Below are 230,686 nucleotides of genomic sequence, written 5' to 3' on the forward strand. Positions count from 1 at the left end.
CATCTTCTAATGTATATCCAACCTCAACATCAGGCTTAACACCAATAAGGTGATGTTGGCTACCATCTGAATTAACAACTTTTAATCCTGAAAAAGTTATTTGAATACCTCCGGGAAGTATTAAAGTATTAATATTTCCATTCGCTCCAGCTGTAGGTTTTCCAATGATTGGTCCAATCTTACCAAATTTTACCATATCCAAAATACTCTCAGGGGCACTTTGGGTTGATTCGGAAGCAAGAAAATAAAACTTTGCTTTAGGATGATTGTTGGCAGGAACAAGATAATCCTTTACAACCTCAAATTTTTTATTATTGGGTGAAAGAATATGATAATATAAAAAATGGTCAGAAACTAAGGTGTCTCGAACAAGTTTCGATATTAAATTTTTTTCTTCTACGTCTCTATTTAGATAACCTCGAAGATCAAAAATAATATGCATCTCAGGATCATCAATATAATTCAATAACGTATCATTCACAGGATTGCTTGAATAATTGAAATAATAGGTGCTATCATTCAACAGTCTGTTATCTGTCCGATCTAAGAAGGATGTATAAATAAATCTATCTTTTTGTTGATAGTTTCTTACAGATTCTACAGATTTCTGTTTCTTTGTTTTCGAATCTTTAAAAATCAATTTGGCCACAGAATTTTCCTGTCCATATAATAAATTGAATTCTCCTGCTCGAACAATCAAGTTAGCTTTTGAGCCAGATCCAAAATATTTTTGGGTTTTACATAATTCAGGAATAGACTGAGCATCAATACTAAAAAGTTGATCTCCGATGTTGAGCTGACCTTTTAGACTTTCATTATGGATATTTTGGATGTAGTAATTTCCATCAATATGGATAATGGTAATCGGAACTGTATGTGTATATAAATGATCAGTTAATGGATTGTTGAAAAAGATATGGGCATCTTGGTAGGCATGCAGCATCTTTCGAAGACTGAGATCATATTCCAATTGATTATCGGAGGCAATTACTTCTGCTAAAGTATTTCTTAGTAAGTCTTCAGCCTCTTTATCTGATAAGGTATTATATACGTAGGCAATTTGAAAAATATTCCAAATACTTATAACATTTGCTATTCGGGTGTTGAGATCCTTTAGGTTTTCCGGATTCATCAAGGGAAAGGGTAATTTTTTAAAATAGGGACCATCCACAAAACTTGAAATAGGTCTAGGATATGTATGTTTTTCATCCGCAAACACAGCCAATGGAAAACTGATACTTAAATTATTGGAAAGATGAAGCGATAAAGAATCTCCAATTTGGTTCTCCTCCTCAAATAATTTTTGATCATTTTCAATAAGACGCATAGTATATTGTGGCTGATCTTTATATTCTTTTTCGGTCAGTTCTTTTATACTAAAACTTCGGTCTGATATGATAATGCTGTCCGTAGAAATATCGAAATTTCCTGTATCATCCATTATTCCTAAATCTATCCCCAAATTTTTTGCATGTTCAGGAATGCTGTCCGTGAAATAGAAAAATCCTTTTTCTTCGCTCAAATGGTGATCAGCTTTTAATTTATGGTTTTGAAATGTTTGAATTAATCTTGATTTTTCTGAAGAATATGAAAATTTAATTTTAAAAGGTTTTCCTTCAAGGCCTTCAGGAATTCGTATGTTTAATAATCTATAATAGTTAAGCCATAAATCAGATAACCAAGATCTTCTATTTAACCTGATGCTTTTGTAAATGCTGTTTGAGTTTGAATAAAGATCTAATCCTCGATGCTGTTTGCTGACAACTAGATTTTTAACCTCCTTAGGTGGGGGAGATGTTAGATGTTGTTTTCCATAAGTAACTTTTAAGGATGGCTCCAAAGGAAGGAAAAATTTTACGATAGAATCTGCAAATTCTTTTTCTGTTTTTGCACCTCGACTTAACTGAACACCCCTTACCATAACGGCATCCCAACCTGGTGACAACAATATGCTGTCCACCATGTCGGTAGGAGAAAAATATCGAATAGCACCAGCTATTTTAGCAAAAGCTGTTAACCTATCAATCTCTTCTTTGTTCTGCTGGGCCTTTCCAGGAAAATGAAAGTATAATATAAAGACAATGACAATTAAGGGAATGGATCTATTTATCATAATTAAAAAATTGGCAGTTATTTAAAACATAGTTCAAAATCTTAATTTTTTGATAAACAAGCAAATGCACCCAGTTTATTTATAGTTTTTAACAAAGCTGATTGGTTTTTGATATGAGTGGTGGTTTGGAGAGATTTGTGTAAGTCAGAAAGGCCAATAATCTATCAGCTTATATCTATAGATCTTCGTAGTGTAAAACCTGCGGAAAAGGATCATAATAGCTGTGTAGCAAAGCTTTCCATTTCTGGTATTGTGGTGACTGACGGAATCCAACTTCATGTGCTTCGACAGAGACCCATTCCACCAATAAAATATACTGATTGTCAATTTCTACACATTTCTTTAAAGAGTGCTTTACATATCCTTCGATAGATGAGATATATTGACTAGCAATTTGAAAATCATTCTCAAACTTTTCCGTTCTACCTGGCTTCACATTTAAAATAGCAACTTCTAAAATCATCGTGTGTTCATTTTTCATAAATGGCATTCAATACCGTCAATCAATGTAAAAAATATTCTTATAAATACTAAAATTGTGGATTATTTTTCGCTACTAATTTGCTTCAAATGATGTTCGAAATGCGAAACGTAATCGTGCACCAAATACTCTAATGTGTAACCGTTACATTTTCTAGATAGTATTTTAACGGTTAGTTTACTCCATATGAATAATAACTGACGATTAAGACTTTCCCATAAAGAAATAAGATGATTTAATTCTGCTATTTGGTGATGGTTGCTTTTACACCATTCTACTTGATCGTATTGAATTACTGGGTTCTCTTGGTGCTGAGCGACTATAAACCTCGTCAAATTATTGATTGCACTATCTATGAGATGACCTAAAATTTCTTTCTTGCTCCATTTATCGACAGCAGATTTATGTTCAAAATCTGAATATTTCATACTTCGTAACAATTCAGGAAATTGAACTATATATTTTTCCAAAGATTGAATAGCTTCTTCTATCATGTTTAATATGTTAATGAATAAAAACTTTATAAATCAATTTGTTCTCCATGCGATTTTGGTTCGGGTGTGACGATAAACTTTAGCGTGTTGGTTTTATTTAATAATTGATGTTTTAATTTCGCGTGTACATGAAATCCTTGTCCCTCTGAAACTCCATCTAAAGAGTATGTACTAAAATCCTTGATTAAGTTCATGCCCATTTTTATACTACTCTAATCTAATCTAAACTAAATACTCCTGTACTAAAATCTCATTTGGAATCCTAAAAGGTGATGCCAGGCTTAAAGTGGAATATCGCATTTTCATTTCGTACATGTCCAGAATGGTAACGTCATTGAATTCCTTTAGTCTAATAATTGTTTCATCAGCAATTGCTATACGTGATTTCGGTCCAAAATTGTAAGGGTAAAAAACAAAAACATTTATATTAAATATTGTTCAAAACCATATGGTCAAGTATCTCTGTGATAATGTACGAGCCGATTTTACAACCAAGTCCAAGGAAAAGTATATAAGGATATTCTTTACTGAAATAGGTAGGAAAATTTTTCTTGCAATAAATATTTCTCTAGATCCCAGCCAAATCATCAAATCCATAGCGAAAATCAGTTTCTCTATCTAAAAGATATTGTTTCTCTCTAAAGAATGTCTCTTGAGATTTGATAATTTGCCCACCTGTGCCGCCGATTCCAACGTTTATAGATTCTAGTAATGACATATTAATGTAGCTTGTTGATAATGTTAATTTAAAAAATAATAATGGAAAAATAAGCGGCGCATAGAAAAATCATTAATTAGTTGAAAAATTAAACCATTACTTTGGCAGGCCTTTTATCAATTCAAATCGCCTTCAAAAATTTAAAAAATGTGTGTCCAATCTTGTAGGACAAATCCACCTTCCCTTTGCCGTTTTGCTCACTGATAAACAAACACTATCCGATTTTCCCACTTTAAATAGTTTGGAACGCATGAAAATAGCTTTTAGAAAGATAGGGAGGATTATATTTTTGCTAAAATAATTTTTAGATTAGTAAAAATTTGTGCCATCGCTTGTGGCCCAAGAATTAAAAATCAATTATTATCAATAAACATTATGAAACATTTTTTATTTATTTCATTGATAATTATAATATTTTCATCATGTAGAATTCATACTACTGAAAATTACTACACAGTAACAATTACAGAAGATGCTGCTATTTATCTAAAATCAGATTTAAATAGTAGGCTGGAAGAAATTGTCACAGCAGGAGAACCAATCTATATGATTCTTGATAAATCTAGAAAAGGATTTAGAAAAATAAAATATAAAGGAAAAGTTGGATATGTTTACAGACCTTCATATAAAACATATTCATCAAATGAATATAAACAAATTACATCTACTACAGATTCAATAAACAAAGCGAAAGTAAAAACATTTAATCCTTCAACTACTTCTGGAGGTACCGTGCATGTTAAGGGATATTACAGAAAAAATGGCACCTATGTTAAGCCTCATACAAGAAGTGCACCAAGAAGGAGATAGAGAATTTTCTATTGAATTCGTATTAAAAAACGGATTTCTCATTTATAAGTGTTTTGACACAGAGATTAAAAAATTGTGTTAGACTAAATTAAAGGTTCAAAATATTACCAAAACTTTACGAAAAAACTTTACAAACCTATGATAACCAAAATTAACCTAAATAATGTAGCAAGCTACAAAAACCAAACAGCTTTAATAACAGACAAAAAGATAAATCTTATATATGGTTTAAACGGTACCGGAAAAAGTACGTTATCAAATTATTTACATCAACGAGCAGACGACAGATTTAAAAATTGTTCGGTTGAAGGATTGGACGACAATCACGAAATACTTGTTTATAATCAAACTTTCATTCTGGAAAACTTTTTTGAACCAGAAAACTTGAAAGGAATTTTCACGCTTTCAAAAGAAAACAAAGAAGCAGAAACAAAGATTGCTAATGCTTTAAAAGAAATTGAAAAACTTGAAGACGAGAAAACAATTAAAAGCGCAGAACTTGAAACGGAAACTTCGTCCATAAATCAAAAGCAGGAAACCGCTAAAAATGCGGTTTGGAAAATAAAAACAGATTATAGCGGTGGCGACAGGGTACTTGAATTTTGTTTAGAAGGTCTTAAAAGTTCAAAAGACAACCTGTTTAATCACATTGTTGGATTAGCAAAACCAACTGCCAAACCAACAAAAAGCATTGAAGACTTAAAAACCGATTTACAATCAATTTCAGGTGACAATGCTCAAAAGTTTTCTACGTTACCGCCAATTACTTTTGCTTCGCAAAGTATAGAAGCAGAAACATTATTTAGCAAACAAATTGTAGGGAATGAAAACAGCACAGTTTCACAGCTAATCAAACAACTTGCTAATTCTGATTGGGTTAAAGCAGGTTTACAATATTTACCTCAGGAACAAACCCAGGAAAATTTTACTTGTCCGTTTTGTCAGGAAAAAACTATTTCAAATGAATTGATGGAAAGCATCAAAAACTATTTTGATGCTTCCTATGAATCAGACATAATTTCTCTAAAAGCATTTTTAGAAGAATATTCACAAGCAATTCAATCAATTCCTAATAAAGCTGCATTTGAAGCAAATCCAAAATTTGAAACACACAAGAAAGATTTTGAGATTAAATACAACGTTTTTTCTAAAGTAGTTGAGGATAATAAAAAACTGATTGACGATAAAATAAAAACACCAAGCGTTTCTGTAACTCTCAAAAGTTCTACAAAAGCACTTGAAGAATTAAACGAGGTAATTCAAAAAATCAATTTGCTTGTTGTGGAACACAACAAAAATATAGACCAAAAAGCGAGTGTAAAATCAAAAATCAAAAATACTTTTTGGGAATTAATGCGTTGGGATTATGACCAAACTATTAGCTCTATTAATGCCGACAATGCAACATCAAAAAGTAAAACAGATACATTAAGTGCTTCTGTTAATGATTATTCTACAAAAATTTCGGATCAGATCTTAATTATTTCGGAACAGCAAAAACAAACTGTAAATATTGAAGAAGCGGTTACGAATATAAACAACGGCTTGATTGATTTGGGAATTACAGATTTTAAAATCAAAAAGTATTCTGAAAATCTTTATAAGATAGTACGAGGAGAAAATGAAGAAAGAATTTTTCGCTCTTTGAGTGAGGGAGAAAAAATGATCATCAGCTTTCTCTATTTTCTTGAATTATGCAGAGGTAAGAAAGAAGCAACTGAAACAGGGAAAAAGAAAATTATTGTCATTGATGACCCAATTTCAAGTCTATCACATATTTATGTATTCAATGTTGGTAGACTAATCAAAAATGAATTTTTTGGAAAGAAAGAAACAAAAAAGGACAAAGAAACAGGAGAAAAAATTATTGAGTGGAAATATAAATATGAGCAAGTGTTTATCTTAACGCATAGCTTGTATTTCTTCTATGAAATTACCGAAACGAAACACGATGAGAGAAAAGCAACACAAAATCTTATTCGTCTTTCAAAAAATGATAATGGAAGTTCGTTTGTTTCTATGAGCTATGAAGAAATTCAAAATGATTATCAAGCATATTGGTTTATAATTAAAGACAATACACAACACCCTGCATTGATAGCCAATTGTATGAGAAATATTATTGAGTATTTTTTCAACTTTGTTGAAAAGAAAGACTTAAACAACTTTTTCTTACAGGAACCATTAAACAGTAATAGATTTCAGGCGTTTTATAGGTATATAAATCGTGAATCCCACTCGTTAGGACAGAACATTTTTGACTTCAAAGAGTTCAACTATACAGACTTCAAAGACGCTTTTGCAGAATTATTTAAAATAGCAGGTTATGAAAATCACTACAAAAAAATGATAAAATAACTTTTTGACAAATAAAACACACAAAATAATCAGGTGTAATTTAGGGAGTAAAACTTTTAAATTACTGATTTACAATTATTTTCGTGTATCCGGAGGGATTGTTTCAGTCCCGCGATTCCCGCACTCACACCTTGAAACCCCTTAGGGTCGAACACGCCCAGCGCAAATTCAGGGCAGTTTATCCTGTTCTAAAACGAATCGGGAGGATGCTTTCAAGAATTAGACACAAAATCTGCAGGAAAATACACGCGGAAAGTGATTTTTATGAACCAAATATTTATTTAGGACGGTACTTAAAAAACATTTATATTTATCACTTAAGTGACCAATTAATTATCTTATGGAAAGGAATATAATGCCAAAACTTAAATTATTTTTAGTAAGCTTGTTAACATTTGCAATCTTCGGCTGTCAGAAACAGAATTTATCTTTATCTGAAGAAAGAGATTCTTTGCAAGAAATACAACAATATTTTAATTTAGAAAAGTAAAAGTCATCAACAATTCCAATAAATAAAAATTTCAGACAATCATTGAACAGAGTCATAGATTGGAATTCAGAGCAAATTATTAATGATACCTTATATTTTCCCATCGAATTAGAATTGCCCAAGGGGGTCACAACAGCTGATGGGAATCCACTTTTAAAGAATAAGACATGGCTTCAGGTTACCAGAAATAAGGAAAAATACAAATTCCAAATGATGACTTTATTTCAAGAAGAAAGTGAAATAAGGAGTTCCTATAATGGGAATATCGTTTTTGAGGATTATTTTAAAGGAAACCCAGAAATAATTAGGGTAAGAGATGGAGTCCTACTTTCAAAAGCCAAAGCTAAGGATTATTTGAGAGCTAATAAAAATCCAAATAAAGCAGCGGCAAAATACAATTGTGAAGTTGTAGCCATTGGAACTACTTGTGTGGGGCACCCAACTGAACCAGATGCTCCTGACATGTGTGAAACAAAATATGAGACTATCTGTAAATGGGTGAATAACCCGAGCTATCCGACTCTTCCCACAATTCCAGAACCTGGTCACGGGGAAGGCGGAAGTAATTCGCAAGGTTCAGAAACTGTGATTGTACTGGACCCAGAAGTTTCAATTGAAAATCTCCAAAAAAGATTAGAATGCTTTAATAATGTTCCTGATAATGCTAATACAAAATATAGAATAACTATTCATTCAGAATTAGCTAATCCCAAAAGCCCAATTGATGTTATAGAAGGGAATTCTGTGGGACATGCTTTTATTACTTTGGAAAAAGTAAATGGCACAAATATTTCAAGATTATTTTTTGGATTTTATCCAAAAAATAGTTTTAAGGCTACCATAGAATATGATGAAACTTCAGCTATTGGAGATGATGGAGAAAATTTATTTAGAAGAAGTGACATTCAATATACTAAATCAATTTCTAATAGTTCATTTAAAAATGTATTGAGTACTTCTGTTAGATTGGCTAAAGATAATTATAATTTAGAACATAACAATTGTACACATTATGCTCTAAATGTATTTAATAGTGGTATGGATTCAAATTCGTTACTAACTTTAACAGCTTCTCGAAATTTTCTTGCACCTTATGATAATCCATCACAAGTTTATAGAACTCTTGAACTAATGTCTGCTAATGGAAATACTAATGTAAAAATAGGTATAGGACTTGTTCCAAAAAATAGATGTAATTAAAATGAAAAAAAAGATCTTGTTCTTGATAGGCATTCTGTTAATACTAATAAATGCTCCGATATTAAATAATTTTATACTTTATCATACGGATAATAATTCTTTTAAATATTCAAATTTAAATGGAACCTTTACTTGTATAGACAGATTTGGATTTAAAGATCCTGGTTTAACAGATTTAGCATTTGATCTCTTTGTTAAAGAAACAAATCAAGATAAAAAGGATAGTGAATTATTTAGATTATATAAAATTAACCCACTTTGTTTTTGGCGTTGGAATTATTATTTGACCCAATCTATAAATTATAAATATATAGATTGGGATGAAATTGTAAGTTCTAAGCAATATCAAAATCGTGAAATTAAAGGGGGGAAATACCAACAGTTTTAATAGCAATAAAAGCCATAAAAGCTCAACGAAAGTTGAGCTTTAATATTTGTGGGGCCGGATGGCAATGTCATTAAGTTAGGAAAAAAATAAGGTCATACACCCCCAAAAGCCCCATCGGGGTAAAATGCCGTAGGCATGAAATATCTCTTAAATGCCGTAGGCATGTAATATCTATAGAAATGAAAATCGCGACAAACACAAACGCCGTAGGTGTGGCGTGTTTGCTAAATTCCCTTAACTTTATGACATTGAACCGGAGGGATTGTTTCAGCCCTCAATTCCCGCACTCATACCCTGAAACCCCTACGGGTCGAACCCGCCCATCGCAAGTTCGAACCCCTCGGCCCACAAAAAAAGCTCAACTTTCGTTGAGCTTTAATTTTTGTGGAGCCGGAGGGATTCGAACCCTCGTCCAAACATAGTATGATTTACGCTTTCTACATGCTTAGCTTCTCTTTGGTTGTCGGGAGAGGGAAGGTGAGTCGCTTACCTATACCTTTATCCGTATTTGCTGGATCTTATCCTTGTTTAGCAACGTCGCAAGGACCAGTTCTACTGTTCGGTGCCTCTGATGTCAAGCTGTAGAACAGAACTTGACGAGACAAAAGCTAAATCTTAATTCTAAATTAAGCAGCTAAGGCGTAGTTTTCTTCGCCATTTGAAAAGTTGAAAGTTCAGATTAAAGTGCTAGACTAACAATGCACTGCATGCTTACATAACCATCGCTATCCTGTCAATTCCGGTCGACCCCCATGTTATGTAGGGCTACAAATGTAATCAATTTATTGGACTCCTAAAACCTTAAAAAGTTTAATCCAATCCAAATAAATATGGCTTTTACCTATGTTTCTGGCAATTAATCAAATACAGAAAATATTAATTCCTTTTGACCGTTTATTTCTTGTATAATTAGCTATAATTCTAAACTAGATCTTTAAAAATACTTTAATAAATTCATGAAAAAGAGTCAAAATTTTAAATACATATTTAAAGTATTATCATTGGTTTTTATTTTTATTCCCTTTATTTCCTCAGCTCAAAAATCTAGATCTATGGTACATTTTAATACTCCGAAAACTTATATCGGATATTCAAAATCCGTTGAAGTCGATCTTCAAAACTCAAAGATGGTTATCATTTCTGGACAGGTATCAATAGATAAAAATGGTAAGGTAATAGGAGAGGGCAGCATGGAAAAACAAACCGAACAAGTTTTTACAAATCTAAAAGAATTGGTGGAACAGCATGGTGGTACCATGAAGGATATTGTAAAGTTGGGCTATTTCATTAAAGATTTAGAACGAATAGATGAGGTAAGATTAGTTCGGGATAAATTTATCAATCAGGAACACCCTCCGGCAAGTACTTTAGTGGAAATTAAAAATCTGTTCCGACCTGAATTGTTGATTGAAATTGAAGCAACTGCTATAATACCTAAATTATAGTGCTTTTTGGATAGGATTATATAAACAAAATTGCTATATTACTGTTTTAAAAGATGATAGGTCAAAATTTTGACCTGTTCTAATACATAATTCTGCGAAGAATTGATCCCCGTTCTTAACAGTCGGCAAATGGAAATGGAAATGCCAGGCTGAAAACCAAATGATTAAAAAACAAAAAGGGCAATTTAATTGCTTTAGAAATAATAGATGATCGGATTTATTGAAACATATTCCGACTTGAACAAATTACTAAAATATACTAAAATTATACACAATGGCTGAGGAAAACAACGCTAAAACTACAGCTCCGGAAACTGCTGCCAAAGAGAGCAGTGCCGCGAAGCCTGCACGAGCAACAACAAGAAAAGCTCCAGCAAAATCAACTGCAACCAAAACTACTGCTGTAAAAGAAGATCCTAAGAATACTCCAAATCCTGGAAAAACTGATGGTGAAGGTTCTAATACCAATGCCCGTAAAGGCAGTGATCCAGATACTCAAACAAAGCCGATCCGTGAAGGTGGTTCCGCAGAAAAACCTGCTACAACTACCACAGCTTCCAGATCAGCTCGTGCTGCAAAACCAGCTGCTGCGGTAGCGAAAACTACAGCTACCAAAACTTCAGCTGCACCTACTGCTGCCGCGAAATCTCCAGCAACAAAAGCTGCTGCAACGTCTACTGCTAAGCCAGCTGCAAAAACTACAACAGCTGCTAAGCCAACTGCAACAAAAGCCGCATCAGCTAAACCTGCTGCAAAACCTGCAACTGCAAAAACTACTGCTGCAAAGCCAGCTGCATCAGCAAGTAAACCAGCTGCTTCTGGGTCTGCTAAGACTGCTGCAACAAAAGCACCGGCAACAAAAGCTGCTGCTGCTAAATCTACAACTGCTTCAGCGAAGCCAGTGGCTAAAGCTGCACCTGAAAAAGCAACTACACCTACAAAGGCTGAAGAGTCTAAAATTGAAAAAGAATCTTCGTATAAAGAGGAGGTTCCTAACAATAAAACAGTAAAAGAAAATCCTGATAAAAAATCTAAGGACAAAAAGTCAAAGGCTAAAAAGAACAAGCTTGAAAAAACTAAAGCTCCAAAAACCAACGACAGCAAGAAATCAAAAGCTGCTGTTAAGGTAAAAGAGGAAAAAGCAAAAGACAAAAAAGCTCCGAAAAAAGCTAAAAAAGAAGTTGTTAAAGCTAAGGCTGACAAGTCATCCAAAAAGACCAAGAAAAGTGAAGGCAAAACTTTGAAAAAATTAAAGAATGCATTCACTGAAATCTACAATAAAATTGTGGGCGACGATAAAGGCAAAAAGTCCAAGAAAAAGAAATAAAAAATACCGTTAAGGTGAAAATACAAAATCCCGATAAACGGATTGATTAATCAATCCGTTTATCGGGATTTTTTTGCATCAAAATTCTATAATAGTTACACTACTGTGGGCAATGTCAATAAGTTAAGGGATTAAAAAGGCCATGATTAGAATTAAACACTTGGGATTACTATGCCAAAGAAAGTATTCAGTGGCAGGTGGGGACACCTGCCACGGCGGAGCACCCCTACAGGGTTGTATTGCGTTAAATGAAATAGTCGCGTTTTCAGTGGAAGTCAGCAGACGAAGCCCCGCTCATTTTCAGTGGCGGAAGAATGGATAAAATGCCGCAGCCATTGTGCGTTGGGATTGACCTTGGATGCTTTCAATCTATTATCTCCTCAAAAGAGATAATAGATTAGAACGGCATCCTCGGCAATAAGGCATTTTGTTCATGAGCGTGGGTTTTGCGCGACAAGCCACCTTAAATGAGCAAGCGTTTTGGTTACTTTTGCGCTTCAAAAGTAACATCCCATGCCATGAAATGGCAAAAAATAATTAGTGGTTATTATAGTTACACCCCTACAGGGTTTCATGGCGATATATAATCGTTTTCTATAATAGTTACACCCCTACAGGGTTTCAAGGCGACATAGGTATGATTTATTTAACAAACATCTCACCCCTATGCCGTTGACCATCAACCTTTCTTTCTAATGCTCACTGCATTCTTATGTGCTTGTAATCCTTCCAATTCCGCCAATATTTCCACTGTCGAACCGATCTGTTGCAAACCTTCCTCACTGATATGTTGGAAGGTAATCTTCTTCACAAATGAATCTACCGAAACTCCTGAATATGACCTTGCAAATCCCGATGTCGGTAGGGTATGGTTTGTGCCTGATGCATAATCACCTGCGCTCTCCGGCGTTAGGTGACCCAAGAATACAGAACCCGCATTCAGGACTTTATTGATCAATGGCTTCCACTCATCCGTTTCCAAGATCAAATGCTCTGGAGCATATAGATTTGAAAAATCCATGGCTTCTTGCAAATTCTCGGTGATTACAAAATAAGAATTCTGAATAGCCTTTTCTGCTAATTCCTTTCTCGGCAAAACTTCCAGTTGTTTTTCAACCTCGGCTTCTACATTTTTAGCAATCTCCGCAGATGTACAAACCAAAATAGACTGACTGTCGATACCATGTTCAGCTTGAGCCAATAAATCAGCTGCTACAAATGCAGGATTACAAGTGTCATCGGCAATTACCAAAACTTCCGAAGGTCCTGCAGGCATATCAATGCTGACATCAGTAAGGCCTTGGATCAGGCTCTTCGCCTTGGTTACGAACTGATTTCCGGGACCAAAGATTTTGTTAACTTTAGGAATGGACTCAGTACCATAAGCCATCGCAGCAACAGCCTGAGCGCCACCAACTAGATAGATCTTATTGATCTGAAGAAGCTTCAAGCAATAAGCTACAAACCCATTGATCTTGCCGTTGTTTTGAGGAGGAGAGCATACTACGATTTCTCGGCAACCGCAATTCTCGCAGGTATTCCAAGCATCAACAATGTACTCGGCAAAACTGCAGATCCACCCGGAATATAAAGACCAACCTTTTCGATCGGTCGCACCTCACGCCAGCATTTAACACCCGGCATTGTTTCCACAGTGCGTTCACGCTTAAGCTGAGTCTGATGAAATTTATAAATATTCTGAAAGGCTATCTCAAGTGCACGCATCTGATCGCGTGAAATGGTTGAAGCCAGTTCATCGATTTCTTCTTGTCCTAAGTAAAGTTTTTCAAGATCTACCTTGTCAAATTGCTTGGCGTAAGACTTCAAGGCAGCATCACCCACAGTTTTTACCTCATTGATAATTTGCAGAACAGTATCTTGAATGGCATTATTGGGATCAGTATTCCTGTTTACCAATTCCTGAATCTGCTCTTTTGTGAGATCTTTATATTGATAGGTCTTAAGCATATTACATTATGATTTTTTCGATCGGCATAACCACGATACCCTGTGCGCCAGCCGCCTTTAATTTGTTTGATCTTATCCCAAAAATCATCTTCTGAAATTACAGTGTGCACGGCAACCCAGCCTTCTTCCGCCAATGGCACAACAGTAGGACTCTTAACACCATGCAATAGTTCTGTGATTTGGGACAAGTTCTTTTTCTCAACGTTCAAAACCACGTACTTAGTTTCTTTAGCACGTAAAACCGATTGAATCCTTTGCAACAGTTCGCAAATGATTGGATTCTCTTCCAAACCTTCGCGACCGATCAAAATTGCCTCAGAACTTCTAACATCGACAAAAGGTTTCAGTCCATTGCTTTTCAAGGTTCCACCCGTAGATACGATATCACAGATAGCGTCGCTCAACCCCAATCCAGGAGCAATTTCCACCGATCCTGAGATCATTTGAATATCAGCTTCGATTTTATATTCGTCCAGGAATTGTTGTAGGATATTAGGGTAGGAGGTTGCAATGGATTTGCCGTTTAGGTCTTCGAGGCGGTCGATGGTTGAATCTTTGGGAATAGCCAATTTCAACGTGCACTTTCCGAATCCCAATCGCTGTAGGTACTGAACATTCGATAAGGTCTCTTCAATTACGTTTTCACCAACGATACCGAGGTCAGCGATTCCTTGTTCAACATAACCAGGGATATCATCATCACGCAGGAAAAGGATTTCAAGGTTGAAGTTGGAAACAGTAGTAATAAGCGAGCTTTTATAGTTTTCGAAGTCCAATCCACAGTTTTTAAGCAATTGAACAGATTTTTCGTTTAATCTACCCGATTTTTGGATAGCAATTTTGAGATTTTTCAAAATGTAGAGTTTATGTTGAGTGTAAAAATTATTAATAAATAAAGAATCTGGGGTTTACTTGCTCCACGTAGAAGCCATACTAATATCTATCGCCACAATGGCGATGATGCAAAAATGTATGGATGTGTACAAGCGATCTTCATATTAATAACGCAACAAAAGTAATTGTTATAGAATTGCTATGCAAGGATTTTGGAAAAAAAGAGAAAAAATTAGACAATAGACAATAGACAATAGACATAAGACATAAGACCAGAACTAGGTTTTGAGATATGAAATGTTAGATATGAGATATGAGATATGAGAAATTTGAAAGAATATATAATTGAGGAGTATAAAATCAGCATTGAGATATTTCATTTTAAGTGTTAGCATAAATCCCATCGTGCTTCAATGTCCTTGAGCTGCCACGTCGATGCAACCCCCATGGGGCAATGTCATTAATGTAAGAAAAAAATAAGGCAATACACCCCAAAAACCCCAGAGGGGTGCAACTATTATAGAAATCATTTTACGGCACCATCCAACCCTGTAGGGGTGTAACTATTATAGAAATGAATATTCGGCATCATACAACCCTGTAGGGTGTAACTATTATAGCGTCAGGTGGAGACACCATCCACGGCGAACAAACGCCATCGGTGTGGCATGTTGTTAAAAGCCCATATTAAAACTAAACAATAATACTGGAGCGTTTATAGCAATCCATACACGAACCAATGCCCTAAAATAATCTGTATTACCAAGAAAATCTTAGAAACGAACCCTTTTGCCCTTGCAAAAATATATAATCGAAAATATGGTTGGAATGATGGATAGAATAGATGTTAGAATCAAGCCAATAGGCCAAAACCTCCTGGAATTTAAAATGTGCTTCAGGGAATTTTTGGATGGTTAGCGCAAAATATCCCCATAAACCAACATGTAGAAAATTGAATAGCAATGAAAAATACGCTATGAATTTTAATATCTTATCCCATGTGCTTAATTCCATAACAATAATTTTATGCTCGGTTATCCAAATTTTTGTGTGTTAGGCAACTTGCGTTAAAGCAAACTCCACCCAAACCATAAAACAATCAATATCTGCAGAACCATAAATATCTTCGGCAATATTCCATTTGCTCTCGCAAAATATATAATTGAAAATATTCCAGCTACAATAGCGATCAAAAATAAAATCGTCGAATTGACCATCCAAAAATCATTATGCTTAGCAGAAGCCTCTTCAAAATCTTTTGACGTCAACGATAAAAATGCCCATGTCCCTATCAACGAAATATTCAGCAACAAGGATAAATATGCAATAATAGGCTTAGTCTTTTCCCAGGTGTTTGTTTTCATGGTCTATAATAGTTTATATAAAGATAGTGAAAAAGATGTGAGATAGACATAAGACATAAGACATAAGACATTAGACACTAGAAAAGTGAAATAAGGTCTTATCACCTGCGCTGATAAGATGACGGATCCTGCGTATGTTGAATGGAATTGAAGCACAAGTGACCCAATGCATAAAGCCCGCACAAAACACTTGCGCTAGCTCAGCTGAAGATGGTTGGTGGAGACACCAACCATGGCGTTCTGAACCGAAGCCGCAGGCTGTGTTGACTAAATGACAGTTGCTGTGTTGACTAAATGACGGTCGCTGGATCGGCTGACGGTCGCTGCGTTGGCTGAGCGTAGCCGAAGCCAGTAGCCGAAGCGCCCGTCATTTCAAAGCACAAATCCCGCACACATTTCTTGCGTTAACTCACCTGAAGATGGTTGGTGGAGACACCAACCATGGCGTTTCCAAAGCACCATCCATGGCGTCCTGGAACCACCAACCAGTCGTTCAAAGGAATATCAAAGCTGCCAATAGAATTTTCAAAGCAGATGCCACGCTCATTTTCAGTGGCGGAAGAATGGATAAAATGCCGCGGCCAGTGTGCGAGGGATTGACCTTGGATGCTTTCAAGCAATTATCTCATTAAAAGAGATAATTGTTTAGAAACGGCATCCTCGGCAATAAGGCATTTTGTCCATGCGCGTGGGGCTTGTGCGACAAGCCACCTTAAAGGAGCAAGCGTTTTGGTTACTTTTGCGCCTCAAAAGTAACGTCACCTTGCCATGGAATGGTAAAGATCCCACATCTCATATCCGAAAATTTCGGGGGAATTGCCTAGCAAATTCCCCCGAAATTTTCTAAAAGTCAAACTTAATTCTCGCTCTCACGCCCCATTTTGGTGCTTCGGGGTGGTCGAGGTAGTTCAATCTTCTGACTAAATCCACCCGCAATACCTTAAAGATATTCGCTACGCCGGCACTAGCCTCCATATATGGTTTGCCGTCGAAGGTAAAGGACATCTGTTCACCTTTGCTGTTGGTTTGCCAGTCGTAAACAGAAGTGTTGAGGCTCGGGTTGTTGCTGTCGCGAAGGCCTCCATACACGCCTTTGAAGCTAAAGACTTCGCGCAATTTCAATCTGTTCAACAAGGGGATTTTATTGAAAATAAAACCGTTCATATAATATTGTACGTTCCAGGAAACATGATGGTCAGAAATGAATTCCATAAAGTTCATCAAGTTATAGGACTGCAGCTGATATGCATAAGTTTGGTTTGCTCGGTGAATATTCAAAACCGGAAAAGGCAGATTGTTTCCCGCGATGTAAGTACCGTCGACATTAACATCGGCATACCCTAATTGTGATAGATAGAACCTTTTGAAAACACCTGCTGTGAAATTATGGTAATTGTATTCACCGCCAAATAAGCCTTTCACACCTACAGTATAATTGAAGGTCATGATAGGATATTGGTTAAAGATCGGAGTTCTATAATTTTTTCCTTGGTAGAATTCCTCTTTTGGAGCATAGCGTAGACCAACATTGAACTCCGTGCTCTGCAAGTTGTTTATAAATCTATGCGTTCCATCAGGCTGCAATAATGAGTAGGAGAGAACACCTGCAGGAGTTTGTTTCCAAGTACCCAGACCGGCATTTAACGAAAGATTATTGCTGAACTCAACCTTATAATCCAAACGATACACCTCATTGTAGAGATAGCTTCTGTTTTCACCGCGTTTGAAAGATAGGAGTACGTTGTCTTCCTGTACGAATTCAAGATTCTGTCCAGGAATCTTGGTGTCGTAGGATGCAGATACTCGAAGATAATGCTGTGGAAATTTATATGGCGATTTCTTGTTCAAGGAGTATGTTCCGGATAAAAAGTACTTCCATTTTTGATCATCGAAACCATAAGCTCCATACCCTTCTGCATAGAACGTTTTGCTCAGCTGTTCGGTCGTCCTTCCACCAACGCGTAACCTAAAACCTTCCACGGGATTGTAAGAGTAAAAAGTATTTACCGGACCGATTTCTACTGGACCAGCTTGTTTGTAACCTGAAAATACCAAAGCCGAAACATCCATAAAAGTCCTGAAGGACGGCATCTGCTGCAAACTATCGATATTATGATAGATTGAATTTTCAGCTTTGCTCAATGGCTCGGGTCTCAGAGTTGCCCAATAGCTTTCTGAAGTAGTTTTTTCTTTTTCGGTTTTCTCTTCTGGAACAACAACATATTGATCGGGAACAGCATAAATACTGTCAGGACGCTCATTGCCATTCTCATAATCATTGATCAGCACTACTCGTTTCCCTTTGATGCCTTTCCCTTTTCCTGTAATAGCAAAGTCAATTCCTAAACTTGACTTGGTCAAGTAATATTTGTTGTCATTAGTTTTGTCAAATCCCAACTCAATATTCAGGTCCCTAACAAAGTTCAGGTTAATTTCATCTGCAACGGTCATCTCAGCACCTTTGACCGCATAGTTGCCGTCTAAGGTAACATAGAGTTTTCCCTTAAATAACAGGTCATTCTTGTTCCTAGGAAAGAAACTAAGCTCTACCAAGGATTCATTTTCGTTTTTAACCGTATCTGTGATGTAGAAACGATAAAAGGTAGGAGCCGAATTTGCAATCGGACTTAAGAATTGATTCGTAAGGATGGTGATATTATTGTCATAGATTTCAATCTCATCATATAGGCGGTTGAAATATTTGCTCAATCCATCATTGTCTACAAACTTAGGGTCGAATTCAGCTTTTCGCTCAGCCAAGATATATTGCTTCTTAGCATTCGGGTTTTTTCTGAAATAAACTTTAGAGAACTTTTCTTCCATATATGCCGGCAAAACATAATTGCTGGAGTTTTTGGCAGTGTCGTCTTCTTGAAATAGGAATTGGTAATTTTTGAATACCTTTCTGTTCTTGAATTTCTCGTCAAGATTACTTAATCCCAAACTGATCTTTTCATATTGGTCATATTCTGCAAATGCCTGACCGGTCAAACGGTTTTGGTCTCTATGCTCAACGACTTTGCGGATAAGCTCAACTGCCGGATTGTTTTTATTTGAATATTTACCACGTTTAGGAGCTTTTACTACAATTTCTTCAATAGAATTGGCAGGAAACAACATAACGCGAATAGTCTGATCGGATTCCTCCGTAACAGGATATTCTTCCGGGTCAAACCCAACCGAGCTGACCCGGATCTTTTTATATTCCGAAGGGACAGTCAACGTGTATTCACCTTTGTCGTTTGAACTCGTTCCAATTTCCTTGCTGGCGCCAACAACTTTGATGGAAGCGTAGGGGATTGCTTCGTAATTTTCTGCATTCAATACCTTCCCCTTTATGGTAATGAATTGCTGAGCCGATAATGAATGGAATGAAAACAACATTCCAAAAAGTATAAACAAGTAAAATAATTTCGTTTCATGTTGTGACTTTTTGACTTTTTTATGTTTGTGTTCAAAAAGTATTGCAAATAAAGCTAATATTGCTGATTTAATAAATATTGTAATTGACGTTTTGACTTTTTTATGATAATTGGTCAGTTTAAATTAGATGTTATGACAATTAATTTACCAATACATTGATGTATAAAGGTTTTATGTAAAAAATGGATGTCTTGAAATGCAATTTCCAGATTTTCGTATGTTTTTTATATAGTCTTGTTCCACTCTTGTTCCACTCTCGTTCCACTCTGAGTCCTCTCTCATTCGGACCTCGTTCGGACCTTGTTCGGGTGTTTTCCGAAGCAGCTCCGAACGAGGTCCGAACAAAGTCCGAATGAGTCACGAAGGAGAGTGGAACAAGAGTAAAAAGGAAAGTGGAAGGAGAGTGGTTGGGTGGGGTTTTTGGCCGTGTCAGGTGGCCACTTTGCCGTGGCAGTTGGAGACACCTACTGAAATCATGATTATAATATTTTAACTATAACGGGATAAGTCATCCAATCCTTGCCGCCACCATTGTTGGTGGGGACAACAACAATCACTAAAGGTGGCTTATTTTGGTTGCATTACATCCGCTAAAAAAACATGGCACACCTATGGCATTTAAGATATATTTCATTCCTACAGCACTTAACCCCGATGGGGTTTTCTCGTCGTGGCAGGTGTCCCCAACTGCCACTGAAATATGCCAATGGCCTATTTTTTTTCTTCACTAAATGACATTGCTCGAATGGGGTTGTATGGTGTTAAATATCATTTTCTAAAACCCAACCCCAGAGGGGAGAAACTATACTAGAAATGATTATACGGCACCATGCAACCCCAGAGGGGTTCAACTATTCTAGAAATGATTGTTAGGCGCCATTCAACCCTGTAGGGATGTCACTATAAATTGCTGGTTATAAAATAACTATCTGCGCTGCCGAATAAACTAAAATCCTGCAATGCGACTAAATAGTTTCCCAAGCTAAAGCTTGAGAATGACACGCATTCCTGGAGGTCTAGGGGGGAATTGGGAGTGGAAGGTGGTCGCTGCGGCGACCACCTTCCACTCCCAATTCCCCCTTCACTAAACGAACGAGCTTGTTCATTCTCTCTCGCAAGAGAGGGAAACTATTTTTGAACTATTCACGGCTGTTTTGAATGAGCAAAGATTACTTTCCGCCATGTTTGGTGTATACAACAAACATCACTTAAGATAGGTTGTTTTGTTTGGGTTGCCGCTTAACAAATATGCCACACCTACGGCGTTGGTTTTTGAGGTGATTTTCATTTCTATAGATATGGCATGCCTACGGCATTTCAGAGATATTTCATGCCTCCGGCATTTAACCCCGATAGGGTTTTCTCACCGTGGCAGGTGTCCCCACCTGCCACTGAAAATATGCCAATGGCTTAATTTTTTTATTAACTTAATGGAATAACCTATTTACATTGCATTTAAAATAAATTTCTTTAAAAGATAAAATATTTTATTTTTTTGAAACGTTATCTAAATGAACAACATTAATTAAGTTAATAGCGATTGTTTCTGGTGTTGATCCTAAATTATTAAGGGCTATAGAACAGAAAATATTAGAATATAAAAAATCACTTGGGGAAGTTGCTAATAAGAGAAATGCATTTAATCCAAAAAGAAAGGACTATAAAGAATATAGTGAAAAGGCAGAGCAATGGTTAAAAGAAAATTACCCAAATTGGAAAGATTTATTAAAATAATATGTTAATTAAAAAAAAAATATACAAGCTGCCTTTGTTTAATATTCCATTTTTTAAGATAAAATCTCTTGAATTCTTTGAACATAAATATATTTGTTGTAGCACAATTTCAATAAAACCATTTATAAATTTAGAGCAATATCTGGTACAGATTTATACAATATTTGATGATGAAATTCAGGAATCACTCTCTTTAAGTGAGGAAAAAACTTTATTTGGTGGTGTTATTTCTGATGGATTAACTATAAGAGGAAAATCAAAATGTATTAAAATTGATGAATTTAATATTGAGATTGAAAAAAATGATCTTCCAAATTTGAAATATAGCCCAACAAATATCTATTCAAATGATGGCCAATGGTTTTATACCGAAAAAGGAAACTATCAAATACTTTCAAGTAAAAAAAAACAATATGAAAAAGTTAAACATCTTGAAGGGTTAGAAATATATGGAGATAATATATTGAGACTTAGAACTGTTGTTGAATTATTAAAGATTAATGTTGATTTAGGAATAATAAAATTGACCTTCGAAGAATATGTTAACATTGGTTTTATGGTTCTCAAATCTGAACCAAGAATGAGGATGTTTGATGATGAGACAATTATAGATGGGCTTACAAATTGGATTCCTTCAATGCTTGAGATGCCTTTATATTATAAAATTCCAATCGAGATTCGTGGTAGGCTTGTTTAACTTAATTTAAATCATTTGTTTTTTCTTAAAAGAATTGAGAAATGTTATTTCTACTGTGTGCTTTATATTTAGTACTTAACATGAGCTTGGTTTAAGTAGTAAGAAGTAATGCCAGGTTTACATATCTTTAGGAAAAAGGCTGGGCGATGGCAGGCTAAACATGGCTTTTGGGGGCCAGCCTATGACAGGGCAGAATCAGAAGAGGGCTCATTCGAAGAGGCTGCAACCTCAAGAAGATTTGATCTTTTGGAGTCTAAATTCTTTCCTTTTGAAGATAATCGGCCAATTAAGGATTATTCAGGGATTTCTGTAACTATAAAACGGGCGATAATACACAGACTTGAGTACGGATGATTTATTGAAAATAATAAATGAAATGCTGAATAATTAAAAAAGTATATTGTTATGCGTTGGATACTAATTTTTTTATTGTTCTTTACTTGTAACATTTCAAATGCTCAAGAAAGCAAAATATCGGTGAGCAAAGAGGCCGTTAAGATGGATTTTGAGGGGTATTTGCTCAAGATTACTGTGGTAAAAGATGGAGAAAAGTACGAGACAAAGCAAGGGAATTACCAGGATTGGGTTGATTTTATACGTCAATTTCCGTTCAAAGAACGGGCAGAGATATTAAAACAGCTATCGAATTATTTTGATGATTATTCCCTGTGCAGCAAAGCTGTAGAAGGGCTATTCCCAGGCACAGGTACTGTAAGAACAATGGGCCACTATTCAAAAGAAACGCGATATACGATTGCAGTGGAAGCCATGTTTTTGATCAATTGGATGACTTTCGGGGATATGGCTGCCTTTCTGTCGACAAAACCCATCCTTTTTGATGTGGAGAAAAAAAAAGCTATTTCTTATGATGATTTTGAAAGCATCGAAAAGCTTGCAAAGGTGTATAGGCAGTGGGTGAAAAAAAAGCAAAAAGACGAAACGATCTCAATTTTTGAGATGTTTGAACTGGATAGTGGTCCGGTGATCTGGGAAGGAAGTGACGCTATGCAGACAGAGGAAAGAAAGCGTTATTTTAAAAAAACTTTTAGAAATACAAACAAGAGCTATATAAAGGATACTAAATGAGCCGATAACGAATAAAAAAAATCTTTACTCCAAAGCCATAAAACTTATAAGAAAATGCCTGAAAAAGAAGGTAGGTTGAGACTTTGACTAGACGGGCGATTAATCAACGTACGTAACACCAGTTCTAGCAAAGAGCCAACTTTGGAAATTACAATAGCGATGGTTCTAAAACTAAATTTCGATATGAAAAATAATAATTTTAAAGCTTGTTTCTCTGAAGAGAATTTTAAGGAGGAGCTTTTTTTTTCAGCATTAATTGATGACGATAATGGTTTTATATTAGAAGTTAACCCTATAAATACTTTTAAAATCTTAAGAATTGAATTTGACTATCATGTTATATATTATGAGAAAATCCCAGACTTTGCTTCCCTAAAGTATATAGAAGAAAATGGATTGTCGAATATTAAGGAACAATTTGTTGTTTTTGATAATTCGGATTATATTGATAAAATAGTTGCAGATAGTTTAGGATTTTATGATGAAAATCAAATAATTCATTTACTTTTTAAGCATACAGATGGTTTAATTCATATCCTTACTGGTAAAATGCCAAAACTTATCTGGCAAAATGATTAAAATTTAAACTATAGTTGTTATTTCAATAGTGTTCAACAAAAGGGCGGACAATCTGTGGAAACGGCCGGTACACAAAACGCTCAGCGTTTGGGATGGGAAATAGGAATAAGGAATTCTACAAAGGGTATTGGTGCCTTACCATACCGTTGGATAAGGGCGACACCTGGAGCTTATAACTACTTAAAAAAATAAACTATGCGTATAATTTTTTTTATTGTAATAATTTGTTCTTTTTTTTCTTCTTGTATTTCAAGTGAATAAGAGGAGAAAAATAATGATTTTTCATTTTATCTGCCAGATGCTGATCTATACCTAACAACTTCAAAGCGATCAGGAGGAGATTTTTATGTGATGTTTTCAAAAACGGATAGAATTAGTCAATTATCAGATAGTACAGACTATATTAAATGCGATATAAGAGATGCCGTTTTAGTTATTGTAATAGATCCTCAAAATAAAAATGATCTATATTTTATGTATCCTCATACTAGGAAAGTTAACAAAAAACATCTTAACCTTGTCGAATTGGATTCCGATGATTTTACAAATAGATTTTATCATCCAGGGCTTGAGACTAATCCGGACACATTAAAGAACCCATATAAGGAGTTGTTAATAGCGCCAAAGACTTATCTAATTACACTTCGAAAAGATTCGATATTTGGTCATCAGATAAAAGCTAAAAAAAGGCAATATGTGGCTAGAATAAAATGAATAAGATATTGACACAAGATTCTATGATGCGGAGATCGGGCCGTGGAACGTCGTGGATCCGCTGGTGGAAATGTAAATAAGTTTCTCTCGATAGTAGGTATTTATTTTGGATAAAAAGCCACTAAAAATTATTTTGATTATTCTAAAAAAAGAGAAAGAAAAAGAAACTGATGTCCCATCTTGGACTCTTGTAAAAAACCTAAATCGGGTGAAAATGGCAAGAATTTGCTAAAAGATTAATGGACGAGAAATATGGTGCGGTAAAATGGAGGTATACTCATCCAGGAAGCGAATATAATATAATTAAAAATTTTGAGATAGAAATAGAAATTAATATGAAAGAAGTTTTTATTTTATGGCATACCCATATTGATGATAGGCTTGAGAATGGAGAGGATTTTAAATTAATTGGAGTATATAGCTCAATTAAAAATGCGGAACAGGCGATCAATAGAACATCTAAACTTGAAGGGTTTAAAAATAATTTAGATGGGTTTGAAATTTCAGCTTATAAATTAGACTCGGATAATTGGACTTCTGGTTTTATTACCGATTAAATTTGAACAGGCTAGGTTATAGTGTAATAAATCACTCTATATTAATTGATAAGTTAGATAGAAAACGGTTTATTTCTGAATTTCGAGAGTTAATTTTGAATGATGAAAATTCAAATTAAATTTTATCTATCCGTGGGAATTATTTGGACAATTATAAACCTAACGAAGAATTGCGAAGGTAAAAGTTCCAAATTATTATGGTGATGATAAAATAGATGAAGAAGTAAAAGGGGCTGGTGGACCGCCATGCTGGTTCCCTTTGGGAAAATGCGGAGACAAAAGTTTAGACTATTGGATTGGTATGGGTTAAACTGTTCGGGCCAAAACCATACCCTCTATGGCGCGGTTAACAGACAACAATTGAATTTCACCAGGTAGTTGATTTGAACATGCTACATCTTAACATCAACAGAGTGCCGATCAGGATGACCCACCAAAAAAGGAAGTCTGTATTAATTGTGCCTATAAAAATATTCTTAACAAAAAATAACAGACAGACAGTATTGTTGTTAAAGGTCTAAAGCTTGATTAAATACTTTAAACAGGATGGAATGGTAAATGTTGGACGTATCCTACACCTAAATAATTCATTGATATGGAAAATAGAAATCTAAATATTCAAGAGGTTTTATTTGTGGAGAGTCTTTTGAAAGATACAGTTGAATGGAAAAAGTACATTCTGCAATTGAGGACTGCTAAGATTATAGATCTAAATGTTAAATATTGTTTGCGGTTTTTATTGCAGGAATATAATTATAATGATATTGAAACTTTTGGAAGTAATATGTTGCAGAAGCAGGTCATCGACTTAGATAGTGTGCCCGTTTTAATTTCTTTAGATCTTGACAGGAATGGGAACCTTTATGAATTGGATGTTTGGAAATCAGATTTTTCTGACATATCCATAAATATATTTGACACCAAAGTTGTAGTAGTAAACCGTCATTGATCTACTTAGGATATAGTTCATCACAAGTGAATATGGGGGAATTGCTTATGAAAAATTCTTTAGAAGAACAGGCTAATGTGGAGGATGCAAGGCATTAATACATTCACGATAAACTTATATATCAATCAACTGGGGATATAGGATATTGATGTTTCTAATTCGACATTTGGTAGTTCAATTATTAAATAAAAAATCAATGAATAAAATAGGTTTATATTTTGTATGTTTAATCTGTCTATCTTCTTGTTTTGTCCAGAACCTCAATCGGGATTTAAATAATCGATTTTATTCAACAGGCCATATGGGGATGCCTGGAGAATATGGTTTTATTTTTAGTGATGACAGTCTTTTTTATTACTCTCAAACGGTTCCAGGCATTTACTCGGAGGGATATTATAAATGGATAAGTGATGATTCCATAAGATTTGAAAGCAGACAGATTAATCCATATTCCAGTGCTATGAATTGCGTGTATAATAGTATTAGTGGAAAAATCGCTGTGTTAAAAGGCAAAAAGCTTTATTTTAATGGTTTCACCTATTTTTTGAAAGAAAGAAGAAAAAATTCCCAACCAACAAAAGTTCATCGGAAATGAGTTTTTCGACTACAAAATTGGAATATCTTATAAACGATAGCAGAAACATTTTTTATTTATTCCATTGGCGAAATTTAAAAACAAAAGTTTTTTTTCGATTTATAAAAAAGAATCACAAGCGATACATAGTGACCTATTCATCCCGACTTCTTTTATGGAAAAAATTAAATTGGTTGAATTAAATACATTTTTACGGAGAACATTAAATTCTCCATTACATTTGGATTTGGAAAATTCCGTGAATGATTCTTTTGAAGATTATTTGAGTCGACAAAGTGTTTTTTTTAAGATTAAGGATTTAAACAAGGAATTGACTATTACGTTTATTGATGGTGTTTGGGGTAAAGTCATTGTGCCTTCGAAACATTCTGGTTCAACCTATATAGAGGAATACAACAGGTCTAGATTGAAGAAGTTAGACAATAGAGCTGGATTCTATGAATATTATTTATTAGAAACAAAAAGCTTTACTCCTTTGGTTTTTATTACTGATGATTCGTTGATTAGGGTAAATGGGTAGAGGATGAGTTAAATGTCAGCTGGATTACGGTGCAATACTTTGATTGCCTTATATGAAAAACGCTGAAACTTGGTTTTCTGAAAATATGCCTAATTGGAAAGAACTTTTTTAGTTTTATGAAATGGTATTAAAGAAATTTTTTGGGTATTTTTCCGTTAAATCTATTCCTTTTTTAGAATACAGTTTTCTGAGAGGTTTTCAAACAGAGAATATATATTGTTCATATATAGAGCTTGAACAAATCACGGGTGTGGGTGGTACAATTTTATTAAGCGTGTACTCTTCAAACACAAAACACGAAAAGCTTTTTGGTGATATTATTTGTTATCAGTTCAGTAAAAATGGAATAGATAAATTTATTGTTGATTTCACTGAAGATGTTTGTATAGAAAGGCAAGATCTTCCATCTTTCAAATATATATCTGATAATGGAACAACATTTTATATGTCGGAAGGACGATATTTACTTATGTACGCAAATAAAGTTCAGGGTCGTAAATCAATAAATCACCTCAATTATTTTTTTATACATAGTGCTATCCATATTAGGTTTAAAATCGTTTTAGAATACTATAAGCGTGAATATGGTATATCTTGGGAAGATCGAGAGAAGTTGTACGATATTATGTCTGAAATTATGTGTCAGGATAAAATTACAAAGCTATTTTCTAAAGAAGAAAAGAGCGAACTCATAGAAGATTATCTTCGTATAGAAAGTACGACACCGCCATTTAAAGATATACCAGAAAAGGATAGAGAAAAAGTGACAAATCAATAAAGAGCTTCAACCTGGTGACCTACAGCCACCACTATAACCTGACGGACCATTTGGGCAATGTCCGGGTGGTGATCAAGCGCGAAGGGACGGCAACGGCTCCAAAAGTGGGCATCTTCCAAAGGCAGGACTACTATCCGTTCGGCAAGACCAGGGCCATTGTGACTGGCGGTATAAATCGCTACCTTTACAATGGCAAAGAGAAGCAGGAAGAGTTGGGAGACCAGCTGGATTACGGAGCAAGGTTCTATGATGCAGAGATAGGTAGATGGAATGTGGTGGATCCGCTGGCGGAGAAGATGCGTAGGCATTCGCCTTATAATTACGCGTTCAATAATCCGATAAGGTTTTTCGACCCGGATGGAAGAATCCAATAATCCCTTGGTTGCTTAGAACATTAGCTACCCAAGGTGGTAGGCGAATGGTGTTAAATGGAGCAGCCTTAGCTGCAGGAGTTACTGTTGTAGCCGTTAATCAGGATAATTTCCAGAATAATAATCTTATAAAAAGGGATGGTACACGGAAAGATATCCAGTTAAATCCTTTTATGCTTAATTCGGATAAAAGGGATACAAAGGAAGTCGGTACACAGAATCAAGGAAAGGGAGAAGTTGAAAAGGGTGACTACTCTCATTTAAAAGAACCTCGGACAGTCGGCGAAGGAAGAGAGACTACAAGGGCACAACGGCAGAGGATATTTGAGGAAAATAAGAGACAAAACGGTGGAGAACTAGTTAGTGATGGAGATGGACGGAAGTTAAACCCTCCTAAAGCTAACCAGAAAGGTGAGCCTGCTGTTATAAATCAAGCAGAGGTGGATCATAAGCAATCAAGGAAAAATAATGGAACGAACTCTAACTCAAATATGAGAGTTATTTCCAAGGAAGAAAATCTAAAAAAAATCAAGCAACAATTTTTAAATGGAATTGCATAATTATTTTTCAGATCCAAATGAAGCTGTTTTGACGACTTCATTCGTATTGGATAAAGAGGATCAAATAACAAGAGTATATCATTATTTAGAAGATGGGATGTGGGAATTTAGTGGCGACTCTAAGGTGGAAGAATCGAACTATAGAGTTGTTTCATTAGAAGAAATGATTAATCTGGACAACACGCTAATTTCTTTATCGAATATGGATCCGGGTATTTTGCTTATAGAGCTATAGGAAAGGATGTTTTTGTGATAGAGAAAATACCAAATGATAAACATTAATTCAAACATTTAGATTAAAGAAATAGATATGGTTTTCAAATTTTCCAATAAAAAAGGCTAAAAGAAAATATACTTTAATAAGCTTATTACTATTTATTGTTTCAGGAATAATTAAATTCGAACTCAATATAAACATAACTAAAAGAATTCTTAGATTTATCTATATGCTTTCTGGTATATCAGCACTTATCTTACAGTTCGAGTGCTTTAATACCTTCGGCAACAGATGTCGGAACTTTTGCCCAGTTTGGGACAAATATAATAGTTGGACGATTAGGGCTGTCGTCAGGAACAACCACAACCAATTCTAGTGGGGGGAAGCCAAACTCAAATTACCCAGCCTTCAAACGGTGTCGTGATATATAACAATGGAGGAACTGTTCCTTCTTTGCAACTTCGTTCGAGGGCGGTAAGAAGGATTTTGGAGAATTAACGAATCGTATGTTATGGTAAAACAAATATTGCTCTGTGTTTTTTTAGGTATTGCGTCTAATTGTTATTCTCAGGATAAAGAGGTCAATTTCATTATATTGATTGATGGAAATCTAACCCAGATCTATGGCGAGAATATTATCATGAAAAACGGTCAAGGAGAGGAAGAAGCTATAAGGATACATTACGTACCTGGGAAGTTGTCTGTGGAAGAAAGGTTATATGATAAAATTATATCGGAATCCGTTGGGGATCTCATGTTAAATCTTCAGTACATCAAAACTGAAAAAGGAGATGCAAAATACTTGAGCTATAAAATCGGGGACTTCAACAGGGATTGGCTGTCAAAAGGAAATTACTTTATATTGTATGTCTATACCGCTGATGATAAGGGTAATAGGAAAAGGTTTGGGTTTTTGCCTGGACAAAAAATCACTTATGAATATGATTGGTCTCAAGGATCAATGAGAAGAGCAACAAAAAATTAGCCCCCCATCAAAAAGCCCCAGCTAGAAAACGCGTCTGCGGCATTTAAAAAAAACACGCCCTCTGGCATTTTACCCGTTGCATATTACCCTATTTCTTACCCTTCAACTTTCTCAAATCTCACATCTCACATCCCATATCCACCTTAGTCATAAAACTCTTGGTCAAAGTTTTTCGGCTCTTTGTTTTTATAGGCTTTGGTATCTGTTGATTTTTCGGAGTCTTTTGGTTTTTTAGTTTTCTTTTGGATAAACTCAGCTACTTCCACGATTCTTGGGATACTACTTTTTGGAGCCATATGGCGTAGTTTACGGATTTTGCGTCTGCGTTTGTAGTTGCGGATAATATCGCTGTCGCGGTAGAGGTTCCAGTTCATTAGGAGTACGCTGAACAGCACTACTGCCAGACCGATGATCTGCATGCGGCTCACGATATGGTCGGTAAAGAAATGCACCAATATCAAAGCAACGATAGGGTTTACATAGGCATAGGTGCTGACTTCCGTTGCCGGACGAACCTGCAATAGGAAGATATAACAGCTGAATGCCAAGATAGATCCCATCAATGCCAGGTAGATCATGGCACCCCAGTATTCTGTTGGAACGGCACTGAATTCGAAATCACGGTATTCACCATTTAATAGCGCAACAGTGGTAAAGGCCGTACCCGCAACAACCATTTGCCATGCCGTTTTGACCATTACGTTCAAGTCCTCTTCGGGTTCCTGCGGAGCATCAGAATCATTTAGTTTCTTCTTTTCAGAGTTCTTGCTGTATTTGGAAATAAGTGAACCAACAGTCCAGCCAATCGTTCCCAATGTCATGACAATCATCGCGGTTAACTTTTTGTCGCTGTTTCCGGCATTTGCTTCCGGACCGAAGATCTGTTCTGCAAAAAGCATGACAACACCCAAGAAACCCAAGATCAATCCCAATAAAGTTGGAATGCTCGAGAAGTTCTCTTTCCATTTTGGTTTGTCCAGGATTATGAACCAAATGGCGGTTGCTGCAGATAGAATGGACACAATAGCGCTGGAGATAAACTGCTCCGACCAGATAATTGCAGCCATGTCTATAAATAGCAATAAGAACCCTACGAGTGCGGCATCCTTAACGGCTTTTTTGATATAGATCTTATAACCCTTCATCCAGCAATAAAGCATCAATAGGGAACCCGCAATGATAAATCGGATAGATCCTAAAACGAAAGGTGGGAAAGCATGCAATGCTTTCTCGATAAAGAAAAAGGTAGATCCCCAAACGATGTATACCACCAAATAAGCAAAAATAATGATGCTTCCTGATGGACTAGTTGATTTAACCATGATTTATTTAATCCTTAGAAGGAATAACTAATTTATTGTCTTCTTTTACTGTTTCTAATACGATTGTTGTTCTTGTAGAGATAATGCCTTCGATCTTGCTTAAGGTATTGCGCATTAAATCCACCAGGCCAGCAGAGTCATTTGTTCTCACTTTGATCAAGTATCCGTCCTCACCGGCGATATCATGTACCTCCAACACCTCGGGGATCTCTGCAAGCAATAAGCCTACTTTCTGTACACCGATAATGTCTTGAGTCTTGATAAAGATGAATGAAAGCATCTTTTGATCCAATGCAGCCGGGTTAATGCGGGCATTATATTGAAGAATCACTTCCTTCTGTTCTAATTTTTTTTACTCTCTCCAGAATTGCTGATGGTGCCATCCCCAATTCACGGGCGATATCAGCATTATTAGTACGGGCATTATCCTGCATTATTCTGATGATCTGAAGATCAATCTGGTCCAATGAAATTTCTAGTTTTGCCATAGTGGCGCAAATATCGTAAATTCCGAATTAAATTCAAATTATTAAGTTGATTTTAGAATTTTATTCAGATAAATATGACTTATAAAGGATAAACTTTAGCCATATTGGGGTATTTTAATAAATTGGTTATTACTGTTGGTAAACAAGTACTTACGAATATACGGATTAATTATAAATATCTAAAATATGCGTTTAGAGCTTAATTTTAATGAAACAATGCGTAGTTTTGTTATTCAATCTATCTTATCGTGTCGTTACAAATTAAATTAGCAGCCTTGGCAGAATCTCTTACAGGGGATTTATTTTATGATGAAAAAAATACTGCGCATCAAACCATGCGTATGGCATATTCTACCGATGCTTCGGTATATCAAGAATTACCTTTGGCGGTCTGCATTCCGCAAAACATCAATGACTTAAAAACATTAATCCGATTTGCTCGAGAAAACCAAACAACATTAATCCCTAGGACCGCGGGAACTTCACTTGCTGGGCAGGTTGTGGGATCGGGTATTGTGGTTGATGTATCTCGATATTTCAATCAGATCCTGGAAGTCAATGAAAAGGAAGGGTGGGCAAGAGTTCAACCGGGTGTGATTCGTGATGATCTAAATGCTTATTTAAAATCATTTGGTTTGATGTTTGGCCCTGAGACATCCACAGCTAGCCGAGCAATGATCGGTGGAATGATCGGAAATAACTCATCGGGGCTGCATTCAATCGTTTGGGGAGATACCCGTCATAACTTGTTGGAAGCAAATGTGATATTGGATGATGAGTCTGAGGTGACGTTCAAAGAGTTAAACGAAGGAGAATACTTTGCAAAGCTTTCCGAAAAGTCAAGGGAGGGTGAAATCTATAGGTCCTTAAATGAATTATTGACCAATAAAGATAACCAGGAAGCAATCCACGCGGGTTATCCAAAATCAGAGATTACCCGAAGAAATACAGGCTATGCATTGGATATGCTTTCTGATGTCAGCCAACCATTTAATCTTTGCCGTTTGCTTGCCGGCTCGGAAGGAACCATTGGGATAATCACTGAGGCGAAAATTAAACTGATGCCATTGCCGCCAAAAGAAATAGGGCTATTATGTGTCCACTTTGAAGATATGGTGGAGTGTATGCGCGGAAATGTGGTTGCCCTGCGGAATAACCCAGAAGCATCGGAACTAGTCGATAAATATATTTTAGATTTTACAGTTGGACATCCAACTTATCAATACAACCGTTTCTTTATCGAAGGAGATCCTCAAGCACTCTTGATTGTAGAATTCAGAGGGGATACACAAGAAGAGATCGCTGATAAAGCGGAGAAATTGGTGGCTGAGTTAATGGCAGAAGGATTGGGTTATGCATTTCCATGGATTACAGGAGTTGAGAAAACCAATTTGGTTTGGGATGTCCGTAAAGCAGGGTTAGGTTTGATCCGTAACTTGCCAGGAGATTCTCAGCCGGTCAATCTGATTGAAGACTGTGCCGTTTCTCCAGAAGATCTCCCGGCTTATGTTTCTGATATCCAAAAGCTATTACAAGAAGAAAATGTGCATGCTTCATATTATGCACATGCCGGTGCAGGGGAACTGCATATAGAGCCTTTTATCAATCTTAAAACTGCAGAGGGAAGGCATCAATTCCGAAGTATTTTGGAGAAGACAACAGACCTTGTCCTAAAATACAATGGGTCATTGAGCGGTGAACATGGTGATGGCCGATTGAGAGGCGAATTTATTGGTAAGGTGCTTGGTGAAAAAGTATATGAGCTTCTTTTACAGACAAAAAGCATATTTGATCCAAACAATGTGTTCAACGCCAAAAAAATTGTGAATACACCGCCCATGGATACGCATTTGCGTTATGACCATGTGACGGATGCCTCTCAGATCAAGACTTACTTTGATTTTACAAAGAACGAGAGCATCCTACGCCTTGCCGAGAAATGTTCAGGTTCCGGGGATTGTAGGAAAACAGAAATTACTGGAGGAACGATGTGCCCGTCATTTATGGCAACACGGGATGAAAAGGACACTACAAGGGCTAGAGCGAATATGCTCCGTCAGTTCTTGACGAACTCTACCGAACAGAATGGGTTCAATCACGAAGAAATTAAGGATGTGATGGATTTATGTTTGAGCTGTAAAGGCTGTAAAACTGAATGTCCATCCAGCGTGGATATTGCCAAAATGAAGGCTGAGTTCTTGCAGCATTATTATGATGCTAATGGAAGTCCTTTTAGGGCGAAATTGATTGCCAATTTTACTGAGTCTCAGAAATTGGGATCTTTAGTAGCGCCAATCTATAATTTCTTTGCGACCAATAGCTTTACCTCGGGAATTATTAAAAGTGTTGTTGGGTTTGCGCCGGGTCGTTCATTGCCAAAAGTACATGGTACAACCTTCAGCAAATGGGCATCCAAACAAAAGAAATCAAGGAACAAAAAGAAGGTATTTCTATTTTCTGATGAATTTACAAATTACAACGATACAGAGGTTGGTATTACTGCCTATAAGTTATTAACTGCTCTGGGATACGATGTTATTGTGCCTAAGTTAAAGGAAAGTGGTAGGACTTATTTATCTAAAGGTTTCGTAAAGAAAGCTAAGGCATTGGCAAATGAAAATGTAGCCTTGGCGAGTCAAGAAGTAACAGCAGAAAGTCCTTTATTGGGTATTGAGCCATCGGCTATTATTACCTTTAGAGATGAATATCCAGACTTAGTAGATGCGGATAAACGAGAGCAGGCGAGACTGCTGGGAGAGAATGCGCTCATGATCGACGAATTCCTTGTAAGAGAAATCAAGGCCGGGCGAATACATCCCGAACAATTCACAGCAGAGCCACAAAAAATCAAACTACATGGGCATTGCTACCAGAAAGCATTTAAACTTGTAGATACTACAAGAGAGCTGCTGTCCTTTCCTTCTAACTATGAGGTTGAGGTCATCCCATCTGGATGTTGTGGTATGGCTGGTTCTTTTGGCTATGAAAAGGAACATTTTGAAGTTTCGCAGAAAGTTGCTGAATTGGTTCTTTTTCCTACCCTTCGAAAAACTGGGGATGATTACCTCATCGCAGCGGCTGGAACATCTTGCCGACATCAAATTAAGGATGGCTTGCATAGGCCTTCATTTCATCCTGTAGAAATTATTTATGAAGCTCTAATAAAGAAATAATCAAACAAAAAGCGTATCTTTTTTGTCTTACAATAAATATGAAAGTTATGAAAAAAATCGCAACGTATTCACTGTTAATGACTTCATTATTATGGATGTCATCATGTGGTAACTCAAATAAATCAGAAGGTGGATCTAATGACTCAACAGCTGCAGGTAGCTCTGAAATGGCTTTAAAGCCTCTGACAAATGAAACTACTTCAAATCAATTTCATTTATATTTTGATTTGAGGCAGTCAGCACAAACGGATTCATCCATTCTCTATGAAGCGATATCAGAATTTAATAATGAGCCTGTCGGATTTAATGTAGAAATTAAAAAGGACATTGATGCCGGTATTGCTGAAAATGGCCAACCAGATGATGATTTAGGTTTTAGTGAAGGTTCTGTTCGCATTACAGCAAATGGTCCAAACTCCGATAATTTCGTGAAAGCAATGGGTACTTTGTTTAAGATGCCAGTTGATGGAAAGATGACAACAAATACTTTAACTCCAATGGTGTTTTCGTCTAATAAAGAGAAAGTTGATTTAGGAAAACCTGGTACATATAGTTTTAAATATTTCTTTGAAAATGGTACAGGTAAAGAGGCGGAGATGTTCGGGATATTAGATACTTACAAACAATCTTTTGAACTTGGAGAGAAAGATTCTACCTATAGGGCAGCAATTATTTCTGCCTTTGAAGGAAAATAAAATTAATAATATTCAATATTTAAAGGTCGGCATTTGCTGACCTTTTTTTTATACTCCTCCAAACAGATTATATTGAATGTCAATCAAGTTTTTATGTTAGTTTAATAAAAATATTATTTAGATTAAAAATTTTATTGTTAAATAGCTTTTACAGCTGTGTGTGTTAAAAATATTTATAAATAATTAAAACATTATAATTGATTTGTTGTTTTATTTATAAATATTAAAGTTATGAGAAAATTTAATTTGATTTTATTTTTATTGACTGTTGTAGTATGTTTGAATTCATGTGGGAATTCTGGAAATTCAGAAAGGAGTTCCACTGATACTACTAAATCAGCTATTGACAGACTGGAATTAAAGCCTCTAACCCATGAAATTACATCCAGCCAGTTTCATTTGTATTTTGACATCAGAAGGATTTCTGAAACAGATTCATCGGTATTATACGAAGCGATATCAGAATTTAGCGATGAACCGGTAGGTTTTGATGTTGAAGTATTAAAGAATATCCAACCTGGGATTGAATTAGATGGCGAACCAAATAAGGAAATGGGCTTTAAACAAGGAGCTATTCGCATTACTTCCAATGGGACAAATTCGGATAATTTTGTAAGAGCTCTGGGGGTTTTGTTTAAATTGCCCGTCGATGGAAAGATGACTACAGAAACTTTATCTCCAATGGTTTTTTCTTCAAACAGAGATATGGTAGACCTATCAGCATCTGGAACCTATAATTTCAGATACTTCTTTGACAACAATACCGGACGAAAGGCAGAATTAATTGGAGTAGTTGATACATTTAAATACTCTTTTGAACTTTATGAAGTTGATTCAACCTTTCGCGCAGCAATTATTTCTGCATTTGAAGGTAAATAAAACTATTTTTTTAATGTATTTTAGGAGGGTCAGTGTTTTGCTGACCTTTTTTTATGTTGAGATCTTATATTTGTAGCTGTTATTTACTACTGACCTTATTATTTCCATTGAGCACAATGGCTCAAGAGGTAATGCATGGTGAGCGTTTTTCAAAAGGAAAGGTTAGTTCACCCGCATTAGGGGAAATTTCTGGAATTGTATCTTCTATAAACAATCCAGGTATGTTTTGGGTCCACAATGATAGTGGAGATGAAGCAAATATTTACCTTATTGACTCCGTCGCGAATTTAAAGACAACCTATAGGTTGGAGGGAATAAATGCAGTTGATATAGAGGATATTGCCTGGGTAGAAGTAGAAGGGAAATCTTATATAGTCTTGGCAGATATTGGTGATAACTTGGCTATAAGGGCAAATATATCTTTATATATCTTCCCCGAACCACTCTATAAGTCTAATCAAGTGAATGATACTATTCCGAAAAATGAAATTAATATTAAGACACTGACCTATCCTGGAAAAGCTCGAGATGCTGAAGCCATATTTGTTGATCCAATGGATAAACAATTCTACCTAATTTCAAAAAGAGAGTTCAGATCGATCCTATACACTGCAGCTATTTTTGAAACCAATAAGCCGCATTTTGTTCTAAAGCCATTAATCAGCTTTCCATTCACATTTATAACAGCAGCAGATATTTCATCTAGGAGAGATGCATTGATTATGAAAAATCTGACATCGATATATTACTGGCCATTAAGGAATAACATGTCTATATCAAAAGCATTGAGTGAGGCGTATCTACCTGTTCCATACAAACCAGAACCACAGGGTGAGGCGATCACATTTGATAGGGCTTCAGATGGATTTTTCACGATTAGTGAAAGACCATTCGGTTTAGACTCTTATCTTTATTATTATCATATTTCAAAACCATAGTTTTATGAAGACATCCTTGTCATTCTTTTTTTCTCTTTTATTTATAGGATTTGCGCATGCTGCAAAAGTTGATACGCTGAATGTACAAAGTTCAGCAATGAATAAAGCCATCAAAACTGTCATTATTCAACCTGAAGGTTCAAAGTCAAAAGAATTTCCAACTTTATATTTATTGCATGGATATTCTGGAAGTTATAAGGATTGGGTCAATAAAGTTCCGGCAATCAAAGATTTAGCAGATAGGTTGGGAATTATAATCGTTTGTCCTGATGGTGGATTTGGAAGTTGGTATTGGGATATTCCAAATGACCAGAACTTTCAATATGAAACTTTTGTTGCCAAGGAATTGGTGGCTTATATTGATCAAAATTATCCAGTAATCAAAGATAGGAGCAAGCGTGGGATTACAGGATTGAGTATGGGCGGCCATGGTGCTTTATATTTGGCACTCCGTCATCAAGATACCTTTGGTGCTGCAGGAAGCACTGCTGGTGGTGTGGATATTCGTCCGTTTCCAAACAACTGGGATATGGCAAAAAGAATAGGACCCTACGATCAAAATCCTCAAGTATGGGAAGATCATACTGTCATGGAAATGACCCACTTGATTAAACCAAAATCATTGGAATTTTTTATAGATTGTGGTACAGAAGACTTCTTTTATCAGGTAAATCGTAAGCTCCATGAAAAATTAACATATTTAAATGTACCTCATCGTTTTTTAACAATGCCTGGCGCACACAATTGGGATTATTGGAGCAAATCCATTCATTATCAGCTAGTTTTCTTTAATGAGTTCTTTTCGAAGACTACATAAGCTGTCTATTTTGGATAATATATTTGCTTTTTTGGATAATTGTAGTACCTTTGAAACTAGATACGAGATTATAAACCTACGCAAGCCATTTTGATGTTCAGAATGGCTTTTTTACTTTTGGCCATGGATTTGTATTTGCTGAGAAAAAAATCATTGTTCCGAATTGTCTGCCTAAGCCTTCTTGGAATTTATATTTTACTGTTTAATACTGTTTTAGGTCAAGAGAAATTGACCCTTAGCGGATATATAAAAGATTCTAATTCGGGAGAGAATTTAATTGCTGCAGTAATCCGGGTAAAAGACCAAAACCTAAATACATATTCCAATAATTACGGTTTCTATTCCTTATCTCTTCCAGCTGGAACATATGAAGTTGAAATTTCATTTGTGGGTTATGCCAGCAAAACCGAAACTGTAGAGTTAAATGCTGACCAGCGCAGGAATTTTGAGATTACTCCAAATTCAAGTGTCATCGAAGAAGTCATCGTAACTGGTAAAAAGGAAGATGACAATGTTACATCTCCGCAAATGGGAAATTTAAAGTTCACCATGGAAGAACTGAAAATATTCCTGTAGTTTTTGGAGAGAAAGATATTTTAAAATCCATTCAGTTACTTCCAGGTGTATCTACAGGCGGTGAAGGTAGTTCGAATTTCTATGTGCGTGGAGGTGGTGGTGACCAAAACCTGATTCTATTGGATGAAGCTACGGTTTACAATGCTTCCCATTTATTAGGGTTTTTCTCAACGTTCAACTCAGACGCTATTAAGGATGCCAGTCTCTTTAAGGGTGGTATACCCGCTCAATATGGAGGCAGAATTTCATCTGTCATGGATATCAGTATGCTGGATGGTAACAACAAGAAATTCAGTGCTGAAGGTGGTATTGGTTTGATTGCCTCTCGCTTAAAGCTGGAAGGACCTATTGTAAAAGATAAAAGTTCATTTATGATCAGTGGTAGAAGGACTTATGCTGACTTATTTTTAAAGCTTTCACCTGATGAAACAACTAAAAAAAGCAAGCTTTATTTCTACGATTTGAATGCAAAGATGAACTATAAATTGAATGATCGCAATACGCTATATCTTTCAGGTTATTTTGGCAAGGATGATTTAGGTTACGGTGATTTATTTGGTTTTGACTGGGGAAATGCGACTGCTACAGTTCGTTGGAATTCTGTTATAAATTCTCAGTTATTTTCTAACACTTCATTGATCTATAGTGATTTTGCATACAATGTTAACGTTAGCAATGATGATTCTGACTTTAAGATTGCCTCCAAGATCCGAAACTGGAATTTCAAACAGGATTTCTCCTATTACTCAACCAATAACAATACCTTGAGATTTGGGGTTAACCTTCATCAACAAAGTATTAAACCAGCAAGTCTTGAGGCACAGGAAGGTTCTGAAGTAAATTCGGTGAGTGTGGATAGCAGACAAGGTATTGAAGCTGCAGCTTATGTTTCGCATGAATGGAAGCCATTTGACAAATTATCTATGATCTATGGTATTCGATTTAGTGATTTTATGGTTATGGGTCCAGGTTCATTTTATGATTTTGATGAAGATGGTGAGCCTATTTCAGAAACCCATTACGATCGCGTTATAGCAAAACATTATTTCAATTTCGAGCCAAGGTTATCCCTTTCTTATATTTTAAATCCTAACAATAGCATCAAAGCAAGTTACAATAGAATTTCACAGAACTTACATCAATTGACCAATACGACCTCAAGTTTGCCAACTGATCAATACGTTGTGAGCAGCTTAAATATCAAGCCTCAAATTGCAGATCAAGTGGCTTTGGGTTATTTCAGGAACTTTAACAATAATACGTATGAGTTTTCTGTTGAGAGCTATTATAAGTTTATGGATAATCAGATTGATTTCAGAAATGGAGCAGATCTGCAAGCCAATAAATATATGGAGGGCGATCTATTGTACGGAATTGGAAGATCTTATGGTGCTGAGTTCTTGTTGAGAAAAAATAAAGGTAGGTTAACCGGTTGGTTGGCATATACCTTAGCAAAAAGTGAACGACAATTTGATCAGATAAATGATGGAAATTGGTTTAATGCTCGTCAAGATCGAACTCATGATATTTCATTGGTTGGAATATTTCAATTGAGTAAAAAATGGACGTTAGGTGCTACTTTTGTTTACTATACAGGTAATGCAATTACTTTCCCGAGTGGTAAATATCAAGTTGATGGTACAACGATGTTCTATTATACAGAGCGTAATGGCTATAGGATGCCAGATTATCACCGTTTAGATTTATCAGCTACTTATGAGCCAAAGAAAGAAAATAAGCGGTTCCATTCTAGCTGGTCATTTGGAGTTTACAATGCATATAACCACAAGAATGCCTATATCATTGATTTCAGGGAAAATGAACAGAACCCAAATATTACAGAAGCTTATCGTATAGCTTTATTTGGAGCAATTCCTTCAGTTACTTGGAACTTTAAATTTTAAAATCATGATAAAAAGACCATTATATAGATTTTTACTTTTCAGCTTTTTATTGATTTTAACTAGCTGTGAAGACCTTATAGATATCGATCTAAACAGTGCAAATCCAAAAGTTGTAATTGTCGCTGACATCAACAATGAAGAAAAGACGCATGAAATCCTTATCAGTAAAACGGTGAATTTTGATGATGAGAGACCTAATGATCCTGTGGATGATGCGTTAGTCTACATAAGGTTGGGCAATGGAAGGGTTTATCAATTTGTTTCTGCTGGTGGAGGAAGGTATATTAATACCGATATTCCAATGGCGATGGGAGAGACCTATAATCTAGTAGTTCAAGTAGATGGTGAGGAATATACTTCAACAACACGCATGTTGGCCTATATAGATATTGATTCTATTGGTGTGACAGAAGAAAATATTTTCAACGAGGATTTTTATTTTATCAATTTAAAATTCAATGATCCTGAAGGGGAAGCGAACTACTATCGTTATAGTATGTCTATCAATAACAAGCCTTTTAAATTCAATGCTGTGTTTTCGGATAAATTCAACGATGGCAATGAGTGGACTCATCAATTGGGCAGCGATGGGAGTGGAAATGATATTAAACCCGGAGATAATCTGAGAATCAGACGGCAGATCATTACAAAAGAGGTTTTTAATTATTGGTCAGAATATGCTAGCACCAATCCTGGTAGTGCGGCACCGGGAAATCCAACATCTAATATAAGCAATGATGCACTAGGATATTTCAGCGTCAGCAGTGTTAGAGATTATACAGTAGATATCGCTCCCAAACCCGCAGACCCTGAATCAGGGAACTAAGGTTTTGAATTGATAACCTTGCTCAATTAGATAGTCAATGCTTTTGGGCAAGGCGTATTTAACATTGTTAATGGCTTTGATATTATCGTGAAATACGATAATACTACCGTTACGGGTTTTATCGATGCAATTCTTATAGCATTGCTGGGGGGTGATTTCCTGATCATAATCGCCAGTCAATACATCCCACATCACAATCTTAAAATCCTTTGCCAATTCTTTCATTTGTGATTTTTTAGCTCTTCCGTAAGGAGGTCTAAATAAATTTGTCTGAGTAAGCTCTTGACATTGATTAATGTTGTCAAAATAATCTTTGTCTTCGGTGTTCCAGCCTCTTAAATGGTTATAAGTGTGATTACCTACCACATGACCTTCGTCCAATAGCCTTTTGAAAATTTCTGGATGTTTTTTGATGTTTTCACCCACACAAAAGAACGAAGCTTTCACATTCTTTTCTTTCAGGCAGTCTAATATCCAAGGCGTGATTTCTGGGATTGGTCCATCATCAAATGTTAAGTAAATATTATTTTTATTCTTATCCTCTCTCCAAATCGCTTCTGGATAAATGTATTTGAGGATAAAAATGGGGCGGACAAAATGCATATTGCAACTATCAGATATTTTTACAAATTTAATAAAGTTTTAGGATTGAAGGTAAGTTTCCTGGGGATAGATGAAAAAGCTAATCGAGTTCTTTCAATTGACCAGAAAAGAACAAAGAGGAATGTTCTTGTTAATCCTTCTAAATTCTCTACTGCTAACCGTTAACATTTTTCTTCCTGTCTTCCATAAACAAAAAGATATTCAATTCAGTATGGAAGAAATGGCTTTTTCAAAAGAATCTACATCGAAACCAGCACCTGCCTCTTATATAAAATCTAAGCAAAATAAACACAAACACAATAAGAAAAGCAGTCAGGAATTATTTAAGTTCAATCCAAATGTGTTGGATAAGGCTGGCTGGGTTAAGTTAGGGCTTAGTGATAAGCAAGCGCAAGTAGTTCTAAATTATAGAGAAAAAGGAGGTGTTTTCAAAAATAGAGATGATCTGAAAAAAATATACGTTCTTGACGAGGAATTATTAGTTGATTTGTTGCCATTTGTTGAAATCCCGCAGACAGATAATGAGATCCGAAAGCCCACAGTTCTCAAAGATAAAATTAGCAAAGACAATTACATGAATTTAGGTATCGATATTAATTTGGCTGATAGTTCTGAATTTATGAAACTGAAGGGGATAGGACCTGTATTTTCAAGTAGGATAATCAAATTTAGGGATGCATTAGGCGGATTTGTGAAAACGGAACAATTGTCAGAAATATATGGGTTGCCCGAAGAAACTTACCAGCATATTTTTCCTAAACTAACTGTAGACAGATCAGATGTTAAATTATTAAAAATTAACGTTATATCGGTGTCTGAATTATCTAAACATCCTTATGTTACTTATAAGCAAGCACAAACAATTATCAACTATAGAAATCAGCATGGAGGTTTTAATAGGGTTGAAGATTTGTCGAAAATTCATTCTTTAGATGAGGATTTTTTCCGTAAAATTGAATTTTATTTGGATTTTACCGAACATTAATGATTGAAGAACAGCTTAAAGCCTTTATCCGTGACATTCCGGATTTTCCCCAACCGGGAATTGTTTTTAAAGATATTACCCCCTTACTGCAGCAGCCAGAGGTTGTGAAATTGGCCGTTAAAGAGTTTGTCAGGAAACTTGAGGGCATTGAGATTGACGTAATAGCTGGAATTGAAAGTAGAGGGTTCTTGTTTGGTTTTCTGCTTGCTCAAGAAATGAACAAACCATTTGTTCCTATCCGTAAGCAAGGAAAATTACCTTTTCATACCATTTCAGAATCTTATAAATTGGAATATGGTCAAGCAACGATAGAAATGCATGAAGACGCCATTAAAAAAGGTACTAAAGTTTTAATGCACGATGACTTGCTAGCTACCGGTGGAACTGTCGTCGCAGCCAGTAAATTGGTCGAAAAATTAGGCGGTGTAATTGCTGGATATTCCTTTGTTATCAGTCTTGATTTTTTACAGAGCGCTGGTCGACTAACGAGATTTAGTGAAAATATTGTTTCTCTGGTGCATTATGACTAGACAGTATTCGATAGACATTAGACATAAGACATAAGACATTAGACCGGGTATAGTTTGTCAGTAATTTATAAGCGAAAAACTGGAAAATTTACACACACGCAATACTTGAATAATTTACACACACACTACTAAAAGAATTTATAATTACATTAACTGGTATAATTAATAATCACACAACTAGAATAATTTTATGGAATGGATATCGGATCCTAATATTTGGATTTCATTTTTAACCTTGACGGTCTTGGAGATTGTCCTGGGTATTGACAACATTGTATTTATCTCAATACAAAGTGCAAAGTTGCCAGTAGAGCAACAGAAGAAAGCTAGGCAATTGGGATTGCTATTGGCATTGGTTATGCGGGTAGGATTGTTGTTTTCGATCAAATGGATTATGGGCTTAACGGCGCCATTTATTAATTTGGCGGATACCATTGGTGTTGACCACCCTGAATGGAGCCGCTATCTACAATTGTCAGGAAGAGACTTGATCTTGTTTATTGGAGGTTTGTTCCTGATCTATAAATCTACAACCGAAATTCATCATAAAGTAGAAGGACATACTGAATCAGCAAAAGCAAGGAATAAACCTGCTACATTCGCGAATGTCATTGTACAGATTATTATACTGGATTTGGTGTTCTCATTGGATTCCGTTATTACTGCTGTAGGGATGGTGGACAGCATCGGGGTAATGGTTGCTGCCGTAATTGTAGCAGTAGGAATAATGTTGATTTCAGCAGAAGGTATCTCAAAATTTGTTAATGATTATCCATCCGTTAAGATGTTGGCATTAGCTTTCTTATTATTGATCGGGGTATCTCTTACCGCAGAAGCTTTCGACCAACATATCCCTAAAGGATATATTTATTTCGCAATGGCATTCTCCGTATTGGTTGAGTTCTTGAATATCAGGTCTGAGAAAAAGCTCAATTGCAATTGGAAGAGGAGAAAAAGGCATAGACTAGATGTGGGATATGAGATTTGGGATTTGAGGTCAGATGTGAGATATGAGATGTGGGATTTGAGATAGAAAACGTGAAATAAAGTCTATTTACCTTCGGTGGTTGAGCGGAATTTTAACGCAAGTGATCCAAAGCACAAAACCCGCGCACAACACTTGCGCTAGCACAGCTGAAGATGGTTGGTGGAGACACCAACCATGGCGTTTTGAGCCGAAGCACCCGTCATTCATCCGCACAGAGCGTGTGCAAAACACTTGGCTAGCTCAGCTAAAGATGGTTGGTGGAGACACCAACCATGGCGTTCTGCCCGCGCTCAACACTTCGATACCTAAGGATGAATCATCGTTCCGAAAAAATATGAGATTAATCATTCCGCTTAATATTCTTTCTACTATCTCACATCTCACATCGCAAATCTCATATCTAGCTCCAAGCTGAGGGAACCGAAGCTGGAGCTCCACTAAAACTCGCCTTGAACTTTGTAATAGTTGTCGCCCATAACTTTGACGTGTTGATTTTTTTCAACGAGGTAGAAGTTGTTTTTTTCGTAGACCAAGAACTCTGAAGTTTTATAAAGGGTGTTTCTAACTTCTTTTTCTACGGAGATCATTTTGGGTTGTCCTTGTTGATCGAGTTGAATTCTGACACATGAAAGGTCGAGTTCAGGATTGGTGAAGGTATATTGGATTACGGAGTCAGCAGAATCTACTTTGACAAAACCTGCATAGGCTGGTTTGTTGAGATCAATAGCCTTAAAGCTGGATAATTCTACTGCCCAATCTTTAATTTTCAGTTTTTTGGATTCTTCGTTTTCATCTTTTTTCACTGTTTTGTTCACGTCAGGATTCAGTGCTGCCAATGAGTCGATTTCTTTTTGAAAGAAGGAGGGAAGGTCGAATAGTTTTTCCTGATTTTCAATTTTCGCTTGTTGCTCCTTATTTCCGCAACTATAAAAAGCAGCAGTAATACAAATTACTGCTGCGATATTTTTGATTCTCTTAATATTAATATGCAAGGACATTTCCAGTCATTTCTGAAGGTATTGGCAAGTTCAGCAATTGCAGTACCGTTGGAGCCACATCACCTAATTTACCATCTTTAATATTTTTGTATTGGTTGTCAATCAAGATACAAGGCACTAAATTAGTAGTGTGTGCGGTATTGACTGATCCATCTTCATTGATCATAAATTCAGAGTTACCATGATCGGCAAGGATAATAAACGAATAGCCATTGTTGATTCCAGTTTCAACCACACGTTTTGTGCAATTATCTACTGTTTCCACAGCTTTGACTACTGCTTCAAAAACTCCAGTATGGCCTACCATGTCTGGGTTGGCAAAATTTAAACAAATAAAATCCGGTTTATTTTCTTCCATATCCTTACAGATGGAGTCTGCTATGGTATTGGCACTCATTTCAGGTTGCAGATCATAAGTTGCAACTTTTGGAGAAGGGATCAATAATCTTCTTTCACCCTCAAATTGATCTTCGCGTCCTCCTGAGAAAAAGAATGTTACGTGAGGATACTTTTCAGTTTCAGCAATACGGACTTGAGTCTTATGCTGCAAGGATAAAGTTTCTCCCAATGTTTGGGTAAGATTGTCTTTATGAAAAATAACTTTGACATTTTTGAATGTTTCATCATAAGAAGTCATGGTTACATAATAAAGATTTAATGGTTGCATGTGATATTCAGGGAAAGCCTGTTGAGTTAGGGCAATTGTAATTTCCCTACCACGATCTGTTCTGAAATTATAACAGATTACCACATCACCATCTTTGATTGTTGCTTTAGGAAGCCCCTGTGAGTCAACCATAACTATTGGCTTTAAAAACTCATCAGTAATTCCTAAGCTATAAGATTGTTCGATGGATTCCGCAAGGTTTGTAGAAGGGATACCTATTCCTTTTGTCAATAGGTCATATGCCTCTTTTACGCGTTCCCAACGGTTATCGCGGTCCATTGCATAATATCTTCCGATTGCGGATGCTATGGTCCCTACAGAATTTTCTAGAAAAGTCGTCAAGTCGTTAACATATCCAAAACCACCGTTAGGGTCTGTATCACGACCATCCAGGAAAGCATGGATAAAGACTTGTTCGTCAGTTAGGCTTGCATCTTTTGCGGCGTCGCAGAGAGCTTTAAGATGTTCGATATGTGCATGGACACCACCATCAGACAAAAGACCGATGAAGTGCACTTTTTTATTGTTTTGTTTGGCATAGGCGAATGCATCCTGAATGGTAGGGTCAGTTTTGAATACACCTTCTTGTGCGGCTTTATTGATACGACCTAATTCTTGATATACGATTCTACCTGCACCGAGGTTCATGTGCCCGACTTCGGAGTTCCCCATTTGCCCTGCCGGTAAGCCAACAGCTTCACCTGAAGCTTCAAGTTTGGAGTTAGGGTAGGTTGCAAGAAGATAGTCTAAAAAGGGGGTGTTAGCAGCTATTACAGCGTTTGAATTATCATTTTTTCCGTAGCCTAATCCATCCAAGATTAATAATGCTACTTTTTTATGTTCAGAACTCATTACACAAATATACTTATTCTCCATTAGAAACACTAAAAAGAGAATTTGGTTGTATCGAAAAGCAACAAATTCGTTAATGACCAAAATAAACAAGGATTGGCATAATTTTCGCTGATTGTAGAGCGGAAAATGAATTTAATGTTAATTGGCGGAAATTATTTATAATTCTGCTGTTAACACCCAAGCAATTATGTTAAAAGTTATTCGTGATTTTGGTTTGATATTGAGACGGTTTGCATTTGCAATGCTGTTTTTGCCATTGGTTGCTTTCGCGAGCTTCCAAACGGATGTTGCTTTGGAATTGCTTGGAGCATTAAAAGCGAACAGCGCGAAAAATGTAGCAAATATGTTCGGTCAAAATGTTTCATTGTCCATAAAAAATGACTCCGGCTATTATTCGAAATTTCAGGCTGAAGTTATTTTAAGCGACTTCTTTAGAACTTCAAAAACTACAGAAGTCAAACAGGTACAACGCACTAACCGAAGTAACAATAGTTTTTATATTGTTTACCAGATTAAGACCAATCAAGGTTCATATCGTGTATTTGTGAAGTTTAACCAAACAGGTGGCGAAGCACAAATAAATGAACTGCGAATTGAATAAAGTTTTTAATTTTTCTTATTTAAGTTTTCAAATAAATATATTTTTATTCATCTTCGCTTAATTTTAATTTGCTAAATGGAGAGAGAATTCAAAGATAAACTGGTACATTTTGTTCAAGAAGCCCTTGTAGAAGATGTAGGAGCAGGGGATTATACCTCATTATCTACGATAAAAGAAGAACAATTAGGAGAGGCTCAATTATTAGTTAAAGAAGAAGGTATCTTGGCGGGTGTTGAAGTTGCCAAAGAAATTTTTTCTCAGATTGATCCCGAATTAGAATTTGACCAATTAATTACGGACGGCAGCTCCGTTAAATATGGTGATAATGCTTTTAAGATTAAAGGCAAGATTCATACGATCTTAAAGGGTGAGCGATTGGTTCTGAATATCATGCAAAGGATGTCAGGAATCGCAACTCAAACAGCAAAATATGTTCAAGCAATTTCTGGCACTAAAGCAAAAGTCTTAGATACCAGGAAAACGACTCCATTATTGCGTTATTTGGAAAAAAAGGCTGTAGAAATTGGAGGTGGAGCGAACCATCGCTTTGGTTTGTATGACATGATTTTGATCAAAGATAACCATGTGGATTATGCAGGAGGGATTTCCGCTGCTGTAAATGCCGCATTTGCCTATAAAAAAGAAAAACAATTGGATATAGCGATAGAAGTGGAGGTTAGAAACTTTGAAGAGTTAAACGAAGTTTTGAGTCTAGATGCTGTTGATCGCGTAATGTTTGACAACTTTAGTCCTGAACAAGTTAAAGAAGCTGTTGATTTGGTGGCTGGAAGATTAGTGACCGAAGCATCAGGTGGAATAACCTTGGCAACCATTGCTGACTATGCGAAACAAGGAGTTGATTATATTTCTGTAGGTGCACTAACTCATTCGGTTAAAAGTCTGGACTTGAGCTTGAAAGCAAAACTTATTTAGTAAATTGCTGTAGATGATATCAATATATCTAGTAGGAATAGTCATATTAGCATATCTTTTCGGTTCAATCCCTACTGCGGTTTGGTTTGGGCAGGCATTTTATGGTGTAGATGTTCGTGAATATGGAAGTGGAAATGCCGGTGCCACCAATACTTTTAGAGTATTAGGGAAAAAAGCAGGATCCATTGTAATGTTCGTCGATATCCTTAAGGGATGGACAGCGACTAATCTACCATATTTATTGGATAGTTCAATTGTTGGGAACCATGATGGACCCCAATTTGTAAATGTTCAGCTTGCATTGGGTGTTATTGCTGTATTAGGCCATTTATTCCCGATTTTTGCAGGATTTAGAGGTGGAAAAGGCGTGGCTACTTTGTTTGGGATGGTTCTCGCTATCCATTGGCCAGCTGCCCTTATCTGTGTATCAGTCTTCTTACTTGTCCTTTTGATAACCCATTATGTTTCTCTAAGTTCTATTATGGCAGGTTTTGCTTTTCCATTTTCGGTGGCTTTTATTTTCAAGACAACCGTACCATCTATTCTATTATATGGAATTGCGATATGTGCCTTAATTCTTGTTACTCACCAAAAAAATATAGAACGACTGCTCAAAGGGAAAGAATCCAAAATATATTTATTCAAGAAAAAATCTAAGGATTAAACTTTTGGGTACAAGTTTTGTTTAATACTTCGAGATGTTAAAAATGTATTAGATAAACTAAATCAAATAAAACTTATGAAACGAATTACAAAATATGCTGCCATGATGCTTTTAGGAGCTACTTTGGTAGGTTGCGCTACTTCCGCAATCACTGGACGTAGGTACTTAAAATTAGTTGATTCCAAGACCATAAACGATCAAGCCGCTTTGGCTTATAAGGACTTTTTGAGTAAAAACAGCTCTAAAGTTGAAACAGGATCTGCAGCAGCAACGCAGGTAAAAAGAGTAGGTAATAGAATTGCTCAAGCAACAAATGAATACTTAAGGCAGATTGGGGCTGCTGATAAATTCAATTTCAACTGGGAATTCAATCTTATCGAAAGTGACCAAGTAAATGCTTGGTGTATGCCAGGTGGTAAAGTAGCAGTGTATACTGGTATTTTGCCAGTAGCAAAAAATGATGCCGGATTAGCAACAGTTATGGGACACGAAATTGCACACGCAATCGAAGAACATTCAGTTTCTCAAGTATCGAATGCTATGGCTGCTCAATTGGGTGCGCAATTATTAAATGCTGCTGGAACAATCAGTAACAGTAGATATACAGGTATTATCAACCAAGTGTATGGAATTGGTTACCAAGTAGGATCATTGAAATTCTCACGTAACGATGAGTTGGCTGCAGATAGAGCAGGACTAATCTTGATGGCAATGGCAGGTTATAACCCTGAAGAAGCTGTCGGTTTCTGGGAAAGAATGTCGCAAGGTAAAAAAGGTAGCACTCCTGAATTCTTAAGCACTCACCCAAGCGATGCAAGACGTATCAGCCAATTGCAGGCAATGATACCGGAAGCAATGAAGTATTATAAGAAGTAAGAACGAAGCTTTAGACATAAGACACAAGACATAAGACATTAGACTTTTTGTCTTGGTATAAATGAAATTGCCGGCTAGGATAACCTAGCCGGCAATTTCATTTGTTAGCATTATTGCGGAAACAGGTCGTGAAGGGGGTCGAAGTGGGTAAGGAAGGTGGTAACGAAGACAATCACGAAGGTGGTCAAGAAGCCTGTCAAGAAGGCAATCACGAAGCCAGTTCCGAAGCAGTGGTCGGTGTGCCTAAGCCGTGGTCGGTGTGACGAAGCCGTGGTCGGTGTCCCCACCGACCACTTTTTTGACAATTAGCTGGCGGCAATGATGGTTGGTGGAGACACCAACCATGGCGGCAAAGCTTAGACATAAGACACAAGACATAAGACATTAGACTTTTTGTCTTGGTATAAATGAAATTGCCGGCTAGCATAACCTAGCCGGCTTTTTTATTTGTTAGCATCATAGCCGAAACAGGTCGTGAGGAGGTCGAAGTGGGTAAGGAAGGCAAATCACGAAGCCGGTCACGACGCCGTGGTCGGTGTGACTAAGCCGTGGTCGGTGTCCCCACCGACCACTTTTTTGACAATTAGCTGGCGACAATGATGGTTGGTGGAGACACCAACCATGGCAGCTGTGGGGACAACAACAATGGAGGGAGTGGAGACACCAACCATGGCGGCTGTGGGGACATCAACCAGTCCGGCAATAGTGTTTGTTTGTTTGTTTGTTTGTTTGGTTAGTCCACCATCCATGCTAGCAGGCTATGAAAAGCACCATACCAATTCTTATGTCTAATGTCTATTGTCTAATGTCTATAACCTATTTTAAATAATTTTCAATCTTTTCTGTTACATTTTTTAAGTTTAAGCTACTAATTATATAACTAACAAAAAACGAAATTTCTATGGAACTTAAGATTCAGAATTTAACGAAGACATATAACAACGGAGTCAAGGCTTTGGATGATGTAAACTTGGAGATTGGTCCGGGTATGTTTGGTTTACTGGGGCCTAATGGTGCTGGAAAATCATCATTGATGCGTACCATTGCAACTTTGCAAAGCCCTGACAGCGGTAGCATTCAATTTGGTGACATAGATGTGCTAAATGATAACAATGCCTTGAGAAGGGTATTGGGATATTTGCCGCAAGAATTTGGTGTTTATCCTAATCTGAGTGCTGAGGAATTGTTGAATTACTTTGCTGATTTGAAAGGAATCAGTAATAGAAAAGATAGAAACAAGATTGTTGAAAGTGTCCTTCAGATCACTAACCTTTATGATTTCAGAAATAAAAGTGTAAGCGGTTATTCAGGCGGTATGAAGCAACGGTTTGGTATTGCGCAGATGTTACTGAATGATCCAAAACTAATTATTGTCGATGAACCTACTGCTGGTTTGGACCCTGCAGAAAGACATCGATTTTTGAATGTTCTAAGAGAGATTGGTGCTCAACATACCGTTATTTTTTCTACGCACATTGTTGATGACGTGCGCGAACTGTGCCATGAGCTGGCTATTATGAATGGCGGAAAGGTACTTTTCCGTGGAAGCACTCAACAAGGGACCGATTCTCTCAACGGGAAAATATGGAAAAAGAAAATTGACAGGGCAGACTTTGATGCTGAAAATCTAAAATATAATATTATCTCCTCCAATTATAACCAGGACAACAGCTTGAATATTCGGGTATACCATGATACCTTACCTGATGAATCATTTAGTCCGGCAACTCCAATTTTGGAGGATGTTTATTTTGTTACCCTTAAAAGTGATAAAGTAAATGTTTAGTACGATTTTTCTATTCGAAATAAAACGTTGGTTGAAGCAACCCGTGTTTTATGTGTATTGTGCCATTTATTTTGCACTGGCCTTTTTTACCGTCATTTCAAATCTTGGCGCTTTCGATGCTATTACAAGCACTACTTCAGATCCAGTTTATGTGAACTCTCCTATAAAAATTGCAGGGTTTCTGAATAGTTTTGCAACATTAATCTATTTTCTGCTTCCAACCATAATAGGTGCATCAGTATACAGAGATTACCTATATAATATGCATACCTTATTGTTCTCTTACCCTTTGAGTAAGTTTAACTACCTAACTGCAAAGTTTTTGAGCTCGTTGGTGGTCGTTACTTTTATAGCTTTTCTATGTGTCGTAGCATATTATCTTGCGCAATTCTATCCGGGGATAAACAAAGAATTGTTGGGTCCAAATAATCCTAGAGCTTACTTGGAAGGTTTCTTTATTACGGTAGTTCCCAATTTTATTTTATTTGGAAGCATCATATTTGCTTTAGTAACCTTCAGCAGGAATATTTATGTGGGATTTGTTTTTGTATTGGTGTTGTTCTTATTGCAATCCTTATTGGATGTAGTCACACAAAATGTAGACAATAGATATCTAGTTGCTTTATTGGATCCATTTGGATTCCAGCCTTTAATGTACTATTCTCGATACTGGAGTGTAGAAGAGCAAAACAATAATTTTGTTCCTATACAAGGGGTATTATTTTACAATAGATTGATCTGGCTTGCCGTAGCCTCTATATTTTTTGGAATAGTATATTACAAATTCAGTTTTTCTCAATTGGGTATATCCTTTAAAAAGTCTAAAGGAGGTGCTCGAATGATAAAGGATAATTTCGGCAGTATCCTAAAAATTGATTTGCCTAAAGTAAATTTCGACTATAGTTTTTTGTCAAACATAAAACTGAGCTGGCGACTTTCCAATATTGATTTCAAATTTCTGGTAAAAAATTGGACCTTCTATATATTGTTGCTGATTGCAGTTTTATTTGTCCTGATTGTGATTTCTGTATCCGGAGAAATGTTCGGTACAAACACCTATCCGGTGACATGGCAAGTATTGATTGCTATGGGGAGTATTTATGGGTTTTTCTTGAGTATCATGATTTTCCTATTCTCCGGAATGTTGGTCCATAAATCTAGACAGACCAATATGTTTTTGTTGATAGAATCCACGGCAGTTCCAAATTGGGTGTTGTTGTTATCCAAAGTTATTGCATTGGTAAAATTAGTGTACTTAGTTATGCTAGTTTGCATGATCAATGGAATTGTCTATCAGGTTTATAAAGGGTACTTTAATTTTGAAATCGGACATTATTCCTATGAGTTATTTGTCCTTTATCCAATCAAGTTTTTATATCTAATTCTGTTCGCATTCTTTATTCAGAATCTATTTAAGAATTATTTTGTAGGATTCATTGTGTGTTTGATTTTTTATTTTGCATTACCATTTTTACCAAGAATTGGGGTCGAGCAAATGATTTTTATTCCAAACGCCGATCCGTCCTACAATTATTCAGACATGAATGGTTATGGCGATATCAGACATTTTATCTATTACCGTATTTATTGGATTTTATTTGGGTTGGTCTTATTTGGATTGACATTGCTCTTGTGGAGAAGGGGGATTATCTCTAATCTAGGTGAAAAATTTAAATCCTTTTTCACTAGACTAAAGCCTGCTATCTATATACCTACTTTGTTAGCATTAGCTGGATTCATAGGGCTTGGTTATTCCATATATGTTGAGAAGAATGTAAATCAGCCTAACTATTCCAATAAAGAGTCTGAAATGCATCAAGTTGATTATGAGAAGAAGTACAAGAAGTATGACGGGAGACCTATTCCTAGGTTAATAGATTCAAAAGTTGCTATCGACATTGATCCAAAAAATAGAAACTTTGTTGCTAATGCTAACTTTACCTACGTAAATAAGACTGGGGTGCCTATTGATACCATCTTTATGAATATGTCACCAAATATCTTAATCGATGCTAAATTTCATCAAGGAGCGAAAAAGATACTTAAAGATTCCGTTCTTGCCATCGAGATATATCAGTTGAGTAAAGCATTGAACCCTGGTGATACTCTCAAGATTGATTATCAAATTAAGAATAAGCCTAATAACTTTCTATTTGACCGTTCTGAAGTTTTGGCAAATGGAACTTTTATGAACAATTTAATGTTCCCTGTCTTGAGTTATAATGAAACAGGGGAGTTGGCTGACAATAGGGTTAGGAAAAATATGGTCTTCCTGATAAGAGAAGAATGCCGGATCCTCGGGATAGTTCAAAATTGGGCAATAATTATATATCTCAAGATGCAGATTGGATTGACTTTGAAGCTACCATTAGTACCAGTCCTGATCAGATTGCAATCGCTCCGGGATATTTGCAGAAAGAATGGGAAAAAGACGGAAAGCGATATTTCCATTACAAAATGGATGCACCGATTTTGAATTTTTATTCTTTTATGTCCGCTAAATATGAGGTCAAGAAAGAAAAATATAAGGGTAAGGATTTGGAAATCTATTATCATAAAGGACACGAATATAATTTGGATCGAATCATGGCATCGATGAAGAAATCGTTGGATTATTTTGAATCCAATTATGGTCCTTATCAATTCCGTCAGATGCGAATCATCGAATTCCCTAAGACTATGGGTACCTTCGCTCAAGCATTTGCCAATACTGTTCCTTTTTCTGAGGGCATAGGATTTATTGCGAAAGTTGATGAAAATGACCCTAACGCCGTTGATTATCCCTATTCTGTAGTATCACATGAGTTTGCTCATCAATGGTGGGCCCATCAAGCTATTGGTGCATTTGCTCAAGGGTCAACAATGATGTCGGAATCATTGTCAGAATATAGCTCATTGAAAGTTCTTGAACATACCTATGGAAAAGGACAGATGAAAAGATTCTTAAAAGATGCATTGGATAATTACTTGTTAGGAAGATCAAATGAGATCATTCGAGAAAACCCATTGATGTTCAATGAAAATCAAGGTTATATTCATTACAATAAAGGTTCTTTAGTAATGTATGCTTTGAGTGACTACCTTGGTGAGCAAAAGTTCAATGATTTCTTGAAAGCTTATTTGTCGAAGGTGAAATTTCAAAATCCACCATATACCACCTCGATTGAATTTGTTGATATGCTGAAGCCTGTAGTACCAGATTCTCTGCAATATTTGGTAACTGACCTTATAGAAACGGTAACTATTTATGACAATAAGGTCAAAGATGTAAAAGTCAATCCTCTTTCCAATGGCAAGTATGAAGTGGAGATGGATTATCAAGTTTCAAAATATAGAACAGATCCATTCGGAAAAAGGATGTATGAAGATGTGAAAGGTACTGCATTATCTGTGAAGGATGGCAAGAAAAATATACAGTCATTGCCATTAAAAGATTATGTGGAAGTTGCGGTTTATGGTAAACCAGTTAAGCAAGGAGAATTTGAGGTAGATAATCCATTATATTTAAAAAAGATCAAAATTGATAAGATCAATAATAAATTTAAGATGGTGCTGGACAAAATGCCTTATGAAGTTGGAGTAGATCCCGACAATAAACTTTTGGATACTGACTCCAATGATAATAGAAAGAAAATTTAATAAAGATAAGACTGAAAATACAGAATGATTATTGAGCAATTTAATTCAAAGGATTACAGTGAAATTATGAAAGTTTGGGAATCTTCTGTTCTGGAAACACATCATTTTTTAAGGGATGAAGATTTTGAATACTTTAAGGAGGTAATTCCAAGAGATTACTTGCCGAACTTGAATATTTACGTTCTTATTGAAAATGGATTGAAAGCATTTCTGGCCTATAATAATAATCAATTAGAGATGTTTTTTGTAGATGCTGAGTCTAGGGAAAAGGATTTGGACGCATATTAATTAAATATGCTATTGACCATCTAAACATAAAATATGTAGATGTGAATGAACAAAATGAACAGGCGATAGGGTTTTATAAAAAATTCGGGTTTTCGCAATTTGGAATGTCATTGCGAGATAGTTCAGGCAGAGAATATCCTATATTACACTTATCTTTGCAGAAGGATAAAAATATAGATTAAATGAATATTCAGGACCTTATTATCAAGGACAAAGACCAAGTTTTACTTCAAGACGTGTTTTTAAGTGATGAAAACCGAGAACAAATCGATCAGTTAATTAAAGAACACAAATATCTTGAGGATTTAAAGAGTTATGGTCTACCGGTAAGTAATAAGGTCCTGTTATATGGCCATTCCGGTTGTGGCAAAACAACAACGGCAAAGGCAATTGCAAATAGTCTGGGAAAACCATTGATCATTTTAAATCTCAGCAATGTAATTAACTCTAGGATAGGTGAGACTTCGCAAAATGTGAAGCAGGTCTTTGACCGAGCAGCACGAGACAAAGGAGTTTTATTCTTGGATGAGTTTGACCAATTGGGAAAAGCACGTGGCGATGACGACAATGATGTTGGTGAGATGAGAAGACTGGTGAATTCGATCATTCAGCAAATAGATTACTTGCCGGATGAAGTTCTGCTCATCTGTGCGACAAATCACATTGATATTATAGATTCTGCCTTGATTAGAAGGTTTCAATTTCGAATTCAGTATGAGATGCCTTCAGATGAAGCCTTGAACCAATACTATGATTCTTTACTGGCTAGATTTCCTGAAGAACTTCATCCTAAATCCAGGCGATATGGAATATCTTATGCAGAGGCAAAGGATAGCTTATTCGCTGTTGTCAAATCCAATCTGATCAAAAAGTTGGATATGAAAGGCAGATTTTTGTAAGATCTTTATGTTAATTGAGCTTCTTTTTTGTCCTTTCTGAAAATGATAAATAAAAAGGCTACCAATCCCATCAACACTGGATAATATAGATATTGCATAATATCGATCGGCGAAAGGAGACTCTTACCTTCTTCAGAAAGCACCACGTTCGCTGCTGCCAATGCAGCTAAAATTTGTGCACCATAAGGTACTAATCCCTGGATGAAACAAGAAATCGTGTCCAAAATACTGGCAACCCGACCACCATTTAGCCCATTCTCATCTGAAATATCTTTTGCAATAGGACCTACAATGACAATGGTAATGGTATTATTTGCAATCGCTAAATTCACTAAACTTACCAAAAATGCAATGCTCAATTCAGCTCTTTTCTTCGAATTGATTTTTTTGGTTACCACATGAAGTAAATAATCTATTCCACCGTTCATTCTAATAATTCCGACAACGCCACCGATAATCAAACAGAGAATACTCAACTCAAACATTCCAGCAAAACCATCATTGATCGATTTTAGGATAGAAAGAAAATCAATGGATCCTGTGGATATTCCGATAATTGCAGCACTCAGAATTCCTACACCTAAAGTCCAAATTACGCTCAAACCTGATAAAGCCAATATAAAGACTATGATATAAGGTAATATTTTAATCAATTCGTAATCGCCAATTTGCATATCATGTGCATTATTCAGCATGTTAAATCCTTGGAGTCCATAGATTATCATTACAATAATGGCAACAGGAAGTACTAATTTAAAGTTGACTCTGAATTTTTCTTTCATTGCAACATTCTGAGTTCTGGTAGCTGCAATTGTAGTGTCAGAGATGAAAGATAAATTATCACCAAACATTGATCCACCAATGACGGATGCCAATGCAATAGGCATAATCCCGGCTATGTTCTCTTCGAGTCCCACAGCAATAGGAGCGAGGGCGACGATAGTTCCTACTGACGTACCCAATGAAGTAGAAATAAAACAAGAAACCAAGAATAGTCCTGCTATGACAAATTGTGGAGGAATGTAGGTGAGGGCAAAATTGATCGTGGAGGATATTGCACCGATATTTTTTGACAACTCCCCAAACGCACCTGCCAATAAGAAAATCAAGATCATGATCAGGATGTTCTCATCCCCAGAGCCTTTTGCAAAACTTGCTAATTTCTCGTTGAAATTCTTTTTAGGAAACTGGAAGAAAGCAACAAATAGAGCTATTACAAATACAACTAAAACAGGGAGTGCATAAAAATCTCCTAAAAATATATGATCCTGCGAAGTAAATAACTACAAAGAGGATTAATGGTAATAAGGCCCAAAAACTGCCTTTATTCATAAGATTAGATTAAATTAAAAATTTTTCAAAAGTAGCATATTATTCACAAAATCAACAGAATCAGGGAGATTTGAGTTTTTGAATGAGATTATTAATCGTGCTAAAGCCTTTTAAAAACTCATTTTCAATGTCTTAATGTTTTGGTAATTAGAAATATTATGTAACTTTAGTAACTATCACCAAGATAAACATAAAACAATCGAAATGAAAAGAACCCCATTGACAACTTTAATTCTGTTGTTACTAGTGGCATTCCGTTTTAGTATTTGCTACTACCTGCTTCGGGATTCATTAAAAAAAGCGAGGTTTGATTTTTAAAATCAAACCTCGCTTTTTTTATTCTGGTTTGTTTTCCCAGTAATCTGCGTTTTTAATTCCTATTGCTTTTGGATCAAATCTAGAACTTCCATACCTTGTTTTCTTTTGGTTTTGTAATCTTTCCATACTTTCATGGCTGTTTTACTAAGCAAAAGGATAGCAATTATATTGGTCCATGCCATCAGACCCACACCAATATCACCAATTGCCCATGCGGTATCAGCTGTTCTAACTGTTCCAAAATATACTGTCGAAAGGAATACAATCTTAAAAATCCAACCGACTATTTTTCTTGTTTTTTCATTTTTAACGAGGTATGCAATATTGGTATCTGCATAATAGAAGTAAGCCATAATGGTTGTAAACGCGAAGAAGAATAGTGCGATAGCAACAAATCCATTTCCAAAACCAGGGAAGTGATGTGATACTGCAGCTTGGGTAAATCCATTATAATCAACTCCAGGTAAGTTTTCAACTAATAATGTAGTCGGTTGCCCTGCTTCATTGACTTCTGTTACATTGTACATCCCTGTAAATAATATCATTAGAGCTGTTGCAGTACATACAAATAAGGTATCTACATATACTGAGAAGGCTTGTACAAGACCTTGCTGTGCTGGATGTGATACTTCAGCAGCAGCCGCGGCATGTGGTGCTGTACCTTGTCCCGCTTCATTGGAATAAATCCCACGTTTCACTCCCCAAGCTATGGCCATACCGATAATACCTCCAAAAGTAGCATCTAAACTAAATGCACTGCTAAAGATTAAACTAAATACCTCAGGAATTTGATGGTAATTCATGGCTATTATTACCAAAGTCATAATTATATAACCTCCAGCCATAAATGGAACAACGAATTCTGCAACTGTACCAAGTCGTTTTACTCCGCCAAAAATTATTAAGATTAGTAAAACAACAATTCCAATCCCTGTATAATTAGTCGGTATAGCGTATGCATTGAAAGCTGAAGAAGCAATTGCGTTACTTTGTACTCCTGGTAATAGTAATCCAGCACTGATGATTGTTAAAATCGCAAAGATGGCAGCATACCATTTTACTCCTAGTCCCTTTTCTATGTAGAATGCTGGTCCACCTCTAAATTCATTACCTTCTTTCTGCTTGTACAATTGTCCTAATGTTGCTTCAACAAATGCCGATGCAGATCCTAAAAAAGCAATAATCCACATCCAGAAAATTGCCCCTGGTCCACCGTAAAATATAGCAGTTGCCACACCGATGATATTTCCAGTGCCAACACGACCAGAAATTGCCAAAGCAAATGCCTGAAAAGAGGAAATACCTTCGTCTGACTTTTTCTTTGCAAAAAGCAAACGCAACATGTCTTTTAAATATGCTATTTGAAGAAATCCTGTACGAAAAGAAAAGTAGAGTCCTGTGCATAAGCACAAATAAATGAAGACTTCGCTCCACACTAGATTGGAGATCGAGGAAATGATATTATCCATTAATTTGGTTTAAATAGTTATTAGCCATTAAATATTTTGTAAAGAAAAGATTTTTTTTAGAAAAATTCACAAAATAAATTGATGATTACTTTGAAGCAATAGAAGAGATGTAAATGGAATTGGATGCTTTATTAAATTTAAAAATTTTAAAAATCCTTGGAATTACCGATTGCAAGCACCTAATTTGTTATATAATTCACACAATATGAAAAGGGCCAATCTATTATTCACTTCATTGCTATTTATTTTTGTGACTTCCTGCAGCTCTGTCAAGAATATTGAAATTCGAGATTTATTGCACCATAGCAATTGCAACCAACAGAATGTGTATGAATACACTCAAGATAGTCTTCCTATACCATTGCATGAGCGTGATATCTCACCAATAGTTGCTCAAAAGTTGAGTTTTTAATAATCTTAATTTGGCCAATGCCATCGGGATATTAGGTTCTGTTACACGATTTGTAGAACTGAGGCAAAACCCAAAACCAATGGATGATTTAGCTTATCGGTTGGAATTGCTGGAACTCAAGCAGGCGATTGACCAAAAGATCAACAGTTCTTCTTTAGAGATTTCAGCCATATCATCGGAAATGGATTGTGAAGAGGAGAGGACCAGTCAGGTAGCGAATTACCTTGTGGGAAAAATAAGAGAAAAGGAATCGAAATTGACCATTGGAGCTATTGTTGTCGGTGCATTGGGTGCGATTTTAACGGAAGGTGTTATTAAAGAAGAACGCGCAAGCCATATTGTTGGTATTTCCACCGGTGTTGCAGAAGCTACTTTTGGTGTGATGATGTTATTGAATGATGAAACCACTGAGTTTTTTCATAAACGAAATGCATTGAAGGATGTTTGGTTTGGTGCGCCGACCTCCAAAAATTTTCCTGCCGCAGTTTGGTATTATCTAAATTATTCGAACCCTGAAAATGGAATCAAAACTTCATTGAGGGAACAGATTATCGAAAAATGGAGAAGCTTTGGCCAGGTTAAAAAATCGTCTGAAGAGGAAATCTCGGATATCTACTTTGGTGAAGGAGGAAAATATACCAGTGACCAATTAGAGAATCGAGCTGATATGTATGATCAGTTAGAATCCAATATCAATTTGATGAAACAGGATCTAAAGGCTTTGTCTTCTGAGATCGAGAAATTATAAGCTAGCTTGCAAAAAAAAGCCATTACAGAAGTCCGTAATGGCTAATTTATTATATTATAGTTGTTGGTCTTCGGGTTTGAGGTTTATTTCGTAGAAAATTGGGTCGTATTTCATCATTGCACCCGTAGCAGCATCGATAATAAATCCTGGCAAGAACAATAAGTTGACGACGGTTACAGGATTGAATGTTGTGGCAGGTGTGAATGTATGGCTTTTAAAACCTTCTTTTGTTAAGGTGATTATTTGTCCAGAAAATCCTTTTTTTAATTCGATGTTAGCTGGAGTAGTCCCTTGTTCAACACCATTGACTTCGATTAATGCTCCACTGGGATTTGATTTGATGAGGACACTTTGTTTAGATCCTGTAAAAACAGTTGCGCACGACGTAGTTAATAATAAAATAGAAGCTAGTGCAATTGAGATTTTTGTTTTCATGTAAAAATAATTGATTTCGTTAATTTAATTGTACGACAGTTAAAATTAGGGAAGGTTTAAACGATTGATATACTATTTTTGAAGATATTTAACCCAGTGTTACATATTAGTAATTCAACAACATGAATTAGAGATTGTTGGACTTTTAGGAGTGGGTTTTAAAAAATAAATAACTTTCAATATTGGCTTATTTGTAACCTTCAAAAACTGAATAAATAACTGTATCTTTGCGACATGATTAACGTTTCGAATTTATCTCTTCGCTATGGCAAACGTGTCCTTTTCGAAGATGTCAACTTAAAGTTCACTCCTGGAAACTGTTATGGTATTATTGGAGCGAACGGTGCCGGAAAATCAACATTTTTAAAAATCATTTCTGGAGAAGTAGATCCAACGTCAGGTTCAGTAGCCTTTACGCCAGGAGAGCGTATGTCTGTTTTGAACCAGAACCACTATGCATTCGATGAGTTCCCTGTTATCGAAACGGTAATGATGGGAAACCAAGAACTATATAAGGTCATGAAGGAGAAAGATGAAATCTATATGAAAGAAGATTTCTCTGATGCCGATGGTGAAAGAGCTGGTGAGTTGGAAAGTCTGTTTGCAGAAATGGACGGATGGAATGCTGAAAGTAATGCTGCGACCTTATTGAGTAACTTAGGTATTAAAGAAGAACTACACCACAAATTAGTTAAAGAACTGGATGGTAATGAAAAAGTTCGTGTTTTATTAGCACAAGCTTTATTTGGAAATCCTGATATCTTAATTCTGGATGAGCCTACCAACGACTTGGATATCAATACCATCGCTTGGTTGGAAGATTTCTTAGCTAGTTATGAGGCAATTGTTTTAGTAGTTTCTCACGACCGTCACTTCTTGGATGCGGTATGTACTCATATCGTCGATATTGACTTTGGTAAAATGACTATCTACACAGGTAACTATAGTTTCTGGTATGAGTCATCACAATTGGCATTGAAACAACGTGCCGACCAAAACAAGAAAATGGAAGACAAGGTTAAGGAATTGCAGGAGTTTATCCGTCGATTCTCAGCCAATGCTTCGAAATCTAAACAAGCAACTTCTCGTAAGAAAGCATTAGACAAGATCAATATCGAAGACATTAAGCCTTCGAACAGAAAATATCCAGCTATCATGTTCAATATGATGGACAGAGAGCCTGGAGACCAAATATTGACCGTAGAGAACCTCGGCAAAACCATTAACGGTGAAGTTTACTTCAAGAATATCAGTTTTATGGTTAATAAAGGCGATAAAATTGCGATCCTTGCTGAAAATAACTTGGTAACTTCTGCATTCTACGATATTCTTACGGGTAGAGATAAAGATTATGTAGGTGAATTCAAATGGGGTATTACAATTACACCAGCAGATATGCCTATTGACAATGCTGAATTTTTTGAAGGTAAAAATGAGAACTTGGTTGATTGGTTGAGGGATTATACCACAAAACCTGATGCTGATGAGCAATTTATCCGTGGATTCTTGGGTAAAATGTTGTTCTCAGGGGAAGAGGTTCTTAAAAAATGCTCAGTTTTATCCGGAGGTGAGAAAATGCGCTGTATGTTTTCAAGGATGATGTTGCAAGGAGCAAACTTCTTGATTTTTGATGAACCAACCAACCACTTGGATTTGGAATCCATTACTGCATTGAACAACGGTATGAGTGACTTTAGAGGATCTGTATTATTTACCTCACGAGATCATGAGTTGACACAAACAGTGGCAAATCGCGTAATTGAATTGACTCCAAATGGAATCATTGATAAATTGATGAGTTACGATGAATACATTAACTCGGATGCTGTAAAAGCTCAAAGAGAAGAAATGTATAAATAACAACAATACAATCTTATTAAAAAAGGGAAATGAAGTCATTTCCCTTTTTTTATTATTATTCTTTTAGAATATTTCAGACGGCTATATTAACCCATATCGATAGCGGTTTTAAAACGTATCAAAAATATTATAGGTATAAATACTGATTTCAGGATTGTTTTCCTATATTTAAGACTGCTAAATAGAATAAGCAGAGTAGATAAAGAGAATTTAAACCGTATTAAATCACATCACAAAAGTTTATGAGTGTTTTTGAAATAAAAGAAAACCCTGAAGTTTTTGATGCCATTGTTGTGGGATCTGGCGCTGGCGGGGGTATGGCAGGTTACATATTGGCTAACGCTGGTCTTAAAGTTTTAATGCTTGAGGCGGGTCCATTTTTTGATCCGGCGAAGGATGCCATGCAACTACGCTGGCCTTGGGAATCGCCACGAAGAGGAGCCGGGGTAACCCGTCCATTCGGGGATTTTGATGCTGCCTACGGCGGATGGCAATTAGATGGAGAGCCATATAGCAAGGTAGATGGAACTGAATTTGAATGGTTCCGTGCTCGGATGCTAGGTGGAAGGACCAATCACTGGGGCCGTATATCCCTAAGGATGGGACCAGATGATTTTAAGCCAACTGATGGAGTAACCGACGCTTGGCCGATTACTTACGAAGAAGTAAAGCCATTTTACGACCGTGTAGACCGTATGATCGGTATATATGGTACTGTAGAAGGAATTCACAATGAGCCTGATGGTATCTTTATGAAACCACCAAAGCCTCGTTTGAATGAGCTATATATTACCAAAGGAGCAAGGAAAGCTGGTGTTCCTGTAATTCCAGGTCGGGGTGCAGTATTGACAGAATCATCCCCTGAAATCAAAGGAAGAGGAACTTGTTTTTACTGTGGTCAATGTGGAAGATCTTGTAAAGTTTACGGTGATTTTTCGTCTTCATCTTGTTTAGTTATGCCAGCTATGAAGACTGGTAATCTGAAAGTTATAGACAATGCGATGGTTCGTGAAGTCTTGACCAATGATGAAGGCTTGGCAATCGGAGTTTCTTATGTAAATACGAAAGATTTGCAGGAATACTCAGTGAAAGGAAAAAAGGTAATCCTTGGTGCAAGTGCTTGTGAAAGTGCGAGATTATTGTTGAACTCAAAATCAAAAGCACATCCAGGAGGTATCGGTAATAGCAGTGGCTTGGTAGGAAAATATTTACATGATTCTACAGGTGCTAGTTTAGGTGGATTCTTACCGCAATTGTTGGATAGAAAGAGATACAATGAAGATGGGGCAGGAAGTGTCCATATTTTATTCACCATGGTGGGGAGACCACAGCAAATTAAATTTCCCTAGAGGTTACCATATTGAATATGGTGGTGGTCTTCATATGCCATCCTATGGTTTCTTGAATTTTGTTCCGAATGTAAATGGAATGGTACCGGGAAGAAACGGTGAGAAGAAAGAAGCAGGTGGATATGGTGCTGGATTGAAGGATGATTATCGCCGTTTTTATGGTGCCAATGTTGGTATGGCGGGACGCGGTACTGCCTTAGCTCGTAAAGAAAATTACTGTGAAATTGATCCAACTCGTGTTGATAAATATGGTATTCCAGTTCTTCGATTCAACTATAAATGGGCGGATGAGGAAATTCAACAGGCTAAGCATATGCAGGAGACCTTCCAATCCATCATGCATGAAATGGGAGCTATCATAACTTCAAAAATTCCGGGTCCAGAAACACTATACGGGTTGGAAGCTCCAGGAAAGATAATACATGAAGGCGGAACCACTCGCATGGGCGATGACCCAAAGACCTCTGTATTGAACAAATGGGGGCAAGCGCATGATTGTAAAAATGTGTATGTGGTAGATGCTGGTCCTTTTGTGCAACAAGGAGATAAGAACCTGACTTGGACTATTTTGGCCTTGTCGATGCGTACTGCTGAATATATTTTAGAACAGAACAAGAAATTAGCATAAACAGATATGAATAGAAGAGATTCATTAAAAGCTTTAGGGTTAATTGCTGCAGGGTCAGGAGTTTTGGCCTCAGCCTGTAAAGATGAAAAAGGTCAAGCAACCAAGGTTGCGACCGAAGGTAGTTCAGATATGATGCCTGGTGTTCAGGAATTTGAACACAAAAGAACGGAAGCATTAAAAGCTGAGAAATTTTTCACGGAACATGAAATGGCCACAATTACAGTTTTGGCTGATATTATCATTCCCAAAGATGACGTTTCAGGTAGTGCTTCTGAGGCCGGTGTTCCTGCATTTATAGAGTTTTATGTCCAAAGATATTCCGAGCTATCAAACTCCTTTGAGAGGTGGATTGAAATGGCTGGATGTGCAATGCCAGAAAACTTATGGAAATGCCTTCATCAAATGCAAAAAAGATCAACAGATAGCGATGATTGATGAAATAGCTTACCCTCAAAAAGCAAAGCCAGAAATGGCTTATGGTGTTGCGTTTTTCTCAATGATGCGTGATTTGACATCAACGGGATTTTTTACCAGTGAGATGGGCGTAAAAGATATTGGTTATAAAGGAAATACTCCTGGGGTATGGAATGGTGTGCCAGCTGATGTATTGGCAGCACATGGATTTGACCCGAATAAGTTTTTCGGATAACAACGAAACTAAATTGTCAAATAAAAAAGGAGCTATTTCAATATAGCTCCTTTTTTATTTAATTTTTTATCGTTGCAACGATTTCCGAAATTAGTGGATAGGTATTTTCTTTTACTTTTTTTAGTTCTGAAGCTTTTAACCATTCTGCCTGATCAATATCTTCTTCTAATTGCGGAGTTAGTTTTGGAATTTTATTGACACCCATTTGATACCATTTTGTTTGTTTGAGGACAAATCTGTTTCTCATGTAATAGGTATGATAAGTTGTCGCTATTTTTTTTCCTAGGTAATCTATCTCTATTCCACATTCTTCTTCCACTTCTCTCACTGCAGCATCTTTCATTTTTTCGCCTTCTTCGACTTTTCCTTTAGGGAGGTCCCACTTTCCTAACCGATGAATAAACAGGTATTCACCATTGCCATTTGTTACTAATCCACCTGCTGCTTTTATAATCTTTGTTGTTGATAATATTTTTTTGAAAACTTTTCTGATATTGGGATGTATGTATAGGTACACGGTTTTATCAGTTGTATGTGCGGAATCGTTAAAAAGTTTTTCCAAATCAATGTCTTGTAAACCAATTGTTTGAGCTTTTTCTTTAATATGAGGGGTGTAATCTGCCAAAATTAACAGAGATTGGTTCATATAAATTTTATAAATTTGTGCCATGAATTATTTAAATGAGGTTGAACAAAAAGTTGCTGAATCCTTATTGCAAATTAAAGCAATAAAATTACAACCTAAAAACCCTTTTACATGGGCGTCGGGATGGAAGTCACCAATTTATTGTGATAATAGGGTTGCATTGTCGCATCCGTCCATCCGTACTTACATTCGTCAGAAGCTATCTCAGTTGATTCAAGAGGAGTTTGGTTCGGTTGATATGATTTCCGGAGTTGCAACTGCAGGTATACCTCAAGGTGTTCTGGTTGCTCAAGATTTAGGTCTTCCGTTTTCATATGTTCGCAGCAGTGCAAAAGACCACGGTCGGCCAAAAACCTTATTGAAGGCGAAGTAAATAGTGGACAACGCGTCGTTGTAATCGAAGATCTAGTTTCTACAGGTAAAAGCAGTTTGCAAGCTGTTAAAGCCTTACGTGACGCCGGATGCAATGTGGTAGGTTTAGTTTCTATCTTTACTTATGGATTGGAAATTGCTCGCAAAAACTTCGAAGAAGCAAAATGTACATTCCATAGTCTGTGTAATTACGATGCTTTAATTCATGTTGCTGCCTCCTAATAGTTATATCTTGGAATCAGATATCGAATTGTTGGAGAAGTGGAAAATTGATCCCGAAAATTGGAACCCAGAATCTTAAACTATGACTGTAATTCAAAAATACTGTTGAAATTAATAAACCCGTATCAGAGGTTTATAATTTCTTGTCTGATATGAACAACCATGAACAGCTGATGCCTGACAATATTGTTAATTGGACATCGACTGCTGATGAAACTAGATTTACCATTAAAAACATGGCTAAATTATCTTTGCGTATCAGTGAAAGATTAGAAAATAAAGAATTGGTAAGCATACCTATTGAAGAAGCACCTTTTCCATTAACATTGAGATGGCAAATTGGAACCTACTTCTGAAAATAGTACGAATGCAACTTTCATAATCGAAGCAGGTTTGAATATGATGATGAAGATGATGGCTTCAGGTCCATTACAAAAATTGGTGGATTATCAAGTGAATAGACTTAAAGAGGTTCTTGGTTAATCAAGGACAATCGAAATAATTAGGCTCCAGATATTTCTGGAGCTTTTTTTATATAAACCTATATAAAAATTTACATCCAAGAGATTTAATGTTCAAGAATAGAGGTTATTCTCAAGGATAGTTTTCGTAAATTTGTACAATTTGCAATTTGCTAGTAATTATTAGATAATGGAGTTAAAGTTAAAGCGCCCCTTGGCATTTTTTGATTTGGAAACTACGGGAGTTATGGTTTCAAATGACAGAATAGTAGAAGTTTCCAATCTTAAAGGTTAGCCAGGGAGGTAAGGAAGAGACCCTGACGTTAAAAGTAAATCCTGAAATGCCTATTCCTGCAGAATCATCGATGTTCCATGGGATTTATGACGAGGATGTTAAAGATCTTCCGACTTTTCGTGAACGTGCTCAGGAGATTGCAGACTTCATTGCCGATGCTGATTTGGCAGGATATAATTCCAATAAATTTGATGTACCCATGTTGATGGAAGAATTCCTGAGAGCTGGTGTAGACTTCAGCCTTGATGGCCGTTCTTTTGTTGATGTGCAGAATATATTCCATCAAATGGAACAAAGGACTCTTAAAGCTGCATATAAGTTTTATTGCAATGAAAGCTTGGATAACGCCCATACAGCTGAAGCCGATGTAAAAGCTACTTATGAAGTTCTTAAAGCCCAGTTAGCAAAGTACGAAAATGTAGAATATGAGGATAAGCATGGTGTGGTATCAAAACCAGTAGTAAACGATGTCGAAGCATTACATGCTTTCACTAACCTTAGTAAACCAGTGGATTTTGCTGGTCGTTTGGTTTTCGATGCTGATGGCGATCCATCAATAAACTTTGGAAAACATAAAGGCAAGAAAGTTGTAGATGTATTTGAAGTTGAACCTAGTTACTATTCATGGATGCAGAATGGCGATTTTCCATTGTATACCAAGAAAGTATTAGAGGGAATTTGGAACGACCATAAAAATAAAAAGAAAGAAGCAAGGACAAACAACCCGGTACAATCGTCTAATCCTGTAAAGGAGGTCAATAGACCGGTTAAGAAATCTGAGCCAAGTAAACCCATAACAGATGATATGTTGAAGGGATTACAGGATAAATTTAAAAAATAAAGAACCATTTTAATATTATGATTACTAAAGAACAAGAAATTGAACGCGTATCCTGTTTGATTATAGGATCAGGTCCCGCAGGATATACTGCAGCAATTTATGCAGCGAGAGCTGATTTAAAACCTGTTGTTTATACTGGTATGGTCCCTGGTGGTCAATTGACACAAACTACTGAAGTTGACAACTTCCCGGGTTATCCTCAAGGAATTACAGGTCCTGTAATGATGGAAGATCTGCGTGCGCAAGCTGAGAGATTCGGGACAGATGTTCGTTTTGGTTATGCTACAAAAGTTGATTTTTCAACCGATGGTGGTATTCATAAAGTAGAGATCGACAATGTGAAAACTATTGAAGCGGAAACCGTAATCATCGCTACAGGTGCTACAGCTAAATGGTTAGGACTTGATTCAGAAGAAAAATATAATGGTTTTGGTGTTTCTGCATGTGCAGTATGTGACGGTTTTTTCTTTAAAGGTCAAGATGTTGCCATCGTAGGTGCAGGTGATACTGCAGCTGAAGAGGCTACTTACTTAGCTAAACTTTGTAGAAAAGTATATATGCTTGTGCGTAGAGATGAATTCAGAGCTTCGAAAGCAATGGTTCACCGTGTAAACAATACAGCAAATATTGAAGTGCTTTACAATACAGGAGGCAATTGAAATCTTAGGTGATGGACAAGTTGTCAATGGCGTTAAAGTTATCAATAACCAAACTAAGCACATTCAGGATATTGATGTAACTGGATTTTTCGTGGCAATTGGCCATAAGCCAAATACTGAACTTTTCCAAGGAATACTTGATATGGACGAAACTGGTTATTTAATCACTAAGCCAGATAGCACAGCAACTAATATCCCCGGAGTTTTTGCATGTGGAGATGTTCAAGATCACGTCTTTCGCCAAGCAATCACTGCTGCTGGAACTGGATGTATGTCAGCCCTAGAAGCAGAACGCTACTTGATGGCAAAAGAAGATGTTGTCGAAGTGGAAGGATAAAATAGACAGTAGACAATAGACATAAGACATAAGAGCCTGTATAGTTCAATTATACAGGCTCTTTTTTTTGACTTAATTTTAATTTGAGATACTTTTTAAACAACTGGAATGAAAACAGAGATGATAATAAAATAGAAGATAAAAAAGAAGATAAAAAAGAAGATAAATTATAACACATTCTATCTCACATCTCAAATCTCACATCTCACATCTCTCTAAAACCTATACCCAATTGAAAGTCCAACTCGGATACCAGCCCAAGGGCCTTTAGCTTTAGCCGATGCTCCTTCGCCGTTCACCTCCGTTTCAACGTCGATTACATCCCCACCTATACCGTCCAATTCCTCTCTTAATGTTTCTTGTTCCTCAGGAGTCAATGTTTTCTTTCCTACTAAATTTAGGTTCGATCGACCATAGTGCGGACCCAAAATACGTAAGTCCATAAACACAGATTTGGCAAGCTTAAATTGACTTCCGATAACAAAACCGGCACTCCAAGTTTTGATGTCCAAATCTAGCGGGATATTTTCTGGTGCTTCTCCTTCAACCTCAAACTCATAATTAGACTGAATGTTATATTTACCATATTTGATAAATGGACCGATATAAAATCCTCTGGCACCTTCACTGCCTCTGCTTGTATAAAAACGAAACTCTGGAGTAAAAGTGAAATGACTCAGAGTAGCATCCTGAAGGATTTTATCATCATCAATTAAATTTTCCAGTCTGTCCTTAAATGGAACCGAAGACTTACCTCTGAAAGCAATACTTGCATTGACAGTCATCTTAGGTTTGATCTCTCTCTCATATTCAAATGCAAATGTCTTAGAGACTAAAGGGAGCAGGTTAAATTTAACCGTGTTTTGTTGGGCCGATAAAAGGTTTGGAAATATTCCCAACATAATCAGAATGAGCCAATTAGTAATTGGCGATTTAGAGTTATTATTCATTTTAGTTAACATTTTGGTTTGTTAAACCAAATGTATACATCTTAATTATAAAATTATATACCTATATAGAGGTATATTTAAATTATTTTAGAGTTAATTTTAAATTAAGAGAGGTTAATTTTTTCTAAATCACTCCGTAATGTTTTAAGGCATTCCAAATTCCATTATTATCTACATCGTCCGTTGTATAATCTGCGATTTCTTTAACCTCAGGGTTTGCATTTCCCATAGCAACACCAATATGTACATGTTTGAGCATGCTGATATCATTCCCTCCATCACCAAATGCCATGGTGTTTTCAAGTTCAATTCCAAAATGTTTGCAGAAAATATCAATCCCTACCTTTTTACTCAAACCTTTAGGGTTTACATCTGCAAAAAGAGGTGTCCATCTAGAGCTAATGAATTAGGCATAACAGTGTCCATAAATTGCTGTTCGTCATCTGGTCCTAAAAATATATTGGTTTGTAAAATACTTGAGGTGTCCACAGTATCCATGTTCACTAATTTTGGAACGGGTAAATTTAGATGAGCATACATTCCTGCGATCTCTGGTGTAACATCATGAATGGTAATTTCTTTTTCAGACATAAACGAGAAGCTTAATGGCTGTTCTTTAGCATATTTCAATACCGACTCAATATCCTGTTTGTCGATTGCCTGTTTGAACAAAATCTCAAATGTATTGGTCACACCAGTAACCACCATTAAAAGTAATATACCCATCAAAATCCAAGAATTTCACATGGTCAATACTATTAATGGACCTTCCAGTAGATAGAATGGTTTTTATACCATGTGTCTGTAATATTTTGATAGCTTCAACTGTGGATTTTGGAACTTCGTGTGTTTTAAAGCTTAATAATGTTCCATCTATGTCGAAAAATACTGCTTTGATCTTAGGTTTTAGCATATACAAATGTACATTTCTGTATCTTTGTAGACAAATCAAAATAAAATGGTATTTGAAGATTTAATAAAGAATTTGAAGGCACTCATTCAAGAGCAAAAATTGGTAAAAGTGTCTTTGGGTAATTATAAGGGAACTGAAGCAAACTTGAAAAACATTTACATTAAACCTGTACTGATAAAACAAGAATTGCTCCTTTCTTTTGTTTTCAGATATCAAACGAAAGATATAACCAAAAACTTTAGCATTGAACAAGCAATCGATGAAATCAGCAGCTATGTTGGTTTCAAAGGGTTTAGATTGGTAAATCTTCAAACGACCTCAGAAAACCTGATTTATCAGATGAATAAAAAAGCTGAATGGAGAGTGCAAAAAGAAAAAGTTGTTGGTAGGGAACCACAATCTTATACTCATGATAAACAAAAGGATAGAAAACTGAGTGATTCGACTAAATCCTATTTACATGAATTGAATCTTACAGGTCAGGAAGGAAAGGTTTATAAAAATGCTCAAGACAAATGGAAACAAATAAACCATTACATTGAGTTGCTGAGTTCTTCACTTTCTCATCTGCCTGAAAATAAAAATCTTAAGGTTGTTGATATGGGAGCTGGTAAAGGTTATTTGACTTTTGCCCTGTATGATTATTTAAAGAATAATTTGAACCGAAATGTCGAAGTAGTGGGAGTGGAGTTTAGGAAAGATCTAGTTGACTTTTGTAATGAAGTAGCATTGAAATCCGATTTTAATCAACTTGGATTTGTGGAAGGAACCATCGAAGACTATCAATCAAACGAACCTATTGATGTTTTAATTGCTCTTCATGCTTGTGATACTGCTACCGATGATGCCATTTTTAAAGGGATAAAAGATGAGTCTTCGCTCATTGTCGTTGCTCCTTGTTGCCATAAACAAGTCCGTAGACAGCTGGAAGAAGTGAAAGCAAAGAATGACCTGGAATTTATGACCAAATATGGAATCTTTATGGAGCGTCATGCAGAAATGTTGACGGATAGCATCAGAGCCCTCATCTTAGAATACTACGGTTATGAGACAAAAGTAATGCAGTTTATTTCTGATCAACATACTCCAAAAAAATGTGATGATCGTAGGTCTTAAAAAATCAATAGATCCAAAAAAACAATCATTAATCTTAGAAAAAATCAAAAGCTTGAAATCTTATTTTGGTATTAATTATCAGTACCTTGAAAGATTATGTAGCCTTGATAGTTAGTTATTTATCTCCAATTAGTTAAAGTCAAATTAAAATAACTTGGATTTACAATTCTTGATTTTATTTACATTCTTTTTAGAAGCTTATTTATAAAATCGGTCAAATCCTGATAATAGTCCAAAAAACCTGTGCAAATAGGTCACAAAGTTCTATCTTTGTGTCTTGAAAAATTGTAGCGATGAGAATTTCTTATAATTGGTTAAAGAATTTTATTGATATAGATAAAACCCCTGACGAGCTTTCCTTAATTCTGACAGACATAGGCTTAGAGGTTGAATCCCTCGAAGTTGAACAAAGTATTCCTGGAGGATTAGCAGGGTTAGTAGTAGGTGAAGTGATCACCTGTGAGCAACATCCAAATGCTGACAAATTAAAAATTACTACCGTTAATGTAGGTCAACCTGAACTTCTGAACATTGTTTGTGGTGCTCCAAATGTAAGAGTAGGTTTAAAGGTAATTGTTGCACAAGTAGGTACAACATGTCATCCAACCACTGGAGAACCTTTTAAAATCACGAAATCAAAAATTCGTGGTGAAGCTTCAGAAGGTATGCTTTGTGGTGAAGATGAAATAGGTTTGGGTACTTCACATGCAGGTATCGTTGAACTATCAGCAGATGCCGAAGTTGGAAGTCTAGTGAAATCATACTTCAATATGGAAGATGATTATGCCTATGAAATTGGATTGACTCCTAATCGTGCTGATGCTGCATCACACTTAGGTGTAGCTAGAGATTTGGCGGCTTATTTCAGAACCGAGATTAAACCTTTAAACTTATCAGATTATAAAGCCTCAACAAATAAAGATACATCTGTAAGAGTGGATTCTATTGATGATGCTCCTAGATATTCAGGTATCAACATTAAAAATATTAAGGTTGCAGAATCGCCAGAATGGTTAAGGAATAAATTAGCTGCAATCGGAGTACGATCTATCAATAATATTGTCGATGTTACCAACTATATATTACATGATTTAGGTCAACCATTACATGCATTTGATCAAGATAAGATTTCTGGAAATCAAGTCATTGTAAGAAAAGCTAAAGAAGGGGAGTTATTCACTACATTAGATGGAGTTGAGCGCAAATTATCTTCAGAAGATCTAGTAATTGCAGATGCTGAAAAGCCTATGTGTATCGCTGGTGTATTTGGAGGTGAACATTCTGGAGTAACAGAAGGAACTACTTCTATATTCTTAGAATCTGCGTATTTCAATCCTGTGTCTGTACGTAAGACTTCGAAAAGACATACCTTAAAAACTGATTCTTCATTTCGTTTTGAGCGTGGAACTAACCCGGATATTACGGTAGAAGCTTTGAAAAAAGCTGCTATATTGATTGCAGAAGTCGCAGGTGGTGAGGTGTCTTCAGAAATTGTGGATTTATATCCTAATCCTATTGCTCCGTTTGAGTTCCCAATAACTTATGCTAATATTCAACGCGTTATTGGAAAGGATATTCCTGCGGGAACTATTAAGGAAATCATTATCAGCTTAGGCATCGAGATTAAAAATGAAACAAATGAAGGTTTCGATGTATTGGTACCTCCATACAAAGTGGATGTAACTCGTGAAATTGATGTCGTAGAAGAGGTTTTAAGAATTTATGGGTATAATAATATTGAGCTAAAGACTCAAATTAAAGCTTCATTAAATACTTCTGAAAAACCTGATAGAGAGGTTGTTTTAAATCAGATTGCAGATTTGCTGATTTCAAATGGATATAGAGAAATCCTGAGTAATTCATTGACTAAAGATGAGTATCTGGAAAATCCAGAAACAGCAGTGAAATTATTGAATCCATTGAGCAGTGACTTGGACGTTATGCGTCAGAATCTATTGTTCTCAGCATTGGTTGCAATAGGCTATAATCAAAAACGTAGATCAGCTGATCTAAAAGTTTTCGAATATGGAAGATCATATAATTTGGTTGATGAGAACTATGTTGAAAAGCAATTATTCTCATTAGCGATTGCAGGAAGAAAAGAATCTGAACAATGGAACAACAGCAACAATGTTGTTAGCTTTTTTGATATTAAAGCTCCAGTAGATGCAATCATCAAGAGACTAAAGGTAGAGGGCATTCGTATTGAAGAATACCAAGGGACTTATTTTGATTATGGCTTGTCTTACAAAAAAGGTGAGAAGGTCTTGGTTTCTTTGGGTGCTGTTTCGAAGAAAAATCTGAAGAAGGCGGATGTTGATGGTCCTGTTTTCTTTGCACAATTTGATTTTGATTTATTGGTTAAGGTGATCAAGAAAAATAAAATCACCTACAAAGAGGTTTCTAAATTCCCTTCAGTTCGCCGTGATTTAGCTTTGTTATTGGATGAGTCTGTTAGTTTTGAGCAATTGCGTTTAATTGCTAATAAGACAGAGCGGAAGTTATTGAAGGAAGTTCAGATTTTCGATGTTTATAAAGGCGATAAATTGCCTGCAGGCAAGAAGTCATATGCGTTGAGTTTTATCCTTCAGGATGAAGAAAAAACGCTAACGGACAAACAAATTGATACCATAATTCAAAAATTAATTATTAACTTTGAGAAAGAAGTTGGCGCTACAGTGCGCTAAATCAATATAAATTAATTGCGAAATACTATGGCGTCATTATCTTCCCAAATGAATATTATCGTTGAGAAAACGAAAAATCTTATTCAATTGTGTGAAGCCTTGCAAGAAGAGAATGATCTATTAAAGTTAGAAGTTCAATCTTTGCAAGTTGCCTTTGAGACGAGTTCGGAAAAGGTTAAACAGCTGGAAGACAAGGTTAAAGCCTTGGCAGTAGCGAAGACTTTAGACAATTCGGAGATTGACAAAGATGCCATAAATGAAAAAGTACTTGACACAAAACGAAAAATTAACGATTTTGTGCGAGAAATAGACAAATGTATAAGTCTATTGAAGTAGGGAACAGGGAAGTTGGAAACAGACTTATAACGTTATAAAGCTCAAAGAAAATGGGAGAAATTTCCATAAAAATAAATATCGCTGATCGAGTATATCCATTACGTGTAGAAACGGAGGAGGAAGAGGTAATTAGATATGCTGCGAAGCTTATAAACGAAAAAATAAAAGAACTGCAGGATAATTATGCGGTTCGTGATAAACAGGACTTATTATCAATGTGTGTATTGCAATATGCAACGGGGATGATAAAGGCTGAAAGGAACAGTAAAAACCAGGATACTGGTTTAGAGAGTTCCATTCACGAGCTTGATAATATTTTGACAGATTTCTTCAAGAAATAATACGTTTACGTTCTTAGAATTTAGAGCTTGTAACGACGAATTTGCCGCAATTAAATTCGGGTTGTCACTATTTTAAACTTAACGCTTCAATATCACGAGCAACACAAAGATGTAGGCCATTTTGCGAAAGCCATCTAGGTCATGATCATACGCTCAAATCATGTGTAATCGAAGTTTAATAATACATGGTACCTGATTAATTTAATTGCGGTTTTTTTTTGAATAAATGCTATTACATTAACATAACAGAAATACATATAAATAATAACAAATGGAGTATACAACTACTATATCAATAATAATTTCACTGGTTGTCGGTGTTTTTATTGGGCGATATCTCTTGCAGATGCTGTTCAAAAAACAAGAACAGTCAGCGAATGATAAGGCTGCTCAGATTGTGAAGGATGCAGAACAACAAGCTGAACACATTAAAAAACAACGTCAGTTAGAAGCTAAAGAAAAATTCTTGCAACTGAAAGCTGAACATGAAAAGGAAGTAAACCAAAAAAACAATACAATCTCTCAGAAAGAGAATACTATCCGTCAAAAAGAACAGTCATTGAATCAAAAATTGGAAAATCTAAATCGTGAAAAACAGGATTTAGATAATAAAACCAAGAAATTGGATCAAATGATCGAATTGAATGACAAAAAGAAAGAAGAAGTTGAGCAATTAAAAGGTCAACATATCAAGCAATTGGAAAGCATTGCAGGACTATCTGCTGATGAAGCTAAAGAGCAATTGGTTAGTTCATTACGTGAAGAAGCTCGCTCTCAGGCTATCATGCAAATCAAAGATATCGTTGATGAAGCAAAATTAACAGCTTCAAAAGAAGCTAAGAAAGTCGTAATCCAAACGATTCAACGTACCGCTACGGAATCTGCAATCGAAAATACAGTATCTATTTTCAATATTGAAAACGATGAAATTAAAGGTCGTATCATCGGTCGTGAAGGACGTAATATCCGCGCTCTAGAAGCTGCGACTGGTGTTGAGATTATTGTGGATGACACTCCAGAGGCTATTATCCTTTCAGGATTTGATCCTGTAAGACGTGAGATCGCTCGTTTGTCACTACATAGATTGGTTACGGATGGTCGTATCCACCCTGCTCGTATTGAGGAAGTAGTTGCTAAAACTCGTACTCAAATCGAAGATGAGATCGTTGAAATCGGTGAACGTACTGTCATTGACTTAGGTATTCATGGATTGCATCCTGAATTGATCAGAATGGTCGGAAGAATGAGATACCGTTCTTCTTATGGACAGAACCTATTACAGCACTCTCGTGAAGTTGCGAATTTCGCTGCTACAATGGCTGCAGAATTAGGCTTAAATGTTAAACACGCTAAACGTGCTGGGCTTCTGCATGATATTGGTAAAGTTCCCGATGATAATCCAGAGCTTCCACACGCGATTTTAGGTAAGCAACTGGCAGAGAAATACAAAGAACATCCTGATGTATGTAATGCTATCGGTGCGCACCATGACGAGATTGAAATGACTTCCATGATATCTCCAATCGTACAAGCTTGTGATGCTATTTCTGGCGCTCGCCCAGGCGCTCGTCGTGAAGTAGTAGAAAGCTATATCAAGAGACTGAAAGAACTAGAAGATCTAGCATTATCTTACCCAGGTGTTGAGAAAACATTCGCTATTCAAGCAGGACGTGAATTACGTGTGGTTGTAGAAAGCGAAAAAGTTTCTGATGCACAAGCAGAGATCTTAGCAGCAGATATATCAAATCGTATTCAAACTGAAATGACTTACCCTGGTCAAATTAAAGTAACAGTTATCAGGGAAACAAGATCAGTATCTTACGCAAAGTAAGACAGATATTTAAATCAATAGAAGACTCACCAATAGGTGGGTCTTTTTTTATTGGTTTAAAGATTAGAGTTCGATTAGAATTATGATTGACTAAGGTAAACATCTTGATAAATAGTTAAATTTGTGGTATTTTGATGATTATGCAAATATTAGTTGTAGAAGATGACCACAGAATAAGTTCCTTTCTTATCAAAGGATTGGAAGAAAATGGTTTTTTTAGTCACGTTATGCAAGAATGCAGAGCAGGCTTTGATCGAAGAAAATCTAAAAATTCAGTGGGATATCATCATTATCGATATCATGTTGCCGGGTATAGATGGTATACAACTTCTACAAACCCTTCGATATAAACAAGTATTTGCTCCAGTATTAATGCTGAGTGCATTAAACTCAGTTCAAGACAAAGTTTCTTCCTTAGATAATGGAGCCGATGATTATTTGACCAAGCCCTTTCACTTCGAAGAATTATTATCCAGAATCAATGCTTTGAGCAGACGAAGGACCTATCATTTGCAAAATAAACCCAAGAATGCCATTTTAACCTTTTCTGATTTGGTAATCGATACTGATCAATATCAAGTATTCTTGAGCAATGAACTCATTGATCTTTCCCCAAGGGAATACAAGCTGTTAATGTACTTGGTAGAAAACAAGAACAGGACAGTTAGTCGTATGCAAATCTTGAATGCAGTGTGGGGGATTACTTTCAATAACCACAGTAATGTTGTAGATGTATATATTTCTTATTTGAGAAATAAGATTGAAACCGCTGATCAGAAATTTATCAATACCATCAAAGGTGTTGGTTATATGTTTAAGTATGATTCATGAAATTAAAGCATAGGCTAGCGTTATATTCTGTACTTATATTTAGTGTTATTACGCTACTGATTTCTATTGCAATTTATTTCTCTTATTATGTTCAGATGGAGAAGTCACATCACCATGCTTTAGAAAGCAAATCTCTGTTGGCTGCGATCTATTATTTGGAGCGTGATGAATTGACAAGCCCTGAACATGAAAATATCCAACGTCAGCTACAGAAAACTATTTCAAGAAGGGATATCGTCGTTTTTGATAGCCTGAATCGTAAGACTGCTGGGGATATGGCCAGTATAAGCGATATTTCTCATAACTTTATCAATGAAGCCAGATCAGATAAAAAAGCTTCCTTTAACACCAAATATTTCTTTTATAACGGAATTTATTACAGCGACAATGAAGGCGATTTTGTAATTGTAACCAGAGAATCCAAAAATAATTTCAATAGCCAGATGCAATCTTTATTGCAGATTCTTGTGGTTTCTTTTTTAGTTGGTTTGTTGATTATCTATTTCTTTTCAAGGTATTTGGGTTATATAGCTTATAAACCAATCATTGATGTCATTAATCAAATCAAAGACCGTGATAGCAAGAATTTCGATAAGCCCATTGAATTAGACCGTTCTTATTCTGAAATCCAAGATTTGGTTAATACCTATAACTTATTCGTAGATCGTATTTCACAGACCTTCAATGTACAGAAGAATTTCATTGACTATGTTTCTCATGAATTGAGGACACCTATTACAGCCTTGTTGGGTACATTAGAAGTAACAAATTATAAGGGTCGTAGTAGAGAAGAGTATGAGGAAGTTGTTAACCAGTTAAAGCAGTATACCAACGATCTTGAGGAAACACTAGAACATATGATGCTGTTATCTGGTGCCAAAACCAGTTTCGAGTTCTCCAAACTTCGGGTTGACGAAATTATTTGGCAAGTGATAGAAAATGCTTTTCTATATTACCAAGCGAATGTTGAGGTCGAGTTGAAAGTTGAAGACACCAAACTATTGGAATGGCAGGGCAATGATAAATTATTGGCACTGGCATTAAATAATATTGTAGAGAACGCCATCAAATACTCCAATAATAAACCTGTTAAAATTATCATCCATGAAATTGCCGGAAAACTCCAAGTAGTCGTCAAAGATAAGGGGATAGGAATTACAGGAGATGATCTAAAAAAAGTAAAACAGAACTTCTACCGCGGTAAGAATACAGGAAAATATTCTGGTAAAGGAATTGGCTTATCGATGGCCAATATCATTCTAAACCTCCATAAAATCGAGTTGGAAATTCAAAGCCAACCAACTGGTACAGAAGTGAAATTGAATTTCTAATCAAATTCTAATCTAATTTAAAATTCACCTTAATATTGAAGTTTAATCTTTGCAGTAAGATTAAATGGAAAAGAAATTACATATACTTTTGATACTGTTTTGCTTCCAACTGGCAGCAAAAGCACAAACCTATTCATTACAGGATTTGGAATCTCAATTCCTAGAAAATAACCTGCAATTAATTGCCAATAAATTCAATGTCAATAAAGCTGATGCGCTGATAGTTCAAGAGAAATTATGGGCCAATCCAAGCTTTACAGTTGATAATATCAACCTATGGTCAAACCCATCTTTTGAAACTATGCCCAATATTATTGGGAATTTTGGCAGCAAACAACAGGTTAACATGGATCTGGAACAGTTAATTGAAACAGCAGGGAAGAGAAAAAAGAGAGTAGCCATTAAAACTTTAGAAAGAAATGCAGCAAGATTGGAGTTCGAAGAACTGCTGAGGCAATTGAAATTGGAATTGAGGACCAACTTCCATAGCCTTGGCAGAATTCAACTTGAAGAATTTCAGTTGAATTCTATCTATGAATTGTTCACACAGCTCAATAGCCAGTATAAGGCTCAATCTGAAAAACAGCATGTTTCTCAAGTCAGTTATATAAGGATTCATACAGAACTTATCGGAATCCAAAAGGAATTGATGGACTTGCAAACAGAAAAAAACGACAAGTTACAACATCTTAGAATCCTTACACAGAACCCTAATTTGGCCCTTGAAAATATAGATTTTGGTGATGTAGAATTGCACTTTCCGAAAACTATTCCAATCAACCTAAAAGAAACTGCTATGGCTCAAAACATAACCATACAATTTTTAGGGAATGATATCAATCTTTCTGAAAAGCAGTTCTCATTAGAAAAAGCTCAGAGAACACCAAACTTGAATTTTCTAATGAACTATGAACGTGGTGGGAACGTAATGGACAATTTTTTTGGAGTTGGAGTAAACATTGATTTACCCTTGTTCAATAGAAACAAAGGAAATATTCAAGCTGCAAAAATCCAAGTTGAGCAAAGCCAAGCAAGTTTAAAAGCAAAACAACGCGAGCTCGAAAATGAGATCGATAAATTATTGAGGCGATTGTCATTATACGAATCCAATTTAAAGCAATGGGATTTCAAAAATAACGACATCCACGGTCAAGTCCTTGAAAATTATATCAAGCATCTTCAAGAGAAGCAAGTGACTTTAATAGAATTCATCGACTTCTCGCAAGCTTATCGAGAAGCTCAACAAGCATATTTTGAGCTTCAAGAAAATTACCTCAACACATTTGAAGAATTACAGTACCTAACAGGTCAAGAATTATAATGAAGAATACCCAAAGTTTACCAATAGTTTTTTTAACTCTTCTTGTATGTTGCTTTGGCTGCAACCGCAGCCAGCAACAACAAGATAAATCGATCGACTCCGTTAATACATTCTGCTTGAGTGATCAACTTAAGAAGTCGACAGAAATTATCGAAGCTAGTGAAAGTCCAATTGTAGAGCAATTGACTCTTTCTGGTAAAATTGAATATAATGAAAATGACTTAGTGACTTTCAGAAGCCTCCTGCTAGGCGTTGTCGAAAAAGTTGATTTTGAATTAGGAGATCAGGTTAAAAAAGGACAGGTACTCGCCGTCATTAAATCAACTGAAATCCAAAGCCTTTTCCAGCAAAAGAAGTCTCAACAAAATCAAATCAATCTATTAGGTAAGCTTCTCAATACAAAAAAAGACTTATTGAACGATGGCATGATATCCGAGCCTGAAATGCTACAAGTGGAGCATGAATTGGAAACAGCAAAATTAGAACTTAACAGGATTAATCAATCGCTTCAATTATATCATGCTGTAGGAGAGGGAACCTTTCAGATTTTAGCCCCTAAAAATGGATACATCATTCAAAAAGACATCAGCCAAGGACAAATAATAACCCATGAAAGTGACCCCTTGTTTTCCATTTCAAACCTCAAAGAGGTATGGGTAATGTTGAATGTGTATGCCAGTAATTTAAGATATATTAAAACCGGCGATCAGGTAAAAGTTAGAACAATAGCTTACCCTGACGAGGTTTATATTGGAAAAATCGATAAGATCTATAATGTATTCGATGCGAGTGAGCATGTCATGAAAGCTAGAGTGGTTTTGGAAAACCAAAACCTGAATCTGATGCCTGGTTTAAACGCAGATATTATTATTGACAAAAAGCGATTGGATCAAACTGCGATGGCAGTGCCAAATAAATCTTTGATATTCAGTAATAATGAAAATTATCTTTTAATCTATCACGATGATTGCAATATAGAATCCCAAAAGGTTGAAGTGCTGACAAGCAATGAAGAAGTGACTTATGTGAAAGGCGATTTTAATGATCGCGAAAAAATTATAGGTTCCAATGCATTGTTGATTTTTGAACAATTGAGAGATCAATAGGCATGAAGAAATTTGTACAAAATATCGTAACCTTTTCATTAAGGAATACCACATTTATACTGTTCGCTACACTTGCGCTATTGTTTGGAGGTATTTATGCTTTAAAACATACGGCTATTGAGGCTTTTCCTGATGTTACCAATACCCGTGCAAGGATTATTACTCAATGGCCTGGAAGAAGTGCAGAAGAGGTAGAAAAACTAGTAACGCTGCCCATTTCCAAGGAGATGAATAGCATTCCTAGAAAATCAAATATTCGTTCCATTTCTCTTTTTGGACTTTCTGTAGTAACGGTTCAGTTTGAAGATGGGGTAGAAGATTTTTATGCTCAGCAATATGCTTCCAATAAATTAGGTGGCGTAGAACTTCCTGAAGGAACCAGCGTTTCCATCGAGCCTCCATCAGGGGCAACAGGAGAGATATTTAGGTACATTCTAAAGAGTGACCTGCCAATCAAAGAAGTCTCAGCAATTCAGGATTGGGTTATAGAAAGAGAGCTGTTGAGTGTTCCGGGTGTAGCCAATGTGATTAGTTTTGGGGGTGAAGAGAAAATATATGAAATCAAGATCAACCCAAATGAACTTAAGAGTTTTAATTTAACTCCGTCGGATGTATTTGAAGCGGTTTCAAAATCCAATGTCAATGTAGGTGGAGATGTTATCCAACAAGGAGATCAGGCTTATGTTGTCAGAGGGGTTGGTCTACTGGACAAAATTGAAGATATAGGCAATATTACAGTCAAATTAAATGGTTCTACACCAGTATTGATCAAAAATGTTGCAGAAGTTGTAGTTTCCAATAAACCAAGGTTGGGTAAGGTCGGGTATAATGAAAATGATGATGTCGTGGAGGGGATCGTTGTTATGTTACGTGGCGAAAACCCATCCGAGGTTATTGGTAGACTGAAAGAGAAAATAGAAGAATTAAATAGCCGTACCCTCACTCAAAATATTCAAATCGAAACTATTATTGACCGTACTACTCTAGTTGATAATACCGTAAAAACAGTTTCTAAAAATATTATCGAAGGGGTATTGCTCGTTTCTCTGATCGTTTTCATCTTTTTATATAATTGGAAATCGACACTCATTGTAGCATCAGTAATCCCATTATCTTTTCTGTTTGCTATTATCATGCTGAAGTTCCAAGGTTTACCGGCCAACCTTATATCTATGGGTTCATTAGATTTCGGCCTATTACTTGAGGGAACCTTGGTTATCGTTGAAACGGTGTTTGTTGCATTAGCTACTCTTTCCCATAAAGTGGGGCCTGAAAGATTTGCTAAAATGAGCAAATTAGGGGTTATTAAGAAAAGTGCCGGTAGTGTCGCATCTTATATCTTTTTTGCGCTCTTGATTTTGATTGTCGCACTATTGCCGATATTTTCATTTCAAAAGGTAGAGGGCAAAATGTTTTCACCATTAGCTTTCACTTTAGGGTATGCATTGTTAGGGTCATTAATTCTGAGCTTGACCTACGTTCCTGCAATGTGTAAATTGCTTTTTACCAAAGGAATTGAAGAAAAGGAGAACTTTATAACTAGGTTTTTCAATAAATCAATATATGGACTTTATCGAGTGTCCTTAAAGTTTAAAAGAATAACATTAGGTGTTTTCATAGGGATTTTAGGTCTTTGTGTTATTAAATTTATGAACTACGGTTCTGAATTTTTACCGCAGTTGAATGAAGGTGCGATTTATATTCGGGCAACTTTGCCAAACAGCATTAATCTGGATGAATCGAGTCGTCTCACTAAGGAAATGAAAGGTCTGATGGTAGAATCATGCCCTGAGATTGATTTTATTTTGACCCAAACCGGTCGACCAAATGACGGTACTGATCCTACCGGATTTTTCAACATCGAATTCAACGTTCAATTAAAGGATGAAAGTGAATGGGAGCGTGGATTGGATAAAGAAGGTATAATTCAAGATCTAAGGACAAAACTAAGCCAATACCCTGGAATAAATTTTGGATTTAGCCAGCCAATACAAGACAATGTTGAAGAATATGTTGCTGGTGTCAAGAGTTCCTTGGTAATCAAAATTTTTGGAGACGATCTTTATAAACTTGAGGATTATGCCAATCAAGTTGCCGAATCTATAGGCAAAGTGAATGGAATTACCGATATCAATGTTTATAAAACATAGGATTGCCAGAATTGAGGATTCAGTTGCATGATTCAAAAATGGCCAAATATGGTGTTTTTACTCAAGATGTTCAAGCAGTAATTGCTATGACCATAGGCGGACAAGCGGCAACTAAATTCTATGAAAAAGACCGACAGTTTGATATTGTTCTTCGTTTCAATGAAGAATACAGAGATACTCCAGAAAAAATCGGGAATATCCTCATTCCAACAAGTACTGGAGAAAATATTCCATTGCAAGAAATAGCAACGATTGGTTATGTTACTGGTCCGGCGTTTATTTACAGAGAAGGCAATAGTCGCTATATCGGTGTTGGATTCAGTATCTCGGGAAGGAGACCTGGGAAGCACCATTGAGGAAGCAAAATCAGTAGTCGCACAAGATATTAAGTTGCCTAAAGAAAATTATATGGAATGGGCAGGCGAGTTTGAAAGTAAGGAGAGAGCAACCAAGCAATTGATGACGGTAATTCCTATTTCACTGGCTCTCATATTATTGTTGCTATACAGCAATTTCGGAAACATGAAAGATACTGCTATCGCTGCAATCACAATTCCATTTGCATTTATTGGTGGCTTTTTATCGCTTTGGATAACAGGAACTATTTTCGGATTTCAGCAGGGATAGGGCTCATTATTCTATTTGGTGTAAATACAATCAATGGGATTATCCTGATTGCTGTCATGAAGGATTTTCTGAAGAAGTATTCTTTGAAAGAAGCGATAGATAAGGGTGTGAAAAGCCGTATCCGTTCCATTGTGATGATTGCCTTGATGGGCTCAGTAGGATTATTGCCGGCAGCACTTTCAGGGGGAATGGGTTCAGAAATTCAGAAGCCATTGGCAATTATGATTGTAGGAGGCCTGTTGATTTGTTTGGTGCTGTCGTTTGCGGTTCTGCCAGTCGTGTTTTATTATGCTTATAGAAAGAGTAAATTGTTAGCTAATAATAATTAACTTTGCAGGCATGAAGAAAAAGGGGACTGCTATTAATAAAAAGCCAGAATTTTCGAGGCCAGTTGAGAGATATTTTTATGATTTAGATAAAACTTACGGTGAAGGAAACTATACCTTGTATGCCATATTTTTATTCCTCTCATTTTTCGCAATAATGGGTTTGATCTGGATGATTCCCTTTCCACAATTAGATTTTTTGGTAAAAATGAACGCACATACCTTTTTGAACTGGGGTTCATTTTTCATCGCAATAGTTATTTATTGCTATTTAAAACTAGCACCAACACTTTCTTATGCGGTATTGTTTACCATCGGAATCATGAGTTATTTCATCGTTCAATTGGAATATATCGAACGTGATGGTGGACCTTCAGTAGTTTTGGTTTGTTCCATTTTGGCTATCATCGGTCTGGCAGGTTTATTTTTTGCAAGCAATAACACAAAAAAAGGTGAAGCTTCATTTTTAAATCTATTGACAATTGGACCAATATGGTTGTGGTCTAAGGTATTTGATAGGTTGAAATGGAAGTATTAAAAGAGTATTTAGTATTTAGATTTTGTGCTGAATTTTAACAAATTCAGATCTAAATGACCGCTGAAGATGGAGAAACCAATCAGCGTGTTATATTTATCTCTATAAAAGTTACACCCCTACAGGGTTAAATGGCGCATTATATTTATCCCTATAATAGTTACACCCCTACAGGGTTATTTAGTGTATTATATTTATCTCTATAATAGTAACACCCCTACAGGGTTAAATGGCGATTAATGTCATTTTCTATAATAGCACAACCCCGCTAGGGGTGACACTATTATAGAAAAAAATGGCCATGCACCCCCAAAAACCCCATCGGGGTTAAATGCCGTAGGCATGAAATCTCTCTTAAATGCCGTAGGCATGTAATATCTATAGCATTAAAATCGCCTCAAAAACCAACACCATAGGTGTGGCATGTTTGTTAACTTCTGCTATAATAGTTTCACGCTGATGGGGTTATACTATTTTTTTATACCAGGTGATAAACCTGTGCACGGCGAGCCAACCCCAGAGGGGTGTAACTATTATAGAAGCGATTTTATCCCCCCTGTGCAACCCTGTAGGGGTGTAACTATAAATTCCTGTTCAATTAAATTTTAGACTCCGTGACGATCAAAATTCTTGTAAATCTCCCTGTACAAAAAAAGAAAGGTTTCACCCAACGCAATGCCCGGCGCTTAGACTTGCGCTAGCTAAGCTTAAGATGGTTGGTGGGGACACCAACCATTGCCTTCGTGAAAACACCGACCATGGCAGAAAAAGTTCACCATTCCCTTATTTAATATCCTTTAACCGATAAATAATTTTGGCAATATCAGTATTGTCCAAAAATCCCTGAAAATTTTCCGCTCCTGGGCCAAATGCCATAAGTGGTACAGGAATACCAGTATGATCCGTTGTGGCAAAATCTCCTAGCACAGTTCTGCTCGCTTGATCTGCATCCAGAATCACCAAACCTCCAGTTTCATGGTCTGAGGTTACAATAATCAAAGTTTCTTGATCTTTTTCAGCAAACTCCAACGCTTGACCAACTAATCTATCAAAACTTAGATATTCAGTTATCGTAAATCCCATAGAATTGCTATGACCGCCACCATCAATTTTAGCACCCTCAATCATCAGAAAGAAACCCTTGGAATGGTCCTTCTGCAGAAAATTAATGGCAGGATTTAGAGCATGTTCTATAAACCTGTAAGAAGTTTTGATTTTAGATTGATTTTGGTCCAGCTTATTCCATTTATGGTCAACCTGATCTTCTTGAAAAATCAATGCTCTTTTTCCAGGGATCTTGGATAATTCATCTAAAGATGTTTCAATCTTGAAACCTTTGTTTTCTAAAGAAGTCACCAATGCTTTATTATCTTTTTCAAAAGCACTGTTTTTCCCACCTATAATCAAATCGAGATTAGAGTTGATTAAATCATTTGCAATACTATCAGACTGATCTCGCTCGCTCACATGGGTATAGAATGCAGATGGGGTGGCACCTGTAATTTCGTCGTTCGAGATTATTCCAGACCGCATTCCCAATTCTGCTAATCTGTCCGGTATATTTGCTACTTTATTACCCATACTGTCAACACCAATATGCCTGTTCTTGGTTTTTGAACCTGTTGCTATTGCGCTGCCACCTGCTGCAGAATCTGTATGATAATTGTCTGTAGGTTGGGTTTTTAAATAACAAGTATGAGGCATATTCAAAACGTTAAGCTTGCCATTATTTGCCATAGCTGCTGCCCATAGTTGAGATAACCCTGCTCCATCACTGATCAAAAGGATAATATTTTTTGGTTTTAAACCTGTTTTGAACTTAGTTTTTATCTCGTAAGGCGTGTATACACTTTCCTCTTTATACGATTCCTTTGGATAATTTATTAGGAATTCGCTCAATTCAAAAGGTTTATCAGTATTTATATAGTCTATTCCAATTTTTGGCCACTCATACCAGGTGGTTTTGGTGTCAGGAGATGCCCAAAAGCGAATCTTTTTCCCTAACCTATGTACAGAATCAACTTTCGTTTTTATAATTTTTAGGTCCTTATCCGTAAGTCTTCCAAGTCCATTCCATTTTGACAATGAACCAAAGGATACACTGATCAAGCCAATTCTCTCCAGTTGGGCAGGGCTGTAGTTTTCACTTAAATTACCGTCGAAATAGAAAATATCATCATACTTAGGGAAATCCTCAGCTTTAGGCCTATTCCCACTAATGAGTAATTTGACAGCTTTTGGATTATTCTTACTGTCAAACAATTCCCTGTGAGGCTTTAATAATTTTGTTAAATGGTCCAAGATTGGAGCACCTTCCGTCTTTGGATCAATCAATAATTGAAGTTGGCCTTGGTTTGGATACAAAAATCCATCTTCACTATGTTTATAGGCTTCTAAAATTGGTTCTAAATAGAGCTTAGTAAAGGTTCTATCTTTAGTTATTTCATGTGGGTCATGAGCCACATAAAGTTCACCATCCTTCAAAAACAAATCCACCTCAATAGAACCAAAACCTAATCCGTATGCCTGTTTAAAAGGATTATTTCTAGTATAATCATTATGAGAATGAGCATTAGGCAGGTAGGCAATGGGTTTTATCTGTCCATAAGTTATTCCAGAAAACAGTAATACAGCAGGTAATAGAATATTATAAAATCGGATGTTCATAAACATGTAGTTTAGGAGAGTTTGTATATGTTGTAAATCGTTAATAAAATAGTAATAGATTTGGCTAAATTATAATTCAACTATTATTGATTTATTACTTTTATATTAGCTTTTGATAAACTAATAGTTTTATAATAATTCATATTTGATTTACCTATTTCAAATCCGATGAAGGATCTTCAATACCCACTACATTTCACATTCCGTGTCACCAGCCTAGCGAATGATTTTTCTGCAAAAGATGCCAATGGCAACAGTATTTATTACGTTCGCGAAAAAATCTTTACTTGGCGAGATCATATTATGGTATATAGGGATGAAAGCAAATCAGAATTACTTTATGAATTAAAGTCAAACAAACTTATTGATTTCCAACAGACATTTACGATAACTGACCATACAGGTAAAGTGATTGGGAAGGTGAGACGTAAATCTATCAAATCCCTTTGGAGATCAACCTTCAATTTAATGGACCCAGAAGATAAATTGGATCATACCATAAAAGAGAAAAATCCTTGGGTAAAAATGTGGGATGGTTTGTTTGGAGAATTGCCTCTCGTTGGCATGTTGTCAGGCTACTTTTTCAATCCATCTTATATATTGAGAAATGACCAGGATGAACCCATGTTTGAAATCAACAAAGAGCCTTCATTTTTCGGTAGGAAATTTACCGTTCAAAAATTAACTAACGCACCTGTTGATGATGAACGTTTCGTACTCAGCTTGATGTTAATGGTCTTAATGGAAAGGGATAATGGATAAAAAAATCCCTTATAATGACTATAAGGGATTTCAAAACCTATATATAGATTAACTTTTATTTTTAAAGATGGAATAGGTAAACTTTACTTTACCATTCTCATCTTCTTCTTCCTTTTCTTTAATGGCGCCAATTTTTCCCAAAGCCATCTGCGAACGGATATTTTCAGATGCAACATGGAAAATAACCTTGTCCAGCTTTTCAAAGGCAAAATCCATCATTAGATTTTTAATGGATTGATTGTATTCACCACCCCAATATTTCTTTCCCAAGAAAGTGTAGCCAATAGCAACAGATTTCTCGTGTCTGTCGTATTGATAGAATGAGGTTGCACCGATTACCTGTTCTGTTTTAGCATCTAAAATCAAGTAGGGGATATCGGTATCGATTAATTTTTGAAAAATATCTTGTAAATCCTACAGGCGTATAGCGTGTAGTGTCCGGGTGCTGGGCCAAATCTCTGGGTCCGATGCAGCGGCAAATACCCATTCATAATCGTTTTTGATCATGGGTATCAATTTTACCAAGTCGTTGCTAAGAGTCTTTCTTCCAGCATAACATTTATTTTATGATACGTTTGATTTTATTGGATTTCTTAATCCATTTATGGACAGCTTCATAATCCTCTTTCTCGATTTTATCATAAATGTGCTGAAGCTGTTTGATATGTTCTTCCAATACCTCCAATACATTGGTTCGGTTTTTGTTTAAAGATTGGTGTCCACATATCAGGTGATGACTTTGCAAGACGAACTGTGGATTGAAAACCCGATCCTGCAAGTTCAAAAATCCTGCCCTGCGATTTTTCTTTCTCTAATACTGTCAAAGCTAAAGCAAAAGATGTTAAGTGCGAGATATGAGATACATAAGCTGTATGCATATCATGCTCTTCTGCAGTCATAAATGAGGTCTTCATCTCAAGTTGTTCTGTAACTGCATCTGCCAATTCAAATGCATCCTCATCAGAACGGAAAGCCTCAACATATACCATCATTTTATCTTTGAATAAATCTGGAATTGCTGCTTCCGGACCTGAATATTCGGTACCAGCCATGGGATGGGCTGCTACATATCTGCCTCTATTTGGATGGTCCTTTATTAAGTTCAGGATATTGGATTTTGTAGACCCCATGTCAATTATTACTTGGTCGGTTGCTACATCAAGTAATTTGGGCAATAAGGTCATGATGGCATCGACAGGCACAGTCAATACAATAACCTTACATGATTTCATGGCATCCTCCAAAGATTGGATTTCATCCACTAAATCAAGCTGCAATGCTTTCTTTTGATTTATCTCACTTTTCTCGACACCTATTATTTTATCGAAAAAGTTAGTTTGTTTAAGTCGGATACCGATTGAACCACCAATCAAACCTATCCCGACAATTGCTATATTCATTTTAAATACAATTCAATTAAATTAAAAATTTGCAGATCGAAAGTTATAATGATTTTTTAATTCTTTCAATCGCAAGTTCATACACTTCTACCTTGGCACATAAGCTGATGCGGATATATTGTTCTCCCTCAGATCCAAAAATCCCTCCCGGCGTAATAAATACATGCGCATTATAAAGAATATTATCGCAAAGTTGATATGAATTTTCATATCCTGCAGGGATTTTGGCCCAAACGAACAATCCTACTTGATTTTCGTCGTAGCTGCAGTTCAACAGATTCATGATTTCAAAAACCTTATTTATACGCTTACGGTATTCTTCATTCAATTCCGTGTACCACGATTTATCCAAGGATAAAGCTGTTGCAGCAGCTAATTGCATAGGTAGAAACATTCCTGAATCCATATTGCTTTTGAATCGCATGATCTGGCCAATACGTTTTTCATCCGCTATCAACATGCCAATTCTCCAACCGGCCATATTTGATGATTTACTCAACGAATTAAGTTCTATAGCTACATCTAAAGCTCCAGGAACTTCCATGATACTTTGTGGACTATCATTTAAGATAAAACTGTATGGGTTATCATGGCATATCAATATTTCATGCTTTTTTCCGAATGCTATAATTTTTTCAAAAAAATCACGGTTGGCTAAGGCACCAGTCGGCATATGCGGATAATTGATCCACATAAGCTTCACTTTTGATAGGTCCATCTGTTCCAATTGGTTAAAATCTGGCAACCAATTGTTCTCGAGTTTTAGATCATACGTTAATGGTGTTGCACCAGTGATCGTAACCGCACTTGAATAGGCTGGGTAACCAGGATTTGGAATCAAAGCATAGTCACCCTCTTGAAGGTAGGTCATACAGATATGCACTATACCTTCTTTAGAACCAATAAGTGGTAATATTTGTGTGTCTGGATTTAGATTAACGCGATAATATCGACGATACCAATCCGCCATAGCCGTTCTAAGAGCAGGTGCTCCTTTATAACTTTGATAGCCATGAGTAGTTGGTAATGCTGCCTGCTCTTGAAGTGTTTTAATCACTTCTGGATGAGGAGGTAGGTCAGGACTTCCGATGCCAAGGTTAATTACTTGAGCACCATTCCTGTTCATTTCATCGATTTCTCTCAACTTCTTCGAAAAGTAATATTCTTCTGTTCGTTGAAGCCTTTTCGCTACTTCTATTTCCATTTTTTAATTTGATTTGGCGATAAAATTATAAAAACTTAATGGTTTTATTCCAATTATGACAAATAATAAAGCTCATGATTGAATAATTTATGAAGTAACCTGTTGTTTAACTCTTTAGGTTTCGGCATTAGGAACTCAGCCATTTCCAAGCAACCCCTCGAAAGTAATTATTAGGAAAATTTTGGCTACATGAATATTTTGATAAATATCTTGTAAACAATTTCTCCATTATTAAATATTCTCAACTATAGAAATACATTTGATACTTATTTTTATTGAAATATTGCTTATATAAGCTTAAATTGAGCAATAAAAATAAATTATTATAAATTATTATTCTTTGTGAGAAAAAATGTATAATTTATAATTCAAGTTTTGCATGATAAAAACAAAAAGATTAAAATTAATTTTAAAGAAAATAATATTTAATGATATAAAAGTGTATTTTCGTTTTAAGGTTAGTTTAATGTTTATAAGTGTAAAATATTTTCTTTAATTTTTAAATCCCATGAAAGTATCTGAATTATCTGGTGTAAAAGAGATCGCCCGCCGGGCGAATGTTTCCATAGCTACAGTTGATAGAGTTTTGCATAACCGTACCGGTGTTGCGCAAAAAACGAAAGAAAAGATATTGTCTATCATTAAGGAGATGGATTATAAGCCGAATATTTTAGCAAAGCGATTAGCTTCAAAGCGCGTATATAAATTTGGAATCTTAATTCCAAAGGAATGTTCAGAAGCTGAGTATTGGAATGCTCCAGTTTCCGGAATCCAAGAAGCTCTGTCGGAATTTGGTGATTTTGGTGTTGATCTTCGATATTATTTTTTTGATCGGGATGACAGAGAAAGTTTCCTGGCAAAAAGTGATGAATTGCTCAAAAAGCATATCGATGGTGTAATCGTAGCTCCCATTTTTCTCAACGAAACAAAAGATTTTGCAGCTAAATGCACAGAAAAGCGTATTCAATTCGTGTTTATCGAATCACAAGTGCCTTCAGTACATCCCTTGAGTTATATTGGTCAAGACATCATACAATCTGGAAGGGTAGTGGCTCACCTGTGTAAATACCTGATCCAACCCAAAGATGAAATCTTGGTGTTGAATGTTGCCAAAGAAAAAGATATATCAAACCACTTGGAAGAAAAAATCAGAGGATTTGAACAATTTTTTATTGATACCAGCTACCAATGTTCTATAAAAAGTTTCAATGTAGAAATTGCAGACGATGAAGAGATCACAGCTTTTATGGAAGATTATTTGAATCATCAACAGCCCAAATTAATCTATGTTACAAATTCTAGAGCCTATCTTGTTGCTAAATATTTAAAAGATAGGGGCTTAAACCATATTAAGCTTGTAGGAAATGGATATCATACCCGAAACATTGATTTTTTAAAAGAAGGATATATTGACTTCTTGATATGCCAAAAACCCCTAGAACAAGGTTATAAAGCCTTTTTGGCACTCTATGAATATTTTATCGCAAAAAGGAAAGTGATAAAATTACAATATATGCCTATCGATATTGTAACCAAGGAAAACTATATATACTATGAAAATTGATTCTAATAGTGAAATGAACTTATTGGAGAATTGATGATAGTATGCCCATAAGCATCCTTACAACGGTGTTTTTTGTCCGCTAAATTGACATTTATTTGCAACAATTTGATGCATGGCTGGATGAAAAACACCATAGGTTACAATTTTTCTTACATTTGTAATCTTAGTAATCTGCATGAAGACATACTTTAGACTTCTTTCGTTCGCGAAACCAATTGAAAAATATGCTATTCCTTATATCATATGTACTTTGATAATGGTGGTGTTCAGCACCTTGAATTTAGCTCTATTAGCACCATTATTAAACACTTTATTTAATTCTCAAGATACAGTAATCGAACCGGTCTCTAAGCCGGAAAACCTAACTGATATTATGGGGTATTTTAATTATTTCGCCTATGATCTTAATGATCGCTTAGGCCCATACGATGCCCTAAAATATATCTGTATTGTTATTGTTGCTTCGGTTTTTGTAAGCAATTTATTCAGGTATCTTTCTCAAAGAATAATGGAAAACTTAAGGATTCATACTTTATTGAATCTGAGAAAATCTGTTTTCAATAATGTAATGAACTTACATCTTGGTTATTTTTCAAATCAAAGAAAAGGGGATATTATCTCTAAAATTGCATCTGATGTACAGGTTGTGCAATTTTCAGTTACAGGGACCTTACAAGTAGCATTTAAAGAACCGTTACAGTTGATTGCATACTTGGTTATGCTATTTATTATATCTGCTAAATTAACCTTGTTCTCCTTATTGGTTATTCCTGTTTCAGCATTTTTTATTTCCAAAATTGTTAAGACGCTGAAACAACAAGCCCAACAAGGACAACGTATTTATGCAAATATGATAACCTTATTGGAAGAAGCACTTTCTGGAATTAAGATTATCAAATCGTTCAATGCAGTTGATTTTATCAAAGGAAGATTTAATGCTGAGAATGATGAATATGCAACCGTAAATAGGAGAATGGTTCGTAGACAACAGATGGGATCACCAGTTTCGGAGCTGTTAGGTGTAGGTATGGTGGCGGTAATCTTGCTGTATGGTGGTCACTTAGTGTTAAGTGGTCAAGGAGATCTTGAGGCTTCTGAGTTTATAGCATACATTGCCATATTTTCACAAGTGATGAGACCGGCTAAAGCTCTTACCGATGCTTTCAGCAATATCCACAATGGTATAGCTGCCGGTGAAAGAGTATTGCAGTTGATCGATGAGAAAAATCAAGTGGCAGATAAACCGAATGCATTTGAAATCAAAAAATTTGATGACAAAATCGAATTCAACAATGTGTCATTTGCCTATGAAGATAATGACGTTCTGAAAAACATCAATCTTACGATCGATAAAGGTGAAACAGTAGCACTAGTTGGTCCTTCCGGAGGTGGTAAATCCACGTTAGTGGACTTAATTCCACGATTTATGGACGCTACTACTGGTGAGGTTTCAATCGATGGAATAGATGTCAAAGATCTTCAACAGGAATCTCTTCGTAAAATAATCGGGGTAGTCAATCAAGAGTCTATTTTATTTAACGATACTATTTTCAACAATATAGCATTTGCCAATTCTGAGGCTACGGAGGAGCAGGTTATACAAGCTGCTAAGATTGCAAACGCACATGATTTTATCATGGGTACGGAGCATGGTTATCAGACGAATATCGGAGACAGAGGTTCCAAATTATCAGGAGGTCAGCGTCAGCGAATTTGTATTGCTCGAGCAGTGCTCAAAAATCCACCTATTATGCTGTTGGATGAAGCGACTTCAGCTTTGGATACAGAGTCAGAGCGTCTGGTTCAGGATTCATTATATAAGTTAATGGAGAACAGGACGACGGTTGTTATTGCACACCGACTGAGTACGATTCAGAATGCCGACAAGATTATCGTTCTTGAAGCAGGCAGGATTGTTGAGGTAGGTTCACATTTGGGCTTGATAGCTCAAAACGGTCTATACAAAAGACTGATTGATATGCAGCAATTTGTAGAAGCATAGCGACTGTTAAATTTAGCTTTTTCGGCTATGTTTTCCTACATTTGTATAGTAAGGAAGCGAAATGGAAGCAACAGAAAAATTAGCGTTTTTAATAAACGACAAGAATCTATCAGAAGAGTTAAAGCTAATTGCTGAGAAGGTCCTTAATAGTGAGCGAATTACATTTGATGAAGGAGTTTACCTTTATGAAAATGCAGAATTGGGCTATCTAGGCGTATTAGCAAATTATATCAGAGAGAAAAAACACGGAGATTACACTTACTTCAATCGTAATTTCCATATTGAACCCACCAATGTTTGTGTTTATGACTGTAAATTCTGTTCATATTCCAGATTAATCAAGAATCGTACGGAGGGTTGGGAAATGGATGTCGATGGAATGATGGACATCGTCAAAAAATATGATGGGGAACCAGTAACTGAAGTCCACATTACAGGGGGAGTAGTACCAAAGCAAAACCTGGAGTTCTATGCTGAATTCTTCAAGCGTTGTAAGGAGCACCGCCCTGAACTTCACATTAAGGGTTTAACCCCCGTTGAATACTACTATATCTTTAAGAAAGCGAAATTGAGTCATTACGATGGAATGAAATATCTTCAGTCCTGTGGCTTAGATTCTATGCCTGGTGGAGGAGCTGAGATTTTTCATCCTGAAGTTCGCGAGAAGATTGCTCATGATAAATGTACGGCTGAACAATGGCTTGATATTCATGAACAAGCTCATAAATTGGGAATGCATACCAATGCAACTATGTTATATGGTCATATCGAGGAGTTTTGGCATCGTGTAGACCATATGGAGCGCTTAAGGCAATTGCAGGATAAAACTGGAGGATTCCAGACTTTTATTCCGCTAAAATTCAGAAATAAAGACAATCAAATGAACCATGTTCCTGAGGTTTCTGTTATAGAAGACCTTAGAAATTATGCCATCGCAAGAATTTATATGGACAATTTTGCTCATATAAAAGCATATTGGGCCATGATTTCAAGAAACACGGCTCAAATGTCACTGAGTTTTGGTGTCGATGATATCGATGGTACTTTAGATGACACTACCCAAAATCTACAGTATGGCAGGTGCAGAAGAACAAACACCGGCAATGAGTACCAAAGAATTGGTAGAGCTGATTAAAAATGTAGGTAGACATCCAATTGAAAGAGATACTATTTATAATGTAGTTACAGATTATAAGGATTTTGTATTCGAAGAAACAAATCCTAAAAAACAGTATTATTCATTACCAGTAGTTAATTCTTAAGTAAGAGAACCAAATTGAAGAAAACATTTTATTTTATTCGTCACGGGCAAACGGAATTAAATCTAAAAGGTATAGTTCAAGGCCGAGGTGTTGACAGTCCATTAAATGAAAATGGAATTAAACAGGCTCAGGCTTTCTATGATACGTACAAGAATATTCCATTCGACAAGATTTATACTTCCACATTAATTCGTACTCATCAAACTGTTGCTCCATTTTTAAAGGATGGTATTCCAATGGAACAGCTAATTGGGTTGGATGAAATTAGTTGGGGTATATATGAGGGTCAAACCCAAACAGAAGAAATCTTAACAGGTTTTGACAAGGTAGTTTCATCTTGGCGCAACAATGATTTGGATTTAGCAATTGAAGAAGGCGAATCTCCAAACACATTAGTCACTAGGCAAAAAGAAGCTATTGAATATATGCTTCAACAACCTGAAGAAGAAACCATACTAGTCTGTATGCATGGCCGAGCATTACGTGTGATGCTATGCCATTTGACAAATGTTCCAGTATGCAATATGGATGATTTTCCTCACACAAACACAGCCTTGTACAAATTAGAATATAGCGATAATGAATTCGCTATCGTCGATCACTACAACGTAAAGCATTTAGAAGGATTATTAGATGAGTAAAATAAGAGTATCTGCGGTTTCTTATACCAACACTTTGCCTTTTTTACAGGGAATAAGAAATTCAGATGTGATGAATGATATTGAGCTGTCTGTAGATTTTCCAGCAGAATGTGCCCGAAAAGTAATTTCTGACGAATCGGATATGGGAATTATTCCCATTGCAGCCCTTACAGATCTAAAAGAATACCATTTTATTGGAGATTATTGTATCGGTTCAACCGACTATGTCGATTCTGTATTTATATTTTCCAACAAACCAATTGAGGAGGTAGAAACCTTACTGTTAGACAAACAATCTCGGACATCCAATGGCTTAGCTAGAATATTGTTAAAGCATTACTGGAAAAAAGAAGTAAAGATTGTTACTGAAGGAGAGGCCGATGCTTACGTTTTAATTGGAGATAGAACCTTTGGCAAAAAGGAAGAAGTTCCTTACGTCTATGATATGGGTCATTACTGGAAAGAATTAACAGGATTGCCATTTGCTTATGCCGTTTGGGTGTCAAACAAAGAGCTCCCAGATTCTTTTGAAAATAAATTTAATTCAGCCTTAGCTGATGGAGTTTCCAGGCCAGACGATGTTATCCCAGGATTGCCTTCTTTTCCAAACTTTGATTATCACAAATACCTAAATGAAAATCTAAACTATCATTTAGATGCAGATAAGAAAAAAGCCATTGAGAAATATTTGGAATGGTATAAGGAATTGGGGTAGGGGATTTATATAATAGACATTAGACAATAGACATAAGACATTAGACAAGTCAAGTCGCCATGGTGTCCCCAGCAACCATCAAAGTAGATATCATGGTTCCGTTGCTCAAGGACCATCCTTCGGCCAATACGGCACGCCGTGGCTGGTGTCCCCACCTGCCACATAATGCATGCCTATAGCATTTATCCTTACAACCCTATATGGGTGTCACTATTATAGAAATGTTTTTACGAAGCAATTAAAACCCTGTAAGGGTGTCACTATTATAGAAAAAATAAGGTAATACACTCCAAAAACCCCATCGGGGTAAAATGCCGGAGGCATGAAATATATCTTAAATGCCACCGGCATGAAATATCTATAGAAATGAAAATCGCCTAAAAAACCAACGCCGTAGATGTGACATGTTTGTTAAATTCCCTGCTATAATAGAGTCATCCCGATGGTATTTTTCCTTACAAACTTTTGGGGTGTCACTATTATAGCGATTGATTTTAATGATTTAGACATTAGACATTAGACAAAAGACATAAGACCATTTGCAGTTTGGTGGTCGGCGGAGACAACTCCGAAAGCGATGATCCCGCGTAGCCAACGGCGGTTTTCAATTTCTAATGTCTAGTGTCTTATGTCTAGTGTCTATACACCCTTTTATAATTCTTTATAGTTTATCTTCCTACCTAATAGGGGACTCATTCCTCTTTCGTTCGGACCTCAGCCGGACCTTGTTCGGACCTTGTTCGGATCATGTCCGAACAAGGTCCGAATGAAGTGCGGCCAAGGTGCGTACAAGAGAGGAACAAGAGTCAAACACAAGTCAAAGACTTGCGCTAGCAGGAGTGCTGCAAGAATGCCATGAACTTTACCAGATTTGGCACAAAAAAAAAGGTCCATGGAAATTTCCATGGACCGTTCTTTATAATCTCTTTATATTATAAGAATGATATCAACAGCATGACCCAACCTACGATCATCAATAGACCGCCCAAAGGTGTAATAGGACCCAAAAATCTTAGGTTCGCTTTTAAGACATCCTTAAGGCTTAGAAAATAAATGCTGCCTGAAAAAAGGATACATCCCCAAAAAATGCCGTAGTATGCCCATTTTTCTGTTGTTGTTGCAAAATCTAAATGGAAGCCAATAATCAAAAGAGTTATAGCTGCATACATTTGATAACGAACGCCAACTTCAAAAGAATTTAATCTTTCCTCAGTGAGTACTTTTTTAAGAGCATGCGCTCCAAAGGCTCCGAATACTATGGATAGAATTCCTAATATTGATCCGGAAATTAGTGCTATTTGATTCACGTTTTTTGAATTAAGGATATTTATTTAGAGGCTTTTTTCACTTGAGCCAAGATTTCGGTTTCTGTTGCTATTCCGGATTTGTTCCAAGCTTCTTCTCCTTTTTTGTAAAGGATCATTTGTGGAATCCCGCGGACATTCAAAACTTTCATCAATTCTTTGTTCTTATCAGCATCAATCCTTACCACTTTTACCTTTCCGGCTTGTTCTTTTTCGATTTTGTCGATTGTAGGTTTTAACTCTTGGCAAGGAACACACCAAACTGCTGAGAAATTTACTAAAACCAAGTCTGATGAATTGATTACATGGTCAAATTCATCGGTACTCATTCCTTTAGCTTCTTTACCTGCCTCAGGTTTGATTTCAGGTTTTTCAGCATTTCTCCAGTCCATCATGCCCCCGGAATAATCATAAACTTTAAAGCCATTTTCTGTCAGATATTGTGCTGCTTGTTTGCTTCGACCACCGCCAAGACAATAAACATAGACAGGTTGGTCTTTGTCTAAATCTTTGATAGCTTCGGTAAATTTTTCCTTTTCTTTCCAATCCAGGTTTACTGAATTTGGAATATGTCCGCCTGCATATTCTTCGGAAGTTCTAACGTCCAGAATTTGGGTCTGAGGTTTCGCAATTACTTCTTCCATTTTAACAGCATCGATTTTCTCTTGCGAATTGGCTTGTAAACAAGCCAATCCAATTAATGCTGTGAACAATAACTTTTTCATAAATAAATTTCCGTTTACACTAATATTAACCTTTGCGAAGGTACTTTGTTAATATAACGATAGTTTGGCCTTCAATCTTGCCTTCTATTTGTTCTGTATTGTCAGGAACAAGTCTAATGTTTTTAACAACGGTTCCCAATTTGGCAGAAATACTCGATCCTTTTTACATCTAGGGTCTTGATTAATACGACTGTATCACCTTCAAAAAGTCTTGTTCCATTAGAATCTTGATGAAATTCCACTGTTGCATCTGCTTCGTGGTCTCCTGTTTTCTTAGCCCATTCGAGGGTTTCATCATCAAGGTATAAAATATCAAGATTGTTGGCAGCCCAAGCTTCATTTCTCAATCTGCTCAACATCCTCCATGCAACCACTTGAACAGGTGCAAATTCAGACCACATGGTTTCACCAAGAACTTTCCAATGCTCAGGGTCAATTTGTTCTGTTTTTTTCTATTTGTCCTTTGCAAACAGAACAGATCAAAATGCTGTTATCTAAAGAAGGATTTGAGGTAGGAGGGACTTCGTATATTTCAAGGTTTTCTGAAGAGCGACATAGTTCGCATTGATTTTCACTTCTGTTTTTCAGATCGTCTAATAACATATGTTTGGTAATATTAAATGAATTCAAAGATAAGCATTTTAAATGAGGAGAATGAATTGTACCTTAGAACTAAGTTATTGTACACGCTATGCTGTGGCAAAGAATTTGTAGTGTAACCAAGAACAAACTAAAATTTAATAAAATATACTTATGAAATGGCAAGGTGGCCGCCGCGGCGGAAATATTGAAGATCGTAGAGGGATGTCTGGTGGACAGAAAATGACTCTAGGAGGAATCGGTGGTGTAATCGTTTTAATCATTGGATTCTTGATGGGTGGAGACCCTAATGAAATCCTGAATCAAATGGGTGGTTCTCAGCAACAGGGAACTGTTAATGAACAAGGAGAATACCAATCTACTCCTGAGGAAGATAAGCTGATGGATTTTGCTGATGTAGTGTTGGCAAGTACTGATGACGTTTGGACCAAGATTTTTCAGGAAAATGGGAAATCGTATCCAAAACCTACTATGGTAATCTATACAGATGCTGCACAAACAGAAGGATGTGGTATGGGTCAATCTGCTTTTGGGCCATTTTATTGTCCAGGGGACCAAAAAGTTTATCTTGATTTAAGTTTCAATAGAGAACTGGCTCAAAAATATGGGGCGAAAGGGGAATTCGCACTTGCATATGTTATTGCGCATGAAGTAGGTCATCATATCCAGAACATCTTTGGAGTTCTTTCTCAGACAAATGCATTGAGATCTAAGTTGAGTGAGCGTGAGAACAATAAAATTTCGGTAATGACCGAATTACAAGCAGATTTTTATGCTGGTGTTTTGGGCTCATCACTTGAATAAAACTACGGATGTAGAAATTACCTATGATGATATTGTTGAAGGTATGCGCGCTGCTGCTGCGGTAGGAGATGACCATATCCAAGAACAAGCTTATGGTCAATCTAATCCAGAATCTTTTACCCACGGTTCTTCTGAACAACGTATGTATTGGTTTAAGAAAGGATATGATACTGGAGATATCAATGCGGGGCAATACCTTTGATGACCCAAGTTTACAATAAACTATTGAACTAAAAGATTGCAACCTCTGATATCAGAGTTGTCAAATCTACCCAGGATTTCAAAAGAACCATCTTGATGGAACTTGCCCAGATCTTGAGTAGCTATAAATGAACAGGAGTAATAATTGGCAAGATCAATGACATTTATTGCTCCTGTTTTTTTATTGTCCAATAATGAAAGAGGATCATTTGTATCTCTGATTAAGATCTTCATCCATGGCGGTGTATGAAAGAGACCATTTCCTTTGGAGTATCCTTGGGAAAGTAGTTCAGTCATCCCAAATTCGGAGTGAATGCTTTTAACATGGAAACCTTCACAGAGGATTTTATGTAGCTCCTCTCGAATCATCTCCTTCCTTTTACCTTTCATACCGCCTGTTTTCCATGACGATCAATTCGGGGAAATCTATATTGAAGTTTTCTACGAAATCCAATAAGGCGTAGGTTACTCCAAATAAAACTGTCTTTTTACCTTTATCTCTCAGTGTACTTAGTGTGTTAAATAAATCTTGATGGTTGTACAGGAAATATCCACTCTCGGTGTTATTGGATCTCTTGATCAGATCATCAACCATATAGATTAATGATGATCCAGATCGCTCTAGATAAGAAGGCAGTAGTGCAACAACAGCCATGTCCTCAACATTTCCGTAGAACAGTTCAAAAGCTTTCCTGAAGCTTTCAATATACAGATTTACATCAGCTACAAGATGTTGGCTGGTGATCATTCCAGTTGTACCAGAAGATGAAAATGTTATTTCTGGAGATTTTCCATCGGTAATAATGTCCTGGGATTTGAAAAACTGAATGGGTAGAAAGGGGATTTCTCGATAGCTTTTGATCTGTGATTTATCCACTTTTAAAATATCAATATACTGTTTGTAAACAGGATTACTTGTTGCCTGGTATCTAAATATATCAATGGCAATTTCATTAAACTCAGTTTCAGTCTTTATATTGAAAATTTTTTGTTGCAGTTCCATTGCTGCAAATATACGATAACCAAAAAGCAAAAAAGACCTCCGCGAGGAAGTCTTTTTATGGATTGATGAATAGGATTAAATTTTACAACATACCACCACATACAGGGATTACTTGACCTGTAATGTATGATGATAGGTCAGATGCCAAGAACAAACAAGCGTTTGCTACATCTTCTGGTTCACCAGCGCGTTTCAAAGGAATGTTTGCTTCCCAACCTTCTACTACTTTTGGATCTAAAACATCTGTCATTTCTGTACGGATAAACCCAGGTGCTACTACGTTTGTGCGTATATTTCTTGATCCCAACTCTTTAGCTAAAGATTTAGAGAATCCGATAATTCCAGCTTTGGAGGCAGCGTAATTTGCTTGGCCAGCATTTCCTTGAACACCTACTACAGAGCTCATGTTGATGATACTACCTTTACGGTTTTTCATCATTACTTTAGATGCTGCTTTAGACACGTTGAAAATAGATTTTAAGTTGATGTTGATGACATCATCCCAATTTTCTTCGGTCATTCTCATTAGCAGACCATCTTTGGTTATTCCAGCATTGTTTACGACGATATCAAGAGTTCCAAAATCGCTTACAATATCGTTTATCAGTTTATCTGCTTCATCGAATTTGGAAGCGTCTGAGCGGTAACCTTTTACTTTTGTTCCGAATTGTTCAAGTTCTTTTTCTAAAGCTTGACCTTTTTCTACTGATGATAGGTAAGTAAACGCCACATTTGCACCATTTTGGGCAAATACCTCAGCGATTTTACGTCCTATTCCTTTTGATGCCCCAGTGATTAAGGCTGTTTTTCCGGCTAACAATTTCATATAAATAATTATTAATGTTCAATACTATAAAGTCCACAAAAGTGGAAAATAAACTGCATAATACAAAAAATGTTGCTGAATAGAAAGGTTGCCGTGCCAAAAAAAATGGGTTTGTGGTAGAATTGAATAAGTATGTGGGGGAATATTGATAAAATCACAAATATTTGAAACGTTTCTGACAAATTTATTCGCTTAAATATAAACTGAATATTAATTTTGTATTTCATTTAAAAAACCATGGGTAAGAAAACAAAGAAAACGGAAGTCGACGTTGTATTGATTGGTGGAGGTATCATGAGTGCAACGTTAGGTACGTTAATTAATGAGCTAAGTCCAGACATAAATATTGAGATTATAGAACGTTTAGATGTTGTTGCTGCAGAGAGTTCAGATGCATGGAACAACGCCGGAACAGGTCACTCGGCCCTTTGTGAATTAAACTATACACCAGAACAGCCTGATGGAAGTGTAAAAATTGATAAAGCAATCAGTATTGCAGAACAATATGAAATTTCTAAGCAGTTTTGGTCTTACCTAGTCGAAAAGAATATCATTAAAAATCCAAGTCATTTTATCCGTCGTGTACCACATATGTCTGCAGTATTCGGTGAGAAGGATGTGAACTTCTTGAAGACAAGGTTTGAAACAATGACTAAGGAAAACTTATTCAAAGGTATGGAATATACTGAGGATAAGGCTTTGTTGAAGGAGTGGGTTCCATTGATGATGAATGGACGCTCAGATGATGAAGCAGTTGCAGCTACTAAAATGGAAATCGGTACTGATGTGAATTTTGGTGCTTTAACAAAAGATTTAATCACTTACTTAGATGGAAAGGATAATATTAAATTATCCCTTAATCAAGAGGTAAAAGATATAGACCGTGAAGACGATGGTCGCTGGGAAGTGGAAGTTAAAGACCTAAAAACTGGTCAGAAGCGTGAAATCTTAGCGAAATTTGTATTCATAGGTGCAGGTGGTCACTCACTATTATTATTGGAGAAATCTGGTATTCCTGAAGCAAAAGGATACGGTGGATTCCCTGTTGGTGGCCAATGGCTGAGATGTAACAATGAGGAAATCATTAAACAACATCACGCCAAGGTATATGGAAAGGCTTCTGTTGGAGCTCCTCCAATGTCTGTGCCTCACTTGGATACTCGATATATCGATGGCAAGCAAGCCTTGTTATTTGGTCCTTACGCCGGTTTTTCGACTAAGTTCCTGAAAAAAGGTTCATATTTCGATTTGCCAGCGTCAATTAAACTTTCGAATATTCGTCCTATGCTTTCTGCAGGATTGGATAACTTACCATTGACAAAATACTTAATTACCGAAGTTATGAAAAAGCCTCAGGATAAATTGGATTCATTGAAACAATTTATGCCAACTGCCAAAATGGAGGACTGGGAGATTGAAAAGGCAGGGCAACGTGTTCAGGTAATCAAGAAAGATCCAAAACATGGTGGTATCTTGGAATTTGGTACTGAAGTTGTTTCTAGCGCTGATGGTTCTATTGCTGCCTTGTTGGGTGCTTCACCAGGTGCTTCAACATCCGTAGCGATTATGATCAACCTGTTGAAGAGATGTTTTCCTGAACGTGCAAAATCGGACTCATACCGTAAGAAATTAAGAGAAATGATCCCTTCATGGGGTAAAAAATTGAATGATGATCCAACGTTATGTGAATCTACAAGAGCGCGTACATCTTCAATTTTACAGTTAGATAAATAACATAAGAATACTTATGGGGTGCTGATATGTCCTGTCGAAGAGACGGGACATATTTTTAGGCTGAGATTATACCCAATTCCGTTTTTTCGGAATGAACCTGATCCAGGTAATGCTGGCGTAGGAATAATAAGAATCCCTTCTTTAATCTCCATAAGTGCAAATCCTAATGCATATATTTTGGAGGAAATATTACAAAACATAATTCAAGCTTTTCAAGCAACCTCATGGTTGGAGCGTTTTTCTGTGCTTTGCGGCATTGTTCAAGTCTTGCTGTCCAAGAACAATAAGGTATCTAATTACTTTTTTGGCATCCTTGGTATTACTACCGGTATGATGGTTTTGTTCCACGCAAAATTGTATGCAGAAATTGCCTTACAGATCTATTATCTCATTATGAGCATCTATGGTTGGTGGTATTGGGTGAGTAATAAGCAAGCTAAAGAACAACCGATCACCAAGGCTTCGAAATCTGAATGGATGGTTGTACTTGGTATTGTATTTATCGGATTCTTTATTTTTTATTTCTTATTAAAAGGAATTACTGACTCTGATGTTCCAATTTGGGACGCTTGGGTAACCTCTACTGCATGGGCAGGAATGTGGCTTTTGGCAAAAAGAAAGATTGAGAACTGGATATTGTTGAATATCAGCAACTTATTTGCAATACCGTTGTTAATCCATAAAAACCTTTATCTATTTGCTGCCTTGACAACCTTTTTATTTATTGTTGCTATTTTCGGCTATCTAAAATGGCGGAAAATTATGGCGCAAGAACTTATTAAATCGCAAAATGCTTAATCAAGATACGATACAAAGAATACAAGAATTACAAGCTTCGGGAATAAAAAATAAAGCGCTTACTCGAGATCAAACTGGACCTTATATATTCAAATAATTGGTTCAACCTATGGGTTCCAAAAGAATTGAATGGTTTGGAAATTCCTTTTCTGGATGGATCGAACCTATTGGAAGAATTGGCATATTGGGATGGCGGATTAGCTTGGACGGTTACCTTGTGTGCAGGAGCAAATATGTTTGCCGGCTTTATCGATCCTCAATTAGCAAAATTGGTTTGGCAAGATCCTAAAGTCTGTTTAGGTGGAAGTGGTCGAGTAGGAGGAAAGGCAGAATTGATAGATGATAACTATGTTATTTCTGGTTTTTTGGAGTTATGCGACCGGAGCACCTCATTTTAACGCACTTTACATTGAACGCAGAAATAGTCGAAAATGGACAAGTGTTAAAAAATGACGCTGGTGAATCTGTTTATTATTCATTTTTTGTACCTCGTGAAGATGTATTGGTGCATTATGATTGGGATACATTCGGTTTGGAATGTACAGCAAGTCATTCTTTTTTCCCTAGATAAGATTCAAGTTCCGAAATCACATGCGTTTATTTTAGACCCTGCCTATAAATCATCTGATTCAGCTCTTTTTAATATTCCTTTTATGCCATTTGCAGAATTGACCTTGTTAATGAATTATACGGGTATGTTCAGGAGATTTTTGGATTTAATAGAGAAATATTATTTCGAAAAATCGAAAGATCAAGTTTGGGCGGAAAAGTTTAGTAAATCAAGATTTAGGCAGATAGATGAGATAAGGAGTGAATTTGATACAAAGGTACAGGTTTGTAAAAGAATTGGCTGGTAAAATTTGGGATGATGCCTTGTTGAATAAAGGTGGGGATGAAGAGATGTTTGCAGAAGTAGGAAGGGTTTCAAGGGAATTAGCGAAAGAGATTAGGATGAATGTGGCAGAGTTAATGCCTTTGTTAGGAATTAGAGCAGCGCAGAAGGAAAATGAGATGAATATTGTGATTCGAAATTTGTTTACGGCGAGCCAACATAGTTTGTTGAATTTGTAGGTGAAAATAAACCATGAAGATTATACGCAATCCTCATGGTTTATTTAAATAAATTTATGACATTGCTAATTGAAAATAAACCCAAGTTAGGGCATCTCGAGCATCAACCATATAATATCCATTTTTGCATTTGGATAATATAAAATCCAACCGAATTTGTATAGATAAGGTTCATAAATCTCTTTAGATTCTTTAACTCGATTATCACTTACCGGACTAGCTAATCTAAACTTGGTGAATTTCAATTAATTTGTCAGCAGTAATTGTTACTATTGGAAAGTCTGAACCATCCGTATATCTACCCTTTAAAAGGATACCTAGAAAGCCATAATCTTTTTTCGCGACCGTGTCTGTATCGAATCTTGGATTTATGATCAATCGATCAAAATCTTTTATGTTTCTAAGCTTTGCTATATCATCTTTTGTTCTTTGAGAAAAGCCAGTCCTTGATCCCCAAGCCCAAGAAATAACTGTACCTTCAAAAGTTTTTATTGGCATATGGTCATAGAAATTGGTTTACTTTCGTTAGTTATTTTTAAACCTTCCTCAAAGATTGCCTCATTATTATTTATGGATTTCAATTTTAAATCTGGAAAGACCTTATCCATGATTTTCAATGGAGTTAAAAATTTGATTTTTTCGCCATTAAAGTAATATCTATGAACATCAATTTCCATCCTTTTGCCATTATTTTTTCTAATATTAAATGTTTTTTTGAAGGGTGTCAATTTCAAGGTCGAATTGAATATTTTGATATTTTATATGGAAGAAGAATCTTGGAAAAATTTAGGATCTTTGATATTCCTTCTTTATCTTTCGAAATACTATTATTTTTAATTTTTTCCAGTTTTTCAGGTTTTCCTTTAATTAGCTTAAGAATTGATCTAGTAGTTTCACCTTCAAAAAATATCGTATCCTCTTTTCAAGTTTTTCACCACATACACTGAGTCGATATTGGAAGCTGAGTTTGCTAATTGAGCCTAACCTTGATGTAGATGGAAATTTGATTGCGGCATTAGATTCAATATTCTCAAAATTTATTGCGGAATTAGATAAAGTGTAAATTCTGAAGAAAGGTCACAAACAAAATCTACAGCATTTTCTGACTGAAAATTAAAAAAACCATAATGGACTGACTTATTGCCTTTCCCTTGGATAAAGAATTCCCACCCATTTTTATTTTCCAAAATTTCAGATTTTAATTTAACTAAATCAATTGAGGTATTTTCCCAAACTTTTTCAATCTCATAAGTTTCAAACGGATCTTTGGCACAATTTGAAAAAATTAGAACCAAAATAATACATATATATTTTTTCATTTCATTTTTAATTTAAGCGTATCCATGTTTTGCCATCTTTTATACTCACCATATCATAGAAATTAGTTCCTGTTTGATATGCATAGAATCCGGCAGGATCAAACCATAACTTTGTTAAATTCTTCAAGCGTGGCCAGGTTATCTTCAGGGTCAAATCCAGTAACAGGCATAAATTCTTTGAATACAATTTTGCCATCTATAGTATATAAAGTATTGAATAATGGTCCAACGTAGGAGGCACCAAACAGAAAAGTAATATATACAGCATCTAATGGGTCCAGATATCTTCTTGGTATAAAATAAGTGCCCACATATCCAGGGAATCTTTTTAGATTAGTTCCATCAATTTTACCATTTATAGTAAAACCGTTTGGAGATGTATATTGATAATTATTTAAGTATAATCTTCTTGCAGCGTCCTTATCAATAACTACCGGGGTAGGAGAGTTAAATATTTCAAGATTTTTGTTTTCTTCAATTAAAAAAACTTCCTTTTCCTTCAGCAGGATCTAAATTAAATTTATATAATCGATTTATAGTAAGGCCGTCAAGTTGAAAAGGATTTCTAAGAATAATACCATTTTCTGCAACCGCATATTCTGTTGTGAATTGTTTAAATCCATTAGAATCATAATAAAAAGAAATGGTATTGGTGTCAGTATTGATAGCGAATTGAATATCTTTCCCTTGATGTTTTTATTAGCTTATAGTAATATGGAAAATGATTTATTGATTCGAGCGAGTTGTTGAATTTAAAGGCTTTATTTATATAATCTTTACCTTGATTCTTGTTTGCCCTAATTAATATTAATTCGCTACCATTATGGTTGCCTTTTAACTTTATTGTATCAGATTTAAAGTCTAAAATCGAAAATTCAAAATCTGAAATTAGTCCGGCACCTCTAAATCCTCCATTCACAAAATCATCTGGATCTGATAAGATGTGTATGAATGAGTAAGTGTCAAAATACAGGCTCAATACTTGGTCAGCAGCAATTCTATACGAACTTTCCATCGGTACCAATGATTTTTTTTTCATCCAAAGCTGAATAAGTTAATACTCTATTGCTATTGTTGAATTCGAATTTAAACGTAAATCCTCGGCCTCCTTCCGGGAAAAGATATCCAATCCATCCATTTTCAGCACCTACTAATTGTTCTATATATTGAGATCGCAATTCATTGAGTTTTTTATCTGGTCGATCTAATATTTGATCAGTTTTTTTACAGCTAAAAAACACTGTAAATACCAGTATTAATAAATATATATTGGTTTTCATTATTGTTTAATTTGAGTGATGTTTTTAATAGCATTTTGGACTTCGAATTGGAATGTTTTAAAATCGACATTAAATGCATTTTTGAAATAATTTTCAATAATAGATTGTTTCGATTTATAAATATGAGCAACGTCGGGGTTTGAACTGATCAACTTATTGTACTCTTCCTGTCCTTTAATAAGTAGAAAAGTGACCGTTTCTGCAAAATCTTCTCTTTCAGATGACTTTGCATAACTAGATACTAATCCTTCTGTTTGTGCTATAAATTCTGGAGTGTTAAACCATGTTTCAGTATACCATTTTGTGCTTAGTCCCCTCCATTCTTGTGGATAATGAATAGTTTGATGCAAAATATGGACATATTCATGATGAATAGTATGGAGCATCTGTTTGACAGACTCTTGATTTCTAATAAAGAAATTGTTTACATTATAAATGTTAATTCTGGTTCCCCCTTCAGCACTACCTAAAACTATTCCTCCTGTATTCTGAAATTCTGGTGAACCAACCAGTACAAATTTTGTTATTGGATGTTTTTTTAAGAAGTCCTTACCACCAATTTTTTCATATGGTTCCATCCAAATTTTTTTGATAGCAGAAAGAACTGGTTCAACTTGGAATTCCATTGGTGGGACCAATGTTCTGTTGAAATTGATTTCAAATGGGCTCCATTTGTATTTAACTTCAATATTGTAGGTTTTTATAAAATCATTGTATATGATATTATCAATCTCTGTTCTTACCCATCTTTCTCCTCCTAAATCTATTATTTTGTCGGATGGTAATGAATCATTTTTTTTGCAGCTCGTAAGAACTGTAAGAATAATAGAAAATAAAATAAGTCTTTTCATCTGTTTAATTATTTAGGTTTATCTAGGATTTGGTTCGATTCCTGACATGATCACTTCATCTGGGATTTGAAATATTCTTCTTGGGCTGTTTATTCCTAAAAAGTATACCTCCTTATCATCATGAGACCGGTGTGTAACTGGAATTTTATGTCTGATGATATCTAGCCAACGTAAACCTTCAAACACAAATTCCCTTCTTCTAAAATCAATTGCCGTTTTAACAATGTTTTCTTCAAGATCTGATGATCCATAAAACAAGTTGATTCTAACGCTATTGATTGTGTGGATAGAAGGAATATAAATTGGGATACTGAATGTATAAAATACTTTATGCTTAATAAATATGTTTAAATCCTCTATTGCTCTATCAATTTTTTTTATTCTAGCGTATGCTTCAATTCTATTCAACATTAATTCATCTGCAGTAAATAAAGGGATCATATTATAGGGCACTCCATAGCTGGCGTTAATTGATGCTTTTACAAAATGTTCTCTGAATTTTGGAACATGTAAAAATTGTTCTGTTCCAAAAAGAGTGTATCCATAAAGACCAGAAGAAACGTTTGGATTACTGAATAACTCAGTTACTAATTCAGTTGTTAATCCATATCTATTTTGGACCATATTTCTACTCCAAATAGTTGGTGCTTCTACGAGTAATAGATTTGTAGGTGTCGAGGAGTCTGAGTAATAACGCTGTTTATTGAAATATTCTAATGATCTAAAATCTTCATGATTTATTTGCCTCAAATAATTTTCAAGATTTGGCCCTAAAGCTAAATCAGCGTGATTAGCAGCTTTTTCATAATCTTTTTTAAATAGATAAAATCTTGTAGCGAAAGCATGCGCAGCTGCAGTATTAAAATGAAACTTTGGAACTTTATATTTATTGTCATCTAACAAAAGGATTCCTTCAGTTAGATCTTTTTCGATCATTTCATAAACGTATTTAATTGTTTTACGTTCATATTTTTTGATTACAATATTTTCAGGTTCAGTAACATAAGGTATTCCTGGCAATTTGTCTGCGGTTTCTATTTCATAGTTTGGAGCAAAAATAATTGCCAGCATATGATGAGCATAAGCTCTAGCAACAAGAGCTTCTCCTTTCAAGTAATTTGTTTCTTTTGGATTATTGAGTTTTTCAATTGCTTGAAGAGCATGATTTGCTGTACTGATTGCTTTATAAGCTGCATACCAATAAAAAGTTGGTGAGTCTTGTTCTCGAGCTTCTACATCTTGAAATTTCCATGGATTCTGATTTAATGGATCTCCAGTGCTTCTTGCCATCCCTTTATCTCCGGCGTTATCTGAAGCTGCCTCCATAAAAGGAATGTAGTTTCCTTGAGGATATGCAGAGGTTAATAATTCTGCAATTTTAGTAGGTGAATCTAGTTCCGTTCTTAAATCAGGTGGTGTTTCAAGGAATTTTGTACACCCTGATAAAATAAATCCCAATAAAATTATTGTATAAAATTTTCTTTTCATGGCTAAATCTTTTAAAATCCAACTTTTAAGGATAGGGTAAATTGTCTGGGTAATGGTAATGCTACACCTCCTGATCCATAGAATTCAGGATCTTGGCCGTTTAATTTAGGGTCAGCATATAGAAGGAATAAATTGTTTCCCACAACATTTAGAGACAGATTTTTTAATCTATATTTTTCTAGGTATGTTTTCGGGATATTATATGATAATGTTATTTGTTTCATTCTTACGAATGATCCATCAGCTACCCTAACATCCGAATAGTTATAAGCATTATACACTTGATTCCCAGAGATTCTAGAATTTGTTCTAGTTGTTGCTATTGAAGGAGAGAGGTTTTCAAGAGGTGCAATAAATCTATTCAAGAAATCATAGGGCATAGCATCTAGGTCACTATATGTATTTCGGTAAACTGGGTTAAGACGGACTTTATTTCCAGCGCTATAAGTAATTAAGAATGAAAGATTAAAGTTTTTAAATCTGAAATCATTAAAAAATCCACCGTTGATTGTAGGATCGACTGGACCCTCGTATTTTAAATATTGTGTTTGGATACTTTGTAAAAATACATTTTCACTAATTTCATTGTTTTCATTAACATATAAAGGTGTACCTAATTCCTCATTTAATCTGACGAAATCAATGGAAAATAAACTTCTATGTGGATAACCGACCCTTGTAGCACCAACACTATTTACAAGATTCCAAATATTTGGCTCGTTTCTGATGGATGTAATTTTTGATTGGTTGAATGCATTTGTTAATTGTGTTTTCCAAGACCAATTATCTTTATTAAAAACATTTGCCCTAAAGAATATTTCTAATCCTCTTGAATGCATATTTGCATAATTAGCGAATTTGACGGCTTCACCTCCGATTCCCGATATTCTCATTGGCCCTATCAGGTCAAATCCATTTCTGTTATAGAAATCTAGCACGACTTGAAATCTGCGATTTAAAAAAGTTGCGTCTAAACCAACATTTGTTTCATATTGTTTTTCCCAGGTTAAATCGCTGTTTTCTAGAAAATTGATGTTTATAACAGGTTCTTGGTCTTTCAAAAATGGTCTATTAACAGAGTTTGACCTTAAAACTAAACTTGCATTGGTAGCTGGTCCCATACTAGCAGTCAATCCGTATGTTCCTCTCAAGGATAGGGTATTTATAAAAGATTGATTCTGCATAAACTTTTCTTGGTCTATAATCCAGGAACCAGATAAGTTCCATGTAGGAAGCCATCTAGCGACCTTACTGCTTCCCAATTGATTTGAACCATCATATCTTACTGTTCCAGTGAATTGATATTTTCCTTCGAAAGAATAGGTGGAATTTGCAGCGAACGCAATAAATCTGTCACTAAATAAATTCATCTTATAATATGGGAGATTACCTTCAACATTCATTTTAATCATTGCAGGGTCAATGAACGGCACTCCGCCTTTTTCAAATTGATAACCTACTCCCATGTTCTCTTTAGACATTCTGTCCAAAAAACGTAATTCCTGGATAGCAAAACCAGTAAAGTAATGTTTGTTAAAGGATTTATCCCAATTCAAGCTATTCCTGAAGTAGTAACTCTTTAATACATTTTCACTAGTGATATAGAATCCGCCATATGGTAAGACTGAAACCGGTCTAGAATCTGGATCATCAAGGTTTCGATATAGAAATCTGTTTGCGTCCGAAATGGTACTATTTTCAATACCATCTGTTCCATATTTTGTACCAGCTCTATAAGCATTCGATAAATTTGATCTTTCATAAATTTTATGCTCATTACCTGTGGACGCATACCTGTAAGCACCAATAAAGTTATATTTCAAATCCTTCAAAAGGTTATAGTTTAGCTCACCTTGGACTTTTAAATCTAACATCTTTAACTCCATATAATTTTTTTCTAATTCATCGAGAATATTGAAAGGAGCATAGTTCATGGTAACAAATTCATGGTTACCATTTTCATCATAAGGAGTAATAACTCTTGATGTATTTAGGGCATAGGAGTATGGATTAATATCAAAATCTCTGGACACTACTCCTGTTACTGGGTTGCTATCCTGTCCAAGTGTTCCAGGTGCTTTTTGATCTCTGATAGATCCTGTAGTAATTAATCCAAATGTTAACCTATTACCAATTTTATAATCACTTCTTATATTAGCTGTATATCTTTGGACACCATTAGCTTTTGCCCAACCATTATCTTGTAAAAAGGAGGTAGAATAATAGGTTTGAACATTTTCATTTCCTGTAGAAAAACTCAACGAATGTTCTTGCATCAAAGAATTCTGAAATAAATGCTTAAACCAGTCCGTATTTACATATACATATCTTTTCAAAAATTCTTCCCTTCCTTCCGGAGTATTTTCTATTAAAACTGTCCCATCCTCTTTCCAAGTAACTAATCCTCTAGATAAATTTCCATAGACCCCCAGAATTCATGTTGTTTTTGATTAGTGCATAATCAATCGCACCTTTTCTGGCTATTTCGGAGTAAATTGACATTTGATCATAAGAATTCACTATATCAAACTGCGAATAAGATGGTCTTAGATAGGTTGTTGCATTACCTAAATAGGATACCGCTTGTGTTCCGGCTTTACCTTTTTTTGTGGTAATGATAATTACGCCGTTCATGGCTCTTGCTCCGTAAAGGGATGTTGCTGCGGCGTCTTTGAGGATTTCAAAGCTTTCGATATCATCGGGGTTTATACCTGCTACAGATGATCCTAATAGGGTAGAGGCATCCCCAGTTGACAATTGGTCATTGGAAATGTTCACGACATCTTCTAATATAATTCCATCGATTACCCATAGGGGTTTATTGTCACCGGTAATGGATGTTGCCCCGCGGACCCTAATTTTTAGGGCAGCTCCAAATGTTCCTGAAACATTCTGAACCGATACACCTGATACTTGACCTTCGAGCATTCTGGAAACATCCGGTACCCCGAAACGTTGAGCATCCTCCGCTTTAACTTTGGTTGCTGCACCAGTAAATTTTCTTCGGTCTATGGTCTGGTATCCTGTTGCTACGACATCGACAGTTTCAAGAGTCTGTTGGTCTCTTGTCATGGCTATATTCAGGCTTTTTCTTCCTGCTACAGAAATTTCTTGTTTTTGGTAGCCCAAAAATGTGATTACGATAATATCGGTGGATTTAGCAATAATTTGATATTCACCTTTTTCATTGGTCGTAGTACTGGTGTTTGTTCCTTTTATTGTGATTGATGCACCTGCTAAAGGATTGCCATTAATATCCTTCACGGTTCCTTTTATAATTTCTTGGGTTACTTCAGTGGATACAATAAGTTTCTCATTCTTTTGAGAAATGGTGATCTGATTGTTTTGAACTGAGTATTCCAATTTGTCTTGTGGAATAATTATTTCTAGGACTTGAGATAATGTTCCTTTATTAATATTGACGGTGACAGGTCCAATAATCTTGGTCACTCGGTCATTATAAAAGAATTGATAGTTAGTTTGGTTTTTTATTTCATTCAGAACCTTTTTGAGTGAGGCTTTCTGAAAGTTTAATGAAATTAGTTGGTCATCTGCTTTTACTATTATGGAATATACCAATAACAGTATCAGAAGTATAACAAATTTTGCCAGTTTAGAAAGGAAAGTTAAGTCAATACGTTTCCTTCTTACCATTTTTGTGGTAGCTAAATTGTACTGCATTTTAAGATTGATTTAGTTAATAATTGGTTTTTTTAGTTTGATGGCTTTTTTACCTAGGTTGCCATTCCTAATGATTTCTTTAAGTTTTCATAATTTTTGTATTTATAAGTAATTGAGATAATAATCCCCCATTATAAGATTCTAAGGGGGATTTATTTGAATATATTAGCTGGCTGGATCTTGAAAATACGCCCATGTTAGGGCATCTCGGGCATCAACTAAAGTATATCCCACACCTGTTTTAATCACATAAAATCCTATTGGATTGTAGATATAAGATTTAGCAATATTCATAGCTTTCAAAACTTCAGGGATTTCTGACTCCTCCGTTTCCAATAAAATTATAAATCTTATAATGCCTGTATCAGATGTTTCAGATAAAAATCCTTGAGTGCTCCCTGGATTTATGCCATGTAAATTTATTCCTATATACCAAAAATACTTGTCAGCAGGTTCAAAATAATCGTAATTGGGAGCTAAACTAAAGTTTGTATAATTAGGTAGTTTTGTAAATCCTGCAATATCTGGCTTGCCTCTTTGGCTGAAGACTTCGTAAGATACCCACCATAGCCTTTTAGTTCTATCTCCTTCTAAATCTTTCACAGGTTTTAGATCATAAATTTTGGGAGCTTTTTCATTTGTAATTCTTATTTCTCCTTTAGCTTTTAAACCCGAGTTGTCAAATTCTAAATTTTCAAAGACTTTAACTTGTAATCCATCCAGTGTAATAGGTGATTCTAATGATAATCCATTTCCATTAAAATAATATCTTACTCTTTTCGATATTGGATTTTCATTGTTACCTGAGATAAAATTAAGAGAGCGATACAATGTGTCAATTTCCAAACCAAATGTTTTCCCTCCTTGGTGATAATGGAAGAAATAGCGTGGCATATTGGCTAATTGTTTGATTTTATCAAAATCTAATTCAATAGAATTATTTTTTAGAAGTGCTAATTTTTCAGCTGAGCATTTCGTCAATTTCATTAACGAACTATGAATTTCACCTTCTAAAAAGATAGTGTCTGCATCAATCTTTTTAACGGTATATATAGTATCAATTAGCTTAGCATCTGCTGCGAGGTTTCCGAATTTTGATCTCTCCGGAAAACTAAGTGATACATTAGATTGGACAATAGAGATATTATAGTTTGTCTTGTCGAATTTTGAAAAGTTTTTAGAGAAATCTCCAATAAAGTCGGATGAATTTTCGGAGTTAAACCCAAGGTAGCCGTAAGTAATCGTTTTATTTTTACCATAAGCTATCGTATATTCCCAACCAGTTTTGTTGGAAGCCAAAGCATCTTTAAAAAGTTTTAGATTTTCTACAGGGTCAGGCCATACTTTATCTACTTCAATAGGTTGCAATTGGCCTTTTTTGCAGGAATATATTAGCGATAGAAGGATAAAAAATATAATATATTTTTTCATAATAAGTTAATTAAATCTAATCCAGACTTTACTGTCTTTGATACTTACTAAATCATAATTTTCTTTGCCGGTTTGATAGACATAAAACCCATTAGGGTCAAACCATAAATTGTTTTGCTGAATAATGATCTTTTCAAGTTCTTCTCCTGGATCGATGCCAGTCAACAATCTAATCGGTTTAAAGGAAAGTATTCCCTGATCATTATAATTGGTAGTAAATAATGGGCCAACATTAAAGTCTTCTCCATAAATCACATACAATGCATCTATTGGATCAATATACCTTCGAGGTACAAAAACTAAAAAATTGAAGAGCGGGAATTTTCTGATCCCTAGTGAATCTTTTTTGCCTTCGATCGTAAATCCATGACTTGAAGTATGATTTTTATTTGTTAGGTACATCCTTCGGGGTGCCTCTTTGTCTATTATCAATGGTTTGTCAGAATTCGAAAACTTGATTTCCGTTTTTCCATTTATTTTTGCTGTTGCACTATTAGAGGTTTTGTTGATATTGAAATCATCAATATAGTTGATCCGGAGATCTCCCGCTATAAATGGGGTTTTAAGGACGATTCCTTTGCTTGACATCGCATATTCTGTATAGAAGGAATTAAACAATCCATTTTCACTATGATAAAATGAAATCGTATTTAATTCGGTGTTTATAATGGCACCATATTCTTTGTTGTTAAGTATTACGTTGTTGTAATAATGCCTTAATTGATTTATATCATCAATTTTATTGTTTAAATTAAATGCATCCTTGATAAAGTTATCGCCTTCATTATCTTTCGCACGAATAAGAATCAGTTGACTTTCATTATGGTTTCCCCTTAATTTCATGGTATCTGCTGAAGATTCTATGATAGCGAATTCAAAGTCAGATATTTTACCGCCACCTCTTCGTCCGCCACTCTTTGACTCATCGGGGTCGGCCAATTGATGGAGGTATGAATAAGTGTCAAAATATAGACTTACGAGTTGATCAGCTACAAGCCTATAAGAACTTTCGTCTGGAGATTCAGCTTTTTTAGCATCTATGGTTGCATATGTTTTTACCCTATGCTTATCATTGAATGTAAATTTGAAGGTATAACCTCCTCCACCTGCTGGGAATAAATATCCGATCCAACCATTTTTGGCTCCTGTAAGCTGTTGTGAATATTGATCTCTAAGCTGATTTATTTTAGCATCCGGCCGTACTCCTTCAAATTCTTTTTTTACAAGAAGCAATAGTCAGGATGAAAAAAACTAAATATTTAATGTGTTTCATGTTGTCTTAGGTGTTGTTAGTAAGTCAATTGATTTTTTTACCTCTTCTTGTAGTTTTCTAAAGTCAATATTGAACACATCTTTGTAATATTGAATGACTATACTTTCTTTAAGCCTGAATGTGGATGCCACGTCAGCATTATTTTTTATTAAAGTTTCAAAGGCTTCTTGTCCTTCTACCAATAGGTAAGCAATAGTTTCTACAAAATCTTCCTGCTCTGCAGATTTAGCATAGCTAGAAACAAATCCTTGAGAGTTAGCAGTGGTTGGTGGTGTATTAATCCAACTTTGAGTATACCAACGTGTGCTGATGCCTCTCCAAGTTTGGGGATAGTGAATGTGTTGATGTAGTATGTGTGCATATTCGTGGTGAATAGTATGAAGCATCTGTACTACTTCAGCTTTTTTGGAAAGCTCAAAATCATTTACTACATAAAGCACAATTTTTTTTCCTCCAACAGCTGTACCGAGTACGACTGTTCCATTATTGTTGTATTCGGCACTTCCCACCAATAAAAATTTGGAGATGGAATATTTTTTCAAGAAGTCTTTTTCCTGCAACAGTTTCATAAGGTTTCATCCAGATGTCTCTCACGGCAGTTAGTACAGGAATCACTCTTTTTTCTTGAGGCGGAACTAATGTTCTATTATAATTTATTTCAAAAGGGGACCACTTATATTTGATTTCAATGTTATAGGTCTTAATAAATTCATCACGTATATAGTTGTCAATTTTTCCAGCAGTCCAGGTTTCTCCGCCTTGATCAACAATTGGATCTGTTGGTAGGGCTGCCTCTTTTGAGCAGGAACAGAAAAATAGTATTGTAAAGAATACTGTTGATATTATATAATTTTTCATAATAATTATCTAGGATTTGGTTGTACACCAGAAAGAATAACTTCTGCAGGTAATTGGACATTCTCATAGGGCTATTAATCCCTAACGTGTAAGTTTCCTTTTCATCATATGACCTATGCGTTATCGCAATTTTATGTCTCACAATATCAAACCATCTAAGTCCTTCAAAGAGGAATTCTCGACGTTTGAAATCCAATACAGCTTTGATAATATTTTCCTCTGTGTTGGTGGTTCCGTAGTATGTGTTTAATTTGTTTTCACTGACATTGTGGACTTCTGGGACATACAGCGGCATATCTGCACTATAGTATACTTTTTTGCTTATTACAGTATTTAAGTCATTGATTGCTTTAGGGAAATCTTTTATCCTAGCGTATGCTTCGGCACGATTAAGGATCATTTCATCTACTGTAAGGAGGGGAATCATATTAAATGGAATGCCATACTCCGCATTTAATGATTCTCTAACAAAATGTTCTCTGAATTTAGGGATATGCAGTGCGACTTCTGTTCCTCCAAAGATTGGATATCCAAATGCACCCCGTAGTGGACATTATCTCCAGAAAGCAGGTCTCCCAATAACATCATCGTAAAACCAAATCTATTTGCAGCTAGACTTCTTCCCCAAGATGTAGCCGCTTCTGCCAATAAGAGGTTTGTTGGGTTGTCATACTGGAGTACCACTGTTCAAGCGTGAAATATTCCATTGAAGAAAATCCTGTCGTGTTTACAGGTCTTAAATAACGACTTAGATCCTCGCCCAATGCTAGGTTTGCATGGCTTACGGCTTTTTCAAATCATGTTTAAAAAGATAAAATCTTGCCGCAAATGCGTGGGCAGCCGCTGTAGTAAAGTGGTATTTTTTTACTTTATACCGATTGTCATCCAATAAAGGAATGCCTTCCAATAAATCTTTCTCTATAGCATCATAAACCGATTTTAAGGTTCCTCTTTCATATTTTTTTAAGACTTTTTTTTCAGGTTTATCGACAAATGGAATTCCAATTTCCTGTCCAGCAGTTTCTGGGTCATAGTCTTTGCTATATAATATTACCAGCATGTGGTGAGCATATGCGCTTGCTAACAATGCTTCACCTTTTAAGGAGCTCGTTTCCTCGGGTCTGTTTAACTTTTCAATGGCTTCAAGTGCATGATTTGCAGCACCGATAGCTTTGTAAGCTGCATACCAATAATATGTTGGGGTATCTTGATCATTTTCTTCAACATCCTTAAACATCCAAGGATTCATATTGATCGGGTTGTTTGAACTCATCATCATTCCTTTATCACCAGCATTATCTGAAGCCGATTCCGTAAAAGGGATATAATTACCCCTAGGGTAAGCAGAGGTTAATAATTCTGCAATTTTTGTTGGAGAATCCAGTTCGGTTCTTAAGTCGGGAGCTGTCTCCAGAAATTTTGAACAGCTCGTAAGAAATACCGAAGTAAATATGATTGTAAATAGTTTTCTTTTCATCACAGTATTTTTAAAGTCCAGCTTTTAATGAAAGGGTAAATTGTCTAGGAATAGGCATTGCGACACCTCCGGTTCCATAGAATTCAGGGTCTTGACCATTCAATTTTGGGTCTGAATAAATGAGGAATAAATTGTTGGCGACTAGATTCAATGAAATATTATTAAATCCTGATTTACCTAAGAACTTTTTAGGTAGTTCATAGCCCAATGTTATTTGCTTCATGCGAACAAAACCGCCATCAGCAACCCTTGCATTAGAATAATTGTATGCATTGTATACTTGATTTCCTGTTAATCTGGCATCCGTTCTAACTGTAGCAATTGAAGGAGATAGGTTTTCATAAGGAGCAACAAATCTATCCAAGAAATCATACGACATAGCATCTAATTCCGAATAGGAATTCTTGTAAATTGGGTTCAATCTTACTTTGTTTCCAGCACTATAGGTTACCAAAAAAGAGAGATTCAGATTCTTGTAATTGAAATTGTTGTAAAATCCACCATTAAATGTTGGATCTACAGGTCCTTCGTAAACTAGGAAATTAGTTTGTATACTTTGGAGAAATACATTGTTGCTGATATCCCCATCTTCATTTACATAGGTTGGTGTTCCGTTATATTTATTCAACTTTTCAAAATCAATAGAAAATAAACCTCTGTGTGGGTATCCTTCCTTTGCAGCACCTACAGAATTCACTAAATTCCAGATTCTAGGCTCATTCTTTATGTAGGTGATTTCATTATTGTAAAATGCATTGGTTAATTGTGTTTTCCAGCCCCAATCCTTCCTGTCGAATACAGTAGCTTTGAATAAAACCTCAATTCCATTAGACTTCATGTCTGCATAATTGGCGATTTTTATAGCTTCGGCACCAATTCCTGAGACCCTGATTGGACCAATTAAATCGAATGCATCTCTTTTATAAAAATCCAATACTACCTGATACCTTCTATTGGCAAATGTGGCATCAATACCTATATTGGTTTCGTATTGTTTTTCCCAAGTCAATTCATTGTTCTCTAAATATTCGATATTAATCACAGGTTCTTGCTCTCTGAGGAAAGGCCTGTTAACTGTAGCAGATCTTAGAACTAAACTCGCATTCGTAGCAGGGCCCATACTTGCAGTAAGTCCATAAGTACCTCTGATGGTCAATGTGTTGAAGAAGTTTTGGTTTTGCATAAAATTTTCTTGGTCTATGTTCCAAGACCCCGATAAATTCCATGTTGGTAACCAACGTGCTACTTTGCTTCTTCCTAATTGGTTCGAACCGTCGTATCTAGCTGTTCCGGTGAATTGATAACGACTGTCAAAATGAATAAGTTCCGTTCATCGCCAATGCAATGAATCGATCTGAAAACATTTCCATTTTATAGTATGGCATGTTTCCTTCGACATTCATTTTAATAATTCTCGGATCAATAAATGGAACACCACCTTTATCGAATTGATATCCATAGCCAGTTGCTTCTTTTGACATGCGGTCTAGATACCTCATTTCTTGGGTAGCAAATGCAGTGAAGTAATTTTTGCCAAATGTTTCACTCCAAGTGAGGCTATTTCTGAGATAAAAAACTTTTCAATAGGTTTTCGCTTGTTATATACATTCCACCGTATGGGAGAACAGATGTTGGCCTTGCGTCTGGATTTCAGGATTGCGATATAGGAATCGATTTGCATCAGCAATAATGCTGTTTTCTATTCCTTCAACACCATATTCAGTACCAGCGCGGTAAGCATTTGGCAAATTGGAAGTTTCATTTATTTTATGTTCGTTTCCGGTACTTGCATAGCGATAGGCACCAATCATATTGAATTTGATGTTTTTGGGAAGTTTATAATTCAACTCTCCCTGGACTTTTAAATCAATCATTTTTAAATCCATATAATTTTTGTCCAATTCATCCAGAATATTGAAAGGAGCATAATTCATTGTAATAAATTCACGATTACCATTTACATCAAAAGGTGCGATTACCCTTGATGTATTCATCGCATACGAGAATGGGTTGATATCAAAGTCTCTAGAAACTACACCCGTTACAGGATTTGAGTTCTGGCCTAATGTTCCGGGCGCTCTTTGATCGCGTATTGAACCTGTGGTCAATAAACCTAAATTGAGGTTTTTGTTAATGGTATAATTTCCTCTGATGTTTGCCGTGTATCTTCTTACTCCATTAGATTTTGTCCAGCCATTATCCTGTAAAAATGATGTTGAATAATAAGTCTGAACCTTTTCATTACCATTTGAAAAACTGATGGAATGTTCCTGAAGGAGCGAATTGTTAAATAGGGTACCAAACCAATCTGTATTTATGTTATTGTATCTTTTTAGAAATGCTGCTCTTCCTTCAGGGGAATTCTCAATCACTGGAGTTCCATCTTTATTCCAGGAAGAAAGTCCGCGAGAGAGATTACCGTATATTCCGGAATTCCTATTGTTTTTGATCAATGCATAATCTATTGCTCCTTTTCTAGCTAATTCAGCATAGACAGACATTTGGTCATAGGAGTTCACGATATCGAATTGGGAATAGGAAGGCTTCAGATAAGTTGTGAAATTTCCTAGATAGGATACCGCTTGAGTTCCCGCTTTACCTTTTTTTGTAGTGATAATTATTACGCCATTCATGGCTCTTGCGCCATATAGGGATGTTGCGGCTGCATCTTTGAGGATTTCAAAGCTCTCGATATCATCGGGGTTTATACCAGCAACGGACGAACCTAATAGGGTAGAGGCATCACCTGTGGACAATTGGTCATTGGAGATATTTACGACATCTTCTAAGATGATTCCATCTACAACCCATAGCGGTTTATTGTCACCGGTAATGGAGGTCGCACCACGAACACGTATCTTTGGGGCAGCTCCAAATGTTCCAGAAACATTTTGTACAGAAACTCCTGATACTTGTCCTTCCAACATTCTGGAAACATCCGGAACTCCAAATCGTTGTGCATCTTCAGCTTTGACTTTAGTGGCTGCTCCGGTAAATTTTCTTCTGTCTATTGTTTGGTAACCTGTTGCGACAACATCTACAGCTTCCAATGCTTGCTGGTCTGTAGTCATAGCGATGGATAAACTCTTTCTTCCAGCAACAGAAACCTCTTGCCTTTTGAATCCTTGAAAGCTGATGACAACAATGTCTGATGGTTTTGCAATAATTTGAAATTCACCCTGATTATTTGTGGTCGTACTCGTATTTGTTCCTTTGATAGTAATTGGAGCACCAATCAGAGGATTGCCATTTAAATCTTTTACTGTGCCACTTATTATTTCTTGGAGTCTTTCCGTTGATTCTATGGTTTTTGTTTTTTTAGGAATGATTGTTATTTGGTTGTTTGAAATGGAATATTCCAGCTTATCATTGGGCAAAATCATTTCCAAAACCTGTGAAACTGAGGCTTTGTTGATGTTGACAGTGATAGGTCCAGCAATTCTGTTAATTTGGTCATTGTAGAAAAATTGATATTCCGTTTGCTGTGTGATTTCATTCAGTACGACATTCAATTTTGCTTTTTGAAATTTTAATGTAATTAATTGGTCACTAGCTTTTACAATATTGCTACAAGCAAGTAAAAGCATGCATAAAATTGAGAATCTTATTGCCTTCGCACAGATACTTAGGTTCATACGCTTCTTTCTTACCAGTATTTTGGTAGCTAAAAAGTGTTGCATTTTTAATAAAATTGATTGAGTTTTTAATTGGGTTATAATTGCTAATATTGGATACTTTGCGCGGCAAATTGATCCCATTTCCTGGAGTATTTATGTTATCATATATGCTTATTATGTATTATTAAATGGTTATTTTGAATTGAAAAGTTGTAATCTGAGGTTTTTGAGAGCATTTCTAGGAATTGGGAGAGGTTTACATCTCTGTTGATGGTACCTGAGAAAGTTTCCTGATGATTTTTGAATTTTTTATAATCGGTTTTAACTCCATACCAGTTTTGGATTTGAAACAATATTTCTTCCAACCTGTCATTTTCAAAATGGAATTTTTTGTTTTTCCACGCTAAATCTTTTAAGATGTTAGCGTCGAGAATTTCAATACTATTGTCTTTTACTATTGCTTTTTGGGACGGTTTTAATATCCTTGAGTCGTTTTTGGATTGGACATTTACTTTTCCTTTTTCTAAGGTTGTAATCAGTTTTTCATTGTAATTGTTCACATTAAAAGAAGTGCCAAGAACTTGAATATTAGCCTGATTTGTATTGACAATAAATAATTGGTTCTGGTTATTTTTTACATCAAAGAAAGCTTCACCTTCCACAAATACCTCTCTGTTTTTCTTGATAAATTTGGAAGGAAATTTTATAGTACTATTAGAATTTAATGTTACTAAGGTGCTGTCTGGCAGCGTTAGATTGTAATACTGTGCTATTGGAACCTTAATTTCTAACCATTCTATTTTATCTTTTGGGAAACTATGATCGATAGCTATATTATTGGCCTCATCGATTATTTCTCCAGTAGCTTTGAGTTTAACTGGGTTATTTAATACAATTGATTCGCCGTTTTGAAACTTTAATTCTGCACCTATTAATGCAGGTTTTCGATCGTTGTCATTTACCTCTTTACGATCTGCATAATGAGACGTTTGTGAAATTGGAAATAAGGAATAATTGAAATGAAATAAGCTTAGATACCCGATTAATATTATACATGCAGCTGCTAACCATTTCAAGTTATGTTTCTGTTTTAATGATTTATTTTGGTTGAATCTTTTTTGCCAAGCGGTTTCACCATCAAAAGAATTTAGCAGATCCAAATCTTGCTGGAGTATTTCAGGGTTTAGAAATTTCTTAAATAAATTTCTATTCTCTTCATTTTCCATGATCCAATTATTTAGCTTACGGATTTCTTTTACAGAACATTTTCCGTTTAAATATTTGATCAAGAGTTGAGTAATGGTTTTTTCCTTTTGGCTCATAATTATCCATAAGAAAAGAAGAGGAGAAAAAAGGGTGAATTAATTATTAAAATAATTTTAATTCTTGATTAATTATCGCAACGAATATGAGATAATATTCTGGATTTAGATTTTTCTGCAAATAGGCTAAGCCTCTTTTTTTATGGGTTTTTACAGTATTGATACTGATATTGAGATTGTCTTTAATTTCACTATTAGATAAACCTTCAAAGAAACTCAATTTTATAACTTTTCTACACATTTCCGGTAGATTATTCACTAATCTTTCCACTTCTGCCAAAAGTTCTGTGTAAATAAGTACTCTATCCAACTCTAAAGAGTCTTGTTCGTTGAATCCTGTTTTTTGCCAATATCTATCATTTACTTTTGTTCTTTTATGTTCGTTAATAATTTTATTTCTCACAGAACTGTATAAGAACGATTTAATAGCTGCTGGGTTTTCGGAAACTTTTGATTTGTTAGCAAAATATGAGGTAAATGCATCATGTGTTAAATCCTCAGCATAGGAATAATTGCCTGTTAATTTAAATGCATAAAAATTTATGTATTTGTAAAAATTAATGTACAAGTTTCTGTCAGACGTGGAGACTGAATGGTTCATTTTTCAAATACTTAAGTTTGTAATTAGTTGTTAATTAGAAATAAATATATATAATTCAAAATTAATTTAATGAAATTAAATTGAAAATGATCCAAAAGATTGGGAGTAAATGGGAAATCAGTGCAATAAAAGGATTGATGAAAATTGAAATTGTAAAATTATATTTTGGAGATGGAGTAGGTTTTGTGGGGAAAGGAAAAATTATGATGGTGGGATTTTAATCCTCTTCTGAATTAAAATCATCACCATCATAAAGGAATTCAACTAAATGTGAATTCAAGTCTTGTGTTAATACTTCGTCTTTTATCATTTTTAATAAATTTTTATTATCAAAAATACAAATGGACTTTAATGGAAGTATTAATTGGATGTTAAGTTTATGTAATTAAAGTCTGAAAACTTAATGCATTCCATTTTATTATTTTTGCAGCTATACTTCTCTGCAATTCTATCAATAGTTGCAACACTCCATTCATCGCTGAAATTATTTATTTTCCTCGATAAGCTGTCGTTCTGAAGAAATGTACCATCTGTAGGTATCCCGTATAAATATATCAGAGCATTGTTGATATTACCTATTAATCTGCCGTCTTTTTGAACTGCAATTTTTCCGTTTTCATATTTGCCATTTACAATTTCGCGTACATACCCTTTTTTTTTGCATTCTTTCGAACAGCAAATTGTTTTTCAATTTCAAATTCCCTTTAGGGATCCTGGCATCAATAAAATAATTGAATTCTTTTTCGATATATGAATTTTTAATTTTCAAACTGTTGCCGCTTATAGAGATGGAAGGTTCTTCAGAGAAAATAAATTTTACAAAACCATCTTTTGCCAGACAAAACAATTTATCTATAGAGTCTCGAGGTGGTCCAAATGCTGTGTGATTAATAAATGCCATCCAATGCTTTTCAAATGATTCCTGAGAATCTTCGTCAAAGCCATTATGAGCAAATAAATCAGCTATCTTATAAAAACCTTCTCTAAGAGCTGCGATGGCAGCAGCCATAGGGCTCTTGAGCTCTCCTTGGTCAGATAATTTCAAGCTATAAATCCCAAGATCAACAATGAATTCATGGTAATTCGATTCCATCTGAACTTTTGAGTAGGTCATAGGATCAATCAATGCACTTATGGAAAATAACTTCGAAGAATCAAAAGAATCTATAAAATCTAGTATTTTCTGAATCAGATAATTCCTTTGTAGAATGTACGTGCGAATAGAATGCTAATTGAGTTTCTAAATTATAGATGGGTAAAATATCTCTTTCAAAATTTAGTTGCCCATTTCTTGATTTTAAGGAATTGACCCAATCCTCAGTCATTATTTTTAACTGATATTTGTTTCCTTCCCAAAATGCATTTCTGGGAAGCATAGGCAAATTCCTTCTGGAGAAAGGGTAAATTGTAGGTTCATAACCAGAGGGCAGGTATCTATACTCTTGATCTTGTTTATAAAATATACCACCTCTTCCCTCAGTAAGGTGCAAAACTGCATCCATAAAAGTCAAACCAATGCCTTTGATAGCTACATCTACTTGTGAAGGGATGTCATCCAACAATTCTACAGGATAGGCTTGAGGCAAATACATTATGTTTTCAGAAACATCAGTGGCCAAAAGATTTTCCTCTTCCATATTTGCATAACTATGGCCAGTACAAATAATGGTAGATTCGTATTGATATGGTAATCTTTTCTTTGAAGTAGTGACTTTTATTTTCTCCTCAACAACATCGATATCAATTACATTGGCATTGATAAGTTTGATGTCCATTGTATTAGGGATATTTTCTAATGTATTTTTGAGGGCATCCATCAGGTAAAGACCCATTAACTCTCTGGAGCAGAAATCTCCATGCTTTGGTTCATTTTCCCCTGATTTATTCTCATTTATCCAATCAATTAATTTGAGGCGTTTCGGTAAAATATGAGGTTTATTCTGGTCTTCCCAACAACTTATTTCAGCGATACAATCATTCATTATCAAATAAGAGGGTAGGTGTGGCTGAAAATTCGGTCCTGCTGCAAAATCTCTAGTATGGTTGAACCAATGAATATTGATCCTTTTTTCAGTATTTAAATGGATTATTTTATTGATAAAACGGTCTAAGGCATAAAAACCTTTGGGTCCGCCTCCGATAATAGCTATATAAATAGATTCTGACTCTTCAGTCGGTAAATTGTTTTCATTTACAACCCTGTTTGTAAATGGTCTTGGGTGCCTTATTAAGAAAAGGGTCCAAATATGCAGAATTCCAAATCATAATTAATTTTTTATTAATCATTGGATCTCAGTTAAATTTAATAACAGATTTCAGCTTTTCAGTGCATATGCAAATCCCTCTATGCAGAAATATAGAGTCGGTTTAGATTCACTTATTTAGAAATCACTATTTTTGCTTCAATCAAAAATTATCTATACCTATAGGATAATATAGAATTATCCAGGGATACCTAACTGATATCTCCAAAATTGTAAATCACTAAATCACATTAATAATTATTCCAATACCTTTATTAAGCAATAAGTACCATGGGTACCTGCTTTGCAATCTTTTCTTTAAAAAAAAGATTTAGTTGTGTGATGTAGTAAATATAACAGTAATTACCCAAAACGGTTTGTATAATTTCTTTTTTTTTAGGGAGATTTTACGTTTTTTCGGCTATTTATCCTAATAATAGGGTATAAAAAAAGGATGTTCTATTTAAAACATCCTTTTTAAAGATTTTCTGACTAAATTATTTATTGGAATCTTGATTTATTAAGTCAAAGGTATTTTTGATTAAATCAAAAGCTTTCAACCTTTTTTCATCATCAAAGATGTAATTCGTAGTCATAATTTCTTGAGCGTTTACATTTCTTATCAGATTTTTTAATTCTATAGCTAATTTATCTGGATTTCCGGTGAAAGTACTCGATGTCATTGAGTAAACGGCTTGCTCGATTTCAGGTATGCCAGCGAAGATCGGTTTTTCTGTTGGAGCCGAAAGAGGCATTCTTCTGTTGGTGACAATCCCTGCAAATAGATTTTGTAAACTTGTTGACAGAAATTCAGCTTCCTCATTGGTATCTGCTGCCGATGATGTTCACACAAACCATGAAATATGGTTCTTGCAGTTGTTTTGATGGTTTGAAATTCTGTCTATAAATATCTGAAGCAGCTTTGAGCATATTTGGAGCAAAATGTGCTGCAAAAGCATAAGGTAATCCTAATTCCGCAGCCAGGTAAGCACTGTCCGTACTCGATCCTAGAATCCAAATTGGAATTTCCAATCCTTCTCCTGGGAATGCCCGAACTTTTGAATCGAAATTATCTTTGCTGAAAAACCTTTCAAGCGCTAATACATCATCTTTGAAATAAAATGCCGTATTGAGATTGTTTCTTCTTAACGCCATTGCCGTAATTTGATCTGTCCCCGGTGCTCTTCCCAGTCCCTAGGTCAATTCTACCAGGATACATAGATTCTAGAGTTCCGAATTGCTCCGCAATAACTAGAGGAGCGTGGTTTGGAAGCATTATCCCTCCAGATCCAACTCGTATATTTTTTGTCTTCCCTGCAATGTGTCCTATAAGTACTGATGTTGCTGAACTAGCAATATGCTCCATGTTATGGTGCTCGGCCAACCAGATTCTAGTATAGCCCAATTGATCTATATGTTGTGCTCCATTGGTCGCTCTGACAATTGCATCAGCAGCTGTTTTATTTTTGCAGAGTGTTGCTAGTTCTAGGAGAGAGTAATTCACGTTTTTCATAGAGGTAAATATACATTTGAAAATTTCAATAAATAGTAATTCTAATGTTATGAATTATTTCCTTATTGTCATGTTTTGGACCAATATATGTTTTCACATGTATTTTAAACGATGTTACTCTATTTAAGAGATAGATAATGAGGGAGGGGGCTATTAATTTACTTTAATAAAATATGGATTATCGTAAATAAAATTGAAATAAACATGAACATATATTATCGAATTTACAATCTATATTGTCAAATCATTTTAGCAAAGTAGATAAGGCTCTACATTTTCATTTGAATTAATTTAATACTACAGGATAAACGGCTTTTTTTAACCCAAAAACCCATAAAAATGCGTTTAAATCGTTTAAACCTACATTGATAAAAATCACGGAAATTACGTTGTTATTTTGCTAAATTAATTATTTCAATATTTTTAATTTTATTTAACTGATAATCAGAGTTTTAAAAATGTGTAAATTTTACAATATGCTAAATTTACTTTTTTTATTGCTAAAAATATATATAGCTTTGTTCGCAAAATAAATCCTATATATGACAAATTTAATCAGTAATCAATTGGAGTCACTTGGGGTTCGTCCAAAAGGTCCAATTTATTTTCAACTTCCAGTACCAGAACTGGTTGAACAAGCGATTAAAAATCAAGAAGCAGCTCTTACAGAAACGGGTGCTTTAAGTTTCAAAACCGGGATATTCACCGGGCGATCTCCAGAGTCTAGATTTATCGTGAAAGATGCTGAGACCTCAGAAAATGTAAATTGGGGTAAGGTTAATAAACCTATGAGCATTGAACTATTTGATCTATTGCTGGAGCGATTGTGCCTATATCTATCCACAAAGCCGATTTATGTTAGGTCAGTTCAGGCGTGTAACCATAAAAACTATGCGCAAAATGTATTGACTGTGACCCAAAGCCCATGTCAGGATATTTTTGTAAATAATATGTTCATCAACGTTGATGTTACTAAACAAAAAAATATTGACTGGACAGTTCTAGCAGCATCCAACTTGAAGGTTGATGATTACGCTGAATTGGGTCTTCCAACTTCGCACTGTGTGGTTTTAGATTTAAGTAGACATATCGTCATTATAATCGGTACTGCATATACAGGGGAAATCAAAAAAAGTATTTTTTCCGCATTGAATTATTATCTACCGTTGAAGCATGATGTATTAACTATGCATTGCTCAGCCAATGTGGGAAAACAAAATGACACAGCATTATTTTTTTGGTCTTTCAGGAACCGGTAAAACCACGCTATCAGCAGATGAAGGTAGACTTCTGATTGGTGATGATGAGCATGGATGGACTGACAATGAAGTGTTTAATTTTGAAGGAGGCTGTTATGCTAAGGCAATTGGTTTAACTCAACAGCACGAACCGCAAATCTTCAATGCTATCCGATTTGGATCTCTTTTAGAAAATGTAAATTTTAAATCGGGAACTCGTGAAGCTGATTATGAGGATAGCAGCATCACGGAGAATATGAGAGCTTCATATCCAATTGAATTTTTGGAAAATGTAAACCCAAGAGGTTTTGGGGCATCACCAAATCATATCTTTTTCTTGAGTGCTGATGCATTTGGAGTTCTTCCTCCGATTTCAAAATTGACTGCTGAGCAGGCTATGTATTATTTTATCAATGGATATACTGCAAAAGTTGCTGGTACAGAAATGGGAGTTAAGACTCCGACGGCAACATTTTCAGCTTGTTTTGGCGCGGCATTTATGCCACTTCACCCAATGCACTATGCAGAGATGTTGAAGAAAAAGCTTCAAGAAAACCCGAATATCCAAGTTTGGTTAGTTAATACCGGCTGGGTAGCAGGACCTTATGGTGTCGGAAGAAGAATACAACTAAAATACACTCGTCAATTGATTCGTTCCGCTATGGAAGGTCATATCGGCGAAGCTGGATATGAGAAACATCCGATATTTGACCTTCAAATGCCTAGGGAATGTCCTGAGATTCCTGCTAATCTTTTGAATCCAAAACGTGTTTGGGATAATCCTGAAGCATATGAAGAATTAGCTGAAAAATTAAAAGGAATGTTTGACGAGAACTACGCTCAATTTATTCCTAAAGAAGAAGTGGTCGAGAAAGTTTTGAGCTAAAACTATGAGCATACAAACACTAGAACAATTTATCTCAGAACAACAAACCCAATTTCCACAAGCTAAAGGCGAATTCACAAGATTATTGCAAGCAATATCCTTGGCTGCAAAAATCGTTCACCGGGAAGTTAATAAGGCGGGTTTAGCTGATATATTAGGTAAACTTGGCAATACAAATGTTCAAGGAGAGGAGCAACAAAAACTAGACGTATTTGCCGATCATTATTTTATGGATGCATTGGAGAGAGTAGGCGAGTGTTGTTATTTGGCATCTGAAGAACATGAAGATGGGATTGATCTAACCAAAAGAAATAAATATGCAGTAGGGAAATACATGGTATATTTTTGATCCTTTGGACGGCTCATCTAATATAGATGCAAATGTTTCTGTGGGAACAATCTTTTCTATATACAAAAGAATAAGTACGGGAGAAGAATTGCAGAGTGTAGACTTTAGCCAAACTGGACGTGAACAGGTAGCTGCTGGCTATGTCATATATGGATCTTCAACGATGCTAGTCTATAGTACTGGGAAAGGTGTTAATGGATTCACTTTAGATCCGTCAATTGGCGAGTTCTGTTTATCGCATCCTAGATTAAAGATTCCTGAGAACGGCAAAACATATTCTGTAAATGAAAGTAATTACAATCAATTTTCAATAGCAGTTAAGCAATATCTGCAATATTGTAAAGAGATTGATAAAGATAGCAATAGGCCATATTCATCACGATATATAGGTTCATTGGTAGCTGACTTTCATAGAAATATGATTCAAGGGGGGATATTCCTTTATCCTGATACTTATCAATATCCAAATGGAAAACTGAGATTGATGTATGAATGCAATCCACTAGCTTTTATTGCAGAGCAGGCAGGGGGGATAGCAACAACAGGAGAAAATCCAATATTGGATATTATCCCTACTAAATTGCATCAAAGAACACCATTAATAATTGGAAGTAAGAATATGGTGGAAATGGTCGAGAAATTTATTGTTGAATTTTCCAATGAAGAGCCTTCATTTGCCTGATTTTTTATTAACAAGTTGAAGCAATAAAATATTAAGTTTGCTTAAACTTTTACTTATGAAATTCAGTATTATTTTGGTTTTAACTGCGATGAGTCAGTTAGTCCAAGCTCAAGAAGCTCTTCCATTGTTCTTAAAAGGTCATTGGAGTGTCAATGGTTCTAAAAATTTTGAACAATGGGACGTGGTCTCCAATTCAAGCATGAAAGGTTTTGGTTATAGCCTTTCAGATAATACGCCAGTTATCAGTGAATATCTGGATATTAAAAATTGAAAATGGAAGGCCTATATTGATTGCTACAGTTTTAGGACAAAATAATGGTGAGGCAATAGAATTTCAAGGAAGCATGACTAAGGATAATTCACAAATTCAATTTGAGAATTTTGATCATGATTTTCCACAACAAATTACATATACATACTCAAAAGATTCTTTGGAGAGATTAAATGTTAGGATTTATGGAAAGGGGAAAGAATCTTTTTTTGAAAATGAGTCGCTTAAATTCTCCTGATAAAAAGGGGATAGAATTCGACCAAGAATTGGCAGAAAAGCTCGGTGCAGATGATTATGGAATGAAGTCTTATTATTTTGTAGTGTTAAAGACAGGACCAGAAAAGAATAATAATAAAGAATTCGTTAATGAAGCATTCAGCGGACATATGGCAAATATCAATAGGCTAGTAAAGGAAGAGAAATTAATCGTTGCTGGACCATTTGGAAAAAATAATGATCAATTTCGCGGTTTATTTATCCTCAACAATGTGAAAACAGAAGAGGAAGCTAAAGAGATCCTTGAAACTGATCCAGCAATCAAATCAGGTCTATTGTCCTATACCATCTATCCATGGTATGGATCTGCGGCACTGCCCATGTACTTGCAGTATTCAGAAAAAGTAACCAAATCAAAGTTTTAATATTCTATTAAAGTAGTAAAAGCCACCTTCCCAGGTGGCTTTTTTTTTATCTAATTGTAGAAATACTTATTCTTCTTGTATATAAATTGGATGCTATTTAACACCCATTTCATTGATAATGAATTGTGCATTGTCAATTTTATCAGCAATCCATAATACGTACCTAATGTCAACTCCGATTGACCTACTGTAGCTTTCGTTCCAAGCAAAGTCATTTATGGTAGCATCGTAAGCTCTATCAAAGTTAACTCCGATCAATTCACCATAGGCATTCATTATCGGTGATCCTGAATTACCTCCAGTGGTATCCATGTTATATAGGATATTTACAGGAACATCATTAAGGTCTTTTTTGAAATAATTTCCAAAATTTTTGTCCAACCAATTTGTTTTGATGGACTCTGGGTATGAAAATTCAGGCAATCCAGAATTTCCTTTTTCAATAAGTCCTTTTACAGTCGTAAATGGTTCCATATAAGTAGCATCTGCAGGGCTATAGCCTTTGATATTTCCAAAGGTCAATCTCAAAGTTGAATTTGCATCTGGGATAAAACTTTTCGACTGGAATTTTTCTTTTACGGCGATATAATCTGCCATTAGCTTACTCAAATTTCCTTCTCTACTTTTTTGTTCTTGGGCAAAAGGAGTCATTTCTTTTTCTAATTCCTCTTGGAATGCCATTAATTCATCTGTATAATTCAAAAAGGTATTGGCATCTTTTAAGACGGTATTTTCAAATGCTTTTTGATCCGAAAGTTTAGAATTTGAAATTGCATTGGAGATATAATTTGCAGCTTCTTGTTCATTTTTAAACTTATGGGCAGCTACGAAAGGTAAGCTATTTCCATCTTTCAATTGGTATGCCTGAGAAAACATCGTGCTCGCTATATTTTTATCAACTGCAAGATTGTAGCTTTCATAAAGACCAGCTAATTGTTTTTTGAAACTTTCAATATTTGCATTGAAAAGATCGGTTTTCCTTTTCGTTGACATTTCTTGATTCAGAGCTTCTTTGAAAGAATTCGTTAGACTTGCCAATTGCAATGCTCTTATACCGCTGTAAATATTATTATACCACAGTTCTTTTTCAGCATTTTTCAAAAACTCGGTTATAATGATTGTCAATATCTTGCATCAAAGTACCGTATTGGGCTTTCAATTCAGAATCTGCTTGAATAAATTTCGAGAGTTCCTCATCTTCTTTGATCTTGGTATTTACTAGGTCAATGTTTCTGAGACCTTTCAATTTACCACGATAATTCTTCATCACATTTGCATTTCTTTTGATACGGGTTGCAAGTGCTAACTCAGTTGCTTTATCCTCTTTTCCAGCTTCAAGCATCTGTTGATTTTGAAAATCATATAGTTCTGAAGTATAAGGCAGTAAATATTTCTCTTGATATTCGATATATTGAGCTGGTCTATGACGGAATGTTCTCCCAGGATAACCTAATATAAATACAAAATCATTTTCATTTACTCCTTTAGGATTCACTTTCAGATGTTTCTTAGGTTTGTAAGGAACATTGTTTTTTGAATATTTTGCAGAAGAACCATCAGGAGCTACATAGGCGCGAAGGAAAGAAAAATCACCAGTGTGTCTAGGCCAAACCCAGTTATCGGTTTCTCCACCAAATTCACCAATATTCTGTCTAGGGATATAGACTAATCGTACATCTTCTATGGTTTTATATCTGAACAAAACATAACTCTTTCCAATAAACATTTCAGATACTTCGGCTTTTATAGTTGGATCCTGTGCTTCCGCTTCTTTGGCCAATTCTTTTCTTTTGTTGTTTATTGCATCTATTCTTTGTGCCGGATCGGTAATGTTATTTGTGCCTTCGAGAACTTTCTGTGATACGTCTTCGTAAGAGTCTGTAATCCGAATGTTAAGTCCTTTGGCTTCGATTTCCTGTTCGTGTGAATTTGCGACAAATCCATTTTCTAAATAATTGTGTTCAGGTGTTGAAGCTAACTGAACTGCACTGAATGCACAGTGATGGTTCGTAATGATCAATCCATTAGGTGATACGAATGAACCAGAACAACCACTTACTTGTACCAGTGCATCTACAAGACCGATTTGACCGGGGTTGTAAATTTCTTTTTCACTGATTTTTAATCCTGCTTTTTTTAGACCAGCTTTACTCAGTTCACTGAGGGGGAACATCCCTTCATCTGGAATAGGTACGGTGTTTGGAATTATTAGGGTACCTGTGGTCAAAAAAGCAGCAATTAATCCTGCTTTGATATAATTTAGCATAACTATAGATTTTGTTTCATCCCAAAAATAGTAAATGTTGTCCGTCAAAACATAAATATCTATGAACATCTCTGATGATATATTTAACTATTCGATAAATGGTTCATATATTTGCAGAAATTAATGAGGTAAAAGCTATTTTTCAATCAATAATCCTATGAGGGCCAATTAATTTTAGAATTCTGTTATTTTGAAATTAATCCTGGAAGCAATAAAAAATGAGACACAAATTCCTTAAGAAACTAGAATCAATAAATAGATGGAGAATGCAGAAGATTTCTAACAGAAACTTCTTGATTGTTCTAGCGTTTGTGGTTGGTATTGTTGGAGGTTTGGCTGCAGCTTTATTAAAAGGTCTCACTCATTTTATTGCTGCTAAATTACAAGATGATTTAGAATGGCATTTTAAATATTCCTTGTACCTTATTTTTCCATTGATAGGGATCTTCTTAAGTGTGCTTTATGTGCGCAAGTTTATAAAAGGTAAGAAACTAGAGCATGGAATTACTCCAATTATCTATTCCATATCTAGAAGGTCTAGTAGGATCGATATCCACAACATTTATTCTCAGATTGTAACCAGTGCGATTACCGTAGGATTTGGAGGGTCTTCTGGACTTGAGGCACCGATTGCCTATTCTGGTTCAGCGATTGGATCGAACATTGGTAGATTCTTCGGGCTAAGCTATAAGGAAGTTACTATGTTGCTTGCTTGTGGTGCTGCAGCAGGTATTTCCGGAGCATTCAATAGCCCTGTAGCAGGGATGATCTTTGCAATTGAGATCTTATTACCAGAATTTTCAATTCCAGCATTTATACCACTGTTGATTTCTTCAGCATTGGCGGCAGTAATTTCCAGGATATTATATAGCGAACCTTTGTTTCATACAGCAGCTACCGATTGGGAAGTGAGTTCGATTTTCTTTTATATTCTATTGGCTGTTTTGGTTGGAGTTTATACGGTTTATTTCTCCAAGATAAGTCAGGTTGTTAAGAACTGGTTTGGGAAGATCAAAAACCCATACAATAAAGTATGGTTGAGTGGTATTTCCTTGGGCGTGATGATTTTCATCTTTCCAGCACTTTATGGCGAAGGTTATCTTACCATACAGCAGATGCTCGACGGTCATTTCAATTCGATCGTAAAGAATTCCCTGTTCGCTGAATATAGAGATATGGCTTGGGTAGTTGTGTGCTATACGGTGTTGACATTGTTTGCAAAATCTTTTGCAGCTCTATTTACCATCAATGGTGGTGGTAACGGTGGAGTATTCGGTCCAAGTTTGGTAATGGGGGGATTGATAGGGTTCGCTTTTGCATTTGGGATGAATCAAACGGGGTTTGTTCAATTAAATGTTCCCAATTTTGTGATGGCGGGTATGGCAGCGGCATTAGCCGGGATTATGCATGCACCACTGACTGGTATATTTTTGATCGCCGAAGTTACTGGCGGTTATACCATGATGGTACCATTGATGTTAGTAGCTTCAATCTCTTATTTAATCAATAGAGGTGTCATGAAGCATTCTATATATACCAAAGTTTTGGCGGAATCTGGAGATTTGCTTTCCTATGAGGATAAAGATAGGACCGTATTGAGTATGATGAAGCTCAGGTATGTTCTTGAAACTAACTTTGTCGTTCTCAGACCCAATGAGACACCTTTAGATCGTCAATCTGATATCATTCACTCCAAAAGAAACATCTTTCCCATTGTAGATGAAAAGGGGAAACTGATTGGAATATTATATAGTGAACGATTGTTTTCGATTCTATTGGGCGAAGAAGAGGGTAGGGAAAAGACCTTTTCAGCATTGGCACAAAAGCCTAATGATATAATAATAGAAACTGAAAATATGGAATTGGTAATGAACAAGATGAATAAAGAGGATGTTTGGATATTACCAGTCGTGAATAAAGATGATCAATACTTAGGTTTTATCTCTAAATCATCTGTATTTAATAAATATAGGGGCTTGTTAATTCGTCAAGGTCAATACTTAGAATAAAACATCTGTAATATATAAATGAAAGAGGCAATTGGATTGAAATTCAATTGCCTTTTTTAATGAACAAAATCCTTTAGGGCATTACATTCTAGAGTCTTTTTTCTCTTAATAGCGCTATTTGACTTTATTTTTTTGAGATGGTTTAATTTAAAATTGGCGAGAATCTACAATTTATTGTCTTCAATTAATCATTATCTAAAGTTTGAGAATCAATGTTTTAACGCTTAAATCTCCCAAAAACACCATCTATTTAACTAAAAAATAATATGTTAACAAATGTTAAACGGTACAATAATTGTTAAATGATACGTTAATAAGATGGAAGTGTAATAAAAATATTACGAAGGCAAAAAAACAAATCGGAAAATTACTGTGAAGAAAACAAAGTTATCAATTTTAAAAGCTACATTTTTATTGATTAGTTCAGTTAGCATCATGGCTAGCTGTTCTGAGAGCAAATCCAAAGAAAAAGAAAATACTATAAAAGCAATGGCTTTACCAGTTTACACGGTTGAGAGATCGGATGCTGTAACGGTAAAGGATTACCTTGGTACCATAGAGGGTAAGGTTAACGTTGAAGTTCGTCCGCAAGTTGAAGGACTCCTGCAGGAAATCTATGTGGACGAAGGTGCTTATGTTCAAAAAGGTCAAAAACTTTTTAAAATCGACCCGTCTTTCTATCAAGAGGATTTGAATAATATGTACGCTGCAGAGAAGGTAGCACAAGCCAAATTGAAAAATGCAAAACTTGAAGTAGATCGTTTAAGACCATTGGTTGAAAATGATGTCATCTCAGATGTTAGATTAGCATCTGCTGAATCAGACTACCAAGTTGCTAAAGCAGGCTTAGATCAAGCTGCCGCAGAAGTAAGATCTGCTCAATTAAGTAGGAATTTTACAACGATTACAGCTCCAGTGAGTGGTTACATAGGACGTATCCCAAAACGTATAGGTAACTTAATTACAAAAGGAGACAAAGAACCCCTTACCAATCTTTCAGATATTCAGGAAGTATATATTTACTTTGCGATGAATGAGTCTGATTTCCTGTATTTCTCAAAAGCACAGGCGAAGATGGACAGTATCGAGGGACGTAAATACGATAAATTGAAGAGATTAACATTCCCAGAAGTTACCTTAATGATGGCTGATGGGGAAGAATATTCTTCAAAAGGTATTGTGGACGCAGTGAATGGTCAGGTTGATAGAACTACTGGTTCGATTTCATTGAGGGCAACATTCCCTAATCCCAATAATATCTTACGTTCAGGAAGTACGGGTACTTTGAAAATTGCTGAAGTGAAGAAAGATGTTTTGCAAATTCCTCAGATTGCGACGAATGAATTGCAGGACAAGACTTTCATCTACGTTGTTGATAAAAACAATCAAGCACAACGCCGAAACATCAAGTTAAATGGCAAGACCAAGGATAAGTATATTGTATCTGAGGGAGTCCAAGAAGGCGATCGTGTCATTCTAAGTGGATTTGAAGAATTGACTGAAGGGTCAGAAATCATGCCTATTCCACAGCAAAAATAATTGTTTAATTAAATTTTAAAAGCTGATTCTAACTTTTCCTTACTTATAGTAGGGAAGAGCTTAGGATAGCTAAATCCTAACTTTTCTATATGCTTAAAACATTCGTAAGTCGTCCCGTTTTAGCTACCGTTGTTTCTATTATATTGGTGATTCTGGGTTTGGTAGGAATGAAACTACTTCCAGTAACCAGGTTCCCGGAAATTGCACCACCTAGTGTTGTTGTATCCTTAAGTTACCCTGGTGCGACCGCAGAAACTGTAGCTGCCTCTGTATTGTTGCCTATTGAAGAGGCAATCAACGGGGTGGAGAACATGACGTATATCAGGTCTACAGCATCCAATTCAGGATCTGGTAGTGTAACTGTATATTTTAAAACAGGAACAAATCCTGATGTAGCTTCTGTAAATGTTCAGACGAGGATTTCTAAAGCAATATCAGCTATTCCAGCAGAGGTTAACGAAGCTGGTATTACCACGATGCCTCGGCAGAGTGGTGTTATCATGACCATCAATATCTTTTCAAATCAGAAAGATTCGGTTTATGATGAAACATTCCTACAAGCGTTTGCTCAAATTAACTTAATGCGTCCATTATTACGTGTTGATGGTGTGGCGCAGGTTTCCAGGTTGGGTGCTCGTGATTATGCGATGCGGGTATGGTTAAATCCAGAAAAACTTGCTTTATATAATTTGGTACCTAAGGATATATCTGATGCCATCAAGGATCAAAACTTTGAGATTGCTCCAGGTAAATTTGGTGAGACTTCTGACGAAGCTTTCGAAACTGTGATTAAACACAAGGGTAGGTTCAGCCAACCCGAGGAATTCCAAAATATTGTAATCAAGACTAATAAAGATGGTTCGGTACTCTACTTGAAGGATGTCGCCCGGGTTGAGTTTGGTGCGACAAACTTGAACTCGGATAATAAAGTGGATGGAAAACCAGGACTTACCTTAAACTTGACCCAAACCAGTGGATCCAACGCCCATGATATTGACGTTGCCGTTCGAAAGGTTTTGGAAGAACAAAAGAGATATTTCCCTAAAGGAATTGATTATGATATTACCTATTCAGTACGTGATCAGATTGATCAATCTATAGATCAGGTAAAACACACCTTATTTGAAGCATTTATATTAGTATTTATCATTGTATTTATTTTCCTTCAGGATTTTAGATCCACTTTGATTCCTGCTATTGCCATTCCGGTGTCCTTGATAGGTACATTCTTTTTCCTTTCGTTGTTTGGGTTCTCGTTGAATGTCTTGACGATGTTTGCCCTGGTGCTCGCCATTGGTATTGTGGTCGATGATGCGATTGTCGTCGTCGAGGCCATACACCATAAAATGCATGCAACCGGTCAGAAACCTAGGCAAGCTACCTTATCAACGATGTCAGAAATTACAGGAGCTATTCTTTCCATTACGATGGTTATGGCTGCGGTATTCTTACCGGTAGGATTTATGGAAGGACCAGCGGGTATTTTCTATCGACAGTTTGCTTATACTTTGGCAACAGCAATTTTGATTTCAGCATTAAATGCCTTGACATTAAGTCCGGCCTTATGTGCCTTGCTGTTAAAACCACCTCATGATGAGAAAGAGGTTGGTAAAAAGAAAAATAAGTTCAAATACCTATAAGGATAGATTCTTTACGGCTTTCAATACTTCGTTTGATAGGTTTACAGATAAATATATTATCGGAGTAAAGAAATTAATCAAGAACCAAAAAGTTGCATGGGCTGGATTGGCTGTTATTACCGCAATTGGAGCATTCTTAATGATGAAATCTCCAAAATCATTTATTCCAACGGAAGATGATGGTTTTGTGACTTACAATATTGCGATGCCTGCTGGTGCTTCATTGGCCTAGGACAACTGAAGTTCTGAAGAAAGCGGATAGTATCTTAAGAAGGCATAAAGACATCGAGGGAATGACTTCGGTATCGGGGTATAATGCTTTGGATCAAAGTTCAAGTCCGGCTTTTGCTGCAGGATATATTACAATGGTGCCACATGCTGACCGTAAGGAAATCAAAAATATCCAGGATTTTATGGATACGGTTAGAAATGATCTTTCCCAATTGCATGAAGCTACATTTACCGTTTTTCCAAGGCCAACTGTTCAAGGTTTCGGTGATTTTGCCGGGATAGAGATGGTACTACAGGATCGATTAGGTGGTGACATTCGTGATTTCAATGTGTTGGCGGATACTTTTATCAACCAATTGAATGAACTTCCAGAAATTGGAAATGCTTATACGAGTTTTTAAATCGACCTTTCCACAATATGAAGTCAATATTGATGTCGTAAAAGCTAAGTCGTTGGGTGTGAGTATCAATAGCTTGATGTCAACCATACGTTTATACTTTGCTAGGGTACAGGCATCCGATTTTAGTAGGTTTGGTAGACAATATCGTGTTTATGTACAATCAGATTTTGATTTCCGTACGGATCCAGAATCATTCAGTTCAATTTTTGTAAGAAATGATGCCGGTAAAATGGTTCCAATTAATACGATCGTCACCTTGAATAAGATTGTAGGACCAGAAACTATTACGAGGTACAATTTGTACAATGCCATTGTTGTAAATGCAGAACCAGCAAAAGGATACAGTACCGGAGATGCCATGGCTGCCATTGAACAATTTGCTGAAGAAAAGCTGCCGGGTAATATCGGTTATGAATGGACAGGTATGAGTTTGGAAGAGAGCCAATCCGGTTTCTCAGACCGTATTGATCTTTGCATTAAGTATCTTATTTGTTTACTTCTTGCTTGCTGCACAGTATGAAAGTTATATCCTTCCATGGGCGGTTTTATTATCCATTCCTGTGGGATTGATTGGAGTATATGCGACCATTGGTTTGGTTGGACTTCAAAACAATATTTACGTGCAGGTCGGATTGATTATGCTTATTGGTCTCTTGGCGAAGAATGCAATTTTGATTGTGGAGTTTGCCGTGCAGGAGCGTGATAAAGGACTGAGTATAGTGGATGCGGCCATCAATGGAGCGAAGTTAAGGTTACGTCCGATTTTGATGACCAGTTTAGCCTTTGTAGCCGGATTGATTCCGTTGATGTGGACAGTAGGTCCTTCAGCAATCGGTAACCATTCAATCAGTTTTAGCGCTGCTGGTGGTATGTTGTTCGGGGTAACATTCGGTATTTTCATAATACCAGTGCTTTTCGTTGTATTCAAGACCTTAGACGAAAAAGTGCGCAATAAAATTAGAACTGAAGAAGAAGAAGAATAAAATTCATGAATAAGAAATCAATATTAAGGGTTTTAATCGGATGTTTATGTGCTGCATTCTTTATGGTGCAGGGCTGTAAAGTTGGACAGAAATACCAACAGCCTGATTTGAACATGCCTGAGAAATTTAGAGGCGATACCTTGGCTTACTTTGGAGATACTTCAAGTATAAGTCAAATATCTTGGAAAGAATTCTTCCATGATCCTACATTAAAGGATTTAATAGACTCAGCGCTTGCAAATAATTATGATATGCAAACCGCTTTAAAGAACATAGAAATTGCAAATAAATGGGTTAGGCAAAATAAATGGAACTATTTTCCAGAAGTTGATGCAACAATTGCCAGTGCCAATAAGCAATATCGTTCAAAAGAGTTTGGTTCTGGACCATCCACAAGATGGTACGACAGAAAAGGTACAAAAGCGCCCAGAAAACATGTTTACCTATCTCTCTCAGTTTGGAACTGAAATTGGATTCAGTTGGGAAATCGATATTTGGGGCAAGATTGGAAACGCGAGAGAGCAGTTAACAGCTGAATATTTGAATACCCAAGAAGCAAAGAATGCAATTCAAACCAATCTAATTGCTAGTGTTGCCAAAGGTTATTTTAATCTATTGATGCTGGATGCAAAAATCGAAGTTGCAAAAAGAAACGTCTTGTTGAATGACAGTACATTGCAAAATGATCAAACTGCAGTATGAGGCTGGTGAAATCACGGCATTGGCAATCCAACAGACGGAGTCTCAAAGATTGATTGCTGCTTCCCTAGTTCCTGAACTGGAAAAGGAAATCGTCCTTCAGGAGAATGCTTTAAGGATTTTGATCGGAGAAATGCCTGATTCGGTTAGTAGAGGTACAAGTTTTGAGCACCTTTTTGCAGAGAATAAGGATATTTCCTTGGGCTCTCCCTTAGAAATAATTAGAAAATAGACCTGATGTAAGAGGAGCAGAGTGGGGATTAGTAGCTGCTAATGCAAATGCAAACATTAAGCAAGCTATGAGATACCCTTCATTATCGTTAGAAGGTGTTTTCGGAGTCAATTCCATGCTTCCAAAAAATTGGTTCTCCATTCCAGGATCTTTATTGGGTGGAATTGGTGGTAGTTTGACAGCTCCAATCTTTAAAAACAAAACTTTGAAAACAGAGTGGGAGGTTGCTAAACTAGAAAGAGATAAAGCAGAAATCGATTTTCAAAAGACTGTTCTAGAAGCCGTTAGCGAAGTTTCCGATGCGGTTGTAACGGTTGAAAAATTGAGAGAGCAGTTAGAATTTGCAAGATTGAGAGTCGAAAACTCTGAAAAAGCGGTAAGAAATGCCAGTCTATTGTTTAAGGGTGGTTATGCTACTTATTTAGAAGTTATCACTGCCCAAGGGAATGCCCTTGACTCTGACCTTGCACTTGTAGAATTAAGACAAGAACACCTTGAATCCTATGTGGATTTATATAGATCCCTAGGTGGAGGATGGAGATAAAAGATTAACACAACAAACAGACTTCACAGTATCATTATGATACATTTCCATCGTTCTTAACTTTATCCGAAAAAGTAAAGAACAAAAATGAATGGGTCGGTCTTCGAAAGAATTCCGACTCATTTGCTTTTAGATTATTAGATGTGAGATATGGGAAATGAGATGTGAGATGGAAAGTTCTTATGTCTAATGTCTTTTGTCTAATGTCTTAAGACTTAAGTCTACTGACTATTCCTTATCTTTACCGAACCAAACCAGTAATCATTTACTGCGAAAAACATTATTAACAATTAACCTGAATACCATTCATAAATGGAGAAATATTTTATTTTTTTAGTATTAGCGTTGATAACAGAAATAATCGGGACTGTTTCAGGTTTCGGGTCATCTATTCTGTTTGTACCGACGGCTTCTTTATTCTTTGATTTTAAAGCTGTATTAGGAATAACAGCAGTTTTTCATGTGTTCAGCAATATCTCGAAAATCACCTTATTTCGAAAGGGGATCAATAAAAATATTGCTATCAAATTAGGAATACCGGCTGTATTGTTCGTGATCATTGGCGCATTATTAACCAAATATGTGCCTGTAAAGGAGATGGAATTGGGAATGAATATTTTAATAGCCTGCTTAGCGATATTCCTGCTCTTCAGATTTAATAAGCCTTTGAAGCAAACGAGCCAAAACCTGTATTTAGGTGGTGCAATTTCAGGATTCTTTGCCGGTCTTGTAGGGACGGGGGGAGCCATTAGGGGAATCACATTGGCGGCTTTTAATTTGCCCAAAGATATTTTTATTGCAACCTCTGCATTGATTGATCTTGGAGTAGACTTAAGCAGGGCTGTAATTTATGTTTCTCAAGGCTATTTTCCCAAGGAATATATCAGCTTAATCCCTTTTTTGATCATTGTCAGTATTCTTGGTAGTTATCTGGGCAAAATAATATTAAAATATACCTCAGAGAAAGTCTTTAAATACATTGTGTTGGGAGTAGTTATCCTAACGTCAATATTTCAATTTATCAATTACTTCTCAAGTTCAGCCAACACTTAATTACCTCAAGTTAGGTCTACTCGTTAAAGGAGAAAAAGACCACGGAATTGAACTGAGGATAATCAATGTGATCCATATATATCTTTTCCAAAGGTATCTGAACCCATTTTGATTTATTTTAGATTTAACAGTTAGGGTGAAAATATTGATTAACAGCACAGCTAAGGTCATCATGGACATATGTTCCAGACCAAAAAAACGAAGCTGTCTATTTTTTAGACCGGACCCTATATCGGACCAAAAACCAATAACCAACGGACTGTTCAAATATAAAAGCCAACCTAATACAAATTGGATATTATAGATAAAAGTAAAAACGATCACAAGTTGGTAGTGTTTGATCTGGAAGATTGTATTGTTGCGTTGGTTAATGTAGAGCCAAATCAATTGTGAAACGAGCGCAAATAATACAGCCCAACGATAATAGGAGTGGAAAATCAAAAAATAATGATACACAGTTTTCGCTTAAGTAAATGATGCTAAAATTACATACGAATATGTAAATTAGTGGCGTTTTACCATTGGAAAATTTGATAACATGAAAAAATTGACTTTAATATTAGGAATCGCTTTAACAGTATTATTTACAACTACTAATTCGGAGACTTTTGCGCAGACAAAAAAGCCAAATCCAGAATTAGATAGCCTTGCTAAACCCTATCATCCTGAAGCTGACGCGCAAAAAGATATCGATAGTTTAGTGGTATTGGCACAAAAAGAAAATAAAAACATAATCGTGCAAGCTGGTGGGAATTGGTGTATTTGGTGCTTAAGATTCAATAACTATATCCACGAAAATAAAAAAATTGCAGGTGTATTGAATGATAACTTCGTGTATTATCACCTTAACTTTTCCCCTGAAAACAAAAACGAAGCTGTATTCAATAAGTATGCACCAGGTAAAGGACAAGAATACGGATATCCATTTTTTATAGTATTAGATAAAAATGGGAAAGTCCTAACAACACGTGAAAGCGGAAATCTAGAAGCAGGCAAAGGATATGACGAAACAAAAGTCCTCACATTTTTTAATGAATGGTTGCCAAAAAAATAAAATGTTTTAAATGAGAAAAGCAGTGTAGAAACACTGCTTTTTATATTTTTTTGAAGTATTAAATCAAAGGCTTTAGATTATTGCTTTGATAATAATCAATCTTGTGCTGAAACATTTCAGCCATTCTAGATCCTTGCCATTTTGCGCGGTCTGCTTTTTCACCTTGAAAATAATGATCAACAGTTTCAGAAAATAATCCTATCCAATGGTCGAAATGTTCCTTGCTGACCGGTAATTTTGCATGCGGTGGAAAAGGGCTACCGTAATAAGTGTGTTGCTCTAAAAGAACAGTTTGCCAAAATCTATACATTTTCTCTAAATGCTCTGGCCATCTGTCTTGAATTACCCCATTGAAAATCGGACCTAACAATTCATCTTCACGTATGCGGTCATAAAAATTATTTACAATCAATTTTATGTCCTCTATATTCTCGATATCCCTTTTTTTGCTCTCCATATCATTAATTGTTAATTTTTCCTTTACCTAACCAAGATACTATCACCTGAAATAAGTCCAATTGCTAAATCATGGACAGTACTATTTTCAAGCATAGTCTTTAAATCAGTTCTGATCTGCACAAAGCTATGATGCATAGGACAAGGTTTGGATGCATTGCATTCTTTTAAACCTAATGCACAACCTGTAAAAATCTTATCTCCATCAACAGCTTTAACGATATCTGCCAAGGTGGTATTTTGGATTTGCAAATAGTCCATTTCGAAACCGCCAAATGGTCCTTTGATGGAATGTAGGATTTTGTGTTTTGTCAATAATCCTAGCACCTTGGCTGTAAAGGCTTCTGGGGTTCCTGTATGTTCTGCAACAGCTCCAATTTTCACTCTATTGCCATCCATAGATTGCGTAGCAATATAGATGATAGCTTTTATCCCATGTTCACAAGCTTTAGAAAACATATTCTGATATATTTATTGTAAAGATACGGACAATTTTTAATTTAAGACAATGTTGTCTTAAATTGGTTTAATGATTAGTTGATTCTAGGATATGGCATATAATCATCTTCATAATGATTCCAAATGATGTTAGCTATTTTTCGGGTCAGATTTTCGGCTTCATTTTCATTCGTCCAGCTTCTATCTTTATTATTCTTAGTAAGGATGGTAAACACAAAATCTCCATGGGGAGCATTTACTAATACTATTTCTCCACGTGCATCATCCAATGATCCTGTCTTACTAATCATATTAATTATCGCTGGAAATTGTGATAATGACCGTTCATTATAAAATTGGTTCTTTAAAAATCTATACATTTTATCTGAATGCTCAGACGAAACTACCTTTCCTTCTCTGATCAATTCGAAAAGTTTAGACATTTCTCTCGGCGTCGTTTGTCCCCAACCATATTTTTTCCATATTTCTTCTCTACCTGGAGTTCGAGAGTTTACTTTCGTGTTTTTTAACCCCAACTCATCCAAAATGGGATTGATAGTCTGGCCGCCACCTGCAAGCTCCTGACACCAAATGGAAGTGACATTGTCACTATAACTCAGCATCAGTCCGATTAGAGTTGCTAAATCTGTTTCGGTGCTATCCTTGAAAAACTGCATTAAACCAGATCCGCCGTATGCTCTAGATTCACGGTATAGAAATTTTTGATCCAATCTTAGTTCGCCATTTTTTATCTTTTGGAATACACCTACCAACAATGGAACTTTTACTATACTGGCAGTAGGGAATATACTATCGGCATGGATTGCAACTTCTTTGTTTTTCTTGAGATGTTTAACATATACCCCGATGTCTCCCTGAAAACCTTCAATTGCTTGATTTATTTTTTGTTCTAGACTTTTATCTGTTTTCTGGGCGTTTACGTTTGAGATAATTAATAAAAATATAATGCTAAGGCTAAGTAGTTTTTTCATAGATAAAATTTATTTTTATTGTAAATCGAATTTAAGAAATAAAGGATGGAAATTTCTGGTCATAAGGATTTATTTATGGTTGTGATCGGTGGAAAACCTGAAGGAAGGTATACCGAGCAGCACGATGTATTTTTTGGAATAGGCGATGGGCTCAAAGATTTAGTACCAAGCATGTATGAATTTTGGCCAGCATTAGAGGGCCGAATGCATATAGATTCTTGGAGAAAGGTAAGCCAGATAGGAGATTATAAAATTCAGATTAATACTCTGAGCAATCAAAGACAGAGTCAAGAGAAAAGGTTGTACTTTGTTAATTTGGGCGGTTACAAACCAAATGATATGGAAGAATATCACTACAAACAAGTGGTTGTAGCTGGAAGTCTTGCAGAAGCGACAAAGTTAGCTAAGGAATCTGTTTTTTGGAAGCATCATGAATCTTCGCATATTGATGATAAATATGGAATTGACGTAGATGATATCTATGAAGTTTCAGATCTTTTGAGTCCAAAATTCAAAGAAAATTATCAGATTGACATAATTGAAAACCCAGGAATAAAAGAAGATTCGTTAGAAGTGGGGTATTTAAAAATAACTAAGTTATTGTCGGAAAAGTAAAAAGCAGGATTAATATCCTGCTGTAAATCTTTTTTGAACAAATTTGTTGTTTTCAATTTCATCGACCACGGCAACAGCTAAGTCTTCGACTGATATTCTAGAACGACCTTCATGATCGAAAACGGGATGGTCTGTTCCTGTTCTATATTTACCTGTTCTTGTACCAGAGGTTGAAGGGTTCATTTCAATTGAAGGGCTAAAAAATGTCCAATCTAATTCATCTTCTCTTTGAATTACTTCATAAAAATCAGCTGCGGCCAATGCTCCAGGTTTAAATTCTTTAGGAAAGTCAGCACCATCAACGATACGTTGGTCATCTTTATCCAATAGGCTGCCAGCTCCACCGACAACGAGAAACCTCTTGATATCAGCCTCTTTCACCGCTTCTAAAATATGTCTTGAACCTTCTGTGAAATCATCATATAGGTTAGGATTTGTCCAGCCAGCATTATATGCAGAGATAACAGCATCAGAACCTTTGATAGCACTAGCTACTCTGTTTGGTTCATTGATGTCCATTTGTACAGCAATGACATTGGGTTTATCCTTAATAGAATCTACATCTCTTGCAATAGCAGTTACTTCAATGTTTCGGTTTAAAAGTTCGTTTAATATGTGTGAGCCTACAAATCCTGTTGCTCCAATCAATGCTACCTTCATGAATTAAAGTTTAAATGAAAAAAAAACAGATTAGAAATATCGACATTACATCTAATTTCTAATCTGTTTAAAATACAATTTTATATTAAAATTGTTTAACTAGAATTTTTTACTGCTTCAGTGATTCACCTTTATTTTGCTTGAATTTAGCGTATGAATCCATGATATAAGCTGTCAAATCTTCTTTTGAAGCTTGTTTGATAAACTCATAACTTGGCCGATATCCATCCTTAAAAAGTAACAATTCTTGTTTTTCAATCGGTATCAATGAAAGAATCAAATCATCCGTAAATACGCGGTTTACATTTCGCTGCTCTCTTTCCAACTCCAAGATTTCAATTGACGATCGAGCTTGTTTAGCCTCTTTTCCGAATAAACGAGAAGGGGAGATTCTCAATCCACCTTTAGTAGAGCTGGTTTCTACTGCTTTACTATTGTTGATTGCTCTTTCTATTTCTCTCGTCAATCGACTATCTGTAATTCTCGAAACCACCACTTCATCGATGGTAATTGTACTTTTGTCGTTTACCAAATAAATTCTGTTGACACCTTCTTGATAGATAAAAGCAGTATCACGGTCATAGCCTTGGACCATCAAACTTAAGTAATCGTTCAGCTGGCCAGGTATGGTGAAATTCCCTTGCATATCTGTTTTTACTTCTTGATTTGTCCTTAGGTTTTTGATTTGAACGTCCGGCAATTTCTTGCTGGTTTCCAAATCATAAACTATTCCCTTAATCTCCTGGCCTAAAGAAATAGTTATGCTGCTGAAAAGCAACATAACCATTAAAAATATATTCTTATTTAAATTCATATTTATTTTGATGTCCATACATTATTATCTGGATTGATGTCCGGATAAACATTGTCTGGATCTATTTTAACGCTTGTAAGCTTCTCGGTAGTATTCAATGCAAACTTCCAGGTTGCATTTCTTTCCCAAACTTCTACAGGCAATTTTTTGCGTACTTTTTTACCACTGGCAGTTGTTGCTTCAATAACTACAGGCATGGCCATTTTCTGAAGATTGGCTATCGTTATTACTGAACCTTTTGTAGGATCTAGTTCTGTATAACTAACATCGGTAATTGCTTGATCCAAGGACCAGTTGTTCAAAAACCAACCTCTCCAAAACCAATTAAGACTCTCTCCGGTTTCATTTTCGATTGTTCTGAAGAAATCATCTGGAGTAGGGTGTTTGTATGCCCAATAGTCTATATATTTTCTAAAAGCAGCATCGAAACGCTCAGGACCCAATACCTCATCTCTTAATAAGCGAAGCGCAAATCCTGGTTTATAATATGCTAATAGACCAATGTTTCTTTCTTTCATGCCTTGTGGCGTAGTCAAGATTGGTTCAAGAGCAGGGTGCATTAAGGCTTTTGCCATGGCATTGCGATCACCCATTCTTCTGAAGTACTCACCATTATTGAAAGCCTCAGTAGAAAGATCATTGATAAAGGTATTGAAACCTTCATCCATCCATGCATACAAACGTTCATTGGAACCAACAATCATTGGAAACCAAATATGTCCGAATTCATGGTCCGTTACACCCCCATAAACTACCAGCCTTAGCTCTGCTACCACAAAAAACAATTGCAGGATATTCCATACCGCCAACGTTTGATGCAACGTTGATCGCTACAGGATAAGGATAGTCCATCCATTTCTTCGAATAATACTCAATGGATGCTTTGGTATATTCCGTTGATCTTTCCCAAGCATTTCCACCATTGCTTTCTTTTGGATAAGCTGAAAGTGCCAAAGCTTTTTTGCCGCTCACTAAATTGATCTGAGCACCATCGATAATAAATGCCTTGGAGGAAGCCCAAGCTACGTCTCTTGCATTTTCTAGCCTATATTTCCAAGTTAATGTGCTTTTATTTGGCCTTGAATTCTTGTTTGTAACTTCATCTTGTGAACGGATGATAACGGTCTTGTCGCTGGATTTAGCTTTATTATATCGGTCTAGTTGTTCTTTAGTCCAAACCTCCTCAGGATTCAACAATTCACCGCCCAAAACTACGATATGATTAGCCGGTGCTGTTACTTCAACATTGAAGTCGCCATACTCCATGTAAAATTCACCTGGTCCTGTATAAGGAAGTGCATTCCAACCCATTATATCATCGTAAACTGATACTTTAGGATACCATTGAGCGATAGCATAAATATCACCATTTTCTGTCGGTAAGATACCAGTACGGTCAGCACCATATTGAGGCACGATATACGAGAAATCCATGCTTAACTCAACTTTTCCTCCTTTTGCTGCCAATGGAGTAGGAAGGTCGATTCGCATTCTTGTATCATTGATACTATACTTCACATCTTTGCCAGCACCTGTGACATTGGAGATAGTATATCCACCATCAAAATCAGAACCTGCATCACCATATCGACTATTGGTCAATGGCACGACAGCTTGACCAATGGATTCTTGGCTGAACATGTTTTGCTCCAATTGAAGCCAAATAAAGCCCAATTCATCAGGACTATTATTCGTATAGTGGATTTTTACAGTACCTTTTACTTCGTGAGTCTTATCGTCCAGACTTACTTTGATATCATAGCTTGCTGCGTTTTGCCAATATTGATTACCTGGTTTTCCAGATGCCGAACGATAGACATTACCATTGTTCTTGTAAAATATTGGACTAAAAGCCTCCTTATAATCATAGACACTTTCGGATTTTTGGGTTTGGGCGAAGGTGCCTTCAGAAATACCTATCTGTGCCAATAATAGACCTAAGGTAATCTTGAAAATAGATTTATTCATACTTTGTTTATAATTTAGATTTGTATTCTTCTTCATCAAACCCTAATAAAATCCCTTTTGGACTTTCGATCAGTGGTCTTTTAATCATACTATTGTTGTTCAACAATACTCTGTTTGCAGATTCGGCATCTTGCACGCTGGCTTGTTCTTCAGGACTCAATTTTCTCCACGTTGTGCCTTTTTTATTTACAAGTTGATCCCATGAAACTTTCTTCTCCCATTCTTCCAATTTTTGTAAAGTGGCAGGTTCTTTTTTGTAATCATGGAATACATATTCCAACTTATGGTCATTTAACCAATCTAGTGCCTTTTTAACTGTGTTACAATTCTTGATCCCGTAAACCTGAAGCATATTAGTATAGTATTTTATAATTATTTGCTCTGCTAAAGATATTAATAAAATATTTAAATGCTGAGTTTGGATAGGGGAAAGGCTTAAAACTTCTTAGTGTATTTTTTACACTATATTTTTTGAACTGAATAAAAAAGTTTATCTTAGTTCCTAATAACAAAATTTAGAAAATACACTATGAGCCTAAAAGATTTCAAAGGAGTTTTAACTGGAGATCAAGTACAGGAGCTATTCGAAATAGCTAAAGAGCAATAAATTTGCATTACCTGCGGTAAATATTATCGGAACTGATTCTATCAATGCAGTTATGGAGACTGCGAAGAAAGTAAATTCACCAGTGATCATTCAATTATCAAATGGTGGTGCGCAATTCTATGCTGGTAAATCATTGAACAATGATAATTTACAAGCATGTATTTTAGGGGCGGTTTCAGCTGCTCAGCACGTACATTTATTGGCAGAGCATTACGGCGTTGCAGTTAATTTTGCACACGGACCATGCTGCTAAGAAATTATTGCCTTGGATTGATGGTTTATTAGATGCAGGTGAGAAATTCTTTGCTCAACATGGCAAACCATTGTTCTCTTCTCATATGTTGGATCTTTCTGAAGAACCATTAGAAGAAAACATCGAAATCTCAAGAAAATATTTAGAGCGCATGAAACCGCTAGGTATGACTATTGAAATTGAATTAGGTGTAACTGGAGGTGAGGAAGATGGTGTTGACAATTCAGATGTAGATAGTTCTAAATTATATACTCAACCTGAAGAAGTAGCTTACGCTTTTGAAGAACTTTCCAAAGTATCAGATAAATTCACTGTTGCAGCAGCATTCGGAAATGTGCATGGTGTGTACAAACCAGGAAATGTAAAGTTACAACCTGTTATTTTGCACAATTCTCAAGAATACATTCGTGAGAAATTCAACCTTACTGCTGAAAAACCAGTGAACTTTGTTTTCCACGGTGGATCGGGATCTTCACCTGAGGAAATTAAAGAAGCTATTTCTTATGGTGCTATCAAAATGAATATCGATACAGATATGCAATGGGCATTCTGGGATGGCGTAAGAAAATACGAAGCTAAAAACCGTGATTTCTTACAAGCTCAGATCGGTAACCCTGAAGGTGCTGATTCGCCTAACAAAAAATATTATGACCCACGCGTATGGTTGCGCAAAGGTGAAGAAGCATTTGTTGAACGTCTAGAACAAGCGTTCGCTGAATTAAACGCTGTAGATTCTAACAGCAAACTATAAGCTAAAGCTTCTTAAAATACTTGAGAGAGCTGTCAAATTTGACAGCTCTCTTTTTTTATCCACTATTTAGAAATTTGATATAATTATTTAAAAACCAAATAATTAAAGTTTAGCCTTAATAAGTTTTTTGTTTTTAATTTTATATATTTAAATATAAAAACCAAAACTATTATTAAAGTTAAAATTATGATTTTTACATGTTTAAAATTCCCAACGAATAATTTATTCCTGTTTAATAATTTCCCTCAATTTTATTTGGCTACTATATTGATTCTTTTATTAGGGTTAACCTCTTGCCGGGAGGATGAAATTTTAGAATATAAAAAAGACGACAACGAAAAATACTACCACAAATATAAAGATGAGGAATTAGGGTATTTCAGAGGAAATATTTCTCCATTGATTGGAGGAGATATGAGAAATTTGATTGGTGTGGTGAAACTTTATGCTGACAATGAGCGTGCGGAGGATGGATCAAAATCTTATAAAATATAATTCGGCATTCAAAATTATGGTCTTTTCCTACAAACCAACAAGGTCGAAGATTTTATGATGGCAATCAATTTGGCTGAAACCCCTAAGCCTTCCAGAATAAATATTACTTTAAATAAGACCGATGATATAAATAGGACAGATATAAACTCCATATATACCGCTGTGCGATATAAAAATCCTGATGGCAATCACTTTACCACAACTTATATACCTAAAAACAAACCCTTAAGTATCTTTATTAATAAGGTCTTTGAAGACCCATATTATCCGGTTCCTGTAATAGAAGGATCAGTTATGGGTGAGCTATCCAATCCTGAAAATAAGGAGGACGTTCTCCATTTGAAATTTGACTTTAGGTCGCGTTATTATGAAGAGTCTGAAAGAAATTAAGTTCCAATTTCCCATGATTCTTAACACTATCCTTTCAGTTTTTACGTATATATATTAAGGACTTCTTGTAAAGAGGTCATAATTTAAAAATGTGAAATCAGTCAAAAGTAAAATTGTCCGTTATCACATGTTTTGTGATAATTTATCCTTAATATTACAATAACAAGCAAGGGGATATGTATAAAGAACGATTCATTAATTATTTAAAATTTGAGAAGAGATATTCTGAACATACCATTATTGCTTATGAAAGGGAGATTCAAGGATTATTTGATTTTATTTCCGCTGAATCTGTTCCATTTGAAGAAATCGACTATCGTTTTTTGAGGTATTATTTTTCGAATCTGAAGGAACAGGGAAAAGAAGCCTCTTCCGTAAACCGGGCAATTTCCTCTTTGAAGTCTTTTTATAAATTTTTGATGCGTGAGGGATTGGTAAAACAAAATCCTATAGCATTAATTAAATCACTGAAGACGGCCAAGAAACTACCTGTTGTAGTTGAAAAGGAAAAGATGGTTAGGTTGCTCGATCACATGAATTCTGAACCGCAGGATTTTGAACAGACCCGTGATTTTATAGTCTTGGAAATGCTGTTTGGAACGGGGATTCGCTTGGCTGAATTGTTAAAAATAAAGGAACAGGATATTGATTTTTATAATAAAAAAATACTTATATTCGGAAAAAGGAGCAAAGAGCGTTTTGTTCCGATACACCAAACACTTGCTGAAGAACTGAAGAGATATTTAAATCTCAAAAAAGAGATGAATTTCAAAAACATTTCAGCAGAATTAATCGTTAGCAAAGAAGGGAAGGAGGCATATCCTAAACTTATTTATCGGATAGTCAATAAATATTTGAGTACCATCACTTCCCAGAAAAAAAGAAGTCCGCATGTATTGCGACATACCTTTGCAACCGCGTTGTTGGATAATGGCGCAGATTTAAATGCTATTAAAGAATTATTAGGTCATGCTGGGTTATCGGCAACACAAGTATACACCCATAATTCAGCAGAACGTTTGAAATCAATTTATAAACAAGCTCATCCAAAGGCTTAAAAAAGGAGGAAAAATGAACATTACAGTGCAATCTATTAAATTTAATGCTGACAGTAAGCTAATCGAGTTCATTAAGAAGAGAACGGAAAAATTAAATCAATTCTTGGATAATATTATCGAAGGAGTATGTTATTTAAGGTTGGAAAATGTGGAAGATGAAGCGAATAAGATAGTAGAACTTAAATTTAATGTTCCAGGCAATCAATTGTTTGCCAAAGCACAGGCTAAGAGTTTTGAAGAGGCAACTGACCTTGCCATCGAATCTATTAGACGTCAAATCAATAAACATAAAACCAAGACCAGAGGTAATCTAAGTAATCACAAAGAATTGTTAAATCAAGAAGAAGAATTTTAAAAAAAATAAAATATAATAACAGACTAGGCTCCCAGTAGGGAGCCTTTTTGTTGATGATAATTGTATAAATCTTGTTATAACTTCATTTAAAAATTATATTAACTATTTTTATTTGGAATAATTCTTAACAATATTTAGATTTGTTCCAAATTAAAAAAGCAGATGATTTGTCCTTTAGCAAATTTTGAAGAGATTTTCCAAACTGAGAAGGGTGCAGTATATCAATGTAGCCGTAAAAACTGTTATTGGTTAGACTTTAAAGGATCTACTACAGCCTTTAAGGTCAGAGATTTCTTTGCTTTTAAAAAGAGAATTGACCGCATCAACATTGAAAAAATGTTAACCGATCCATCAAGATCAGCAGATTTTGAGATCATTATGCCTTTTAGAACTGACAGTATTTTTTGTTTTATCGGTAGACGAAGTCTTAACATTAAAAGAGATTCTTGCTGGTGCGAAATTCATGATTGAACTGAATAGTGAGATCAAAGCCTGCTTAAAATCCAAAGCTGTACTAGCATTTTAATAATTCTTTATAATTATACTGATTCTAAATAGTTTAAGGATTCATTAGGCTAATTTAGACTGAATTTGTATTGCAGATTTTTCAGACGTTTTCCTACACTTAAGCTTATCTTTGTATATAAGAAATCCGAAATAGGTTTCTAATTGTATTACACATAAAGGAAAATATATTAATGAAAGATTTATTGAAATTAAAAACATCTATCTCTGAAGAGATTGAAAACATATTGAACGAACAAGTAAAGGTTGAAGCTCACTCATCAGCATTATATTTAGCAATGTCTGCATGGTGTGATGATCAAGGTCTTGACAACTCAGCAGCATTCTTCGCAAAACAATCTGACGAAGAGCGTACTCACATGTTGAAAATCTTCAAATACATCAGTGACCGTGGTGGTCGTTCGATTTCTCCAGAAATTACAAACGTTCCTGTAGATTTTGAATCTTTTAGAGGCGTATTTGAACAAACATTGGAGCAAGAAATGTTCGTTACTGAGCAATTCAACAAAATTGCTGACAAATGTATGAAAGCTAAAGATTTCGTTACTTTCAACTTTATCCAATGGTTCTTAGAAGAGCAAGTTGAAGAAGAATACGTAGCTAGACGTATCCTTGAATTATTCGACGTGATTGGTGAAGAAGGTACTGGTCGTTGGGAAATTGACCGTCATTTAGTGAAGGTAACATTCGATGGCGAATAATATTTCACAATAATTTAAAAAAACGGGCTAAAATATCATTTTAGCCCGTTTTTTTTATACAATTATTTTTAGTTTATACGTTTTAATAGTAAATTTCATTTTATAGTTTTTTTTGTGAATTTTAGATTACCAATTTAGTCTACTGCTTTTGTGAGAAATTACTTAATAAGTATAGCTGTTTTACTTTTGACCTTACTGAATCTTCAGGATGCAAATGCTCAGGTGGATTTGAAAAGCGTCGAAGGTGTGGTCACAGATACTAGCGGTATGGGACTGAAAGGTGCGTCGGTAAGACTGGTCAGTCAGCTCGACACCATGACAACTACAACGAATGAAAATGGTTTCTATACTTTCTCAAACGTAAAAGGAAAGAATATCAATCTTTCTTTCAGTATGCTTGGTTACCAAATCATAAACAAAAGTATATCAACCTCTTTTTTAATCAATAATATATTTGTTCCCAAAATAACCCTCTACCCACAAAACCACCCTCATTCCTGAGGTTAGGATTACAAAGATTATCCCTGTTGTTGATCGTGGAGATACTATTCAATTTAATATGGGCGCATTTACCTTTCCAACGCATTCTCTCCTAGAAGAGGCTATCAAGCAACTTCCAGGATTTCAAGTCCTGCGAGATGGTACAACCTATTATAATGGTCAGTTGATCAGGGGAGTAAGGGTTGACGGTAAAAAATTCTTCGGTGGAGACCTACTTACAGCTACAAGAAACCTTCCTTCTGAATTTGTTAAACAGATCGAGGTTATCAATGATTATGGTGAACTGAATATGGCAAAGGGTATTAAAACCTCAGATCCAGAAAAAATCATCAATATCGTACTCCAGCCCGATAAAAAACGAATAACCTTCGGACAAGGTACAATTGGAATCGGTACAAGTGACCGATTTATAGGAAGCTTGGGAATCAATAAATTCAATGATGGGCAAGAAATGTCCATAGTAGGATCTATTAATAACACAAATACGAGTTTGTTTCTGTTTGGATCGCCGGATGGAGCAGGGAGTAGAAACACTGATCTTTCAGAAATTGGCGATTTCTCAGACCCAAATGATGGGTTGAATAAACTTGGCTCCATCGGTATTTCTTTCACAGACAATATTGGAAATAATATGACACTCAATGGTGGATATACTTATCAAAGTAAATATAACCTTACCAAAGGTAACTCTCTATTGACATCATCTTATACAGGCTACAAAATTCATAGGAGAGAAGAGTATGAAAACAAATCCTATGATAATCTGCATACATTGAATTTAGAGCTGAATGCTAAATTTAAGAACAATGATGTATTAAAAATCAATCCAAAGTTATCTTATAACCGTGAGCATTTTTATAATCAACGGATAACAGACATTACAAACAGAAGGATATTTGATGAAGGTTTAAGGCAAGATACTTCCGTCAACTCCAAGCCTTCTGCTGATATTTCTATGCTATATTCAAAGCATTTCAACAAGCCTGGCAGAAAATTGGTGGCTGATCTAAAACTGAACTATCAATCCATTTCAAAAAAAGGATGAGGTTTCAGAGTATTACCAAAGTTTCGATTCAACAGGTACAGAACCAATTATCACAAGCTTCAGTCAAAAGCAATTTGTTGATGCTAGAAATGATGTGGCTGGTATCAAAGCTGCCGTATCCTATGTCGAACCATTTTATGAACACAGTTTGTTGGAGATCATGCACGATATGGATATCAATAATATCGAAGCGGTACGTACTGTAAGAGATCCAAATTTTTTTGGTGGTGGATTTATTGATTCTTTAGCTGTGAACTATGCCTATCAATTTAAGAGTTTTTAAAACAGGTCTTAACTACCAATATGAACCAAATAAAAAGTTTAGGGTCAATATGGGTTTTACTGTCCAGCCAGTAACGCTCTCTGGGCGAGTAAAAGGCGATACAGCAGTATATGATTACAATAATGTTAATCTTGTCCCTTCCACAACGGTAAGGTATAAATTCAGTAATGATCTAGAAATTAAGCTTGCTTATTTAGGCCGGAATATTCAACCTACGTTTTTACATATTTCACCGGTTAGGGATAACTCTAATTCGAGGAATATTATTGTAGGTAATCCTTCCTTAAAAGCAGAGTTCTCAAATCAATTCTCCACTACACTTAGGAAGTTTTTGCCAACTCGTGGTCAATATTTTCAGACCGATTTTGCCTATACATTCATTGCAAATAAAATTGTAAGCTCCAAAAAAGCCCTTTTTAACGAAACTATCCAAGAGACAACCTTTGAAAACACCGATGGATATTATGATATTAAATGGTACTATGAGTTCAATTCTCCAGTATTTACGGATCAATTGAATCTAGGTCTCTCAGGTAATGTAGATTACTATAATAATCTTTCCTATGTAAACGGTTTTAAAAGCACGACAAAACAAGTATTGTTCAATCAGAATCTGCAGGTAAGGTATTTACCTTCAGAATATTTTGAATCCGTTTTCAACACCAACTATTTTTTAAATAGAGCAACATATGAGCTTCCTTATATTAATAAAATTGCGGCACATTCTTTTTTATTAAGTTTAGCGGGGAGAGGGTATCTGTCAGACAATTTTGTAATAGGGGCAGAGATGTCTCAGAAGTTTTATGATGGATACGTTAGTGAATTAAGTGATGTAAATCCCACCATTATTAATACCTATATTGAATATTCTTTCCTTAAAAATAAATCAGCATTAATTCGTTTGCAATGCAATGATATCATGGATCAAAACAAAGATGTTGGTGTATTGACGTCATATGTTGGCAATGATGTCTTTGAATCCAGAAACAACAGACTTGGCAGATATTTTATGCTTACCTTTAATTTGAGATTACAAAATTATCCAAAATAAGAATTAAGATGAAAGTAGCTGTTATGAAAGGATTTGGAGGTCCTGAAGTTTTTGAAATAGAGACAAGACCAGATTTGATACCCTCAAATGATCAAGTATTGATTGAGGTTAAAGCAGCAGGTATCAATAGACCGGATGTTTTTCAGAGAAAAGGTAACTACCCTGCACCGAGTGGAACAGCTCCCGATATTCCAGGACTTGAGGTTGCTGGTGTTATAATCAGTATTGGTCCCGATGTCAAGAATTATAAAATTGGTGATGAAGTCATGGCCTTATTACCTGGAGAAGGATATGCAACCCAAGCATTGGTTTCTGAAAAGATTTGCTTGCACAAGCCTAAAAACATTTCATTTGAAGAAGCAGCGGCTCTTCCAGAAACTATCTATACCGTATGGGACAATATATTCGAACGTGGCCAATTAAAAGCTGGAGAGCATGTGCTAATCCATGGCGGAACGGGAGGTATTGGAACCGTCTCAATTCAATTGGCAAAATTATTTGGGGCGGTGGTATATACAACGGTTGGATCACAGGGAGAAAGTGAAAGTAGCAGAGGAGTTAGGTGCTGATATAGCCATAAATTATAAAACCCAAGACTTTGTTGAAGTATTAAAAGATAATGGGGTTGATGTTATTTTAGATAGTATAGGTGGTGATTATTTTGGCAAAAACATAGAGGTTCTTAAGGAAGATGGTCGATTGGTTTACATCAACGCTATGAAGGGGCCAAAAGTTGAGCTTAACATTATGAAAATAATGCAGAAAAGGATCGTTTTGACAGGTTCAACTTTGAGAGGAAGAGGAAAAGATTTCAAATCAAAGCTCACTAAAGAAATTGAAACAAATATTTTACCTCTCATAGAAAATGGAAAGTTTAGACCCATTATGTCGAAAATCTTCCCATTTGAAAGCGTTTCTGATGCACATATCTATTTTGAAAGTCCAGATCAATTTGGTAAAATAGTGCTTAAAATGGATAGCTAAATACTTTTAGCTGTTTGTAAACCTTTTTATTTTATTATATTTAACAAAATTGATAAAACCTATTTTCTATACAATGAAACTAAAATTTCTTACAACAGCTTTATTGATAGGTACGAGTGTCTTGACAAGTTTTGGCCAAAAGATCGGAAAAGTTGAAAAGCCGATTGATTTGGTCAGTACTTTGGTTGGAACTCAATCTACTTATTTCTTGTCAAGCGGAAATACCTATCCTGCTATTGCTTTGCCTTGGGGTATGAACTTCTGGAGTCCTCAGACGGGCAAGATGGGGGATGGATGGATGTATACATATACTGCAGAAAAACTTCGCGGCATCAAACAGACCCACCAACCTTCACCTTGGATGAACGACTATGGTCAATTTTCCATTATGGCCATGGTGAACAACAAAACTTTTGATCAAGATAAAAGAGCTAGTTATTTCTCGCATAAAGCAGAAGTAGCAAAACCGCATTATTATTCGGTTTACTTGGCAGATTACGATACCAAAGTAGAGTTAACTCCAACAGAAAGAGCTTCCTATTTCAGGTTTACTTTTCCAAAAACTGACTCAGCATATGTCTTAATTGATGCTTTCGACAAAGGATCTTATGTAGAAGTAATCCCTAAGGACCAAAAGATCATCGGATACAGTACCAAAAATAGTGGTGGGGTTCCAGATAATTTCAAAAACTATTTTGTGATGACTTTTGATAAACCTTTTGCAAATGTTTCAACATTTGCAGATTCAGTTCTTACGGATGGGCGTTATATGGTCAAAGCTGACCATGTTGGAGCGATCGTTGGTTTTCCAGAATGCGAATGCCGGAGATCAGCTATTGATGAAAGCTGCTTCCTCATTCATTAGTGCTGAACAAGCAGAAATCAATTTAAAAGAACTTGATGGGGTAACTTTTGATCAGCAGGTTCAAAAAGGTGAGGATATTTGGAACAAAGAATTGGGCAAGATAGAAATCGAAGGCGGAAGCATAGATCAAATGCGTACATTTTATTCTTCCTTTTATCGGTCTTTGTTATTTCCTAGGATGTTCTACGAAATCAATGCAGCGGGAGAAGTTGTTCATTATTCACCATATAATGGCAAGGTTCTTCCGGGATACATGTTTACTGATACGGGATTCTGGGATACTTTCAGAGCGTTGTTTCCTTTCTTGAACTTGATGTATCCTGAGATGAGTGAAAAAATGCAGGAAGGTTTAGCCAATGCGTATCGTGAAGGAGGATGGTTACCAGAGTGGGCAAGCCCTGGTTATAGAAGCGTCATGGTAGGAAATAACTCCGCATCTGTCGTCGCTGATGCATGGATTAAAGGAATAAAATCAAAAGATATTGAAACCCTTTATGAAGCTGTCTTAAAAGGATCTAAAAATGCCGGACCATTGACTGCTGTAGGTCGTGCTGGAGCTGAATATTACAATGAATTAGGCTATGTTCCTTATGATGTTAAAATCAATGAAAATGCCGCTCGATCTTTAGAATATTCCTATGATGACTTTGCTATTTACCAATTGGCAAAATCATTGGATAAGCCGCAAGCAGACAAAGATCTGTATAAACAAAGATCCTACAATTACCAAAAGTTATTTGATCCGTCTACTGGATTGATGCGCGGTAAAAATAAGGATGGTTCATGGTCTACACCATTTAATCCATTCAAATGGGGCGATGCTTTTACAGAAGGTAATAGCTGGCACTATAGCTGGTCTGTTTTTCAGGATGTTGAGGGATTAGCTAAGTTAATGGGTGGTCATCAAGCAATGGAAATCAAATTAGATTCAGTATTTACTTTGCCACCAGTATTTGACGATAGTTACTATGGGTTTCCAATCCATGAAATCAGGGAGATGCAGATTGCCAATATGGGGCAATATGCTCATGGTAACCAACCTATACAGCATATGATTTATTTATACAATCATGTAGGTACACCTTGGAAAGCTCAATATTGGCTGAGAGAAACCATGAACAGAATGTATTCCCCAAATCCTGATGGTTATTGTGGAGATGAGGATAATGGCCAGACCTCTGCATGGTATGTGTTTTCAGCTATTGGTTTCTATCCAGTGACCCCAGCTGTTGATGAATATGTACTTGGATCGCCGATCTTTGATAAAGTAACATTAAACTTAAGCAATGGTAAAAAAGTAACGATCGAAACCAAAAACAATTCTGATAAAAATCGGTATATCCAATCCATGAAATTGAACGGGAAAAATTATACCAAAAATTACGTTAAACACAGTGATTTGGTAAAAGGAGCAAACCTATTTTTCGATATGGGACCAGAGCCTAATAAGAAGAGAGGAATTGATAAAGCAGACTTACCATTCTCGATCAGCAAGGATGATCAATAAAAAGAATTCATAATCAACCTATAAATTGGCTCCAAGTAACTTTGGGGCCTTTTTTTATGATGTTTACAGGATAAATTGATAGAATCTGAGGGATGATAAATATCTAAAAAAAAAAGGCTTGGAATTATTCCAAGCCTATAAAAAAAATCTTTTGTATCTAACCCAATTGGGCGCGCACATGTACCTTTTACGAGATATTTTCTGGTAAAATAATTGTTGTTGGCTAGTGAAGATTAAAAATCGTCGTCATCATCATCCATGTCATCGTATCCGCCGATCGAATCGATATCATCTAACCCGAAATCATCATCGTCATCAAAGACATCATCATCGTCATCAGGACCGTTGAAGTTGAGAACTCTTTCATCAACCATTTCATCTGTTTCAATTGCTTGCATTGTAGCCATGTTGTTTATTATGATATTTTTCTATTGTTATGTAAAATTATATAAGAATATTCAATTCGTAAATTTTTTTTTAAAATAATTGGAACATGTCTCGAATATTCATTTTACATATTTTAATCAACTATTTCACCGATACTGTTCTCTTCAGCAACAATGTCTTTAAGCTGAGGAAGATCCCTTGTACTAGTTAAACCAAAATGATTCATAAATTCACCACTTGTTGCATAAAGCAATGGTTTTCCTATGCTGTCTGATTTTCCAGCAATCTGTATCAAGCCCTTGTCTAACAGCCTCTGGATCGAATAATCACAGTTTACACCTCTGATTTGTTCTACTTCCAATTTCGTGATCGGTTGCCTATATGCAATGATTGCTAGGGTTTCCAATGCTGATTGGCTCAGTTTTTTTCTTTCCTTATGAACCTGCAATTGATTGATAGATTCATGGTACTCAGGCTTTGTCAAGAACTGCAATTGGTCATTGATGGACACTAATGCTAAGGCATAGTCTTCTGACTCATATTTAGCCTTCAATTTGCCAATAAACTCAGCCAATTCTACCTTACTGATTTCAATGGCCAACGAATCCTGCAAAACCTCCCGAAGATCCTTTTGACTGATACCTTCTGTAGATGCAAAAATGATAGCTTCTATATTTAATATAATATCCTTCAAAATCCTATACTATTAATAATTTATCACCTGCTCTTCCATTTGTTCTGGCAATTCCCTGAATTGGTAGGTTTGAGTTCTTAACTGAGGTTCAAATCCTGCTTCTGTAATCGCATCTTGGATTGATTTTGAAGTAAATCTATGCGGTGCACCAGCTGCCGATACTACATTTTCTTCAATCATGATGGATCCAAAATCATTTGCTCCGGAATGCAAACAGATTTGCGCTGTTTGCTTTCCAACGGTTAACCAAGACGCTTGAATATTTTTGACATTAGGAAGCATAATCCTGCTCAATGCGATCATGCGAATATATTCATCCGCCGTTACATCATTGGTAATTCCTCTGAGTCTCTTCAATAGGGTTCCATCATCTTGGAATGGCCAAGGAATAAATGCGATAAAGCCATGCGCATCGGCAGGTTTCTCGCTTTGTACCTCACGGATCCAAACCAAATGCTCAAAACGTTCTTCAATGGTTTCTATATGGCCAAACATCATGGTTGCTGATGTTGGTAGGTTTATTTTATGGGCAGCACGCATGACATCCAACCATTCCTGACCACCACATTTACCTTTAGAAATAAGCCTGCGGACTCTATCATTAAGGATTTCAGCACCAGCACCTGGCAATGAGTCAAGCCCCGCTTCTTTCATGGCAGTTAAAACCTCAATATGGCTCATGCCTTCCAATTTTGCAACGTGAGCAATTTCGGGAGGACCAAGTGAATGAAGCTTTAGGGTAGGATAGAGCTCCTTCAATTGCTTGAAAAGAGTCGTATAGAAATTCAGACCCAAATCTGGATGATGGCCCCCTTGTAGCAACAATTGATCACCACCATATCGGAATGTTTCTTCTATCTTTTGTTTATAGGTTTCAATATCCGTAATGTAACTTTCTTCATGACCCGGACGCCTGAAAAAATTACAGAATTTACAATTTGCAATACACACATTCGTTGTATTGACATTCCTGTCTATCTGCCAAGTAACCTTGCCATGAGGAACTTGAATTTTACGCAATTCATTAGCTACATAAGCTAAGTCTGCAGTAGCGGCTTCTTTATATAAGAAAATGCCTTCTTCCTTGCTTAGAAAGTCAAAATTTAAGGCACGTTCTAACAGTTTGTTTACATTCATGTAATAACAAAGATACGTAGCTTTTTATGAAAACGAAAGACGTACAAAAGAATTGAAAATCCGCAATAATGCCGTAACTCTTTAAATAAATGTTCATGGGTGTCTTTTTATCTCATGATAAATTTTTTAATTGCTCTTGCGGTATATATTTTCATATTTTAAAAACTTAAGAATCAATCAGTTGTTTTTATTGTAACGTCACATTTATTTTACGTTCTGTTAACTCAAACTTAATTTAAATGAACTAGAAAAATCATATATTTAGATACACTACAAAGGAGGTTATCGATGAGCCAAGACATTATCCATATTGAGCGTACATATCCAATTTCTACTGCCGAATTATGGCAAGCAATGACTGATAAACAAAAATTAAAAGATTGGTTTTTCGATATTCCTAATTTCAGTACAGAGGTAGGTGCTGAATTTGAATTTGCTAAAATTCAAAATTCTCACAGTCAATTCCATCATTGCCGTGTATTGGAGGTTAAACCTGAAGAACTTTTTCGCTTTACATGGAAAAATCCTAAACAGTCCAATGGGAATTCCATCATTACATGGCGATTTATTCCTAGGCGCGGGGCAACGACCTTACATCTGACGCATGAAGGATTAGAACATTTTAGAAATGCTGGTGAACAATATACACAAGAGCGTTTCGAATCAGGTTGGGAAAGAATTCTGGGCGATTCACTGCCCAAGTTTATTGAAAAATTGTAAAATTTTTTTTATTGATAATCAATAAATTACGTTGAACAGTTAATTAATGCAAAATTTAATGTTGATAAAATTTATTTTTTAATTAATTTTATTAATAAACCTATGTAAATCATTAATTCGGTTCTACAATTTATATGAAGAAAATTTTTTCCAGTCTGTATGTTCAGGTCATCCTAGGCATTATTATCGGTATTCTATGTGGTGTTTTTTACCCTGATTTCGCAGTTAAGCTGAAACCGTTGGGTGATGGCTTTATTAAATTGATCAAAATGATCATTGCGCCATTGATATTCAGTTCCATCGTTATTGGTATTGCAGGAATGCAGGATATCAAGAAAGTCGGAAAAATAGGGCTCAGCTCCTTGATCTATTTTGAAATCATGACTACGGTTGCTCTGATCATAGGACTTTTGTTTGTCAATATTATTCAACCCGGCACTGGAATGAATGTTGACCCTGCAACATTAGATCCAACAGCAGTTTCCCATTATATCCAAGAAGCTGAAGATCATAAATCTGTAATGGATTTTATCCTGAGCATTATCCCGAACAATGTTATTGCAGCAGTAGCCTCAGATAATTTATTACAGGTACTTCTATTTGCCGTATTGTTCGGCATAGGGCTTACTAAAATTGGTCATAAAAATGCGGAGCCAGTTATTAATGTACTACAATCATTCCTGAAAGGTTTATTTGCTGTCATTAAAATGATCATGTATTTGGCGCCAATTGGAGCAATGGGGGCTATGGGATTTACTATTGGAAAATACGGTATTGAGGCACTTTCTTCATTAGGGTTATTGATGCTTAGTTTCTATGGCACATGTATCGTGTTTATTGTCGGCATTATTGGTGCAGTCCTATACTTCTATGTGAATGTAAACATCTTCAAGTTGCTGAAATATATCAAAGAAGAATTGCTGATCGTGTTAGGTACTTCTTCCTCTGAATCTGCATTACCCGGATTGATGCAAAAATTAGAAGATGCTGGATGTTCAAAACCTATCGTAGGATTGGTTATCCCAACTGGTTATTCCTTCAACTTGGATGGTACTTGTATATACTTGACCATGGCTGCCGTTTTTATTTCTCAAGCCTTGAATATGCATCTTTCGTTAGAACAGGAAATAACCTTGTTGTTAGTCCTATTGTTAACTTCTAAGGGTGCTGCGGGTGTCACAGGGAGCGGATTTGTAACTTTGGCAGCAACACTGCCTGTCGTAGGACATATACCTGTAGAGGCTGTAGGATTGATCCTTGGAATTGATAGATTTATGAGTGAGGCAAGAGCATTGACCAATATCATCGGAAATGCAACTGCTACCATCGTGGTCGCTAAATATGAAAAAGGCCTTGATGAAGACTTGTTGCACGAGAAGCTAGGTAATACAAAAGCTATAGAAGCATAAATGTAAATTGAATTTATTCTCTTAAAGGCTTTCTTAATTTTCTTGTAGTCTTCCAAACATTCATGTATAATTTCTGGTTTAATGATTGGCTATTTAAAACAGAAATTAAATTTATGGATCTTAAATCAAACGAACCATTTTGGTTAGTTAAAAATGGTATACTTAATTCGTATCCGTCACTCCGAGAGGATAAGGAATGTGATGTACTGATCGTTGGAGCTGGAATCACAGGAAGCTTAATTGCACATCAATGTATCAAGGATGGTTACAAGACTATTTTAATAGATAAAAGGGAGATCGTGAATGGAAGTTCGTCAGCAACTACGTCCATGCTCCAATATGAAATTGACACCCCGCTTTATGAGCTGGAAGAAATGATTGGTAAAGAACCTGCTATCATGAGTTATAAGGCTTGTTCGGATTCTATAGACAAGCTAGGGAAAATTGCTAAAGAAATAAAATCAAAAGCCGGGTTCAAGAAAAAGACTTCACTTTATTATGCATCTCGAAAAAAAGATGTGACCTGGCTCGAAAAAGAATTTAATGCACGCAAAGAAGCCGGCTTTAAAGTAAAATGGCTAAAAGAAGCTGAAATTGAAAAAACATTCAAAATCCAAGATTCTCATGGCGGCATTCTTTCGGATCAAGGTGGGAGTGTTGATGCCTTCAGATTGGCTCATGAACTGATCCACTATAATTGCGAAAAAGGTCTGGAAGTTTTTGATAAAACTGAATTAGTGAAAGTTGAAGAGAAAAAAGGATTTAATCTAGTCCATTTAGATACGAAAGCCAAAATAAAAGCCAAACATATCATCTATTGTGTAGGCTATGAGAGTGCCAATATGATCAAAGAGAAGTTTGTAGATTTATTGAGCACCTATGCTATCGTATCTGAAATCAATAAAGACCTGTATGAATGTTATAATGATTATTTAATCTGGAATACGGCTGAGCCTTATTTATACATGCGTACGACAGATGATTGCAGGTTTTTGATAGGAGGGGAAGATGAAGAGTTTCGCGATCCTGAAAAAAGAGACGAACTGCTTACTGCCAAATCAAAGAAAATTAGAAAAAGATTATGAAAAAGTATTCCATAATGATCAATTTATCACTGATTTCTCATGGGCAGGTACTTTTGGTGAAACCAAGGATGGCCTTCCTTATATAGGTACTCATGCTGATTTTAAAAGATCATACTTTGTTCTTGGATTTGGTGGAAACGGCATAACTTTCTCAGTAACCGGAATGGATATGGTCTCCGATTGGTTGGCCGGAAAATCAAATCCATTAACTCCTTATTTTGCATTTGGCAGATAATGACAAAAAGTAAAAGGGTTGACATTTTTCGATTGTCAACCCTTTTGTTTAAAAAGTTATCTTAACTTTTTCTTCTTAGTTTTTTCATACTAAGGATTTTAAAATAACCTCTTTAGTATAATTAAAAACGATAGGTCTTCTGAATTATTGTATAAAGCTTAACTTTTTTTTAATAATTAGTAAACGATGAATCCACCGTGAACTAAATAAGCTAAAAAATAAAAGAGGTCAACTTTTTACGGTCGACCTCTTTCTTTAAAAAAGTTATCTTCTTTTTCTTTTCATATAACTCTCGTCATAATCAAAAATAAAATAACTCTTCTTGTATAAATAAAAACGGCTATGTATCTCCAATATTGTGTACGACTTAACTTTTTTTTAATATTTTTTTAATAATTATGATTTTAGGGTGTTCGCCTTGGTCGGTGTCCTCACCGACCACTGAATACCTTTCTAGAATAGTTACACCCTTACAGGGTTGAATGGGTTAGCATGACATTTTTCTAGAATAGTTGCACCCCTACAGGGTGGTATGGCGCCAATTGGTCATTTTCTATAATGGTTCCACATCCGCGGAAGGGTAAAGGATTAAATGCTAAAGGAATGCCTTATGTGGCAGGTGGAGACACCTGCCACGGCGGTGAAATCCCATCGGGATGACACTATTATAGGGAATTTAACAAACATGCCACATCTACGGTGTTGGTTTCTTTGGAGGATTCAATGTTATAGATATTACATGCCTACAGCATTTAAGAAGGATTTCATGCCTCTAGCATTTAACCCCGATGGGGTTTTCTAGCCGTGGCAGGTGTCCCCACCTGCCACTGAAAAAATGCCAATGGCCTTATTTTTTAACTTATTAACATTGGATTTTAGCGGTTTTAAGAACCAACATAATATTGATTTGTTCAAAAATAAAAGAGGTCAACTTTTTACAGTCGACCTCTTTCTCTAAAAAGTTATCTTCTTCTTTTTCATATAACTCTCGTTATAATCAAAAACAAAATAACTCTTCTTGTATAAATAGAAACGACCCCGTATTTGAAATATTGTATAGGTCTTAACATTTTTTTAATCTTTTTTTAATATCTAGCTTTTTTATTGATCTACTCTTGTTCGACTCTCCTTTCACTCTTGTTCCACTCTCAGTCCTCTTTCCTTCGGACCTCGTTCGGACCTTGTTCGGGTGAATTCCGAAGAAGCTCCGAACGAGGTCCGAAGGAAGTCCGAACAAGAGACGAACGAGAGTGGAAGGAGGGAGGGCGGAGAAAGGAAGGAGAGATATGAGATGTGAGATACAAAATGAGACATTAGACATTAGACATAAGACATTAGAATTGTTTTGGGAGGCATATTTCCAAAAAAATTAATAGGACAATGAATTGTAAATTAAACCGTTTTAAATTTGTTGTGTCATATATAAAACTGATGGAAAACAGAATGAAGAAAACATATTTTAAAAGGGCATTATTGCTATTTAATACTTTTAAAAATAGAAAATTAACAAATGAAGACCTTGAGATTGCTGAAGACAAAGCTCAACATCTTGAAGGCAAAACTGGGGAGTTCAATCTTTTGATTTCTATGATCAAAGATACTTTCTCCGGAAAATACAAAATGAATAAATGGAATATGTCTATTATCATTGGTACTATTGTTTATGTAATATCTCCAATTGATGCTATTCCAGATATCATTCCAGTTCTTGGATGGGTAGATGATGTTTCGATTGTGGGTTTTGCTATTTCGAAACTTGCTGATGAAGTTGATCGATATAGAAAATTCAAGAAAACTGGTGTACAACTGTAAGAATTAATTCAATAGTTAAAGTATAAGTTTAAGATTAGGCGTTGATAATGATCGGCGCCTTTTTTTATGTCCTAATTTTATTAAATTTACTGCATATCATAAACCAATTCTATTTAATGAAAGGTTTCTTATCATTTTTCTGTTTATTTCTGATATGCTCAGCCTCTTATGCTCAGGATAATCTGATGATAAAATTGGATGCAATTATAGAAAAACACTATCCCAACCAAAAAGATCCTGGAATCATGTTGCAAGTACATGATAATAATGAAAAAATTCTTTATTCTGGATCCAGCGGAATGGCCAACCTAGAAACTTCTGAGCCTAATACTTCTAAAACCAATTTTAGAATGGCCTCCGTCAGTAAACAATTTACTGCTTTTGCCATTTGGATGCTGGTAGATGAATATAAGATCGATATTTATAATACGAAGCTGATTGAGTTTTTCCCCAATTTAAAAGGTCCTATTGCAATTGTAATATTTATTATTTATTAAATCATACCTCAGGAGTTTTGGATTACGAAGGGCTTATTCCTGTGAACCAAAAGGATCAATTATCTGATCTGGATGTCTTGAAAATAATTGAACCTTTGGATAGTGTTTATTTTCAACCCGGTAGTAAATGGCGTTATAGCAATACGGGCTATTGCCTGTTAGCGTTGATTATAGAAAAGGTTTCCGGTAAAAATTATAGCAACTATGTAAATGAAAAAATTTTCAGTGTATTTGGAATGCGCAATTCTTTGGTTTATAATCCTGAAGACAAGATCAGCAATAGGGCATTTGGATATCATTTGCAAAATGATAAATTTAGATTTGCTGATCAAAGTTTGACAAGTGCTACGAAAGGAGATGGAGGAGTTTATACATCAGCGGGAAGAATATCTTTTATGGAATGCCAAATACTTCCAAGCGTTGGGGTCCAAATTTTCATTTTCCATCTTTTTCAAGAATAATTTAGCACCGATCAATCAGGATATTTCATATTCTTACGGTAAGTTTGTCGGTAAGGATAATTTAGGGAATACAGTATATTTTCATTCTGGTGAGAGTACCGGCTTTAACCAATTTTGTACTATCAATTCCAGATAGAAATATCCATATCAGTTTGTTCAGTAATCGTGATGATCAGAAAATAGTATCCTTTATAGATGACTTATTAAAGGAACTTGACATCCAGATCAAGGGATTGGAAGGTAAATCTGTATTTAATTGGTTGTCTAGAGCTTACATGAATGAGTTTTTAGTCATATTCTTTAATATCGGCGATTTTAATCTGGTTGTTTTGTAGGATTAGTTTTATGTCCCTGTGATAATCAGTTTGAAATTCACAGTCTGAAATCAATACTTTCAGGTTTATCTGCTCTGCATTTTCATCCAGTAGTTCGCAGCTTGATACTTCAATTTTTTTTCCAATCCTGACCTGAGATCAAAAAACCTGAACCTACACCAGCGGTTGCAACATCAAACTTAGATTTCCACTTTTGGTTAAGTTCGAATTCGGTAAGGCTGCTGTCCATACTTAGGCCAGTATTGATAGCATCCATTTTTAAATTCGTAATATTCTGGTGTTGTTAGGCTTGCATTTTATTGTTGCTGCCATTTTCGTTGTTGAAGAATTGTTCAACATTCTCTTTTATCCATTTGCATCCAGCAGCTTCACCAATAGGATTCTTGTCGAAATCTTGGTTTGCAATGGAGTCAACTTGTGCTGTAGAATTTTGAGCGGATTTGTTTTGGCAAGATATGGTGCCAAACAATAGGGCAATCAGGATATATCTTTTCATACCGTTAATAATTAGTAGGATAAATGTAGATATAATTCTTGAAAAAATATATTGATATTTTATTTTAAAGAAATAGCCATGCTGCTGATTTTCTTTATTTTATCTGAACCAGCAGAAGTGAACTCATAAAAATCATGGAAGGCTATATTTTCAGTTTTGAAAGACAATATTCCACTTGCTGCTGCGTGTTTTCCGTGGTTTATGATTTGTTTAATTTCTAGAGCTGTGGCTTTTGAGTCCTTAATATTTTCTAAAAACTTAATCACTCCATCGAATCCGCTGATTGTTTTATCACCAATCATTTCCCATTCTATTTCTGGGTGGAAGAATTCTTTGAGGCTTTGAATATCTGCATTAGCAAATGCGATATTCAGATCCCTAATTATTCTTCGTTTTGGAGCATTGTCGCAATCCTTTGGAGTGATTAGTTTCATTTCGTTTTATTTTTCTAAAATTTCTTTTAAATGGTTGAGTCCGGCATCAAAATCTTTGTTCATGTCAAAGAAAAGACCCATAAGGTTAAATGGATAAGGTATTTTACCATCTACTTTCCATTCTACTTTTGATATATTAGGGTTTATTTCAGTCACTTTCATAAATGATTTATTTGCAACCTCTGAACCATCGAAGAACAGATCCATATCAATTCTTCCATTTGCTGAATCAACAGCAGTAATAACCTGTTTTCCATCACCTACTTTTTTACTTTGCCAGGTGTAAGTGAATCCAGGAGTTCCATCTGTACCTTCATAATTGCGAACAATGTTGGGATCCATCCTTGACCAATTGTCATAATTACCTTGATTCTTGATAAGTTTTACATATTCAAAAACCTCAGCTTTTGACTTGTTGATTTCAATTTCACTACCTGCGTGAAAATCCTTAGGCAAGAATGCTGCAACCAATAAGGTTATTGCAACTATTCCTAATACTGTAATTAGAAAATACTTTAAAAATTTCATGATTAATAAAATTGGTTTGTAATTAAAATTATTGTTTAATCAAATTTAAAATTTTATTGATTGTATTTAGGTTTCTCCCGGTTGATTTTACCTTTAATTTTTTCTCAATAAGGTTGTTGTTCAATTTGCTATTAGCCATTCCATCAGGCAAATAGAAGTAAAACAGCTTTTCGGTAACGTGAAATTCCTCAGGTTGTAATTTTAAACTTTTAAAGTCTTCTATTAAATTTTTTTCAGGAATTCTATCCATGAATGTAACGAAGACTTTGTTGGGTGGTAATTCTTTTGAAAAGGGATTATTATCGAGGGATTGTTGAATCTCGTTTACAGTGAGAACAAATACATCTATATCATGACCAAATTCTTTATTAATTAAGCTTTTGACCTGTTTCAAAACTTGCGAAGGATCTAATTTAGATTCCAAACATATATTGCCGCTTTGGATATAAGTTTTTATTTGTTCAAAACCTACGGAACTCAACTTTTCTTTGAGGTCTGTCATTTTAATAATATTCTTTCCGGATACATTGACTGCCCGTAGAAATAAAATGTATTTGTTCATCAAAATGATAATTACGCTTGGGCTAGGTCAGCTATTATGATTTTTTTCATTTTCATAAGCTCTTGATTAGCTTCTGTCGATTTCAATAGTTTTGAAATGTCTTTCGGAACAATTTGCCAGCTAATTCCGAATTTATCTTTACACCACCCACATTGGCTTTCTGAGCCATCAGCCGTGATCTTGTTCCAATAATAATCAATTTCTTCTTGATTTTTGCAGGTAATGGTCAACGAATTTGCTTCATTGAAGTTGAAATTTTGAGGCACTCCAGAATCCATTGCTGCCAATGTAACCCCATTGGCTATAAATTGTGCGTGCATCATCTGGCCTTTCATATCACCATCGGGATATTCCAACGCTCCCTGTTCTTGAAAATCAGGGAATAGGTCCGCATAAAACTTGAGGGCATCTTTACAGTTTCCCTGTTGTTTATCACAGAACATAAATGTAGGGATAACAGCTTGGCCATTCGTATTGTCTACCTCACCATAATACAACTGCCAACAAAATCCATATTTATCAGCGATAAATCCATAATGTTCGGAAAATGGATATTTATCAAGTGGCATTAGTATTTGCCCGCCATCTAAGAGCTTGTTCCATGCATGATCCAATTGATCCTTGCTTTCGAATATTGGCATGTATGATATGGTCGCATTTGGCTGAAAAAATGGGACCTCCATTGATGCCAATAAAATCCATTCCCATGATGTTTGCCTCAACGACAATTGGACTGTCCTTCGTAATGGAACTATTTGGAAAAACATCCGTATAAAAATCGAAAGCCTCTTTGGCATTATTATCAAACCAAAGTGATGGTATTATTTTATTTGACATAATATTATGGTTTAAAGCGTTTTTAAATTGCGATAATAGGGATGATTTCTTCGATAAAGGACATGGCCAAAATATTTATATTACCTACCTTTTATTGGAATTATTAGATTACTTGATATACAGAACTTACAACAGATGAGGTAAATGTTTTGCTAGCTAATAATTTAAGTTTCATTAATTCTTCCTCTTCAGAGATGAAATGGTAGCCTTTTCCTATTGCTACTGGGCAAACCAATACATGTAACTCATCCACCAATTTGGCCTTAAATAGCGATTTTGCAAGAGTCAGACTTCGCCAAACGACTATGTTTTTTCCTGGTTTAGATTTCAACTCCCTAATAGAATCAATGATATTTTGGTTTATAATAGCAGCATTATTCCACTTGCCCCAACTTACCTCTTTAAGTGATGTTGAGACCACAAGTTTGTTGGTGCTATTTAGAGGATCTGCGACAGGTTCTTCATTTGGGTCTGCATTTGGCCAAAATTCAAGAAACATTTCGTATGTATTTTTACCTAGTAAAATGGTATCAATTGTTTTGATAAATTCAACTTGGTATAAATCGATTTCTTTTCCGACATGCATTTTGGTGCCATCAAAAAAGCTGGTGGTTTTGTCTCGATCTGCAGCAAATCCATCTGCTGATACAAATTCCTGTACGATTAGTTTTCTCATGCTGTTTGTAATGTTTAGATAATCTTAATTTTTGGATCTTGATTATCTAGATTATTAGTATGTAATAGCAGTGTATTTCCAGCAGGATCTTTGATCCATTGTATATCTGGACTCTGTTCGTCTTCATCTGCAGCGATTTGGATTTTATTGGCGTTTAAATAATCCAACGCATTTTGCATTTGATTGGTATTGAGTTCAAGGTAGATCTTAGTTTCTTTTTTCTGGGGTACTGCATCCAACCAAAGATTAATGTCTCCAAATTTTACTTTGGTTGACTTAATAATACTTGGATGATCAATTTGTTGTTCTTCGGTTTCTAAAAGCAGGATATCTCGGTAGAAGTGGAGTGTTTCCTCATAAAGTTCAATCGGTATTTTGATTGCAATGTTGTTTCCCGCTCTAAAGATTATATTATCCATTCCAAATCATTTAATTAACAGTGATAAACCCGGGAGTTTACCACTGTTCTCATTATAATCCAGTGTGAAAAACAAGGATTTTCCTTATCCCATTTTCTTGTTTCCTTCAAAGTGAATCATCCAATTGATTCCGAATTTGTCTTGGAAAGATGAATATAGTTCTGCGAAGAATGTTTCTCCCAGTTCCATTTCCATCACTCTAGCACCTTCAGACAGGGCATCATAGTATTGTTTTGCCTCTTCAGGGCTTTCGACATCAAGCATGATGTAAGTGGAGTTTCCATTAGTCAGAGCATGTCCAAATCCTTCTACGACATCAGAACCCATCAACATTGTTTCATTGTTGATTTTCACCGCAGTGTGCATCACCTTGCCCTTTGCATCTTCAGGTAGTGGTGGTTGATTTGGTTCTGCAGGAATATCATCGTAAAAGTATGTTCCTAATCTTTCAGAGTTGAATACTTTTTGATAAAAATCAAAAGCTTGGTTACAATCTCCATTGAAGTTTAAATAAGCATGTACCTTTGCCATAATCTTAAAATTTTGTGGTTTATGTTTTTGTTTAATATTATAAAAATAAGGTGGTCTAGTGACAGCTATATGTCAGTTAGATTATCTTTTTAATAACTCTTCGAGTTGGTTAAGGCCTGTTTCGAAACCTTCTAGAAATCCCATGTCGAGGAATGTTTTCATTGTTTCCTCATCCGGGTATTGGCAGCTAGCTTTCATTGTACAGATTCCCTTGTCAGAGCTGAAGGTGATTTTCCATTCAGAACTTGGTTGGTCCTCGGTTGAGTTTCCGTTTTCATCACAGAATCCATCAAGTCCTGAAAAGGAGTTTTGCGGATCAATGGATTTGTAATCAAAATAGGAGTAGTGCCTTTCGCCATTTGGTCCTTCCATATAATATAGCCATCGGCCATTTACTTTGAATTCTTGACTTTTAGTATGGCAATTCCATGGTTTCGGAGCCCACCATTGATCAAGAATCCTGCTGTCTGTGAAGGCTTCCCACACATTCGTGTGAGCGGCTTCGAATGGTCGCGTGATGATGACTTCTCTGTCGTTGATCTGATAATTAAATTTCTTTTCCATGATAGTATTAATTAATGTGATCCTTCATTTTCTAATACTAAGTTATGGTGAAATGGAAGAAATACACTTGTCATAAGACAAGAATTGAAAAATTAATTGGGGTGGTTGTGGTAGGTGGGGATAAATGCCACTGAGGAAAGTAAACTTCGCTCATTCAAAACAGCTGTGAATAGTTTACTAAATAGTTTCCCTCTCTTACGAGAGGGAATGACACGCTCGTTCGTTTAGTGAGGGGGAATTGGGCGGGGAAGTGTGCGCCGCAGAGCACACTTCCCCGCCCAATTCCCCCTTAGTCCCCAACAGGAATGCGTGTCATTCTTGAGCTTTAGCTCAAGAAACTATTTTGTCGAATTACAGGATTTTAGATTTTTCGGCAACATGGATAGCTATTTTATAACCAGCAATTTATAGTTACACCCCTACAGGGTTAAATTGCGTTGTATAATCATTTCTATAATAGTTACACCCCTACAGGGTTAAATTGCGTTGTATAATCATTTCTATAATATTTACACCCCTACAAGGTTGGATGAACGGGTAACTTCTAGAATAGTTACACCCCATAGGTGTGATTTGGTTTGAAAGATAGCTCTATTATGTGGCAGGTGGGGACACCTGCCACGGCGACCTCACCCCATCAGGCAATGTCATTAAGTTAAGGGAATTTAGCAAACATGCCACACCTACGGCGTTGGTTTTTTACGCGATTTCATTTCTATAGATATTACATGCCTACGGCATTTAAGAGATATTTCATGCCTCCGGCATTTAACCCCGATGGGGTTTTGCGGTGTATGGCCATATTTTTCCTATAATAGTTACACCCCTACAGGGTTGAATGGTAATGTAATGTCAATTCTATAATAGTGACACCCCTACAGGGTTGGATGACCGAATAACTTCTAGAATAGTTACAACCAACCATCGTCAGCATTGTTAGTGCAAGTCTTAGCGCTTTGAGTTGCAGGTTGGCCTGACTTGTGCCTTAAAAAATTATACTATTATTTCCGGGAATCTTATTTTTTGGATGACCTCATTGCTGGTAATTTCTTGATTTTGTCGTCCTTCAACATTTTTTCATATTCTTCAGACGCACTATCAATTAATCTAATTTTACCTTCTTGGTCATAATATATTCCCCATCCATAAGTTTTGGCGAGGGGAGAGGTTCGCAGGCATGCTTGACCTTTGGAATAGAATTTTGTTCTTTCTGATTCGATATCATCTTCAAGGATTTCATTTCTTTCTGCGAAGACATCGAATATTAGGTCATCGGAATTAATTTTATTAGGATGTTTTATCAGACGGTCAAATTGGAGGTTGGCTACAGTTAGTTTATCGATTTTAACTGGTGGCATTTCGCCTTTCAAAGCTTTACAGTCTTCGGCAACCGTGATCAATGTGTTGAAATAGTTTGTAGTATGTTGTTTCATAGTATTCCTTCATTAAATTATATTCTAATTTAAGAGGTCTATCTGACAAAGGTATGTCAACAGTAATATTATTTAGGATTAATTCTTTCGTATTTATTTGAAACGAACTCAATTGATTCTTTCATGATCTTATTAAGAACTTCAATATTTATATCATCTAGTTTTTTAATATAAATGCAAGCTTTTGCCATTTTATATTTTCCCAATCCTTCTAGATATTGTTTTTGGTCATCACAACCGGTTGTGACATACAAAGAAATGGCCGCCTTGCGGGGTGAGAACCCTAGCAGGGGCGCATCACCCTCGTGTCCACTTGCATACTTATAATGATACTGACCAAAACCTATAATTGTAGGACCAAACATCTTGGCTTTTTCGCCAGTTGCTTTTTCCATCAATTCTATTAATTCAAAGGAATCTTTTTTCTTTTGTTCATTGTCCAGGTTGTTGATGAATTCTTCAACATCCACTGCGGTGAATTGGGTTTTTAGCTTGGCCATAATTATTTTTCGCAGATTTCTTTTAATAGACGTAAAGCTTCGGGCCAAGATTCATCAAACATATTTGCATCTTCATCAGCGGAAACCTCCACAGAGCAGATCAATTCTGTTTCTCCATCTATTTTTTTAAACCGGTATACTTCGAGGGCGTTTTTCCAATTATCTATCATTTCACCTTCATACAGCTCACCAATATGATTAAACATTCCAATATGCCTGATAATAACTATTTCTGCTGGAATATTTTTGTCAACCATAGAAATCATACCTGCTTCAAGACCATCTTGGTCGGTTGAGGTAAAGAACATTTTTGAACCTTCTTCCCAATTTCCTTTGATACCAGAAGTAGGGCTAAATGGTTTAGTCCATTCTCTATATGTATCATGACCTAACATTAAGTCATAAACTTTTCGTGGATCAGCTTCGATTGTTGTTGTAAAATATATTGTTTTCATGTTATTGAAATTTTCCGAATCCAAATACTGCTCCTGCAGGATCTTGGACAATGACATAATTTAGAGTTCCGTCTGGTTTTTTGCTTTCATGGATTAATTTTCCACCTTTTTCCATTGCTGTTTTCAAAGTGGCATCTACATCTTCTACACATACATACATAATCCATTGTGGCGGTATGTCAGCATTTACGCCACGTTGATTGCAAATTCCACCAGCGGGTTCTTTCTCATCGATCAGCATGGCATAATCATTATATAATTCTTCACCATCCTTCATTGCTACAGGAAATTCTTTCCAGCCTAGCACATCTTTATAGAACTCTTTTAGGGAATCTGCTTGATTAGTCGTGAGGTCAGCCCAAACGATCTGTCCAACTTTATATTTTTTTTCAGACATAATTTTAAGCTTTGCTCTCTACATGTTTTTTGAAATTGTCTAATATAGATTGCCATCCTTCCCGTTGCATTTCTTCCGGATTAGTTTCTTCAGCGTCAAAATCAATCAGAACCTTTGTCTTTCCATTTTCGTCTTGAAATTTCATGTCAGTTGTTCTGTTATCGCCAAGGACATAAGAAATACTGTTTTTTGGAGTTACCTCTGTATAAGTTCCTTCGAAATCAAATTCAAAACTACCATCTTTAGCTGCCATTTTGTTGTTGAACTTTCCACCCACACGCAAATCATTCTGTGAAGAGGGGCAGTGCAAGTCATCTGATGCGTGGTTCCATTGTTTAATATCTTCGGGATTATTATAGGTATCCCAAACAAGGTCCAAAGGTGCATTGATCAGGGATTCGATGTGGATTCTTTTCTTTTCCATTTTATAGTTTATTAGTGTTATTCGAAAATAGGATTATAATTTTTAATCTTTCTTGCCATATGGCAAGAAAAACTTGTACAAAAATGAAATTAAGATTTTTTTAGCCCTAAATTAGATTTTAGTTTGTTTATTAGAAATATAAAAAAAAGATATTATGAATGATTTTTTAACAGCCAGGGCATCCATAGAGATTTTAAAACCTATTGAGGAGGTTTTTGAGGCAATCATAGATCCAGATAAAATGAGTAATTATTTTATTGAGAAATCTTCAGGTAGGCTTGAAGAAGGGGTAACAGTGGAGTGGAAATTTCCGGAATTTGATGATATATTTCCAGTCAAGGGAATTGATATTCGCCCTTATGAATATATTTCCTTTGATTGGAGTGGTGGTGCAGAAGGCATGAAAGTGGAGGTTTTCTTGGAAGCCTATAAAGATATATTTACAGTGGTCCGTATTAAAGAGAGCTTTATGCCTATGAATGATGAAGGAATTCAACAAGCTATTGGTCAGACTGAAGGGTGGTCAAACTTCTTGGCGTGCCTAAAAGCAAGTTTGGAATATGGTATTAACCTACGAAAAGGTGCTTTTGATTTTATGAGACCCCAAAATTAATGTATGAGCGATTTCACTAATATTGCTGAATATATAGAAGAGTTTGAAGGTAAACAAAAGGAATACCTTCGTGATGTATATTCTATTATCAAGCAGGCGGCACCACAAGATTCTAAGGAGACTATCAATTATAAGATGCCTACTTTTCGTTATAATGGCAACTTGATTCACTTTGCTATGTTCAAGAACCATTTGGGTTTATATCCCGGTACTGCAGCAATCAACCATTTTGAACCTGAATTGAAGTCATTCAAAACTTCAAAAGGGGCTGTTCAATTTCCGTTGGATTCACCACTTCCTGAAAAGTTAATCTCTGATATCGTAAGGTTTAATGCAGAGCTCTTGAAGGAAAAGAAATATCCGAGTTGGGAACATAAAAACTCAAAATGGGATGAGTGTCAAGAATTCATGAGTGATTTGATGTCTAGGACTAAAACTCCATTAAAAAAAGAGATCAAATGGGGCACTGATGTTTACACTTTCAATGGTAAAAATATAATCGGATGGGGAGGGTTTAAAGAGTTCTTTTCATTATGGTTTTATAATGGTGTATTTCTGGAGGATAAATTAAATGTTTTAGTAACAGCATCGGAAGGAAAAACCAAATCATTGCGGCAGTGGAGGTTTACCGATGTGAGGGATATGAAAGAAAAGGATATCCTAGCCTATATTGAGGAATCTGTACAAACGGTTAGAGATGGAAAAGAAATTAAACCAACAAAAACTCCAGCAAAAGAGGTAAGTGGGATACTTAAAGAGTATTTGGACAAGGATAAAAAAATTTCATGAATCTTATTACCAACTTACTCCCGGAAAGCAGAAGGAATATGCGGAATATATTGAGGAAGCAAAGCAGGAAAAAACAAAAATTTCAAGGGTTGAAAAAATAATTTCTTTGGTCCTTGCAGGGAAAGGATTGCATGACAAATACAAAAAGTAAGTCTATCATAATGATAGGCTTTTTTTGTTTTAATACAACAAATCTTTATAAAGTCTGTTCTTAATATAGATTATAATCACTGACATATTAAAATTATATCACCTAAACGATGGATAGAAGGAATTTTATTACGCAAAGTATATTATTAGGAGGAGGTTTGGCTGTTGGAAACAGCAAATTACCGACTGATTTGATTGGAAATACAAAAACTATGAGTAAAACAACACAAACGAATAAATTTCGTCCAAAAACCATGAGTGGATTTGGAGGAGTAGCCATTGGAAACGGATTTAATGTAGATCATGGGGATATTGCTGCACATGAAGCATTGGACCAAGCATGGAATTCTGGGGTTAGATATTTTGATACTTCGCCTTGGTATGGCCTTGGCATCAGTGAGCGTAGAATGGGTCTGTATTTAAAAGATAAGTTGAAGGATGAGTATACCATTTCCACAAAAATTGGGAGATTATTGGTTCCTCATGATAATTATAAGCAGAAAGGATTGATGTGGGGCGGACAGATGAATGCTTCATATACCTATGATTATTCTGCTGAAGGAGCTAGGAAATCAGTAGAGGATAGTTTGCAACGCTTGGGCATTGGTTCATTGGATATTGTTTTTGTCCATGACCTTTCACCCGATAATGGTGATATGGGAAAGGATTGGTTACAATATTTTGAGACTGCGAAAAACGGAGCATTCAAGGAGTTGACCAAAATGAGGGAAGAAGGATTGATCAAAGGTTGGGGATTGGGAGTTAATACGATAGAGCCGATCTTAAAGACCATTGAGGTTGCAGATCCCGATATTTTTCTCTCGGCATGCCAATATTCATTGATCAAATATGAAGACGATTTAAAGCAAGTATTTCCTAAAATAGCCGAAAAAGGGATGTCTATTGTTGTGGGAGCGCCATTGTGTGCAGGATTTTTAGCGGGTCGTCCTAGATATTTATATGGGAAAGATATCCCGGCATTTGCGGCTGAGAAATTAGAAAAGTTAGAAAGAGTTGCAGCGAATCATCAGGTTGATTTGCGGACTGCGGCCCTTCAATTCTCTGCGGCACCTGATGTAGTATCAGCAGTTATTCCTGGTGCGAGTTCAGGAGAACAGGCTAAAGAAAATGCGGCATCATTTGATGCGAAGGTGCCGAAAGGATTTTGGGATGAACTGAAAAGTGAAAAATTGATCATTGAGGCAGCTCCCGTTCCAAATGCTTAAATTGCGGTATGGAATATAAAGATAAAATCGGGTTTATAGGTCTTGGAAACATGGGTAAACCAATGGCCAAGAATTTGGAACAAGCAGGGGTACCTTTGTATGTTTATAACAGGACTCCTGAAAAGATGAATGATTTCTCTGTAAAGAGTATCCCTTGTAATGATATTTATTCACTTGTAAAGGAGTGCGATATTATTTTCACGATGTTGACCAATGATGATGCTGTACATGCTGTTTATGAAACCATTCTGTCCATGGACATTGCTGGTAAATTGTTTGTGGATATGAGTACCATTTCACAAGATGCCTCCAAAGCCATTTCAGAAACCACTAAATTGAAAGGAGCAAGTTTTATCGATGCGCCTGTTGCCGGAAGTACGCAGCCGGCAAAGGATGGGACCTTAATATTTATGGTCGGCGGTGATGAAGCGGATGAGAAGAAAGTTTTGCCTTATTTGGAAATCATGGGCAAGGAGGTAAAATATATGGGTGCAAATGGTCAGGGGTGTCAATGCGAAATTATGTATTAATTATTATTTGTCGATCCTCTATCAAGGCATGGCCGAGACGGTTTTGTTTGCTGAAAAGATGGGGATTTCTCGTGAAAACATGATGAGCATAATAAATGAAAGTGCAAGTGGAAGTGGAGCTTCCAAAGTAAAGACATCTATGATCATCAAGGATGAATATCCGGCTGCATTTTCAATCGATTTGATGTTGAAAGATGTGAAACTAGCTGTTGAGGCAGGTGCGAAATACCCATTGACAGATAGTGTTTTAAAAACTTATCAGGGAGCTAAAGATGCAGGTTTTGCTACTTATGACGTAATGAGTGTTATTCCATTTATGGAAGATAAAAAACCTAATTAATACAACATGAGAAAGATTTATTATATCCTTATTATCTTATTAAGTTGTTCCACCATTTATGCTCAAGATGGCCGATCTGTTTTAGATATTAATCTTTCTAATTATACCTATCCTTATCCTGTAGATTCGATTGATCTTACGCCCAATCAGCAACAAGATCTGAAGATGTTTTACATGGATGTAAAGCCGAGCAGTAATTCCAATGGCAAAACCATAGTATTATTGCATGGGAAAAATTTTAATGGTGCATACTGGAAGACAACCATTGAGGCATTAACAAAAAATGGTTACCGAGTAGTGGTTCCGGATCAAATCGGTTTCGGAAAGTCTTCAAAACCTGATTCTTATCAGTATAGTTTTCAGCAATTGGCATACAATACTGATCAGGTCATCAAGCATTTGGGCATAGATAAATTTTCACTATTAGGTCATTCCATGGGTGGTATGTTGGCAACTAGGTATACGCTTATGTATCCGGAGAAGGTGGAGAAATTGATCCTTGAAAACCCTATTGGTTTAGAGGATTGGAAGTTATATGCTCCATACATTACAATAGATGAAAGCTATCAGACTGAATTAAAGGCTAATTACGAAAGTACAAAAGCTTATCAATTGAAATTCTATTACGATAATAAGTGGAAGCCAGAATACGATGAATGGGTTTATTTATTAACGGGCTGGGTGAAAGACTCTAATTATAAAAAGGTAGCCTGGAACAATGCTTTGACTACCGACATGGTTTTCACACAACCTGTAGTTTATGAGTTCCAAGATTTGGATTTACCTACCTTATTAATCATTGGGACTCGAGATAGAACTGCTATCGGAAAAGACAGGGTCAAGGATCCTGAGATTCAAAATAAGATGGGTCAATATCAAATTTTGGGTAAAGAGACTCAAAAGAAAATAAAAGGCTCTGAATTGGTAGAGTTGGATAATGTAGGTCATCTTCCTCATATCGAGGTGTTCGAAAGGTTTATACAACCCTTATTGAAGTTTTTGGCCAAATAAATTAAACTTAAAAATATCTAAACATGAAAACACAGGCTATTCTAGTTTTAATGAGCATCCTATTGGGAAATATGGTTATTGCTCAGGAATTGAAAGAGGTGAACTATAAAGATGGTAACCAAGAATTGAAGGGGATGGTTACCAATAATTCAGGTCAAAATTTACCTGGCGTATTGATACTTCCAGCTTGGAAAGGAATCGATCAAGAGGCAAAAGATGCCGCGATTGCTTTGGAGAAGCAAGGTTATATCGCATTTATAGCTGACATATATGGTGTTGGCAACACACCAACTGACAATGCTGGATCTTCAAAATTATCTTCTCAATACAAGAAGGATTATAAATCTTACCAAGGAAGAATCCAAGCTGCTTTAGATGAACTGAAAAAATCAGGTGCTACCAAGATAGCGGTTATTGGTTATTGTTTTGGAGGAACTGGTGCCTTGGAAGCTGCAAGGGGAGGTTTGCCTGTTGAAGGTGTTGTATGTATTCATGGAGGTTTGGCAAAGGCTGCCGATCGTCCTAATGTTGAAATCAAGAGTAAAGTATTGGTAGAACATCCTGCTGATGACGCTTCGGTAAAGCCAGAAGATTATGATGGACTGGTTAAAGAATTGAACGAGGGAAAGGCAGATTGGCAGATCATCACCTATGCAAATTCTAAGCATACTTTTACAAATCCTGAGTCAGCAGATTACAATCCAGTAATGGCGAAACGCGCATGGAACCATACGCTTATGTTTTTAGATGAAATACTAAAATAAGGTAAGTTGACTCAGCTTACAGTAAAGCTACCATACGGTGGCTTTTTTTTGTGAATTTGAATAGTGCCTAAAAGTTCTTTTCCTAGATTTTCGAAATATGGATAGATAAAATATTGAGGTTATCAACAAAGCTAAAAACATAATCCATTCGCTTGTCAACGTATAATTATAATAAGAATATAACGCTGTTAAAATAAAGGATTTCATAAAGAAAAGGGTTAATAAAATAATTTTCATCCTTATATATTTAAAATACTGGTTTATTTCTTCTAAATTAATATATAACCTGTTAAAATCAATAATTAATGTTAAAATTTTATTAATTTCATTTTAATTATTTTATTCTGAAAAGTGTTAACGTGTTTATCTGATTGAGCTAATTTTAAGATATTTCAATAAATCAGCAAATTGTTACAATATTTATAAAATTCCATAAAAATTTATGAAAATTTTAACATTATGATTTCCAATGGTTTAGGAATTGTTATATCTACATTTTATTATTTAATAGGTTAAAAAAATAAAAGAAAAAGCCATTTTTTCCATTAGTGGGTATCAAAAAGCATGTTCATTTACCTATCTTAGGGCTACTAAACATAAATCTATAATAACTTAAACGCCTTAATTCTATGGTTAAACGCCGCCATCTTTTCAATGGAAAGAATGGGATTAAAATGCTTCGGATTGGAGGGATTAGTATGCTTCTTGGCATCAGTTCCACCACCGCATTTGCCCATTTGGCCAAAGATGCAACAAACCTATGCATCGTATTGGCAAGAACAAATTACCGTTCGCGGAACAGTTAAAGACATTTCATCTGGTCAACCCTTGGCTGGAGTAACTGTTACTGTGAAAGGTACTAACCAAGCAACTACCACCGATGACCAAGGAAATTATGAACTGGAAGGAGTTCCAGGTTCTGCTACCTTAGTTTTTTCATCGATCGGGATGGAAAGTCGGGAAGTTGCAGTTTCCAACCAAACAACCGTTAATATGGAGCTGACTGCAACGTCAGACAATATTGATGAAGTTGTTGTTGTTGGTTATGGTACGCAGAAGAAAGCAACCGTTACGGGTGCTGTATCTGCAGTAAAAGGGGATGAACTTAAGAAATCTCCTGCTGTCAATTTATCCAATACTATTGCTGGTCGTATAGCAGGGGTTACTGCTGTAAACCGCAGTGGTGAGCCTGGTGAGGATGGATCAGGTATTCGTATCCGTGGATCGAACACTCTGGGTGACTCATCACCACTGATCGTAATCGATGGAGTTCCAGCTCGGGCCGGCGGTTTCGAACGTCTGAATCCTGCAGATATCGAAAACATCTCCGTATTAAAAGATGCATCTGCAGCAATTTACGGTGCCCGTGCAGCAAATGGGGTGGTCCTGGTAACTACCAAACGCGGTAAAACTGGAAAACCAACCCTTTCTTACACCTTTAATCAAGGTTTTTCCCAGCCAACTGTTATTCCTAAATTAGCAGATGCAAGTCAATACGCAGAACTGCGGAATGAACTGGAAATTTATAAATTACCAGTGGAAGAATGGCAAGCAGCTACTGATGCATTCTTGAATACTGGATCTTACACCAAACCAAACGGTGATATTCTGAGTGCTCCATTTACCCAAGAAGATATCCAAAAATTTGCTGATGGATCAGATCCTTGGGGTCATCCCAACACCGATTGGTACAAGGAAACTCTAAAAAATTGGTCTCCACAAGCGAAACATAATCTTCAATTGGATGGAGGCTCTGAAGACTTCCGATATTTGATGTCATTGGGATATCTAAATCAAGATGGATATTATAAGAATTCTGCGAATGGATATAAGCAATATGATATCCGCTTAAATTTAGATGCCAACGTTAACAAATATGTCAAGTTACAATTTGGCATGATGGGAAGGCAGGAGGACAGAAGTTTTCCTACGAAATCGGCTGGAACTATTTTCCGTATGACGATGCGCGGTAACCCTACCATGCCAGCTTATTGGCCGAATGGAATGCCAGGACCTGATATTGAGAACGGTGAAAACCCTGTTGTCATCTCCACAGATGCTTCTGGGTACGATCGTAATAAACGGTACTACTTCCAAACCAATGGACAGATCGATATCCAAATTCCAGGTGTCGAAGGGCTGAAAGTAACAGGTACAGCTGCCGTAGATAAATATATTAGAAACAATAAAAAAATGGGAAACACCTTGGTTCCTGTATTCATGGCAAAACAATGAATATGAGGCAGATGGTGTTACACCAAAATTATCAGAAGCGAAAAGGGGGCCTGCAGATCCTCGTTTGACGCAAAGTAATGAAGATCAATTAAATGTCTTATTAGGTGCGGTTGTAAATTATGATAAAGTAATCGGTGACCATACATTCAACATCCTTGCTGGTGTGAACCGAGAAACCATTCGTAATGACAATTTTTCAGCTTTTCGTAGATTCTTTATTTCTAATGATATCGATTATATGTTTGCTGGGGGAGATGCTGAAAAAGACAATGGTGGGGCAGCATGGGAGCGAGCGCGTTTAAATTATTTTGGTCGTGCGAACTACAATTACAAAGGTAAATATATCGCAGAATTATTATGGCGTGTGGACGGTTCTTATATGTTTCCAAAGGATACTCGCTATGGGTTCTTCCCAGGAGCCATGTTAGGATGGGTGGTTTCAGAAGAAGATTTCTGGAAAGACAACGTACCATTTGTAAACTATTTCAAAATACGTGCATCATATGGACAGATGGGTAATGATAATGTTTACTATAATGATGAGTTGCAAGAGTATCAGTATTTCTCCACTTATGGATTTGGTACCTACATAATCAATGATGCCATGGTAAAATCTTTAATGGAGAGTCGTGTTCCAAATAAATTCATTACTTGGGAAGTTGCCAATAACTATAACTTAGGTTTTGATTTTCAGTTTATGGATGGCAAGTTCAATGCTGAAATCGACTTATTCAAGAATAGTCGCGAAAGTATCTTGTGGCAAAGAAATGCTTCTATTCCACAAAGTACCGGTATGAGCTTACCAGCAGAGAACATTGGTAAAGTAGATAATTCAGGATTTGATGTAAGCTTGGGTTACCGCGAAACATTTGGTGAATTAGGATTCAATGTTGCGATTAATGGGGGTTATGCTAAGAACAAAATCATCTTTTGGGATGAGGCACCAGGTGCTCCAGAATGGCAAAAAAGTACAGGCAGAGCAATAAATGCAGGCTTGTATTATAACTATGCTGGAGTTTTTAGAGATCAGGCAGAAATCGATGCTAATACGATAGATTACTCTGACATTACTGGAAATCTTCGTCCGGGAGACATGAAATATGAAGACTATGATGGAGATGGTAAGATTACGCCTAATGATCGTGTACGTAGAGATATGAATAATGTACCTACATTCCAAGGAGGTATTAATTTTGGTTTTAATTACAAGAATTTTGATTTAGCAATCCTGTTTCAAGGAGCCACAGGAGCGGAACAACGAGTAGGTACGGACGAGTCAGGTGCTATAGGTAACTTCTTGTTGGATTTCTATGAGAATAGATGGACTCTTGATAATCCAAGCAGTGAGTATCCGCGAATTACAGACCGTAGTGATCAATATTACTCCAATAATAATACGTATTGGTTGAGAAGCTCCAATTATTTGCGTTTAAAAAATGTGGAGTTAGGTTATAATTTTTCCACTACATGGTTGGAAAAAACAGGTATCTCCAGTGCTCGTATTTTCTTGAGCGGACAAAACTTACTTACATGGAGCAAGAATAAAGTATTGGATCCTGAATCAAGCAATGCTTTGGGACATTATTATCCACAAGCAAGAATTATCAATTCAGGCATAATGGTTTCCTTTTAATAATTGATTTTATGAAATTAAAAAATAATTTACGATATATATCCTTGGCCTTCGTTGGATTATTGACTTCATGTAATGACGACTTTGTCAGTACAGAACCATTGGACGAAGTTCCACAGGAACTAGTGTGGGCAGATCCTGCGCTAGCTCAAGCCTTTGTATTTGAAATATACAATGGGTTTGGAGTAGGAGGTTTTTACGAGCAACAAATGGCTTCAATGACCGATGAAGCTTTCTTTACTCACCCTGGTCGTGGTATTAATACGGTTACTGAAAGTAGATCGAATGCAGCAGACCAAGGCTATATTATGGATACGTATTCATATGGTAATATGTATGAAAGAATCCGTGCAAGCAACGTGGCGATTCAAAATTTGCGAAATCCACAATTTGACGATAAGGACAAAGCCAACGCATTATTGGGAGAGGCTTATTTCTTACGTGCATATTTCTACCAGCAACTATTGCGTTTTTACGGAGCAGTTCCAATCATTAAAAAAGTATACAAACTAGAAGATACAGACTTTTTAGCAGACCGTAATACCTACGAAGAATGTGTAAATCAGATTGTAAGCGATTGTGATTCAGCATCTACATTGTTGACAGGTTTGGCAAAGGAAGATGGTCGCGCCAGTGATGTAGCTGCCTTTGCGTTAAAGGCTAGGGTATTGACCTATGCTGCGAGTGATTTACACGATGTGCCAACGGCGAAAGCCAAGTCTGCTACTATTAGCAGTTATTCTAATCCTGAATTCCTAGGTTATGTTTCTGGTAACCGCGCAGAAAGATGGAGAAAAGCTAGAGATGCTGCCAAAGTCGTTTTGACGAAGTTAGACTATGCTTATAAGTTAGACTTAACTGCTCCTGCTACTGCAGAAGAAGGTACTGCCAATTATATGGATATTGCCATGGGCGGTGGTAGTAACGTTGCGAATGTTGATGGCAAGAAAGATTTGATCTTAGGTAGATTCTTTAAGGATATTAAAGATGAGCGTGGGGGATGGGTTGGCCGTGACAATGGTCCAAATGGTTACCATAACTGGTCTGGAAATTCTCCAGTTCAATTATTGGTTGATGATTATGAGATGCGTACTGGCGTGAAGTTTAGTTGGGACAATGCAGCTCATAAAGCAGCACCTTATACGAATCGCGATCCACGTTTTTATGCTACCATTAGTCATGATGGTTCCAACTGGAAACCAAGGACTGCGGATGTTGCACAGAGAGATCCAGCAAATCAAATCCAGACAGGTAGATATGAAGTAGGTAGTGGTTCAGGAACAAAGAGAGTTATTCCTGGATTAGATACTAGAAATAGCCCTATCGAAGATTGGAATGGTTCATATACAGGTTATTATTACAGAAAATTCGTAGATCCAAACCCAAGAATAGAAGACCAAAATACAAGACAGCAAATTCCATGGCCGTTATTACGCTATACTGAGGCGGTTTTGAACTATGTAGAGGCTTGTATTGAGTTAGGTGAAGAAGCTGAAGCAAAAACTTGGTTAAACAAAATTCGTTTCCGTGCTGGTATGCCAGCTATTACAGATGCAGGAGCTGCATTGAAAGATAGATACAGAAATGAAAGAAGGATTGAGTTAGCTTATGAAGAGCACCGCTTTTTTGATGCGAGACGTTGGATGATTGCTCCGACTACATTAGGCCGTAAGGTAACTTTGGTCAATATTTTCGGTGCTTTGAAACCAGGTAAAACGGTAGCAGTTTATAAGTATGACCCTAACAATTACACTTATACTTATACAGTTAGTAACTTGAACCCAGGGATTGAAAATAGAAGTTGGAATGACAAGATGTATTTCACTTCATTCAACCGTGATGAGATCAACAGGAATACCAAATTAGTACAAAATCCTGGTTACCAATAGGATTAGGTAAGTATATAGATTGGCCCAACCGTAAGGTTGGGCTTTTTTGTGTAAAAATGTTAAGGATTTACTAAGTTTCGATTAAATTTTATGGTTGAATTGGTTAAATTGAATTTTCAACTGATATAAATTGTAGATTAGCGACCTAAACTGATTTTAATGGATACTAGGAGAGAATTTATCAAAAAAGCCTCTATGTTGGCAGGAGCAACTGCAGCAATCAATTTCATACCTGAATCTATACAACGCGCCTTAGCGATTGATGCAAATCCTGGCAGCAGCTACTTGGATGCGGAGCATATTGTTTTTTTGATGCAGGAAAACCGTTCTTTTGATCACTGTTTTGGGACATTAAAGGGAGTTCGTGGATTTAATGATCCAAGAGCCATGCGTCAGCCGAATGGTTTACCAGTTTGGTTTCAGCAAAATAAAACCGAAGAGATTTATTCGCCATTCCATCTTGACATTGTCAACACAAGAGCTACTTGGATGGGGGATCTTCCACATGGTTGGCGCGACATGGTCATGGCTAGGAATGAGGGAAAAATGAATAATTGGCTCGAAGCCAAAAGACCTGGTGATCCTGAATATAAGCATATCCCATTGACGATGGGTTATTATGAACGGAAAGATATTCCATTCTACTATGCCTTTGCAGATGCATTTACAGTTTGTGACCAACACTTCTGTTCATCATTGACAGGAACTAGTGCCAATAGATCTTATTTTTGGTCAGGTACTATCCGTGAGGAACCTTTTAATCCAGAATCTACTGCGCATGTCGACAATTATCAGATAAATTATAAGGATGTTTCTTGGAAGACCTACCCAGAACGTCTACAGGAAGCTGGTATTCCTTGGAAAGTCTATCAAAATGAACTGAGTTTACAAGTTGGTTTTGAGGGCGAGGAAGAAGATTGGTTGGCAAATTTCACAGATAATAACCTTGAATTTCATAAACAGTATCAGGTAAAATTTCATCCTGCATATTATGCATTTGCCCAAAAGAAAGTAAAGGAAATTGAGCATCTATTGACCGTGGCGAAATTTGCTAATCAAGAGGCATATGAAAAAGTTGTCAAAGAATTAAACGGGTATAAATCTGATGTAGAGCAATATTCTCCAGAGAATTTTAAGAAATTGAGCCAGCAGGAGCAAGAGATTCATTTGCGTGCATTTACTACAAATGTAAAAGCAGCAGATTATCATCAGTTAACAGAGATTGATGGTCCTGATGGTCAAAAAATACAAGTACCGAAAGGAGATATTTTTCACCAGTTTCGGGAAGATGTCAAATCTGGTAACCTACCGACGGTTTCTTGGTTGGTTGCACCTTGTCGTTTTTCGGACCATCCGAGCTCACCATGGTTTGGAGCGTGGTATGTTTCAGAAACCTTAGATATTTTAACGGCTAATCCTGAGGTTTGGAAGAAGACCATTTTTATACTGACCTATGATGAAAATGATGGTTATTTTGATCATATTTCTCCATTTGTTCCTCCATTGACCAATAAAGAGGGGACAGGTGCAGTTCCGAAGGGCTTGAAGACTGAGGATGAATATGTAACAGTTGATCAGGAAAATAAAAGAACCGGTAAAACGGTGGCTTTACATGATAGCCCTATCGGCTTAGGATATCGAGTACCGATGGTGATTGCTTCTCCATGGTCAAAAGGGGGATGGGTCAATTCAGAAGTCTTTGATCATACCTCAACTTTGCAGTTCTTGGAACATTTTATTCAAAAAAAGCACAACAAATCTGTTGTCGAATCAAATCTAACAGAATGGAGGCGGTTGGTTTGTGGCAACTTAACTTCTGCTTTTAGACCCTTGCCAGATGTTCAGCGCCCTGCAATTGATTTTGTAAATCGTAATAAATATGTAGAGCGTATTTATTCTGCAAGAGAAAAATCAGCTCCAGGAAATTTTGAGGCCAAATCAATTGGCAGTCTGGCTTCGATTCAGAATAATCTTTCAGCAAATACCAGCTTAAACCTGCAAGAGAAAGGTACTAAACCTGCATGTGCCATTCCATACGATTTGGATGTTAACATGAGCGTTGAATCAGGCAAGCTGAGATTTGAATTTTTAATTAAAGGTGAGCTGCCTCAAACAAAGGAAGTTGGGGTGCCATTTCAATTAATATCCCATACAGCTTATGGCAATTCTAATGAGATTGGTAGAACCTGGAATTTTGCTGTAAATTCTTCCGAACCTCTGCATTATGAAATTGATTTGTCAGATATCAAAAACGAAACTTTCTGTTTCTCTGTACATGGTCCTAATGGATTTTACAGAGCATTCAAGGGCAATGTGAAATCAAGCTTTCCTTCAGTTTTATCAAAGACCCTCGGCAAAAAAGATGTTTTTCAAATTACAAGCAAATCAAAGGTTGAATTACAAATAAGAGATGCCTCTTATGGTAGGAAAGGAAAGACTATAAGAGCAAATAAAAATTCAGAACAATCTTGGTCTCTTCAAGATTCACATGGGTGGTATGATTTTGAGGTTACATCGAAACAAGATCCGAGTCTTTATTTGAGATTTGCTGGGCATGTTGAAAATGGGAAACCAAGTGTTACAGACTCTTTGATGGGAGGCGTAGTTTAGTGCAACTATAAATAGATATTTTTTACTGTGGTGGTTACTAACAAACACCACAGTAAATTAATTTTTCAAAAAATAAGTTGGGATACTTAAGCCATTGGCAATGGTTTTTGCCAGATCTTTTGAAAAAAAGACTTGCAAAAAAACTCTTCCGAGTATAGGTAACCAATAAAATATCGATTCCTTCCTCGGCTATCATTTGATTGATAATATATGGTATAGGTTCATTGATATCAATACGGTTTATCATTTCCTTACTTCTATACTCGATGCTGTTTATTCCCATTTGTTTAACAATTCTATCCTGCCAAAAAAGAATATTTTCTGTGTCAATATTTCTTCTATTTTCGGTTACATGCAATAGAGTTAAGTCCAATCCAGGGCTTGTACGGTTTATAAAGCTTTCTAGTAATTCTAATTCTTGATTTTTGAAATTCGTAAGTATACCGACTTTTTGAAATTTGAATTCTTTATAATCTTGCGGAACAGCGATCACGCCAATAGGCGAATGCTGAATTAATTCAAAGGTATTGCTTCCCAAAACATAGCCTTTAAATCCTCCTTCTCCTTTGGTGCCCATTACAATAAAGGCAACGTGATTTTCTTCTGCTACCTTAAGGACAGTATCCGTCAGATTTCCATCCATGCAGGCAAATGAGACCTGTAGTTGGGATATTTAGTTTTCACTTTGTGTTCCCACTTATCCATCTCACTGAAAGCAGCGTCTTCATTATGTTTAGCGACTACCTCATTGAATTCTGCAGTGCCTAAAATTTTTCCAAAAGTTTGATATACATGCAGAATATGTAAATCAAAATTGAATTTATTCGCCAATTCTGCTGCATAATTAGTGGCTACCCATGCATTTTCTGAAAAGTCTGTAGGTAAAAGGATGGAATTTTTCATAGGATACAATAAGGTTATGAATGTCTATCTAATTTACGAAATAATTTTTTATTGAGATTCAATACTTAAAAGTGATAAGTGTCATCAAATTTATGATCATATAGAACTATTTTTGATTTTTAGGTATTAAGTAGGTATGGCATCAACTAAAGAAATCAATCAACCAAATTTTTATTCACAATCAATTGAAGAGTCTTTGTCTCAGTTAGAGGTAGACCCGAAGAACGGACTGACTACTTCTGAGTCTGAAACAAGGCTAAATGAATATGGTAAAAATAAGCTGGAGGATAAAAAAAGGAAGTCCATTTTTATGATGTTCGTTGAACAATTGAATGATTACCTTATTTATGTTCTATTTGCTGCAGTTGCCATTACCTTTTTTATGGGTGAATACACAGATGGAATCATCATATTGATTGTAATCTTTATCAATGCATTCCTGGGCTTGTTTCAGGAAATAAGAGCGAATAATGCTATTGATGCTTTAAAAAATCTTTCGCATCCGAAGGCTTTGGTTAGGCGAGACGGAAAGACCATGGAGATTGATTCTGAGCTGTTGGTACCTGGGGATATTGTTTTACTAGAAGCCGGGCGTATAATTCCTGCTGATTTAAGGCTGGTAGAATCTGCGAGTCTTCAAATTGATGAATCTGCCTTGACGGGAGAATCTGTTGCTGCAGAAAAGGATGCTGAAGTGCAGCTGGAAGAGGATTATATCCCATTGGGAGATCGCATAAATTTAGCTTATATGTCCACCTTAGTAACCTATGGTCGAGGATCTGGTATTGTTATAGGTACAGCGAACAATACGGAAGTTGGTAAAATTGCAGGCTATTTAGATACGGATGATAATGAAAAAACACCTTTAGAAATCCGATTGGATCATTTAGGTAAGACTTTAGGAAAAATAGCAATTGGAGTCTGTATTTTAATTTTTATCATCTCATATTTTCAGGGTAGAGATCTCACTGAGATGTTCTTGACGTCAGTTTCATTGGCTGTAGCTTCTATTCCTGAAGGATTAGCAGCAATTGTTGCCATTGTATTATCCATTGGGGTTACCAAAATGGCAAAACAAAATGCGATTATCAAGAAGCTGCCAGCAGTGGAGACCTTAGGCTCGGTTACCATAGTGTGTTCTGATAAAACTGGCACATTGACCCAAAATAAAATGACAGTTCAGGAAGCATTTACATTTAGTGACGGATTGATTTCAGTAGATGATGAAGCGGAAAATACATTTGAGGAAAATTTGCTTGCAGAAGCTATGGTATTAGCTTCTGATGCAACTTTAGAAAATGATAAACAGACCGGTGATCCTACTGAGGTAGCATTGTTGTCGCTTGCGGATCAATGGGAAATGGATAGAAAAGAATTAGGTAACAAGCAACCTAGAGTTGATGAATTAGCATTTGATTCTGACCGTAAAATGATGTCAACTCTGCACTCTGTTGATGAGGAATATATTCTTTACACCAAAGGAGCAGTGGATAATTTGATTGAACAATGTAACTATGTAATTCAAGATGAAAAGGAAATTGAAATAACTGAAGACCATAAAAAGGAAGTGTCGAAGGCGGTGGAAGAAATGTCCAACAAAGCGTTAAGGACGTTGGCGGTAGCCTATAAAAAGACCAGTTCGAAAATTGAAAAAGAAAAATTTGAAGAAGACTTAGTGTTTATTGGGGTTGTTGGTATGATTGATCCACCCCGGGATGAAGTAAAAGATTCTATCCAAAAAGCAAAAGATGCTGGAGTAACTACCATAATGATTACTGGAGACCATGCCAATACTGCCTTTGCCATTGCAAAAGAACTGGGCATAGCGGATAATCAAAATCAGGTTACTACGGGAAAGGAAATCAACAATGCAAGTTATGAGGATTTGGAGAGTCATATTTCCGAGTACCGGGTTTTTGCAAGAGTCTCTCCTGAACACAAAGTCAATATTGTGAAGGCTTTTAAAGCTAAGGGCAATATCGTATCCATGACTGGTGATGGTGTAAATGATGCTCCTTCGTTGAATGCTGCAGATATAGGCGTTGCTATGGGGATTACAGGTACTGACGTGGCAAAAAATGCTTCGGATATGATCTTGGCAGATGATAACTTTTCTACGATTATTGGTGCTATTGAACAAGGTAGAAATATCTTTAATAACATAAAAAAGTCTGTTATTTTCTTGTTGGCTAGTAACTTAGGAGAAGTTGTCGCTATGTTGGTTTCCATTGTTGCTGGTTTGCCTGTTCCTTTATTGGCTACCCAACTATTATGGATTAATTTAATTACGGATACCCTTCCGGCGGTTGCATTAGGAATGGATCCAGGAGATCCTGCGGTAATGAAAGAAAAGCCAAGGACTATAAATGAAAATTTCTTCTCGCATGGCGGAACGCGAAAGATATTAATAGGGGGAATATTGATAGGGTTATTGACTGTGGTTGCTTTTTTAATCGGATATTTTGAACATGGATATAATCCTATGAACGATGATATTCCAGATGATATTCATGCCTATGCAAGGACAATGGCATTCCTAACGATTATTGCATCTCAATTGTTTTATTCCTTGTCCTTTAGAAGCGAATATAAATCTATATTCCAAGTGGGAATATTTTCAAACAAGTATTTGGTAGGAGCAATAATTTTAGGCTTTGGATTGCAATTGATGGTTCTCTTTATTCCATTGATGCGGAATGCATTCAAGCTTCAATTAATAGGCCTTAATGATTGGTTGATGGTCTTGGGATTAGGATTGGTGCCGTTGATCGTCAATGAAATCATTAAACTATTCTTAAAGCGGTCGGAGAACAAATAATTATTTAGCATTTAATTTTCTCATCTCACGTTGGTATTTTCTAAATTCCCAAGGTGCGATTGTGTTCTTTAAAGACCAGATATTTCTTTTGTAAAGTTTAGCTTCAGCCTCAGCAGCTGCATATTCTGTTGATTTGTCAAATTGAAGGAAATGCCATGCCAAGCCTGATTTTAATAAAGCAAGGTTGATTTCCAGGGAATCGATATACACTTTTCCAATTGCTCGTTTATAATGGTCATATTTAAGGATTTCTACATTTACCTCTTTTTGAAAGCATAACTGGCCAATAAAATCTTTGGCTACTTGATAATAATCTTGTTTTCTTTCGGGACAATCTATTCCATGCAATCTTATACGATGTTGTTGATTCAAACTATCTAAAATAGTAATGGTATCACCATCGGAAATACGAACAACTTTTCCTGTTAATATTTCTTGGGCATATGCTTGTTGAAAACAAATTGAAAGAATTAGAAATAGATAGAAAATTGATTTGGTAAACATCCTGCAAAAATAACCTTTAAGGCATGATTTAGGTAAATAATTTGATTTTATCCTGTTGCATTTTTAATGAGTTTAAAATCAGTGTATTAAAGTTTATTTTACTTTAAAAGGGAAGAAATATGAGTTTTTAAAATGTTAAAATATGTTAAGAACAAATTTCATTGACGCGAATTGGTGTTTAGATGCGTTAGAGGAGTAATAAATTTCATAATTTAGGTTAATAATTGGTTTGATAAATCCCGTGGCTCCCCGCCGCGGGATTTTTATTTTGCAGTATTTGGGATTTTATTGTAATTCATACTGGAAATACTAACTTCGTTTATGCATAAGAAGATTTTACTTATTGATGATGAGGATAAGCTGCGAGAGTTATTGGCAAGAATTATCCAATTCGAATGGGAAGATCTTGAAGTATTTCAAGCTTCTACCTTAAAATCAGGTTATCAGATATTGAAGACTAAGGAAATTGATGTTGTCTTATGCGACGTTAAATTACCAGATGGGAATGGTGTTGAGGCAGTCTCAGAGATTAAGAAATATCAACCTCAATCTGAAGTTATATTGATGACTGCTTTTGGTCAGATTCCAGATGGAGTGCAGGCCATAAAAAATGGAGCCTTCGACTACATCACTAAAGGAGATGACAATAATAAAGTTATTCCATTATTGCATAAAGCTTTTGAAAAAGTTGAGTTAGTAAATAAACTTATAAAGTTAGAGGAGAAGGTAGGCAAAAAATATTCCTTTGATCAAATTATTGGTGACTCCAAAGAGATCCATAACGCAATTAATTTGGGTAAAAAGGTATCTCAGACAGATGCTTCTGTTTTGTTATTGGGAGAAACTGGAACTGGTAAAGAGGTTTTCGCACAGGCTATCCATTATGAGAGCAAGCGTAATTCAAAATCATTTGTTGCTCTGAACTGTTCTGCAGTCAGTAAAGATTTATTAGAATCTGAAATGTTTGGCCATGTTGCTGGATCATTTACTGGTGCTGCCAAAGATAAGAAGGGATTATTTGAAGAAGCTAATGATGGTACATTATTTCTTGATGAAATAGGGCGAGATGCCATTGGAACTACAAGCAAAGTTACTTCGTGTCTTGGAAACTGGCGAATTTCTTAAAGTCGGCGAAACAACCCCTACAAAAGTGAATGTTCGATTAATAGCTGCAACTAATAGAAACTTAGAACAGGAAGCAGAAGAAGGGCACTTTAGGGAGGATTTATATTACCGGATTTCTGTTTTTACAATTAACTTACCCGCTTTAAAAGATAGGAAATCTGATATTCCGCTATTAATTGAGCACTTTGTAAAGGTAAATGCTGCAAAAATGAATATTCAAATTCCCAAGGTTGAACAATCATATATTGATCTTTTGAGCAAGCACAATTGGAAAGGTAATGTGAGGGAATTAAAGAATGTTATTGAACGAAGTTTGATTTTAATAGAAGGACATAGTCTTGATGAAAGATCGCTGCCTTATGAATTCTCCATTGATGATAAAGGTACAGCAAGTGGCACCAAGATGTCACTATCGGAAATTGAAAGAAAGCATATTCAAAAAGTATTGGCTTATACTAAAGGAAATAAAGCAGAAGCAGCAAGGCTTTTGGAAATTGGAGTGGCTACCCTCTATAGAAAAATTGAAGAATATAAGATTTCGTAATGTATTTAAAATACGGATAAATCATTCTCAAAATGATAAGAACCCTATCAAAATGATAGGGTTTTTTTTATGGCTCAATCTCTAGAAAATATTTGTAATTATTTGGTATACAGTTGGTTGTTGTGTTTTTGTTTTTCATTGGAACAAGTTTGGCATTCAAGGTCAAAATGAAATAGAAAAGATAAATAAACACATTGAGTAACATGATTTTAACTATCGCATTATTGATTTTGGGCATTCTTTGTTTTGCCATTTTTTACAAATCAGTTGATTTTTTTGATAAGATCTAAAACTATGGAAAATAAAATAATATCAACCGTAAAAGCATGGATACCGGGATGTTTCCATGATGGAAAGGAGGAGTCTGAATATGAGATTCTTCAACATGTGGCAGAATATTGTTTGATGAACTTTGATGGGTCTGATTGAGGATCAGAAACTTGCTAAGGAGGCTGTTCATGTCATAGGCATTTTATATGGAGGTGGATCCCTACATATTAAAAATGCCATTGAAAATGAGTTTTTGGAACGACTTGCCACAAGTGAATCGCCAGCAAGTTTAAGAAAGCACCTTGCATGTTTTCCCAAAGAAATGAGATCCATTTATATGAAAACCATTTTAGAAAATTAGAGATATGGTAGCATTATTAATTGTAGCCATCATGGTTTTTCTATACACCATGTATGTGCTCTTGAATCCTGAAAAATTTTAAGGACATAAAAAATGAATTTAATAAATACAGATGTATGGGGAGTAATTGCCATGTTTTTCATGACAATCGTTATTGCGATTCCCTTAGGAAAATATATAGCAAATGTGTTTTCAGATAAACCAGGTTTTTTCAGATCTCATATTTGGTCCCCTAGAACGAGTAATTCTAAAGTTGACTGGAGTTGACGCGAAAAAGGAAATGGGCTGGAAAGAGCATTTGATCGCTTTGTTGACCATCAATCTTGTTTGGTTTGTGGTTGGTATGCTGATTTTAATGTTCCAGGCAAATCTTCCATTGAATCCCGATGGTAATCCAAATATGTCACCTGATCTGGCTTTTAATACAGTCATTTCATTTTTGGTGAATTGTAATTTGCAGCATTATTCAGGAGAGACTGGGGTTAGTTATTTTTCCCAAACAGGATTAATGTTCCTTCAGTTTGTCAGCTCTGGTGTTGGCATTGCCGCCGCAGTAGTACTGTTCAAGGCATTAAAGGATAAAGGAAGTAAAACATTGGGTAATTTCTATGATATCTTTTTGAAATCATGTACCCGTATATTATTGCCTATTTCTTTTATTGTTGCCTTAATTCTTGTTTTTCAAGGAACTCCGATGACTTATGAAGGCAAGGACAGTATGATCAATCTTCAAGGAGATACCGTTGAAGTTTCCAGAGGTCCTGTTGCGGCATTTGTCGCTATAAAACATGTGGGTACGAATGGGGGAGGTTTTTTATGGTGCTAATTCAAACCATCCCCCTTGAAAACCCAACCTATCTTACCAATATCGTTGAAATGTTGGCTCAGTTTATAATCCCAGTGGCTATGGTATTTGCTCTTGGATTTTTTATAAATAAGAAAAAGCTATCCTGGATGATCTTTGGGGTAATGACTATTGGTTTTCTATGTTTAGCAGTTCCGAATGTTTTGATGGAGAGCGAGGGCAGTCCTGCTATAGAGCGCTTGGGAATCAATCAAGATTTAGGTTCTATGGAAGGTAAGGAGATTCGTGTAGGTTCTGCTGCATCGGGCTTTTGGTCCATAGTAACTACAGTAATTTCCACAGGTTCCATAAACTCTATGCATGATAGTTCGATGCCGCTATCAGGGATGAACCAAATGCTGGCCATGATGATCAATGCATTTTATGGTGGTAATGGAGTCGGTATACTTAACTTTTTCATATTTATCATTTTAGCAGTTTTTATTTCTGGCTTAATGGTAGGCCGGACTCCAGAATTCATGGGGAAGAAAGTTGAAGCAAGGGAAATGAAGATCGCGATGATGGTTGCATTAATTCATCCTTTTCTAATATTAGTAGGCGCAGCTATAGCAGCAGCTTACCCTAGTATTGGAGCAAATACAACAAATGACCCTGGTTTTCATGGTTTCTCAGAAATGCTATATGAGTTTACATCAGCTTCAGCGAATAATGGTAGTGGATTTGAAGGCTTAGGCGACAATACTTTGTGGTGGAATATCAGTACAGGTATTGTGCTTCTGTTCGGAAGGTTTATTCCGATAATTGGTCCGGTAGCTATTGCTGGGTTGTTATCAGAAAAGCGATATATCCCTGAAGGTGCAGGGACTTTGAAAACTGATACTGGGAGTTTTGGTTTTATGGTACTCGCCGTAATCGTAATTGTTGCTGCCTTGGCATTTTTTCCAGCTTTGACCCTAGGTCCGATAGCTGAATATTTCACAATTAAATAAGAATAGTAATGAAATCAAATAATCCATTTTTTGACCCTGAGTTATTGAAGGTATCCTTTAAAGAAGCTTTTATAAAACTCAATCCAAAGGATATGCTTAGAAATCCGGTGATGTTTACAGTAGAGGTCTGTACTGTTGTGATGGCTGTAGTATGTATCGCAATATTGATGGGGGATAAAAGTCAAGGTTCTTTAGGGTATAATTTTATAGTTTTCTTGATATTACTGATCACCTTATTGTTTGCCAATTTTGCGGAATCATTGGCTGAAGCTAGGGGTAAAGCCCAAGCAGACAGCTTACGTAAAACAAGAGAGGAAACTCCCGCAAAATTAAAAGATGGCAGAACAATTTCATCGTCACAATTGCAGAAAGGAGATGTATTTATATGTGTTGCTGGAGATATCATAGCAAGTGACGGAGAAATCATTGAGGGTTTGGCAACTATTGACGAGAGTGCTATTACAGGAGAATCTGCACCAGTAATTAGAGAAGCTGGTGGTGATAGAAGTTCTGTAACTGGCGGTACAAAAGTTTTGTCTGATGAAATCACTGTATTGGTAACTGCTACTGCTGGGGAGAGTTTCTTGGATAAGATGATCGCTTTGGTCGAAGGAGCCAAAAGACAAAAAACTCCAAATGAAATCGCTTTGACCATTCTTCTAGCAGGATTTACTTTAGTCTTTATTTTGGTTTGTGTGACTCTGAAGCCTTTTGCTGATTATTCAAACGTGCCGATAAGTATAGCTGCATTTATCTCGCTGTTTGTGTGTCTTATACCGACTACTATTGGTGGTTTATTATCGGCCATTGGTATTGCAGGTATGGATAGAGCATTGCGGGCAAATGTTTTGACCAAATCAGGTCGCGCTGTCGAAACTGCTGGAGATGTGGATGTTCTATTATTAGATAAAACTGGTACAATTACTATTGGTAACCGTAAAGCAACCAATTTCCACCCTGCTCCGGGAGTTGAACATGTGGATTTGATACGAGCAGCAACTTTAAGCTCCTTGTATGATGAAACTCCTGAGGGAAAATCTATTGTAGAATTAGCAGGCTTAGATGTTACTCCTTTTAAATCGAAGGAGGCAAAATTCATCAAGTTTACTGCAGAAACAAGATGTTCTGGAGTAGATATGAGTAACCAAAGAATTAGAAAAGGAGCGACAGATTCCATCAAAAAATTAGTAGAAGATGCTGGTCATGCCTTTCCAATTGAGGTGATGAATATAGTTGAACAAATCTCAGGAAACGGAGGTACGCCTCTGGTAGTTTCAGAAAATGAGATTCCACTGGGAGTTGTTGAACTGCAGGATATCGTGAAGCCAGGTATACAAGAGCGGTTTGAGAGATTGAGGAAGATGGGGATCAAGACTGTTATGGTTACTGGTGATAACCCATTGACTGCAGGATATATAGCTAAAAAAGCTGGGGTTGACGATTTTATTGCAGAGGCAAAGCCAGAAGATAAAATGAATTATATCCGTAAGGAACAAGGTGAGGGTAAGTTGGTTGCTATGATGGGTGATGGTACCAATGATGCTCCTGCCTTGGCCCAAGCGGATGTTGGAGTTGCGATGAACAGCGGAACGCAAGCTGCGAAGGAAGCCGGAAATATGGTGGATTTGGATAATGACCCTACCAAGCTAATTGAGGTAGTTGAAATTGGTAAGCAGTTGCTAATGACCCGAGGTACTTTGACCACTTTCAGTATCGCCAATGATGTTGCTAAGTATTTTGCGATTATTCCAGCTCTTTTTGTGGCTTTTATTCCAGCCTTGGCACCCTTAAATATTATGGATCTCAAAAGTCCAGAATCCGCTATTTTGTCCGCTATTATATTTAATGCGATCCTAATTCCTATGCTTATTCCTTTGGCATTAAAAGGTGTGGCTTATAAACCTATAGGAGCATCCGCATTATTGCGTAGAAATATCCTAATATATGGATTTGGAGGTCTTATCGTGCCATTTATCGGCATCAAATTAATAGATGTTTTATTATCTGTATTTATATAATTAATCATGAAAACACATGTATTACCTGCGATTAAAATGACCATTTTAACATTTGTTTTATTCGCAATATTATATCCATTGGTGGTTTGGGGTTTTGCACAGTTGAGCCCAAACCATGGAAATGGTTTCCTAATTGAAAACAATGGGAAATCCTATTACGAAAATATTGGACAACAATTTACTGAAAACCAATATTTCTGGTCGCGTCCATCTGCTGTCGATTATAACGCAGCAGGTTCTGGTGCTAGTAACAAGTCGGGATCTAATCCAGAATATATAAAAGAGGTAGAGGACCGGATAACCCATTTTATGTCACAGAATCCAACGGTTAAAGGAGAACAAATCCCGACTGAGATAGTTACCGCTAGTGGTTAGTGGTCTTGATCCACATCTTTCTGTTAAAGCTTTGGAAATTCAAGTTCCTAGGATTGCGAAAATGCGAAATATAGAGGAAACAGAACTTTTAAGATTGATTGAAAATCACATTGAATCACCATTGTTAGGATTTCTAGGACCAGAAAAGGTTCATGTCCTTGAACTTAATATTGCCTTGGATAAAATGGCTGGAAAGAAAGGAGTGGAAGATGTTAAATAAGTTTTTAGGCTGCGCTACATTTTTCTTAGGACTAGGAATTGCTGAAGCACAGGAATCAAAGGACTCATTACAATCGAACTTGACTTTCGGTGGATACGTTGAAAGCTACTATACCTATGATTTCAATAAACCGGAAGATCATAAAAGGCCAGGATTTATTTACAGTCATCATAGAAGCAATGAATTGTCTGTAAACCTCGCGATGATAAAAGCTAACTTTTCTAATTCAAGGGTTAGGAGCAACTTAGCTTTGGCAGTTGGTAGTTATATGAATGCCAATTATGCTGCCGAAAGAAGGAGTTTGGAAGAATGTATATGAGGCCAATTTAGGATATAAATTGCTAGAAAACCATGAACTATGGATAGATGCTGGTGTTTTGCCTTCCCATATTGGAGGTGAGAGTGGCTATTGTGTTGGACAATATTAGCCTATCTAGAAGTTTGTCAGCTGAGAATTCGGCCTTATTTTGAAACAGGGGCTAGATTGTCATATACTACAGATAATGGCAAGTTTTATTTGGCTGCTTTGGTACTAAATGGTTGGGCAGAGAATTCAATTGCCAAATTCTAGCAAAGGAATGTCTTTTAGGCCCCATCAGATTCAATACAAGCCAAATGAATCTATTGTTCTAAACAGTAGCTCTTTATTATGGAGATGAAGGAACGGACAGTACTAGATTTTTTCACGATCTATATGTTCAAGTAAATATAAATTCTAAATTCAATCTTTTGGCTAATTGGGATTATGGAATTCAAAAACAACCCCTCATATCTGAAAATTTTAATTGGTGGAATGCTGGACTACAAGCTAATTATTTGTTCCATCCAAAAATTGAAAGGCAATGCTAGGTTAGAATATTTCAATGATGAAGATGGTGTGATTTTCGGACGCTTTGATAATCTGGGGGCCAATATATTGGGTTATTCATTGGGGATAGATGTTGATCTTTATAAAGGATTGATGTGGCGGACTGAATTTAGGGGTTTGAATTCAACAGAGAATATATTTACAGATCGAAAGTCTGAGAGCTATGATAAATCCTATACTGTAAGTACAGCAATAGGTTGGAAATTCTAGAATAATATGGAAGCACAGCGTAAATCGGCAGAACATTTCCTTGATTTGATCAAACAATCCCGCCGGGGGAAGTTTAAGATCTATCTTGGTATGTGTGCTGGCGTGGGTAAGACATACAGAATGCTTCAGGAATCTCATAACTTATTGAGAAACGGAATTGATGTTCAAATAGCTTATATTGAAACCCACGACAGAGAAGATACCATAAAAATGTTGGCTGGTTTACCCTTGCTGCCAAGAAAGCAAATTTATTATAAAGGAAATGAATTGGATGATTTGGATGTGGATCTGGTATTACAGAAGCATCCTGAAGTAGTAGTCGTAGATGAATTAGCACATACAAATGTGCCGGGAAGTAAAAATGAGAAACGATGGCAAGATGTAATGGAAATTTTGGATGCTGGGATAAACGTTATTTCTGCTGTCAATATTCAGCATTTAGAAGGTCTTCAAGCGGAAGTTGGAGACATGCTTTCAGTACCAGTTTATGAGCGAATTCCTGACCGTGTTATTCAATCGGCAGATGAAGTTCTATTTGTCGATATTTCTGTAGAAGATCTCTTGAGCAGGTTAAAAGAAGGGAAAATCTATAAGAAAGAAAAAATAGAAACGGCATTAAGGAATTTCTTTCAATCGGAGCAATTACTGTTGCTAAGGGAGCTAGCGCTGAAGGAAGTTGCTGTTCATGCGATCAAAAAACATGAAAAGGAAAAACCCTCGGATTCAAAGCATAAAATTGAAAAGTTTATGGTCTGTATAGGCACAGATGAAAAGAAAGCCAAAAATTTAATCCGAAGAACGTGCAGGTTGGCTAGTTACTATCAGGCTGAGTGGTACGTCCTATATATTCAAACACCCAAAGAGAGCGTCAATAAAATTGCATTGGATAAGCAACGTTATCTAATTAATAATTTTAAATTGGCAACGGAATTGGGCGGACAGGTTATTCAAGTTCAAGGAAAAGATGTCCCAGAAAATATAGTAGATCAAGTACTAAGGATGAGAATAACTACGCTCTGTATAGGTAGACCGTATTGGCCATTCTTAAGAATATTATGGGCCATGGGTATGTTCAGGAGATTAATGAAAAAATTGGAAAAAATTCAAGTGGACTTAATTATTCTGTCATGAAAATTAAAGCTAAACTTTATTTAGGAATAGGATTGTTGTTTTTGATGATTCTAATTCTGGCAACAGTAAGTACGCTGTTTGTCAGTTCACTCAAAAAAGACACGGAGAATGTGCTATCTGCAAACTATATTCAGTTGAATATGCCACGAAATATGCTCAAAGCTTCTGATGAAATTCAACTAAAAAATAATGCGATTTTGCAGCTTGAGGATAATTTTGAAAAACAAAAATTGAATGTTACTGAACCTGGTGAGAGGGAAATCACAGATCGGCTATCACAACAATTAGAAAAATTGAAAAGCACTCCCAATGATCCCCTTATCAATCAAAACTTTCGAACGGCTTTAGTAGAGCTTATGACAGTCAATATGGGATGCAATCGTTAAAAAAAGCGATCAAGCTCAGGAAACTGCAGGAAATGCCTTTGTGCTAATTTCAGTTGTTGGTGCTCTTTGTTTTTTAATTGGCTTCGTTCTGTTTGTAAATCTTCCAAGTAATATCGCCAATCCTATTAAAAAGCTCAGTGACAGTATTAGGGAAATTTCTCGTCAGAACTATAATCAGAGGGTGTATATAGAGGGTAAAAGTGAATTTGCTGAATTGGCCGGTTCATTTAATGTTATGGCAGAGAAACTTCAGGAATATTCCAACAGTAAATTGGACCAAATTCTTGAAGAAAAAAAACGCGTCGAAACATTGGTGAACAGTATGCATGACCCTGTAATCGGTCTTGACGAAAATAGAACAATAACCTTTATCAATGATGAGGCATTACAAGTTTCTGGATTAAAAAGAACTGACTTACTGCAATTAAACACCAGTGATTTAATCAGGAAGAACGATCTGATCAGAGACTTAACAGATTCTTCAAACCAGATGTCGACAATTAAAATAGTCTTAGACAATAAAGAATCCTATTTTGAAAAGGAAATAATTCCAATGGAAATCACGCCAACAGGAGAGACAAAGAGCCAAAAAATAGGGGAGTTGATCGTCTTAAAAAATGTAACATCATTTAAGGAATTAGACGTGGCAAAGACTAATTTTATTGCTACTGTTTCTCATGAGCTTAGGACGCCCAATAGCGTCTATACAATTGAGTTCAGAGTTGTTGAAGCATCCTAGAACTGGCACCTTGTCTGACGATCAGAAAAAACTACTTTCTGGAATTGAAGAAGATAGTTTGAGGTTATTGCGGATTACAAGTGAGTTACTCAATGTTTCGCAAGTTGAGACCGGCAATATAAAATTATATTCTCAAATCACCAGTCCTATTCCTATTGTACAGTACGCAATAAATGCTACCAGAATGCAAGCGGAACAGAAACAAATAGAGATTGAAACCCAAATCGATGATACATTGCCGAAGATCTATGTGGATGAAGAGAAAACTGCATGGGTTTTGACAAACTTTATTACCAATGCAATCCGATATTCTCCTGAAAACAGTAAGATTATAATTAGTCTAAAAAATAACTCTAAGGAACTGATTTCTCGGTAAAAGATCATGGTAAAGGAATTGATGAGGCTTATAAAAACAAGGTTTTTGATCGATATTTTCAGATTCCAGGTAGCGTACGGACAGGAACAGGGCTTGGGCTTTCCATTTCCAAGGATTTTATTGAGAACCAAGGTGGAAAGATCTCCGTCGAAAGTGAATTAGGGGTAGGGAGCACATTTTCTTTTAGGATTCCGGTAATAAATACTTAATCTATCAGATAGGTTTCAAAGTGAGTGACATTTTCTTCAAATTCCAATAAGTATTTTTTGTCTTCTTTATAGTATCTAGCTTTTTCAAATTTCTCTCCGGCAAATTCTTTTATACTATCAACAGAATCCCATTCGGTAACCGTCATAAAATGACAGATGTCGTGATCTATCCGTCGGAGTACTTTGGTGGATAGATTTCCTTTGATGCTGCGGTAATCTTTAATACCTGTATCGAATAAATAATTTAGGTACTCATCAGCATCTTCTTTTTTGGTTATTCCGTGCCAAATCCTTGTTATTATCTTCATGGTTTCTCCTCCTTTCGAACGGTTATATTCTAATTTACTGAATATTTTTGAGTAAAAAATTGGGTTCAACTCGACGTTTTGCCGGGATTGTTCCCAAAAATCAGTGGCTTTTTTGCTATCCATACACCTTGGATTGTGTGATTTTTTATTTTGAATAAGTATTGCTGAACGATTAAGCAAGGAAATTATTTTATCTATTAATAAATAATAACGTTAAGAAATATATCGATTAATCTTTAGTTTCTTCATTCTAATATATTTTTAAAACTAGTTTGATTTTAAGTGAAGTTAACTTTCTAGTAACAATACTTAAGATTATTATTAGCGTAGAGGAGTTTTTTTTTAAGCGCTAAAATTTTACTGAATTTCTCAATAATTAACCAATGGTTTATGCATAAAATTCTAATGTAAATAGATTACTACATTGGTGAATAATTTAAATTACAGGAATTTATTTGTTTAAATATTGATATATGTTTGCAGTGTTAATTGTTAATAATTTATTAATATTAAAAGTTTGTCTAAATAGTTAATTAAGACTAAAGCGTTTAAGATTGATTTTATTGACATAGCAAGTTGAATATCTATCAATATAAGAATGAAAAGAAATAAGATTGAAACCTATGTGTCTCCGCGTATTGTGGAGCTAAAGATTGAGCTAGAGCAAGGTATCCTTGCGTCGTCGGCGACATTTACACCTGGTGATGGTACTGAAGGTAACTACACTCCAGAAGTGGATGATTGGTATGACAGTACTGGGCATCAAGAAATTGAATTATAAAAAATCTGAAATTATAAGAAATGAAATCAAATCTAAAAAGGCCACATGCTAATAGTTTTATTAAGGCTTTATTGTTAGGGGTTTTGTTCTCTAGTTTATTTGCTAGTTGTAACAAGGAAACCAATTCGGCTGTAGACCTACCTACAGGCGATGCTACCATAAGTATTGATGTTGCAGGTGTGAATGATGAAGAAGAAGGAGAAAAGAAAACATCTGTTAGTAAAAGTGCCATGAATTCTATTGGTTATGGTGAAATATTAAGCTCTAAAGAAGTATCATATGAAGGATTAGATGCAGTTGTAAGTACACGGATCGATCAGAAGAGGGATTCCAGATCTATTGTGGCTAACAATCGAAAAAACAATGCCTCAAACTCTGAATTACGTGCTGCAGTCATGACTCCGGGGATAAAATATAGATTATTGCTTTACTTAAACGGGACATTTGTTAAATCTGTAGCTGCAGAATCTGGAGTTGCATCTCATGTTGAAGTTAGTAAAGATGTAGAATATAATTGGTACGCATTTTCGTATAATAGTACAGATGATATTCCGGATGTATCTAATACTTCAGCTCCAACCGTAGAATCTAAGGTAGATAAGCCATTACTGTATGCTAGTGGGACTGTAATGGTTACTGGCGAAGGCGTTGTTGACAAGCCTTTGAGAGTTCAATTTGCACATCGTACGGCAAGAGTAGGTGCGGAAATCAGTGCCCGAGGGCTTTCGCTGGAATTGAGAGCGTAACATCTAGTTTTGCTAGTTCCGATTATATTAAAAAAGGAAATTTAAATTTATTGACAGGTCAGTATGAGTCTTTATCAACTGTGGATGTGGGTAATTTAAATTTTACACAATTTAGTGCAGCCACAAAAGATACCATTAAGGTTGCATACTACTATACTGCTGGACAAGGAGTAAATTCAGCAATTAAAGTGAATGTTCAGGCATTAACATTAAAATTGGATCTTGGAGATACTCGGGTATTTACAAATATGCAGTTTTCAGACAATGTAGACTTAAGTTGGGGTTATAGGAAGAACAGTGTTTTTGGATTTAATTGAATCACCATTGACAGTAAACGGGATAAAATGGGCAAGAACAAATTTATATTTTAGTCAAGCAGATAGGGCATATCGATTTAGACATCAGATTCATGATCCATATAACAGAAGTACTGAAGAGTATTGGAATTTCAAAGCGCCATTCCCTAATGGTACAATCGGTGCTCAAGATCCATGTACTTTAGTTTATCCAAAAAATAAATGGAGAATGCCTAATGGGGATGAAACGCGGAATTTGATTGATGTTAAAGATAGTAGAAGAACACTGAATGCGGATTATGTAGAATATACCGCTACTGGCACTGCGGCACCTTATCCAAGTAATAAGCTTAGAATTAATAAAATGGGTTATTTACAATATTGCATTGGGGATATTTGGACTTCTTAGCGATGATAAGCAAGATGGATATTTTGGGTTAATGAAACTGGATTTTTAGGAGGCGCTTATAACAGGTGTTAATAACTATAGGGTAAGTGATAATAGGCAGTTTTTAGTAACCGGTGATTATGTTTTTGAGCATTGGGCTCAGTCTTCTTGGGGAGGTGCTGAGAATATAAGGTGTGTTAGAAACGAATAGCGTATAACGATTATTATTGTTTAAGGCTATCTCATTGGGGATAGCCTGTTTTTATTTCTCAATTTTTTTTACTGGTTTTTGAATTTTATTTGCTGTCAACCTACTGTAGTCAATCATTTACAAATAATATTTAAGCCAAGGTGTTCTTATTGTTAAATAAAAATGTTATGAGTAGATTCATATCATAATATGATATTTTTATTTCTTTTTAACCTTTAAATTTGAAGGTATTTTAAATAATTGATGAAACTAAATAAAATATTTGTTTTTTAAAATTAACTAATAGTATAATTAAGTGATTTAAAAAAATTTGCTGCTTTTGAAATAGGCTGTATATTCGTAGTGTTGTTCAGAGAAATTTGGAAAATAATGCTCGGTCACACACGCTGTTAATTTTTCAAAATAAGTTTTTTTCAATTAGGTTTCGGTGTTATTATAATAATGCTTAAACCATACGTTCAGAGGCGATAATAAAAAGAAGAAAGAATATCACTAAACTTGAAATTTAAAATTTAAATAAATTCTTCTTTTTAAAATAAAACAACATTAATGAAAAAGATAAGTACTATTATTCTAGCAACGCTGTTTGCTTTAGGTGGTTTCGCGAAGGAACCTTTTGAGAAAGATCCTTGGAAAACGAAATTCATGGCAGAAAAAGTTTACCAAGAGACTTCAGATTTAAATCACTGGTTTGTGGGTGCAAGTGTAGGGGGGCAAGTTTATTTTGGTGACCACGATAAACAATTGTCATTTGGAAAGAGAATAACCCCACAGTTTGAAATTTACGCAGGTAAATGGTTGAACGAGAGATTTGGTTTAAGACTTGGATTAAATGGAATTAATTACAAAGGTCTTACCCAGACTTCGATGTATGGCACAGGAGAGATTTTTCATGCTGGACAGAATTTAGAGTATCAAAAATTCAACTTCATCAATGTGCATGCAGATTTTATGTTCAACTGGACAAACGATGCTTTAGGATATGATCCAGGCCGTTTGTATAACCTGATCCCTTATGTTGGAATTGGTTTTGGAGCAGTACTATCAGATCCAGGATCATTAAAGTTCAGTCCAAACTTGGGTATCCTGCAAACATTCCGTCTAACAGACGCATTGGATTTAACTCTAGACATTAGAGGAAATCTATATGGTGATGAATTCGACGGTGAAGTTGGAGGAAGAAATTTTGAAGGGGCAGCTTCTACTTCGGTAGGAGTAAAATACACCCTCAATAGATAAGCTTAGATTCACTAACTATTAATAATTAGCCTTGGTCTCGCCCGATATCAAGGCTTCTTTTTTTTAGCTTAGTGGAATATTCATATATTTATTTGCTTAATAAAACATATGAGAAAAAAATAGACTATACTACATGTTCATGGCTGCAATTGTCCTTTTTGCAACATCGTGTAATCAAAACAAAAATTCAGAACACAATAACAATTCAACAGAATCAGAATTTAGTACTTATACTGTTCCCAAAGCACCCGAGAATATCCAAGGTGAAAGTGCTAAAATCAATTATGTTTTCACTCATTTTTGGGACGATTTCAATTTCCGAGATACTGCCAAGGTATTCGATCCAAATTACGGAGAACAAGCGATAGTCGATTATATTGGACATTTTCCCTTGGTAGGAATTGATACTTTAAAGGAAGGTGTTGAAAACGTTTTGAATGAGGCTAAAATTGAACCCAAAAGTCTTCGAATTTTTTAAATATCAATTTGAAAATTACCTCTCTAATCCTAATTCTCCTGCAAGGAATGATTTATATTATGAAATTGTTCTTGAAAAATTAATTGCTTCCGGCAAGTTAACTCCTGATGAAGTAACAAAATATGAGTCCTTACTTCCCTTATTGCGCAAAAATAAGCCAGGTACAGAAGCAACAGACTTTAAATATTTAATGACTGATGGAACAACTTCCAATTTAAAGTCAATAGAGGCTCCATTTACATTGTTGATGTTTTATGAACCGGGATGTAGTACATGTGAAGAAACCATTGAACATATCAAGAACAATCCAGGATTTAATACAGTTCTAGAAAATGGTGCTCTTAAAATATTAGCAGTTTATCCAGATGGTAATATGGATATCTGGAAAAATTACCAAAAAAATATTCCGCCAAGCTGGATTAATGGTTTAGATACTGATCAATCTGTAGTGAGTAAAGGATTGTATATGATCAAAGCAACTCCAACTATTTATCTTTTAGACAAGACAAAAAGGTAATTTTAAAGATTCTAACTTAAATGAAGTCATTAAGTTCTTTCAAAATATTTAAAGTCTAACATACTAATATAATAGAGCCAGGATTTTCCTGGCTTTTTTTTGTTTTACTGTTGATTATTAGGGGGTTGAATAATTTAGTATATAAGCTGTATATAAATTATCTAACCATGTATATGTAATGTCTTCCTGAATATTCTTTCAATCAGATTTATAAGGAGAAATTTATTGAAAAGAATAAATTAAAAAATACATTATGAAAATTAGAAATTTGAAATTAATTGCTATTGTGTTCGGCTTGTTTATAATAGCATCTTGTACGGGGCAGAAAGGTGATATGACTAAGGATCCTAAATATGCTGATATTGCGAATAATATTTTCATTACCAATGGTCCATTGTTTTATTACCATTACACGCATTCCGACGGTGGAAATCCGGTTATTTTCTTTCAAGAGAGAGTTCTGTTCCAAATGCAGAGTTGAAGGCAGAAATTCCAGCAGGTTCACATGTAAAGATTTTCAAAGTTTTTGAGGTTCCTAATAAGGAAGGTGGAGTCAAGGCGATGGTTGAAGGAGATGTTATTCCGGATGGTTCCAAAGAAAGCTTTAAATATATGGCAGTATACAATGATATTGAGCCAGCCTTGAAGAAATAATTTTCGAATAGACACTCAATAAGGCACACTGCAAGGTGTGCCTTTTTTGTTTATTGTTAACTTATTGTAACATTACCGTAATGTTTTTTACTAAAGCTAAAATTAGCCTTTGATTTATTTGTTAACGATATTTTAAGGCTTACATTTGTTTCAGTTTTAGTTTACCCTCCCAATAATAATTTATTGTCTGGATATACTTTTGATGTTTAATAATTGCAGTCAGCAAATAATTTATTTATCATTTTATGCCACAAAAGACTTTTTCATTTGATCAAACCAAAACTTCGTATTCCATATTAATTGCTATAGCCATAGCCCATCTATCCAACGATATGATTCAGGCAATCATCCCGGCATCCTATCCTTTACTCAAAGAAAACTTTCATTTAAGTTTTGCTCAGATTGGAGTAATTACGTTTTGTTTTCAATTGTCCTCATCCTTGCTACAGCCGATTGTAGGTGCATATACAGACAAGAATCCAAAGCCTTATTCTCAAATTTTTGCTATGTTCTTCAGTATTATTGGTATTATCGCGCTTGCCTATTCCAATAATTATTATTCGGTGTTATTCTCGGTTACCATGGTTGGAATTGGTTCATCCATTTTTCATCCTGAATCTTCGAGGGTTGCATTTCTTTCTTCTGGAGGAAAAAGAAGCTTGGCTCAGTCTATATTTCAAATTGGTGGAAATACTGGCTCGGCGCTAGCACCATTATTGCTTGCACTATTTGTGCTTCCGCATGGACAACGCTATATTTTATGGTTTTTAATTATTGCAATTGTTGCCCAGTTTGTTTTGGGGTATATTGCATCTTGGTACAAACAAGTTTTGGAATCTGTAAAAGGACAAACTAAAAAGCTAATTAAAGTACCTGACCTTTCAAATACTACAATTAACTTCTCCATATTTATTCTACTGCTGCTTATTTTTTCTAAATATGTATATATAGCTAGTATTACGAGTTATCTGCAGTTCTATATGATGGAAAAATTTGCTATTACTGATGTTCAAGCTCAAGTTTATCTATTTTATTTCTTGATTGCCATTGCGTTAGGAACTTTATTTGGAGGATTCCTAGGGGACTATTTGGGTAGAAAATATATTATTTGGTTCTCGGTATTAGGATGTGCTCCATTTACTTTGTTGTTGCCATTTGCGAGTTTGTTTTGGACTGGAATTTTGGTATTTATTATTGGTTTAATTATGGCATCTGCATTTCCATCCATTTTAGTTTATGCTCAGGAGCTGCTTCCTAGGAAGTTGGGAATGGTGTCAGGATTATTTTATGGATTTGCCTTTGGAATGGGAGGGCTAGGTGCTGCCTTTTTAGGATATTGGGCAGATCATACATCCTTAGAAAATATTTACTTGGTTTGTTCCTATTTACCATTGATTGGTATTATGGCTTATTTCCTGCCAAACATGAAGAAAGTAAGGTTTCATGAAGTTTAGGGTAAATATTTGGCGAGCCAGACAGTTGCACAACCACAATGAACATCATTGACAGTATGGTTGATCAATTCAAAATTGTTCTTTTTCAGCAATTCATTATAATCCTCGATTGAAAGAGAAGAATGATAGAGTTGGCTTACCATTGATTTCTGACCAAACTTCAGTTTTTTCAGTTCCAGTAGTTAGTAATAGCATCCCGTTTGGAAAAAGAAACTCCTTGAAATTAGAGAACATTTCTATTTGATCAGGTTGCTGAAGATGAAAAAAGCTATGCCAAGCAATAATAGCATCAAATTTTTGATTTAAAGCCAATTCTCTCATATCCTGTACATAGAATTCCCCTGAAGGAAAATTCTTTTTAGCAATACCAATCATTTTTTCACTTGCATCAACTCCGACGACTTTGAATTTTTTATGGATTAAATATTCATAGATTGGTTTTCCTGTTCCACAACCTAGATCTAGGATTCTTGCATTTGCAGGCAGTTTTGATATCAATGAGTCGAGATGGTCTTTTTCCATAAGGGATTGGCTTCTGTTTTCAAAAACCAATCCCCAACAATATCATAGACCTTAAATACATTCTTTTTTTCTCGATCCTTCATAGATTACTAATCAAAATGTTAGGTTTATTTTAGAGTACCCAAGACCTTCCAACAATGGCCTAAGTACATGGGTAGCATTGTTTTTGGTTTGTTCTAGGATATCGGATTTATTCACCTGTCTAGTGATTTCCTCTTCCGCAGCCTTAAATGCCTCGTCTACCAAAGTAGCTTCTCTGAAGAAAGCCATCTTAGTATCATAGACCTTAGATGATTTATGATCTATTTTAACATAGCATATTTCAGGTTTTGGAAGATTAATGGTAACTGAGTCTTCCATTACTTTGACATCTTCAGGAGTCAACTTGCTCAAGTCAATACAACCAACAGCATCTGCTTTAATTATTAATAATACACTTGCATCAGGAAGGTATGCTGTCATGTTTTTATGCTCGACCACATCACTCAATCTATACTTCACTAATTCTAGTTTACCCATAGCTTCGATTTTTTCAACCAAACCTGATGTCTAGTTTCTTTCGTTGGCCCAGGTTTTATCCTTTCCCATACAAACCACGTAATACCTATAATCAATCCTAAGATGATTAATATTTTTAGCAATTTTGTCATAAACTACAATTCTCAAATTACAGACCATTTCTATTTTCTTCTGTCAAGAAACTGTAATGGTAATGTTAATACCTTATTAGTAACCAATTAATTACAATTTCTTAATATATGTCAGGTTTAACATGACAGAATGTTTATCTACAATATATATATGGATTAATATATCTTAGATAATAGCATGTATTATTTTCTTAAATTTAATTATGCTTTCTAAGACATATTACTGATGAATTGTATAATGATCAATCTAAACAAAATAAACCGTGTAATTTTACTAATAGGTTTCATGCTATTTTTTGTGCCATTCCTGAAAGCGCAAAAGATCTATACAGTAGACCAAGTTCCTAGTCCGAAAGAAGATGGACAAGATTATTTTGTCAGTAACCCTGATCATATATTAGATGAGAATACAGTTGCTCTTCTTGACAGTATTTCGTTGGATATTGATAAAACTACCGGTTCGGAATATGCCATTGTTATTGTTGATGATTTTGAAGGCGACGATGACTTTCAATTTGCTTATGATTTGTTTAATAAATGGGGTATCGGTAAAAGTGAGACCAACAATGGATTGCTATTATTTATTGGCAAAAATAAAAGAATGTATAGATTTATTTCTGGTTATGGAATGGAGTCTCTATTTCCGGATGCCTATTTAAAACGAGTAGGAGAAAGTTTTTAGTACCAAATTTCAAAAATGAAGATTATGATAGAGGGGTTTTAGAGGCTAGTGAATTTATAGCACAATTTTAAAATCTCCAGACTCCATTAAAGAATTAGAGCGGATGATGCCTGAAGCTATGCCGTTTTTCAGCTGGAAAAATCCGACCTTAAAAAATACTTTATTGGTTGTAGGTTTTTTTTGGCCCTTTATGTCTATATCCACCTTATAGGTAAGAAATTAAAGAGCCCTAAAAGGAAATTAAGACCTATTGCCCCCATATTTTTTGGATTGGGATGTATGTTATTGCTCATGTTTATTACGCTTTTCATTTTTGCATTCTTGTTTAATAATTTGGAAAAGGTGTATCAACTTAAAACCTTCCTTATTTCGCGTTTGTTCTTGGAGGATTGATTTTATCTGCAAAAATATTTGACACACAAGAAGTTATTAATAAAAGTTATGTAGATGAAAAAGATAAAGAATTGGCTTTAAAGAAGTTTTCTGCCTATGCTATAATCCATCAATCTTGTCACCATTATCTTTGTTTGGGTTAGGATGGATTTTCAATAAAACCATTAAGAACAAAAATAGATTTACTCCTCCGGACCAATCTGGGGAATGGGAAAGAATTAAGAGAACCTCAAACAAGATAGAAACAAGCAGTTACTTGGATCAAGGGAATATTAAAGAGGAGAAAGTCGGAGCTAGGAAGTATGAGATTTGGCGAAACACAAAAACAAACAAAATACAATTGATTCCTTGGGAAATCAAGAAGAGATTTACAGAATGTCCAGAATGTCATTATATGACTATGGAAAAGATCAATAAAACGGTCAAGAATCCAACATATACTGCTACCGGTACAGGCGAAACTATTGAAAAATGCCTCAACTGCAGTTATAGGAATGTTATTGACATATTTACCATTCCTAAAAAGACAAAGAGTTCTAGTGGTGGCAGTGGGTCATCTGGTGGAGGTTCTTCCGGTGGTGGTGGTGGAAGCTTTGGTGGCGGATCCTCAGGTGGAGGAGGAGCAGGAGGAAGATGGTAACTTATAATTTTTTATGAAAACAATCCAATTATTAATCTTGGTTTTAATCCTGCAAGGATGTCAACAGCCAAAAACAAAAAATAGTACACCAGAAATTGCTGATTCCACAACAGTAAAAGTTGATACAGCTATTTTTGAAAATGATACCATTGCTATCTATAAAATTGATTCTTCTGCTTTTTTGAAGAATAAAGCAAACTCGATAGCAATTACAGATACATTGGTCTATATTGAAGATTTTGCAAAAGCGAAAGAACTGTTAAAGGGAAAGGTTAAGTTTGGCGACTACGACATGGATTCTCACTCGGTAGATACCCTGAAAGAGGGAACCAATATTTCTTATATCGTTGCGGAATCTGGTGATACCCTGAAAATTGAGTCAAATCAAGATTTTGCGTATGTAGGGTTTGTTCGATATTATCCAACTGAAAATATAGTTCTTTTTGAAGGTGGACATACATCAGATTACGCTATCGATCTTAAGAATGGATCTATAGATGTGATGGTGGTCGGAAATCCCCAGTATATCCAATATTCTCCAAGCAAAAAATACAGGTTAAACGGGTGGTTTCCAGGACAAGAATGTTCCGATTATTTTATTCAGGAAAAAATTGGAGATAACTATAAAGTGCTAGCGAGAATGCCAATTCATCTAACTGAGGAGGGGTTTGACCTATGTACCTTAAAGGATATCTTTTGGTATTCAGATCGTGAGCTTTATTTTAGGAATACATATTTTGGATTTGAAGAGGATAAACGATTAGGATATTTTAAGTTGATTTTAAAATAATTGATTTTTGTATTTGTATATTTTCCTATTCAAATAAGGTTGATGTAAATAATAAAACAAACATGCTCCTAGAAAATAACAGATGGCATCCATAAAGTCAGCTGTATTATAATCCGTAAACATTGGGCTTAAAACTTCAAAAAATATGGAAGTTAAAAATGCCAAAAGGAACAGTTGCTTTAATGAATATTTATAACCATGCTCTAACCTTAAAATAAATAACCCCAAACAATAAGAAAAATGCGCAATAAGTGGTATAAAAACAATGTCGGTTAACCAATCATTGAGGTAGGGAATGGGATTGCCTGATATTCTAAAATAGCGAATAATTATCCAGCATAAACAATAAAACACAAAAAATGGATCTATTAAAAATAACGCTAGTGCGCGAATGACACGGCGATTAACATAGCTGTAAGTCCACATGACATCAATATTAAAAACATTACCCAACCAACCTGTTTACTTCTTCTCTGAGCTTTTGTGTCATTTGCATCCTCTGGAAAAATAGTCTCTCTTATTTCAAAAAGTTGCCTTTGAAGCCAATTCCTTTTTTTCTCTTTCACATTTTTGAATTTTATGCAAATATAGGAATGTTTATTTCAAGTGGGTTTCGCATTCCTGCTGTATGAAGCAGTTGAATTCATGATTTTACAATGGAGAGACATTAATTTTCAAAACTAAATCGCTGTGTTTCTGTTATATTATTGAAGATTAATATAAAATTATACACAAAATTTTTATGGCACTAAAAGATATTATTGATTCATTGACACAAAAAAATGAATCTCCTAGCATCACTATTTCATACAATACTTATAAAACTTTCCCAGATAGGGAAAAAAATGCTATCAATTTAAAAAATCTTACCAAAGAAGCTGAAAACAGGGTTATTGAAGAGTTTGGCAAGAGAGAATCTGAGGAGATTTTAGAGAAGATTGCCGAGCTTCCTGAACGATTGGAGGATGTGCAATTAATGGATAGCTTGCATATATTTATTTCTAAAGATACAGACGAAATCGTCCCATCTCCATGGCCTGTTGACACGGAAGGTGTATTTATTGATGATAATTTCGCAGTAAAACCTTTGATCAAGGCTTTGAATAGAAGCAAGGAATACATGATTTTATCGTTGGCTCAAGGTGGAGCTCATTTATATCAAGCTTTAAATGATTCCATTGAAAAAGAAATTACTAACGATGATTTCCCTTTTGACGCAAATCCATTGGAAGTATCGGGTTCCGACACTAAAAAGATTGAAAATCGTCTAAAAGAATATTTCAATCAGATTGACAAAGCAACTGTTGCTGTTCATAACTCCAATGACTTAGATGTTGTTGTAATCTGTACTGAACCCAACTATGCTATGCTGATGGAAGTTGCTGATATCCCTAAAATGTATATTGGCCATGACAATAAAAATTATGATGCTTCGGAAGCAGATAATATGGCTAAACAAGCGTTTGAATCAATTAAAGAAATTCAAAAAGAAGAACGTGGGGTAGCAATAGGCGAATTAAAACAAGCTGTATCTTCAGGGCAGGTTTTGACAGATTTACAGGATATTTATCAAGCAGCTATAGATGGGCGCGGTGATTTGCTAATCGTAAATCAAGATTTTGAACAACCTGTGAAGATGACTTCCGATAGAACATTTGATTTAGCTGAAGATTCAAAAGAACCTGGTGTTGTTGATGATATCGTTTCAACTATTGCATGGGAAGTGTTGTCAAAAGGAGGAAGATCATTCTTTACCGCTCAAGAAGAACTAGAAGAATTAGGTAAAATAGCTTTAAAAGTGAGGTACTAATACTGAACTTTGAGTAAATAACAAAAATAAAAATGGGCAGGTAAAACTGCCCATTTTTATTTTACTTAACTTGACTAGCGTTATTATACAGCTTATTGTGAATTTCTTTTAATTCATTAGCAGGAATTTTAATAACCTTTCTGTCATAAGTCATCAATCCATTTGTTTCTATTTCCACATCCGTAGTTTGGGTGTATACACCTGCAGACAAACCTAATGGAATTAAGTTGCTAAGATCAGTTACAACTTCGTTGTATCTCTTTTTCAATTCTTCTGCATTTTTAAACGATTGGTAACCCCAATTATCTTTTTGTTGCCAAGTATGGCCTTCAACTGGTAATCCTAGTCCGCCATATTCACCTAAAGCCAATACATATTGACTTCCATAAATTTCTGGGCTAGGCATTGCTGCGTCAGGATAATTGTGAATGTCAAAAATATGTCCAGGTGCACCAAAATTACCGCCAGATGCTCCATTAACGATTCTTGAAGGGTCATTTTGAATGGTCCAATCCACTATTTCTTTAGATTTAAACTGCCCCCAAGCTTCATTGAATGGAACCCAAACGACAATAGAAGGGAAGTTGTGCAAAGTCGACATAATAGCTTTCCACTCTTTTCTGTAGATAGCTTCAGATTCTGGAGTACGGTCTTTATCATGTTTGCCAGCGCGAATTTTTCCTGGGTTCATATCCCAAATATTTCCGCCTAAATCCCCACTCGGCATATCTTGCCATACTAAAACTCCTAAACTATCACAATGTCTGTACCATCTTGCAGGTTCTACTTTAATGTGCTTTCTGATCATGTTAAAGCCCATTTCTTTGGTTTTAACAACATCAAATTTCAAAGCTTCATCAGAAGGAGCAGTATGCAAACCATCTGGCCACCACCCTTGGTCTAATGGTCCATAATGGAAAACAAATTTATCGTTCAAGTACATCCTTTGGATGCCTTTTGCATCTTTTTTCAACGTGATTTTGCGCATAGCAAAATAGGAATCAGCTTCGTCTATAACTTTACCTTTTCTCAGTACTTTAACTTTAAGATCATAAAGCTTTGGTGAATCTGGAGACCATAATTGAGGGTTGCTGATTTTCAGTTGAGCTTCTTCACCAGCATTGGCTTTAACCTCTGCAATTTTGTTGTTGTTATCATAGGCCTCCACCAAAATTTCATCACCTGCTTTTGCTGATGATAATTCTGTTGACACCTTCAAAGCAGAATTGTCAACATCTGGAGTCTGTTTTGTCCTTACAATATGAGTTTCAGGAACTGATTCTAACCATACAGTTTGCCAAATTCCGGATACTGGCGTGTACCAAATTCCGTGTGGGTTGTTGATCTGTTTTCCCCTAGGTTGAGGTCCGTCTGATGTAGGATCCCATACACGGATGGCGATATCTTGTGTTTTACCTTTTTTTATGGCATCTGTAATATCAAAACTGAATGGATCAAATCCACCTTGATGATTTCCAACATGCTTTCCATTTACATAGATGTCACATTCCCAATCAACAGCACCGAAATTCAATAAAACCCTGCCTTTATTGAGCTTTTTGTCTATGGTAATCTTGTTGTTATACCATAGTGCGTCATCTTTAGTAACTCTTTTTGCTACTCCTGAAAGTGCAGATTCAACCGCAAATGGAACCAAGATGTCGCCATCCCAAGAAGATGGAATGTCTTTTTGATCTTTGTTGGTAATCTTGTATTTCCATAAACCGTTTAAGTTTTGCCAATTGTTTTTCCTCGCCAATTGAGGTCTAGGATACTCTCGGTGTGCATTTTGAGGCGTTACTTGTTCTGCCCATGGTGTAAGGATCTTATCCTTAACCTTTGCCCAGTTTTGAGCATTTCCTTCAGAAAATGTAGCAGCAAGTAAGCAAGCGATTGCAATCGTTTTCTTCATCATATTCTTGTTTATTTATTATTTTTTGGGTTTAGATTCTGGTCTCATAGGTAATGGTGCTGGTTCGGCATCCAAAACTTTTTTCAATTTTAAAAATTCAGGATGGTCTTCTCTCCAAATATTTTCTGTTTCAACCAATCCATCTTTATAACTATACAGCTCGTAGACAGCGGGTTCAGTTGCTTTTATACTTTGCCAAGCTATCAGTCTAAAGTCTTTGTTGCGAATTGCACGACCTAATTTTCCTTCTCTAGGAAAACAGTGATAAACCGTTTCCCTTATTTCTTTATCTGGATGAAGGATATACTTGTCATAACTTAATCCATCGATTTTTTGCTGCATACTTGGAATAGCTATTTTTGCAAGGGTCGCCAAAGTAGGGTATAGGTCTACTGTTTCTATAAGACTCTCACTGTGGATGCCCTTCTGCATTTTAGGATGTTTGATAATCAATGGAATGCGGTTGGCCAATTCGTAATTTACATGTTTGGTCCACATACCCATTTCTCCCAACAAATAACCATGGTCTCCCCATAGTACTACAATTGTGTTTTTATCCAGGCCGGTTTCTTTTAAGTGCTTAAGGACTTTTCCTATTTGAACATCTACATAACTTACCCCGGCATAATAGCCATGTATTAAGGTTCTTGTCAATTCATTAGGGAAGGGGTCACTTTCAGCTGCAAGCGGGATTTCGCTATATTGTGAAATTTCACCATCTCTTTTAACTGCCACAGAAGGAGCGTTCAAAGGGTTATTTTGATTATTAGGAAAAGGAAGGTCTTGAGGGTCATACAAGTCCCAATATTTTTTTGGAACAGTGAAAGGTAAATGTGGTCTTGCAAATCCAACTGCAAGGAAAAAAGGTTTTTGATTGCTTCTAAGTTCATCCAATCTATTTACAGCCTCTTTGGCAACACGGCCATCAGCGTAGGCTTCATCCGCAACATCGAGCCTCTCCCAAGCAGAACCTTTCTCAAGTTTATTGGCATCGCCCCAGCTTTTATTGGCAAATAGGGCTTCTTCGCGAGTTTCATGCTGATGGTCAGGATTTGCATATTCTATCACTTTGTCATGCCAATGTGGAACTGACCATGACTGTTCATCATTATAGGTGTTATGGCCGACATGAAAAACTTTCCCTATAGCAGCAGTATAAAAACCATTGTTTTTGAATAGTTCAGGGAGTGTAAGGGCTTCAGGATACGAATCTCGAAATGCCCTACCAAAATCATATAAACCTGTACTTGTTGACCTCGACCCTAATAAAAGGTTGTACCTTGAAGCTACACAAACTGCTTGATTTGTATAAGCACGCTCAAATACCATGGCGTCCTTTGCCCAATTGTCAATATTTGGGCTGATAGCATGTTTATCAGAATAAGTTCCCAAAGTCGGCCGCAAATCATCGACTAATATCATTAAGACATTATAAGGCTTTTCCTGAGCGTGGCTACAGTTGAAAACTATAAATAATGCAAATAATATAAATCCTGATTTAAGAAGCATTAGGTAAAAGGTTTTGATTAGTTACTAAAAATAATAATTGTTCCCTTAGAAAAACAGAGATTCTGCAAATTATCATTATTTAATATCCTCAAATTGTCTTTTTTGTTCAAATACTTGCTCTTTTTAATCAGTAAAGCCTATTTGTCTCGTATTTTGTTACACTTCTTCACCTTTCATCATTTTATTCCAGTATAGGTGAGGAAGGATATATTTTTTGAGTAACCATAATCTCCAGTGCTCTTTACTGCTGTCTTTAATAAACATTTGCTTTAATTTTGGATCTGGGATAAACTCATTTTTATAGTTGAATTCGGCGAGAACCATTTTGCCATAACCTGTTACTAATGGGCAAGAAGAATACCCTTCATAAGATTTGTTGTCTGGATCTTTTTGATCAATCAATTTAAAGATGTTATCGATGACCACAGGAACTTGCTTTCTGATAGCGGCTCCTGTTTTTGCAGTCGGAAGTCCAGCCACATCACCTAAACCAAAGATATTTGAGTATTTCTTATGTTGCAAACTATTAATGTCCACATCCAACCAGCCAGTTTCATTCACCAAACTGGATTCTTTCACAAATTTTGGGGCGGTTTGCGGGGGAGCTAAGTGCAGTAAATCAAATGGTAATTCGATAAATTGCTCTGATGGTTGAGGGTTTTCAGAACCATCCCCTTGATTGATGATACACTCGTTATTTTTAGGATCCGAATTTTTAAAGGTGATAGTTTTCTTGGATGAGTCAATTTTAATGGGGGCATAATAAGGTTTAAAATCGATATTATACCTTTTAATTACCTCCATTAGCGTATCTGCGATTTTTTTGACGCCAAAAATTACTGTCCCAGGAGTTGCAAAAGTAACCATTGGCCGACTCAGAAAGATTGTTTCTTCTAAAATAATCACAAGCTAAATACATGATTTTTTGAGGAGCACCACCACATTTGATTGGGGTAGTAGGCTGAGTGAAAATAGCATTGCCGCCTTTGAAATTTTGAATACATTCCCAAGTATAGTTTGGATCTATGTAATTACTGCATACAACACCTTTGTTTACTGCTTCTTCAAGACCTTCAATTAAACTTAAATCATTTACCAATCCGCAGGCAACAACCAGGTAGTCATAGCCTATTTTTTCACCATTATTTAGCAATACTATATTGTTCTCAGGTTCAAAACTAATTACAGAATCTTTGATCCAAGTACAACCTTCTGGAATCAATTCTTTCATTGGCTTTTCGGTTTTCTTATAATCATAAGCCCCAGCGCCCACCAAAGTCCAAGCAGGTTGATAATAATGGTATTTGGCAGGGTCAATTATGGCAATCTCCAAGTTTCTGTCCTTCTTTAACATTTGAGCAGCGGTCATGATGCCGCCTGTACCAGCTCCAATGATTACAATCTTATAGTGTGTATCCATAAGTCTATTTATATTGGTTATCCTTAAAGTTAATAAGTTGATATTGATTGCTTTGTAACCAAAGTTACTTACCATAGTCACTTCTTAACATATATCAATGGTCTTGCTTCGGAATATCTTCATCTTTGTATCAGTAATTAAACAAAAGGAAAATTTAACTGTATATAAATTGAAAGGATAGAGAAAATGAATAATAATGTATTAGGATTGCACCATATCACAGCGATTGCAAATTTGGCTCAGAGAAATTATGATTTTTATACCAATGTACTTGGTTTAAGGATGGTAAAGAAAACTGTAAACTTTGATGATCCAGGGACCTACCACTTTTACTATGGTGATGAAAAAGGAAATGCAGGAACTATATTAACGTTCTTTCCTTGGGAGGGAATCGGAAAAGGAAAGAATGGAGCAGGGATGGCTACAGAAATTGCTTATTCAATTCCAGATGGGGCTGTCGAGTTTTGGCAGGAGCGATTTGGAAAAAATAATGTGTTGACTGGAGACGCAGTAGAGAGATTCGGTGAAGTATATTATCCGTTCTTGGATCCGGATGGTTTGAGCCTTTCCATTGTAGTTCCTAAAGAGAATGACAAAAGAGTAGGATGGACAACAGCGGAGATTGATCAAAATAATGCTACAAAAGGATTTCACAATAGCACATTGACCTTGAGAGAATTAGAGCCAACAGCTAAAGTTTTAACTGACTTGTTGGATTATGATCAAATAGCTCAGGAAGGAAATCGTTTCAGGTTTAAAAGCAAAAATATTGATTCTGCAAATATCATTGATATCCTTGTTGACCAAAATGCTGCACGTGGAATAAATACTGCTGGAACAAATCATCATATTGCTTTTAGAGTTAAAAATGATGAAGATCAATTGGCATTGAGAGAAAAAATAATGAGTGCTGGATTACAAATTACGCCTCAAATTGATAGAGATTATTTCCATTCGTTATATTTCCGTGAACCAGGGGGTGTATTGTTTGAAATCGCAACTGAAAATCCAGGCTTTGATGTGGATGAACCATTAGCAGAATTAGGTAACTCTTTGAAACTACCAAAGCAATATGAAGCTCAAAGAACTGCCATTGAAAAAGTATTGCCAATTTTAAAATAATCAACTTTGTTTGTATGATATTCATATGAACATTTAGATTAATTAATAAAATTTATAACACTTAAAATTAAACGATTATGTCGAATAATATATATCAATCTGGAAATTTAGATAATCCAACCAAAGCGTTGATCATGATTCATGGCAGAGGTGGTACTGCAACGGATATTATGGGGTTGGCAGAATATTTAAATGTTAGTGATTATTTGCTGATCGGTCCTGAAGCTAGTCAGAATACTTGGTATCCCAATTCATTTATTGCACCAATATCTTCTAATCAGCCGAAGCTTAATCAGGCCTTAGAGTTGATCAACCAAGCAGTAGAGTTGGCTAAAGAAAAAGGCATCCAACCTGAAAACATTTATTTTTTGGGATTTTCACAAGGAGCATGTCTTACTTTAGAATATACCAGCAGAAATGCACAGAAATATGGAGGTATTGTGGCTTTTACAGGAGGGTTGATCGGTGAGGAATTAATCAAAGACCATTATAAAGGGGATTTCGAGAATACTCCAGTATTTATTGGAACCAGTGATCCAGATTTTCATGTTCCTGTAGAAAGGGTTCAAGAGACTACTAAACTAATGCGAGAACTTGGTGCTCAAGTAGAAGAGAAGATCTATCCCAATATGGGACATACCATAACACAGGAAGAGATTCGGATTGTGAATGAAACTATTTTTAAATAAGTCTATTCTCTATTTATTATAAAAGAAAACCCCGTTAGTGATCTTTCTAACGGGGATTTTCCACTTAATAAACTATACTATACAGGTTTTTGAATTAATCGACAAAGTTATTGTAGCTGTGAAGGACATGCGTTGAAGCTTGTTCAAATGCACTTAAATTTGATTCTTCGAATTCTGTACCTTCATCAAGGTTACGCTGTAGAATCCTCATTTTACCCAAATAATCATTTACAGCATCATTAAATCTTTCGAAAGACCCTGCTTTTGATTGATATTGATCAGATATCTTATCTGCTTTGTTTTCATTCAGCAATTTTTCAATCTCTTGGTAATTCTTGGCAAATTCTGGTTTTACCTTTGCAATGTCCTTTGTGTCAAAGAACTGTTTTGTATTTTCAAGAACTATATTAAGAATGTTCTCAGACCTAATGTATTGATTCTTTAAAGGATTGTTAGCCAAGGTTACTTCTTCAGCAGCATCAATTAAAGGTTTAAGTTGGTCAAAGACTTTTACTGAGGCCTCTCTATTCTTTTTTATTTCTGATTCTGCCTGCTCTTTGAAAGTTTTTAATTTAGCACCCTTATCTTCCTTCCAATCCTCTGCTGATTTATAAGATTCCATATCCTTTGAAATTGTCAGTAACGCTTTATAACTTTCGTCCATCTGATCCAATAAAGGCTTAAAGTCTTTCGTGCCTTCAGGGTATTTTAAGTCTTCAATTTTATCTATCGAAAGACTGTTTAGCCTCCTGATAGGTGGAATTGAAATTGCAGTAGGATTTTCTAGTTTGGTCTTAATATGTTTCTCCAGTGCATCGAAAGTCTCTGTAAAGGCATTCATATCATTATAGTGCCTATTGTCAATCTTAACTAACGTATTGTTGAATTGAATAAGCTCGTTAGCTTTGGAAAGCTTCTGGTCATTAGAATCAAACATACCTCCAGTCTTATTTTCAGTTTCCCCTTTTTTCTCTGAATTGTTGCAACTGCTCAATAAAGAAAAGGCGAGGGCAGAGGCTGCTAAAATGTGGTTTATTCTCATAATAGTAGTTTATTTAAGTTTTAAATGATATGCAATTGACTACCCAATAAATTGAAATTGCTTTTCTGCCCATGTTCCGATAATAGGAACGGGTTTCTTAACACCATTTGAAGCATTAATAGCTCCTATAATCATCAATATCAAGGTAATTAAGCCCAAATAACCTATCATATAAAAGCCGGTTACCCACATGATAATGTTAAGGACAATAGAAAGAATGACTCCAAAGATGAAGATTCCGAATCCTTGTCTTAAGTGATATTTCAAGAAATCATCTGCTTTGTCCTTTCCTGAAAAATAAGCGATTAACCATCCAATTAGGGTAATGTAGGCGACGATTGAAAGTGTTTTGTTATCCATTTTTTTTGCGATTTAA

At 35.8% G+C, this 230,686-nt stretch carries 261 protein-coding genes, 1 other RNA gene and 12 pseudogenes (1 of these 274 running past the window's edge); 170 read left to right on the forward strand and 104 right to left on the reverse strand.

Annotated features, from left to right (window positions below; all coding sequences use genetic code 11):
- The 4 genes from FGL31_RS09910 to FGL31_RS22620 form a co-directional block, all read right to left on the reverse strand.
- A protein-coding gene (locus FGL31_RS09910; RefSeq protein ID WP_138091088.1) for a S41 family peptidase crosses the window boundary here: on the reverse strand, window positions 1-2,113 show its 5' portion. It extends 65 nt beyond the left edge of the window; the window shows 2,113 of its 2,178 coding nt (coding positions 1-2,113); it begins with the start codon at window positions 2,111-2,113; the stop codon falls past the left edge of the window.
- Window positions 2,114-2,288: 175 nt separating this feature from the next.
- Window positions 2,289-2,594: an antibiotic biosynthesis monooxygenase family protein gene (locus FGL31_RS09915; protein ID WP_232046567.1), complete on the reverse strand. Its 306-nt coding sequence runs from the start codon at window positions 2,592-2,594 to the stop codon at window positions 2,289-2,291.
- A 62-nt stretch (window positions 2,595-2,656) separates the two neighbouring features.
- The gene (locus FGL31_RS09920) at window positions 2,657-3,088 is read right to left on the reverse strand and encodes a DinB family protein (RefSeq protein ID WP_138091091.1); all 432 of its coding nucleotides are present in this window, start codon (window positions 3,086-3,088) and stop codon (window positions 2,657-2,659) included.
- 568 nt (window positions 3,089-3,656) lie between these two features.
- Complete coding sequence (locus FGL31_RS22620) at window positions 3,657-3,806, reverse strand: hypothetical protein (protein WP_171017609.1); 150 nt, start codon at window positions 3,804-3,806, stop codon at window positions 3,657-3,659.
- A 375-nt stretch (window positions 3,807-4,181) separates the two neighbouring features.
- On the opposite strand from FGL31_RS22620, the gene FGL31_RS09925 reads away from it, so the two are divergent.
- The 4 genes from FGL31_RS09925 to FGL31_RS09940 all read left to right on the forward strand — a co-directional run bounded on the left by FGL31_RS09925 (window position 4,182) and on the right by FGL31_RS09940 (window position 9,052).
- Window positions 4,182-4,616, forward strand: a complete 435-nt coding sequence (locus FGL31_RS09925) for a hypothetical protein (RefSeq protein WP_138091094.1) — start codon at window positions 4,182-4,184, stop codon at window positions 4,614-4,616.
- Between the two features lie 138 nt (window positions 4,617-4,754).
- A complete protein-coding gene (locus tag FGL31_RS09930) occupies window positions 4,755-6,974 on the forward strand; it encodes an AAA family ATPase (protein WP_138091097.1) in 2,220 nt (739 codons plus the stop codon).
- Between the two features lie 532 nt (window positions 6,975-7,506).
- A complete protein-coding gene (locus tag FGL31_RS09935) occupies window positions 7,507-8,664 on the forward strand; it encodes a hypothetical protein (protein ID WP_138091099.1) in 1,158 nt (385 codons plus the stop codon).
- A gap of 1 nt (window position 8,665) precedes the next feature.
- Window positions 8,666-9,052 (forward strand): hypothetical protein, encoded by a 387-nt coding sequence (locus FGL31_RS09940; protein ID WP_138091102.1) that lies wholly within the window; start codon window positions 8,666-8,668, stop codon window positions 9,050-9,052.
- Between the two features lie 382 nt (window positions 9,053-9,434).
- On the opposite strand, the gene ssrA is transcribed toward FGL31_RS09940, so the two are convergent.
- Window positions 9,435-9,803: a transfer-messenger RNA gene (gene ssrA, locus FGL31_RS09945) on the reverse strand.
- Window positions 9,804-10,104: 301 nt separating this feature from the next.
- On the opposite strand from ssrA, the gene FGL31_RS09950 reads away from it, so the two are divergent.
- Both FGL31_RS09950 and FGL31_RS09955 read left to right on the forward strand, forming a co-directional pair.
- Complete coding sequence (locus FGL31_RS09950) at window positions 10,105-10,497, forward strand: RidA family protein (RefSeq protein ID WP_232046569.1); 393 nt, start codon at window positions 10,105-10,107, stop codon at window positions 10,495-10,497.
- A 274-nt stretch (window positions 10,498-10,771) separates the two neighbouring features.
- Complete coding sequence (locus FGL31_RS09955; protein ID WP_138091107.1) at window positions 10,772-11,824, forward strand: hypothetical protein; 1,053 nt, start codon at window positions 10,772-10,774, stop codon at window positions 11,822-11,824.
- Between the two features lie 679 nt (window positions 11,825-12,503).
- Here the strand turns inward: FGL31_RS09955 and hisD are convergent.
- The 3 genes and pseudogenes from hisD to FGL31_RS09970 all read right to left on the reverse strand — a co-directional run bounded on the left by hisD (window position 12,504) and on the right by FGL31_RS09970 (window position 15,990).
- Window positions 12,504-13,792: pseudogene (gene hisD, locus FGL31_RS09960) on the reverse strand (histidinol dehydrogenase).
- Between the two features lies 1 nt (window position 13,793).
- Window positions 13,794-14,646 (reverse strand): annotated as a pseudogene (gene hisG / locus FGL31_RS09965) (ATP phosphoribosyltransferase).
- 1,047 nt (window positions 14,647-15,693) lie between these two features.
- Entirely contained in the window at window positions 15,694-15,990 is a 297-nt protein-coding gene (locus FGL31_RS09970; protein ID WP_138091110.1) for a hypothetical protein, read from the reverse strand.
- 419 nt (window positions 15,991-16,409) lie between these two features.
- Here FGL31_RS09970 and FGL31_RS09975 point away from each other — a divergent pair, with 419 nt between their 5' ends.
- Complete coding sequence (locus FGL31_RS09975; RefSeq protein WP_138091113.1) at window positions 16,410-16,622, forward strand: hypothetical protein; 213 nt, start codon at window positions 16,410-16,412, stop codon at window positions 16,620-16,622.
- A gap of 211 nt (window positions 16,623-16,833) precedes the next feature.
- Here FGL31_RS09975 and FGL31_RS09980 read toward each other — a convergent pair whose 3' ends face one another.
- Window positions 16,834-19,374, reverse strand: coding sequence for a DUF5686 and carboxypeptidase-like regulatory domain-containing protein (locus FGL31_RS09980; RefSeq protein ID WP_138091116.1), 2,541 nt, complete (start codon window positions 19,372-19,374; stop codon window positions 16,834-16,836).
- A 1,774-nt stretch (window positions 19,375-21,148) separates the two neighbouring features.
- Here FGL31_RS09980 and FGL31_RS09985 point away from each other — a divergent pair.
- The 14 genes from FGL31_RS09985 (at window position 21,149) to FGL31_RS10050 (ending at window position 29,755) form a co-directional block, all read left to right on the forward strand.
- On the forward strand, window positions 21,149-21,844 hold the full coding sequence (locus FGL31_RS09985; protein WP_138091119.1) for a hypothetical protein: 696 nt from the start codon (window positions 21,149-21,151) through the stop codon (window positions 21,842-21,844).
- Between the two features lie 108 nt (window positions 21,845-21,952).
- Window positions 21,953-22,198 carry a hypothetical protein gene (locus FGL31_RS09990; RefSeq protein WP_138091122.1) on the forward strand — a complete coding sequence of 82 codons (246 nt, stop codon included), beginning with the start codon at window positions 21,953-21,955 and terminating at the stop codon, window positions 22,196-22,198.
- A gap of 51 nt (window positions 22,199-22,249) precedes the next feature.
- Window positions 22,250-22,930: a hypothetical protein gene (locus FGL31_RS09995; protein ID WP_138091125.1), complete on the forward strand. Its 681-nt coding sequence runs from the start codon at window positions 22,250-22,252 to the stop codon at window positions 22,928-22,930.
- Window positions 22,931-23,113: 183 nt separating this feature from the next.
- Window positions 23,114-23,509: a hypothetical protein gene (locus FGL31_RS10000; RefSeq protein ID WP_138091128.1), complete on the forward strand. Its 396-nt coding sequence runs from the start codon at window positions 23,114-23,116 to the stop codon at window positions 23,507-23,509.
- Window positions 23,510-23,860: 351 nt separating this feature from the next.
- The gene (locus tag FGL31_RS10005; RefSeq protein ID WP_138091131.1) at window positions 23,861-24,223 is read left to right on the forward strand and encodes a hypothetical protein; all 363 of its coding nucleotides are present in this window, start codon (window positions 23,861-23,863) and stop codon (window positions 24,221-24,223) included.
- Between the two features lie 239 nt (window positions 24,224-24,462).
- Window positions 24,463-24,780, forward strand: a complete 318-nt coding sequence (locus FGL31_RS10010; RefSeq protein ID WP_197734188.1) for a DUF7336 domain-containing protein — start codon at window positions 24,463-24,465, stop codon at window positions 24,778-24,780.
- Window positions 24,781-25,375: 595 nt separating this feature from the next.
- The gene (locus FGL31_RS10015; RefSeq protein ID WP_138091134.1) at window positions 25,376-25,729 is read left to right on the forward strand and encodes a DUF6984 family protein; all 354 of its coding nucleotides are present in this window, start codon (window positions 25,376-25,378) and stop codon (window positions 25,727-25,729) included.
- Between the two features lie 196 nt (window positions 25,730-25,925).
- Entirely contained in the window at window positions 25,926-26,324 is a 399-nt protein-coding gene (locus tag FGL31_RS10020) for a hypothetical protein (protein ID WP_138091137.1), read from the forward strand.
- A gap of 154 nt (window positions 26,325-26,478) precedes the next feature.
- On the forward strand, window positions 26,479-26,844 hold the full coding sequence (locus tag FGL31_RS10025; RefSeq protein ID WP_138091140.1) for a hypothetical protein: 366 nt from the start codon (window positions 26,479-26,481) through the stop codon (window positions 26,842-26,844).
- Between the two features lie 121 nt (window positions 26,845-26,965).
- On the forward strand, window positions 26,966-27,622 hold the full coding sequence (locus FGL31_RS10030; RefSeq protein ID WP_138091143.1) for a hypothetical protein: 657 nt from the start codon (window positions 26,966-26,968) through the stop codon (window positions 27,620-27,622).
- A gap of 14 nt (window positions 27,623-27,636) precedes the next feature.
- On the forward strand, window positions 27,637-27,996 hold the full coding sequence (locus FGL31_RS10035) for an RHS repeat domain-containing protein (RefSeq protein WP_232046570.1): 360 nt from the start codon (window positions 27,637-27,639) through the stop codon (window positions 27,994-27,996).
- A gap of 8 nt (window positions 27,997-28,004) precedes the next feature.
- Window positions 28,005-28,553, forward strand: a complete 549-nt coding sequence (locus FGL31_RS10040; RefSeq protein ID WP_138091149.1) for a hypothetical protein — start codon at window positions 28,005-28,007, stop codon at window positions 28,551-28,553.
- A complete protein-coding gene (locus tag FGL31_RS10045) occupies window positions 28,540-28,788 on the forward strand; it encodes a hypothetical protein (protein ID WP_138091152.1) in 249 nt (82 codons plus the stop codon). Before FGL31_RS10040 ends, FGL31_RS10045 begins: the two co-directional genes overlap by 14 nt.
- Before the next feature lie 493 nt (window positions 28,789-29,281).
- On the forward strand, window positions 29,282-29,755 hold the full coding sequence (locus FGL31_RS10050; RefSeq protein WP_138091155.1) for a hypothetical protein: 474 nt from the start codon (window positions 29,282-29,284) through the stop codon (window positions 29,753-29,755).
- A gap of 143 nt (window positions 29,756-29,898) precedes the next feature.
- Here FGL31_RS10050 and FGL31_RS10055 read toward each other — a convergent pair whose 3' ends face one another.
- From FGL31_RS10055 to FGL31_RS25310, 3 genes are read right to left on the reverse strand one after another with little or no spacing between them, the layout of a single operon-like run.
- On the reverse strand, window positions 29,899-31,077 hold the full coding sequence (locus FGL31_RS10055; RefSeq protein WP_138091158.1) for an EamA family transporter: 1,179 nt from the start codon (window positions 31,075-31,077) through the stop codon (window positions 29,899-29,901).
- A gap of 7 nt (window positions 31,078-31,084) precedes the next feature.
- On the reverse strand, window positions 31,085-31,408 hold the full coding sequence (locus tag FGL31_RS10060) for an Lrp/AsnC family transcriptional regulator (RefSeq protein ID WP_232046572.1): 324 nt from the start codon (window positions 31,406-31,408) through the stop codon (window positions 31,085-31,087).
- Complete coding sequence (locus FGL31_RS25310; RefSeq protein ID WP_232046573.1) at window positions 31,392-31,565, reverse strand: Lrp/AsnC family transcriptional regulator; 174 nt, start codon at window positions 31,563-31,565, stop codon at window positions 31,392-31,394. The genes FGL31_RS10060 and FGL31_RS25310 overlap by 17 nt, the downstream gene beginning before the upstream one ends.
- Window positions 31,566-31,813: 248 nt before the next feature.
- Here FGL31_RS25310 and FGL31_RS10065 point away from each other — a divergent pair, with 248 nt between their 5' ends.
- The 8 genes from FGL31_RS10065 to FGL31_RS10095 all read left to right on the forward strand — a co-directional run bounded on the left by FGL31_RS10065 (window position 31,814) and on the right by FGL31_RS10095 (window position 41,373).
- Entirely contained in the window at window positions 31,814-34,738 is a 2,925-nt protein-coding gene (locus FGL31_RS10065; RefSeq protein WP_317130992.1) for an FAD-binding and (Fe-S)-binding domain-containing protein, read from the forward strand.
- A 47-nt stretch (window positions 34,739-34,785) separates the two neighbouring features.
- On the forward strand, window positions 34,786-35,433 hold the full coding sequence (locus FGL31_RS10070) for a hypothetical protein (protein ID WP_138091163.1): 648 nt from the start codon (window positions 34,786-34,788) through the stop codon (window positions 35,431-35,433).
- Window positions 35,434-35,664: 231 nt separating this feature from the next.
- Entirely contained in the window at window positions 35,665-36,312 is a 648-nt protein-coding gene (locus tag FGL31_RS10075; protein WP_138091166.1) for a hypothetical protein, read from the forward strand.
- 53 nt (window positions 36,313-36,365) lie between these two features.
- Window positions 36,366-37,250: a YjiK family protein gene (locus FGL31_RS10080; RefSeq protein WP_138091169.1), complete on the forward strand. Its 885-nt coding sequence runs from the start codon at window positions 36,366-36,368 to the stop codon at window positions 37,248-37,250.
- A 4-nt stretch (window positions 37,251-37,254) separates the two neighbouring features.
- Window positions 37,255-38,067 (forward strand): alpha/beta hydrolase, encoded by an 813-nt coding sequence (locus FGL31_RS10085; RefSeq protein WP_138091171.1) that lies wholly within the window; start codon window positions 37,255-37,257, stop codon window positions 38,065-38,067.
- Between the two features lie 102 nt (window positions 38,068-38,169).
- On the forward strand, window positions 38,170-38,643 hold the full coding sequence (locus FGL31_RS28925; RefSeq protein WP_317130993.1) for a carboxypeptidase-like regulatory domain-containing protein: 474 nt from the start codon (window positions 38,170-38,172) through the stop codon (window positions 38,641-38,643).
- A 29-nt stretch (window positions 38,644-38,672) separates the two neighbouring features.
- Window positions 38,673-40,547, forward strand: coding sequence for a TonB-dependent receptor plug domain-containing protein (locus FGL31_RS10090; protein WP_317131138.1), 1,875 nt, complete (start codon window positions 38,673-38,675; stop codon window positions 40,545-40,547).
- Between the two features lie 4 nt (window positions 40,548-40,551).
- Window positions 40,552-41,373 carry a DUF4249 domain-containing protein gene (locus tag FGL31_RS10095; protein ID WP_099372333.1) on the forward strand — a complete coding sequence of 274 codons (822 nt, stop codon included), beginning with the start codon at window positions 40,552-40,554 and terminating at the stop codon, window positions 41,371-41,373.
- Here the strand turns inward: FGL31_RS10095 and FGL31_RS10100 are convergent.
- Window positions 41,362-41,976 (reverse strand): polysaccharide deacetylase family protein, encoded by a 615-nt coding sequence (locus tag FGL31_RS10100; RefSeq protein WP_138091173.1) that lies wholly within the window; start codon window positions 41,974-41,976, stop codon window positions 41,362-41,364. The two genes, FGL31_RS10095 and FGL31_RS10100, sit on opposite strands and share 12 nt — an antisense overlap.
- A 97-nt stretch (window positions 41,977-42,073) precedes the next feature.
- Here FGL31_RS10100 and FGL31_RS10105 point away from each other — a divergent pair, with 97 nt between their 5' ends.
- The 3 genes from FGL31_RS10105 (at window position 42,074) to FGL31_RS10115 (ending at window position 44,524) form a co-directional block, all read left to right on the forward strand.
- The gene (locus tag FGL31_RS10105; RefSeq protein ID WP_171017611.1) at window positions 42,074-42,961 is read left to right on the forward strand and encodes a helix-hairpin-helix domain-containing protein; all 888 of its coding nucleotides are present in this window, start codon (window positions 42,074-42,076) and stop codon (window positions 42,959-42,961) included.
- Entirely contained in the window at window positions 42,961-43,491 is a 531-nt protein-coding gene (locus FGL31_RS10110; RefSeq protein ID WP_138091177.1) for an adenine phosphoribosyltransferase, read from the forward strand. The genes FGL31_RS10105 and FGL31_RS10110 overlap by 1 nt, the downstream gene beginning before the upstream one ends.
- Before the next feature lie 190 nt (window positions 43,492-43,681).
- Complete coding sequence (locus FGL31_RS10115; protein ID WP_138091179.1) at window positions 43,682-44,524, forward strand: TerC family protein; 843 nt, start codon at window positions 43,682-43,684, stop codon at window positions 44,522-44,524.
- Between the two features lie 392 nt (window positions 44,525-44,916).
- On the opposite strand, the gene FGL31_RS10120 is transcribed toward FGL31_RS10115, so the two are convergent.
- Both FGL31_RS10120 and gpmI read right to left on the reverse strand, forming a co-directional pair.
- A complete protein-coding gene (locus tag FGL31_RS10120; RefSeq protein ID WP_138091181.1) occupies window positions 44,917-45,477 on the reverse strand; it encodes a hypothetical protein in 561 nt (186 codons plus the stop codon).
- The gene (gpmI, locus tag FGL31_RS10125; RefSeq protein WP_138091183.1) at window positions 45,461-46,996 is read right to left on the reverse strand and encodes a 2,3-bisphosphoglycerate-independent phosphoglycerate mutase; all 1,536 of its coding nucleotides are present in this window, start codon (window positions 46,994-46,996) and stop codon (window positions 45,461-45,463) included. The genes FGL31_RS10120 and gpmI overlap by 17 nt, the downstream gene beginning before the upstream one ends.
- Window positions 46,997-47,186: 190 nt before the next feature.
- On the opposite strand from gpmI, the gene FGL31_RS10130 reads away from it, so the two are divergent.
- From FGL31_RS10130 to FGL31_RS10145, 4 genes are all read left to right on the forward strand, one after another.
- The gene (locus tag FGL31_RS10130) at window positions 47,187-47,600 is read left to right on the forward strand and encodes a DUF4783 domain-containing protein (protein WP_138091185.1); all 414 of its coding nucleotides are present in this window, start codon (window positions 47,187-47,189) and stop codon (window positions 47,598-47,600) included.
- 75 nt (window positions 47,601-47,675) lie between these two features.
- Window positions 47,676-48,533: a carboxylating nicotinate-nucleotide diphosphorylase gene (gene nadC / locus FGL31_RS10135; protein ID WP_138091187.1), complete on the forward strand. Its 858-nt coding sequence runs from the start codon at window positions 47,676-47,678 to the stop codon at window positions 48,531-48,533.
- A gap of 13 nt (window positions 48,534-48,546) precedes the next feature.
- Window positions 48,547-49,197, forward strand: coding sequence for a glycerol-3-phosphate 1-O-acyltransferase PlsY (plsY, locus tag FGL31_RS10140; RefSeq protein ID WP_099372324.1), 651 nt, complete (start codon window positions 48,547-48,549; stop codon window positions 49,195-49,197).
- A gap of 75 nt (window positions 49,198-49,272) precedes the next feature.
- A complete protein-coding gene (locus FGL31_RS10145) occupies window positions 49,273-50,073 on the forward strand; it encodes a M48 family metallopeptidase (protein WP_138091189.1) in 801 nt (266 codons plus the stop codon).
- Between the two features lie 518 nt (window positions 50,074-50,591).
- On the opposite strand, the gene FGL31_RS10150 is transcribed toward FGL31_RS10145, so the two are convergent.
- Window positions 50,592-50,822, reverse strand: a complete 231-nt coding sequence (locus FGL31_RS10150; RefSeq protein ID WP_138091191.1) for a hypothetical protein — start codon at window positions 50,820-50,822, stop codon at window positions 50,592-50,594.
- Between the two features lie 152 nt (window positions 50,823-50,974).
- Between FGL31_RS10150 and FGL31_RS10155 the strand changes: the two genes are divergently transcribed.
- From FGL31_RS10155 to FGL31_RS10170, 6 genes are read left to right on the forward strand one after another with little or no spacing between them, the layout of a single operon-like run.
- The gene (locus FGL31_RS10155) at window positions 50,975-51,859 is read left to right on the forward strand and encodes an ABC transporter ATP-binding protein (protein WP_138091193.1); all 885 of its coding nucleotides are present in this window, start codon (window positions 50,975-50,977) and stop codon (window positions 51,857-51,859) included.
- Entirely contained in the window at window positions 51,852-54,335 is a 2,484-nt protein-coding gene (locus FGL31_RS10160; RefSeq protein WP_197734189.1) for an ABC transporter permease, read from the forward strand. The genes FGL31_RS10155 and FGL31_RS10160 overlap by 8 nt, the downstream gene beginning before the upstream one ends.
- Window positions 54,317-55,498, forward strand: coding sequence for a M1 family aminopeptidase (locus tag FGL31_RS23450; RefSeq protein ID WP_197734190.1), 1,182 nt, complete (start codon window positions 54,317-54,319; stop codon window positions 55,496-55,498). The genes FGL31_RS10160 and FGL31_RS23450 overlap by 19 nt, the downstream gene beginning before the upstream one ends.
- A 24-nt stretch (window positions 55,499-55,522) precedes the next feature.
- The gene (locus FGL31_RS25315) at window positions 55,523-55,786 is read left to right on the forward strand and encodes a GNAT family protein (RefSeq protein WP_232046575.1); all 264 of its coding nucleotides are present in this window, start codon (window positions 55,523-55,525) and stop codon (window positions 55,784-55,786) included.
- A gap of 26 nt (window positions 55,787-55,812) precedes the next feature.
- Complete coding sequence (locus FGL31_RS25320) at window positions 55,813-55,968, forward strand: GNAT family protein (protein WP_232047150.1); 156 nt, start codon at window positions 55,813-55,815, stop codon at window positions 55,966-55,968.
- The gene (locus FGL31_RS10170; RefSeq protein ID WP_138091195.1) at window positions 55,969-56,685 is read left to right on the forward strand and encodes an AAA family ATPase; all 717 of its coding nucleotides are present in this window, start codon (window positions 55,969-55,971) and stop codon (window positions 56,683-56,685) included. It begins immediately after the preceding gene.
- A gap of 5 nt (window positions 56,686-56,690) precedes the next feature.
- Here the strand turns inward: FGL31_RS10170 and FGL31_RS10175 are convergent, their stop codons facing one another.
- Together FGL31_RS10175 and FGL31_RS10180 are read right to left on the reverse strand one after the other, a co-directional pair.
- Window positions 56,691-57,947, reverse strand: coding sequence for a Na+/H+ antiporter NhaC family protein (locus FGL31_RS10175; protein ID WP_317131139.1), 1,257 nt, complete (start codon window positions 57,945-57,947; stop codon window positions 56,691-56,693).
- A 447-nt stretch (window positions 57,948-58,394) separates the two neighbouring features.
- On the reverse strand, window positions 58,395-59,804 hold the full coding sequence (locus FGL31_RS10180) for an alanine/glycine:cation symporter family protein (protein ID WP_197734192.1): 1,410 nt from the start codon (window positions 59,802-59,804) through the stop codon (window positions 58,395-58,397).
- A 205-nt stretch (window positions 59,805-60,009) separates the two neighbouring features.
- Between FGL31_RS10180 and FGL31_RS10185 the strand changes: the two genes are divergently transcribed.
- Both FGL31_RS10185 and FGL31_RS10190 read left to right on the forward strand, forming a co-directional pair.
- Entirely contained in the window at window positions 60,010-60,216 is a 207-nt protein-coding gene (locus FGL31_RS10185) for a hypothetical protein (protein ID WP_138091197.1), read from the forward strand.
- 10 nt (window positions 60,217-60,226) lie between these two features.
- Window positions 60,227-60,964, forward strand: a complete 738-nt coding sequence (locus FGL31_RS10190; RefSeq protein ID WP_138091199.1) for a hypothetical protein — start codon at window positions 60,227-60,229, stop codon at window positions 60,962-60,964.
- 54 nt (window positions 60,965-61,018) lie between these two features.
- Here FGL31_RS10190 and FGL31_RS10195 read toward each other — a convergent pair whose 3' ends face one another.
- Complete coding sequence (locus FGL31_RS10195) at window positions 61,019-61,399, reverse strand: PEGA domain-containing protein (RefSeq protein WP_138091201.1); 381 nt, start codon at window positions 61,397-61,399, stop codon at window positions 61,019-61,021.
- 234 nt (window positions 61,400-61,633) lie between these two features.
- Between FGL31_RS10195 and FGL31_RS10200 the strand changes: the two genes are divergently transcribed.
- The 5 genes from FGL31_RS10200 (at window position 61,634) to FGL31_RS29860 (ending at window position 65,885) form a co-directional block, all read left to right on the forward strand.
- Window positions 61,634-63,259 (forward strand): ABC-F family ATP-binding cassette domain-containing protein, encoded by a 1,626-nt coding sequence (locus FGL31_RS10200; protein WP_138091203.1) that lies wholly within the window; start codon window positions 61,634-61,636, stop codon window positions 63,257-63,259.
- Window positions 63,260-63,501: 242 nt separating this feature from the next.
- Window positions 63,502-64,608 carry a GMC family oxidoreductase N-terminal domain-containing protein gene (locus FGL31_RS25325; RefSeq protein WP_232046577.1) on the forward strand — a complete coding sequence of 369 codons (1,107 nt, stop codon included), beginning with the start codon at window positions 63,502-63,504 and terminating at the stop codon, window positions 64,606-64,608.
- The gene (locus FGL31_RS25330; RefSeq protein WP_232046579.1) at window positions 64,541-65,236 is read left to right on the forward strand and encodes a GMC oxidoreductase; all 696 of its coding nucleotides are present in this window, start codon (window positions 64,541-64,543) and stop codon (window positions 65,234-65,236) included. Before FGL31_RS25325 ends, FGL31_RS25330 begins: the two co-directional genes overlap by 68 nt.
- Before the next feature lie 6 nt (window positions 65,237-65,242).
- Window positions 65,243-65,671, forward strand: a complete 429-nt coding sequence (locus tag FGL31_RS29855) for a gluconate 2-dehydrogenase subunit 3 family protein (RefSeq protein ID WP_394366141.1) — start codon at window positions 65,243-65,245, stop codon at window positions 65,669-65,671.
- Window positions 65,601-65,885 (forward strand): gluconate 2-dehydrogenase subunit 3 family protein, encoded by a 285-nt coding sequence (locus FGL31_RS29860; RefSeq protein WP_394366142.1) that lies wholly within the window; start codon window positions 65,601-65,603, stop codon window positions 65,883-65,885. The genes FGL31_RS29855 and FGL31_RS29860 overlap by 71 nt, the downstream gene beginning before the upstream one ends.
- 58 nt (window positions 65,886-65,943) lie before the next feature.
- Here FGL31_RS29860 and FGL31_RS10215 read toward each other — a convergent pair whose 3' ends face one another.
- The gene (locus tag FGL31_RS10215) at window positions 65,944-66,555 is read right to left on the reverse strand and encodes an NUDIX hydrolase (RefSeq protein ID WP_099372310.1); all 612 of its coding nucleotides are present in this window, start codon (window positions 66,553-66,555) and stop codon (window positions 65,944-65,946) included.
- Here FGL31_RS10215 and pyrE point away from each other — a divergent pair.
- The 4 genes and pseudogenes from pyrE to trxB all read left to right on the forward strand — a co-directional run bounded on the left by pyrE (window position 66,554) and on the right by trxB (window position 69,718).
- A pseudogene (pyrE, locus tag FGL31_RS10220) lies at window positions 66,554-67,204 on the forward strand (orotate phosphoribosyltransferase). The gene FGL31_RS10215 and the pseudogene pyrE overlap by 2 nt on opposite strands.
- A 73-nt stretch (window positions 67,205-67,277) precedes the next feature.
- Window positions 67,278-67,481 (forward strand): hypothetical protein, encoded by a 204-nt coding sequence (locus FGL31_RS28930; RefSeq protein ID WP_317130994.1) that lies wholly within the window; start codon window positions 67,278-67,280, stop codon window positions 67,479-67,481.
- 446 nt (window positions 67,482-67,927) lie between these two features.
- Window positions 67,928-68,722, forward strand: coding sequence for an exonuclease domain-containing protein (locus FGL31_RS10230; RefSeq protein WP_317130995.1), 795 nt, complete (start codon window positions 67,928-67,930; stop codon window positions 68,720-68,722).
- A gap of 17 nt (window positions 68,723-68,739) precedes the next feature.
- A pseudogene (trxB, locus tag FGL31_RS10235) lies at window positions 68,740-69,718 on the forward strand (thioredoxin-disulfide reductase).
- A gap of 215 nt (window positions 69,719-69,933) precedes the next feature.
- Here trxB and FGL31_RS10240 read toward each other — a convergent pair.
- The 4 genes from FGL31_RS10240 to FGL31_RS10250 form a co-directional block, all read right to left on the reverse strand.
- Window positions 69,934-70,668: a DUF3575 domain-containing protein gene (locus FGL31_RS10240; protein WP_171017613.1), complete on the reverse strand. Its 735-nt coding sequence runs from the start codon at window positions 70,666-70,668 to the stop codon at window positions 69,934-69,936.
- A 124-nt stretch (window positions 70,669-70,792) separates the two neighbouring features.
- Window positions 70,793-71,023 carry an HAD hydrolase family protein gene (locus FGL31_RS22625; RefSeq protein WP_232046581.1) on the reverse strand — a complete coding sequence of 77 codons (231 nt, stop codon included), beginning with the start codon at window positions 71,021-71,023 and terminating at the stop codon, window positions 70,793-70,795.
- An 11-nt stretch (window positions 71,024-71,034) separates the two neighbouring features.
- Window positions 71,035-71,394 carry an HAD hydrolase family protein gene (locus FGL31_RS22630; protein WP_171017614.1) on the reverse strand — a complete coding sequence of 120 codons (360 nt, stop codon included), beginning with the start codon at window positions 71,392-71,394 and terminating at the stop codon, window positions 71,035-71,037.
- Window positions 71,345-71,581 (reverse strand): HAD hydrolase family protein, encoded by a 237-nt coding sequence (locus tag FGL31_RS10250; RefSeq protein ID WP_138091207.1) that lies wholly within the window; start codon window positions 71,579-71,581, stop codon window positions 71,345-71,347. Before FGL31_RS10250 ends, FGL31_RS22630 begins: the two co-directional genes overlap by 50 nt.
- Window positions 71,582-71,626: 45 nt before the next feature.
- Between FGL31_RS10250 and FGL31_RS10255 the strand changes: the two genes are divergently transcribed.
- From FGL31_RS10255 to FGL31_RS10305, 13 genes and pseudogenes are all read left to right on the forward strand, one after another.
- Window positions 71,627-72,697 (forward strand): class I SAM-dependent methyltransferase, encoded by a 1,071-nt coding sequence (locus FGL31_RS10255; RefSeq protein WP_232046582.1) that lies wholly within the window; start codon window positions 71,627-71,629, stop codon window positions 72,695-72,697.
- A 293-nt stretch (window positions 72,698-72,990) separates the two neighbouring features.
- Complete coding sequence (pheT, locus tag FGL31_RS10260) at window positions 72,991-75,384, forward strand: phenylalanine--tRNA ligase subunit beta (protein WP_138091209.1); 2,394 nt, start codon at window positions 72,991-72,993, stop codon at window positions 75,382-75,384.
- Between the two features lie 27 nt (window positions 75,385-75,411).
- Window positions 75,412-75,720: a coiled-coil domain-containing protein gene (locus FGL31_RS10265; RefSeq protein ID WP_099372301.1), complete on the forward strand. Its 309-nt coding sequence runs from the start codon at window positions 75,412-75,414 to the stop codon at window positions 75,718-75,720.
- A gap of 50 nt (window positions 75,721-75,770) precedes the next feature.
- Window positions 75,771-76,061 (forward strand): cell division protein ZapA, encoded by a 291-nt coding sequence (locus FGL31_RS10270; protein WP_099372300.1) that lies wholly within the window; start codon window positions 75,771-75,773, stop codon window positions 76,059-76,061.
- Window positions 76,062-76,332: 271 nt separating this feature from the next.
- Window positions 76,333-77,892 carry a ribonuclease Y gene (gene rny, locus FGL31_RS10275; RefSeq protein WP_138091211.1) on the forward strand — a complete coding sequence of 520 codons (1,560 nt, stop codon included), beginning with the start codon at window positions 76,333-76,335 and terminating at the stop codon, window positions 77,890-77,892.
- Window positions 77,893-78,099: 207 nt separating this feature from the next.
- Window positions 78,100-78,723 carry a response regulator transcription factor gene (locus tag FGL31_RS10280; protein ID WP_232046584.1) on the forward strand — a complete coding sequence of 208 codons (624 nt, stop codon included), beginning with the start codon at window positions 78,100-78,102 and terminating at the stop codon, window positions 78,721-78,723.
- The gene (locus FGL31_RS10285) at window positions 78,720-80,054 is read left to right on the forward strand and encodes a sensor histidine kinase (RefSeq protein WP_138091213.1); all 1,335 of its coding nucleotides are present in this window, start codon (window positions 78,720-78,722) and stop codon (window positions 80,052-80,054) included. Before FGL31_RS10280 ends, FGL31_RS10285 begins: the two co-directional genes overlap by 4 nt.
- A 64-nt stretch (window positions 80,055-80,118) precedes the next feature.
- Window positions 80,119-81,375 (forward strand): TolC family protein, encoded by a 1,257-nt coding sequence (locus FGL31_RS10290; RefSeq protein WP_138091215.1) that lies wholly within the window; start codon window positions 80,119-80,121, stop codon window positions 81,373-81,375.
- A 116-nt stretch (window positions 81,376-81,491) separates the two neighbouring features.
- Window positions 81,492-82,481, forward strand: a complete 990-nt coding sequence (locus tag FGL31_RS10295; RefSeq protein WP_171017615.1) for an efflux RND transporter periplasmic adaptor subunit — start codon at window positions 81,492-81,494, stop codon at window positions 82,479-82,481.
- Between the two features lie 2 nt (window positions 82,482-82,483).
- Window positions 82,484-84,631, forward strand: a complete 2,148-nt coding sequence (locus FGL31_RS10300) for an efflux RND transporter permease subunit (protein WP_262709083.1) — start codon at window positions 82,484-82,486, stop codon at window positions 84,629-84,631.
- A gap of 2 nt (window positions 84,632-84,633) precedes the next feature.
- Window positions 84,634-84,987, forward strand: a complete 354-nt coding sequence (locus FGL31_RS27790; RefSeq protein ID WP_262709084.1) for an efflux RND transporter permease subunit — start codon at window positions 84,634-84,636, stop codon at window positions 84,985-84,987.
- Window positions 84,890-85,587: pseudogene (locus FGL31_RS27795) on the forward strand (efflux RND transporter permease subunit). Before FGL31_RS27790 ends, FGL31_RS27795 begins: the two are co-directional and overlap by 98 nt.
- Before the next feature lie 10 nt (window positions 85,588-85,597).
- Window positions 85,598-86,122: a hypothetical protein gene (locus FGL31_RS10305; protein ID WP_138091219.1), complete on the forward strand. Its 525-nt coding sequence runs from the start codon at window positions 85,598-85,600 to the stop codon at window positions 86,120-86,122.
- 780 nt (window positions 86,123-86,902) lie between these two features.
- Here FGL31_RS10305 and FGL31_RS10310 read toward each other — a convergent pair.
- Complete coding sequence (locus FGL31_RS10310) at window positions 86,903-88,786, reverse strand: alkaline phosphatase (protein ID WP_171017616.1); 1,884 nt, start codon at window positions 88,784-88,786, stop codon at window positions 86,903-86,905.
- A 168-nt stretch (window positions 88,787-88,954) separates the two neighbouring features.
- On the opposite strand from FGL31_RS10310, the gene FGL31_RS10315 reads away from it, so the two are divergent.
- Complete coding sequence (locus FGL31_RS10315; protein ID WP_138091223.1) at window positions 88,955-89,548, forward strand: LURP-one-related family protein; 594 nt, start codon at window positions 88,955-88,957, stop codon at window positions 89,546-89,548.
- A gap of 48 nt (window positions 89,549-89,596) precedes the next feature.
- On the opposite strand, the gene FGL31_RS10320 is transcribed toward FGL31_RS10315, so the two are convergent.
- From FGL31_RS10320 to FGL31_RS10330, 3 genes are all read right to left on the reverse strand, one after another.
- On the reverse strand, window positions 89,597-89,950 hold the full coding sequence (locus FGL31_RS10320; RefSeq protein ID WP_138091225.1) for a GNAT family N-acetyltransferase: 354 nt from the start codon (window positions 89,948-89,950) through the stop codon (window positions 89,597-89,599).
- Between the two features lie 236 nt (window positions 89,951-90,186).
- Window positions 90,187-90,948 carry a prephenate dehydrogenase gene (locus FGL31_RS10325; RefSeq protein ID WP_232046586.1) on the reverse strand — a complete coding sequence of 254 codons (762 nt, stop codon included), beginning with the start codon at window positions 90,946-90,948 and terminating at the stop codon, window positions 90,187-90,189.
- 43 nt (window positions 90,949-90,991) lie between these two features.
- Window positions 90,992-92,152: a pyridoxal phosphate-dependent aminotransferase gene (locus tag FGL31_RS10330; protein WP_138091227.1), complete on the reverse strand. Its 1,161-nt coding sequence runs from the start codon at window positions 92,150-92,152 to the stop codon at window positions 90,992-90,994.
- A gap of 508 nt (window positions 92,153-92,660) precedes the next feature.
- On the opposite strand from FGL31_RS10330, the gene FGL31_RS10335 reads away from it, so the two are divergent.
- The 5 genes and pseudogenes from FGL31_RS10335 (at window position 92,661) to FGL31_RS10355 (ending at window position 98,336) form a co-directional block, all read left to right on the forward strand.
- Window positions 92,661-93,716, forward strand: a complete 1,056-nt coding sequence (locus tag FGL31_RS10335; RefSeq protein WP_138091229.1) for a LacI family DNA-binding transcriptional regulator — start codon at window positions 92,661-92,663, stop codon at window positions 93,714-93,716.
- Between the two features lie 175 nt (window positions 93,717-93,891).
- The gene (locus tag FGL31_RS10340) at window positions 93,892-95,718 is read left to right on the forward strand and encodes an ABC transporter ATP-binding protein (RefSeq protein WP_138091231.1); all 1,827 of its coding nucleotides are present in this window, start codon (window positions 93,892-93,894) and stop codon (window positions 95,716-95,718) included.
- A gap of 61 nt (window positions 95,719-95,779) precedes the next feature.
- Window positions 95,780-96,980: pseudogene (gene mqnE, locus FGL31_RS10345) on the forward strand (aminofutalosine synthase MqnE).
- A 14-nt stretch (window positions 96,981-96,994) separates the two neighbouring features.
- Window positions 96,995-97,621: a histidine phosphatase family protein gene (locus tag FGL31_RS10350; RefSeq protein WP_138091232.1), complete on the forward strand. Its 627-nt coding sequence runs from the start codon at window positions 96,995-96,997 to the stop codon at window positions 97,619-97,621.
- Complete coding sequence (locus FGL31_RS10355; protein ID WP_138091234.1) at window positions 97,614-98,336, forward strand: menaquinone biosynthetic enzyme MqnA/MqnD family protein; 723 nt, start codon at window positions 97,614-97,616, stop codon at window positions 98,334-98,336. Before FGL31_RS10350 ends, FGL31_RS10355 begins: the two co-directional genes overlap by 8 nt.
- Before the next feature lie 932 nt (window positions 98,337-99,268).
- Here the strand turns inward: FGL31_RS10355 and FGL31_RS10360 are convergent.
- The 4 genes from FGL31_RS10360 to FGL31_RS25340 are packed head-to-tail and all read right to left on the reverse strand — an operon-like array spanning window position 99,269 to window position 100,766.
- Window positions 99,269-99,643 (reverse strand): DUF423 domain-containing protein, encoded by a 375-nt coding sequence (locus FGL31_RS10360; protein WP_099372281.1) that lies wholly within the window; start codon window positions 99,641-99,643, stop codon window positions 99,269-99,271.
- A 20-nt stretch (window positions 99,644-99,663) separates the two neighbouring features.
- Window positions 99,664-100,365 carry a rhodanese-like domain-containing protein gene (locus FGL31_RS10365; protein ID WP_138091236.1) on the reverse strand — a complete coding sequence of 234 codons (702 nt, stop codon included), beginning with the start codon at window positions 100,363-100,365 and terminating at the stop codon, window positions 99,664-99,666.
- A gap of 25 nt (window positions 100,366-100,390) precedes the next feature.
- Entirely contained in the window at window positions 100,391-100,504 is a 114-nt protein-coding gene (locus FGL31_RS25335; protein ID WP_232046588.1) for a PhnA domain-containing protein, read from the reverse strand.
- The gene (locus tag FGL31_RS25340; protein ID WP_232046593.1) at window positions 100,488-100,766 is read right to left on the reverse strand and encodes a PhnA domain-containing protein; all 279 of its coding nucleotides are present in this window, start codon (window positions 100,764-100,766) and stop codon (window positions 100,488-100,490) included. The genes FGL31_RS25335 and FGL31_RS25340 overlap by 17 nt, the downstream gene beginning before the upstream one ends.
- A 352-nt stretch (window positions 100,767-101,118) precedes the next feature.
- Here FGL31_RS25340 and FGL31_RS10375 point away from each other — a divergent pair, with 352 nt between their 5' ends.
- Together FGL31_RS10375 and FGL31_RS27800 are read left to right on the forward strand one after the other, a co-directional pair.
- The gene (locus FGL31_RS10375) at window positions 101,119-101,769 is read left to right on the forward strand and encodes a neutral zinc metallopeptidase (protein WP_262709085.1); all 651 of its coding nucleotides are present in this window, start codon (window positions 101,119-101,121) and stop codon (window positions 101,767-101,769) included.
- Window positions 101,738-101,971 (forward strand): neutral zinc metallopeptidase, encoded by a 234-nt coding sequence (locus FGL31_RS27800; protein ID WP_262709086.1) that lies wholly within the window; start codon window positions 101,738-101,740, stop codon window positions 101,969-101,971. The genes FGL31_RS10375 and FGL31_RS27800 overlap by 32 nt, the downstream gene beginning before the upstream one ends.
- A 20-nt stretch (window positions 101,972-101,991) precedes the next feature.
- Here the strand turns inward: FGL31_RS27800 and FGL31_RS28935 are convergent, their stop codons facing one another.
- The 3 genes from FGL31_RS28935 to fabG form a co-directional block, all read right to left on the reverse strand.
- Entirely contained in the window at window positions 101,992-102,360 is a 369-nt protein-coding gene (locus FGL31_RS28935) for a hypothetical protein (protein ID WP_317130996.1), read from the reverse strand.
- A complete protein-coding gene (locus tag FGL31_RS28940) occupies window positions 102,350-102,973 on the reverse strand; it encodes a hypothetical protein (RefSeq protein WP_317130997.1) in 624 nt (207 codons plus the stop codon). The genes FGL31_RS28935 and FGL31_RS28940 overlap by 11 nt, the downstream gene beginning before the upstream one ends.
- Before the next feature lie 82 nt (window positions 102,974-103,055).
- A complete protein-coding gene (fabG, locus tag FGL31_RS10385) occupies window positions 103,056-103,799 on the reverse strand; it encodes a 3-oxoacyl-[acyl-carrier-protein] reductase (protein ID WP_138091238.1) in 744 nt (247 codons plus the stop codon).
- Window positions 103,800-104,036: 237 nt separating this feature from the next.
- On the opposite strand from fabG, the gene FGL31_RS10390 reads away from it, so the two are divergent.
- The 5 genes from FGL31_RS10390 (at window position 104,037) to FGL31_RS10410 (ending at window position 107,402) form a co-directional block, all read left to right on the forward strand.
- Complete coding sequence (locus FGL31_RS10390) at window positions 104,037-105,533, forward strand: malate:quinone oxidoreductase (RefSeq protein ID WP_138091240.1); 1,497 nt, start codon at window positions 104,037-104,039, stop codon at window positions 105,531-105,533.
- 177 nt (window positions 105,534-105,710) lie between these two features.
- Window positions 105,711-106,331 carry a nicotinamide riboside transporter PnuC gene (pnuC, locus tag FGL31_RS10395; RefSeq protein ID WP_197734193.1) on the forward strand — a complete coding sequence of 207 codons (621 nt, stop codon included), beginning with the start codon at window positions 105,711-105,713 and terminating at the stop codon, window positions 106,329-106,331.
- Window positions 106,332-106,465: 134 nt separating this feature from the next.
- Window positions 106,466-106,729: an acyl-CoA dehydrogenase family protein gene (locus FGL31_RS10400; RefSeq protein ID WP_138091242.1), complete on the forward strand. Its 264-nt coding sequence runs from the start codon at window positions 106,466-106,468 to the stop codon at window positions 106,727-106,729.
- Between the two features lie 11 nt (window positions 106,730-106,740).
- A complete protein-coding gene (locus tag FGL31_RS22635; RefSeq protein ID WP_171017618.1) occupies window positions 106,741-106,902 on the forward strand; it encodes a hypothetical protein in 162 nt (53 codons plus the stop codon).
- Window positions 106,903-107,141: 239 nt separating this feature from the next.
- Window positions 107,142-107,402 (forward strand): hypothetical protein, encoded by a 261-nt coding sequence (locus tag FGL31_RS10410; RefSeq protein ID WP_171017619.1) that lies wholly within the window; start codon window positions 107,142-107,144, stop codon window positions 107,400-107,402.
- A gap of 225 nt (window positions 107,403-107,627) precedes the next feature.
- On the opposite strand, the gene FGL31_RS10415 is transcribed toward FGL31_RS10410, so the two are convergent.
- From FGL31_RS10415 to FGL31_RS10515, 23 genes are all read right to left on the reverse strand, one after another.
- A complete protein-coding gene (locus tag FGL31_RS10415) occupies window positions 107,628-107,900 on the reverse strand; it encodes a hypothetical protein (protein WP_138091248.1) in 273 nt (90 codons plus the stop codon).
- Window positions 107,891-108,079, reverse strand: a complete 189-nt coding sequence (locus tag FGL31_RS10420) for a hypothetical protein (protein WP_232046595.1) — start codon at window positions 108,077-108,079, stop codon at window positions 107,891-107,893. Before FGL31_RS10420 ends, FGL31_RS10415 begins: the two co-directional genes overlap by 10 nt.
- Window positions 108,080-108,439: 360 nt before the next feature.
- The gene (locus FGL31_RS10425; protein WP_138091252.1) at window positions 108,440-108,721 is read right to left on the reverse strand and encodes a hypothetical protein; all 282 of its coding nucleotides are present in this window, start codon (window positions 108,719-108,721) and stop codon (window positions 108,440-108,442) included.
- A gap of 98 nt (window positions 108,722-108,819) precedes the next feature.
- A complete protein-coding gene (locus FGL31_RS10430) occupies window positions 108,820-109,032 on the reverse strand; it encodes a hypothetical protein (RefSeq protein ID WP_138091254.1) in 213 nt (70 codons plus the stop codon).
- 163 nt (window positions 109,033-109,195) lie between these two features.
- A complete protein-coding gene (locus tag FGL31_RS30515) occupies window positions 109,196-109,399 on the reverse strand; it encodes a hypothetical protein (RefSeq protein ID WP_512745623.1) in 204 nt (67 codons plus the stop codon).
- Window positions 109,377-109,736: a DUF4302 domain-containing protein gene (locus FGL31_RS27805; protein ID WP_171017620.1), complete on the reverse strand. Its 360-nt coding sequence runs from the start codon at window positions 109,734-109,736 to the stop codon at window positions 109,377-109,379. The genes FGL31_RS30515 and FGL31_RS27805 overlap by 23 nt, the downstream gene beginning before the upstream one ends.
- Window positions 109,720-110,001: a DUF4302 domain-containing protein gene (locus tag FGL31_RS27810; protein WP_138091258.1), complete on the reverse strand. Its 282-nt coding sequence runs from the start codon at window positions 109,999-110,001 to the stop codon at window positions 109,720-109,722. Before FGL31_RS27810 ends, FGL31_RS27805 begins: the two co-directional genes overlap by 17 nt.
- On the reverse strand, window positions 110,001-110,852 hold the full coding sequence (locus tag FGL31_RS10445; RefSeq protein ID WP_138091260.1) for a substrate import-associated zinc metallohydrolase lipoprotein: 852 nt from the start codon (window positions 110,850-110,852) through the stop codon (window positions 110,001-110,003). The genes FGL31_RS27810 and FGL31_RS10445 overlap by 1 nt, the downstream gene beginning before the upstream one ends.
- An 18-nt stretch (window positions 110,853-110,870) precedes the next feature.
- Window positions 110,871-112,340, reverse strand: a complete 1,470-nt coding sequence (locus FGL31_RS10450) for a RagB/SusD family nutrient uptake outer membrane protein (protein ID WP_138091262.1) — start codon at window positions 112,338-112,340, stop codon at window positions 110,871-110,873.
- 11 nt (window positions 112,341-112,351) lie between these two features.
- Entirely contained in the window at window positions 112,352-114,676 is a 2,325-nt protein-coding gene (locus FGL31_RS10455; protein ID WP_138091264.1) for a SusC/RagA family TonB-linked outer membrane protein, read from the reverse strand.
- Between the two features lie 70 nt (window positions 114,677-114,746).
- Complete coding sequence (locus tag FGL31_RS10460) at window positions 114,747-116,021, reverse strand: SusC/RagA family TonB-linked outer membrane protein (RefSeq protein ID WP_138091266.1); 1,275 nt, start codon at window positions 116,019-116,021, stop codon at window positions 114,747-114,749.
- Window positions 116,022-116,186: 165 nt separating this feature from the next.
- On the reverse strand, window positions 116,187-117,452 hold the full coding sequence (locus FGL31_RS10465) for a DUF4302 domain-containing protein (RefSeq protein WP_138091268.1): 1,266 nt from the start codon (window positions 117,450-117,452) through the stop codon (window positions 116,187-116,189).
- 6 nt (window positions 117,453-117,458) lie between these two features.
- Window positions 117,459-118,685 carry a DUF4302 domain-containing protein gene (locus tag FGL31_RS10470; protein ID WP_138091270.1) on the reverse strand — a complete coding sequence of 409 codons (1,227 nt, stop codon included), beginning with the start codon at window positions 118,683-118,685 and terminating at the stop codon, window positions 117,459-117,461.
- Window positions 118,686-118,721: 36 nt separating this feature from the next.
- Entirely contained in the window at window positions 118,722-119,294 is a 573-nt protein-coding gene (locus FGL31_RS10475; RefSeq protein WP_138091272.1) for a substrate import-associated zinc metallohydrolase lipoprotein, read from the reverse strand.
- Entirely contained in the window at window positions 119,209-119,583 is a 375-nt protein-coding gene (locus tag FGL31_RS29865) for a putative zinc-binding metallopeptidase (protein ID WP_138091274.1), read from the reverse strand. Before FGL31_RS29865 ends, FGL31_RS10475 begins: the two co-directional genes overlap by 86 nt.
- Window positions 119,489-120,010 carry a RagB/SusD family nutrient uptake outer membrane protein gene (locus FGL31_RS10485; RefSeq protein ID WP_232046597.1) on the reverse strand — a complete coding sequence of 174 codons (522 nt, stop codon included), beginning with the start codon at window positions 120,008-120,010 and terminating at the stop codon, window positions 119,489-119,491. Before FGL31_RS10485 ends, FGL31_RS29865 begins: the two co-directional genes overlap by 95 nt.
- Before the next feature lie 26 nt (window positions 120,011-120,036).
- Complete coding sequence (locus FGL31_RS10490) at window positions 120,037-120,231, reverse strand: hypothetical protein (RefSeq protein WP_138091278.1); 195 nt, start codon at window positions 120,229-120,231, stop codon at window positions 120,037-120,039.
- 133 nt (window positions 120,232-120,364) lie between these two features.
- A complete protein-coding gene (locus tag FGL31_RS10495; protein WP_138091280.1) occupies window positions 120,365-121,060 on the reverse strand; it encodes a RagB/SusD family nutrient uptake outer membrane protein in 696 nt (231 codons plus the stop codon).
- A 10-nt stretch (window positions 121,061-121,070) separates the two neighbouring features.
- Entirely contained in the window at window positions 121,071-122,243 is a 1,173-nt protein-coding gene (locus FGL31_RS10500; protein WP_138091282.1) for a SusC/RagA family TonB-linked outer membrane protein, read from the reverse strand.
- A gap of 127 nt (window positions 122,244-122,370) precedes the next feature.
- Window positions 122,371-122,541 (reverse strand): hypothetical protein, encoded by a 171-nt coding sequence (locus FGL31_RS22640; RefSeq protein ID WP_171017621.1) that lies wholly within the window; start codon window positions 122,539-122,541, stop codon window positions 122,371-122,373.
- Between the two features lie 117 nt (window positions 122,542-122,658).
- Window positions 122,659-124,647: a SusC/RagA family TonB-linked outer membrane protein gene (locus FGL31_RS10505; RefSeq protein WP_171017622.1), complete on the reverse strand. Its 1,989-nt coding sequence runs from the start codon at window positions 124,645-124,647 to the stop codon at window positions 122,659-122,661.
- A gap of 191 nt (window positions 124,648-124,838) precedes the next feature.
- Window positions 124,839-125,999 carry a FecR family protein gene (locus FGL31_RS10510; RefSeq protein WP_138091287.1) on the reverse strand — a complete coding sequence of 387 codons (1,161 nt, stop codon included), beginning with the start codon at window positions 125,997-125,999 and terminating at the stop codon, window positions 124,839-124,841.
- A gap of 46 nt (window positions 126,000-126,045) precedes the next feature.
- Window positions 126,046-126,600: an RNA polymerase sigma factor gene (locus FGL31_RS10515; RefSeq protein WP_138091289.1), complete on the reverse strand. Its 555-nt coding sequence runs from the start codon at window positions 126,598-126,600 to the stop codon at window positions 126,046-126,048.
- Window positions 126,601-126,686: 86 nt separating this feature from the next.
- On the opposite strand from FGL31_RS10515, the gene FGL31_RS27815 reads away from it, so the two are divergent.
- Window positions 126,687-126,821, forward strand: a complete 135-nt coding sequence (locus FGL31_RS27815; protein WP_262709087.1) for a hypothetical protein — start codon at window positions 126,687-126,689, stop codon at window positions 126,819-126,821.
- A 395-nt stretch (window positions 126,822-127,216) separates the two neighbouring features.
- Here FGL31_RS27815 and FGL31_RS10520 read toward each other — a convergent pair whose 3' ends face one another.
- The 5 genes from FGL31_RS10520 to FGL31_RS25365 form a co-directional block, all read right to left on the reverse strand.
- Window positions 127,217-127,714, reverse strand: coding sequence for a hypothetical protein (locus FGL31_RS10520; protein ID WP_138091291.1), 498 nt, complete (start codon window positions 127,712-127,714; stop codon window positions 127,217-127,219).
- Window positions 127,715-127,754: 40 nt separating this feature from the next.
- Entirely contained in the window at window positions 127,755-128,855 is a 1,101-nt protein-coding gene (locus tag FGL31_RS10525; protein WP_138091293.1) for an FAD/NAD(P)-binding protein, read from the reverse strand.
- 485 nt (window positions 128,856-129,340) lie between these two features.
- Entirely contained in the window at window positions 129,341-129,598 is a 258-nt protein-coding gene (locus tag FGL31_RS25355) for an LLM class oxidoreductase (RefSeq protein ID WP_232046604.1), read from the reverse strand.
- Window positions 129,599-129,662: 64 nt separating this feature from the next.
- Window positions 129,663-129,998, reverse strand: coding sequence for an LLM class oxidoreductase (locus tag FGL31_RS25360; protein ID WP_232046606.1), 336 nt, complete (start codon window positions 129,996-129,998; stop codon window positions 129,663-129,665).
- Window positions 129,949-130,356, reverse strand: coding sequence for an MsnO8 family LLM class oxidoreductase (locus FGL31_RS25365; protein ID WP_232046608.1), 408 nt, complete (start codon window positions 130,354-130,356; stop codon window positions 129,949-129,951). The genes FGL31_RS25360 and FGL31_RS25365 overlap by 50 nt, the downstream gene beginning before the upstream one ends.
- 542 nt (window positions 130,357-130,898) lie before the next feature.
- On the opposite strand from FGL31_RS25365, the gene FGL31_RS23455 reads away from it, so the two are divergent.
- The 7 genes from FGL31_RS23455 to FGL31_RS10555 are packed head-to-tail and all read left to right on the forward strand — an operon-like array spanning window position 130,899 to window position 134,423.
- Window positions 130,899-131,615 carry a phosphoenolpyruvate carboxykinase (ATP) gene (locus tag FGL31_RS23455; RefSeq protein ID WP_197734194.1) on the forward strand — a complete coding sequence of 239 codons (717 nt, stop codon included), beginning with the start codon at window positions 130,899-130,901 and terminating at the stop codon, window positions 131,613-131,615.
- A complete protein-coding gene (locus FGL31_RS23460; protein WP_197734195.1) occupies window positions 131,575-132,480 on the forward strand; it encodes a phosphoenolpyruvate carboxykinase (ATP) in 906 nt (301 codons plus the stop codon). The genes FGL31_RS23455 and FGL31_RS23460 overlap by 41 nt, the downstream gene beginning before the upstream one ends.
- A gap of 4 nt (window positions 132,481-132,484) precedes the next feature.
- Window positions 132,485-132,829 carry an FIG domain-containing protein gene (locus FGL31_RS28945; protein WP_317130998.1) on the forward strand — a complete coding sequence of 115 codons (345 nt, stop codon included), beginning with the start codon at window positions 132,485-132,487 and terminating at the stop codon, window positions 132,827-132,829.
- 4 nt (window positions 132,830-132,833) lie between these two features.
- Window positions 132,834-133,511 (forward strand): class 1 fructose-bisphosphatase, encoded by a 678-nt coding sequence (gene fbp / locus FGL31_RS10540; RefSeq protein ID WP_317130999.1) that lies wholly within the window; start codon window positions 132,834-132,836, stop codon window positions 133,509-133,511.
- Window positions 133,512-133,566: 55 nt separating this feature from the next.
- On the forward strand, window positions 133,567-133,782 hold the full coding sequence (locus tag FGL31_RS10545) for a hypothetical protein (RefSeq protein ID WP_138091295.1): 216 nt from the start codon (window positions 133,567-133,569) through the stop codon (window positions 133,780-133,782).
- Entirely contained in the window at window positions 133,757-134,020 is a 264-nt protein-coding gene (locus FGL31_RS10550) for a hypothetical protein (protein WP_138091297.1), read from the forward strand. The genes FGL31_RS10545 and FGL31_RS10550 overlap by 26 nt, the downstream gene beginning before the upstream one ends.
- A complete protein-coding gene (locus FGL31_RS10555; RefSeq protein WP_197734196.1) occupies window positions 133,998-134,423 on the forward strand; it encodes a YciI family protein in 426 nt (141 codons plus the stop codon). Before FGL31_RS10550 ends, FGL31_RS10555 begins: the two co-directional genes overlap by 23 nt.
- A gap of 93 nt (window positions 134,424-134,516) precedes the next feature.
- On the opposite strand, the pseudogene FGL31_RS29870 reads toward FGL31_RS10555, so the two are convergent.
- Window positions 134,517-136,689: pseudogene (locus tag FGL31_RS29870) on the reverse strand (S46 family peptidase).
- A gap of 266 nt (window positions 136,690-136,955) precedes the next feature.
- On the opposite strand from FGL31_RS29870, the gene FGL31_RS10565 reads away from it, so the two are divergent.
- The 13 genes and pseudogenes from FGL31_RS10565 (at window position 136,956) to FGL31_RS10590 (ending at window position 147,074) form a co-directional block, all read left to right on the forward strand.
- A complete protein-coding gene (locus tag FGL31_RS10565) occupies window positions 136,956-138,698 on the forward strand; it encodes a chloride channel protein (RefSeq protein ID WP_232046610.1) in 1,743 nt (580 codons plus the stop codon).
- A 372-nt stretch (window positions 138,699-139,070) separates the two neighbouring features.
- On the forward strand, window positions 139,071-140,237 hold the full coding sequence (locus FGL31_RS10570) for an efflux RND transporter periplasmic adaptor subunit (RefSeq protein WP_232046612.1): 1,167 nt from the start codon (window positions 139,071-139,073) through the stop codon (window positions 140,235-140,237).
- 89 nt (window positions 140,238-140,326) lie between these two features.
- The gene (locus FGL31_RS27830; protein ID WP_262709090.1) at window positions 140,327-141,877 is read left to right on the forward strand and encodes an efflux RND transporter permease subunit; all 1,551 of its coding nucleotides are present in this window, start codon (window positions 140,327-140,329) and stop codon (window positions 141,875-141,877) included.
- Window positions 141,828-142,109 (forward strand): efflux RND transporter permease subunit, encoded by a 282-nt coding sequence (locus FGL31_RS27835; RefSeq protein WP_262709091.1) that lies wholly within the window; start codon window positions 141,828-141,830, stop codon window positions 142,107-142,109. The genes FGL31_RS27830 and FGL31_RS27835 overlap by 50 nt, the downstream gene beginning before the upstream one ends.
- On the forward strand, window positions 142,093-142,509 hold the full coding sequence (locus FGL31_RS27840) for an efflux RND transporter permease subunit (RefSeq protein ID WP_262709092.1): 417 nt from the start codon (window positions 142,093-142,095) through the stop codon (window positions 142,507-142,509). Before FGL31_RS27835 ends, FGL31_RS27840 begins: the two co-directional genes overlap by 17 nt.
- Entirely contained in the window at window positions 142,469-143,029 is a 561-nt protein-coding gene (locus FGL31_RS27845) for an efflux RND transporter permease subunit (RefSeq protein ID WP_262709093.1), read from the forward strand. The genes FGL31_RS27840 and FGL31_RS27845 overlap by 41 nt, the downstream gene beginning before the upstream one ends.
- Window positions 143,010-143,492, forward strand: coding sequence for an efflux RND transporter permease subunit (locus FGL31_RS27850; protein WP_262709094.1), 483 nt, complete (start codon window positions 143,010-143,012; stop codon window positions 143,490-143,492). Before FGL31_RS27845 ends, FGL31_RS27850 begins: the two co-directional genes overlap by 20 nt.
- A 5-nt stretch (window positions 143,493-143,497) precedes the next feature.
- Window positions 143,498-143,959, forward strand: coding sequence for an efflux transporter outer membrane subunit (locus tag FGL31_RS27855; protein WP_262709095.1), 462 nt, complete (start codon window positions 143,498-143,500; stop codon window positions 143,957-143,959).
- Window positions 143,928-144,194 (forward strand): TolC family protein, encoded by a 267-nt coding sequence (locus tag FGL31_RS27860; RefSeq protein WP_262709096.1) that lies wholly within the window; start codon window positions 143,928-143,930, stop codon window positions 144,192-144,194. The genes FGL31_RS27855 and FGL31_RS27860 overlap by 32 nt, the downstream gene beginning before the upstream one ends.
- Complete coding sequence (locus tag FGL31_RS25375; RefSeq protein WP_232046613.1) at window positions 144,175-144,423, forward strand: hypothetical protein; 249 nt, start codon at window positions 144,175-144,177, stop codon at window positions 144,421-144,423. Before FGL31_RS27860 ends, FGL31_RS25375 begins: the two co-directional genes overlap by 20 nt.
- A gap of 49 nt (window positions 144,424-144,472) precedes the next feature.
- Window positions 144,473-144,967 (forward strand): annotated as a pseudogene (locus tag FGL31_RS25380) (TolC family protein); the annotation flags it as partial.
- A gap of 312 nt (window positions 144,968-145,279) precedes the next feature.
- A complete protein-coding gene (locus tag FGL31_RS10585; RefSeq protein ID WP_138091303.1) occupies window positions 145,280-146,020 on the forward strand; it encodes a sulfite exporter TauE/SafE family protein in 741 nt (246 codons plus the stop codon).
- Between the two features lie 538 nt (window positions 146,021-146,558).
- Window positions 146,559-147,074 (forward strand): thioredoxin family protein, encoded by a 516-nt coding sequence (locus FGL31_RS10590; RefSeq protein ID WP_138091305.1) that lies wholly within the window; start codon window positions 146,559-146,561, stop codon window positions 147,072-147,074.
- Between the two features lie 58 nt (window positions 147,075-147,132).
- Here FGL31_RS10590 and FGL31_RS10595 read toward each other — a convergent pair whose 3' ends face one another.
- The 3 genes from FGL31_RS10595 to FGL31_RS10605 all read right to left on the reverse strand — a co-directional run bounded on the left by FGL31_RS10595 (window position 147,133) and on the right by FGL31_RS10605 (window position 148,960).
- Window positions 147,133-147,531, reverse strand: coding sequence for a group III truncated hemoglobin (locus FGL31_RS10595; protein WP_138091307.1), 399 nt, complete (start codon window positions 147,529-147,531; stop codon window positions 147,133-147,135).
- A gap of 23 nt (window positions 147,532-147,554) precedes the next feature.
- Window positions 147,555-147,989, reverse strand: coding sequence for an RrF2 family transcriptional regulator (locus FGL31_RS10600; protein ID WP_099372255.1), 435 nt, complete (start codon window positions 147,987-147,989; stop codon window positions 147,555-147,557).
- 74 nt (window positions 147,990-148,063) lie between these two features.
- Complete coding sequence (locus FGL31_RS10605) at window positions 148,064-148,960, reverse strand: serine hydrolase (protein WP_138091309.1); 897 nt, start codon at window positions 148,958-148,960, stop codon at window positions 148,064-148,066.
- A gap of 45 nt (window positions 148,961-149,005) precedes the next feature.
- Between FGL31_RS10605 and FGL31_RS10610 the strand changes: the two genes are divergently transcribed.
- Complete coding sequence (locus tag FGL31_RS10610) at window positions 149,006-149,575, forward strand: DUF1543 domain-containing protein (RefSeq protein WP_138091311.1); 570 nt, start codon at window positions 149,006-149,008, stop codon at window positions 149,573-149,575.
- A gap of 9 nt (window positions 149,576-149,584) precedes the next feature.
- Here FGL31_RS10610 and FGL31_RS10615 read toward each other — a convergent pair whose 3' ends face one another.
- The 5 genes from FGL31_RS10615 to FGL31_RS10630 all read right to left on the reverse strand — a co-directional run bounded on the left by FGL31_RS10615 (window position 149,585) and on the right by FGL31_RS10630 (window position 153,369).
- Window positions 149,585-150,235: an NAD(P)-dependent oxidoreductase gene (locus FGL31_RS10615; protein ID WP_138091313.1), complete on the reverse strand. Its 651-nt coding sequence runs from the start codon at window positions 150,233-150,235 to the stop codon at window positions 149,585-149,587.
- A 109-nt stretch (window positions 150,236-150,344) separates the two neighbouring features.
- Window positions 150,345-151,067, reverse strand: a complete 723-nt coding sequence (locus FGL31_RS10620) for a peptidase associated/transthyretin-like domain-containing protein (protein ID WP_138091315.1) — start codon at window positions 151,065-151,067, stop codon at window positions 150,345-150,347.
- Complete coding sequence (locus FGL31_RS25385; protein ID WP_232046615.1) at window positions 151,052-151,825, reverse strand: M1 family aminopeptidase; 774 nt, start codon at window positions 151,823-151,825, stop codon at window positions 151,052-151,054. Before FGL31_RS25385 ends, FGL31_RS10620 begins: the two co-directional genes overlap by 16 nt.
- Window positions 151,776-153,017: a gluzincin family metallopeptidase gene (locus FGL31_RS25390; RefSeq protein WP_232046617.1), complete on the reverse strand. Its 1,242-nt coding sequence runs from the start codon at window positions 153,015-153,017 to the stop codon at window positions 151,776-151,778. The genes FGL31_RS25385 and FGL31_RS25390 overlap by 50 nt, the downstream gene beginning before the upstream one ends.
- Before the next feature lie 7 nt (window positions 153,018-153,024).
- Window positions 153,025-153,369, reverse strand: a complete 345-nt coding sequence (locus FGL31_RS10630; RefSeq protein WP_138091317.1) for an ArsC family reductase — start codon at window positions 153,367-153,369, stop codon at window positions 153,025-153,027.
- 177 nt (window positions 153,370-153,546) lie between these two features.
- Between FGL31_RS10630 and fbaA the strand changes: the two are divergent.
- From fbaA to FGL31_RS10695, 14 genes and pseudogenes are all read left to right on the forward strand, one after another.
- A pseudogene (gene fbaA / locus FGL31_RS10635) lies at window positions 153,547-154,628 on the forward strand (class II fructose-bisphosphate aldolase).
- A 186-nt stretch (window positions 154,629-154,814) separates the two neighbouring features.
- Complete coding sequence (locus FGL31_RS10640; protein ID WP_138091319.1) at window positions 154,815-155,123, forward strand: hypothetical protein; 309 nt, start codon at window positions 154,815-154,817, stop codon at window positions 155,121-155,123.
- A 54-nt stretch (window positions 155,124-155,177) separates the two neighbouring features.
- The gene (locus FGL31_RS10645) at window positions 155,178-155,513 is read left to right on the forward strand and encodes a hypothetical protein (RefSeq protein WP_138091321.1); all 336 of its coding nucleotides are present in this window, start codon (window positions 155,178-155,180) and stop codon (window positions 155,511-155,513) included.
- 176 nt (window positions 155,514-155,689) lie between these two features.
- The gene (locus FGL31_RS10650) at window positions 155,690-156,571 is read left to right on the forward strand and encodes a tyrosine-type recombinase/integrase (protein WP_138091323.1); all 882 of its coding nucleotides are present in this window, start codon (window positions 155,690-155,692) and stop codon (window positions 156,569-156,571) included.
- 13 nt (window positions 156,572-156,584) lie between these two features.
- Window positions 156,585-156,926, forward strand: coding sequence for a ribosome hibernation-promoting factor, HPF/YfiA family (gene hpf / locus FGL31_RS10655; RefSeq protein WP_099372246.1), 342 nt, complete (start codon window positions 156,585-156,587; stop codon window positions 156,924-156,926).
- A 162-nt stretch (window positions 156,927-157,088) separates the two neighbouring features.
- The gene (locus FGL31_RS10660) at window positions 157,089-157,397 is read left to right on the forward strand and encodes a hypothetical protein (RefSeq protein WP_232046619.1); all 309 of its coding nucleotides are present in this window, start codon (window positions 157,089-157,091) and stop codon (window positions 157,395-157,397) included.
- 227 nt (window positions 157,398-157,624) lie between these two features.
- A complete protein-coding gene (locus tag FGL31_RS10665) occupies window positions 157,625-158,152 on the forward strand; it encodes a ferritin (RefSeq protein WP_099372244.1) in 528 nt (175 codons plus the stop codon).
- Window positions 158,153-158,302: 150 nt separating this feature from the next.
- Window positions 158,303-158,653: a carboxypeptidase-like regulatory domain-containing protein gene (locus FGL31_RS10670; RefSeq protein WP_138091325.1), complete on the forward strand. Its 351-nt coding sequence runs from the start codon at window positions 158,303-158,305 to the stop codon at window positions 158,651-158,653.
- A gap of 58 nt (window positions 158,654-158,711) precedes the next feature.
- Entirely contained in the window at window positions 158,712-159,698 is a 987-nt protein-coding gene (locus tag FGL31_RS10675) for a porin family protein (RefSeq protein WP_138091327.1), read from the forward strand.
- A gap of 94 nt (window positions 159,699-159,792) precedes the next feature.
- Complete coding sequence (locus tag FGL31_RS10680) at window positions 159,793-159,981, forward strand: hypothetical protein (RefSeq protein ID WP_138091329.1); 189 nt, start codon at window positions 159,793-159,795, stop codon at window positions 159,979-159,981.
- Entirely contained in the window at window positions 159,956-161,032 is a 1,077-nt protein-coding gene (locus FGL31_RS10685) for an outer membrane beta-barrel protein (RefSeq protein ID WP_138091331.1), read from the forward strand. The genes FGL31_RS10680 and FGL31_RS10685 overlap by 26 nt, the downstream gene beginning before the upstream one ends.
- Before the next feature lie 8 nt (window positions 161,033-161,040).
- Window positions 161,041-161,601 (forward strand): alcohol dehydrogenase catalytic domain-containing protein, encoded by a 561-nt coding sequence (locus FGL31_RS25395; protein ID WP_232046620.1) that lies wholly within the window; start codon window positions 161,041-161,043, stop codon window positions 161,599-161,601.
- Window positions 161,573-162,016: a zinc-binding dehydrogenase gene (locus tag FGL31_RS25400; RefSeq protein ID WP_232046622.1), complete on the forward strand. Its 444-nt coding sequence runs from the start codon at window positions 161,573-161,575 to the stop codon at window positions 162,014-162,016. Before FGL31_RS25395 ends, FGL31_RS25400 begins: the two co-directional genes overlap by 29 nt.
- A 73-nt stretch (window positions 162,017-162,089) precedes the next feature.
- Window positions 162,090-164,388 (forward strand): annotated as a pseudogene (locus FGL31_RS10695) (GH92 family glycosyl hydrolase).
- A 233-nt stretch (window positions 164,389-164,621) separates the two neighbouring features.
- Here the strand turns inward: FGL31_RS10695 and FGL31_RS22645 are convergent.
- From FGL31_RS22645 to mqnC, 3 genes are all read right to left on the reverse strand, one after another.
- Window positions 164,622-164,795, reverse strand: coding sequence for a hypothetical protein (locus FGL31_RS22645; RefSeq protein WP_171017625.1), 174 nt, complete (start codon window positions 164,793-164,795; stop codon window positions 164,622-164,624).
- A gap of 113 nt (window positions 164,796-164,908) precedes the next feature.
- Complete coding sequence (scpB, locus tag FGL31_RS10700) at window positions 164,909-165,469, reverse strand: SMC-Scp complex subunit ScpB (protein WP_138091333.1); 561 nt, start codon at window positions 165,467-165,469, stop codon at window positions 164,909-164,911.
- Window positions 165,470-165,481: 12 nt separating this feature from the next.
- Window positions 165,482-166,606 (reverse strand): cyclic dehypoxanthinyl futalosine synthase, encoded by a 1,125-nt coding sequence (gene mqnC, locus FGL31_RS10705; protein ID WP_099372239.1) that lies wholly within the window; start codon window positions 166,604-166,606, stop codon window positions 165,482-165,484.
- Window positions 166,607-166,894: 288 nt separating this feature from the next.
- Between mqnC and FGL31_RS10710 the strand changes: the two genes are divergently transcribed.
- The 8 genes from FGL31_RS10710 to FGL31_RS10740 all read left to right on the forward strand — a co-directional run bounded on the left by FGL31_RS10710 (window position 166,895) and on the right by FGL31_RS10740 (window position 173,160).
- Entirely contained in the window at window positions 166,895-167,326 is a 432-nt protein-coding gene (locus FGL31_RS10710) for an SRPBCC family protein (protein WP_138091335.1), read from the forward strand.
- Window positions 167,327-167,460: 134 nt separating this feature from the next.
- Entirely contained in the window at window positions 167,461-168,735 is a 1,275-nt protein-coding gene (gene dctA, locus FGL31_RS10715) for a C4-dicarboxylate transporter DctA (protein ID WP_138091337.1), read from the forward strand.
- 113 nt (window positions 168,736-168,848) lie between these two features.
- A complete protein-coding gene (locus FGL31_RS10720; RefSeq protein WP_197734197.1) occupies window positions 168,849-169,820 on the forward strand; it encodes an NAD(P)/FAD-dependent oxidoreductase in 972 nt (323 codons plus the stop codon).
- The gene (locus FGL31_RS23465) at window positions 169,744-170,055 is read left to right on the forward strand and encodes an FAD-dependent oxidoreductase (protein WP_197734198.1); all 312 of its coding nucleotides are present in this window, start codon (window positions 169,744-169,746) and stop codon (window positions 170,053-170,055) included. The genes FGL31_RS10720 and FGL31_RS23465 overlap by 77 nt, the downstream gene beginning before the upstream one ends.
- Before the next feature lie 1,443 nt (window positions 170,056-171,498).
- Complete coding sequence (locus FGL31_RS10725) at window positions 171,499-171,867, forward strand: YkvA family protein (RefSeq protein ID WP_171017626.1); 369 nt, start codon at window positions 171,499-171,501, stop codon at window positions 171,865-171,867.
- Window positions 171,868-171,983: 116 nt separating this feature from the next.
- Window positions 171,984-172,364: a serine hydrolase gene (locus FGL31_RS27865; RefSeq protein ID WP_171017627.1), complete on the forward strand. Its 381-nt coding sequence runs from the start codon at window positions 171,984-171,986 to the stop codon at window positions 172,362-172,364.
- 17 nt (window positions 172,365-172,381) lie between these two features.
- On the forward strand, window positions 172,382-172,825 hold the full coding sequence (locus tag FGL31_RS27870; RefSeq protein WP_171017628.1) for a serine hydrolase domain-containing protein: 444 nt from the start codon (window positions 172,382-172,384) through the stop codon (window positions 172,823-172,825).
- An 89-nt stretch (window positions 172,826-172,914) separates the two neighbouring features.
- Entirely contained in the window at window positions 172,915-173,160 is a 246-nt protein-coding gene (locus FGL31_RS10740; protein ID WP_138091343.1) for a hypothetical protein, read from the forward strand.
- 109 nt (window positions 173,161-173,269) lie between these two features.
- Here the strand turns inward: FGL31_RS10740 and FGL31_RS22650 are convergent, their stop codons facing one another.
- From FGL31_RS22650 to FGL31_RS10810, 16 genes are all read right to left on the reverse strand, one after another.
- On the reverse strand, window positions 173,270-173,416 hold the full coding sequence (locus tag FGL31_RS22650; protein WP_171017629.1) for a hypothetical protein: 147 nt from the start codon (window positions 173,414-173,416) through the stop codon (window positions 173,270-173,272).
- Between the two features lie 27 nt (window positions 173,417-173,443).
- Complete coding sequence (locus FGL31_RS10745; protein WP_138091345.1) at window positions 173,444-173,656, reverse strand: hypothetical protein; 213 nt, start codon at window positions 173,654-173,656, stop codon at window positions 173,444-173,446.
- A 59-nt stretch (window positions 173,657-173,715) separates the two neighbouring features.
- A complete protein-coding gene (locus FGL31_RS10750; protein ID WP_138091347.1) occupies window positions 173,716-174,090 on the reverse strand; it encodes a nuclear transport factor 2 family protein in 375 nt (124 codons plus the stop codon).
- A gap of 6 nt (window positions 174,091-174,096) precedes the next feature.
- Window positions 174,097-174,618, reverse strand: a complete 522-nt coding sequence (locus FGL31_RS10755; protein WP_138091349.1) for an SRPBCC family protein — start codon at window positions 174,616-174,618, stop codon at window positions 174,097-174,099.
- Between the two features lie 28 nt (window positions 174,619-174,646).
- Window positions 174,647-175,180, reverse strand: a complete 534-nt coding sequence (locus tag FGL31_RS10760) for a DUF1697 domain-containing protein (protein WP_138091351.1) — start codon at window positions 175,178-175,180, stop codon at window positions 174,647-174,649.
- Between the two features lie 11 nt (window positions 175,181-175,191).
- On the reverse strand, window positions 175,192-175,821 hold the full coding sequence (locus tag FGL31_RS10765) for a VOC family protein (protein ID WP_171017630.1): 630 nt from the start codon (window positions 175,819-175,821) through the stop codon (window positions 175,192-175,194).
- Window positions 175,739-176,017 (reverse strand): VOC family protein, encoded by a 279-nt coding sequence (locus tag FGL31_RS22655; protein WP_171017631.1) that lies wholly within the window; start codon window positions 176,015-176,017, stop codon window positions 175,739-175,741. The genes FGL31_RS10765 and FGL31_RS22655 overlap by 83 nt, the downstream gene beginning before the upstream one ends.
- A 103-nt stretch (window positions 176,018-176,120) precedes the next feature.
- Window positions 176,121-176,693 (reverse strand): dihydrofolate reductase family protein, encoded by a 573-nt coding sequence (locus FGL31_RS10770; protein WP_138091355.1) that lies wholly within the window; start codon window positions 176,691-176,693, stop codon window positions 176,121-176,123.
- Window positions 176,694-176,707: 14 nt separating this feature from the next.
- On the reverse strand, window positions 176,708-177,112 hold the full coding sequence (locus FGL31_RS10775; RefSeq protein WP_138091357.1) for a hypothetical protein: 405 nt from the start codon (window positions 177,110-177,112) through the stop codon (window positions 176,708-176,710).
- Window positions 177,113-177,196: 84 nt separating this feature from the next.
- A complete protein-coding gene (locus FGL31_RS10780; RefSeq protein ID WP_138091359.1) occupies window positions 177,197-177,643 on the reverse strand; it encodes a VOC family protein in 447 nt (148 codons plus the stop codon).
- A gap of 81 nt (window positions 177,644-177,724) precedes the next feature.
- The gene (locus FGL31_RS10785) at window positions 177,725-178,207 is read right to left on the reverse strand and encodes an SRPBCC family protein (protein ID WP_138091361.1); all 483 of its coding nucleotides are present in this window, start codon (window positions 178,205-178,207) and stop codon (window positions 177,725-177,727) included.
- Window positions 178,208-179,223: 1,016 nt separating this feature from the next.
- On the reverse strand, window positions 179,224-179,640 hold the full coding sequence (locus FGL31_RS10790) for a DUF6157 family protein (protein WP_138091363.1): 417 nt from the start codon (window positions 179,638-179,640) through the stop codon (window positions 179,224-179,226).
- A 68-nt stretch (window positions 179,641-179,708) separates the two neighbouring features.
- Complete coding sequence (locus tag FGL31_RS10795; protein ID WP_099372224.1) at window positions 179,709-180,140, reverse strand: DUF1801 domain-containing protein; 432 nt, start codon at window positions 180,138-180,140, stop codon at window positions 179,709-179,711.
- A gap of 2 nt (window positions 180,141-180,142) precedes the next feature.
- Window positions 180,143-180,595 carry an SRPBCC family protein gene (locus FGL31_RS10800; RefSeq protein WP_138091365.1) on the reverse strand — a complete coding sequence of 151 codons (453 nt, stop codon included), beginning with the start codon at window positions 180,593-180,595 and terminating at the stop codon, window positions 180,143-180,145.
- 1 nt (window position 180,596) lies between these two features.
- Window positions 180,597-180,992 carry a VOC family protein gene (locus tag FGL31_RS10805; protein ID WP_138091367.1) on the reverse strand — a complete coding sequence of 132 codons (396 nt, stop codon included), beginning with the start codon at window positions 180,990-180,992 and terminating at the stop codon, window positions 180,597-180,599.
- A 4-nt stretch (window positions 180,993-180,996) separates the two neighbouring features.
- Window positions 180,997-181,416, reverse strand: coding sequence for an SRPBCC family protein (locus FGL31_RS10810; protein WP_138091369.1), 420 nt, complete (start codon window positions 181,414-181,416; stop codon window positions 180,997-180,999).
- A gap of 154 nt (window positions 181,417-181,570) precedes the next feature.
- Between FGL31_RS10810 and FGL31_RS10815 the strand changes: the two genes are divergently transcribed.
- From FGL31_RS10815 to FGL31_RS10860, 12 genes are all read left to right on the forward strand, one after another.
- The gene (locus FGL31_RS10815) at window positions 181,571-182,029 is read left to right on the forward strand and encodes an SRPBCC domain-containing protein (RefSeq protein WP_138091371.1); all 459 of its coding nucleotides are present in this window, start codon (window positions 181,571-181,573) and stop codon (window positions 182,027-182,029) included.
- A 3-nt stretch (window positions 182,030-182,032) separates the two neighbouring features.
- Window positions 182,033-182,818 (forward strand): DUF1801 domain-containing protein, encoded by a 786-nt coding sequence (locus FGL31_RS10820; RefSeq protein WP_138091373.1) that lies wholly within the window; start codon window positions 182,033-182,035, stop codon window positions 182,816-182,818.
- Window positions 182,772-182,969, forward strand: a complete 198-nt coding sequence (locus tag FGL31_RS29875; protein ID WP_138091375.1) for a YdeI/OmpD-associated family protein — start codon at window positions 182,772-182,774, stop codon at window positions 182,967-182,969. Before FGL31_RS10820 ends, FGL31_RS29875 begins: the two co-directional genes overlap by 47 nt.
- Before the next feature lie 109 nt (window positions 182,970-183,078).
- The gene (locus tag FGL31_RS10830; protein ID WP_138091377.1) at window positions 183,079-184,194 is read left to right on the forward strand and encodes an aldo/keto reductase; all 1,116 of its coding nucleotides are present in this window, start codon (window positions 183,079-183,081) and stop codon (window positions 184,192-184,194) included.
- Between the two features lie 8 nt (window positions 184,195-184,202).
- Window positions 184,203-184,724, forward strand: a complete 522-nt coding sequence (locus FGL31_RS23470) for an NAD(P)-dependent oxidoreductase (RefSeq protein ID WP_197734199.1) — start codon at window positions 184,203-184,205, stop codon at window positions 184,722-184,724.
- Between the two features lie 28 nt (window positions 184,725-184,752).
- Window positions 184,753-185,064, forward strand: a complete 312-nt coding sequence (locus tag FGL31_RS23475; RefSeq protein ID WP_232046624.1) for an NAD-binding protein — start codon at window positions 184,753-184,755, stop codon at window positions 185,062-185,064.
- Between the two features lie 6 nt (window positions 185,065-185,070).
- Window positions 185,071-186,075 carry an alpha/beta fold hydrolase gene (locus FGL31_RS10840; RefSeq protein WP_138091379.1) on the forward strand — a complete coding sequence of 335 codons (1,005 nt, stop codon included), beginning with the start codon at window positions 185,071-185,073 and terminating at the stop codon, window positions 186,073-186,075.
- Window positions 186,076-186,098: 23 nt separating this feature from the next.
- On the forward strand, window positions 186,099-186,839 hold the full coding sequence (locus FGL31_RS10845) for a dienelactone hydrolase family protein (RefSeq protein WP_138091381.1): 741 nt from the start codon (window positions 186,099-186,101) through the stop codon (window positions 186,837-186,839).
- A 684-nt stretch (window positions 186,840-187,523) separates the two neighbouring features.
- Window positions 187,524-189,074: a SusC/RagA family TonB-linked outer membrane protein gene (locus tag FGL31_RS27875; RefSeq protein WP_197734201.1), complete on the forward strand. Its 1,551-nt coding sequence runs from the start codon at window positions 187,524-187,526 to the stop codon at window positions 189,072-189,074.
- Window positions 189,052-190,707 (forward strand): SusC/RagA family TonB-linked outer membrane protein, encoded by a 1,656-nt coding sequence (locus tag FGL31_RS27880; RefSeq protein WP_262709240.1) that lies wholly within the window; start codon window positions 189,052-189,054, stop codon window positions 190,705-190,707. Before FGL31_RS27875 ends, FGL31_RS27880 begins: the two co-directional genes overlap by 23 nt.
- Window positions 190,708-190,718: 11 nt before the next feature.
- Window positions 190,719-192,596 (forward strand): RagB/SusD family nutrient uptake outer membrane protein, encoded by a 1,878-nt coding sequence (locus tag FGL31_RS10855; RefSeq protein WP_138091383.1) that lies wholly within the window; start codon window positions 190,719-190,721, stop codon window positions 192,594-192,596.
- A gap of 159 nt (window positions 192,597-192,755) precedes the next feature.
- Window positions 192,756-195,206 (forward strand): phosphocholine-specific phospholipase C, encoded by a 2,451-nt coding sequence (locus FGL31_RS10860; protein WP_138091385.1) that lies wholly within the window; start codon window positions 192,756-192,758, stop codon window positions 195,204-195,206.
- Window positions 195,207-195,243: 37 nt separating this feature from the next.
- Here FGL31_RS10860 and FGL31_RS10865 read toward each other — a convergent pair whose 3' ends face one another.
- Window positions 195,244-195,849, reverse strand: coding sequence for a universal stress protein (locus FGL31_RS10865; RefSeq protein ID WP_138091387.1), 606 nt, complete (start codon window positions 195,847-195,849; stop codon window positions 195,244-195,246).
- Entirely contained in the window at window positions 195,834-196,109 is a 276-nt protein-coding gene (locus FGL31_RS27885) for a universal stress protein (protein WP_138091389.1), read from the reverse strand. The genes FGL31_RS10865 and FGL31_RS27885 overlap by 16 nt, the downstream gene beginning before the upstream one ends.
- 136 nt (window positions 196,110-196,245) lie before the next feature.
- Between FGL31_RS27885 and FGL31_RS10875 the strand changes: the two genes are divergently transcribed.
- Window positions 196,246-198,927 carry a calcium-translocating P-type ATPase, PMCA-type gene (locus FGL31_RS10875; RefSeq protein WP_138091391.1) on the forward strand — a complete coding sequence of 894 codons (2,682 nt, stop codon included), beginning with the start codon at window positions 196,246-196,248 and terminating at the stop codon, window positions 198,925-198,927.
- On the opposite strand, the gene FGL31_RS10880 is transcribed toward FGL31_RS10875, so the two are convergent.
- Window positions 198,928-199,431, reverse strand: coding sequence for a thermonuclease family protein (locus tag FGL31_RS10880; RefSeq protein WP_138091393.1), 504 nt, complete (start codon window positions 199,429-199,431; stop codon window positions 198,928-198,930).
- Between the two features lie 321 nt (window positions 199,432-199,752).
- Here FGL31_RS10880 and FGL31_RS30350 point away from each other — a divergent pair, with 321 nt between their 5' ends.
- From FGL31_RS30350 to FGL31_RS25430, 18 genes and pseudogenes are all read left to right on the forward strand, one after another.
- Window positions 199,753-200,556: a sigma-54-dependent transcriptional regulator gene (locus tag FGL31_RS30350; RefSeq protein WP_446677069.1), complete on the forward strand. Its 804-nt coding sequence runs from the start codon at window positions 199,753-199,755 to the stop codon at window positions 200,554-200,556.
- Window positions 200,498-201,100, forward strand: coding sequence for a sigma 54-interacting transcriptional regulator (locus tag FGL31_RS30355; RefSeq protein ID WP_446677070.1), 603 nt, complete (start codon window positions 200,498-200,500; stop codon window positions 201,098-201,100). Before FGL31_RS30350 ends, FGL31_RS30355 begins: the two co-directional genes overlap by 59 nt.
- 294 nt (window positions 201,101-201,394) lie before the next feature.
- Window positions 201,395-201,529 (forward strand): hypothetical protein, encoded by a 135-nt coding sequence (locus FGL31_RS27890; RefSeq protein ID WP_262709097.1) that lies wholly within the window; start codon window positions 201,395-201,397, stop codon window positions 201,527-201,529.
- Complete coding sequence (locus FGL31_RS30360; RefSeq protein WP_446677080.1) at window positions 201,516-201,731, forward strand: DUF7674 family protein; 216 nt, start codon at window positions 201,516-201,518, stop codon at window positions 201,729-201,731. Before FGL31_RS27890 ends, FGL31_RS30360 begins: the two co-directional genes overlap by 14 nt.
- 4 nt (window positions 201,732-201,735) lie before the next feature.
- Window positions 201,736-201,813, forward strand: a complete 78-nt coding sequence (locus FGL31_RS29880) for a potassium-transporting ATPase subunit F (protein ID WP_099372351.1) — start codon at window positions 201,736-201,738, stop codon at window positions 201,811-201,813.
- Window positions 201,814-201,915: 102 nt separating this feature from the next.
- A pseudogene (kdpA, locus tag FGL31_RS10895) lies at window positions 201,916-203,525 on the forward strand (potassium-transporting ATPase subunit KdpA).
- An 8-nt stretch (window positions 203,526-203,533) separates the two neighbouring features.
- The gene (gene kdpB / locus FGL31_RS10900) at window positions 203,534-205,543 is read left to right on the forward strand and encodes a potassium-transporting ATPase subunit KdpB (RefSeq protein WP_138091395.1); all 2,010 of its coding nucleotides are present in this window, start codon (window positions 203,534-203,536) and stop codon (window positions 205,541-205,543) included.
- A 6-nt stretch (window positions 205,544-205,549) separates the two neighbouring features.
- Window positions 205,550-205,918 carry a potassium-transporting ATPase subunit C gene (locus FGL31_RS27895; RefSeq protein WP_262709098.1) on the forward strand — a complete coding sequence of 123 codons (369 nt, stop codon included), beginning with the start codon at window positions 205,550-205,552 and terminating at the stop codon, window positions 205,916-205,918.
- Window positions 205,911-206,138 carry a potassium-transporting ATPase subunit C gene (locus FGL31_RS27900; RefSeq protein WP_262709099.1) on the forward strand — a complete coding sequence of 76 codons (228 nt, stop codon included), beginning with the start codon at window positions 205,911-205,913 and terminating at the stop codon, window positions 206,136-206,138. Before FGL31_RS27895 ends, FGL31_RS27900 begins: the two co-directional genes overlap by 8 nt.
- A complete protein-coding gene (locus FGL31_RS10910; RefSeq protein ID WP_171017632.1) occupies window positions 206,128-206,457 on the forward strand; it encodes an outer membrane beta-barrel protein in 330 nt (109 codons plus the stop codon). Before FGL31_RS27900 ends, FGL31_RS10910 begins: the two co-directional genes overlap by 11 nt.
- The gene (locus FGL31_RS29885; RefSeq protein WP_171017633.1) at window positions 206,420-206,566 is read left to right on the forward strand and encodes an outer membrane beta-barrel protein; all 147 of its coding nucleotides are present in this window, start codon (window positions 206,420-206,422) and stop codon (window positions 206,564-206,566) included. Before FGL31_RS10910 ends, FGL31_RS29885 begins: the two co-directional genes overlap by 38 nt.
- Window positions 206,567-206,837: 271 nt before the next feature.
- Window positions 206,838-206,987: pseudogene (locus FGL31_RS29890) on the forward strand (hypothetical protein); the annotation flags it as partial.
- Window positions 206,932-207,216, forward strand: coding sequence for an outer membrane beta-barrel protein (locus FGL31_RS10925; protein WP_394366189.1), 285 nt, complete (start codon window positions 206,932-206,934; stop codon window positions 207,214-207,216). The pseudogene FGL31_RS29890 and the gene FGL31_RS10925, both read left to right, overlap by 56 nt.
- 6 nt (window positions 207,217-207,222) lie before the next feature.
- On the forward strand, window positions 207,223-208,347 hold the full coding sequence (locus FGL31_RS10930; protein ID WP_138091403.1) for a sensor protein KdpD: 1,125 nt from the start codon (window positions 207,223-207,225) through the stop codon (window positions 208,345-208,347).
- Window positions 208,344-208,733 (forward strand): MCP four helix bundle domain-containing protein, encoded by a 390-nt coding sequence (locus FGL31_RS25415; protein WP_232046626.1) that lies wholly within the window; start codon window positions 208,344-208,346, stop codon window positions 208,731-208,733. Before FGL31_RS10930 ends, FGL31_RS25415 begins: the two co-directional genes overlap by 4 nt.
- Window positions 208,734-208,773: 40 nt before the next feature.
- Window positions 208,774-209,472: a HAMP domain-containing protein gene (locus tag FGL31_RS25420; protein WP_232046628.1), complete on the forward strand. Its 699-nt coding sequence runs from the start codon at window positions 208,774-208,776 to the stop codon at window positions 209,470-209,472.
- On the forward strand, window positions 209,444-209,848 hold the full coding sequence (locus tag FGL31_RS25425) for a sensor histidine kinase (protein WP_232046630.1): 405 nt from the start codon (window positions 209,444-209,446) through the stop codon (window positions 209,846-209,848). Before FGL31_RS25420 ends, FGL31_RS25425 begins: the two co-directional genes overlap by 29 nt.
- A gap of 17 nt (window positions 209,849-209,865) precedes the next feature.
- Window positions 209,866-210,057, forward strand: coding sequence for a sensor histidine kinase (locus FGL31_RS25430; RefSeq protein WP_232047154.1), 192 nt, complete (start codon window positions 209,866-209,868; stop codon window positions 210,055-210,057).
- On the opposite strand, the gene FGL31_RS10940 is transcribed toward FGL31_RS25430, so the two are convergent.
- Window positions 210,054-210,488, reverse strand: a complete 435-nt coding sequence (locus tag FGL31_RS10940) for a hypothetical protein (protein WP_197734202.1) — start codon at window positions 210,486-210,488, stop codon at window positions 210,054-210,056. The genes FGL31_RS25430 and FGL31_RS10940 overlap by 4 nt on opposite strands.
- Window positions 210,489-210,990: 502 nt before the next feature.
- On the opposite strand from FGL31_RS10940, the gene FGL31_RS10945 reads away from it, so the two are divergent.
- The 10 genes from FGL31_RS10945 (at window position 210,991) to FGL31_RS10985 (ending at window position 217,129) form a co-directional block, all read left to right on the forward strand.
- On the forward strand, window positions 210,991-211,146 hold the full coding sequence (locus tag FGL31_RS10945; protein WP_232046631.1) for a hypothetical protein: 156 nt from the start codon (window positions 210,991-210,993) through the stop codon (window positions 211,144-211,146).
- Between the two features lie 20 nt (window positions 211,147-211,166).
- Complete coding sequence (locus tag FGL31_RS10950) at window positions 211,167-211,892, forward strand: hypothetical protein (protein WP_138091407.1); 726 nt, start codon at window positions 211,167-211,169, stop codon at window positions 211,890-211,892.
- A gap of 50 nt (window positions 211,893-211,942) precedes the next feature.
- Complete coding sequence (locus FGL31_RS10955) at window positions 211,943-212,209, forward strand: hypothetical protein (protein ID WP_138091409.1); 267 nt, start codon at window positions 211,943-211,945, stop codon at window positions 212,207-212,209.
- Window positions 212,196-212,597 carry a hypothetical protein gene (locus tag FGL31_RS10960; RefSeq protein ID WP_138091411.1) on the forward strand — a complete coding sequence of 134 codons (402 nt, stop codon included), beginning with the start codon at window positions 212,196-212,198 and terminating at the stop codon, window positions 212,595-212,597. Before FGL31_RS10955 ends, FGL31_RS10960 begins: the two co-directional genes overlap by 14 nt.
- Window positions 212,598-213,336: 739 nt before the next feature.
- Complete coding sequence (locus FGL31_RS10965; protein ID WP_138091413.1) at window positions 213,337-214,026, forward strand: hypothetical protein; 690 nt, start codon at window positions 213,337-213,339, stop codon at window positions 214,024-214,026.
- Window positions 214,027-214,165: 139 nt separating this feature from the next.
- Complete coding sequence (locus tag FGL31_RS10970) at window positions 214,166-214,504, forward strand: DUF5106 domain-containing protein (protein WP_171017634.1); 339 nt, start codon at window positions 214,166-214,168, stop codon at window positions 214,502-214,504.
- A complete protein-coding gene (locus tag FGL31_RS10975) occupies window positions 214,464-215,021 on the forward strand; it encodes a DUF5106 domain-containing protein (RefSeq protein ID WP_138091417.1) in 558 nt (185 codons plus the stop codon). The genes FGL31_RS10970 and FGL31_RS10975 overlap by 41 nt, the downstream gene beginning before the upstream one ends.
- A gap of 253 nt (window positions 215,022-215,274) precedes the next feature.
- Window positions 215,275-215,502 (forward strand): hypothetical protein, encoded by a 228-nt coding sequence (locus FGL31_RS10980; RefSeq protein ID WP_138091419.1) that lies wholly within the window; start codon window positions 215,275-215,277, stop codon window positions 215,500-215,502.
- Window positions 215,499-215,675, forward strand: a complete 177-nt coding sequence (locus FGL31_RS22660; protein WP_171017635.1) for a hypothetical protein — start codon at window positions 215,499-215,501, stop codon at window positions 215,673-215,675. Before FGL31_RS10980 ends, FGL31_RS22660 begins: the two co-directional genes overlap by 4 nt.
- A gap of 245 nt (window positions 215,676-215,920) precedes the next feature.
- Entirely contained in the window at window positions 215,921-217,129 is a 1,209-nt protein-coding gene (locus tag FGL31_RS10985; RefSeq protein WP_099372197.1) for an MFS transporter, read from the forward strand.
- A 96-nt stretch (window positions 217,130-217,225) separates the two neighbouring features.
- On the opposite strand, the gene FGL31_RS10990 is transcribed toward FGL31_RS10985, so the two are convergent.
- Both FGL31_RS10990 and FGL31_RS10995 read right to left on the reverse strand, forming a co-directional pair.
- The gene (locus FGL31_RS10990; protein ID WP_232046633.1) at window positions 217,226-217,651 is read right to left on the reverse strand and encodes a class I SAM-dependent methyltransferase; all 426 of its coding nucleotides are present in this window, start codon (window positions 217,649-217,651) and stop codon (window positions 217,226-217,228) included.
- Between the two features lie 93 nt (window positions 217,652-217,744).
- The gene (locus FGL31_RS10995) at window positions 217,745-218,170 is read right to left on the reverse strand and encodes a DUF4230 domain-containing protein (protein ID WP_232046641.1); all 426 of its coding nucleotides are present in this window, start codon (window positions 218,168-218,170) and stop codon (window positions 217,745-217,747) included.
- Window positions 218,171-218,587: 417 nt separating this feature from the next.
- On the opposite strand from FGL31_RS10995, the gene FGL31_RS11000 reads away from it, so the two are divergent.
- The 3 genes from FGL31_RS11000 (at window position 218,588) to FGL31_RS11010 (ending at window position 220,806) form a co-directional block, all read left to right on the forward strand.
- Entirely contained in the window at window positions 218,588-218,983 is a 396-nt protein-coding gene (locus tag FGL31_RS11000; RefSeq protein ID WP_171017636.1) for a TPM domain-containing protein, read from the forward strand.
- Window positions 218,984-219,491: 508 nt separating this feature from the next.
- Window positions 219,492-220,016, forward strand: coding sequence for a hypothetical protein (locus tag FGL31_RS11005; protein ID WP_138091423.1), 525 nt, complete (start codon window positions 219,492-219,494; stop codon window positions 220,014-220,016).
- A gap of 13 nt (window positions 220,017-220,029) precedes the next feature.
- On the forward strand, window positions 220,030-220,806 hold the full coding sequence (locus FGL31_RS11010; protein ID WP_138091425.1) for a hypothetical protein: 777 nt from the start codon (window positions 220,030-220,032) through the stop codon (window positions 220,804-220,806).
- Here the strand turns inward: FGL31_RS11010 and FGL31_RS11015 are convergent.
- The gene (locus FGL31_RS11015) at window positions 220,798-221,259 is read right to left on the reverse strand and encodes a hypothetical protein (protein ID WP_138091427.1); all 462 of its coding nucleotides are present in this window, start codon (window positions 221,257-221,259) and stop codon (window positions 220,798-220,800) included. The two genes, FGL31_RS11010 and FGL31_RS11015, sit on opposite strands and share 9 nt — an antisense overlap.
- Before the next feature lie 289 nt (window positions 221,260-221,548).
- Between FGL31_RS11015 and FGL31_RS11020 the strand changes: the two genes are divergently transcribed.
- Complete coding sequence (locus tag FGL31_RS11020) at window positions 221,549-222,616, forward strand: baeRF3 domain-containing protein (RefSeq protein WP_138091429.1); 1,068 nt, start codon at window positions 221,549-221,551, stop codon at window positions 222,614-222,616.
- A 61-nt stretch (window positions 222,617-222,677) separates the two neighbouring features.
- On the opposite strand, the gene FGL31_RS11025 is transcribed toward FGL31_RS11020, so the two are convergent.
- From FGL31_RS11025 to FGL31_RS23495, 4 genes are all read right to left on the reverse strand, one after another.
- The gene (locus FGL31_RS11025) at window positions 222,678-224,531 is read right to left on the reverse strand and encodes a glycoside hydrolase family 2 protein (RefSeq protein WP_197734203.1); all 1,854 of its coding nucleotides are present in this window, start codon (window positions 224,529-224,531) and stop codon (window positions 222,678-222,680) included.
- 15 nt (window positions 224,532-224,546) lie between these two features.
- The gene (locus FGL31_RS11030) at window positions 224,547-226,037 is read right to left on the reverse strand and encodes a sulfatase (protein ID WP_138091431.1); all 1,491 of its coding nucleotides are present in this window, start codon (window positions 226,035-226,037) and stop codon (window positions 224,547-224,549) included.
- 156 nt (window positions 226,038-226,193) lie between these two features.
- Window positions 226,194-226,841: an NAD(P)/FAD-dependent oxidoreductase gene (locus FGL31_RS23490; RefSeq protein WP_197734204.1), complete on the reverse strand. Its 648-nt coding sequence runs from the start codon at window positions 226,839-226,841 to the stop codon at window positions 226,194-226,196.
- Entirely contained in the window at window positions 226,828-227,457 is a 630-nt protein-coding gene (locus tag FGL31_RS23495) for an NAD(P)/FAD-dependent oxidoreductase (protein WP_197734205.1), read from the reverse strand. Before FGL31_RS23495 ends, FGL31_RS23490 begins: the two co-directional genes overlap by 14 nt.
- Window positions 227,458-227,643: 186 nt before the next feature.
- On the opposite strand from FGL31_RS23495, the gene FGL31_RS11040 reads away from it, so the two are divergent.
- Complete coding sequence (locus tag FGL31_RS11040) at window positions 227,644-228,579, forward strand: ring-cleaving dioxygenase (RefSeq protein ID WP_138091433.1); 936 nt, start codon at window positions 227,644-227,646, stop codon at window positions 228,577-228,579.
- A 77-nt stretch (window positions 228,580-228,656) separates the two neighbouring features.
- On the forward strand, window positions 228,657-229,268 hold the full coding sequence (locus FGL31_RS11045) for an alpha/beta hydrolase (RefSeq protein WP_138091435.1): 612 nt from the start codon (window positions 228,657-228,659) through the stop codon (window positions 229,266-229,268).
- 94 nt (window positions 229,269-229,362) lie between these two features.
- Here the strand turns inward: FGL31_RS11045 and FGL31_RS11050 are convergent, their stop codons facing one another.
- Together FGL31_RS11050 and FGL31_RS11055 are read right to left on the reverse strand one after the other, a co-directional pair.
- Window positions 229,363-230,310, reverse strand: a complete 948-nt coding sequence (locus tag FGL31_RS11050) for a YiiG family protein (RefSeq protein WP_138091437.1) — start codon at window positions 230,308-230,310, stop codon at window positions 229,363-229,365.
- A gap of 39 nt (window positions 230,311-230,349) precedes the next feature.
- Window positions 230,350-230,670, reverse strand: a complete 321-nt coding sequence (locus FGL31_RS11055; protein ID WP_099372185.1) for a DUF4870 domain-containing protein — start codon at window positions 230,668-230,670, stop codon at window positions 230,350-230,352.
- Window positions 230,671-230,686 lie beyond the last annotated feature (16 nt).

This window comes from Sphingobacterium daejeonense, from assembly GCF_901472535.1.
GTDB classification, from domain to species: domain Bacteria; phylum Bacteroidota; class Bacteroidia; order Sphingobacteriales; family Sphingobacteriaceae; genus Sphingobacterium; species Sphingobacterium daejeonense.

Coding starts and splice junctions, on each gene's coding strand:
- FGL31_RS10675 (WP_138091327.1), top strand. CDS start 158,712: ATGGGCGCATTTACCTTTCCAACGCATTCTCTCCTAGAAGAGGCTATC.
- FGL31_RS10425 (WP_138091252.1), bottom strand. CDS start 108,721: ATGAAAAAATATATATGTATTATTTTGGTTCTAATTTTTTCAAATTGT.
- FGL31_RS10485 (WP_232046597.1), bottom strand. CDS start 120,010: ATGATTCCCCTCCTTACAGTAGATGAAATGATCCTTAATCGTGCCGAA.
- FGL31_RS10665 (WP_099372244.1), top strand. CDS start 157,625: ATGAAAGATTTATTGAAATTAAAAACATCTATCTCTGAAGAGATTGAA.
- FGL31_RS10980 (WP_138091419.1), top strand. CDS start 215,275: ATGAAAATTAGAAATTTGAAATTAATTGCTATTGTGTTCGGCTTGTTT.
- FGL31_RS27815 (WP_262709087.1), top strand. CDS start 126,687: ATGATCCAAAAGATTGGGAGTAAATGGGAAATCAGTGCAATAAAAGGA.
- FGL31_RS10270 (WP_099372300.1), top strand. CDS start 75,771: ATGGGAGAAATTTCCATAAAAATAAATATCGCTGATCGAGTATATCCA.
- FGL31_RS10200 (WP_138091203.1), top strand. CDS start 61,634: ATGATTAACGTTTCGAATTTATCTCTTCGCTATGGCAAACGTGTCCTT.
- FGL31_RS11025 (WP_197734203.1), bottom strand. CDS start 224,531: ATGATGAAGAAAACGATTGCAATCGCTTGCTTACTTGCTGCTACATTT.
- FGL31_RS28935 (WP_317130996.1), bottom strand. CDS start 102,360: ATGAAAGGTAAAAGGAAGGAGATGATTCGAGAGGAGCTACATAAAATC.
- FGL31_RS10315 (WP_138091223.1), top strand. CDS start 88,955: ATGAAGGATCTTCAATACCCACTACATTTCACATTCCGTGTCACCAGC.
- FGL31_RS10240 (WP_171017613.1), bottom strand. CDS start 70,668: ATGAATAATAACTCTAAATCGCCAATTACTAATTGGCTCATTCTGATT.
- FGL31_RS11010 (WP_138091425.1), top strand. CDS start 220,030: ATGAAAACAATCCAATTATTAATCTTGGTTTTAATCCTGCAAGGATGT.
- FGL31_RS10230 (WP_317130995.1), top strand. CDS start 67,928: ATGCCTATTCCTGCAGAATCATCGATGTTCCATGGGATTTATGACGAG.
- FGL31_RS10115 (WP_138091179.1), top strand. CDS start 43,682: ATGGAATGGATATCGGATCCTAATATTTGGATTTCATTTTTAACCTTG.
- FGL31_RS25375 (WP_232046613.1), top strand. CDS start 144,175: ATGATCAAACTGCAGTATGAGGCTGGTGAAATCACGGCATTGGCAATC.
- FGL31_RS11050 (WP_138091437.1), bottom strand. CDS start 230,310: ATGAGAATAAACCACATTTTAGCAGCCTCTGCCCTCGCCTTTTCTTTA.
- FGL31_RS23460 (WP_197734195.1), top strand. CDS start 131,575: ATGACACAGCATTATTTTTTTGGTCTTTCAGGAACCGGTAAAACCACG.
- FGL31_RS10100 (WP_138091173.1), bottom strand. CDS start 41,976: ATGCATTTTGTCCGCCCCATTTTTATCCTCAAATACATTTATCCAGAA.
- FGL31_RS30360 (WP_446677080.1), top strand. CDS start 201,516: ATGGGTCTGATTGAGGATCAGAAACTTGCTAAGGAGGCTGTTCATGTC.
- FGL31_RS10010 (WP_197734188.1), top strand. CDS start 24,463: ATGGACGAGAAATATGGTGCGGTAAAATGGAGGTATACTCATCCAGGA.
- FGL31_RS10130 (WP_138091185.1), top strand. CDS start 47,187: ATGTTAAAAGTTATTCGTGATTTTGGTTTGATATTGAGACGGTTTGCA.
- FGL31_RS10055 (WP_138091158.1), bottom strand. CDS start 31,077: ATGGTTAAATCAACTAGTCCATCAGGAAGCATCATTATTTTTGCTTAT.
- FGL31_RS10075 (WP_138091166.1), top strand. CDS start 35,665: ATGAGAAAATTTAATTTGATTTTATTTTTATTGACTGTTGTAGTATGT.
- FGL31_RS10590 (WP_138091305.1), top strand. CDS start 146,559: ATGAAAAAATTGACTTTAATATTAGGAATCGCTTTAACAGTATTATTT.
- FGL31_RS10630 (WP_138091317.1), bottom strand. CDS start 153,369: ATGCTTCAGGTTTACGGGATCAAGAATTGTAACACAGTTAAAAAGGCA.
- FGL31_RS27810 (WP_138091258.1), bottom strand. CDS start 110,001: ATGAAAACCAATATATATTTATTAATACTGGTATTTACAGTGTTTTTT.
- FGL31_RS09930 (WP_138091097.1), top strand. CDS start 4,755: ATGATAACCAAAATTAACCTAAATAATGTAGCAAGCTACAAAAACCAA.
- FGL31_RS11040 (WP_138091433.1), top strand. CDS start 227,644: ATGAATAATAATGTATTAGGATTGCACCATATCACAGCGATTGCAAAT.
- FGL31_RS10650 (WP_138091323.1), top strand. CDS start 155,690: ATGTATAAAGAACGATTCATTAATTATTTAAAATTTGAGAAGAGATAT.
- FGL31_RS10085 (WP_138091171.1), top strand. CDS start 37,255: ATGAAGACATCCTTGTCATTCTTTTTTTCTCTTTTATTTATAGGATTT.
- FGL31_RS10110 (WP_138091177.1), top strand. CDS start 42,961: ATGATTGAAGAACAGCTTAAAGCCTTTATCCGTGACATTCCGGATTTT.
- FGL31_RS10970 (WP_171017634.1), top strand. CDS start 214,166: ATGGCTGCAATTGTCCTTTTTGCAACATCGTGTAATCAAAACAAAAAT.
- FGL31_RS10640 (WP_138091319.1), top strand. CDS start 154,815: ATGATTTTTACATGTTTAAAATTCCCAACGAATAATTTATTCCTGTTT.
- FGL31_RS10340 (WP_138091231.1), top strand. CDS start 93,892: ATGAAGACATACTTTAGACTTCTTTCGTTCGCGAAACCAATTGAAAAA.
- FGL31_RS28945 (WP_317130998.1), top strand. CDS start 132,485: ATGAGCATACAAACACTAGAACAATTTATCTCAGAACAACAAACCCAA.
- FGL31_RS10460 (WP_138091266.1), bottom strand. CDS start 116,021: ATGCAGTACAATTTAGCTACCACAAAAATGGTAAGAAGGAAACGTATT.
- FGL31_RS23490 (WP_197734204.1), bottom strand. CDS start 226,841: ATGGAGGTAATTAAAAGGTATAATATCGATTTTAAACCTTATTATGCC.
- FGL31_RS11030 (WP_138091431.1), bottom strand. CDS start 226,037: ATGCTTCTTAAATCAGGATTTATATTATTTGCATTATTTATAGTTTTC.
- FGL31_RS10335 (WP_138091229.1), top strand. CDS start 92,661: ATGAAAGTATCTGAATTATCTGGTGTAAAAGAGATCGCCCGCCGGGCG.
- FGL31_RS10300 (WP_262709083.1), top strand. CDS start 82,484: ATGAAGAAATTTGTACAAAATATCGTAACCTTTTCATTAAGGAATACC.
- FGL31_RS10860 (WP_138091385.1), top strand. CDS start 192,756: ATGGATACTAGGAGAGAATTTATCAAAAAAGCCTCTATGTTGGCAGGA.
- FGL31_RS10505 (WP_171017622.1), bottom strand. CDS start 124,647: ATGCTTTTACTTGCTTGTAGCAATATTGTAAAAGCTAGTGACCAATTA.
- FGL31_RS09950 (WP_232046569.1), top strand. CDS start 10,105: ATGGTACATTTTAATACTCCGAAAACTTATATCGGATATTCAAAATCC.
- FGL31_RS10390 (WP_138091240.1), top strand. CDS start 104,037: ATGGGTAAGAAAACAAAGAAAACGGAAGTCGACGTTGTATTGATTGGT.
- FGL31_RS22655 (WP_171017631.1), bottom strand. CDS start 176,017: ATGTCAAATAAAATAATACCATCACTTTGGTTTGATAATAATGCCAAA.
- plsY (WP_099372324.1), top strand. CDS start 48,547: ATGATATCAATATATCTAGTAGGAATAGTCATATTAGCATATCTTTTC.
- FGL31_RS10030 (WP_138091143.1), top strand. CDS start 26,966: ATGGTATTAAAGAAATTTTTTGGGTATTTTTCCGTTAAATCTATTCCT.
- FGL31_RS10280 (WP_232046584.1), top strand. CDS start 78,100: ATGGTTTTTTTAGTCACGTTATGCAAGAATGCAGAGCAGGCTTTGATC.
- FGL31_RS28930 (WP_317130994.1), top strand. CDS start 67,278: ATGAACAACCATGAACAGCTGATGCCTGACAATATTGTTAATTGGACA.
- FGL31_RS10995 (WP_232046641.1), bottom strand. CDS start 218,170: ATGGGTAAACTAGAATTAGTGAAGTATAGATTGAGTGATGTGGTCGAG.
- FGL31_RS10710 (WP_138091335.1), top strand. CDS start 166,895: ATGAGCCAAGACATTATCCATATTGAGCGTACATATCCAATTTCTACT.
- FGL31_RS10020 (WP_138091137.1), top strand. CDS start 25,926: ATGAATAAAATAGGTTTATATTTTGTATGTTTAATCTGTCTATCTTCT.
- FGL31_RS25365 (WP_232046608.1), bottom strand. CDS start 130,356: ATGAAAAACGTGAATTACTCTCTCCTAGAACTAGCAACACTCTGCAAA.
- FGL31_RS10775 (WP_138091357.1), bottom strand. CDS start 177,112: ATGGATAATATAATCTTTAGAGCGGGAAACAACATTGCAATCAAAATA.
- FGL31_RS10180 (WP_197734192.1), bottom strand. CDS start 59,804: ATGGATAATATCATTTCCTCGATCTCCAATCTAGTGTGGAGCGAAGTC.
- FGL31_RS10585 (WP_138091303.1), top strand. CDS start 145,280: ATGGAGAAATATTTTATTTTTTTAGTATTAGCGTTGATAACAGAAATA.
- FGL31_RS27800 (WP_262709086.1), top strand. CDS start 101,738: ATGCTGGTGTTTTGGGCTCATCACTTGAATAAAACTACGGATGTAGAA.
- FGL31_RS09915 (WP_232046567.1), bottom strand. CDS start 2,594: ATGAAAAATGAACACACGATGATTTTAGAAGTTGCTATTTTAAATGTG.
- FGL31_RS10285 (WP_138091213.1), top strand. CDS start 78,720: ATGAAATTAAAGCATAGGCTAGCGTTATATTCTGTACTTATATTTAGT.
- FGL31_RS10510 (WP_138091287.1), bottom strand. CDS start 125,999: ATGAGCCAAAAGGAAAAAACCATTACTCAACTCTTGATCAAATATTTA.
- FGL31_RS10750 (WP_138091347.1), bottom strand. CDS start 174,090: ATGAAACTAATCACTCCAAAGGATTGCGACAATGCTCCAAAACGAAGA.
- FGL31_RS10170 (WP_138091195.1), top strand. CDS start 55,969: ATGAATATTCAGGACCTTATTATCAAGGACAAAGACCAAGTTTTACTT.
- FGL31_RS10565 (WP_232046610.1), top strand. CDS start 136,956: ATGCAGAAGATTTCTAACAGAAACTTCTTGATTGTTCTAGCGTTTGTG.
- FGL31_RS27805 (WP_171017620.1), bottom strand. CDS start 109,736: ATGGAAAGTTCGTATAGAATTGCTGCTGACCAAGTATTGAGCCTGTAT.
- FGL31_RS10615 (WP_138091313.1), bottom strand. CDS start 150,235: ATGAAGGTAGCATTGATTGGAGCAACAGGATTTGTAGGCTCACACATA.
- FGL31_RS11045 (WP_138091435.1), top strand. CDS start 228,657: ATGTCGAATAATATATATCAATCTGGAAATTTAGATAATCCAACCAAA.
- FGL31_RS09990 (WP_138091122.1), top strand. CDS start 21,953: ATGCCAGGTTTACATATCTTTAGGAAAAAGGCTGGGCGATGGCAGGCT.
- FGL31_RS09920 (WP_138091091.1), bottom strand. CDS start 3,088: ATGATAGAAGAAGCTATTCAATCTTTGGAAAAATATATAGTTCAATTT.
- FGL31_RS10805 (WP_138091367.1), bottom strand. CDS start 180,992: ATGTCTGAAAAAAAATATAAAGTTGGACAGATCGTTTGGGCTGACCTC.
- FGL31_RS10855 (WP_138091383.1), top strand. CDS start 190,719: ATGAAATTAAAAAATAATTTACGATATATATCCTTGGCCTTCGTTGGA.
- FGL31_RS22640 (WP_171017621.1), bottom strand. CDS start 122,541: ATGTCAAAAGAAGCAACTGGCTATGGATATCAATTCGATAAAGGTGGT.
- FGL31_RS10725 (WP_171017626.1), top strand. CDS start 171,499: ATGAAGAAAACATATTTTAAAAGGGCATTATTGCTATTTAATACTTTT.
- FGL31_RS29855 (WP_394366141.1), top strand. CDS start 65,243: ATGAATAGAAGAGATTCATTAAAAGCTTTAGGGTTAATTGCTGCAGGG.
- FGL31_RS25330 (WP_232046579.1), top strand. CDS start 64,541: ATGGGGCAGGAAGTGTCCATATTTTATTCACCATGGTGGGGAGACCAC.
- FGL31_RS10150 (WP_138091191.1), bottom strand. CDS start 50,822: ATGGATGGTGGACTAACCAAACAAACAAACAAACAAACAAACACTATT.
- FGL31_RS10990 (WP_232046633.1), bottom strand. CDS start 217,651: ATGGAAAAAGACCATCTCGACTCATTGATATCAAAACTGCCTGCAAAT.
- FGL31_RS27830 (WP_262709090.1), top strand. CDS start 140,327: ATGCTTAAAACATTCGTAAGTCGTCCCGTTTTAGCTACCGTTGTTTCT.
- FGL31_RS10755 (WP_138091349.1), bottom strand. CDS start 174,618: ATGAAATTTTTAAAGTATTTTCTAATTACAGTATTAGGAATAGTTGCA.
- FGL31_RS10450 (WP_138091262.1), bottom strand. CDS start 112,340: ATGAAAAGAAAATTTTATACAATAATTTTATTGGGATTTATTTTATCA.
- FGL31_RS11055 (WP_099372185.1), bottom strand. CDS start 230,670: ATGGATAACAAAACACTTTCAATCGTCGCCTACATTACCCTAATTGGA.
- FGL31_RS11020 (WP_138091429.1), top strand. CDS start 221,549: ATGGCACTAAAAGATATTATTGATTCATTGACACAAAAAAATGAATCT.
- FGL31_RS10070 (WP_138091163.1), top strand. CDS start 34,786: ATGAAAAAAATCGCAACGTATTCACTGTTAATGACTTCATTATTATGG.
- FGL31_RS23470 (WP_197734199.1), top strand. CDS start 184,203: ATGGAATATAAAGATAAAATCGGGTTTATAGGTCTTGGAAACATGGGT.
- FGL31_RS10005 (WP_138091131.1), top strand. CDS start 23,861: ATGTTTTCAAAAACGGATAGAATTAGTCAATTATCAGATAGTACAGAC.
- FGL31_RS10375 (WP_262709085.1), top strand. CDS start 101,119: ATGAAATGGCAAGGTGGCCGCCGCGGCGGAAATATTGAAGATCGTAGA.
- FGL31_RS23450 (WP_197734190.1), top strand. CDS start 54,317: ATGGATGCACCGATTTTGAATTTTTATTCTTTTATGTCCGCTAAATAT.
- FGL31_RS10195 (WP_138091201.1), bottom strand. CDS start 61,399: ATGAAAACAAAAATCTCAATTGCACTAGCTTCTATTTTATTATTAACT.
- FGL31_RS10420 (WP_232046595.1), bottom strand. CDS start 108,079: ATGGAAATTGATGTTCATAGATATTACTTTAATGGCGAAAAAATCAAA.
- FGL31_RS10015 (WP_138091134.1), top strand. CDS start 25,376: ATGGAAAATAGAAATCTAAATATTCAAGAGGTTTTATTTGTGGAGAGT.
- FGL31_RS10965 (WP_138091413.1), top strand. CDS start 213,337: ATGAAAAAGATAAGTACTATTATTCTAGCAACGCTGTTTGCTTTAGGT.
- FGL31_RS10475 (WP_138091272.1), bottom strand. CDS start 119,294: ATGAAACTGTTGCAGGAAAAAGACTTCTTGAAAAAATATTCCATCTCC.
- FGL31_RS25390 (WP_232046617.1), bottom strand. CDS start 153,017: ATGAATAAATCTATTTTCAAGATTACCTTAGGTCTATTATTGGCACAG.
- FGL31_RS25395 (WP_232046620.1), top strand. CDS start 161,041: ATGAAAGTAGCTGTTATGAAAGGATTTGGAGGTCCTGAAGTTTTTGAA.
- FGL31_RS23455 (WP_197734194.1), top strand. CDS start 130,899: ATGACAAATTTAATCAGTAATCAATTGGAGTCACTTGGGGTTCGTCCA.
- FGL31_RS27845 (WP_262709093.1), top strand. CDS start 142,469: ATGAACTTCCAGAAATTGGAAATGCTTATACGAGTTTTTAAATCGACC.
- FGL31_RS09940 (WP_138091102.1), top strand. CDS start 8,666: ATGAAAAAAAAGATCTTGTTCTTGATAGGCATTCTGTTAATACTAATA.
- FGL31_RS23475 (WP_232046624.1), top strand. CDS start 184,753: ATGGCCGAGACGGTTTTGTTTGCTGAAAAGATGGGGATTTCTCGTGAA.
- FGL31_RS10760 (WP_138091351.1), bottom strand. CDS start 175,180: ATGAACAAATACATTTTATTTCTACGGGCAGTCAATGTATCCGGAAAG.
- FGL31_RS10330 (WP_138091227.1), bottom strand. CDS start 92,152: ATGGAAATAGAAGTAGCGAAAAGGCTTCAACGAACAGAAGAATATTAC.
- mqnC (WP_099372239.1), bottom strand. CDS start 166,606: ATGAATGTAAACAAACTGTTAGAACGTGCCTTAAATTTTGACTTTCTA.
- FGL31_RS30350 (WP_446677069.1), top strand. CDS start 199,753: ATGCATAAGAAGATTTTACTTATTGATGATGAGGATAAGCTGCGAGAG.
- FGL31_RS29880 (WP_099372351.1), top strand. CDS start 201,736: ATGGTAGCATTATTAATTGTAGCCATCATGGTTTTTCTATACACCATG.
- FGL31_RS30355 (WP_446677070.1), top strand. CDS start 200,498: ATGCCATTGGAACTACAAGCAAAGTTACTTCGTGTCTTGGAAACTGGC.
- FGL31_RS10950 (WP_138091407.1), top strand. CDS start 211,167: ATGAAATCAAATCTAAAAAGGCCACATGCTAATAGTTTTATTAAGGCT.
- FGL31_RS09995 (WP_138091125.1), top strand. CDS start 22,250: ATGCGTTGGATACTAATTTTTTTATTGTTCTTTACTTGTAACATTTCA.
- FGL31_RS27855 (WP_262709095.1), top strand. CDS start 143,498: ATGAATAAGAAATCAATATTAAGGGTTTTAATCGGATGTTTATGTGCT.
- FGL31_RS10595 (WP_138091307.1), bottom strand. CDS start 147,531: ATGGAGAGCAAAAAAAGGGATATCGAGAATATAGAGGACATAAAATTG.
- FGL31_RS09975 (WP_138091113.1), top strand. CDS start 16,410: ATGGTTGGTGGAGACACCAACCATGGCGTTTCCAAAGCACCATCCATG.
- FGL31_RS10355 (WP_138091234.1), top strand. CDS start 97,614: ATGAGTAAAATAAGAGTATCTGCGGTTTCTTATACCAACACTTTGCCT.
- FGL31_RS27835 (WP_262709091.1), top strand. CDS start 141,828: ATGATGAGAAAGAGGTTGGTAAAAAGAAAAATAAGTTCAAATACCTAT.
- FGL31_RS22650 (WP_171017629.1), bottom strand. CDS start 173,416: ATGGATGCTATCAATACTGGCCTAAGTATGGACAGCAGCCTTACCGAA.
- dctA (WP_138091337.1), top strand. CDS start 167,461: ATGAAGAAAATTTTTTCCAGTCTGTATGTTCAGGTCATCCTAGGCATT.
- FGL31_RS10685 (WP_138091331.1), top strand. CDS start 159,956: ATGCCTATCAATTTAAGAGTTTTTAAAACAGGTCTTAACTACCAATAT.
- FGL31_RS10160 (WP_197734189.1), top strand. CDS start 51,852: ATGTTTAGTACGATTTTTCTATTCGAAATAAAACGTTGGTTGAAGCAA.
- FGL31_RS23495 (WP_197734205.1), bottom strand. CDS start 227,457: ATGGATACACACTATAAGATTGTAATCATTGGAGCTGGTACAGGCGGC.
- FGL31_RS10025 (WP_138091140.1), top strand. CDS start 26,479: ATGGAAAAAATTAAATTGGTTGAATTAAATACATTTTTACGGAGAACA.
- FGL31_RS10495 (WP_138091280.1), bottom strand. CDS start 121,060: ATGAAAAGAAAACTATTTACAATCATATTTACTTCGGTATTTCTTACG.
- FGL31_RS10785 (WP_138091361.1), bottom strand. CDS start 178,207: ATGGAAAAGAAATTTAATTATCAGATCAACGACAGAGAAGTCATCATC.
- FGL31_RS10155 (WP_138091193.1), top strand. CDS start 50,975: ATGGAACTTAAGATTCAGAATTTAACGAAGACATATAACAACGGAGTC.
- FGL31_RS25315 (WP_232046575.1), top strand. CDS start 55,523: ATGATTATTGAGCAATTTAATTCAAAGGATTACAGTGAAATTATGAAA.
- FGL31_RS09985 (WP_138091119.1), top strand. CDS start 21,149: ATGTTAATTAAAAAAAAAATATACAAGCTGCCTTTGTTTAATATTCCA.
- FGL31_RS10600 (WP_099372255.1), bottom strand. CDS start 147,989: ATGTTTTCTAAAGCTTGTGAACATGGGATAAAAGCTATCATCTATATT.
- FGL31_RS25360 (WP_232046606.1), bottom strand. CDS start 129,998: ATGGCGTTAAGAAGAAACAATCTCAATACGGCATTTTATTTCAAAGAT.
- FGL31_RS27890 (WP_262709097.1), top strand. CDS start 201,395: ATGGAAAATAAAATAATATCAACCGTAAAAGCATGGATACCGGGATGT.
- FGL31_RS10185 (WP_138091197.1), top strand. CDS start 60,010: ATGAAAAGGGCCAATCTATTATTCACTTCATTGCTATTTATTTTTGTG.
- FGL31_RS10415 (WP_138091248.1), bottom strand. CDS start 107,900: ATGCCAATAAAAACTTTTGAAGGTACAGTTATTTCTTGGGCTTGGGGA.
- FGL31_RS10620 (WP_138091315.1), bottom strand. CDS start 151,067: ATGGACATCAAAATAAATATGAATTTAAATAAGAATATATTTTTAATG.
- pheT (WP_138091209.1), top strand. CDS start 72,991: ATGAGAATTTCTTATAATTGGTTAAAGAATTTTATTGATATAGATAAA.
- FGL31_RS10880 (WP_138091393.1), bottom strand. CDS start 199,431: ATGTTTACCAAATCAATTTTCTATCTATTTCTAATTCTTTCAATTTGT.
- FGL31_RS10815 (WP_138091371.1), top strand. CDS start 181,571: ATGAATGATTTTTTAACAGCCAGGGCATCCATAGAGATTTTAAAACCT.
- FGL31_RS27865 (WP_171017627.1), top strand. CDS start 171,984: ATGAAAGGTTTCTTATCATTTTTCTGTTTATTTCTGATATGCTCAGCC.
- FGL31_RS10765 (WP_171017630.1), bottom strand. CDS start 175,821: ATGCCAATATTCGAAAGCAAGGATCAATTGGATCATGCATGGAACAAG.
- FGL31_RS10820 (WP_138091373.1), top strand. CDS start 182,033: ATGAGCGATTTCACTAATATTGCTGAATATATAGAAGAGTTTGAAGGT.
- FGL31_RS28940 (WP_317130997.1), bottom strand. CDS start 102,973: ATGGAACTGCAACAAAAAATTTTCAATATAAAGACTGAAACTGAGTTT.
- FGL31_RS10975 (WP_138091417.1), top strand. CDS start 214,464: ATGAGGCTAAAATTGAACCCAAAAGTCTTCGAATTTTTTAAATATCAA.
- FGL31_RS10910 (WP_171017632.1), top strand. CDS start 206,128: ATGTTAAATAAGTTTTTAGGCTGCGCTACATTTTTCTTAGGACTAGGA.
- FGL31_RS10610 (WP_138091311.1), top strand. CDS start 149,006: ATGGAAATTTCTGGTCATAAGGATTTATTTATGGTTGTGATCGGTGGA.
- FGL31_RS29885 (WP_171017633.1), top strand. CDS start 206,420: ATGCTGCCGAAAGAAGGAGTTTGGAAGAATGTATATGAGGCCAATTTA.
- FGL31_RS10875 (WP_138091391.1), top strand. CDS start 196,246: ATGGCATCAACTAAAGAAATCAATCAACCAAATTTTTATTCACAATCA.
- FGL31_RS10465 (WP_138091268.1), bottom strand. CDS start 117,452: ATGAAAAAATATATTATATTTTTTATCCTTCTATCGCTAATATATTCC.
- rny (WP_138091211.1), top strand. CDS start 76,333: ATGGAGTATACAACTACTATATCAATAATAATTTCACTGGTTGTCGGT.
- FGL31_RS10515 (WP_138091289.1), bottom strand. CDS start 126,600: ATGAACCATTCAGTCTCCACGTCTGACAGAAACTTGTACATTAATTTT.
- FGL31_RS09955 (WP_138091107.1), top strand. CDS start 10,772: ATGGCTGAGGAAAACAACGCTAAAACTACAGCTCCGGAAACTGCTGCC.
- FGL31_RS10325 (WP_232046586.1), bottom strand. CDS start 90,948: ATGAATATAGCAATTGTCGGGATAGGTTTGATTGGTGGTTCAATCGGT.
- FGL31_RS10095 (WP_099372333.1), top strand. CDS start 40,552: ATGATAAAAAGACCATTATATAGATTTTTACTTTTCAGCTTTTTATTG.
- FGL31_RS10645 (WP_138091321.1), top strand. CDS start 155,178: ATGATGGCAATCAATTTGGCTGAAACCCCTAAGCCTTCCAGAATAAAT.
- gpmI (WP_138091183.1), bottom strand. CDS start 46,996: ATGAGTTCTGAACATAAAAAAGTAGCATTATTAATCTTGGATGGATTA.
- FGL31_RS10000 (WP_138091128.1), top strand. CDS start 23,114: ATGAAAAATAATAATTTTAAAGCTTGTTTCTCTGAAGAGAATTTTAAG.
- FGL31_RS10780 (WP_138091359.1), bottom strand. CDS start 177,643: ATGGCAAAGGTACATGCTTATTTAAACTTCAATGGAGATTGTAACCAA.
- FGL31_RS10830 (WP_138091377.1), top strand. CDS start 183,079: ATGGATAGAAGGAATTTTATTACGCAAAGTATATTATTAGGAGGAGGT.
- FGL31_RS10800 (WP_138091365.1), bottom strand. CDS start 180,595: ATGAAAACAATATATTTTACAACAACAATCGAAGCTGATCCACGAAAA.
- FGL31_RS10145 (WP_138091189.1), top strand. CDS start 49,273: ATGAAACGAATTACAAAATATGCTGCCATGATGCTTTTAGGAGCTACT.
- FGL31_RS10265 (WP_099372301.1), top strand. CDS start 75,412: ATGGCGTCATTATCTTCCCAAATGAATATTATCGTTGAGAAAACGAAA.
- FGL31_RS10255 (WP_232046582.1), top strand. CDS start 71,627: ATGGTATTTGAAGATTTAATAAAGAATTTGAAGGCACTCATTCAAGAG.
- FGL31_RS29865 (WP_138091274.1), bottom strand. CDS start 119,583: ATGAAAAATTATATAATATCAACAGTATTCTTTACAATACTATTTTTC.
- FGL31_RS10840 (WP_138091379.1), top strand. CDS start 185,071: ATGAGAAAGATTTATTATATCCTTATTATCTTATTAAGTTGTTCCACC.
- FGL31_RS10925 (WP_394366189.1), top strand. CDS start 206,932: ATGCTGGACTACAAGCTAATTATTTGTTCCATCCAAAAATTGAAAGGC.
- FGL31_RS09980 (WP_138091116.1), bottom strand. CDS start 19,374: ATGTTGTTTTCATTCCATTCATTATCGGCTCAGCAATTCATTACCATA.
- FGL31_RS10790 (WP_138091363.1), bottom strand. CDS start 179,640: ATGAAACAACATACTACAAACTATTTCAACACATTGATCACGGTTGCC.
- FGL31_RS25355 (WP_232046604.1), bottom strand. CDS start 129,598: ATGCCTCTTTCGGCTCCAACAGAAAAACCGATCTTCGCTGGCATACCT.
- FGL31_RS10500 (WP_138091282.1), bottom strand. CDS start 122,243: ATGCAAAACCAAAACTTCTTCAACACATTGACCATCAGAGGTACTTAT.
- FGL31_RS25325 (WP_232046577.1), top strand. CDS start 63,502: ATGAGTGTTTTTGAAATAAAAGAAAACCCTGAAGTTTTTGATGCCATT.
- FGL31_RS11000 (WP_171017636.1), top strand. CDS start 218,588: ATGCTATTTTTTGTGCCATTCCTGAAAGCGCAAAAGATCTATACAGTA.
- FGL31_RS10605 (WP_138091309.1), bottom strand. CDS start 148,960: ATGAAAAAACTACTTAGCCTTAGCATTATATTTTTATTAATTATCTCA.
- FGL31_RS10845 (WP_138091381.1), top strand. CDS start 186,099: ATGAAAACACAGGCTATTCTAGTTTTAATGAGCATCCTATTGGGAAAT.
- FGL31_RS10660 (WP_232046619.1), top strand. CDS start 157,089: ATGATTTGTCCTTTAGCAAATTTTGAAGAGATTTTCCAAACTGAGAAG.
- FGL31_RS25310 (WP_232046573.1), bottom strand. CDS start 31,565: ATGGCAAAACTAGAAATTTCATTGGACCAGATTGATCTTCAGATCATC.
- FGL31_RS10365 (WP_138091236.1), bottom strand. CDS start 100,365: ATGAAAAAGTTATTGTTCACAGCATTAATTGGATTGGCTTGTTTACAA.
- FGL31_RS10810 (WP_138091369.1), bottom strand. CDS start 181,416: ATGGAAAAGAAAAGAATCCACATCGAATCCCTGATCAATGCACCTTTG.
- FGL31_RS09970 (WP_138091110.1), bottom strand. CDS start 15,990: ATGAAAACAAACACCTGGGAAAAGACTAAGCCTATTATTGCATATTTA.
- FGL31_RS10865 (WP_138091387.1), bottom strand. CDS start 195,849: ATGGATGGAAATCTGACGGATACTGTCCTTAAGGTAGCAGAAGAAAAT.
- FGL31_RS27860 (WP_262709096.1), top strand. CDS start 143,928: ATGTTTACCTATCTCTCTCAGTTTGGAACTGAAATTGGATTCAGTTGG.
- FGL31_RS10250 (WP_138091207.1), bottom strand. CDS start 71,581: ATGCTAAAACCTAAGATCAAAGCAGTATTTTTCGACATAGATGGAACA.
- FGL31_RS10445 (WP_138091260.1), bottom strand. CDS start 110,852: ATGAAAAGACTTATTTTATTTTCTATTATTCTTACAGTTCTTACGAGC.
- FGL31_RS10555 (WP_197734196.1), top strand. CDS start 133,998: ATGAGTCGCTTAAATTCTCCTGATAAAAAGGGGATAGAATTCGACCAA.
- FGL31_RS09925 (WP_138091094.1), top strand. CDS start 4,182: ATGAAACATTTTTTATTTATTTCATTGATAATTATAATATTTTCATCA.
- FGL31_RS25415 (WP_232046626.1), top strand. CDS start 208,344: ATGAAAATTAAAGCTAAACTTTATTTAGGAATAGGATTGTTGTTTTTG.
- fabG (WP_138091238.1), bottom strand. CDS start 103,799: ATGAAATTGTTAGCCGGAAAAACAGCCTTAATCACTGGGGCATCAAAA.
- FGL31_RS10305 (WP_138091219.1), top strand. CDS start 85,598: ATGAAGAAAAAGGGGACTGCTATTAATAAAAAGCCAGAATTTTCGAGG.
- FGL31_RS27885 (WP_138091389.1), bottom strand. CDS start 196,109: ATGAAAAATTCCATCCTTTTACCTACAGACTTTTCAGAAAATGCATGG.
- FGL31_RS10290 (WP_138091215.1), top strand. CDS start 80,119: ATGGAAAAGAAATTACATATACTTTTGATACTGTTTTGCTTCCAACTG.
- FGL31_RS22645 (WP_171017625.1), bottom strand. CDS start 164,795: ATGGCTACAATGCAAGCAATTGAAACAGATGAAATGGTTGATGAAAGA.
- FGL31_RS10545 (WP_138091295.1), top strand. CDS start 133,567: ATGAAATTCAGTATTATTTTGGTTTTAACTGCGATGAGTCAGTTAGTC.
- nadC (WP_138091187.1), top strand. CDS start 47,676: ATGGAGAGAGAATTCAAAGATAAACTGGTACATTTTGTTCAAGAAGCC.
- FGL31_RS10930 (WP_138091403.1), top strand. CDS start 207,223: ATGGAAGCACAGCGTAAATCGGCAGAACATTTCCTTGATTTGATCAAA.
- FGL31_RS10940 (WP_197734202.1), bottom strand. CDS start 210,488: ATGGATAGCAAAAAAGCCACTGATTTTTGGGAACAATCCCGGCAAAAC.
- FGL31_RS22620 (WP_171017609.1), bottom strand. CDS start 3,806: ATGTCATTACTAGAATCTATAAACGTTGGAATCGGCGGCACAGGTGGG.
- FGL31_RS10050 (WP_138091155.1), top strand. CDS start 29,282: ATGGTAAAACAAATATTGCTCTGTGTTTTTTTAGGTATTGCGTCTAAT.
- FGL31_RS10045 (WP_138091152.1), top strand. CDS start 28,540: ATGGAATTGCATAATTATTTTTCAGATCCAAATGAAGCTGTTTTGACG.
- FGL31_RS22630 (WP_171017614.1), bottom strand. CDS start 71,394: ATGGGTATATTACTTTTAATGGTGGTTACTGGTGTGACCAATACATTT.
- FGL31_RS10745 (WP_138091345.1), bottom strand. CDS start 173,656: ATGAAAAGATATATCCTGATTGCCCTATTGTTTGGCACCATATCTTGC.
- kdpB (WP_138091395.1), top strand. CDS start 203,534: ATGAAATCAAATAATCCATTTTTTGACCCTGAGTTATTGAAGGTATCC.
- FGL31_RS10080 (WP_138091169.1), top strand. CDS start 36,366: ATGTTGAGATCTTATATTTGTAGCTGTTATTTACTACTGACCTTATTA.
- FGL31_RS10310 (WP_171017616.1), bottom strand. CDS start 88,786: ATGAACATCCGATTTTATAATATTCTATTACCTGCTGTATTACTGTTT.
- FGL31_RS10985 (WP_099372197.1), top strand. CDS start 215,921: ATGCCACAAAAGACTTTTTCATTTGATCAAACCAAAACTTCGTATTCC.
- FGL31_RS27895 (WP_262709098.1), top strand. CDS start 205,550: ATGAAAACACATGTATTACCTGCGATTAAAATGACCATTTTAACATTT.
- FGL31_RS10770 (WP_138091355.1), bottom strand. CDS start 176,693: ATGAGAAAACTAATCGTACAGGAATTTGTATCAGCAGATGGATTTGCT.
- FGL31_RS10795 (WP_099372224.1), bottom strand. CDS start 180,140: ATGGCCAAGCTAAAAACCCAATTCACCGCAGTGGATGTTGAAGAATTC.
- hpf (WP_099372246.1), top strand. CDS start 156,585: ATGAACATTACAGTGCAATCTATTAAATTTAATGCTGACAGTAAGCTA.
- FGL31_RS28925 (WP_317130993.1), top strand. CDS start 38,170: ATGGCTTTTTTACTTTTGGCCATGGATTTGTATTTGCTGAGAAAAAAA.
- FGL31_RS10120 (WP_138091181.1), bottom strand. CDS start 45,477: ATGTCCTTGCATATTAATATTAAGAGAATCAAAAATATCGCAGCAGTA.
- FGL31_RS10520 (WP_138091291.1), bottom strand. CDS start 127,714: ATGACCTACTCAAAAGTTCAGATGGAATCGAATTACCATGAATTCATT.
- FGL31_RS23465 (WP_197734198.1), top strand. CDS start 169,744: ATGAAGAGTTTCGCGATCCTGAAAAAAGAGACGAACTGCTTACTGCCA.
- FGL31_RS10215 (WP_099372310.1), bottom strand. CDS start 66,555: ATGGCACAAATTTATAAAATTTATATGAACCAATCTCTGTTAATTTTG.
- FGL31_RS25340 (WP_232046593.1), bottom strand. CDS start 100,766: ATGTGGTCTGAATTTGCACCTGTTCAAGTGGTTGCATGGAGGATGTTG.
- FGL31_RS10720 (WP_197734197.1), top strand. CDS start 168,849: ATGGATCTTAAATCAAACGAACCATTTTGGTTAGTTAAAAATGGTATA.